The sequence below is a fragment of the Planomonospora sp. ID91781 genome, from assembly GCF_015711595.1.
GTDB lineage: Bacteria > Actinomycetota > Actinomycetes > Streptosporangiales > Streptosporangiaceae > Planomonospora > Planomonospora parontospora.
Genome location: NZ_JABTEY010000001.1, coordinates 2,391,077 through 2,582,500, shown reverse-complemented (window position 1 = coordinate 2,582,500; position 191,424 = coordinate 2,391,077). Strand labels below are relative to the sequence as shown.

Annotated in this window: 178 protein-coding genes, 1 tRNA gene, 1 rRNA gene and 2 riboswitches (2 of these 182 only partly in view); of the genes, 64 read left to right on the top strand and 116 right to left on the bottom strand. The window is 72.7% G+C overall.

Features of this window, described 5'->3' with window-relative positions; translation table 11 throughout:
• Window positions 1–80 (bottom strand): 16S ribosomal RNA (locus tag HS048_RS11790); it reaches 1,444 nt to the left of the window's first position.
• A 520-nt stretch (window positions 81–600) separates the two neighbouring features.
• Between HS048_RS11790 and HS048_RS11785 the strand changes: the two genes are divergently transcribed.
• On the top strand, window positions 601–1,734 hold the full coding sequence (locus HS048_RS11785; protein ID WP_196466961.1) for an AI-2E family transporter: 1,134 nt from the start codon (window positions 601–603) through the stop codon (window positions 1,732–1,734).
• A 4-nt stretch (window positions 1,735–1,738) separates the two neighbouring features.
• Window positions 1,739–2,470, top strand: a complete 732-nt coding sequence (locus tag HS048_RS11780; protein WP_196466960.1) for a helix-turn-helix transcriptional regulator — start codon at window positions 1,739–1,741, stop codon at window positions 2,468–2,470.
• On the opposite strand, the gene HS048_RS11775 is transcribed toward HS048_RS11780, so the two are convergent.
• The 9 genes from HS048_RS11775 to HS048_RS11735 all read right to left on the bottom strand — a co-directional run bounded on the left by HS048_RS11775 (window position 2,449) and on the right by HS048_RS11735 (window position 15,439).
• Window positions 2,449–3,318 (bottom strand): hypothetical protein, encoded by an 870-nt coding sequence (locus HS048_RS11775; protein WP_196466959.1) that lies wholly within the window; start codon window positions 3,316–3,318, stop codon window positions 2,449–2,451. The two genes, HS048_RS11780 and HS048_RS11775, sit on opposite strands and share 22 nt — an antisense overlap.
• 217 nt (window positions 3,319–3,535) lie before the next feature.
• Entirely contained in the window at window positions 3,536–4,375 is an 840-nt protein-coding gene (locus HS048_RS11770) for a PhzF family phenazine biosynthesis isomerase (protein WP_307832433.1), read from the bottom strand.
• Between the two features lie 184 nt (window positions 4,376–4,559).
• Window positions 4,560–6,371, bottom strand: coding sequence for a hypothetical protein (locus tag HS048_RS11765; protein WP_196466957.1), 1,812 nt, complete (start codon window positions 6,369–6,371; stop codon window positions 4,560–4,562).
• Window positions 6,371–7,432 carry an AAA family ATPase gene (locus HS048_RS11760; RefSeq protein WP_196466956.1) on the bottom strand — a complete coding sequence of 354 codons (1,062 nt, stop codon included), beginning with the start codon at window positions 7,430–7,432 and terminating at the stop codon, window positions 6,371–6,373. The genes HS048_RS11765 and HS048_RS11760 overlap by 1 nt, the downstream gene beginning before the upstream one ends.
• 18 nt (window positions 7,433–7,450) lie before the next feature.
• On the bottom strand, window positions 7,451–8,884 hold the full coding sequence (locus tag HS048_RS11755) for a hypothetical protein (protein WP_196466955.1): 1,434 nt from the start codon (window positions 8,882–8,884) through the stop codon (window positions 7,451–7,453).
• Window positions 8,885–8,974: 90 nt separating this feature from the next.
• Entirely contained in the window at window positions 8,975–10,165 is a 1,191-nt protein-coding gene (locus HS048_RS11750; protein ID WP_196466954.1) for a nitrate/nitrite transporter, read from the bottom strand.
• Between the two features lie 118 nt (window positions 10,166–10,283).
• Window positions 10,284–12,335, bottom strand: a complete 2,052-nt coding sequence (locus tag HS048_RS11745) for a carbohydrate binding domain-containing protein (protein ID WP_230880810.1) — start codon at window positions 12,333–12,335, stop codon at window positions 10,284–10,286.
• 84 nt (window positions 12,336–12,419) lie between these two features.
• On the bottom strand, window positions 12,420–13,829 hold the full coding sequence (locus tag HS048_RS11740; protein WP_196466953.1) for a carbohydrate-binding protein: 1,410 nt from the start codon (window positions 13,827–13,829) through the stop codon (window positions 12,420–12,422).
• 8 nt (window positions 13,830–13,837) lie between these two features.
• Complete coding sequence (locus HS048_RS11735) at window positions 13,838–15,439, bottom strand: chitinase (RefSeq protein WP_196466952.1); 1,602 nt, start codon at window positions 15,437–15,439, stop codon at window positions 13,838–13,840.
• A gap of 699 nt (window positions 15,440–16,138) precedes the next feature.
• Between HS048_RS11735 and leuE the strand changes: the two genes are divergently transcribed.
• Window positions 16,139–16,804, top strand: a complete 666-nt coding sequence (gene leuE / locus HS048_RS11730; protein WP_068895161.1) for a leucine efflux protein LeuE — start codon at window positions 16,139–16,141, stop codon at window positions 16,802–16,804.
• A 330-nt stretch (window positions 16,805–17,134) separates the two neighbouring features.
• Window positions 17,135–17,791 carry a VC0807 family protein gene (locus HS048_RS11725; protein WP_068895159.1) on the top strand — a complete coding sequence of 219 codons (657 nt, stop codon included), beginning with the start codon at window positions 17,135–17,137 and terminating at the stop codon, window positions 17,789–17,791.
• Window positions 17,792–17,872: 81 nt separating this feature from the next.
• Here the strand turns inward: HS048_RS11725 and HS048_RS11720 are convergent, their stop codons facing one another.
• Complete coding sequence (locus tag HS048_RS11720) at window positions 17,873–18,538, bottom strand: response regulator transcription factor (protein ID WP_068895157.1); 666 nt, start codon at window positions 18,536–18,538, stop codon at window positions 17,873–17,875.
• A 60-nt stretch (window positions 18,539–18,598) separates the two neighbouring features.
• On the bottom strand, window positions 18,599–19,840 hold the full coding sequence (locus HS048_RS38800) for a sensor histidine kinase (RefSeq protein WP_068895155.1): 1,242 nt from the start codon (window positions 19,838–19,840) through the stop codon (window positions 18,599–18,601).
• A gap of 263 nt (window positions 19,841–20,103) precedes the next feature.
• On the opposite strand from HS048_RS38800, the gene HS048_RS11710 reads away from it, so the two are divergent.
• The 5 genes from HS048_RS11710 (at window position 20,104) to HS048_RS11690 (ending at window position 24,974) form a co-directional block, all read left to right on the top strand.
• On the top strand, window positions 20,104–20,745 hold the full coding sequence (locus HS048_RS11710; RefSeq protein WP_191895972.1) for a DedA family protein: 642 nt from the start codon (window positions 20,104–20,106) through the stop codon (window positions 20,743–20,745).
• A gap of 268 nt (window positions 20,746–21,013) precedes the next feature.
• Window positions 21,014–21,844, top strand: coding sequence for a DMT family transporter (locus HS048_RS11705; RefSeq protein ID WP_068895151.1), 831 nt, complete (start codon window positions 21,014–21,016; stop codon window positions 21,842–21,844).
• Window positions 21,845–21,983: 139 nt separating this feature from the next.
• A complete protein-coding gene (locus tag HS048_RS11700) occupies window positions 21,984–23,237 on the top strand; it encodes a glycosyltransferase (protein WP_374058759.1) in 1,254 nt (417 codons plus the stop codon).
• Window positions 23,234–23,932, top strand: a complete 699-nt coding sequence (locus HS048_RS11695; RefSeq protein ID WP_196466951.1) for a DUF998 domain-containing protein — start codon at window positions 23,234–23,236, stop codon at window positions 23,930–23,932. The genes HS048_RS11700 and HS048_RS11695 overlap by 4 nt, the downstream gene beginning before the upstream one ends.
• A 109-nt stretch (window positions 23,933–24,041) precedes the next feature.
• Window positions 24,042–24,974 (top strand): acyl-ACP desaturase, encoded by a 933-nt coding sequence (locus HS048_RS11690; RefSeq protein WP_068895147.1) that lies wholly within the window; start codon window positions 24,042–24,044, stop codon window positions 24,972–24,974.
• A 6-nt stretch (window positions 24,975–24,980) separates the two neighbouring features.
• Here the strand turns inward: HS048_RS11690 and HS048_RS11685 are convergent, their stop codons facing one another.
• On the bottom strand, window positions 24,981–26,207 hold the full coding sequence (locus tag HS048_RS11685; RefSeq protein ID WP_196466950.1) for an MFS transporter: 1,227 nt from the start codon (window positions 26,205–26,207) through the stop codon (window positions 24,981–24,983).
• Between the two features lie 265 nt (window positions 26,208–26,472).
• Between HS048_RS11685 and HS048_RS11680 the strand changes: the two genes are divergently transcribed.
• Window positions 26,473–27,429, top strand: a complete 957-nt coding sequence (locus HS048_RS11680) for an endonuclease/exonuclease/phosphatase family protein (protein WP_196466949.1) — start codon at window positions 26,473–26,475, stop codon at window positions 27,427–27,429.
• Window positions 27,430–27,589: 160 nt separating this feature from the next.
• On the opposite strand, the gene HS048_RS11675 is transcribed toward HS048_RS11680, so the two are convergent.
• The gene (locus HS048_RS11675) at window positions 27,590–28,030 is read right to left on the bottom strand and encodes a hypothetical protein (RefSeq protein ID WP_068895141.1); all 441 of its coding nucleotides are present in this window, start codon (window positions 28,028–28,030) and stop codon (window positions 27,590–27,592) included.
• 94 nt (window positions 28,031–28,124) lie between these two features.
• Here HS048_RS11675 and HS048_RS11670 point away from each other — a divergent pair, with 94 nt between their 5' ends.
• The 4 genes from HS048_RS11670 (at window position 28,125) to HS048_RS11655 (ending at window position 33,534) form a co-directional block, all read left to right on the top strand.
• A complete protein-coding gene (locus HS048_RS11670) occupies window positions 28,125–28,811 on the top strand; it encodes a helix-turn-helix domain-containing protein (protein ID WP_307832432.1) in 687 nt (228 codons plus the stop codon).
• Window positions 28,812–29,041: 230 nt separating this feature from the next.
• The gene (locus tag HS048_RS11665; protein ID WP_230880809.1) at window positions 29,042–31,978 is read left to right on the top strand and encodes a PEP/pyruvate-binding domain-containing protein; all 2,937 of its coding nucleotides are present in this window, start codon (window positions 29,042–29,044) and stop codon (window positions 31,976–31,978) included.
• 127 nt (window positions 31,979–32,105) lie between these two features.
• Window positions 32,106–33,077 carry a zinc-binding dehydrogenase gene (locus HS048_RS11660; protein WP_196466948.1) on the top strand — a complete coding sequence of 324 codons (972 nt, stop codon included), beginning with the start codon at window positions 32,106–32,108 and terminating at the stop codon, window positions 33,075–33,077.
• A gap of 145 nt (window positions 33,078–33,222) precedes the next feature.
• Window positions 33,223–33,534 carry a hypothetical protein gene (locus HS048_RS11655; protein WP_196466947.1) on the top strand — a complete coding sequence of 104 codons (312 nt, stop codon included), beginning with the start codon at window positions 33,223–33,225 and terminating at the stop codon, window positions 33,532–33,534.
• Between the two features lie 38 nt (window positions 33,535–33,572).
• Here HS048_RS11655 and HS048_RS11650 read toward each other — a convergent pair whose 3' ends face one another.
• The 8 genes from HS048_RS11650 to HS048_RS11615 all read right to left on the bottom strand — a co-directional run bounded on the left by HS048_RS11650 (window position 33,573) and on the right by HS048_RS11615 (window position 43,112).
• Window positions 33,573–34,763 carry a DUF418 domain-containing protein gene (locus HS048_RS11650; protein WP_196466946.1) on the bottom strand — a complete coding sequence of 397 codons (1,191 nt, stop codon included), beginning with the start codon at window positions 34,761–34,763 and terminating at the stop codon, window positions 33,573–33,575.
• Between the two features lie 206 nt (window positions 34,764–34,969).
• Window positions 34,970–35,857 (bottom strand): alpha/beta hydrolase, encoded by an 888-nt coding sequence (locus tag HS048_RS11645; RefSeq protein ID WP_196466945.1) that lies wholly within the window; start codon window positions 35,855–35,857, stop codon window positions 34,970–34,972.
• Between the two features lie 118 nt (window positions 35,858–35,975).
• Window positions 35,976–37,370: an FAD-binding oxidoreductase gene (locus HS048_RS11640; RefSeq protein WP_068895132.1), complete on the bottom strand. Its 1,395-nt coding sequence runs from the start codon at window positions 37,368–37,370 to the stop codon at window positions 35,976–35,978.
• 197 nt (window positions 37,371–37,567) lie between these two features.
• Window positions 37,568–38,401 carry an ABC transporter permease gene (locus HS048_RS11635; RefSeq protein WP_068895130.1) on the bottom strand — a complete coding sequence of 278 codons (834 nt, stop codon included), beginning with the start codon at window positions 38,399–38,401 and terminating at the stop codon, window positions 37,568–37,570.
• Entirely contained in the window at window positions 38,398–39,249 is an 852-nt protein-coding gene (locus tag HS048_RS11630) for an ABC transporter permease (RefSeq protein WP_196466944.1), read from the bottom strand. The genes HS048_RS11635 and HS048_RS11630 overlap by 4 nt, the downstream gene beginning before the upstream one ends.
• Before the next feature lie 7 nt (window positions 39,250–39,256).
• On the bottom strand, window positions 39,257–40,498 hold the full coding sequence (locus tag HS048_RS11625) for a spermidine/putrescine ABC transporter substrate-binding protein (RefSeq protein WP_196466943.1): 1,242 nt from the start codon (window positions 40,496–40,498) through the stop codon (window positions 39,257–39,259).
• Between the two features lie 8 nt (window positions 40,499–40,506).
• On the bottom strand, window positions 40,507–41,652 hold the full coding sequence (locus HS048_RS11620) for an ABC transporter ATP-binding protein (protein ID WP_068895127.1): 1,146 nt from the start codon (window positions 41,650–41,652) through the stop codon (window positions 40,507–40,509).
• A gap of 26 nt (window positions 41,653–41,678) precedes the next feature.
• Window positions 41,679–43,112 carry a gamma-aminobutyraldehyde dehydrogenase gene (locus HS048_RS11615; RefSeq protein ID WP_196466942.1) on the bottom strand — a complete coding sequence of 478 codons (1,434 nt, stop codon included), beginning with the start codon at window positions 43,110–43,112 and terminating at the stop codon, window positions 41,679–41,681.
• Window positions 43,113–43,307: 195 nt separating this feature from the next.
• Here HS048_RS11615 and HS048_RS11610 point away from each other — a divergent pair, with 195 nt between their 5' ends.
• Complete coding sequence (locus tag HS048_RS11610; RefSeq protein ID WP_068895123.1) at window positions 43,308–43,802, top strand: Lrp/AsnC family transcriptional regulator; 495 nt, start codon at window positions 43,308–43,310, stop codon at window positions 43,800–43,802.
• 60 nt (window positions 43,803–43,862) lie between these two features.
• Here HS048_RS11610 and HS048_RS11605 read toward each other — a convergent pair whose 3' ends face one another.
• Window positions 43,863–44,771, bottom strand: a complete 909-nt coding sequence (locus tag HS048_RS11605) for a DivIVA domain-containing protein (protein WP_084008058.1) — start codon at window positions 44,769–44,771, stop codon at window positions 43,863–43,865.
• Window positions 44,772–44,872: 101 nt separating this feature from the next.
• Here HS048_RS11605 and HS048_RS11600 point away from each other — a divergent pair, with 101 nt between their 5' ends.
• Both HS048_RS11600 and HS048_RS11595 read left to right on the top strand, forming a co-directional pair.
• A complete protein-coding gene (locus tag HS048_RS11600; RefSeq protein WP_068895119.1) occupies window positions 44,873–45,583 on the top strand; it encodes an ATP-binding cassette domain-containing protein in 711 nt (236 codons plus the stop codon).
• Between the two features lie 160 nt (window positions 45,584–45,743).
• On the top strand, window positions 45,744–46,418 hold the full coding sequence (locus HS048_RS11595) for a hypothetical protein (RefSeq protein ID WP_068895117.1): 675 nt from the start codon (window positions 45,744–45,746) through the stop codon (window positions 46,416–46,418).
• An 83-nt stretch (window positions 46,419–46,501) separates the two neighbouring features.
• On the opposite strand, the gene HS048_RS11590 is transcribed toward HS048_RS11595, so the two are convergent.
• The 3 genes from HS048_RS11590 to rlmN form a co-directional block, all read right to left on the bottom strand.
• On the bottom strand, window positions 46,502–48,964 hold the full coding sequence (locus HS048_RS11590) for a serine/threonine-protein kinase (protein ID WP_196466941.1): 2,463 nt from the start codon (window positions 48,962–48,964) through the stop codon (window positions 46,502–46,504).
• Window positions 48,965–49,080: 116 nt separating this feature from the next.
• Window positions 49,081–49,677 (bottom strand): hypothetical protein, encoded by a 597-nt coding sequence (locus HS048_RS11585; protein ID WP_068895113.1) that lies wholly within the window; start codon window positions 49,675–49,677, stop codon window positions 49,081–49,083.
• A gap of 93 nt (window positions 49,678–49,770) precedes the next feature.
• On the bottom strand, window positions 49,771–50,895 hold the full coding sequence (gene rlmN / locus HS048_RS11580; protein WP_068895330.1) for a 23S rRNA (adenine(2503)-C(2))-methyltransferase RlmN: 1,125 nt from the start codon (window positions 50,893–50,895) through the stop codon (window positions 49,771–49,773).
• 72 nt (window positions 50,896–50,967) lie between these two features.
• On the opposite strand from rlmN, the gene HS048_RS11575 reads away from it, so the two are divergent.
• Window positions 50,968–52,050, top strand: a complete 1,083-nt coding sequence (locus HS048_RS11575; protein ID WP_068895111.1) for a suppressor of fused domain protein — start codon at window positions 50,968–50,970, stop codon at window positions 52,048–52,050.
• Between the two features lie 32 nt (window positions 52,051–52,082).
• Here the strand turns inward: HS048_RS11575 and HS048_RS11570 are convergent, their stop codons facing one another.
• The 5 genes from HS048_RS11570 to rpsB form a co-directional block, all read right to left on the bottom strand.
• Window positions 52,083–52,904 (bottom strand): phosphatidate cytidylyltransferase, encoded by an 822-nt coding sequence (locus HS048_RS11570; RefSeq protein ID WP_196466940.1) that lies wholly within the window; start codon window positions 52,902–52,904, stop codon window positions 52,083–52,085.
• Between the two features lie 75 nt (window positions 52,905–52,979).
• Window positions 52,980–53,537, bottom strand: coding sequence for a ribosome recycling factor (gene frr / locus HS048_RS11565; RefSeq protein ID WP_084008056.1), 558 nt, complete (start codon window positions 53,535–53,537; stop codon window positions 52,980–52,982).
• 214 nt (window positions 53,538–53,751) lie between these two features.
• Window positions 53,752–54,450: a UMP kinase gene (gene pyrH / locus HS048_RS11560; RefSeq protein ID WP_068895108.1), complete on the bottom strand. Its 699-nt coding sequence runs from the start codon at window positions 54,448–54,450 to the stop codon at window positions 53,752–53,754.
• Between the two features lie 122 nt (window positions 54,451–54,572).
• The gene (gene tsf, locus HS048_RS11555; protein WP_068895106.1) at window positions 54,573–55,406 is read right to left on the bottom strand and encodes a translation elongation factor Ts; all 834 of its coding nucleotides are present in this window, start codon (window positions 55,404–55,406) and stop codon (window positions 54,573–54,575) included.
• 144 nt (window positions 55,407–55,550) lie between these two features.
• Entirely contained in the window at window positions 55,551–56,441 is an 891-nt protein-coding gene (rpsB, locus tag HS048_RS11550; protein ID WP_068895105.1) for a 30S ribosomal protein S2, read from the bottom strand.
• Between the two features lie 454 nt (window positions 56,442–56,895).
• Here rpsB and HS048_RS11545 point away from each other — a divergent pair, with 454 nt between their 5' ends.
• The gene (locus tag HS048_RS11545; RefSeq protein WP_307832431.1) at window positions 56,896–57,549 is read left to right on the top strand and encodes a M23 family metallopeptidase; all 654 of its coding nucleotides are present in this window, start codon (window positions 56,896–56,898) and stop codon (window positions 57,547–57,549) included.
• Between the two features lie 62 nt (window positions 57,550–57,611).
• Here the strand turns inward: HS048_RS11545 and dprA are convergent, their stop codons facing one another.
• From dprA to HS048_RS38520, 16 genes are all read right to left on the bottom strand, one after another.
• Window positions 57,612–58,799 carry a DNA-processing protein DprA gene (gene dprA / locus HS048_RS11540; RefSeq protein WP_307832430.1) on the bottom strand — a complete coding sequence of 396 codons (1,188 nt, stop codon included), beginning with the start codon at window positions 58,797–58,799 and terminating at the stop codon, window positions 57,612–57,614.
• Window positions 58,796–60,466, bottom strand: a complete 1,671-nt coding sequence (locus HS048_RS11535; RefSeq protein WP_068895102.1) for a YifB family Mg chelatase-like AAA ATPase — start codon at window positions 60,464–60,466, stop codon at window positions 58,796–58,798. The genes dprA and HS048_RS11535 overlap by 4 nt, the downstream gene beginning before the upstream one ends.
• A 122-nt stretch (window positions 60,467–60,588) precedes the next feature.
• A complete protein-coding gene (locus HS048_RS11530; protein ID WP_068895100.1) occupies window positions 60,589–60,942 on the bottom strand; it encodes a YraN family protein in 354 nt (117 codons plus the stop codon).
• 109 nt (window positions 60,943–61,051) lie between these two features.
• Complete coding sequence (locus HS048_RS11525) at window positions 61,052–61,375, bottom strand: DUF2469 domain-containing protein (protein WP_068895098.1); 324 nt, start codon at window positions 61,373–61,375, stop codon at window positions 61,052–61,054.
• 120 nt (window positions 61,376–61,495) lie between these two features.
• On the bottom strand, window positions 61,496–62,167 hold the full coding sequence (gene lepB / locus HS048_RS11520) for a signal peptidase I (protein ID WP_084008052.1): 672 nt from the start codon (window positions 62,165–62,167) through the stop codon (window positions 61,496–61,498).
• 9 nt (window positions 62,168–62,176) lie between these two features.
• Window positions 62,177–63,046 carry a signal peptidase I gene (gene lepB / locus HS048_RS11515; RefSeq protein WP_068895096.1) on the bottom strand — a complete coding sequence of 290 codons (870 nt, stop codon included), beginning with the start codon at window positions 63,044–63,046 and terminating at the stop codon, window positions 62,177–62,179.
• A 200-nt stretch (window positions 63,047–63,246) separates the two neighbouring features.
• Window positions 63,247–63,600, bottom strand: coding sequence for a 50S ribosomal protein L19 (gene rplS, locus HS048_RS11510; RefSeq protein WP_068895094.1), 354 nt, complete (start codon window positions 63,598–63,600; stop codon window positions 63,247–63,249).
• 159 nt (window positions 63,601–63,759) lie between these two features.
• Window positions 63,760–64,548, bottom strand: coding sequence for a tRNA (guanosine(37)-N1)-methyltransferase TrmD (gene trmD / locus HS048_RS11505; RefSeq protein ID WP_068895092.1), 789 nt, complete (start codon window positions 64,546–64,548; stop codon window positions 63,760–63,762).
• Window positions 64,549–64,550: 2 nt separating this feature from the next.
• Entirely contained in the window at window positions 64,551–65,066 is a 516-nt protein-coding gene (gene rimM, locus HS048_RS11500; RefSeq protein WP_068895090.1) for a ribosome maturation factor RimM, read from the bottom strand.
• A gap of 95 nt (window positions 65,067–65,161) precedes the next feature.
• Entirely contained in the window at window positions 65,162–65,404 is a 243-nt protein-coding gene (locus HS048_RS11495; RefSeq protein ID WP_068895088.1) for an RNA-binding protein, read from the bottom strand.
• Between the two features lies 1 nt (window position 65,405).
• Window positions 65,406–65,870, bottom strand: coding sequence for a 30S ribosomal protein S16 (gene rpsP, locus HS048_RS11490; RefSeq protein WP_068895087.1), 465 nt, complete (start codon window positions 65,868–65,870; stop codon window positions 65,406–65,408).
• A 381-nt stretch (window positions 65,871–66,251) separates the two neighbouring features.
• Window positions 66,252–67,796 (bottom strand): signal recognition particle protein, encoded by a 1,545-nt coding sequence (gene ffh / locus HS048_RS11485; RefSeq protein WP_068895085.1) that lies wholly within the window; start codon window positions 67,794–67,796, stop codon window positions 66,252–66,254.
• 128 nt (window positions 67,797–67,924) lie between these two features.
• Window positions 67,925–68,518, bottom strand: a complete 594-nt coding sequence (locus tag HS048_RS11480; protein ID WP_068895083.1) for an ATP/GTP-binding protein — start codon at window positions 68,516–68,518, stop codon at window positions 67,925–67,927.
• Entirely contained in the window at window positions 68,499–68,930 is a 432-nt protein-coding gene (locus HS048_RS11475) for a DUF742 domain-containing protein (protein WP_068895321.1), read from the bottom strand. The genes HS048_RS11480 and HS048_RS11475 overlap by 20 nt, the downstream gene beginning before the upstream one ends.
• A gap of 251 nt (window positions 68,931–69,181) precedes the next feature.
• The gene (locus tag HS048_RS11470; protein WP_196467865.1) at window positions 69,182–69,595 is read right to left on the bottom strand and encodes a roadblock/LC7 domain-containing protein; all 414 of its coding nucleotides are present in this window, start codon (window positions 69,593–69,595) and stop codon (window positions 69,182–69,184) included.
• 43 nt (window positions 69,596–69,638) lie between these two features.
• Window positions 69,639–72,662, bottom strand: coding sequence for a nitrate- and nitrite sensing domain-containing protein (locus HS048_RS38520; protein ID WP_196466938.1), 3,024 nt, complete (start codon window positions 72,660–72,662; stop codon window positions 69,639–69,641).
• 579 nt (window positions 72,663–73,241) lie between these two features.
• Between HS048_RS38520 and HS048_RS11460 the strand changes: the two genes are divergently transcribed.
• Genes HS048_RS11460 through HS048_RS11440 form a run of 5 tightly spaced genes read left to right on the top strand, consistent with a single transcriptional unit; the run spans window position 73,242 to window position 77,659 of the window.
• Window positions 73,242–74,234, top strand: a complete 993-nt coding sequence (locus HS048_RS11460) for an ABC transporter substrate-binding protein (protein ID WP_196466937.1) — start codon at window positions 73,242–73,244, stop codon at window positions 74,232–74,234.
• Complete coding sequence (locus tag HS048_RS11455) at window positions 74,234–75,025, top strand: ABC transporter permease (protein WP_068895075.1); 792 nt, start codon at window positions 74,234–74,236, stop codon at window positions 75,023–75,025. Before HS048_RS11460 ends, HS048_RS11455 begins: the two co-directional genes overlap by 1 nt.
• A complete protein-coding gene (locus HS048_RS11450; protein WP_068895074.1) occupies window positions 75,025–75,813 on the top strand; it encodes an ABC transporter permease in 789 nt (262 codons plus the stop codon). Before HS048_RS11455 ends, HS048_RS11450 begins: the two co-directional genes overlap by 1 nt.
• A gap of 9 nt (window positions 75,814–75,822) precedes the next feature.
• Entirely contained in the window at window positions 75,823–76,605 is a 783-nt protein-coding gene (locus HS048_RS11445; RefSeq protein WP_068895072.1) for an ABC transporter ATP-binding protein, read from the top strand.
• A 49-nt stretch (window positions 76,606–76,654) separates the two neighbouring features.
• Window positions 76,655–77,659, top strand: a complete 1,005-nt coding sequence (locus tag HS048_RS11440) for a methyltransferase (protein WP_196466936.1) — start codon at window positions 76,655–76,657, stop codon at window positions 77,657–77,659.
• 574 nt (window positions 77,660–78,233) lie between these two features.
• Here the strand turns inward: HS048_RS11440 and HS048_RS11435 are convergent.
• The 4 genes from HS048_RS11435 to HS048_RS11420 are packed head-to-tail and all read right to left on the bottom strand — an operon-like array spanning window position 78,234 to window position 82,102.
• A complete protein-coding gene (locus HS048_RS11435; RefSeq protein ID WP_196466935.1) occupies window positions 78,234–79,493 on the bottom strand; it encodes a flavin-dependent oxidoreductase in 1,260 nt (419 codons plus the stop codon).
• A 25-nt stretch (window positions 79,494–79,518) separates the two neighbouring features.
• Window positions 79,519–80,343, bottom strand: coding sequence for an ABC transporter permease (locus HS048_RS11430; RefSeq protein WP_196466934.1), 825 nt, complete (start codon window positions 80,341–80,343; stop codon window positions 79,519–79,521).
• Window positions 80,340–81,119 (bottom strand): ABC transporter permease, encoded by a 780-nt coding sequence (locus HS048_RS11425; protein WP_068895064.1) that lies wholly within the window; start codon window positions 81,117–81,119, stop codon window positions 80,340–80,342. The genes HS048_RS11430 and HS048_RS11425 overlap by 4 nt, the downstream gene beginning before the upstream one ends.
• Complete coding sequence (locus tag HS048_RS11420) at window positions 81,116–82,102, bottom strand: ABC transporter substrate-binding protein (RefSeq protein WP_196466933.1); 987 nt, start codon at window positions 82,100–82,102, stop codon at window positions 81,116–81,118. Before HS048_RS11420 ends, HS048_RS11425 begins: the two co-directional genes overlap by 4 nt.
• Window positions 82,103–83,159: 1,057 nt before the next feature.
• Here HS048_RS11420 and HS048_RS11415 point away from each other — a divergent pair.
• The 3 genes from HS048_RS11415 to HS048_RS11405 are packed head-to-tail and all read left to right on the top strand — an operon-like array spanning window position 83,160 to window position 85,725.
• The gene (locus HS048_RS11415) at window positions 83,160–84,146 is read left to right on the top strand and encodes an ABC transporter substrate-binding protein (RefSeq protein WP_191895935.1); all 987 of its coding nucleotides are present in this window, start codon (window positions 83,160–83,162) and stop codon (window positions 84,144–84,146) included.
• On the top strand, window positions 84,143–84,910 hold the full coding sequence (locus HS048_RS11410) for an ABC transporter permease (protein ID WP_196466932.1): 768 nt from the start codon (window positions 84,143–84,145) through the stop codon (window positions 84,908–84,910). The genes HS048_RS11415 and HS048_RS11410 overlap by 4 nt, the downstream gene beginning before the upstream one ends.
• The gene (locus tag HS048_RS11405; RefSeq protein WP_196466931.1) at window positions 84,907–85,725 is read left to right on the top strand and encodes an ABC transporter permease; all 819 of its coding nucleotides are present in this window, start codon (window positions 84,907–84,909) and stop codon (window positions 85,723–85,725) included. The genes HS048_RS11410 and HS048_RS11405 overlap by 4 nt, the downstream gene beginning before the upstream one ends.
• A gap of 76 nt (window positions 85,726–85,801) precedes the next feature.
• Here HS048_RS11405 and HS048_RS11400 read toward each other — a convergent pair whose 3' ends face one another.
• From HS048_RS11400 to HS048_RS11375, 6 genes are all read right to left on the bottom strand, one after another.
• Window positions 85,802–86,341 (bottom strand): ATP/GTP-binding protein, encoded by a 540-nt coding sequence (locus HS048_RS11400; RefSeq protein WP_068895054.1) that lies wholly within the window; start codon window positions 86,339–86,341, stop codon window positions 85,802–85,804.
• A 7-nt stretch (window positions 86,342–86,348) separates the two neighbouring features.
• Window positions 86,349–86,717 (bottom strand): DUF742 domain-containing protein, encoded by a 369-nt coding sequence (locus HS048_RS11395; RefSeq protein ID WP_068895052.1) that lies wholly within the window; start codon window positions 86,715–86,717, stop codon window positions 86,349–86,351.
• Between the two features lie 56 nt (window positions 86,718–86,773).
• Window positions 86,774–87,196, bottom strand: a complete 423-nt coding sequence (locus HS048_RS11390; protein WP_068895050.1) for a roadblock/LC7 domain-containing protein — start codon at window positions 87,194–87,196, stop codon at window positions 86,774–86,776.
• Window positions 87,193–90,378: a nitrate- and nitrite sensing domain-containing protein gene (locus HS048_RS11385; protein WP_196466930.1), complete on the bottom strand. Its 3,186-nt coding sequence runs from the start codon at window positions 90,376–90,378 to the stop codon at window positions 87,193–87,195. The genes HS048_RS11390 and HS048_RS11385 overlap by 4 nt, the downstream gene beginning before the upstream one ends.
• Before the next feature lie 135 nt (window positions 90,379–90,513).
• Window positions 90,514–91,920, bottom strand: a complete 1,407-nt coding sequence (locus HS048_RS11380; RefSeq protein ID WP_196466929.1) for an aminobutyraldehyde dehydrogenase — start codon at window positions 91,918–91,920, stop codon at window positions 90,514–90,516.
• 29 nt (window positions 91,921–91,949) lie between these two features.
• Complete coding sequence (locus HS048_RS11375) at window positions 91,950–93,227, bottom strand: glycosyltransferase (RefSeq protein WP_196466928.1); 1,278 nt, start codon at window positions 93,225–93,227, stop codon at window positions 91,950–91,952.
• Between the two features lie 155 nt (window positions 93,228–93,382).
• Between HS048_RS11375 and HS048_RS11370 the strand changes: the two genes are divergently transcribed.
• The gene (locus HS048_RS11370; RefSeq protein ID WP_231647198.1) at window positions 93,383–93,961 is read left to right on the top strand and encodes a TetR/AcrR family transcriptional regulator; all 579 of its coding nucleotides are present in this window, start codon (window positions 93,383–93,385) and stop codon (window positions 93,959–93,961) included.
• On the opposite strand, the gene HS048_RS11365 is transcribed toward HS048_RS11370, so the two are convergent.
• From HS048_RS11365 to HS048_RS11350, 4 genes are read right to left on the bottom strand one after another with little or no spacing between them, the layout of a single operon-like run.
• On the bottom strand, window positions 93,955–94,995 hold the full coding sequence (locus HS048_RS11365) for an ABC transporter ATP-binding protein (protein ID WP_068895041.1): 1,041 nt from the start codon (window positions 94,993–94,995) through the stop codon (window positions 93,955–93,957). The two genes, HS048_RS11370 and HS048_RS11365, sit on opposite strands and share 7 nt — an antisense overlap.
• A complete protein-coding gene (locus HS048_RS11360) occupies window positions 94,995–95,768 on the bottom strand; it encodes an ABC transporter permease (RefSeq protein ID WP_068895318.1) in 774 nt (257 codons plus the stop codon). The genes HS048_RS11365 and HS048_RS11360 overlap by 1 nt, the downstream gene beginning before the upstream one ends.
• Window positions 95,761–96,639, bottom strand: a complete 879-nt coding sequence (locus HS048_RS11355; RefSeq protein WP_196466927.1) for an ABC transporter permease — start codon at window positions 96,637–96,639, stop codon at window positions 95,761–95,763. The genes HS048_RS11360 and HS048_RS11355 overlap by 8 nt, the downstream gene beginning before the upstream one ends.
• Window positions 96,636–97,763 carry a spermidine/putrescine ABC transporter substrate-binding protein gene (locus tag HS048_RS11350; protein ID WP_196466926.1) on the bottom strand — a complete coding sequence of 376 codons (1,128 nt, stop codon included), beginning with the start codon at window positions 97,761–97,763 and terminating at the stop codon, window positions 96,636–96,638. Before HS048_RS11350 ends, HS048_RS11355 begins: the two co-directional genes overlap by 4 nt.
• A 130-nt stretch (window positions 97,764–97,893) precedes the next feature.
• Between HS048_RS11350 and HS048_RS11345 the strand changes: the two genes are divergently transcribed.
• Window positions 97,894–99,066 (top strand): hypothetical protein, encoded by a 1,173-nt coding sequence (locus tag HS048_RS11345; protein WP_196466925.1) that lies wholly within the window; start codon window positions 97,894–97,896, stop codon window positions 99,064–99,066.
• 165 nt (window positions 99,067–99,231) lie between these two features.
• Window positions 99,232–100,188 carry an SIS domain-containing protein gene (locus HS048_RS11340; RefSeq protein ID WP_196466924.1) on the top strand — a complete coding sequence of 319 codons (957 nt, stop codon included), beginning with the start codon at window positions 99,232–99,234 and terminating at the stop codon, window positions 100,186–100,188.
• Window positions 100,189–100,266: 78 nt separating this feature from the next.
• Here the strand turns inward: HS048_RS11340 and HS048_RS38795 are convergent, their stop codons facing one another.
• Window positions 100,267–100,773 carry a DUF742 domain-containing protein gene (locus HS048_RS38795; RefSeq protein ID WP_307832429.1) on the bottom strand — a complete coding sequence of 169 codons (507 nt, stop codon included), beginning with the start codon at window positions 100,771–100,773 and terminating at the stop codon, window positions 100,267–100,269.
• Window positions 100,774–100,776: 3 nt separating this feature from the next.
• Window positions 100,777–103,467 (bottom strand): nitrate- and nitrite sensing domain-containing protein, encoded by a 2,691-nt coding sequence (locus HS048_RS11330; RefSeq protein ID WP_307832428.1) that lies wholly within the window; start codon window positions 103,465–103,467, stop codon window positions 100,777–100,779.
• Between the two features lie 377 nt (window positions 103,468–103,844).
• On the opposite strand from HS048_RS11330, the gene HS048_RS11325 reads away from it, so the two are divergent.
• From HS048_RS11325 to betA, 5 genes are all read left to right on the top strand, one after another.
• Window positions 103,845–104,888 carry a glycine betaine/L-proline ABC transporter ATP-binding protein gene (locus tag HS048_RS11325; protein ID WP_196466922.1) on the top strand — a complete coding sequence of 348 codons (1,044 nt, stop codon included), beginning with the start codon at window positions 103,845–103,847 and terminating at the stop codon, window positions 104,886–104,888.
• Window positions 104,885–106,933 carry an ABC transporter permease subunit gene (locus HS048_RS11320; RefSeq protein ID WP_307832427.1) on the top strand — a complete coding sequence of 683 codons (2,049 nt, stop codon included), beginning with the start codon at window positions 104,885–104,887 and terminating at the stop codon, window positions 106,931–106,933. Before HS048_RS11325 ends, HS048_RS11320 begins: the two co-directional genes overlap by 4 nt.
• 28 nt (window positions 106,934–106,961) lie before the next feature.
• Entirely contained in the window at window positions 106,962–107,954 is a 993-nt protein-coding gene (locus HS048_RS11315) for an ABC transporter substrate-binding protein (RefSeq protein WP_196466921.1), read from the top strand.
• Between the two features lie 61 nt (window positions 107,955–108,015).
• Window positions 108,016–109,035 (top strand): ABC transporter substrate-binding protein, encoded by a 1,020-nt coding sequence (locus HS048_RS11310; RefSeq protein WP_084008047.1) that lies wholly within the window; start codon window positions 108,016–108,018, stop codon window positions 109,033–109,035.
• Window positions 109,032–110,660 (top strand): choline dehydrogenase, encoded by a 1,629-nt coding sequence (gene betA / locus HS048_RS11305; protein ID WP_196466920.1) that lies wholly within the window; start codon window positions 109,032–109,034, stop codon window positions 110,658–110,660. The genes HS048_RS11310 and betA overlap by 4 nt, the downstream gene beginning before the upstream one ends.
• A 73-nt stretch (window positions 110,661–110,733) precedes the next feature.
• Here betA and HS048_RS11300 read toward each other — a convergent pair whose 3' ends face one another.
• The 11 genes from HS048_RS11300 to HS048_RS11250 form a co-directional block, all read right to left on the bottom strand.
• Entirely contained in the window at window positions 110,734–111,321 is a 588-nt protein-coding gene (locus tag HS048_RS11300) for an ATP/GTP-binding protein (protein ID WP_373868859.1), read from the bottom strand.
• On the bottom strand, window positions 111,302–111,664 hold the full coding sequence (locus HS048_RS11295) for a DUF742 domain-containing protein (protein ID WP_068895027.1): 363 nt from the start codon (window positions 111,662–111,664) through the stop codon (window positions 111,302–111,304). The genes HS048_RS11300 and HS048_RS11295 overlap by 20 nt, the downstream gene beginning before the upstream one ends.
• A gap of 84 nt (window positions 111,665–111,748) precedes the next feature.
• Window positions 111,749–112,171: a roadblock/LC7 domain-containing protein gene (locus tag HS048_RS11290; protein ID WP_068895025.1), complete on the bottom strand. Its 423-nt coding sequence runs from the start codon at window positions 112,169–112,171 to the stop codon at window positions 111,749–111,751.
• On the bottom strand, window positions 112,168–115,257 hold the full coding sequence (locus HS048_RS11285; protein WP_196466919.1) for a nitrate- and nitrite sensing domain-containing protein: 3,090 nt from the start codon (window positions 115,255–115,257) through the stop codon (window positions 112,168–112,170). The genes HS048_RS11290 and HS048_RS11285 overlap by 4 nt, the downstream gene beginning before the upstream one ends.
• Before the next feature lie 221 nt (window positions 115,258–115,478).
• Window positions 115,479–117,773, bottom strand: coding sequence for a [protein-PII] uridylyltransferase (locus HS048_RS11280; RefSeq protein ID WP_196466918.1), 2,295 nt, complete (start codon window positions 117,771–117,773; stop codon window positions 115,479–115,481).
• A gap of 3 nt (window positions 117,774–117,776) precedes the next feature.
• Window positions 117,777–118,115 carry a P-II family nitrogen regulator gene (locus HS048_RS11275; protein WP_068895019.1) on the bottom strand — a complete coding sequence of 113 codons (339 nt, stop codon included), beginning with the start codon at window positions 118,113–118,115 and terminating at the stop codon, window positions 117,777–117,779.
• A complete protein-coding gene (locus HS048_RS11270) occupies window positions 118,112–119,428 on the bottom strand; it encodes an ammonium transporter (RefSeq protein ID WP_068895017.1) in 1,317 nt (438 codons plus the stop codon). Before HS048_RS11270 ends, HS048_RS11275 begins: the two co-directional genes overlap by 4 nt.
• 546 nt (window positions 119,429–119,974) lie before the next feature.
• Window positions 119,975–120,913, bottom strand: a complete 939-nt coding sequence (locus HS048_RS11265) for an RNA polymerase sigma factor RpoD/SigA (RefSeq protein WP_068894996.1) — start codon at window positions 120,911–120,913, stop codon at window positions 119,975–119,977.
• Between the two features lie 214 nt (window positions 120,914–121,127).
• A complete protein-coding gene (gene hutI / locus HS048_RS11260) occupies window positions 121,128–122,279 on the bottom strand; it encodes an imidazolonepropionase (protein WP_191895914.1) in 1,152 nt (383 codons plus the stop codon).
• The gene (locus HS048_RS11255; protein ID WP_068894994.1) at window positions 122,276–123,646 is read right to left on the bottom strand and encodes a formimidoylglutamate deiminase; all 1,371 of its coding nucleotides are present in this window, start codon (window positions 123,644–123,646) and stop codon (window positions 122,276–122,278) included. The genes hutI and HS048_RS11255 overlap by 4 nt, the downstream gene beginning before the upstream one ends.
• A complete protein-coding gene (locus tag HS048_RS11250) occupies window positions 123,634–124,944 on the bottom strand; it encodes an allantoate amidohydrolase (RefSeq protein WP_196467863.1) in 1,311 nt (436 codons plus the stop codon). Before HS048_RS11250 ends, HS048_RS11255 begins: the two co-directional genes overlap by 13 nt.
• 238 nt (window positions 124,945–125,182) lie before the next feature.
• Between HS048_RS11250 and HS048_RS11245 the strand changes: the two genes are divergently transcribed.
• Complete coding sequence (locus HS048_RS11245; protein ID WP_068894992.1) at window positions 125,183–126,292, top strand: glycoside hydrolase family 19 protein; 1,110 nt, start codon at window positions 125,183–125,185, stop codon at window positions 126,290–126,292.
• A gap of 163 nt (window positions 126,293–126,455) precedes the next feature.
• On the opposite strand, the gene HS048_RS11240 is transcribed toward HS048_RS11245, so the two are convergent.
• Window positions 126,456–127,142: an SDR family oxidoreductase gene (locus HS048_RS11240; protein WP_068894991.1), complete on the bottom strand. Its 687-nt coding sequence runs from the start codon at window positions 127,140–127,142 to the stop codon at window positions 126,456–126,458.
• Window positions 127,143–127,152: 10 nt separating this feature from the next.
• A complete protein-coding gene (locus tag HS048_RS11235; protein ID WP_196466917.1) occupies window positions 127,153–127,482 on the bottom strand; it encodes a hypothetical protein in 330 nt (109 codons plus the stop codon).
• A gap of 38 nt (window positions 127,483–127,520) precedes the next feature.
• Here HS048_RS11235 and HS048_RS11230 point away from each other — a divergent pair, with 38 nt between their 5' ends.
• From HS048_RS11230 to HS048_RS11220, 3 genes are all read left to right on the top strand, one after another.
• Window positions 127,521–128,051, top strand: coding sequence for a PadR family transcriptional regulator (locus HS048_RS11230; protein WP_196466916.1), 531 nt, complete (start codon window positions 127,521–127,523; stop codon window positions 128,049–128,051).
• 92 nt (window positions 128,052–128,143) lie between these two features.
• The gene (locus HS048_RS11225) at window positions 128,144–129,103 is read left to right on the top strand and encodes an ATP-binding cassette domain-containing protein (RefSeq protein ID WP_196466915.1); all 960 of its coding nucleotides are present in this window, start codon (window positions 128,144–128,146) and stop codon (window positions 129,101–129,103) included.
• Window positions 129,104–129,125: 22 nt separating this feature from the next.
• Entirely contained in the window at window positions 129,126–129,875 is a 750-nt protein-coding gene (locus HS048_RS11220) for an ABC transporter permease (RefSeq protein ID WP_068894986.1), read from the top strand.
• 141 nt (window positions 129,876–130,016) lie between these two features.
• On the opposite strand, the gene HS048_RS11215 is transcribed toward HS048_RS11220, so the two are convergent.
• The 3 genes from HS048_RS11215 to HS048_RS11205 form a co-directional block, all read right to left on the bottom strand.
• Window positions 130,017–130,883, bottom strand: coding sequence for a MurR/RpiR family transcriptional regulator (locus tag HS048_RS11215; protein WP_068894984.1), 867 nt, complete (start codon window positions 130,881–130,883; stop codon window positions 130,017–130,019).
• A 155-nt stretch (window positions 130,884–131,038) separates the two neighbouring features.
• The gene (gene hutU / locus HS048_RS11210) at window positions 131,039–132,709 is read right to left on the bottom strand and encodes a urocanate hydratase (RefSeq protein ID WP_068894982.1); all 1,671 of its coding nucleotides are present in this window, start codon (window positions 132,707–132,709) and stop codon (window positions 131,039–131,041) included.
• Between the two features lie 298 nt (window positions 132,710–133,007).
• Entirely contained in the window at window positions 133,008–135,023 is a 2,016-nt protein-coding gene (locus HS048_RS11205; RefSeq protein WP_230880806.1) for an ABC transporter ATP-binding protein, read from the bottom strand.
• Between the two features lie 108 nt (window positions 135,024–135,131).
• Between HS048_RS11205 and HS048_RS11200 the strand changes: the two genes are divergently transcribed.
• Complete coding sequence (locus HS048_RS11200) at window positions 135,132–135,503, top strand: hypothetical protein (protein WP_196466914.1); 372 nt, start codon at window positions 135,132–135,134, stop codon at window positions 135,501–135,503.
• A gap of 6 nt (window positions 135,504–135,509) precedes the next feature.
• On the opposite strand, the gene HS048_RS11195 is transcribed toward HS048_RS11200, so the two are convergent.
• From HS048_RS11195 to HS048_RS11175, 5 genes are all read right to left on the bottom strand, one after another.
• Entirely contained in the window at window positions 135,510–135,701 is a 192-nt protein-coding gene (locus HS048_RS11195; protein WP_068894980.1) for a CsbD family protein, read from the bottom strand.
• A gap of 70 nt (window positions 135,702–135,771) precedes the next feature.
• Window positions 135,772–136,524, bottom strand: coding sequence for a nucleotidyl transferase AbiEii/AbiGii toxin family protein (locus HS048_RS11190; protein ID WP_230880805.1), 753 nt, complete (start codon window positions 136,522–136,524; stop codon window positions 135,772–135,774).
• 12 nt (window positions 136,525–136,536) lie between these two features.
• A complete protein-coding gene (locus HS048_RS11185; RefSeq protein WP_068894978.1) occupies window positions 136,537–136,854 on the bottom strand; it encodes a hypothetical protein in 318 nt (105 codons plus the stop codon).
• 52 nt (window positions 136,855–136,906) lie between these two features.
• Window positions 136,907–137,686, bottom strand: coding sequence for a hypothetical protein (locus tag HS048_RS11180; protein WP_068894977.1), 780 nt, complete (start codon window positions 137,684–137,686; stop codon window positions 136,907–136,909).
• Between the two features lie 12 nt (window positions 137,687–137,698).
• Window positions 137,699–138,415: a FadR/GntR family transcriptional regulator gene (locus HS048_RS11175; RefSeq protein ID WP_068894975.1), complete on the bottom strand. Its 717-nt coding sequence runs from the start codon at window positions 138,413–138,415 to the stop codon at window positions 137,699–137,701.
• Between the two features lie 63 nt (window positions 138,416–138,478).
• Here HS048_RS11175 and HS048_RS11170 point away from each other — a divergent pair, with 63 nt between their 5' ends.
• The 8 genes from HS048_RS11170 (at window position 138,479) to HS048_RS11135 (ending at window position 148,143) form a co-directional block, all read left to right on the top strand.
• Window positions 138,479–139,849, top strand: coding sequence for a glutamine synthetase family protein (locus tag HS048_RS11170; RefSeq protein WP_068894973.1), 1,371 nt, complete (start codon window positions 138,479–138,481; stop codon window positions 139,847–139,849).
• 2 nt (window positions 139,850–139,851) lie between these two features.
• A complete protein-coding gene (locus HS048_RS11165; RefSeq protein ID WP_196466913.1) occupies window positions 139,852–141,195 on the top strand; it encodes an aldehyde dehydrogenase in 1,344 nt (447 codons plus the stop codon).
• A gap of 14 nt (window positions 141,196–141,209) precedes the next feature.
• Entirely contained in the window at window positions 141,210–141,974 is a 765-nt protein-coding gene (locus tag HS048_RS11160) for a 3-oxoacyl-ACP reductase (protein ID WP_196466912.1), read from the top strand.
• 2 nt (window positions 141,975–141,976) lie between these two features.
• Complete coding sequence (locus HS048_RS11155) at window positions 141,977–142,672, top strand: gamma-glutamyl-gamma-aminobutyrate hydrolase family protein (protein ID WP_068894968.1); 696 nt, start codon at window positions 141,977–141,979, stop codon at window positions 142,670–142,672.
• A gap of 271 nt (window positions 142,673–142,943) precedes the next feature.
• Window positions 142,944–143,042: riboswitch (glycine riboswitch) on the top strand.
• A riboswitch (glycine riboswitch) is annotated at window positions 143,043–143,138 on the top strand.
• Between the two features lie 33 nt (window positions 143,139–143,171).
• Entirely contained in the window at window positions 143,172–144,269 is a 1,098-nt protein-coding gene (gene gcvT / locus HS048_RS11150) for a glycine cleavage system aminomethyltransferase GcvT (protein ID WP_068894966.1), read from the top strand.
• Window positions 144,266–144,655 carry a glycine cleavage system protein GcvH gene (gene gcvH, locus HS048_RS11145; protein WP_068894964.1) on the top strand — a complete coding sequence of 130 codons (390 nt, stop codon included), beginning with the start codon at window positions 144,266–144,268 and terminating at the stop codon, window positions 144,653–144,655. Before gcvT ends, gcvH begins: the two co-directional genes overlap by 4 nt.
• A 78-nt stretch (window positions 144,656–144,733) precedes the next feature.
• The gene (locus tag HS048_RS11140) at window positions 144,734–146,143 is read left to right on the top strand and encodes an L-serine ammonia-lyase (protein ID WP_196466911.1); all 1,410 of its coding nucleotides are present in this window, start codon (window positions 144,734–144,736) and stop codon (window positions 146,141–146,143) included.
• Between the two features lie 221 nt (window positions 146,144–146,364).
• Window positions 146,365–148,143: a hypothetical protein gene (locus HS048_RS11135; RefSeq protein ID WP_196466910.1), complete on the top strand. Its 1,779-nt coding sequence runs from the start codon at window positions 146,365–146,367 to the stop codon at window positions 148,141–148,143.
• 309 nt (window positions 148,144–148,452) lie between these two features.
• Here HS048_RS11135 and HS048_RS11130 read toward each other — a convergent pair whose 3' ends face one another.
• A complete protein-coding gene (locus HS048_RS11130; RefSeq protein WP_196466909.1) occupies window positions 148,453–149,079 on the bottom strand; it encodes a DUF6286 domain-containing protein in 627 nt (208 codons plus the stop codon).
• A 152-nt stretch (window positions 149,080–149,231) separates the two neighbouring features.
• Here HS048_RS11130 and HS048_RS11125 point away from each other — a divergent pair, with 152 nt between their 5' ends.
• Window positions 149,232–150,425 carry an amino acid deaminase/aldolase gene (locus tag HS048_RS11125; protein ID WP_196466908.1) on the top strand — a complete coding sequence of 398 codons (1,194 nt, stop codon included), beginning with the start codon at window positions 149,232–149,234 and terminating at the stop codon, window positions 150,423–150,425.
• A 15-nt stretch (window positions 150,426–150,440) separates the two neighbouring features.
• Here the strand turns inward: HS048_RS11125 and HS048_RS11120 are convergent, their stop codons facing one another.
• The gene (locus HS048_RS11120) at window positions 150,441–150,785 is read right to left on the bottom strand and encodes a DUF3618 domain-containing protein (RefSeq protein ID WP_196466907.1); all 345 of its coding nucleotides are present in this window, start codon (window positions 150,783–150,785) and stop codon (window positions 150,441–150,443) included.
• Window positions 150,786–150,896: 111 nt separating this feature from the next.
• Here HS048_RS11120 and bcp point away from each other — a divergent pair, with 111 nt between their 5' ends.
• From bcp to HS048_RS11105, 3 genes are all read left to right on the top strand, one after another.
• Window positions 150,897–151,364 (top strand): thioredoxin-dependent thiol peroxidase, encoded by a 468-nt coding sequence (bcp, locus tag HS048_RS11115; protein WP_196466906.1) that lies wholly within the window; start codon window positions 150,897–150,899, stop codon window positions 151,362–151,364.
• A gap of 73 nt (window positions 151,365–151,437) precedes the next feature.
• On the top strand, window positions 151,438–151,914 hold the full coding sequence (locus HS048_RS11110) for an HNH endonuclease signature motif containing protein (RefSeq protein WP_196449426.1): 477 nt from the start codon (window positions 151,438–151,440) through the stop codon (window positions 151,912–151,914).
• Window positions 151,905–151,977, top strand: a tRNA-Leu gene (locus HS048_RS11105). The genes HS048_RS11110 and HS048_RS11105 overlap by 10 nt, the downstream gene beginning before the upstream one ends.
• 225 nt (window positions 151,978–152,202) lie before the next feature.
• Here the strand turns inward: HS048_RS11105 and HS048_RS11100 are convergent.
• Window positions 152,203–152,910: a hypothetical protein gene (locus HS048_RS11100; protein ID WP_196466905.1), complete on the bottom strand. Its 708-nt coding sequence runs from the start codon at window positions 152,908–152,910 to the stop codon at window positions 152,203–152,205.
• Between the two features lie 179 nt (window positions 152,911–153,089).
• Here HS048_RS11100 and HS048_RS11095 point away from each other — a divergent pair, with 179 nt between their 5' ends.
• From HS048_RS11095 to HS048_RS11080, 4 genes are all read left to right on the top strand, one after another.
• A complete protein-coding gene (locus HS048_RS11095) occupies window positions 153,090–154,301 on the top strand; it encodes a sensor histidine kinase (RefSeq protein ID WP_196466904.1) in 1,212 nt (403 codons plus the stop codon).
• Entirely contained in the window at window positions 154,298–154,963 is a 666-nt protein-coding gene (locus HS048_RS11090) for a response regulator transcription factor (RefSeq protein ID WP_231647192.1), read from the top strand. Before HS048_RS11095 ends, HS048_RS11090 begins: the two co-directional genes overlap by 4 nt.
• Before the next feature lie 185 nt (window positions 154,964–155,148).
• Window positions 155,149–155,919, top strand: coding sequence for an ABC transporter ATP-binding protein (locus HS048_RS11085; protein ID WP_068894945.1), 771 nt, complete (start codon window positions 155,149–155,151; stop codon window positions 155,917–155,919).
• A complete protein-coding gene (locus tag HS048_RS11080; RefSeq protein ID WP_307832425.1) occupies window positions 155,916–158,438 on the top strand; it encodes an FtsX-like permease family protein in 2,523 nt (840 codons plus the stop codon). Before HS048_RS11085 ends, HS048_RS11080 begins: the two co-directional genes overlap by 4 nt.
• A 152-nt stretch (window positions 158,439–158,590) precedes the next feature.
• On the opposite strand, the gene HS048_RS11075 is transcribed toward HS048_RS11080, so the two are convergent.
• The 3 genes from HS048_RS11075 to HS048_RS11065 all read right to left on the bottom strand — a co-directional run bounded on the left by HS048_RS11075 (window position 158,591) and on the right by HS048_RS11065 (window position 161,826).
• Window positions 158,591–160,675, bottom strand: coding sequence for a DUF4132 domain-containing protein (locus HS048_RS11075; RefSeq protein WP_196466903.1), 2,085 nt, complete (start codon window positions 160,673–160,675; stop codon window positions 158,591–158,593).
• A 136-nt stretch (window positions 160,676–160,811) separates the two neighbouring features.
• Window positions 160,812–161,204: a hypothetical protein gene (locus HS048_RS11070; protein ID WP_196466902.1), complete on the bottom strand. Its 393-nt coding sequence runs from the start codon at window positions 161,202–161,204 to the stop codon at window positions 160,812–160,814.
• Window positions 161,205–161,250: 46 nt separating this feature from the next.
• The gene (locus HS048_RS11065; protein WP_307832424.1) at window positions 161,251–161,826 is read right to left on the bottom strand and encodes a CGNR zinc finger domain-containing protein; all 576 of its coding nucleotides are present in this window, start codon (window positions 161,824–161,826) and stop codon (window positions 161,251–161,253) included.
• A 56-nt stretch (window positions 161,827–161,882) separates the two neighbouring features.
• Between HS048_RS11065 and HS048_RS11060 the strand changes: the two genes are divergently transcribed.
• Window positions 161,883–163,124, top strand: a complete 1,242-nt coding sequence (locus tag HS048_RS11060) for an MFS transporter (protein ID WP_307832423.1) — start codon at window positions 161,883–161,885, stop codon at window positions 163,122–163,124.
• 20 nt (window positions 163,125–163,144) lie between these two features.
• On the opposite strand, the gene HS048_RS11055 is transcribed toward HS048_RS11060, so the two are convergent.
• A complete protein-coding gene (locus HS048_RS11055; RefSeq protein ID WP_196466900.1) occupies window positions 163,145–163,555 on the bottom strand; it encodes a RidA family protein in 411 nt (136 codons plus the stop codon).
• A gap of 79 nt (window positions 163,556–163,634) precedes the next feature.
• On the opposite strand from HS048_RS11055, the gene HS048_RS11050 reads away from it, so the two are divergent.
• Complete coding sequence (locus HS048_RS11050; protein WP_196466899.1) at window positions 163,635–164,006, top strand: helix-turn-helix domain-containing protein; 372 nt, start codon at window positions 163,635–163,637, stop codon at window positions 164,004–164,006.
• 50 nt (window positions 164,007–164,056) lie between these two features.
• Window positions 164,057–164,278, top strand: a complete 222-nt coding sequence (locus tag HS048_RS11045; protein ID WP_196466898.1) for a hypothetical protein — start codon at window positions 164,057–164,059, stop codon at window positions 164,276–164,278.
• On the opposite strand, the gene HS048_RS11040 is transcribed toward HS048_RS11045, so the two are convergent.
• The 8 genes from HS048_RS11040 to HS048_RS11005 all read right to left on the bottom strand — a co-directional run bounded on the left by HS048_RS11040 (window position 164,275) and on the right by HS048_RS11005 (window position 171,105).
• Complete coding sequence (locus HS048_RS11040; protein ID WP_191895878.1) at window positions 164,275–164,544, bottom strand: hypothetical protein; 270 nt, start codon at window positions 164,542–164,544, stop codon at window positions 164,275–164,277. The two genes, HS048_RS11045 and HS048_RS11040, sit on opposite strands and share 4 nt — an antisense overlap.
• Window positions 164,541–165,290, bottom strand: a complete 750-nt coding sequence (locus tag HS048_RS38790; protein WP_231647191.1) for a toxin glutamine deamidase domain-containing protein — start codon at window positions 165,288–165,290, stop codon at window positions 164,541–164,543. The genes HS048_RS11040 and HS048_RS38790 overlap by 4 nt, the downstream gene beginning before the upstream one ends.
• 242 nt (window positions 165,291–165,532) lie before the next feature.
• Window positions 165,533–167,098: a molybdopterin-dependent oxidoreductase gene (locus HS048_RS11030; RefSeq protein WP_196466897.1), complete on the bottom strand. Its 1,566-nt coding sequence runs from the start codon at window positions 167,096–167,098 to the stop codon at window positions 165,533–165,535.
• Window positions 167,099–167,213: 115 nt separating this feature from the next.
• Window positions 167,214–167,822: an RdgB/HAM1 family non-canonical purine NTP pyrophosphatase gene (rdgB, locus tag HS048_RS11025; RefSeq protein ID WP_196466896.1), complete on the bottom strand. Its 609-nt coding sequence runs from the start codon at window positions 167,820–167,822 to the stop codon at window positions 167,214–167,216.
• Window positions 167,819–168,535 carry a ribonuclease PH gene (gene rph, locus HS048_RS11020; protein ID WP_068895296.1) on the bottom strand — a complete coding sequence of 239 codons (717 nt, stop codon included), beginning with the start codon at window positions 168,533–168,535 and terminating at the stop codon, window positions 167,819–167,821. The genes rdgB and rph overlap by 4 nt, the downstream gene beginning before the upstream one ends.
• Before the next feature lie 5 nt (window positions 168,536–168,540).
• Window positions 168,541–169,293 (bottom strand): MBL fold metallo-hydrolase, encoded by a 753-nt coding sequence (locus HS048_RS11015; protein WP_068894927.1) that lies wholly within the window; start codon window positions 169,291–169,293, stop codon window positions 168,541–168,543.
• Between the two features lie 46 nt (window positions 169,294–169,339).
• On the bottom strand, window positions 169,340–170,215 hold the full coding sequence (gene murI, locus HS048_RS11010; RefSeq protein ID WP_196466895.1) for a glutamate racemase: 876 nt from the start codon (window positions 170,213–170,215) through the stop codon (window positions 169,340–169,342).
• A gap of 95 nt (window positions 170,216–170,310) precedes the next feature.
• Window positions 170,311–171,105, bottom strand: coding sequence for a thioesterase family protein (locus tag HS048_RS11005; protein WP_068894923.1), 795 nt, complete (start codon window positions 171,103–171,105; stop codon window positions 170,311–170,313).
• A gap of 472 nt (window positions 171,106–171,577) precedes the next feature.
• Between HS048_RS11005 and HS048_RS11000 the strand changes: the two genes are divergently transcribed.
• Window positions 171,578–173,428 (top strand): DUF3352 domain-containing protein, encoded by a 1,851-nt coding sequence (locus HS048_RS11000; RefSeq protein ID WP_196466894.1) that lies wholly within the window; start codon window positions 171,578–171,580, stop codon window positions 173,426–173,428.
• 99 nt (window positions 173,429–173,527) lie between these two features.
• Here HS048_RS11000 and HS048_RS10995 read toward each other — a convergent pair whose 3' ends face one another.
• The 6 genes from HS048_RS10995 to clpS all read right to left on the bottom strand — a co-directional run bounded on the left by HS048_RS10995 (window position 173,528) and on the right by clpS (window position 176,407).
• Entirely contained in the window at window positions 173,528–174,475 is a 948-nt protein-coding gene (locus HS048_RS10995; RefSeq protein WP_068894919.1) for a PLP-dependent cysteine synthase family protein, read from the bottom strand.
• A gap of 88 nt (window positions 174,476–174,563) precedes the next feature.
• Window positions 174,564–174,842 carry a MoaD/ThiS family protein gene (locus HS048_RS10990; protein ID WP_068894917.1) on the bottom strand — a complete coding sequence of 93 codons (279 nt, stop codon included), beginning with the start codon at window positions 174,840–174,842 and terminating at the stop codon, window positions 174,564–174,566.
• 103 nt (window positions 174,843–174,945) lie between these two features.
• A complete protein-coding gene (locus HS048_RS10985; RefSeq protein ID WP_157237453.1) occupies window positions 174,946–175,083 on the bottom strand; it encodes a hypothetical protein in 138 nt (45 codons plus the stop codon).
• Window positions 175,084–175,172: 89 nt separating this feature from the next.
• A complete protein-coding gene (locus HS048_RS10980; RefSeq protein WP_068894915.1) occupies window positions 175,173–175,589 on the bottom strand; it encodes a Mov34/MPN/PAD-1 family protein in 417 nt (138 codons plus the stop codon).
• A gap of 9 nt (window positions 175,590–175,598) precedes the next feature.
• A complete protein-coding gene (locus tag HS048_RS10975; protein WP_196466893.1) occupies window positions 175,599–176,123 on the bottom strand; it encodes a DUF2017 domain-containing protein in 525 nt (174 codons plus the stop codon).
• The gene (clpS, locus tag HS048_RS10970; RefSeq protein WP_068895294.1) at window positions 176,120–176,407 is read right to left on the bottom strand and encodes an ATP-dependent Clp protease adapter ClpS; all 288 of its coding nucleotides are present in this window, start codon (window positions 176,405–176,407) and stop codon (window positions 176,120–176,122) included. The genes HS048_RS10975 and clpS overlap by 4 nt, the downstream gene beginning before the upstream one ends.
• A 46-nt stretch (window positions 176,408–176,453) precedes the next feature.
• Between clpS and HS048_RS10965 the strand changes: the two genes are divergently transcribed.
• Together HS048_RS10965 and HS048_RS10960 are read left to right on the top strand one after the other, a co-directional pair.
• On the top strand, window positions 176,454–177,737 hold the full coding sequence (locus tag HS048_RS10965) for a nicotinate phosphoribosyltransferase (protein WP_196467858.1): 1,284 nt from the start codon (window positions 176,454–176,456) through the stop codon (window positions 177,735–177,737).
• 4 nt (window positions 177,738–177,741) lie between these two features.
• Window positions 177,742–178,317, top strand: coding sequence for an isochorismatase family protein (locus HS048_RS10960; protein ID WP_196466892.1), 576 nt, complete (start codon window positions 177,742–177,744; stop codon window positions 178,315–178,317).
• A gap of 7 nt (window positions 178,318–178,324) precedes the next feature.
• Here the strand turns inward: HS048_RS10960 and HS048_RS10955 are convergent, their stop codons facing one another.
• Window positions 178,325–178,768, bottom strand: coding sequence for a hypothetical protein (locus HS048_RS10955; protein ID WP_196466891.1), 444 nt, complete (start codon window positions 178,766–178,768; stop codon window positions 178,325–178,327).
• Window positions 178,769–178,970: 202 nt separating this feature from the next.
• Between HS048_RS10955 and HS048_RS10950 the strand changes: the two genes are divergently transcribed.
• Window positions 178,971–179,618: a hypothetical protein gene (locus HS048_RS10950; protein WP_196466890.1), complete on the top strand. Its 648-nt coding sequence runs from the start codon at window positions 178,971–178,973 to the stop codon at window positions 179,616–179,618.
• A 123-nt stretch (window positions 179,619–179,741) separates the two neighbouring features.
• On the opposite strand, the gene HS048_RS10945 is transcribed toward HS048_RS10950, so the two are convergent.
• The 6 genes from HS048_RS10945 to HS048_RS10920 form a co-directional block, all read right to left on the bottom strand.
• Window positions 179,742–181,493 carry a DEAD/DEAH box helicase gene (locus tag HS048_RS10945; protein WP_196466889.1) on the bottom strand — a complete coding sequence of 584 codons (1,752 nt, stop codon included), beginning with the start codon at window positions 181,491–181,493 and terminating at the stop codon, window positions 179,742–179,744.
• A gap of 232 nt (window positions 181,494–181,725) precedes the next feature.
• A complete protein-coding gene (locus HS048_RS10940) occupies window positions 181,726–182,616 on the bottom strand; it encodes a hypothetical protein (protein ID WP_196466888.1) in 891 nt (296 codons plus the stop codon).
• Between the two features lie 98 nt (window positions 182,617–182,714).
• Complete coding sequence (locus tag HS048_RS10935) at window positions 182,715–184,103, bottom strand: MFS transporter (RefSeq protein ID WP_196466887.1); 1,389 nt, start codon at window positions 184,101–184,103, stop codon at window positions 182,715–182,717.
• Window positions 184,100–184,912 carry a zinc metalloprotease gene (locus tag HS048_RS10930; RefSeq protein WP_231647190.1) on the bottom strand — a complete coding sequence of 271 codons (813 nt, stop codon included), beginning with the start codon at window positions 184,910–184,912 and terminating at the stop codon, window positions 184,100–184,102. Before HS048_RS10930 ends, HS048_RS10935 begins: the two co-directional genes overlap by 4 nt.
• A 321-nt stretch (window positions 184,913–185,233) precedes the next feature.
• On the bottom strand, window positions 185,234–185,488 hold the full coding sequence (locus HS048_RS10925) for a DUF3039 domain-containing protein (RefSeq protein WP_068894900.1): 255 nt from the start codon (window positions 185,486–185,488) through the stop codon (window positions 185,234–185,236).
• Between the two features lie 139 nt (window positions 185,489–185,627).
• Window positions 185,628–187,211, bottom strand: coding sequence for an MFS transporter (locus tag HS048_RS10920; protein WP_068894898.1), 1,584 nt, complete (start codon window positions 187,209–187,211; stop codon window positions 185,628–185,630).
• Between the two features lie 151 nt (window positions 187,212–187,362).
• Between HS048_RS10920 and HS048_RS10915 the strand changes: the two genes are divergently transcribed.
• Window positions 187,363–188,055 carry a TetR family transcriptional regulator gene (locus tag HS048_RS10915; protein WP_068894896.1) on the top strand — a complete coding sequence of 231 codons (693 nt, stop codon included), beginning with the start codon at window positions 187,363–187,365 and terminating at the stop codon, window positions 188,053–188,055.
• Here HS048_RS10915 and HS048_RS10910 read toward each other — a convergent pair.
• The 4 genes from HS048_RS10910 to HS048_RS10895 all read right to left on the bottom strand — a co-directional run.
• The gene (locus tag HS048_RS10910) at window positions 188,016–188,594 is read right to left on the bottom strand and encodes a YqgE/AlgH family protein (RefSeq protein ID WP_068894894.1); all 579 of its coding nucleotides are present in this window, start codon (window positions 188,592–188,594) and stop codon (window positions 188,016–188,018) included. The genes HS048_RS10915 and HS048_RS10910 overlap by 40 nt on opposite strands.
• A gap of 160 nt (window positions 188,595–188,754) precedes the next feature.
• On the bottom strand, window positions 188,755–190,167 hold the full coding sequence (locus HS048_RS10905) for an NAD-dependent malic enzyme (RefSeq protein ID WP_068895289.1): 1,413 nt from the start codon (window positions 190,165–190,167) through the stop codon (window positions 188,755–188,757).
• Between the two features lie 141 nt (window positions 190,168–190,308).
• Window positions 190,309–191,244: a co-chaperone YbbN gene (locus tag HS048_RS10900; protein ID WP_068894892.1), complete on the bottom strand. Its 936-nt coding sequence runs from the start codon at window positions 191,242–191,244 to the stop codon at window positions 190,309–190,311.
• A 99-nt stretch (window positions 191,245–191,343) separates the two neighbouring features.
• On the bottom strand, window positions 191,344–191,424 hold the 3' portion of the coding sequence (locus HS048_RS10895; protein ID WP_068894890.1) for a methylmalonyl-CoA mutase. It continues 1,587 nt past the right edge of the window; only the last 81 of its 1,668 coding nucleotides appear in the window; the start codon falls outside the window, past its right edge; the stop codon is at window positions 191,344–191,346.

Here is a 191,424-nt window from a genome sequence, read left to right as displayed (position 1 = left end):
GAAGGGCCTTTCCGCTCGACTTGCATGTGTTAAGCACGCCGCCAGCGTTCGTCCTGAGCCAGGATCAAACTCTCCAAACAATGTCTGAACAGTTCCCATCCCGGCTGAAAGCATCCATGATGGATGATCCAACCAAAGGAATCCGTCCTCCCGACCCTCAGGGATCGGGTGGGACGGGGTTGTGCATCATGCACTGGCTTTTAGCACACTGTTGAGTTCTCAAGAAACGGACGCGTTCTCCGTCCGAGCGGACCGTGAGGCCACTCTCGCGGGGCGTTCCACTTCGTTGCGTTCCCATCTTACCGTATCGTCCGTTTCGTGTCAATCCGACCCGATTCGTCCGATCCCGGTCCGACCGGAACCACCCCGTTTCCGGGGCAACCCCTCTAACTTACCTCGACATCCCGTTCGTGTCGAACCGGATTTCGCCGGGACGCACGCGTCCCACCGAAGAAGCTGATCAGAGGGGGTTTCCGAGGTCCTCGGCGATCTCCGCCGACCCCCTCGGGCCTGTGAACTATATGTACGGCCCGCACCCCCGTCAAATCAGCCGCTTCCCCGGCCGAGACGTGTTCTCCGCCCCCTGGGTAGGTACCGGACGTGACAGATCAACGAGTGCTCCCCCGGCCACTGGTCTTGCTGCTCTGCACGGCGGGCGCCGTGGTCACGCTGGCCGGCGTCAAGGCGGTCGGCTCCATCCTCGGCCCCGTACTCCTCGCGCTGGTGCTCGTCATGGCGGTCTCCCCCGTCAGGACCCGGCTCGACGCGCGCGGCGCCCCCGGCTGGCTGCAGGTCGCGGTCCCGCTGGCCATCGTGCTGGTCGTGCTGCTCGGCATGATGGCCGTCCTCACCCTCTCCGTCGCGCAGCTGGCCGGTCTGGCCCCCACCTACGGCGACCAGTTCGGTGAGATCGTCGCCCAACTGCGGGATTTCGCCGCCCGGCTGGGGATCGGCGGAAAGCAGATCGACCAGGCGATCAGGTCGTTCGACCCGGGCAAGGTCTTCACCTTCGTGCAGGGGTTCGCCTCCGGACTGCTCGGCGCCTTCTCCGGCCTGGTCCTCATCGTGGTCCTGCTGCTCGCCATGTGCCTGGACGCGCGCTCCTTCTCCAAGGTCCTCGCCCACGGCCGGGCCTCCCGGCCGAAGCTCGTCGCGGCGCTCGACGACTTCGCCCACAAGACCCGCCGCTACCTGGTCGTCTCCACGGTCTTCGGCCTCGTCTGCGCCGCGCTGGACGCCGCCGCGCTCTGGGCGCTGGGCGTCCCGCTCCCCCTCCTGTGGGGCGTCCTCGCCCTGATCACCAACTACATCCCGAACATCGGCTTCGTCATCGGGCTCATCCCTCCCGCCCTGCTCGGCCTGCTGGAGGGCGGATTCGAGACGATGCTCCTGGTGATCGCCGCCTACATCGCGATCAACTTCGTGGTCCAGTCGCTCGTCCAGCCCAAGTTCCTCGGCGACGCGGTCGGCCTGTCCACGACCGTGACGTTCCTGTCCCTCATCGTCTGGGCCTTCGTGCTCGGCCCCCTCGGCGCCCTGCTGGCCATCCCGCTCAGCCTGCTGGTCCGCGCCGTGCTCATCGACGGCGATCCGCGCGGCGGGTGGGCCGCGGCGCTCGTCTCCGGAGAGCTCCCTGCCGAGGGGGAACGCGATCGCGCCTCCTCCGGTGACGGGTCCGCCCCGCCCGCGGAACCGGGAACCGCGCCTCCCCCCGGGGCCTCCGCCGTACCCTGATGCCATGTACCGCGAGTGGGCCCCCGACCCCGTCCTCGCCGACCGGCTCGTCTGCGTCTGGACGCGCGTCACGGCGTCCGGCGGCACCGGGCTGGTCGTGCCGGACGGATGCGTCGACCTGGTCTGGGGCCCGCGCGGGCCGCACGTGGCCGGGCCCGACACCGGGCCGATGCCGGTCGCCATGTCCCCGGGCGACCGCTACACCGGGATCCGGTTCCGGCCGGGCGCGGTGGGCGAGGCGCTCGGAGTGCCGGTCGAGGCCCTGCGGGACCTGCGGGTGCCGCTGACCGACCTCGGCGGACTGCCGGGACTGGACGCCGAGGCCGTGTCCGCCGCGATCGCAGCCGCCGGGACCGCGGGCGACGGAGACGTCCGCGGCGTCCTCGGGGCCGTCCAGGAGTCGCTGGCCGTACGGCTGCGTGCGACGCCAGGGCCGGACCCGGCCGCGCCGGTGGTCGCCGAGGCGCTGCGGACCGGGCGGAGCGTCGGGGAGGTCGCCCGGGATCTCGGGCTCAGCGAGCGGCAGCTGCACCGGCGGTGCGTGCGGGCGTTCGGGTACGGTCCCAAGACGTTGCAGCGGGTCGTCCGGTTCCAGCGGGCGGTCCGGCTGGCCCGGCGCGGGGCCGGGCTGGCCGAGGTGGCGCTGGCCAGCGGCTACGCCGACCAGTCGCACATGTCCAACGAGGTGCGGCGGCTGGCCGGCGTGCCCCTGCGTCAGCTCGTCAGCCGGCCGTAGGCCTTGAGCGTCCTCAGCCGCGACACGGTGAGGAACCCGCCCCACTCGTGGGCGACGACCGGCGTCCACATCGGGAAGTTCGGCGCCCAGCCGCCGTCCTCGCCCTGCTGGTCGATCAGCGCGTCCAGGTGCGCCTCCAGCACCTCCTCGCCGAAGAGCGGGAGGGTGCCGGGCTCGGGAACGAAGTCCAGCGGGAAGTGGGCCTCGCCCTCCGCCGCCGGGTCGAGGGAGACGGTGGCCAGGATCGCCTCGCGGAGCCGTGCGAACTCGTCGTGGGCACGGTCGCGGTCCGGGGCGTGCTCCAGGAAGTGCAGGATCGCGCGGGCGGTGTAGGGCTGGAGCTCGCTCGTCCCGCCGATGGCCGCCCAGGTGAACTCGGTCGCCGGGCCGAGCCACGGGTGCTCGATCTTGTGCTTGTGCAGCAGGCCCGCGATGGAGGCGGTCGGCACCAGGGAGCCGGGCGGGTCGTCGGGGGTCTCCCACCAGGGCGCGCGGGGCGAGGTGCGCACGCTCGGCAGCACGAACGGCACCCCTCCGTCGGGCGCGGTGACCGTCAGCAGGTGGTCGCAGGCCCGGATCACCATCGGGTCGTCGAACGCGTCCAGCTCGTCGAGGATCCAGAACGCCACCTCGACCGGCTCGGGCTGGCTCTCCGGACCGCGCAGGTCGGGCTCCAGGGCGTTGCCGAACCCGCCGTCGGCGTTCTGGTAGCCCCGCAGTACGGCCAGCGCCCGGTCCACCGGTCCGCCGTCGAGCAGCCTCTCGCACCTCAGCCGGTCGATCAGCCGGGCGTTGAGCAGCAGGTAGCGCCTGGCCGCGGCCAGGGCGTCGTTCGTCAGCGTCTTCATGCCCCGACCGTACGCCCGGCCGCCGCCGGGCGTCTTGCAGGAATCGGACGCGCGCCGCCCTGCCCGCTCCGCGGATCGGCGATCCGGGAGACCGGGGGCCAGACGGCCGGGCGGCGGGGACCCGATGGTCAGAGTCCAGAGGCAAGCCGGGAGGCCGGAGGCCAGACGGCCGGAATCCGGAAGCAGACCGGGAGACCGGAGGCCGGAGGCCGGACGGTCAGGGGATCTCCATCGCGACAGCGCCGCCGCTCACCCGGGTGCGGCCGTCGGGCTCGGCGATCGAGACCTTCAGCTCGCTGGGCCGTCCCATGTCCACCCCCTGGATGACCGTGAACTCCTTCACTCCGTCCTCCAGGGCCCTGAGGTAGCCGCCGAAGGCGGCCGCCGCGGCCCCGGTCGCCGGGTCCTCGACCACACCGCCCACCGGGAACGGGTCGCGCGCGTGGTAGCGCCTGTCGCTCTCCCGCCAGAAGAGGTTCACGGTCGTCCAGCCGTGGCGGGTCATGACCGACCGCAGCGCCTCGAAGTCGTAGTGGAGGTCCGCCAGCCGCTCGCGGGAGGCGGCGGCGAGCATGAGGTGGCTGACCCCGCCGAAGGAGACGTGCGGCGGGAACGCCTTGTCCAGCTCGTCGCGGGACCAGCGCAGCGCGGCGAGCGCCTCGTCCAGCGCGTCCTCGGCCACCGGCGCGGAGCGGGTGGGCACGCTGGTGAGGGTGGCGAGCAGCGCCTCTCCCTCGATGCCGGTCTGCACGGCGATCTCTCCGACGTTGGTGCGGAAGGCCAGCGGACCGGTCCCGAGCCGTTCGGCCAGGGCCACCGCGGTGGCGATCGTGGCGTGCCCGCAGAAGTCGACCTCCGCCGAGGGCGCGAAGTAGCGGACCCGGAAGACGCGGTTCTCGTCGTCGCGCTCGGTCAGGAAGGCGGTCTCGGAGTAGCCCACCTCGGCGGCGACGGCGAGCATCTCCTCGGCCGTCAGACCGGCGGCGTCCAGGACGATCCCGGCGGGGTTGCCGCCCGCGGGGTCGTGGGTGAAGGCGGTGTAGCGCAGGACTTCCACGTTGTTCCTCACATTTCCAGGAACCTAGCAGCCGCCGTGTCCGGGACCGCGCTTCGGACCGTGCTCCGGACCGCGTCCCGCCCCGGAGCGCGGACCCGGACCCGGTCCGGCCGCCGGAGCCCGGGGCCGCGCCGAAGGAAGAGTGTCCTTCCCGGCTTCCCCGGATTCCCCGGCCGGCGCCGCCTCACCTCATCCGGAAGACCGGACCGCGGGGGGCGAAGGGGAGGCGGGCGCCCTCGGGGATGAGGAAGGCGTGCTCGCGCCGGATGCGGAGCACGTCGCACCACCCGTCGGTGATCACCAGGATCGGGCCTGCGGGTGGGAAGTCCTCGGCCCGTTCCAGCAGGTTGACTCCGGGTTGCAGCACGGTGCCGCCCCGGCCGCAGACCCGGACCCGGTTCGCGATCTCCTCCACCGGGAGGTATCCGGCGTCGTAGGCGGCGGCGTCGCAGAACACCACGCGGGCGCGCGGCACGTCGCGGGCCGTGGCGTAGGAGGCGATGGAGCCGAGGGCCTTGCCCAGGAGCCTGGTGTCCATCGAGCCGGAGGTGTCCAGGACGACGCCGAAGGTCGCCCGCCGTACGAGCTCTTCGGGGCGGATCCAGCCGGGGCGGGGGATGTCGGGGCTGGAGGCCTGGCGGCGGGAGGCGCGGGCGTAGGAGCGGTGCCGGTCCGCGGAGGGGACGTGCTCGTCGAACCAGCGGGCCAGCGCGGCGTCCCAGGGCAGCGGGGGCTGGTCCAGGGCGCGGATCTCCTGCTCCAGGCCGGAGGGGAGCAGTCCCCTGCCGCTGTTGTGGTGGTAGGCGAGCCCGGTGCACAGGGCGTTGCGGTAGTACTCGTCGAGGTCCATGTGGCGGCCGGGCGCGCCGGGGTGCGGGAGCGGGCGGTCGAGCACGTCGCCGAGGCCGCGCCCGCGCAGGGTGCCGAGCTTGCGCAGGCGGCGCAGGTCCGCGGCGATCCGGTCGTAGACGGCCTCGGCGGACAGCCCGGCGAGCGACTGGTCGTACAGCAGGCCCTCGGGCATCTCGCCGACGGCCATCTCCACCAGCCAGCCGTTGATGACGTAGTCCGCCGCGACGTTCCACAGGTAGGGGTCGCGTCCGCCGACGCGCTCGCCGTGGCGGAGCGCGGCGTGCAGCATCTCGTGGGCCAGCACGAACCGCCACTCCTCCACCGACATCCGTACGAGCGGATTCACGTAGATCTCGGCGGACTCGGCGCTGACCGCCGCGATCGAGATGTCCCAGCCCCTGGCCAGCTCCACGTCGGCGACGATCTTCATGCCGGCGGCGAGGGCGCCCAGCAGCGGGTAGGAGGAGACGAACCAGCGCAGCGCCGCATCCCACGGCCCGTCGACGTGCCGGTCCGCCGTGGAGCGGGGTGCGCCCGCGAGGTCCAGCGCGGCGGTGGCCGTGTCGGCGACGCCGATCGCGAAGTTCCGCTGGAAGTCCATCTGCTTGGCCGTCTCCTCGTCCCCGATCACGAAGTCGGGCGGGCCGGTCGGCTCGTATTCGGCCGGCAGGCCGAGGCGGCGCCACCGCTCCGACAACGTGGTCTCGTCCTCGTGGGGCAGCTCGGCCGGGAGCGGTTCGGGGCAGCGGCCGAGCTTGAGGGTGCGCAGGAAGCGGTCGACGGCCAGGCAGCAGGCGGCCCGGTAGGCGGGGTCGGGCAGGAAGGCCGTCTCCCAGCGGTCACCGGTCCTCTCCCCGATGTCCCCGGGCAGGGCGGAGCGCGGGTCGGCGTGGCCGAAGCCGAGGTGGAGCAGGAGGTGGGCGAAGACCCACGCCCACTCCTCGGGTTCGGCCCGGCGCCTGGGGTGGTGGCGGACCCTGCCCTCGGCCGAGACCGCGCCCCAGGTGTCCGGTGCGAGCTCGCCCTCCCGGGCGACGTGCAGCCGGTAGCGGTAGGCGCGGAAGAGCGGGTGGTCCGTGGTCAGCCGCCATCCCTGCTCCGCCTTCTGGCGCCAGGGATCGACCTTGGCCTTCTGCCCGGGCATCAGTTCCTCGCGGCGACGAGGCGGGGCAGGTCGCGGCCCACCTCGACGAGGAACCAGGTGGGCAGGGCCGGGGCTCCGTTCGCGTCGTTGGCGATGACGAGCTGGGCGCACTCCAGGGAGATCTCGGCCAGCTCGACCAGGAGCGTCTTCGCCCGGAACGCCAGGTCACGCCCGCGGGAGGAGGCGCCGCGCTTGTCGGCGGGCAGTTCCTTCATCAGGCGGGCGCGGAAGGTCTCCGACAGGAAGTACAGCAGGTCGCGCTCCTCGGGGGCGCGGGGCCAGGGGACGTCGCCCTTGAGCACGGCGTCGAGGTCGTAGGCGTGGCGGACCGTCTTGACGTAGGCGCGGAAGGCGGACGCGTGCGCGGTGGTGAGGGTGCCGAAGGCCAGCACGGCCAAGGTGTCGTCGTCGATGCCGTCGCCGTAGGAGTGCATGACGTCGGAGAGCATGTGCCAGGCCCGCGGTGAGGAGAACGGCTCCTCGGTCTTGGGCGGGGCGCTCCACAGGTGGTCGGGGCGCTGGGTGAGGTACTCGACGATCCAGGGGTGGATGCCGTTGTCGGCGGCCCAGGTGAGCCAGTCGGTGACCGAGGCCCGCAGGTGGACGTGGACCAGGCGGTTGACCAGCGCCGAGGCCATCGGCCGGGCCAGCGCGTTGTCGGTGGCCCGGTTGCCCGCCCCGATGACGACGGAGCCGGCGGGCAGTTCGTAGGCGCCGATGCGCCGGTCGAGGATGAGCGAGTAGAACGCCTTCTGCACCTCGGGCGCGGAGGCGTTGAGCTCGTCGAGGAACAGGCAGTACGGCTCGTCCCGCGCGATGGTCTCGGGCGGGGCGAACCGGCTCCGACCGCCGACCAGCTCGGGCACGCCGATGAGGTCCTCGGGGGCGAGCTGGGTGCCGAGCATGGTCACGCACTCCAGCCCGAGCGCGTCGGCGAAGTCCCGGACGAGGGAGCTCTTGCCGATGCCGGGGGCGCCCCAGAGGAAGACGGGGCGCACCACGGCGACGTGCAGGAGCACGCCGGGGAGTTGCGCGGGGGTGACGGTGACCGTTGCCTGCATGCCGACAAGAGTGACAAGTCACCCCGGCGTCCGCACCGGGTTTTCCGTCCGGTCGGACGGCTGCGGGGCCGGTCGGCCGGGTGCCTCTCCCTGCACGCAGGCGACCGAGACCCGGCGGTCCCAGGGCATGGCGTAGGCCAGGATCGGCAGCAGCGCCACCGAGGCCTGGGCCCACGCCGCGTGCTGCGTCGACCAGATCTCCCAGGACTGGGTCATGGGGAGGTAGCCGTACCCGGCCCACAGGCAGACGCCGATGACCGCGGGCCAGTAGAAGCGGTTGGGCGTGGGCCGCGCGACGAGGAACGGCATGAACCACAGGAGGTACTGCGCGCCGAGGCGGGGGGTGACGACCATGAAGGCGAGCAGCACGGCGGTGGTGAGGTCCACCGGATCGGCGCGGCGCCACAGGAAGGCCGTCACCAGCACCGTGACGTAGATCAGCCGGGTGCCGAAGGTGGCGATCCCGGAGTCGAGCGTCCAGTCGCCTCCGACGAGGATCGCGCTGTAGCCCCACTCGCCGACGATCGGGCGGATGTCCCCGATCGTGCGCAGGGCCTGGACGATCTCGTCCAGGGAGGCGTTCAGCAGGAGGGGTTCGGTGACGATGAAGAGGACCGGCATGATGCCGGTCGCCACGAACGCGACGGCGCGGGCCCGGACGGTGGGCAGCAGCAGGAGCATGCCGGGGATCAGCCAGATCGGCCAGCTCTTGGCGCACAGGGCCAGTCCCATCAGCAGTCCGGCGAACAGGGCGCGGCGCAGCGCCGCCCGGTCGCCCTCGCGCGGGGTGAGCCCCCGGGCCGTCCCCTGGCGCAGCGCGCGGCCGATGCCGTACTCCCTCGCCCGCCGTACGGCGCCGCCGAACCCGTGGGCGGCGACGGCCTGCCGGACGTAGGTGACCGGGTCGTGGCGCAGGCCCGGCCGGTCGGGGTCGCCCGGACCGCGGGCCACGACGAAGGCGGCGACGCCGAAGACCAGGGCGACCGGCTCGACCTGGCCGTGCACGGAGGCGACCAGGATGGCCAGAGGGTTGCAGGCGTACTGGAAGGCGCGCAGGGAGGCGACGGATCCGCCGGCGAGCCTGCCGACCAGGGGGATCAGGATGATGTCGGCCACCACGGTGACCAGGCGGCCGCCCCACTCCCACGGGATGCCCAGCCAGAGCAGCAGGCCGTACACGTACGGGATGGTCGGCAGGAAGTGCCAGCCGCCCTTGCTGCCCAGGACCGGGTCCTGCCCGTTCAGGACCGCCTCACCGGCGGGTTTGAAGCTGTTGACGAAGTCGACCGGCTGCCACTCGCTCATGGCCGCGACGGCCATGATGAGCAGTCTGAAGCCGACCCCGACGGCCAGCACGACGGGCAGCGACGGGCGCCAGCCCCTCCACTGCGCGACGACGGCGAGCACGACACCTGTGACGAGGACGATCCCCGTGAGAATTGCGTTGTCCATGGCGGCCCCTAGCCTGCCTGATCCGGGGAGCGGACAACCACCCGGACGGGGAAACGAGACCTGTCTCCCAGGCTCGCGCGTCCCGTGCGGTCAGGTCCGCGCGCCGGGCCGGGCGGCGGCGGGGAACGCCCTGCGGGTGTAGACCAGGGCGGCCAGCGCGGTCGCGGCGAGCAGGACGTAGCCGACCGCGTAGGCCCCGAAGGCGGAGTAGACCACGCCCATGACCAGCGGCGGGAAGTAGCCGCCGAGTCCTCCGGCGGCGCCCACCAGGCCGGTCACGGTGCCCACCCGCGAGGGCTCGACGAGCTTGGCTACCAGGGCGAACACGCCGCCGGTGCCGAGGCCGAGGAAGAACGCCGTCAGCACGAAGGTGAGCCCGGCGGGGATCTCCGGGGGCGGTTCCAGCACCAGGACCAGCGCCATCACCGCGGTGCCCGCGAAGGAGGCGGTCAGCACCCTGACCGGGCCGATCCGGTCGGACAGGATCCCGCCGACCGGCCGGGCGAGCACCGCGGCCACGGAGAATCCGGCGGCGCGGAGTCCCGCGTCGGTCTGCGTGAACGCGTACACGCTCTGCAGCAGGGTGGGCAGGTAGGTGGAGAACGCGACGAACCCGCCGAAGGCGACGGCGTACAGGAAGGCGCACTGCCAGGTCGCCCTGATCCGCATCGCGTCGCGCATGCGGGGCAGCGCGGGCTCGGTGGACGGCCGCCAGTCGGGCGAGTCCCTGCTGAGGAGCAGCATCACGGCACCGGTGACCGCGAGGGCCGCGGCCATCAGCAGGTGGGTCTGGGTTCGGCCGACCGCCTCCACCAGGCGCGGGGTGAGGAAGGCCGACAGCGCGGTGCCGCCCATCCCGGCCCCGAAGACGCCGGTGGCGAAGCCCCTGCGGGCCGGTTCGTACCAGGCGTTGACGAACGGGACGCCCACGGCGAAGGAGGTGCCGGCGACGCCGAGCAGGAAGCCCCACAGCAGCAGCGCGCCGTACGAGCCGGACCAGCCGACGCCGAGCACCGGGATGATCGAGACGAAGCAGACGACGGCGAACATCAGGCGGCCGCCGAGGCGGTCGGCGAGCATGCCCATGGGGATGCGGCCGAGTGAGCCGACCAGGACGGGGATCGCGACCAGCATGGAGGTCTGGGTCGGCGACAGGCCGAGCTGCCCGCTGTAGGTCCTGGCCAGGGGCCCGATCAGGTTCCACGCCCAGAAGGTGACCGCGAACGCGGCCGTGGCGAGGATGAGGTTCGGCGTCTGGCCGCTGCGTGTTCCGTCCGGCATGCGGCCCTATTACCCGGGATGTCGTGGCTTCATGTGACCGGAGGGGCGGGAGTGTGACGGAGAGTGAGGGTGGGGCCTCGCCGCCGGGGATCCGTCTTCCCCGGCGGCGAGGAGATCGTCAGCCGAGCCGGTCGAGGTAGGCCCGGTGGCTGCGGGAGAACTCGTGGCCGTTGTACCGGTCCCAGTTGATGGACCAGGTCATCAGGCCGCGCAGGCGCGGGTAGGTCGCCTTCGGCCGGTACGGCCCGCAGTTCGCCCCCTTCGTCAGGCAGTCGAGGGCCTTGTGCACCTCGGCCACCGTGGTGAAGCCGTTCCCGGCCCAGGGCGCGGCGGGCAGGCCGATGGCGACCTGGTCCTGGCGCAGGGCGGGGAAGACGTTGGCCGGGTTCCCCGCGATGGGGAAGCCCGCGAGCAGCATGTCCGTCATGGCCACGTGGAAGTCGTGCGTGCCCATGGTGTGGTACTGCCCGTCCAGGCCCATGATCGGGCCGGAGTTGTAGTCCTGGACGTGCAGGAGCGTCAGGTCGTCGCGCATCGCGTGGACGACGGGCAGGTAGGACCCGGCCCGCCGGTCGGCGGAGCCGTTCGCGCCGGGGCCGTAGAACTGGTGGCCGAGCTGGACGAAGAACGTCTCCGGGGCCATGGTCAGCACGAACTTCGCGCCGTACTTCGCCTTGAGCGCCTTGAGCGCGGCGATCAGGTTGACGATCACCGGGGTGGTCGGGGCCCGCAGCGAGGTGTCGCCGGCGTCGAGGTAGAGGGAGTGGCCCTCGAAGTCGATGTCCAGCCCGTCGAGACCGTACCTGTCGATGATCGCGCTCACCGAGCGCACGAACGCGTCGCGGGCGGCGGCGGTGGTGAGCTGGACCTGGCCGTTCTGGCCGCCGATGGAGATGAGCACCTTCTTCCCGGCGGCCTGCTTGGCCCTGATCGCGGCGGTGAACTCGGCCTCGGACTCGACGTTCGGGCACTCGGCGGCCGGGCAGCGGGTGAAGCGGATGTCGCCGGAGGTCACCGAGGTCGGTTCGCCGAAGGAGAGGTTGATGATGTCCCACTCGTCCGGCACGTCGGCCATCCGGACGTAGCCGGAGCCGTTGGCGAACGAGGCGTGCAGGTAGCCGACCAGGAGGCGGCCGGCCGGCGGCGGGTCGCCGAGGGTGACGGAGATCTGGTTGGACCTGCCCGATTCACCGGTCGAGTTGTAGGCGCTCACCTGGTAGGTGAAGGTCCCCCCGCCGGGCCGGTCGGTGTAGGAGGGGGAGGCGGTGCCGGGGGCGGCGGTGCCCACCTTGACGCCGTTGCGGTAGACGTTGTACGCCTCCACGTACCCGTGAGCGGAGGGCTTCCACTTCAGCTCGACGGTCTCACCGCTCGCCTGACCGGTCAGGCCGTACGGCGGGTCGGGCGGAGGCGGCGGGCTGTCGTCGCCGACCACGACGGAGACCTGCGCGGACCTGGCCGTCTCGCCCGCCGCGTTGAGGGCGGTCACCTGGTAGCCGTAGGCGCCGGGCGGGAGGTTCTCCGTGTGGGTGGTCGACGTGGTCGACGCCACCTTGGCGCCGTCGCGGTAGACGTTGTAGCCCGTCGCCCGCTCGGCGGCGGTCCACTTCACCGTGGCGGCGGTGTCGGTGCCCGTGGCGGACAGGATGGCGGGGACGGCCGGGAGGCCCTGTCCGGGCGGGCCGTCCAGCACGATGTCGTCGGCCTGGTAGGCGCCCTGGCCGTACCAGCCGTTGACGTGGATCGTCACCGACCTGGTCGACGCGCCGGTGGTGAAGGTCCGGGTCAGCTGCGTGTAGGCGGAGGGAGAGGAGGCCCAGGTGCTGGTGTCGGTCGTGCCGGTGCCGCTCACGCCGAGGAACACGTAGCCGCCGCGGACCCACCCCGACAGCGTGTAGGACGAGGAGGGTTCGACGGTGACGGTCTGCTGGCAGCGCGCGGTGTCGCCGTCGGCGGGCGTGGCCTGCAGGGCCTTGGACCCGCCGTGCACCGGAGAGGAGACCGCCGCCGCGCCCGAGGACGCCGAACAGCTCCACCCGGCCAGCCCGTCCTCGAACCCGGGGTTGGTGGTGATGTTCGCGGCATGGGCGGGCGAGGCGGAGAGCGTCGCTCCGCCCAGCGCCAGGACGGCGAGCGCCGCCAGCCGCATCCGCGCCGATCGTTGGTTCATGACCTGCCTCACGAGGCTCTGCTGGGGGGTGTCGGAGGTGTACGGCCCGCACCCCCCGGGGGGCGGGGGCGCGGGCCGTACCGGCTAGAAGCCCGCGGTGATCCTGGTGAACTCCCACTCGGCCTGCGGGGCGCCGCCGCCGTTGACCCGGTCGCGGTTGGTCGACCAGAAGGAGAGCCTGGTCAGGCCCTTGGACTTGGCCCAGTCGCGGATCCGGGTCCACGTGGCCGGGGTGGTGGTCTCTCCCTGATCGGACTTGCCGTTCATGCCGGAGATGCCCATGTGCGCGTAAGCTTCGGCGTCGCTCCAGCCGAACGCGCTCTTCAGCGAGCTCTTCAGCCCTTCGGAGGCGTTGACCGTGTCCTGGTACATGTCGGTGCCGCCGAAGTTGAACGGCATGATCGTGTAGTTGTCGATCGGGACGTTCAGCGCCTTGGCCTGGTTGACCAGCCGGATGCCCGCGGCGCTCAGGCCCGTCTTGAACGTCGGGATGGTGACGACGATCTTCACGTTCGGGTTGTTCTGCCGGACGATCTTCAGGCCGTTGAGGATGCGGTCCTGGACGGTGTAGTTCTCGAACTCGTCGGTGTTCTCGATGTCGAAGTCGACCACCGCCGGGCCGTGGGCGTCGATGACCTTCTGCACCGCGCCGGCGAAGGCCTGCGGGGTGGAGCAGTTCGGGCCGAGCTTGTTGCCGCTCCAGCCGCCGAAGGAGATCTCGACGCTCCCGCCCTTGGACTTGATCGTGTTGATCGCGGAGGCGTCGGTGCCGCCGGTCAGCGGGCGCTGGCCGTCCCAGGCCGGGTTGCAGCCGTTCTGGGCCAGGATGAACGCCATCGTGAAGGACTTGACGCCGGTCGCGTCCATCACCGTGGCCGGGCTCGGCGGGTTGCCCCAGCCCATGTAGAGGTACGGCGCGCCGGGCAGCTTGCCGGGCGGGTCGGGGTTGGTGCAGCCGGTGGTGGTCCCGGTGACCTGGCTGCTGGCGACCGACTCGCCCTGCGCGTTGTAGGCCTTGACGGTGTAGGTGTGCGTCTCGCAGGTGCCCAGTCCGGAGATCGTGGCGCTGGTCCCGGTGACCTGCGCCTTCTGGGCGCCGCCCTCGTAGACGCGGTAGCCGGTCACGGTGCCGGACGACGCGCCCCAGGTCAGGGAGATGGCGGAGTTCGTGGTGCCGGTGACCGAGGGGGCGCCGGGCTGGCCGGGCGTGCCGGGCGGCGTGGTGGGGCCGCCGGTGGCGAGCTTCCACAGGGCCGGGACGTTCGGCGGCTCCCAGCCGGGCAGGGAGGTGTGGCCCTGGACGGCCTCGTACTCGGACCCGTTGTAGCTGACCCGGGCGCCGACGGCGTAGGCCGTCCAGGCCTGCCAGGCCGGGGCCGCGAACACGACGCTCGCGTGGGGGGCGGCGGTGGCGGCGGTGGCCGCGGCGGTCAGCCCGGCGGACGTCACTGCCACGGCGGAGAGTACGGCGACGGCCGTACGGCGTAGTCTCATGATCATTCCTAGGGGAGGGTGGCGAGGTGCGGCTTGACGGTCTTGGAGAAGTTCCAGTTGTTCGAGGCGTCCCAGTTGATCGACCAGGTCATCGCGCCGCGGATCCCCGGGTAGGCGCGCGGCGGGACGAAGCTGCCGCAGCCGGTCCGGGTGGCCAGGCAGGTCAGCGCCTGGTTGACCACGGACGGGGAGACGATGCCGCCGCCGGCCGCGCCGGGCCCGGAGGGCAGGCCGAGGGCGACCTGGTCGGGGCGCAGGCCGTTCTCCAGCTGGATGCAGGCCAGCGCGGTGAGGAAGTTGACCGTGCCCTGGGAGTAGGCGGCCATCTGGTCGCAGCCGAGCATGGCGCCGGAGTTGTAGTACTGGGTGTGGACGACGGTGAGGATGTCCTTGATGTTCAGCGCGAGCTTGAAGTACTCCGCGCCGGTCGACTGCATGTCGATGGTCTGCGGGGCCATCGTGATGATCAGGTCGGGGCCGGTCTTGGCGCGCAGCGCCCGCAGCGCCTGGCCCATGTAGGTGGCGTTGAGGCCGTTCTCCAGGTCGATGTCCACGCCGTCGAAGCCGTACGACTGCATGATGGCGTGGACGGTGTCGGCGAACCTGGTCGCCGCGGCGGCGCTGGCCACCTGCACGCGGCCCTTCTCGCCGCCGACGGAGAGGATGACCTTCTGTCCGCGTGACTGGAGGGTCTTGACGTCGGCCTTGAGCTGGGCATCGGTGTAGCCGCCGAGGGAGGCCGACAGGCCCGGGTCGACGGCGAAGGTGACCTCGCCGGGGGTGGAGGTGGCCTCGCCGAAGGAGACCGCGACCAGGTCGTAGGAGGTCGGCACCGCGGAGAGCCTGAGCTCGACGGCCTCGTTGTCGAAGTTGTGCCAGTAGCCGGTGAGGAAGTGCTTGGGCAGCGGGCTCGGCGTGCAGCCGGTGGTGGTGCCGGTCGCCTCGTCGCTGGCGGGCGACTCGCCTTCGGCGTTGTAGGCCTTGACGGTGTAGGTGTGCGTCTCGCAGTCGCCCAGGCCGGAGATCGTGGCGCTGGTCCCGGTGACCTCGGCCTTGCGGGTGCCGCCCTCGTAGACGCGGTAGCCGGTCACGGTGCCGGACGACTTGCCCCAGGTCAGGGCGATGCGCTTGCTGCCGCCGGTCGCGCTCGGGGTGCCGGGCCTGCCGGGCAGCACGGGGTCGGTCGGGCCGCCGCCGTCGCCGCCGCCGCAGTCGGCGCCGTTGAGCTTGCAGTTCGCGGGTACGGCCGCGGCCCCGCCGGGTGAGCCGAGGAAGCCGAAGCTCACGCTGGCGCCGGGGGCCAGGGTGCCGTTCCAGCCGAGGTTGGAGAAGGTGAAGTGCTGGCCGCTGCGGGTCAGGGAGGCGTCCCAGAAGGAGCCGACGTTCACTCCCGCCGGGAGGTCGAACTCGACCTTCCACGAGTTGATCGTGGCGGAGGTCCCGTTCTTGATCGTGTATCCGCCCTGGAAGCCGGAGCCCCAGTCGGCGGTCTTCGTGAAGGCGGCGGTGACCGCGGCGGGCTCGGCGGCCTGGGCCGGTGGCGCGACCGCCGTGCCCAGCAGGAGCGCCGCCAGGGCGACGGCGGATCGGGTGATGAGGCGGAATCTCACGTTGACCTCGATGACCTCGGTGGTTCGGTGGGGGGTGGCCGTACGGCTTGCGCCCCGCCGGGAGTCCCCCCGGTCGGGGGTCGGGGAGGGGCGGGGCGCGGGCCGTACGGCGGGGAGGGCTCGCCTCCGCGGATGCAGGAGGGCGGGTGCGAGCCGTGGTCCGGGTGACGGGCGGGGCGGTCCGGATGGAGTCCGCCGATCCGTCCGGCGTGCGGCTCCCGGCCGGCGTCGGGCCGACGTCGTGCCGGTGTCGCGGCGTCAGGCCGGTGTCACGGCGTCGGCGTCCGTGAGTTTGCCAGACTTGTCAGGACGAGTAAGACGGGAGGGCGCGCAGAGGCCGGGGCCGCCGCGGTCGGATCGGACGGTCGGGCCGTCCGGCCGTCCGGGCGCCGGGGGACTGCGGCTCTCCCATCCGGGTTATCGCAGGTATTCAGGGTTTACGGGGGATGCGAACGGGTCACGGCGACTCCCATTCGGTTCTTTTTTTAGGAAAGTTTCCTAAGAGTTGTGGCGATCGTAGCCTTGACAGCAGACCTCCACAAGACCCAAAGGGCGCGGCTTTCAACGCCCCAGCGAGGCGCGTTCCAAACGCCGCCGCCCGCGCTCGCGGGGGTGGAGTCACCCCGGGCCGCCGGACCGGTAAGCACCCAGCTGGGAGTACGGTGATGATGCCTTCCGCTTCGCCCCCTGGAGCACCACATGTTCTTCGGCATCACCGACCTCTGGACCTACGTCGCCGGTGCGTTCTTCATCATCCTGCTGCCCGGCCCCAACTCCCTGTACGTGCTGGCCACCGCCGCCCGGCACGGGGTGGCGCAGGGTTACCGCGGCGCGGCCGGGGTGTTCGTGGGCGACACGGTCCTGATGGCCCTCGCCGCGGCCGGGGCCGCCTCGGTGCTCAAGACGACGCCGCTGCTGTTCGCCGTCGTCAAGTACGCGGGCGCGGCCTACCTGGCGTGGATGGGCCTGCAGATGCTGCGCGGAGCCTGGCGGTCTCGGCGGGCCCCGGAGAGCGTGCAGGCCGAGGAGACCGCGCAGGCGGTGGCGGAGGCTGAGAGGGGCGCCGACCCGTTCCGCAGGGCGCTCGTCGTCAGCCTGCTGAACCCGAAGGCGATCCTCTTCTTCATCTCCTTCTTCATCCAGTTCGTGGACCCCGCCTACTCCAGCCCCGCCCTGTCGTTCCTGGTCCTCGGTGCCATCCTGCAGGTCTTCAGCATGCTGTACCTGACCGCACTGATCTTCGGCGGCACCTACCTCGCGGCGCAGTTCCGCCGGCGCCGCCGGCTGGCCGCGACCCTCACCGCCGTCGCGGGCGTCTTGTTCGTCGGCTTCGGCGCGAGGCTGGCCACCGCGTCGCTCGGCTGACCCGCCCGGGAGTCCGCCCGACCCGCAGCCTGACCCGCCGCCGGACCGTCCGCCGGGCCCTTCCGCTGAGCCGTCCGCCGGGCTCGCGGGCGATCCCCGGCCGGTATCGGCCCCCTCCGGAAAAGCGCCGGTTCCGGAACCGTCACCCATCGGGCATGGTTGCCTCATCGCCTCCTTTGCACTCCCGGCGGTCGGGTAGCGTGAGTCGCCGATCCACAAGGGAGTGACCCTCCCGTAAGCCCATGCGACATTCCCGGCATGTCTGGCAATCGTCTGCCGGGGTAGACGCCGGTCCTCCAGCGTCGTCGTTCCTCCGTCCAGTGGAGCGTGATGAACCACCCGCCCGTCACCCTGCCCCGTCTGACCGCGCTCCTGCGGCAGGCGGTGCCGCGCCTGCTGGAGGGCGTCGTCGCCCCCCTCGCCGTCTTCTACACCGCCTTCGCCCTGCTCGGCGAGGTCGGCGGGATGGCCGCGGCGATGACCTGGGTGTACGCGGGAGTGGGCTGGCGGCTGGTCCGGCGGGTCCCGGTGCCCGCGACGATGTACCTCGCCTCCCTGGCGATCACCCTGCGCGTGCTGGTCAGCATCTGGTTCGGCGGGGCGCAGTTCTACTTCCTCCAGCCCGAGCTGGGCACGATCTGCCTCAGCATGGTCTTCCTCGCCTCGGTGCGGCTCCGCCGGCCGCTGGTGCAGAAGCTCACGCTCGACTACGTCCATCTGCCCGCGGTGGTGCTGAAGCACGAGCGGGTCCGCCGGTTCTTCGCCCGGATCACCCTGCTGTGGGCCTTCGTCCTGCTGGCCAACTCCACGGTGAGCATCTGGCTGCTGATCCAGCAGTCGGTCGGCAGCCAGCTGCTGGTCGGCCCCTACCTGTTGATCCGCACCACGACGGTCGCCGTGATCACGGGCCTGGCCGCGGCCGTCTCCGTCTACGCCTTCCGCCGGGTGCTGCACCGGCTCCAGCAGGACCCGGCCCCCTCCGCCTGACACCCGGACCGGCCCGGTCCGCCCGGCCCCGGTCCCCCGGCCCTCACCACCTGAACACCCGGACCGGCCCGGCCCGTCCGGTCAGCCGGCCGCCTCCTGGTCGAGCAGCCCCGCCTCGTAGGCCCGGATCGCCGCCTGCACCCGGTTGCGGGCGCCCAGCCGGGTGAGGATCGCGCTCACGTGGGCCTTCACGGTCCCCTCCACCAGGTGGAGGCGGCGGGCGATCTGCGCGTTGGACAGGCCCGCCCCGAGCAGGGCCAGCACCTCCCGCTCACGCGGGGTGAGCCCGGCGATCTGGTCGCGGGCCGCCGCCGCCCGGGTCAGCCGGCCGCCGGTGAGCTCGGCGATGACCCGGCGGGCGATCCGCGGCGAGAGGTAGGCCGCGCCCTCCGCGGCGGCGCGGATCCCGGCCAGCAGCTCGCGCGGGTCCCCCGCCTTGAGCAGGAAACCCGCGGCACCCTCGCTCAGCGCCCGGGCGATGTACTCGTCCTCGCCGAACGTGGTCAGCATCAGCACGGCCGTCTCCGGCGCGACCCGGCGCAGCTCCGCGGCGGCCGCGAGGCCGTCCAGGCGGGGCATCCGGATGTCGAGCAGGGCGACGGCCGGACGGTGGGCGAGCACCAGGTCGACCGCCTCCCTCCCGTCACCCGCCTCGGCGACCACCTCGATCTCCGGATCGGCGGCCAGGATGGCCCGCACCCCCGCCCGGATCATGGCCTCGTCGTCGGCCAGCAGCACCCGGATCATCGTGCTCCGTTCTTCTCTCGGACGTTCTTCTCTCGGACGTTCTTCTCTCGGACGTTCCGCTCACGGACGTTCCTGCTCTCCGAGGTCCGCTTCGCGGAGGTCCGTCCCCGCGTTCCCCTCCTGAGGGCGTGCCGCGGCGGCGTCCTCCCCGGGGAACCGCGCGGTGATCCGGAAGCCGCCCGCGTGCGGGGCCGCCTCGAACGTGCCGCCCGCCAGCCGTACGCGCTCGCGCAGCCCCATCAGGCCCAGCCCGCCGCCGGGCGACCGCACGGCGGGGGCCGTCGCACCGCCCGGCGCGGGGTTGGCCACGGTCAGCTCGATCCCGCCGGGCCCGGTGACCACCTCGACCGTCACCGGGGCGCCGGGCGCGTGCTTGGCGACGTTGGTCAGCGCCTCCTGGACGATCCGGCAGGCCGTGCGGTCGCGGAGCCCGCCCTCACCGCGCAGTTCCACCCGCATGCCCGAATCCCGCGCCCGGTCCACGATCCCGGTGACGCTCTCCGCCGCCGGGGTCAGCGGCGCCTCGCCGTCCTCACGCAGGACGCCGATGACCCGGCGGAGGCGCTCGGTGGTGTCGGCGGCCGCCGCCCGCAGCTCCCCCGCCGCCCGGCGGTGCCGTTCGTCCAGGTCGGGCGCCATCTCCAGGGCTGCGGCCCGCAGGGCGATCAGTGCCAGGTCGTGGCCGATCGAATCGTGCATGTCCTGGGCGATCCGGTTGCGCTCGCGGAGCCGGACCTGACCGGCCACCAGGCGCCGTTCCCGGTCGTGCGCCTCGGCGCGCTGGCGCAGCAGCAGGCCGACCGACCAGGGCAGGACCGCGCTGAACAGCACGCCGGACAGGGCGGGGAACCAGAATCCGGAAATCGAGGGGTCGGGCGCCGGTCCGCAGGAGACGGCCAGGGCGCACAGGACTCCCGTGCCCAGGATCGCGGTGTAGGCCAGCGCGGCGGGGCGGGCACGGGCCGTCCGGCGGCCGACCCGGAAGCTGAGGGCCGCGATCGCGAGGGTGAACCCGTTCAGCGGGCCCAGCTTCACCGACTCGCCGATCCACGAGAGCTGGACGGTGACCACCCCGTAGCCGAGGTCCAGCGAGCCCGCGGCCAGGACCGCCAGCGCCGCGGCGAGCGGGGCCCGGCGGCGGGCGAGCACCGCGCCCGCCAGGATCGCCGCGCCCGCCGAGACCCCCCGCGCCCAGCCGTCCGAGGCGTCCCACCAGGCGATGAACGGAGGGGACGCGAGCAGCGGAGCGCACAGGACCGCCCAGATCAGCAGGTCCCGCCGGACCGACCGGGGAATCGTCACCCTGCGACGGTACAGGCGCGCCGATCACGCCTCCTCCGCCGGAGGTGCCGGACGCCCCCTGACGAAAGTCAGGGGTGGGAGGGGGCCGTTCGTGTGATGCCCGCGCGCCGGCGGAACCGGCAGAATCCATACGGTCGCCACGACGGAACCCTGAGGGATCTCAGGGGCTCCGCGCCGCCGGTTCAGGGATCCTCCCGGTTTCCCGCGGGACCGCGGGGCCGTCAGTGTGGCCTGGCAGATCCCCCTACGCATGGAGCTTCGTCGTGACCCAAGCCATCCTCGACGCGGTCCAGCAGGCGATGGCCTCGCCCTGGATCTATCTGGCGCTGTTCGCGCTGGCGGTGCTCGACGGCTTCTTCCCGATCGTGCCCGCCGAGACGTCCCTCATCACGGCGGGCGTGTTCGCCGCCTCGACCGGCGCGCCGGACCTGGCCCTGGTGATCGCGGTGGGGGCGCTGGGCGCCTTCACCGGCGACCACATCTCCTACGCCATCGGCCGGACCGCCAACGGCCGGCTGCGCGGCGGCAGGCGGACGGGCAAGGCCTTCGCCTGGGCGGAGCGGGCGCTGGCCGAGCGGGGCGGACTCGTCCTGGTGGTCGCCCGCTACATCCCCGGCGGCCGGACGGCCTGCACCCTGACCATGGGCGCGGTGGCCTACCCCCGCCGCTCCTTCGCCCTCTTCGACGCGGTCGCCGCCGCCTCCTGGGCCGTCTACTCCGCGCTGATCGGCTACGTGGGCGGCGCCGCGTTCGAGCACGACCCGATCAAGGGCCTGCTGCTCGGCCTCGGCATCGCCGTGACGATCACGGTGGTCGTCGAGGTGGTCCGGTACCTGCGGCACCGCCGGGCCTCCTCCCGGGAGGGGGCCCGGGAGTCCGAACCGGTCCTGGCCGCCTCCGACTGACCGGCGCCCGCCGGTTCCGCCGGGTGCCGGCCACCGGTCGCCGACGGTGGCGGCCGGTATCCGCCGGGCCGTGTGACGGCCCGGCGGGCTCTCGCCCCTTCGGGGCGGATCCCAGGGATCTCCCGGGAAACTCAGGGAGATCCCCCATGGCTCCGGTGTCCCGGCCGCGGGACGCTGCCAGTGGTTCACCGGAAGACCTCGTCCGGACGCCTCCGCGAGACGTCACGGTCATCTCGCCATGTCTTGATCTGCTCTGGGAGGAGTGCGCATGACTGTGCTCGCGGCCGGACTGGCACTGGTGGGATCTCTGTTCTTCGCCCTCGGCGCGGCGCTGCAGCAGTTCGAGGCGGCCCGCGCCTCCGGCCCCGCGCTCCGCCGCCTGCTGCGCCGCCCCCGGTGGCTGCTCGGCGGGCTCGCGATCGGCGCCGGCACGGCCCTGCACATCGTCGCGCTGAAGTACGGCCCGCTCACGGTGGTCCAGCCGATGGGCGTGGCCAGCCTCCTGTTCGCCCTGCCCTGCGCCGCCGCGCTGCGGCACCGCAGGCCCCGGCCCGGCGAGCTCGCCTCCGCCGCGGTGATCGCGATCGGGCTGATGGGCCTGGTCCTGGTGGTGCCCGAGCACACCGGCTCGCCGTACCTCGGCACCGGCGAGGCAGCGGTCCTGCTCGGGGGCGCGGCCGCCGTGTCACTGGTGCTGTGGGCCGCCGGGCGGCGGTCCTCCCCCGCGGCGCGGGCCGCACTGCTCGCGACCGCGGCGGGCGTGCTGTACGGCGCGACCGCCACACTCGCCCGGGTGCTGGTCGACGGCAACTGGGAGCCCTGGTTCCTGGCCGCCGTCCCGGTGCCCGCCCTGCTCGCGCTGGTCCTGCTGCAGCGCGCCTACGCCGTGGGCCACTTCGGCGTCGCGTTCGCCGCGCTCCAGGTGACCGACCCGCTCACCGCCGTCGCCTTCGGGGCCCTCCTGCTGGGTGAGCCGCTGCCCACCGGGGCGGTGAGCACACTCGTCGCCCTGGGGGCCGGAGCGCTCGCCGCCGCCGGGACGGTCGCCCTGGCCCGGACCACCCCGATGACCCCCGCACCCGACCCGGCTGCCCGATGACTCCCCCGAACCCGGCCGTGCCCGGCCGGATCAGACCCGGCCGGATCCGGCCGAACCTGGCTCGGCCCGGCTGAACCTCTACGAATCCCGATCAGCCCCAACGAATCCCAATGAACTCTGACGAACGGATCCTTCCCCCATGGTCATGACCCCCTCCATGCCCTCCTCCGCCGTGTCCACCGCCGAGCCCCTTCCCGCCGGGTCCCCCTCCTCGCCGGGCTCCTCCGGCACCCGGCCGTGCCGGGTCCTGATCGGGACCGACACCTACCCGCCGGACGTGAACGGCGCCGCCTACTTCACCCACCGGCTGGCCCGGGGCCTCGCCCGGCGGGGCAACGACGTCCACGTGGTCTGCGCCTCGGAGACCGGCCCGGCCAGGACCGAACACGTCGACGGGGTGACCGTGCACCGGCTGCGCTCGGCGCCGGTGCTCGTTCACCCGACCATGCGCATCTCGGTGCCGGCCAGGCTCGACCGGCTGGTCGCCGCGATCGCCCCCGACGTGGTCCACGTCCAGGGGCACTTCGTGGTCGGCCGTGCGGCGATCTCGGCCGCCCGGCGGGCGGGCGTGCCCGTGGTCGCCACCAACCACTTCATGCCCGACAACCTCTTCCAGTTCGCGCACGTGCCCGAGCCGCTCCGGGACCGGGCGGGCGACCTCGCCTGGCGCGACTTCAACCGGGTCTTCTCCCGGGCGGACCGGATCACCACCCCGACCCGCATCGCGGCCGGGCTGCTCGCCGGCAAGGGCTTCAGCCGTCCCGTGGAGCCGGTCTCCTGCGGCATCGACCTCAGCCGGTTCCGGCCCCGCAAGGAGCCCCGGGCGTGGGCGCGCAAGGCCGTGGACCTGCCCGACCGCCGGACCGTGCTCTTCGTCGGGAGGCTGGACGAGGAGAAGCGGCTGGACGAGCTCATCCGGGCGCTGCCGTACGTCCTCAACGGGACCGACGCGCAGCTCGCGCTGGCCGGCACCGGCGGGCGGCGGGCCTCGCTGGAGCGGCTGGCGCGGCGCATCGGCGTCGGCGACCGCGTCACCTTCCTGGGGTTCGTCCCGGACGACATGCTGCCCGACGCCTACGCCGCCGCCGACGTGTTCGCCATGCCGGGCGTGGCCGAACTGCAGAGCATCGCCACGCTGGAGGCGATGGCCGCCGGGCTGCCGGTGGTCGCCGCCGACGCGATGGCCCTGCCCCACCTGGTGCGGCCCGGGGAGAACGGCCACCTGTACCGTCCCGGCGACGTCCACGGCCTGGCCCGCCACCTGACCGCGCTGCTCGAGTCCCCTGCCCTGTGCGCCGCCATGGGGGCGGCGAGCCGTGAGATCGCCCTGACCCACGACCACCAGGCCTCCCTGGCCCGGTTCGAGGAGATCTACCGGGAGGTCGCACGGTGAGCGGCCGGGGCGGAACCCTCGGCAACGGTGGGGAGCTCGGCAGGGGCGGGGCCGTGCTCGCGGCGGTGGCGATGGGCTACGCGCACCTGGCCGCCGGCGGGGCCGTGGACCCGATGGGCGACCTGGTCAGCGACTACGCGCTGCACGACGCCACCGCCTGGGCGCTGGTCGGCGGCACGCTCGCGCTGGCCTCGGCCTGCCTGTGGACCGCGTACGGCCTGGCCCGGACGGACCCCGCCCGCAGCGCGGCCGCCCGCGTGCTGCTCGTCGCCGGCGCGCTCGGCCTGCTGCTGACCGCGGTGTTCCCCACCGACGCCGCGCCGGGGGTCACCTCGATCGCCGGGGAGATCCACCGCTGGTCGGCGGCCGTGGTGTTCACCGCGCTGCCGTGCGCGGGCCGGCTGCTCGGCCGCCGGTCCGGCGGGGTCGCGCTGCCGGCGGTGAGCGCGGCCTGCGTGGCGCTGCTCGCCCTGTTCCTGGCGGCGCACCCGGGCTCCCCGATCGCGGAGCCGATCGGCGGGCCGGGCTACTACGGCCTGGTCGAGCGCCTGCTGCTGCTGGCCGAGATCACCCTGGTCTTCCTGGCCGCGGGGCACGCCTCCGGCAGGGCCCTGCCGGAGGCCGCCGGGCGCCCGCCGCGGCGTCCGGCCGCCGCCCGGCACGGGTCCGGGGCACCGGTCCTCCAGCACAAGTAGGAAAACCACAAACCACGGGCCAATAAATAGGGTCGTTCACACTAACCGGGCGCACTTTTACCTACGCTAACGTAGGTTACGGTTCCGTAATCTGCGAGGGAGAAGCCCCATGCGAGAGTTCAGTCAGACCGAGCTGCTGCTTGAGCTTGAGCCCGTCGTCGCCGGGGAGCTGGACCGGCACCTGAAGGTCGCCAAGGAGTGGTTCCCGCACGAGTACATCCCGTGGTCCGAGGGCAGGGACTACGACGGTGTGTTCGGCGGCGAGCCCTGGTCTCCGACCGACTCGGAGATCCCCGAGGAGGCGCGCATCTCCCTCATCGTGAACCTGCTGACCGAGGACAACCTCCCCAGCTACCACCACGAGATCGCCACGACCTTCGGCCGCGACGCGGCCTGGGGCACCTGGGTGCACCGCTGGACCGCGGAGGAGGGCCGCCACGGCACCGCGATCCGCGACTACCTGACGGTCACCCGCGCCGTGGACCCGGTCGCCCTGGAGCGGGCCCGGATGACGCACATGGGCGAGGGCTTCACCAACTCCTACGAGGGGGTGCTCCACTCGCTGGCCTACGTCTCGTTCCAGGAGCTGGCGACCCGCATCTCCCACCGCAACACCGGCAAGGCCTCCCAGGACCCGAACTGCGAGCGCCTGCTCGCCAAGATCGCGGCCGACGAGAACCTGCACATGCTCTTCTACCGCAACCTGCTCAACGCGGCCTTCCAGCTCACCCCGAGCCAGACCATGCGCGCCGTGACCGACGTGGTCACCACCTTCCAGATGCCCGGCACCGGCATCGAGGGCTTCACCCGCAAGGCCCTCGTCATCGCCAACGCCGGCATCTACGACCTGCGCCTGCACCTCGACGACGTGCTCATGCCGGTCCTGCGCCAGTGGGCCGTCTTCGACATGGGGGGGCTCGACGCCGAGGGCGAGAAGGCCCGCGAGGAGCTCGCCGACTTCCTGGCCCGGACCGAGGTCACCGCCTCGCGCTTCGTCGAGCGCCGCGAGGCCCGCCGCGCCGCCCAGGCCGCCCGCGCCTGACGGGCGTCAGGAGGCCGAGACCAGCTCCCGGGCCCGGACGGCGCCGCCCGCGGGGGCGAGGCGCCGCAGGAAGGCCAGGACCAGCAGGGCGGCCAGGCCGGTGGTGACCGGCGGGACCAGGAACGCGAAGCCGGTGCCGAACCGGTCCACGAGCTGGCCCGCCACCGCCGCGCCGGTGGCGATGCCCAGGCCGATCGCGCCGTTGAGCCAGGTGAACGCCTCGGTCCTGACCTCGGCGGGGACCAGCTGCTCCACCAGGGTGTAGCCGGTGATCACCGCGGGGGCGATGACGAACCCGGCCAGGGCCGCCGTGCCGTACAGCACCGGGACGGACCCGGCGGAGGTCAGCGCGACCGTCGCCGCGGAGAGCAGGCCGACGGCCGCCGCCAGCCGGTGCGCGGCCCCGGCCTTCCAGCGGACGAGCCCGTAGAGGGCGCCGCCCACCAGGCTGGCGCCGGAGAAGGTCGCGTAGACGGGTCCCGCCGCCCCGGCCTGGCCGAGCGCGGCCGTCGAGGAGGTGATGCCGACCTGCAGGCTGCCGAAGACCGTGCCGAGTGCGACGAACGCGGTCGCGAGCACGGCCACGCCGCGCAGCCGGAGCACGCCCCGCCGGGAGCGGACCCGGACCGGCATCGGCTCGGGGGCGCCCCTGCGGACCGCGGCGAACGCCAGCGTGCCGGCCACGACCATGACCAGCGCCGCCAGCAGCGCCCAGACGGGTGAGAACCCGGTCGACAGGGCCACCAGCAGCACCGGGGCGACGGTGAAGGTCAGCTCGTCGGTGATCGACTCCAGCGCGAAGGCCGTGCCCAGCTTCGCCGAACCCTCCGAGCCGCCGAGCACGTGGGCCCACCGGGTCCGGACCATGGAGCCGACCTGCGGCATCGAGCCGCCCGCCAGGGCCGAGACGGCCACCAGCAGGGCGCCCGGCGCGTGCGCGGCGGCGAGCGCGAGCAGTCCGCCCAGTGCGGCGGCGTGCGCGAGGACCTGGGGGACGAGCACCCTCGCCTGGCCGTACCGGTCGGCGAGGCGGCCGGTCTGCGGGCCGATCAGCGCCTGCGCCACGGCGGCGGCCGCGGAGGCGATGCCCGCCGCGCCGTACGAGCCGGTGGACCAGTGCACGAGCAGGAGGATGCCGAGCTGCAGCATGGCGTACGGCAGGCGGGCGACGAACGCGGGGGCGAGGAACCGCCAGGCTCCGGGCGTGCCGAGCACCGCGAGGTAGGACTTCACTGAGACGTCTCCGTCGAGATTCCAGACGGAGGACGCGGCCCGGACCCGGGAGCGCACCGTCGTGGTGGGCTTCGACCGAGGTAGATACCGCCCCTTTCAGGTGGCGGCCGCCGGGCGGTCATTACGTGTATGCGTTCACAACGCATCGAAGGGCTATGTTATGCCATGAAACGGACTCTCCGCTCATCGTCCGTGACCGGTGGATCGTCAGGATCCGCTATGGATCTTCACGGAATCTGCACGGACGGCCGATACGCTCCGCCTCATGATCCGATCGAGGTGGGCGGGCGCGCTGGCCTGGGCGGCGCTGCTGCCGTTCGCGGGCTGGGCGGTGCTCAGGGCCACCGGCTGGACCCCAGTGTGGCAGTGGGTGGCGCTGGTGGCGTTCACCCCCTATGTGGCCGCGGCCTCGGGGGCGCCGCTGCTGCTGGCCCTGGGGCTGCGCCGCCGGGCGGCGGCGGCCGTCGCCCTCGTGGTGAGCGCCGTGCTCGCACTCGCCGTGCTCCCCCGCCACTTCGCCGACGGAGACCCGCCCGCCGGGCCGCAGCGGCTGCGGGTGCTCGCCGCGAACCTGAAGGTGGGCGCGGGCGACACCGCGGCTCTCATGCAGCTGGTGCGGGCCCTCGACCCCGACGTGCTCACGCTGCAGGAGCTCACCCCGGGGGCGGTCGGGCGCCTGGAGGCGGCCGGGCTGCGCACCCGCCTGCCGTACGCCGTCGACCGTTCCCACGCCGGGGTCTCGGGGTCGGGCGTCTACTCCCGGCACCGCCTCTCCGAGCTGCCGCTGATCGACAAGGGCCGGTTCCGGCAGGCCCGGGCCGTGGTCGAGCACCCGTCGGGGCGGCGGATCGAGGTCGTCTCCGTGCACCCGTGCGCACCGAGCTACGACTACAAGATGCCGTGCTGGGCCGACGGGCTGCGGGCACTGCCGCGTGCGGGCGGGGAACTGCGGGTGCTCGCCGGGGACTTCAACGCCACCCTCGACCACCCGCCGGTGCGCGACCTGCTCGACAGCGGTTACCGCGACGCGGCCGACGCGACCGGTCAGGGGCTGACGGCGACCTGGCCGCAGCACGGACTGCACCGGGAGTGGGGGTCGGTCCCCGGCGTGACCATCGACCACGTGCTGGCCGACGCCCGGATGGCGGTGGACGCCTTCAGCGTGCACTCCCTGCCGGGCACCGACCACCGCCCGGTCTTCGCCGACCTGCGGCTGCCCTGACCCGCCCTCCCGGACTCCGGGGGTCGGCGGGCGGGAACGGCCCGCGAGCCGTGCCCGCCTCCCGGAGCGGCGGGTGGCGGAGCCGCGAGCCGGTCCCGTCTCCCCGGAGCGGCAGGCGGCCGAGCCGCGAGCCGTGCCCGCCCGGAGATCCGGCGGCCGCTCAGGACGAGGAGCCCCCGCGCCGGGACGGTTCGTAGCGGGAGGCGAGCAGGGCGAGCGCCACCGCGGCGGCGAGCAGGCCGAAGTCGCGCAGGGCGACGTCGTAGAAGCCCGGGACGGTCAGCAGGTTGACGATGATCCCGGCGAGCCAGGCGGCGACGAGCAGGCCCCCGAACCTCGGGGCCAGCGCGACCGCGATCCCGGCGACGATCTCGATGACGCCGACGCCGTACATGGCCTGCCGGGCGGTGCCGGGGACGAGGGAGTCGATCCACGGCGCGAGGTAGGCCGGCCAGTCGGCGAGCAGGCCGGTGAACTTGTCGATCCCGAACAGGACCGGCGCCGCGGTGAAGACCGCGCGCAGCAGCAGGTAGGCCCGGTAGGCGGTGTCGGCCGGGATGGCCGGGCCGGAGGAACCGATGGGTGACACACGAGCGGTCATGGCACTTCTCCTCTAAAAACAGGATTGGCTTCAGTTAGAAAGCTAGACCTCCGGCTCTGTTTCGTCAACGAGAACTGGTTATAGAGTGATCGGTGTGGAAGAGCGCAGGATCGCCCGGATCTCCGCCGTCGCCGCACTCGACGAGCCGACGCGCCGGCAGGTGTACGAGCACGTCACCGGGGGGCGGGAGCCGGTCAGCCGCGACGAGGTCGCCGCCGCCCTGGGGCTGCCGCGCACGACCGCCGCCTTCCACCTCGAACGGCTCGCGGGCCAGGGCCTGCTCGACGTCGTCTTCGAACGGCGCACGGGCCGCACCGGCCCCGGCGCGGGCCGCCCGGCCAAGCTGTACCGCCGCCCGGCCTGCGACATCGCGGTCTCCCTGCCGGAGCGCCACTACGACCTGGCCGGCCTCCTGCTGGCCGACGCCCTCGTCGAGGCCGAACGCTCGGGCGACACGCCCCGGGCCGCCCTCGACCGGCGCGCCCACCGGCTGGGCGTCGAACTCGGCGGGGCCGCGCGCGCCGCCGATGGCCGGGCCCCCCGGACGGCCGCACTGGACGCGCTCGCGGAGCACGGCTACGAGCCCGTCGTCGAGGACGGCGACGTCGTCCTGCGGAACTGCCCCTTCCACCGGCTGGCCCGGGAGCACACCGAGCTGGTGTGCGGGATGAACCTCCGTCTGCTCGACGGGTTCCTGGAGGGCCTGGGCGCCCCCGGCCTGACCGCCCGCCTCGCCCCCTCCCCCGGCCACTGCTGCGTGCGCCTGCGTCCCGCTCCCTGACCGGCCCCGGTCACGCCTCTCCTCCACCGACCGCCCGCTCCTTCCTGGACGGGTGGCGGGTGGCGACCCTCGCCCCCGCCTCCGAGGCCGAGCCCTCCGACCCGGGCATCGGACCGGGTCACGGCCACCCCGGGGGATCCCGCATGCCCGAAGAGCACGAAAAGGCCATATTTCATCACTTGTTGATTTATTGTGCGGGGCAGGCTTACCGTTGCCGTAGGAGGCGTGCCATGGAGATTCCGCTGGTCCTGAGGTTCGAGGAGATCGACGCCGGGATGCTGCCGCTCGTCGGCGGCAAGGCGGCCAACCTCGGCGTGCTCACCGCGGCCGGGTTCCCGGTCCCGCCCGGCGTCTGCCTCACCACCGAGGCCTACCGCCGGGTCACCGAGCGGTCCGGGTCGCTGGAGGCCGCGCTCGACGCCCTGGAGGTGACCTCCCCCACCGACACCCGGGCCCTGGCCGAGCTGGCCGGCACCGCCCGCGCCGCCGTGCTCTCGGCCCCGGTCCCCGAGGAGGTCGCCGACGCCGTACGGCGCAGCGCGCACGGCCCCGTCGCGGTCCGCTCCTCCGCCACCGCCGAGGACCTCCCGGACGCCAGCTTCGCCGGGCAGCAGGACACCTTCCTGAACGTGGTCGGGCCGGAGGCCGTGCTGGAGGCGGTCCGGCACTGCTGGGCCTCGCTCTGGACCGACCGGGCCGTCGCCTACCGGGCGGCGAACGGCGTCGCCCACCGGAGCGTGCGACTGGCCGTCGTGATCCAGGAGATGGTGCAGGCCGAGGTCGCCGGGGTGATGTTCACCGCCGACCCGGTCACCGGGCGGCGTCGCCAGGCGGTGATCGACGCCGCTCCCGGCCTGGGCGAGGCGGTCGTCTCCGGTGCGGTCAACCCCGACCGCTTCACGGTGGACGTCGCGACCGGGCGGATCACCGACCGGCGGGCGGGCGACAAGCGGCTGGCCGTACGGTCGCGGGCGGGCGGCGGCGTCGAGCACGTCGAGACCCCGGCGGCCGGAAGGGCGGACGAGAGGGCGGCGGCCGGAACGGCCGGCGGGAGAACGGCGGACGGGACCGCGGGCGGGATGAACGGGATCGCGACCGGGGCGGCGGGCCCGGCGGCGGAGGGGACCCCGGACGGGGCAGAGGGCGCGTTCTGCCTCACCGACGGGCAGGCCCGGGCCCTGGCCGAGCTGGGCGACCGGGTCGAGGAGCACTACGGGGCGCCGCAGGACATCGAGTGGGCCGTCGACTCGGACGGCGCCCTCCGGCTCACCCAGTCGCGCCCGATCACCACCCTGCACCCGATCCCCCGCCACGCCGGTCCGGACGAGGCGGCGGACGCCTCCGCCGACCTCGACGACGGGCTCCGGATCCACGTCTGCCTCAGCCTCGCCCAGGGCCTCCACCAGCCGATCACCCCGATGGGCATGGCCGCCTTCCGGCTGATGTCGTCGGCCGCGCTCGGCCTGCTGGGACACCCGGTGGCCGATCCCCGGGCCGGGGCGCCGCGGTTCGCCGAGGCGGGCGGGCGGCTCTTCCTGGACGTCACCGGGATCATGCGCAGCCGCGTGGGCCGGGCCGTCCTCCCCCGGGTGCTCGACGTGATGGAGGCCAGGTCGGCGGTGGTCCTGCGGGCCCTGGCTGCCGATCCCCGGTTCGGCGTGACCCGGCGGTCCGTGCGTCCCGCCCTGCGCCGGGCCCTGCGGGTCGCGGGCCGCTACCGGGTCCTGCCGCGCGCGCTGCGGGCGCTGCTGCGGCCCGAGAGCGCGCACCGGCACGCACGGGCGACCGAGTCGGCCCTGCGGGCGCACCTCGCCTCCCCGCCGGACGCCACCGCGCTCCAGCGCCTCGACCGGGCCGAGCTGATCCTGAGCCGCTGGACGTTCCGGCTCGTCCCGGAGGTGGCTCCGGGCCCGCTGGCCGGGTTCGCCATGTTCGGTCTGGCCGTGCGGCTGCTGGGCGGCCGCGCCCGGCCCGGCGAGTTCCCGACCGTGCTGCGCGGCCTGCCGCGCAACGTGACCACCGAGATGGACCTGGCCCTGTGGCACCTGGCGGCCCGGATCCGCCGGGACGCCCCCGCTGCCGCCCTGCTCCTGGGCACCCCCGCCGCCGAGCTCGCCGCGCGCTTCCACGCGGGGGCACTGCCCGCCGTGGTGGAGGAGGGCCTGCGGGAGTTCCTGCGGGAGTACGGCGTGCGCGCGGTCGCCGAGATCGATCTCGGGGTGCCCCGCTGGTCGGAGGACCCGGCGCACGTCATCGGCGTGCTGGCCAACTACCTGCGGCTGGACGACCCGGCCCTGGCCCCCGACGTGCAGTTCGCCCGGGGCGCCGCCGAGGCGGAGGCCGTGGTGGAGGGTCTGGCGGCCCGGGCCGGCGGGTTGCGGGGCCGGGTGGTGCGCTTCGCCCTCGGCCGCGCCCGCGCCCTGTGCGGGCTGCGCGAGTTCCCCAAGTTCCTGCTGGTCACGTCCCTTGCCGCGGCCCGTGCGGAGCTGGCCGCCGTCGGCGCCGAGCTGGCCGGGCGCGGCCTGCTCGCATCCCCGGACGACGTCTTCTTCCTGACCCTGCGGGAGGCCCGCACCGCCCTGACCGGATCCGATGCCCCGGCCCGCCCCGGCGCCACGGCCGGGGCGGGCGCGCCGGAGGGATCCGGACCCTCGGCCGGGACCCGGGCTCCGGGCGGATCCGGGCCGTCCGCCGGGCCGGGGGCGCTGCGCGCGCTCGTCGCCGGGCGGCGCGAGGAGGCCGCCCGCGAGCGCCGCCGCAGGCACGTGCCGCGCGTGCTGCTGTCCGACGGGACCGAGCCGGAGGCCGTCGCCGGTGCCGCCGCGGCCGCGGACGGCGCGCTGACCGGGACCCCGGCCTCGGCGGGCAGCGTCACCGGCCTCGCCCGGGTGGTCCTCGACCCGGTGGGCGCGCACCTGGAGCCCGGCGAGATCCTCGTCTGCCCGTCCACCGACCCCGGCTGGACCCCGCTGTTCCTGACCGCGGGCGGCCTGGTGATGGAGATGGGCGGGGCCAACTCGCACGGCGCGGTGGTCGCCCGCGAGTACGGCATCCCGGCGGTCGTCGGAGTGGCCCGCGCGACCGGGCGGGTCGTCACCGGTCAGGAGATCACCGTGGACGGCACCTCCGGCACGGTCGCCGTCTCCGTCCCGCCCGCCGCGTCCTGAGCGGGGACGCCGTACGGCCCCGGTCGGCGCCGTGTGACGCCGGTCACTCCCGGTTGACCTCAAGCAAAGTCGAGGTTCGAGACTGCTTCCGACGGATGCGAGCGAGCACGACATGAGGAGAGCGGCCATGAAAGTGATCGAGGCGAAGGCGTTCGGCGGGCCCGAGGTGCTGGCGGTGCGCGAGGTTCCGGACCCGGTCGCCGGGCCGGGTCAGGTCGTGGTCGGCGTGGCCGTCGTGGACACCCTGTTCGTGGAGACCCAGATCCGCGGCGGGGAGATGGGCGGGTACTTCGACGTGCGGCCGCCGTACGTGCCGGGCGGAGGGATCTCGGGGCGGGTGCTCTCCACCGGGGAGGGGGTGGACCCCGCCTGGACCGGGCGGCGCGTCGTCGCCAAGACCGGCGCGGCGGGCGGCTACGCCGAGCGGGCGGCGGTCCCGGTGGAGACGCTGGTCCCAGTGCCCGACGGCCTGGACCTGCCCGACGCCGCGGCCCTCGTGCACGACGGCGTCACCGCGCTGGGCGTCTTCGAGGCGGCGCGGGTCCGGACGGGGGAACGGGTGCTGGTGACCGGGGCGAGCGGCGGGATGGGATTCCTGCTCGTCCAGCTGGCGCACGCGGCGGGGGCCCGGGTCATCGGCACCGCCCGCGGCGCGCGGAAGACGGACCTGGTCCGGGACCTCGGCGCAGAAGCCGTGGTGGACCCCTCCGAGGAGGGCTGGGCGGAGCTGGTGCGCGAGCTGACCGGCGGCGCCGGAGCCGACGTGGTCTTCGACGGGGTCGGCGGGCGGATCGGCGGTGAGGCGTTCGGGGTGACGGCGCGCGGCGGCCGGTTCTCCGCGCACGGCGCGCCCACCGGGGGCTTCGCCGAGATCGACCCGGAGGAGGCGCGGGAACGCGGGGTGAGCCTGCGCGGCATCCGGGACGTGCAGTTCGCACCCGAGGAGGCGGGGCGGCTGACCGTGCGGGCGCTGGCCGAGGCCGCGGCGGGACGCCTCCGGCCGGTGGTCGGGCGGACCTTCCCGCTGGAGCGGGCCGCCGACGCGCACGCCGCGATCGAGGCCCGTGACGTGGTCGGCAAGACCCTGCTGGTGGTCTGAGCGTCGTCCCGGGCCTCGCCGGGAGCCGTCCGGAACGGATCCCGGCGAGGCGCGGACGGACCGTCGGAGACAGGCCGGGGGCGTGAACGGCCGGTCCCGCGGGGCCGGTTCCAGGAGATCGTCCCGGCCGGGGCGGGCGGATAGCATGGGACTCGCCGTCGACGCCGACCCGCCGCACGTCTGGCGCCAGGAGGTCGTCGAACCGGGGCACGCGGTGGGCTACGACGGCGTCGTCAACGACCACTTCCTCATCCGCACCGCGTCGTTCGATCCCCGCGGCGCGATGTCCGACGCCGAACTCGCCGCCGAGAACGTCACCGGCTTCCGCTGGTGGCGGCCGGCCGAGATCGCGGGCTACCACGGCCCCGACCTGTTCTCACCGCGCGACCTGGCCACCCCGCTGGCAGCGCTGATCACCGGCGGAGTTCCGGCGAGGCCGGTACCGCTCGGCCTGTGATCCGGGTGCGCGGAGCCGTGAGGCCCGCATGCCGAGGCTCACGGGCTCCGGACCGCGTCACGGGACCGCTCGGCGCCGTCCGCGCCGGGACCGCCGGACCTCCGGGAGCGCTGCGGCGCCCGGTAGGCCCACTGCCAGGCCAGTTCCAGCGGTCCCCGGTCGAAGCGGCGCAGCCAGAGCGCGGCCAGGACGGTGAACAGGGCGCAGACGCCCGCCCAGGCGGCCACCGGCCACCACGGCCCCTGGTCGGCCAGGCGCCCGGCCAGGCCGAGTCCCCAGCCGTAGCAGAGCGCCGCCGCCACCAGGTTCTGCAGCACGTAGCAGCTGAGCGCGGTCCGGCCGACGCCCGTCAGGCCGCGCCGCAGGAGGCCCGGAGTCCCGGACAGGCGGTGCGCGACGGTCGTGACCAGGGCGAGCAGACCGAGGGCCACCAGCGGGGGCAGCAGGTAGCGGTCCACCAGGAACCAGCCCTCCCCGGCGAAGGAGGTGAGCAGGTTCAGCGGCGCGCCGACGCCGAACCCGAGAAGCATGAGCCTGCGGCGGAGCACCGTACCCCGCTCCGAGCCCTCGAAGGCCCCGGCGCGCATCAGCCGCGAGCCGAGCAGGAACAGCACAATGCCCAGCGGGACGATGAACACCGCCTCCAGCCGGTAGAGGGCGAAGGAGTCGATCCGGGCGGCGACCTGGTCGGCGTAGCTTCCCTCGGTGAACAGGGTGACCGGCTCGTCCGCCCGCCCGGCCCGCTGCTCCGGCGCGGTCAGCAGCGCGGCGGTGAGCAGGCCGATGACCGCGGTGAACGCCGATCCCACGCCGATGATCCACCACCGGACCGCGCGGTCGCTGCGGCCGATCAGGTAGGCGACGACCATCGAGGTCACGGCGTAGCCCATCAGCACGTCGAACTCGAAGATCAGCAGGTAGTGGATCAGCCCTTCGGCGAACAGCAGCGCCGCCCGCCACAGGTACCAGCCCGGCCAGGGCGTACCCCGCCGCCGCGCCGAGCGGTACTGCAGCTCCAGGCCGACCCCGAACAGCAGGGTGAGCAGGGCCAGGAACTTGCCGTTGGTCAGGAAGCGCAGGAGGGTCTCCAGGGCGCCCGCCGGCTCCAGCGCGGCGAGCGCCCCCGCCGGCCCGGCGGGACTGGTGAAGATCCAGATGTTGGTGCCCAGCGTGCCCATGATCGCAATGCCGCGGAGCACGTCGAGGGCGTCGATGCGCTGACTCGTCATGTCTTCCACGATTCCGGCCGCAGCGGCGCCGGACATCGTCGCGCGGACCCATCCGGGCCGTACATCGATGGATGTACGGCCTGTGACCTTCGTCGGTCCGCGGCCTCCACCGGTCCGCTGCTTCCGGCGGACCGCGACTGCCGACTGTCCGCTACCTCCGGCGGTCCGGCCCGCACGGCCCGGCCCGCACGGCCCGGACCGCCCCGCTAGAGGTGGTCGGCGAGGAAGGAGGTCACCGCGTCGACGGCCTGGGTGACGTACGGCTCGGCGTCGTAGAGGTCGATGTGCAGCTTGGCGTCCAGCCAGACGAGCTGCTTGGGCCCCTCCATCCGCTTGTAGGCCTCCTCGGCCCCTTCCGGGGAGCAGAACCGGTCGACGACGCCGTGCACGACGAGCCCGGGCCGGGACCCCAGGAAGTCGGCGCCGGTCATGTTGTCCATGGTGATCAGCTCGCGGACCGACGCCCGGGTGACCTCGTTGCGCCAGTGCGGCGAGGCTCCGCGGGAGGTGCCGTAGTAGGCGAACGGCTCGTCGCCCGGCATCGCCGCCTCGCCCTCCTCCGCGACGGCCGGGACGTACTCCACCGGACCGCCGAGGTCCTGGCGCTCCAGGACCTCGGTGAAGGAGGCCAGCGCCCCCTGGTATCCGGCCGGCGACATCCCGGCGAGCATCGCGTAGGGGTTGTTGTAGGCCCCGGCGATCCCGGCGAAGACCCGCACCCGGGGGTCGAAGGCGGCGAACTTCAGCGCGTAGCCCGCGCCGAGGCAGATCCCGACCGCGCCGATCCTGCCGCCGTCCACCTCGGGCCGCGCCCGCAGCAGCGAGACGGCGGCCCGCAGGTCGCGCAGCTTGCCCTGCGGGTCCTCGTCGCAGCGGGGCTGCCCGCCGGACTCGCCCCAGTTGCGGTGGTCGAACGCCAGCGTCACGTATCCCGCCTCGGCCAGCCGGGCGGCGTACCGGCCGGTGACCTGGTCGCGGGTGCCGGTGAACGGCCCGGTGAGGACCAGCGCCGGATGCGGCCCCGGCCCTCCCGGGCCCCGCAGGTCGCCGACGAGCGTGACGCCGTCGGCGGTGAACTCAACCCTCTCGGTCATCCCCCAAGTCTGTACGGCCCGCGCTCCCGGCGCCAGCCGGGAACGCGGAGCCGTACGGGGTCCCGGGACCCCGGGAGCCGGGGAGACCGGCTCCCGGGGTCCCGCCCGGGTCGGCGGGTCAGGAGTCGAAGCCCAGGCCCATCCGGTCCAGGGTCCGCAGCCAGAGGTTGCGGCGGCCCTGGTTGAGGTCGGCCCGGGCGATCGACCAGCGGGTCAGCTGGATCCCGGCCGAGCGGACCGGCTCGGGCGGGAAGGGGATCGGCTTCTCGCGGACCATCCGGAGCCGCGTCCGCTCGGTCTGCCGCCCGGCCAGCAGGTCGAGCATGACGTTGGCGCCGAAGCGGGTCGCCCCGACGCCCATGCCGGTGTAGCCGACGGCGTAGGCGACGCGCCCGCCGTGCGAACGCCCGTAGAAGGCGCTGAAGCGGCTGCAGGTGTCGATGACGCCGCCCCACCGGTGGGTGAAGCGCAGGCCCGACAGCTGGGGGAAGGTCGTGAAGAAGTGCTCCGCCAGCGTGGTGAAGGTCGCGTCGCGCTGCTCGTACTCCGGCCTCATCCTGCCGCCGTTGTAGTAGACCGCGTCGTAGCCGCCCCACAGGATGCGGTCGTCGGCGGTCAGCCGGTAGTAGTGGAACCGGTTGGCCGAGTCTCCGACGCCCTGCCGGTTGCGCCAGCCGATCGAGGCCAGCTGCTCCGCCGAGAGCGGCTCGGTGACCAGCGCGTAGTCGTAGACCGGGACCACGAAGTGCTTCAGCCGCCGCAGCAGCGGCGGGAAGACGCCGGTGCCCAGGGCGACCGCGCGCGCCCTGACGGTGCCGTCCCGGGTCAGTAGTTCCATGCCGGTCGGGGTCTCCCGCATGTGGCGGACCGGGGTGCGCTCGTGGATGCGCACCCCCTGCTCCAGGCAGGCCCGCCGCAGGCCCCACGCCAGGGCGGCCGGATCGAGCATCGCGCAGCCGTCGCGCTCCCACATGCCGCCGACGTAGGTGGGCGAGTCCACCTCCGCCCTGACCCGGTCGGCGTCCATCACGTCGAACCGCACGCCCATCTCGCGGGCGGTCTCGGCGTTGCGGTGCATCTCCTCCAGCTGCCAGGGTTCGGTCGCCACGTGCAGTTCGCCGGTGCGCTCGTAGCCGCAGTCGATGCCGTACCGTTCGACGGTCTCGCCGATCTCGTCGAGGTTGCGCAGGCCCAGGTGCTCCAGGGTCCGGACCTCCTCGGGCCAGCGTTCCAGCCCGTTGGCGATGCCGTGGGTGAGGGTCGCCATCGCGAAGCCGCCGTTGCGGCCGGTGGCCGCCCAGCCGATCCTGCGTCCTTCGAGCAGGACCACGTCGAGCGACGGGTCGCGTTCCTTGGCCATCAGGGCCGTCCACAGCCCCGAGAAGCCGCCTCCGACCACCGCGAGATCGGCGGTGGTGTCTCCGGTGAGCCGCGGTCGCGGCTCGGGTTTCGCCGGACTGTCCAGCCAGTACGGCTTGCGCTCCGCATCAGCAAGAGCCTTCAGCGGATCCACAGATCTCACTTCCCTACGTGAGTCAGGTCTTCTTCGTATGTGGTGTTGTGTGATCCGGGGGGATCACACGCGGGTTCCCCCCGCCTGAGTCCGATCTCGCCTCCCTGTTCCGTGCCGGGGCCCTGTCACGGGCGCGGATGCGCCGAGGCCCCGCGTCCCCCTCCTGCGCAGGAGGGGGACGCGGGGCCTCGGCGTGGTCAGGTGCCGCGCCGTCGCGCGGTCACCGCGTTGAGCACGGCGATCGCGACGCCCGCGGCGAAGATGAGCGTGCCGATGACGTTGACCTGCGGCGGCACCCCGATCCGGGTGGCGCCCCAGATCCACAGCGGGAACGTCTGGACGTCCCCGCCGGTGGTGAACTGGGTGATGACGAAGTCGTCCACGGAGAGCGCGAAGGCGAGCAGCGCGCCCGCCACGACGCCCGGCAGGATCATCGGGAAGGTGATCCGCCAGAACGTCGTCCAGGCGGAGGCGCCCAGGTCGCGGGCGGCCTCCTCGATCGAGGCGTCCATGCCGACCACCCGGGCCCGCACGGTGATCGCCACGAACGAGAGCGAGAAGAGCACGTGCGCGATCACCACGGTCCAGAAACCGGTCTCCACCCCGGTGCTGATGAACAGCGAGAGCAGCGAGGCGCCCATGACGAGCTCGGGCGAGGAGATCGCGGCGAACATCATCAGGTTGGTCGCGCCCTGCCCGCGGAACCGGTGGCGGCCCAGGGCCAGGCCCATGAGCGTGCCGAGCACCGTGGTGACGAGCACGCTCAGCAACGCGATCTTCAGTGAGTAGTCCACCGCGTCGAGCAGCTGGGGGTACTCGTCCAGGCGGCCCCACCACTTTGCGGTGAAGCCCTGCCAGCTCACGTTGGACTTGCTCTGCGTGTCGTTGAAGCCGAAGACGATCATCACCGCGATCGGCAGGAGCAGCCAGGCGATGACCAGCCAGACGTAGACCCGCAGGAGCCGGTCGCCGGTCCGGCCCCGCGGCCTCGTCCGCACCCCGCCCGTGCTCCCGGGTTCGCTCGCGCTCATCGGGCCGCCGCCTCCAGCACGTTCTCGGTCCCCAGCGCCCTGGCATAGGCGAAGATGCCGACCAGCATCGCCGCCATCAGCGTGAAGGAGAGCGCCGCCGCCGTCGGGTAGTCGTTGTTGACCAGGTACTCGGTCTGGATGATGTTGCCGATCATCGTGTTCTCCGGCCCGCCGAGGATGGCGGCGTTGACGTAGTCCGAGGTCATCGGGACGAACGTCATCAGCACCCCGGCGAACACCCCGGGCAGCGAGAGCGGCAGCACGATCCTGGTGAACGCCTCGCGCCGGGAGGCGTACAGGTCCTGCGCCGCCTCCACCGTCCGGGGGTCGACCCGCTCCAGCGCCACGTAGATCGGCAGGATCATGAACGGCAGGTAGTTGTAGACCAGCCCGCCGATCACCGCGGCGGTCGTCTGCAGGACGTGGAAGTCGCCGGGGAGCAGGCCCGCCGACTTCAACGGCCCCAGCAGGATGCCGTCGTCGGCGAGCAGGAACTTCCATGACACCGTGCGCAGCACGAACGAGACGAAGAACGGCAGCAGCACCAGCAGCAGGTAGGTGGACTTGCGGGCGCCGCCCCGGAAGGCGATCCAGTAGGCCACCGGGTAGGCCAGCAGGATGGACAGGACCGTGGCGGCCAGGCCGTACCCGGCCGAGCGCAGGAACTGCGTGCCGTACTGGCCCAGCACGTCGCCGTAGACGCCGACGTTGAACGTCTGGGCGAAGCCGTTGACCAGGTCGCCCTCCTGGGTGGAGACCGAGGCCATGAAGACCATCGGCACCACCAGGAAGACCGCCAGCCAGAGACCGCCCGGCAGGACGAGCAGGTAGGGGGTGAGGCGTTTCATGCGGTTCTCAGCCCTGGGTGACGGGCTGGAAGATGTCCTCGAAGACCTTCTCCTCCGCCGGGCTCAGCACCTTGTACGAGCGCAGCTTGGCCATGTCGGCGTCGGAGGGGTAGATCATCGGGCTGCCGGCCACCTGCTCCAGGAACTCCTTGTCCTCGCCCTTCTCCGTGGCCGCCTTGGCCGCCAGGATGTCCTTGGTGGCCGGGACCGGGGCGATGTAGTTGATGTACTCCACCAGCATCGCGGCGATCTTCGGCTGGTAGACGTAGTCCATCAGCGTCAGCGCGTCCACCGGGTTCTGCGCGGTCTTGGGGATGCACATGTTGTCGGTCCAGATCGTGCCGCCCTCGGCGGGCACCACGAACCTCAGGTCCTTGCCCTCGGCGACCTGCTGGAAGACGTCGCCCGACCAGGCCATGGTGATCCACACGTCGCCGCGGACCAGCGCGTCGACGTAGTCGTTCTCGTAGTACTTGCGCACCAGGCCCGCGTCGCGCTGCTGCCGGAGCTTGTCCCCGGCCTTCCGCCAGTCGGCCTCGGTCGACTTGTCCGGGTCGATGCCCAGGGCGAACAGGGCGAAGTTCGCGACCTCCTGGGTGTCGCTCATCATGCCGACCTTCCCCTTGTACTTGGGGTTCCACAGGTCCTCGATGCTGGTGACCTCGTCGACGTACTTGGGGTTGTAGGCGATGCCGGTGATGCCGCCCGCCCACGGGACCGTGTAGGTGTTGCCCGGGTCCCAGACGGGGTTCTTGAAGCGCGCGCCGGCGTTGGCCGCGAAGTTCGGCAGTTTGGAGTGGTCGAGCGGGACCAGGTAGCCGAGCTGGATGGCCCGGTTGAGCTGGATGCTGTTGGTCAGCACCATCAGGTCGTGGCCGATGTCGTTGCCCGCGGCGAGCTGCGGCTGGATCTTGCCGAAGAAGGCGGGCATCTCCTGGATGGCCTCGGCGTAGGTCACCTGGATGCCGGTGTCGGCGGTGAACAGCTCCAGCGAGGGGTACTTCTTGCCGTCCTTGTCGATGTAGAGCGGCCAGTTGGCGAAGCGCAGCGTGCCGTTCTTCTTCTTCGACGCCCAGTACTCGGCGACGGCGTCCTTCTTCGGCGGCGCGGCCTTCTTGCCCTGCACGCCGCAGGCCGACAGTGCCAGGCCCGCGGCCGACAGCCCGGCCAGCCGGAAGGCGTCGCGGCGGGTCACGGAGCGGCTCTGCGTCATGCCGCGCAGGAAGGCGGGGGTGGTGCGGGGGTCCATGTGGGGGCTCAACTTCCGATCGCGTACGAGTGGTGCGGCTGCCACGACAGCCACACGGCGTCGCCACGCTCCGCCGTACTCGTGCTGTCCAGCGCGTTCTGTTGGAACACGGTGACCTCGGCTCCGTCGGCGAGGCTGACCGCATAACTGTTGTACAGGCCCAGGTACACCACCTCGGACACGGTCCCGCGCACGGCGCTGACGCCCCCGGCGGGCTCCTCGGTGGAGATCGTGATCTTCTCGGGGCGCACGGTGACCGCGATCGCGTCCCCGGCCCGGTGCGGGGCCTCCGCGACCAGGACCCGGCCCTCCTCGCCCAATCGCAGGACCGCCGCGCCGGACTCGACCCGCTCCACGGTGCCGCGGAGCAGGTTGGAGGTGCCGATGAACCCGGCCACGAAGGCGGTGGCGGGCCGCTCGTAGATCTCCCGGGGCCCGGCGAGCTGCTCGACCAGGCCGTCGTTCATCACGGCGATGCGGTCGCTCATGGTGAGCGCCTCGCTCTGGTCGTGGGTGACGTACACGAACGTGATGCCGACCTCGCGCTGGATGCGCTTGAGCTCGATCTGCATGGCCTGGCGGAGCTTGAGGTCCAGGGCGCCGAGCGGCTCGTCGAGCAGGAGCGCGCGGGGCCGGTTGACCAGCGCGCGGGCCAGGGCCACCCGCTGCTGCTGGCCGCCGGACATCTCCCTGGGGCGGCGCTTCTCGCGGCCCGTCAGGTCGACGATCTCCAGCATCTCGCCGACCCGCCGGGTGATCTCCGCCGCGGGGACCTTCTTGCGCTTCAGGCCGAAGGCCACGTTCTCCCAGACGTTCATGTGCGGGAACAGCGCGTAGGACTGGAAGACCATGTTCACGTCGCGCTTGTCGGGCGGGACGTTCGTGACGTCCCGGCCGTGCAGCCGCACCGTGCCGCGCGACGGCTCCTCGAAGCCGGCGACCATGCGCATGGTGGTGGTCTTGCCGCAGCCGGAGGGGCCGAGGAGCGAGAAGAACTCGCCCTCGGCGATCGTCAGGGTGACCCCCTTGACCGCCTGGACGACCTCACCGCGGGCGAGGTACTCCTTGACGACTCCGTCGAGCTCGATGGCGGGCACCTGGGGTGCGTCGGAGGCGGCCGCGGCCGCCTCCGTGCCCGCCTGGGGTTCGGTCATACCAGGCTCGTCCCTCTGTCTCGCGGCTATTCGCCGATGTAGTGCATGACGTGCTTGACCCGGAGGTAGTCGTGCAGGCCGAAGACCGACAGGTCCTTGCCGTAGCCCGAGTGCTTGAACCCTCCGTGGGGCATCTCGGAGACGAACGGGATGTGCGTGTTGACCCACACGACTCCGAAGTCGAGCCGCTTCGACATCCGCATCGCCCGGCCGTGATCGGAGGTCCACACCGAACCAGACAATCCGTACTTTACGCCGTTCGCCTTGGCCACCGCGTCGGCCTCGTCGGTGAACGTCTGGATCGTGATCACCGGGCCGAAGACCTCGTTCTGCACCATCTCGTCGTCCTGCTGCAGGCCGTCGACGACGGTGGGGGCGAAGAAGTAGCCCCGGTCGCCGATCCGGTGACCGCCGGTCAGGACCTTGGCGTGGCCGGGGAGCCGGTCGAAGAAGCCCGCGACGCGCTCCAGCTGGACGGCGTTGTTGAGCGGGCCGTACAGGGCCTCGGTGTCGGACAGGTCGCCGGTCCGGGTGTTCGCGGCGGCCTCGGCGAGCGCGGCGGCGAACTCGTCGTGGACGTCCTCGTGGACCAGCACCCGGCAGGCGGCGGTGCAGTCCTGCCCGGCGTTGTAGAGCCCGGCCGTGGCGATGGACTCCGCGGCGGCCTTCAGGTCCTTGACGTCGTCGAAGACGACGACCGGGGCCTTGCCGCCGAGCTCCAGGTGGACCCGCTTGAGATCCTCGGCGGCGGTCTTGGCCACCGCCATGCCCGCGCCGACCGAACCGGTGATCGCGACCATCTGCGCGGCCGGGTGGCCGACGACCAGGGCGCCGGTCTCGCGGTCGCCGACGACCACGTTGAAGACGCCCCTCGGCAGGACCTCGCCGATGATCTCGGCCAGCTTGACCGTGGAGACCGGGGTGGTGTCGGACGGCTTGAGCACCACGGTGTTGCCTGCGGCGAGCGCGGGGGCGATCTTCCAGACGGCCATCATCATCGGGTAGTTCCAGGGCGTGACCTGCCCCACGACGCCGATCGGCTCGTGCCGGATGACGGAGGTGTGGTCGGCGAGGAACTCGCCGGCCGTCGGCCCCTCCAGGGTGCGGGCGGCACCGGCGAAGAAGCGGAAGTGGTCGGCGGCGACCGGGGTCTCGTCCTCGGCCATCCGGGCCAGCGGCTTGCCGGTGTTGCGGCACTCGGCCTCGTTCAGCTCCCCGGCCCGCGCCTCGATCGCGTCGGCGACCTTGAGCAGCAGGTTCGCGCGCTCGCCCGGAGTGGTCCGGCTCCACGACTCGAACGCGGCGGCCGCGGCGGCGTAGGCTTGATCGACGTCCTCCGCCCCGGAGACCGGCGCCTGGAGGTAGGCCTCCCCGGTGCACGGGTCGATGACGTCGGAGAATCGGCCGCTCTTGGCGTCCACGAACTCACCGTTGACGTAGTTCTGCAGACGGGTGGTCACCGTTGACCTCCTGTGAAGGGGGCTGAGTTGTCGCGACTCTTACAGAGCAGGGATATCACGACAAGGGATTTCGTTGCGAAGATACCAAATTGCTACGGAATCGCTTGACAGAAGGCCGATAGCTGACAACATGTCGCATCAAAGCCGTAACCCGACGGCGACAGCCCCGCAATCCAGACGCGAGGGAGCGCGCGCATGACGACGCCACCGAAGGTCCGCCGCGACCACGACGGCAGGCCCGGTCCCGTCGTGCTCGACGACATCTCCAAGCAGATCATCGAGCAGCTGCAGAGCGACGGGCGCAAGCCGTACGCGGCGATCGGCAAGGCGGTGGGCCTGTCCGAGGCCGCGGTCCGCCAGCGGGTCCAGCGCCTGCTCGACGCGGGCGTCATGCAGATCGTCGCGGTGACCGACCCGCTGACCCTCGGCTTCCCCCGCCAGGCCATGATCGGCATCAAGTGCGAGGGCGACCTGGAGACGGTGGCCGACGAGCTCTCCGCCATCAAGGAGATCGACTACGTCGTGCTGACCGCCGGGTCCGTCGACGTCATGGTGGAGGTGGTCTGCGAGGGCGACCAGCACCTCCTGGAGATCCTCGGCAAGATCCGCGCCATCCCCACCGTCCGCGCGACCGAGACCTTCGTCTACCTCAAGCTCCACAAGCAGACCTACTCCTGGGGCACCCGCTGACGGTCTCCTGAGGCGCCCGCGGACGGGTCCCCCTGGGACATGCGCGGGGACGCCCGCCGCTCAGCGGCCGAGGTGGCGCTCCACGACGCCGACGAGCTCGTGCAGGAAGTCGTCCACCTGGCTCACCGCGTATCCCGGCCGGAAGACGACCGTGCTGAACCTGGCCTCGCGCACGTCGTCGGGGGTGACCGGCTGGTCGGTGGTCCCGCGCAGCGTGGCCGCGACCCGGTCGAGGAAGACGTCCACCTCCCCCTCGTCGTAGCCCATGCCCAGCCGTCCCGCCCGGAAGGCGACCCGTTCGATCCTGGCGGCCTCCTCCTCCCCGGAGAGAACGGGCTCCCCGCCTCCCGGGCCGCCTGGCCCTCCATCCTCCCCGGCGCCCGGACGCCGCTCCGGGGCCTGCGGCCGGTCCTGCTCCGGACCCTGCATCCGCTCCCGCTCCGGGCCTTGCACCTGGTCCCGCTCCGGACCCCGTTCCGGGTCCTGCGCCCGGGCCCGTTCCGGGTCCTGCGCCCGGGCCCGTTCCGGGTCCTGGACGGCCGGCGCAGCCGTCGCCGCCTCCTCCACCGCGGGTGGAGCGGGCGGGACCGCGGCCGAGACCGGTGGGGCGACGGCGGCTTCCTGCTCGTCCGGCGTCCCGTCCCGCGGGCCGTTCTCCGCTTCCGCCGGGACCTCGGCCGGGTGGTGACCGGCCGTACGCGCCTCCACCGCGCGCTTCTCCACCGCGCGCTCCCCGGCCGCGAGCGTCTCCACCGCCACGATGAAGGCGTCCAGCGCGTAGTCCACCGCGGTCTCGTTGTAACCGCCGAGCTTCACCCGGAAACGGGCCTCGCGGATCTCGTCGGCGGTGATCGGCGCGTCGGTCGGCGCGCTCCTGCCGAGGGTGCTCTCGATCCGGTGGATCAGCGCGTCCACCTGGTCCGGGTCATAGCCGTAGCGCACGCCCAGCACCCGTGGAAAGCGGTTCAACCCCGCGTCCTTTCCGTCCCTTGTACGGCGTTCCCGTGTGATCCCTATTCTGACGGGACAAGAGCCCGCAAGGCGAGACCCGGCGGTAGGGTGACGGGCCTATGCGGCTTTCCGACGTGTCCTTCCGCTACTCCCGCCGGGGTCCCTGGATCCTGCGGGACGTCGGGCTCTCCCTCCGCCCCGGATCCGTCGTCGAGGTCACCGGGCGCAACGGGGCGGGGAAGTCCACGCTCCTGCGCCTGCTCGCCGGGGTCGTCCCGCCGTCCCGGGGCTCGGTCGCCGAGCGGCCCGCCGTCGTCGGATACGCCCCCGAGGTGTTCCCGGTGGACCAGCCGTTCACCGTCTCGGCCTACCTCGCCCACATGGCCGGGGTCCGGCGCGCCTCCCCCGCCTCCGGTACGGCGCTCGCCGAGCGGCTCAACGCGACCCACCTGCTCGACCGGCCGCTCGGCGACCTGTCCAAGGGCAGCGCGCAGAAGATCGGCCTGATCCAGTCCCTGCTGGCCCCGCCCGGCCTGCTCATCCTGGACGAGCCCTTCGCGGGTCTCGACGAGCAGACCCGCGACGAGCTTCCCGTGATCATCGGTGAGATCGCCGCCCGCGGTGGTGCGGTCGTGGTCAGCGACCACCAGAACCAGCTGCGCGACTTCCCCGGCGCCGGCCGCTGGCTGGTCGCGGACGGCACGGTCACCGCGCGGGACGGGGAGCGGTCGCGCCGGGCGGTCATCGAGGTGACCGTGGACGCCGCCGAGGCCGACGAGCTCGAGCAGAAGCTCCGCGCCGACGGCCACACCACCAGGCGGATCTCCTGAGCGCCCGCGCCCCTCTCGCCCCTCGGCGGAGGCGGGGCCGCCGCGGGCCGGGGGAGCCCCCCGCCGCGACCCGCGTCACCCGGCGGGAGCAGGACCGCCGCAGGCCGGAGAAGACCCCCACGACCGCCCGCACCCCCGCACGCACCCCTCGGAGCGCCCGGTGACCGTCGCCCTCACCCGGTTCAAGCTGGCCGCCTACGCCAGGTCCCACCGGTTGCTGCAACCGCTGCTCGCGCTGTTCACGATGATGCTGATCTTCTATTCGACTGTCGTCCCGGACGGCAAGCAGCTGGCCTCCTACGCCGACTCGGCCGGGCTGCTGATCGTCGTCTTCGCCTGGGCCGCCCGGGGGCTGCTCGACACCGAGCCCGCCGCCCAGCGGGTGGTCTCGATGACGGCGGCCGGAGGACCCGGCCGGGAGGTCCGCGCCGGGCTGCTCGCGGCGCTGGCCGTCAACGCCGGCCTGGCGGCGATCGCGGTGGCGCTGCCGCTGCTCCACGGTTTCGCGGTCCTCCCCTCCTCCGGCGACCTCGCCAGGGGGGTGGTGCTGCACCTGCTCGGTCTGAGCGCCGGGACCGCCCTGGGCGCGCTGACCAGCAGGCCGATCCTGTCCTCCCCGGCGGCCTCGATGCTGACGCTGTTCGGCGGCTACCTGGGTCTGCTGCTGCTCAGCCTCACCCCGGCCGCCGGGTTCACGGTCCCGATCATGCCGTGGATGCGCGCCGCCAACGCCGGGACCCTCGACACGGTCCTGCTCCCGGTCACGGCCGCGACCCTCTTCTGGGCCGCCGCCGGCACTCTCGCCTACGTGCGACTCCGCCGTACCCGGCCCTGACCACGGTCGCCCCTGACCATGCCCGGCCCTGACCACGGTCGCCCCTGACCGCGCCCGGCGACCGCGCAACGCCCGGCGACCCCTCAGGCGGCGCGCAGACCGCCGACGTCGTACAGCAGCACGTCGTTGCCGACGGCCACCGCCAGGACGAGCCCGTCGCCGCTGAAGGCCACCGCGTGGACCTGGCCGAGAGGCAGGGGCGGCCGCAGGCTCCGGCGGGTGGCGACGTCCCACAGCCAGACGCCGTCCTCGTCGGTCCCCGCGGCCAGGACGGCCCCGTCGGGGCTGCACGCCAGGCCGTTGACCGTCGAACCGGACCCCTTGAACACCGGTCCCTCCGGTTTCCGGGAGGCCACGTCCCAGACCCGCACCACCTTGTCGTAGCCCGCGCTCGCCAGGGTGGTGCCGTCGAGGAAGACGACGGCGTTGACCTGGTCCTTGTGGCCGTTCAGCACTCCGGCGGCCTTGCCGGAGGTACGCCACAGCCGTACCGCGCGGTCCCATCCGGCGGTGGCCAGCAGCCGCCCGTCGGGGCTGAACGCCGCACCGGCGACCAGCTGGCCGTGGCGCATGGAGGCGCCCTCCTGCCTGCGGTCGGAGGTCCGCCAGAGCCGGACCCACTCGAATCCGCTGCCGGTGACGAACCGCTCGCCGTCTGGGCTGAACTCCGCGAAGAAGGCGCCGACCACCGGCTTCCCGACGCGCCGCCCGGAGGCCACGTCCCACACGTGCGCCTCGGTGTCGCGCACCCCGCCGACGCTGACCAGTCTCCTGCCGTCCGGGCTCAGCGCCACGCCCTGGACGTAGAACTCGCGGTCGTCCAGTTCGGCGGTCACCTCACCGGCCGGTACCTTCCACAGCCGGACCTTGCCGTCCCAGCACCCGGCGGCCACCGTACGGCCGTCGGCGGAGATCGCGAGACCCTGCACCAGGTTGCCGTTCCGCAGCACCAGCGGCTCGCCCGGCCCCGACGTGATCAGCCGGGACGGGCTCGGGGTGGCGGCGGCCGTGGACGCCGTCGGCCCGGCCGAGGCCGCAGAGGTCGCCGCAGAGGTCGACGGGGACGGGGGCGGGGTGCTCGCGGCCCTCGGATCCGGCCCGGGCGAGGAGGTGACCGGCCCGGCCCCCTCCCGCAGATAGCGGGGGAGCAGGATCGCGGCCGCCGTCACCGCACCGGTGACCAGCGCGCTCCCTCCGCCGATCAGCAGGCTCCGGCGGGAGAGCCCGCCCGGCGGGGCCTCCGCTCCCCGGGAGGGACCGGTGGGCGGCGCCACGGGGAAGGCGCCCTCCGCCGGCGCGGTCGGGACCCCGCCGCCTGACGGCGGCTCCGCCCGGGAGGGGCCGGTGAACGGCTCCGCCTTCTGGAAGGAGCCGGTGGGCGGCTGCACCGTCCAGGAGGGGCCGGTGGGGGACTGCGCGCCGAACCGTCCCTGGCCGAACGCCTCCTGCGGAGAGGGCGGCCCGGTCGCCGGAGACGGCTGCGCCTCCGGCGGGAAGGCCGGCCAGGCCGACGGCGGCGGTGCGCCCACCGGCGCGGACGGTCCCTGCGGAGACAGTCCGGCCTGCGGAGACAGTCCGGCCTGCGGAGACAGTCCGGCCTGCGGAGACAGTCCGGCCTGCGGAGACAGTCCGGCCTGCGGAGACGGTCCGGCCTGCGGAGGCGGCTGCCCGAGCCGTCCCATGGCCGTGCTCAGCAGGTCTCCTCCGGCGGGCGCCGCCGTACCGGAACGCGCCGCCCCGTCACCGGTGATCAGCGCCAGCAGGACCTCCTCGGCCGTGGGCCGGTGCTCGGGCGCCTTGGCCAGGCAGCGGTCGACGACCGGCCGCAGGCCCGCCGGGAGGCCGGTGAGGTCGCACTCCTGGTGGAGGATCCGGTAGATCAGCGCCGCCAGGGCGACGTCGCGGCCGAACGGCGTCCTGCCCGTCCCGGCGAACAGGATGGTCCCGGCCCAGCTGAACAGGTCGGAGGGCGGTCCCAGCCGCCCTCCGGAGAGCTGCTCGGGCGACATGTACGGCGGGGTGCCCATCACGCTGACGGACGTGGTGGCCATGTCCGTGCTGCGCGCGATGCCGAAGTCGACCACCCGCGGCCCGTCTGGGCCGAGCAGGACGTTGGCGGGCTTGAAGTCGCGGTGGACGATCCCGGAGCGGTGGATCGCCGCCAGGGCGGTGGCCGTGCCGATCGCGAGCCGTTCGAGGTCGCGCGGATCGAGCGGCCCGCGCGAGCCGACCCGCTGCTCCAGCGACTCCCCGTCGATGAACTCGCTCACCACGTACGGCTGGTCCCCGGCCGTGCCGACGTCCAGGATGCGCGCCGTACAGAACGGGGGCACCCGGCGGGCCGCCTCCACCTCGCGCAGGAACCGCCTGCGGACATCGGGGTCACCGGCGACGTGAGCGTGCAGGACCTTGATCGCGACCCGCGTCCCCGCGGGCGACTCCCCGAGGTGCACGACCCCCTGCCCGCCCTCGCCCAGGCGGCCGAGCAGGCGGTATTCCCCCAGCCGGACCGGATCGTCCGGACGCGGCGGTCGCGGTCCCGGCATGTGCGTCTCCCGGCGTCGTGCGGTCTCGAGTCGGTACGGCGGGCGGACGCGACGGACACGTCCACCCGCACCCCCCAGACCGATCATGCCTCAGGACGGTGCGGGGCGGAGCCGCGTCACCCCTTCTCCTCCAGCTGCTCCAGCGCGATCCTGGTCTTGCCGAAGGGGATGTACGGCGCGGCCTCCTTCGACATGTGCAGGTAGCCCACGGTGTCGGCGTCGACCCAGTAGCAGCGGGTGCCCTCCCCCTCGGCGAGGTTCTGGCAGGCGGCCGCGGCGGGGGACGAGCCGGGGCTCACGGGGACCCAGTCCGTCCTCGCGCCGGCGGGCTTGCCCGCCTTCCCGGTCAGCCAGTCCAGGGCGCCCTTGAGGTCGCTCACCTGGGCCTGCGATCCGGTGGCGGTGACCTGCTGGCCCGCGGTGACCCCCGAACCGCTCCGGTAGGTCACGGTGAGCTGCCCACCGGCGGACTTGTGGTGCGGTCCGTCCGGGATCACGTCGTCTCCCGCGGCGGGCTCGACGGAGACGCGGTCCATCGTGAACAGCCTCTCGGGGAACGGCTCGGCGAAGGAGCCGGGTGCCTTGGTCGTCTCGGTGCCGGCCGTCGGGCCGGCCTCGGCGGAACCGGCCGTCAGGTCGGCCTCAACGGAATAGGTGCATCCCGTCAGGACGCCTGCCATCAGCGCCGTCAGGGAGATTCGTACGATGTTCACCCTCTGAGGATTCAGCAGTGCACTTGCGTGACACTTGTATCCCTCTGGTGACGATCGTGCCCGGCATCCCGTCCGGGAAGACCGCTGCGGCCCCTACTCGGCGGCGGCGAGCTGGCCGCAGGCGCCGTCGATCTCGCGGCCGCGGGTGTCGCGGACCGTGACCGGGACGCCGTGGTACTCCAGCCGGCGGACGAAGGCCCGCTCGTCCTCGGGGCGCGAGGCCGTCCACTTGGAACCGGGGGTGGGGTTGAGCGGGATCAGGTTGACGTGCACGAGCTTGTTCCTGATGAGCTTGCCGAGCAGGTCGGCCCGCCACTCCTGGTCGTTGATGTCCTTGATCAGGGCGTACTCGATGGAGACGCGGCGCTTGGTCCTCGCGGCGTAGTCCCAGGCCGCGTCGAGCACCTCGGCGACCTTCCACCGGGTGTTGATCGGCACCAGGGTGTCGCGGAGCTCGTCGTCGGGAGCGTGCAGGGAGACCGCCAGCGTCACCGGCAGCCCCTCGGCGGCGAGCTTGCCGATCGCGGGGACCAGGCCGACGGTGGAGACCGTGACACCCCGGGCGGAGATGCCCAGGCCCTCGGGGGCGGGCTCGACCAGCCGGCGGACCGCGCCGATGACGGCCTTGTAGTTGGCCAGCGGCTCGCCCATGCCCATGAAGACCACGTTGCTGACCCGGCCGGGGCCGCCGGGGACCTCGCCGCCCGCCAGCTCGCGCGCCCCGGCGACGACCTGCTCGACGATCTCGGCGGTCGACATGTTCCGGGTCAGGCCCGCCTGGCCGGTGGCGCAGAACGGGCAGTTCATGCCGCAGCCCGCCTGCGAGGAGACGCACATCGTGGTGCGGTCGCTGTAGCGCATGAGCACGGACTCGACCAGCGCGCCGTCGAAGAGCCGCCACAGCGTCTTGCGGGTGGTGCCGCCGTCGCAGGTGATCTCCCGGACCGGCGTCAGCAGCTGCGGGAACAGGGCGCTGCCGAGCTTCTCGCGCGCCGCGGCGGGCAGGTCGGTCATCGTGGCCGGGTCGCCGTTGAGGCGGTCGAAGTAGTGCCGTGAGAGCTGGTCGGCGCGGAACGGCTTCTCCCCCAGCTCGGCGACCGCGGCCCGGCGCTCGGCCATGGTCAGGTCGGCCAGGTGGCGCGCGGGCTTGGCCCGGCGGGGCGCCACGAAGGTGAGCTGGCCGGGGGCGGGGGTCCCGGTCTGGCTGGTGGTCGACACGTCCAATGCCTTCTCTCGACGGTTGCGCGAATACTCGAAGCGGTGCTCGACCCTGATCTAGAGTCCGGAGGTATGGCGACATTCCGCCCCTCAGAGACGAGGGGAGACGGCGTCGAGGTCGTGCTCACCGACGTCAATCCCTACGGGAGCCGGACCCTGGTGGTCGAGCGCGACGAGATGTCCTCGGTAGCTTACCTGTGCGCGTCCGGCGGCACCGTGCACGGAGCGGTCTGGCTGGCCAACCACGTGCCCGCCCCGCCCTCGGCCGACCCGGTCCGCCTGGACGCCGGGCTGCCTCCCGTGGCGCCCCGGGCGAACACCCGGCACCCCTCGGGCAGACCGCCGCTGGGATCCCTCCGGCCTCTCTGGTTCGAGGAGGGCGACGGCGTCGCCCTCTACGAGAACGACGAGCTCCTCGCGGTCATTCCGGGCTGGGCCGACATCGGCAGGGGCATGCCGGGATACGCACGCGACATGATCGGTGGGACGCCGTTCGCCTGGTCGCTGGCGGACGCCCGCGACGAGCTGGCTCCGCGCCTGGCGGCGGCCCGCTCCTACTGGGAGTGGCGCGCGGGCGACGGCGCCTGGGCCTCGTTCCAGCAGTTCGTGATGGGCCACCTGGACCGGGCCGTCGGATCGGCGGGCCGGTTCTGGGACGCGGGCGGCGGGCGGCTGCCCACCGTGGGCATCACCGAGCGTCCGCCGGAGCGGGGCCGCGGGCACACGATCCTGTCCACCGTCGGCATGAGCTGCCAGCGCATGCCCTCGGTCGAGCGGTACATCGACCGGCCCGACGCCTACGCCAGGATCGAGCTCGCCACCGCCACCCGCGGGGACCCCCGGGAGGCCGCCCGGCTGCTGGTCTGGCTGGGCCAGTATCCGTGGCATTCGGTCACCTGGCTCGGTGACGGGCACACCGCCCACTGGTACCACCGGCCGGAGACGTTCCCGCTGGGGCCGGACTACAGCGGCGTCGTCCTGCTCTCCCGGCTGCCCGGCCTGCCCGACCTGTCGGGCTTCACCTTCGGCGGGGACGCCGTGCGCTGGCTCTGGCTGCTCCCGGTCACCGCGGGCGAGCTCCGGCTGACGGCCTCGGACGGCTATCAGGCTCTGGCGCCCCGGCTCTCGGCCGACCGGCTCCTGCGGACGGGCTGACCGGCCGCCGGCTCGGGGCGGCCAGCGGGCGTTCAGACCAGCAGGGTGAGCAGCGCCCAGACCGGGATGAGCGCGGCGACGAGGGAGTCGAGGCGGTCCATCATCCCGCCGTGACCGGGCAGCACGCTGCTCATGTCCTTGATCCCGAGATCCCGCTTGATCACCGACTCGACCAGATCGCCGAGCGTGGCGGCGACCACGACGACCGCGCCGATCAGCACGCCCTTCCAGATCTCGGCCTCCAGCAGCCACGCCGTCAGCCAGCCGCCGACGGCCATGCAGGCCAGCGCCGATCCCGCGAAGCCCTCCCAGGTCTTCTTCGGGCTGATCGCCGGGGACATCTTGTGCCGGCCGAAGAGCACTCCGGCGAAGTAGCCGCCGATGTCGCTGGCGACGGTGGTGGCGATGAAGACCACCACCCGGTCCGGCCCCTGGTCCTGGGCGAGCAGCAGCGCCACGAACCCGGCGAGCAGCGCCGGGTAGGCGGTGACCAGGACCGTCGCGGCGGTGTCGCGGACGTAGCCCTCGGTTCCGGCGAACATCCGCCAGATCATCAGAACCAGCAGGGCCGCCGCGAAGACGCCGACGAGCCAGACCGGTCCGCCCCAGTAGCCCCCGGCGAGCATCGCGACCAGCGCGGCCAGCACCGGGACCGCCGGGACGCGGATGTCCCTGGTCGCGAGCGACCGGACCAGCTCCACCACCCCGGCGCCCACCGCCACGAGCACCACGGCGAGGAAGAGCTCCTCGACGTAGTAGAGGGAGAGGATGACCGCCGCTCCCAGACCGGCCCCGACCGCGACCGCGGCAGGGAGATTCCGGCCGGTACGGCTACCGCCCGCCGCAGATTCCAAGGGGTCCCACTCTCATACACACATACACAAAATCCTTGTCCCGCGCGGAGTGCCCGCGCAGGACAAGGATCGGGCTCAGACTTCGAGCAGCTCGGCTTCCTTGTGCTTGAGCAGCTCGTCGATCTTGGCGACATGCTTCTGGGTCAGGTCGTCGAGCTCCTTCTCCGCGCGACGCACCTCGTCCTCGCCGGCCTCGCCGTCCTTGACCAGCTTGTCGAGGGCCTCCTTGGCGTGACGGCGGATGTTGCGCACCGAGACCTTGGACTGCTCGGCCTTGGTACGGGCGACCTTGATGTACTCCTTGCGGCGCTCCTCCGACAGCTCGGGGAAGGCCACCCGGATGACGTTGCCGTCGTTGCCCGGGTTGACGCCCAGGTCGGAGTCTCGGATCGCCCGCTCGATCGCGGCCATCGAGCCCTTGTCGTAGGGCTGGATGATGACCATGCGAGCCTCGGGGACGTGGAACGAGGCCAGCTGCTGAATGGGAGTGATCGTCCCGTAGTACTCAGCGCTGATCTTGTTGAACATCGACGGGGTGACGCGGCCCGTGCGGATGCCGGCGAAGTCGTCCTTCGCCACCCCAATGGCCTTGTCCATCTTTTCCTCGGCTTCGAGGAGGGTTTCGTCGATCACAGCGGCTCCCTAGTCTTCTGGGTCACTCACCATTCCTCACGCGCTTCGCGGGCCGCCGCCCGCCGGAGGATCGCCTCCGGCGGACCCGTGCCGCGTACCGCTCCGCTCGCTCCGTCGGGCTCGCTCCCTGTCTTCTGGTCGCTCGCCCTCCTCGCGCGCTTCGCGGGCCGCTCCTCCGTCGCGTACCGCTCCGCTCGCTCGTCAGGTTCGCTTCCTATTTCCCTGCCGGGCTCACGAGTGTGCCGATCTTCTCACCGTGCACCGCCCGCAGGATGTTGCCCTCGCCCATGAGGTCGAAGACGACGATCGGCAGGCCGTTGTCCATGCAGAGGCTGATGGCGGTGGCGTCCATGACGCCGAGGCCGCGGGTCAGCACCTCACCATATTCGAGATGATCGAACCTGACGGCGTCGGGGTTCTTCCGGGGGTCGGCGTCGTAGACGCCGTCCACCTGGGTGCCCTTGAGCAGCGCCTGGGCGCCGATCTCCAGCGCGCGCTGGGCGGCGCAGGTGTCGGTGGAGAAGAACGGCGAGCCCAGTCCCGCGCCGAAGATCACCACCCGCCCCTTCTCGAGGTGGCGGATGGCGCGGCGGGGCAGGAAGGGCTCGGCCACCTGCTGCATGGTGATGGCCGTCTGGACGCGGGTCTCGATGCCCCGCTTCTCCAGGAAGTCCTGGAGCGCCAGGCAGTTGATGACGGTGCTGAGCATGCCCATGTAGTCGGCCCGGGCGCGGTCCATGCCGCCCGCCGACAGGGCCGCGCCGCGGAACATGTTGCCCCCGCCGACCACGACCGCGACCTGCACGCCGCCGCGGACCGCCTCCGCGATCGAGTCGGCCAGGTGGCCGACCACGACCGGGTCGATGCCCATCGGCTCGCTGCCGGCGAAGGCCTCGCCGGACAGCTTCAGCATGACGCGCTTCCAGCGAAGCGTGCCCGCATACGACGAAACCGCCGACGCAGCGGGTTCTGGATTCTCCTGCACGACGGCGGCCTCCTCGTAGGGGTGTTCTGCTGAGAGAAGCTGGTCTAAGCCTAAGCCTGGCCGACCTTGAAGCGGACGAAGGCCTCGACCTTGACGCCGTTCTCCTCGGCGAACTTCTGGATGGACTTCTTGTTGTCCTTGACGAACGCCTGCTGGAGCAGGGTGAAGTCCTTGTACCAGCCGTTGACGCGGCCGTCGACGATCTTGCCGATGGCGGCCTCGGGCTTGCCCTCCTCGCGGGTCATCTCCTCGAAGAGCGCGCGCTCCTTCTCGATGACGTCCGCGGGGACCTGCTCGGCGCTGAGGTACTTGGGAGCCATCGCGGCGGCGTGCTGCGCGATGTCCTTGGCGACCTGGGCGTTGGCGGTGTCGAGCTGCACCAGGACACCGACCGCCGGCGGGAGCTGCGGGTCGGTCCGGTGCATGTAGGCGCCGACGTAGCCGCCCTCGAGGACCGCGAAGCGCCGGATCTCGATCTTCTCACCGAGCGCGGCGTTGGTCTCGTCCAGCAGCTCCTTGACGGTCTTGCCGTTGAGCTGCGACTCGAGCAGGGTGGGGACGTCGGCCGGCTTGGTCGCCAGGACGTGCTCGACGACCTGCGCCGCGACCTCCTGGAAGCGCTCGCCCTTGGCCACGAAGTCGGTCTCGCAGTTGAGCTCCAGCAGCGCGGCGACGGAGTCGCCGTCCTGCTTCAGGGCGACCAGGCCGTTGGAGGCGGTGCGCGCCTCGCGCTTGCCGACGTCCTTGGCGCCCTTGAGGCGCAGGAGCTCGACGGCGCGGTCGAAGTCGCCCTCGGACTCCTCCAGAGCCTTCTTGCAGTCCATCATGCCGGCCGCGGTCAGCTCACGAAGCCGCTTGACGTCGGCCATGTTCACGGAAGCCATTGTCTTTTCCTCGTGGGAGTCGTCACTGATCTCAGGGAGTCGGCATGAGATCAGGCTGGGTGGATCGGGTGGGCGTCCCCGTGACGGGCACGCCCACCCGGAAAGAGCCTTGCGAGTCGTACGGCTGCGCCGTACGAGGAGGAACTAGGCCTGCTCGGCGTCGGCGGCCGGAGCGGCCTCCGCGTCGGCGTCGTTCTCAGCCGCCGGAGCGGCCTCGGCCTCGGCGGCCGGGGCGGCCTCGGCCTCGGGGGCGCCCGCGAGAAGCTCCTGCTCCCACTCGGCCAGCGGCTCGGCGCCACCGGCGACGGCCGGCTTGTCCTCGCCGCCGCGGGCCGCACCGGCACGGGCCATGAGGCCGGCGGCGACGGCGTCGGCGACGACGCGGGTCAGCAGGCCGACGGCGCGGATGGCGTCGTCGTTACCCGGGATCGGGTAGTCGACCTCGTCGGGGTCGCAGTTGGTGTCGAGGATCGCGACGACCGGGATGTTCAGCTTGCGGGCCTCGCTGATCCCGATGTGCTCCTTCTTGGTGTCGACGACCCACACCGCGCTGGGCACGCGGGACATGTCGCGGATGCCGCCGAGGGTGCGCTCCAGCTTCTCCTTCTCGCGGCGGCGCATGAGGAGCTCCTTCTTGGTGAGCCCCGACGCGGCGACGTTGTCGAAGTCGAGCTCCTCGAGCTCCTTGAGGCGCTGGAGCCTCTTGTGCACGGTGGAGAAGTTGGTGAGCATGCCGCCCAGCCAGCGCTGGTTGACGTACGGCATGCCGACGCGGGCGGCCTGCTCGGCGATGGCCTCCTGCGCCTGCTTCTTCGTGCCGATGAACATGATCGTGCCGCCGTGCGCGACGGTCTCCTTGACGAAGTCGTACGCCCGGTCGATGAAGGCGAGCGACTTCTGCAGGTCGATGATGTAGATGCCGTTGCGCTCGGTGAAGATGAAGCGCTTCATCTTCGGGTTCCAGCGCCGGGTCTGGTGACCGAAGTGCACGCCGCTCTCGAGCAGCTGTCGCATGGTGACGACGGGGGTGGACATGTGATTGTCCTCCAGGTCGGGGCGCCCATCGCTGAGCGCTGTTCTCGGTTGACGCGGCGGCCTTCGGCCACCGCCCTGATGCCCCCGGACCGCTCCAGCCGGGCTCTCGCCCGGACCGAGGGAAACGGCCCCGGATGGGGCATGCGAAGTCAGCCCGTGAGTTACAGGCCATCGGAAAGTGTACCCGCCGCGGCGCCGCACCCTGACCTTTCAGGGTCAAACCACGCCCGAACACCGCGTGGAAGCGACCGCCGGCTCCCGGTCCGGAAGGCGGGACACACCTGCCGGTCGGCCCCGCCACGTCCATGACGCCCCCGGTCCGCCTCCACCCCCGCCACGTCCACAACACCGCCGGTCCGCCTCCACCCCCGCCACGTCCACAACACCGCCGGTTCGTCCACAGAATCCCGTTCGCCGCAGCGCGAGCGGATCTCCGCCGTTCATGCTTGCGGCTGTGATCTCCCGTTCCCTCCCTGCCCTGGCCCTTCTGCCGGCTCTCCTGGCCGCGTCTCCGGGCTCCACCGACGCGACCCGTGCGACGGAGCGCGCGGCGGATCGCGTGACGGACCGGGCGGCCGCGTCCGGGCGCCCCTCCCCGAGCCCCGCGAGCGCGGAGCCCGCCGCCGCCGAACCGCCGGTCACGTCGGCGGACACGCCCCGGAGCGGGCCGACGGCCGCGTCGCGCTGGGCGTGGCCGCTCCCCGGCCGCCCCCGGATCCTGCGGGCCTTCGCACCTCCCTCTCAGCCCTGGCTCCCCGGGCACCGGGGCGTCGACCTCGCCGCGCCCTCCGGCACCCCGGTCCACGCGGCGGGCCCGGGAACGGTCGGCTACGCCGGTCCCCTCGCCGGACGCGGTGTCGTCACCGTGCTCCACTCCGCAGGCCTGCGCACCACTTACCTCCCGGTCCGTGCGTCGGTACGGCGCGGCCAGGTGGTCGAACGGGGCGAGGCCATCGGCACGGTCGAAGACGCGCCCGGGCACTGCCCGACCGGCTGCCTTCACTGGGGCCTGCTCCACGACCGGCGCTATCTCGACCCGCTGCTCCTCCTGGGCCACGGCCAGGTCCGGCTCCTGCCGCTGCCGCTGCCGACCGGCGGAGTCCCCTGACGGCACCGGTCCGCCGGCCCTCCCACCCGGAGTCCCCTGACGGCACCGGTCCGCCGGCCCTCCTATCCGGAGGAAGGCTTCTCCGGGCACAGGCGCCAGCCCCGGGAGGTCTTCTCGACGTATCCGGCGGCGGCCAGCCCGCCCAGGCAGGAGAGCACGGTCTCCAGATCGACACCCGCCTCCACCGCGATCACCGCCGGGCCCGCCCCGGCCCGTGCGGGCACCGCCTCCAGGACCCGGCGGACCTCGGGAGCGAGCCGGTCGCGCGGGAGCACCGGACCTCTCGGCTCGGGAGCCAGGTCGCTTCCGATGGCTCCGACCAGCTCGGCCATCTCCGCCGGGGTGGTGACACAGGTCGCCGCGCCCTGGCGGATCAGCCGGTGGCACCCGGTGGAGGTGTCGGAGGTCACCGGCCCCGGCACGGCGGCCAGGATCCGGTTCAATGCGACCGCGTGACCGGCCGTGTTGAGCGCCCCGCTGCGCACGGCCGCCTCGATGACCACCGTCCCCCGGGCCAGCGCGGCGATGATCCGGTTGCGGACGAGGAAACGCGGCCGGGTGGGCCGCACCCCCATGGGACTCTCGCTCACCAGCAGACCCCGGGCCCGCACGACCTCGAACAGGTCGTGGTGCGCGCTGGGATAGGAGACGTCGGTGCCGCAGGCGAGCACGGCGACGGTGGGCGTGCCTCCTGCGAGAGCTCCGCGGTGGGCGGCGCCGTCGACGCCGTACGCACCCCCGGAGACCACCCCGTGTCCACGCTCGCTGAGCCCCGCGCCGAACTCCGCCGCGACATGCGCCCCGTAAGGGGTGGCGGCCCTGGAGCCGACGATCGCGACCGACCGGATGCAGGCGAAGCGCAGGTTCGCCTGCCCGTGCAGCCACAGGGCATGGGGCCGGGAGTCCAGCAGGTCGTCCAGCTGGGTGGGCCACTCCGGCTCGCCCGGCACGACCAGGCGGGCTCCCGCCCGTTCGCCCGCGGCCAGGTCTCCGGCGGGGTCCGCCGCCTCCAGCCGGGCCGCCCAGGCGGCGAGGATCCGGTCGAGCCGCGCGTCCGCCTCCCCTGTGCCTTCTGCCGGGCGTCCGCGTCGGGTGCTCGCGAACCACCGGACGAACTCCGGGTCCAGAACCCTCCTCCGGACCTGCTCGACGGCCGCCTCCGGACCGCAGGAGGCCACGAGCCTGCCCATCACCGCGTCACCGGGCTCGGCCAGCCGCATCAACGTGACCCGTGCGAGCCGTTCCCTCACCGTTCCTCCCCCAGCCACAACCCGAGCGCCGCGTTGACCTCCTCGGCCCTGGGTCTGCCGCCGTCCTTCAGATCCGCCAGCGTCCAGGCGACCCTGAGCACCCGGTCCAGTCCCCGGGCGCTCAGCACGCCGTTGTCCAGGCATCTCAGCAGCGGTGACATCACCTTCGCCGGCAATCGGTAGTCGGTGTGCAGGACCCCGGTGGGCACCTCCGCGTTGCGTCTCCAGGGCCTGCCCGCGAACCGCTTCGCGGCCCGTTCCCTGGCCAGGAGCACCCGCTCGGCCACCGTCCGGCTCGACTCGATGAACCGTCGGTCGGCGAGCAGCTCCCGCCGGGTCGCCCGCACCAGCGTCACCTTGACGTCGACGCGGTCCAGCAACGGGCCGGAGAGCCGGGCCAGATAGCGGCGCCGGGCGCTGGGGGAGCACCGGCAGGGCTCCTCCGGCCGGGACGGCTGCGCGCACGGGCACGGGTTGGCCGCCAGCACGAGCATGAACCTGGCCGGGAACGTGACCGAGCCCAGCGACCTGGACACCGTCACCCGGCCCGACTCGAGGGGCTGGCGGAGCGCGTCGAGGACGCTCATCGCGAATTCGGGGGCCTCGTCCAGGAACAGGACCCCTCCGTGGGCCAGCGAGACCGCACCCGGCCGGATCGCCCCGCTGCCGCCGCCGATGACGGCCGCGATGGTCGCCGTGTGATGGGGTGCCATGAAGGGAGGACGGGTCAGCATCGGCCGGTCGGCCGGGAGCGTCCCGGCGACCGAGTGGATCGCCGTCACCTCGAGCGCCTGGTCGCGCTCCAGAGCGGGGAGGAGGGTCGGGAGCCGTTCGGCGAGCATGGTCTTGCCGGTCCCCGGTGCTCCCAGCATCCAGAGATTGTGGCCTCCGGCGGCGCAGATCTCCAGGGCCCGGCGGGCGAAGGGCTGACCGGCCACGTCGCTCAGGTCGGGAGCGGCCTCGGCGGCTCCCTCCCCTTCGGACGGTCCCGCGCCGCCCGGCCCGCCCGGTTCGCCTGGCGGCCCCGGACCGTCCCAGCCGTCCGGACCGTCCCAGCCGTGCGAACCATCCGGGTCGCCGGCTCCGCTCCCCTGACCGGACCCGGTCCCGACGGCCGCCGGGACACCACCGGAACGGGGCGGGCCACCGGGGTCGTCAGCACGCAACCAGCCCACCAGGTCGCCCAGCGCCCGGACCGGGACCACTGTCACGTCCGGCACCAGGCCGGCCTCGGCCGCGTTGCCCGCGGGGACGACGACCGTGCGGGCGCCGGCGGCGACCGCGGCCAGCACGGCGGGGAGCACGCCCCGCACCGGTCTGACCGACCCGTCGAGACCGAGCTCGCCGAGGAAGAACAACGGGGCGACCCGCTGCCTGGGCACGATCCCCGCCGCGGCGAGCAGCGCCACCGCGATCGCCAGGTCGAACATGCTGCCGCGCTTGGGCAGGCTCGCGGGGAACAGGCTGACGGTGATGCGCGCGTCCGGCCAGGCGTGGCGGCTGTTGACCACCGCCGAGCGGACCCGGTCACGCGCCTCGCTCAGCGCGGTGTCGAGCATGCCGATCAGATGCGTGCCCGCCACGCCGCTGCCGACGTCGGCCTCGACATCGACCACGTGCCCGGTGACCCCGATCAGGCAGACACAGCGTGTGCGTGCGACGGTCACTCACACCACCCCCGGGGCGGGGCGGACGATCCACGACAGCCCGGGGGCGTCCGGCCGCCCGGACGGCGGTCCGCAGGGCACCCGGGACGGCCCGGAGGACGCGGAGAACGACTCGGGGGGCATCAGCACACCCCCCGCTCGTGGCGGATGACGAACTCCCCCGCGAAGCGCTCCAGCGCCACCACGTCGACCCGGACGGAGTCGAACCGCTCGCACCGCCCGCCCAGCCACCTACCGGCCAGCCCGCGCAGCCGGGCCAGCTTCGCCCCGGTCACCGCCTCGAAGGCGGTGCCGTGGCTCCGCCCGGAGCGGGTCTTCACCTCCACCACGACGAGTGCCCGCCCGTCCCGGGCGACCACGTCGATCTCACCGGCCCGGCACCGCCAGTTGCGATCCAGGATCTGCATGCCGTGCGCCTGCAGATAGTCGACGGCGATCTGCTCTCCGTGCCTGCCGAGCTCGTCCTTCGCGGCCATGGAACCACCTCCGGTTCCAGACCTTCGCGCAGCTCACAGCCTCACGGACCGCTCGAGCCCGATTCTGTGGACATCCGGCCGGAGGCGGGGGACACCTGTGGAGAAGTCCTCAGCCGGAGAAGCCCTCCTTGGGCATCTCCAGGTCGGACTTGGCCAGCTCCTCGACGTTGACGTCCTTGAAGGTGACCACGCGGACGTTCTTGACGAACCTGGCCGGCCGGTACATGTCCCAGACCCAGGCGTCCTGCATCTTCACGTCGAAGAACACGTCGCCGTTCTCGGCCGTGCGGACGTCCAGGTCGACGGAGTTGGTGAGATAGAAGCGCCGCTCGGTCTCCACGACGTAGGTGAACAGGCCGACCACGTCGCGGTATTCGCGGTAAAGCTGCAGCTCCATCTCGGTCTCATATTTCTCGAGATCCTCTGCGCTCATACCGGTCCTCCTGTCACACGCCTTTCCGGCCCGCCCGATCAGGCGGCGCCGGCCCCCACTTCATTCTCGCCCATCGGTCCCGTCCGGCCAGACCTCACCGCCCTCTCCACCGGAAGCGGACTATCCGCCCTTGGTGAACGTCCTGGTGAACGTCTCAGGGGTGGAGAGGATCGCCGCCCGCGAGAACGGCCAGTAGATCGCGAAGGCCCGCCCGATCACGTCGTCCTCCGAGATCGTGCCGTCGCCCGCCTGCTCCTCCCAGCTGCGGGAGTCGCGGGACTGCGAGCGGTGGTCGCCCATGACCCACAGGCGGCCCTTCGGGACCACCTTCTCGAACTCGTCCCCGGAGGGGAGGTCGTCGGGGTGGATGTAGTCCTTCTCCTCGATCGGCACGCCGTTCACGGTGATCCGTTTCTGGGCGTCGCAGCACTTGACGGTGTCGCCGCCGATCGCGATGACCCGTTTGATGGTGTCCTCGCCGTCCCACCCCTTGAAGACCACCACGTCGCCGCGCTCGGTCGCGCCGTGCAGCTTGTTGACGACCACCCGGTCGTCCTCGACCAGGGTCTTCTCCATCGACTCCGAGGGGATCCAGAAGGACTGGAAGACGAACGCCTGGAGCAGCAGCGCCACGACGACGCCGGAGACCAGCAGGACCAGCGTCTCACGCAGGCTGCCCTTGCGGGAGGACCCGCCCCGGTCACCGGGCCCCTCGCCCCGCCCGTCGTCCGGGCCGGGCCTGCCCTCGTCCTCCGGCACGTCGTCCTGCTTGTTGTCGGGTTCGACTGTCATGGGGTACGGCTACCGCCTCGCACGTCGGCGACGACGCCACAGCACCAGCGGAACCGCCCCGGCGAAGCCGGCGAGGAGCGGGGTCGCCCCTCCCACGGCTGCGGCGGCGTTCAGCGCCGGCTGGCTGAACGTGTCGGGAATGGGGAGAATCGTGGCCCTGGAGAAGGGCCAGACGATGACGAACGCCCGGCCGATCACCTTGTCGATCGGGATCGTCCCGCCGCCGGGATCGCCCATGTGCTCGCGGGAGTCGAGGGAGACCCCCCGGTGGTCGCCCATGACCCACAGGCGGCCCGGCGGGACCTTGACCTCGAAGGGCTTCTGGGACGGCAGGTCGTGCGGGTAGAGGTACTGCCGCTCGTCGATGGCCACCCCGTTGACCGTGACCCGGCCCGGTTTGTCGCAGCACTTCACGACGTCCCCGGGGACGCCGATGACCCGCTTGATGTAGTCCTTCTCCCCGGGCACCACGCCGAAGGCGGTGCCGACCCAGTGGAAGAAGGCCGCGAAGGGGTTGGACGGCTCCTCGATCTGCACCTCGCCGTCCCAGGAGTCCACGCCGGAGAAGACCACCACGTCGCCGCGCTCGATGTCGCGGACGTGGTAGACGAGTTTGTTGACCAGGACCCGGTCGTTCTTCAGGAGGGTGTTCTCCATCGACTCCGACGGGATGTAGAAGGCCTGGACGATGAAGGTCTTGATGAAGAGCGCGAGCAGCAGCGCGACGACCACCAAGACGGGCAGCTCCTTCCAGAAGGAGCCCTTCTTCTTGTCCTTGCCGCCCTTGGCGGGCTTCTTGGTGTCTTCCGCGACCACGTCCACCTCGTCCTCGACAGACCGGGGCGATTCCCCGCCGCTTGCCTGGCCCTCGTTAGTCATCGCTGACGAGCCTAGATGATGGCGGAGGCGCGATGGTCGAGGCCGCGGGTTAAGGGCCGCCCCTGATTGCATCAGCGTTGTCCCGTCTCCCCGCGTTCCGCCGGCTCCCGGCGGTACGGTCGCCCGCGGAGATCGCGTGCCCGGACACGCGACCGGCCCGCTCCCCGGAGGGAGGCGGGCCGGGACGGCGTCGCGTGCGACTAGCGGGCTTCGCGCTTCTCGCGGATGCGGGCGGCCTTGCCGCGCAGGTCGCGCATGTAGTAGAGCTTGGCGCGACGGACGTCACCGCGCGTCACGACGTTGATCTTCTCGATGACCGGGCTGTGGACCGGGAAGGTCCGCTCGACACCGACGCTGTAGCTGATCTTGCGGACGGTGAAGGTCTCGCGGGCGCCGCCGCCCTGACGGCGCAGCACGAAGCCCTTGAAGATCTGGACACGGGAGCGGTTGCCCTCGATGACCCGGACGTGGACCTCGAGCGTGTCGCCGGGCCGGAAGTCCGGGACGTCGCTGCGGAGCGTGGCCTTCTCGAGCTCGGTGATCAGCGTGTGCATGACAGTGGTACCTCATTTACGCGAGCACGCGGAGGTCCACCCGGCCGCGACGGGGCGGCATCGTGATGGACGCACATGCTGGACTGATGTGTCGGTCGTGAAGCCGGGAGCTGCGGCCCGGCGGCGCGCGCCGGCCTGCGGGCAGTCGGCGGCAATGATTCAGTGTGCCATATTCTCGCGGTCCACCGGAAATCCGAGCTCCTCCAGGAGCAGCCGGTCGTGCTTGTCCATGCTCTCCGGATCGAGCTCGGCCAGCAGCTCGGGGCGGTTCTTCGCGGTACGGCGCAGCGCCTCGTCCCGCCGCCAGCGGGCGATCCTTCCGTGGTGGCCGGAGAGCAGGACCTCGGGGATCTCCCTGCCCCGCCACTCGGGCGGCTTGGTGTAGACCGGGCCCTCCAGGAGGTTCTCCATGGCCCCGGGCGCGAACGAGTCGTCCACCGCGGAGCGGGCGTTGCCCAGCACCCCGGGGAGCAGCCGTCCGACGGCCTCGACCATCACCAGCACCGCGGCCTCGCCCCCGGCGAGCACGTAGTCGCCGATGCTGACCTCGTCCACCCGCAGGCGCGAGCCGTACTCGGCCATGACCCGGGAGTCGATGCCCTCGTAGCGCGCGGGGGTGAACAGCAGCCACGGCTCCGCGGCGTACTCCATGGCGAGCCGCTGGGTGAAGGGCACGCCGCTCGGCGTCGGCACGATGATCCGCGGCCGGGACCGCGGATCGGCGGCGAGCACGTCGTCGATGGCCTCGCCCCACGGGCCGGGCTTCATGACCATGCCGGGGCCGCCGCCGTAGGGGGTGTCGTCCACGGTGCGGTGCACGTCGTGCGCCCAGTCGCGGAGCTGGTGCAGGTGGACGTCGAGGATGCCGCGCTCCCTGGCCTTGCCGATGAGGGAGACGTCGAGCGGGGCGAAGTACTCGGGGAAGATCGAGATGACGTCGATGCGCATGGTCAGGCCATCTGGTCCGGGTCCAGCAGTCCCGGCGGCCCGTCCACGAGCAGGGTCCCCGCCTCGAGGTCGATCTCCGGGACCAGCGCCTTCACGAACGGTACGTAGACGTCCGCGCCGCCGCGCCGTACGACCAGCAGGTCCTGGCCGTGGTGGAGCACGTCGACGACCTCGCCGGCCCGCTCCCCGTCGGGGGTGACGACCGTGAGGCCGATGAGCTGGTGGTCGTGGAACTCGTCGGGGTCGTCGGAGGGCGGGATGTCCGCCGAGTCGACGACGAGCACGGTGCCGCGGAGGCCTTCGGCCCCGTCGCGGTCGTCCACGCCCGCGAAGCGGACCAGCAGGGTCCCGGAGTGCCAGCGCCGGGATGCGACGACGAGCGGACCGGCGGACGCGGGGTCGGTGGCGAGCACCGCCCCGGAGGCGAAGCGGCTCTCCGGGTCGTCGGTGCGGACCTCGACGGTCACGTCGCCGCGGAGCCCGTGCGGACGGCCGATCCGGCCTACGACAAGCTGCACGCCCGTCTCCTGAATGTCGTGTCGAAAGAAAGCAGACGGGTCACCCACACCGGTGGGTGACCCGTCCGCTCGATGGATCTCGTGTCGGCCGGGGCCTAGCGGGCCTCGTCCAGGTCGAGCAGGTCGACCCGGATGTACTTGCCGTCGCCGAGGGCGTTCACCACCGTGCGGAGCGCCTTCGCCGTACGGCCACCGCGGCCGATGACCTTGCCCAGGTCCTCGGGATGGACCCGGACCTCAAGCACCCGCCCGCTGCGGATGCGGCGGGCGTGAACCTGGATGTCGTCGGGATGCTCGACGATGCCCTTCACCAGGTGCTCGAGGGCCTCCTCGAGCATCTCAGGCCTCGCCTTCCGGCTTCTCCTCGGCGGCGGCCGGCTCGACCGGGGTCTCGGCGGCGGCCTCTTCGGCCTTGGGAGCGGCCTTCTTGGCCGACTTCTTAGGCGTGGTGGCGGCGTCCAGGGACAGCGCCTCCTTGGCCGCGGACTCGTAGGCGGCGTGGCGGTCGGCCTTGGGCTCGGCGACCAGGAGCGGAGCCGGAGCGGGCTCGCCCTTGAACTTCTGCCAGTCACCGGTGAGCTTGAGGAGCTTCAGCACCGGCTCGGTCGGCTGCGCGCCGACACCCAGCCAGTAGGCCGCCCGCTCGGCGTCGATCTCGATGCGCGAGGGGTTCTCCTTCGGGTGGTACAGGCCGATCTCCTCGATCGCCCGGCCGTCACGCTTGGTGCGGCTGTCGGCGACGACGACGCGGTACTGCGGGTTGCGGATCATGCCGAGCCGCTTGAGCTTGATCTTGACTGCCACTGGTGTGGTCTCTCCTGCATTAGAGCGTGGGTCAGCGGCGTCTCGTCGAGTGGGGCGCGAAGAGCCGGCCGCTGCAGGGACAGGCGCGACCGGCGGGGGTTAGAGGGCGCCCGCGTGGTCACGATGTTCCAACATGCAATTGTGCCAGACATCTGGGGATGCCCGGCCAACCGATCCCCTTCTTCCGTGTTCGGAAAGGGGAAAGTCCTCGGGCGGGCGGCCCGTGGAGCCGCCCGCACCGTGTCATCCGGGCGTCATCCGGGCGTCACTTGGGCCGGACGCCCAGGAGCTCCAGCGCCGCAATGGTGATGAAGCCCACCATGATGACCAGCCAGATCCAGCGGGCGCGCCCGTGGAACCTGTCGTCGCCGTCGTCGCTCATCACTGCCCCGGAAGCTTGAACTTGGAGGGGTCGAAACCCGGCGGCAGTTCCAGGCCGGGAGGGAGCTGGCCGGCGCCCAGGTTGCCGAGGGCACCGCTCATGTCAGGGCCCGCGTCAGGAGTCTTGGCGCCCTTGCCGAGCGCGGCCTTGCGCGGGTCGCCGCTGACGCGGCGGCCCTTGGCGGCCTTCTTCTGCGCCGCCTTGGCGGCCTTGCGCCCGCCGGGCATCCCGGGGATGCCCATGCCGCCGGCCATCCGCTTCATCATCTTCTGGGCCTCGAAGAACCGGACGACCAGGTTGTTCACCTCGGTCACCGTGACGCCGGACCCCTTGGCGATGCGCTCGCGGCGCGACCCCTTGATGATCTTCGGGTCCTGCCGCTCGCCCGGGGTCATCGAGCGGATGATGGCCGCGATCCGGTCCAGGTCGCGGTCGTCGACCTGGTTGATCTGGTCGCGCATCTGCCCCATGCCGGGCATCATGCCGAGGAGGTTCTTGATGGGCCCCATCTTGCGGACCATCATCATCTGCTCGAGGAAGTCCTCCAGCGTGAAGCCCTCACCCGAGGTGAGCTTGCCCGCCATCTTGGCGGCCTGCTCCTCGTCGAAGGTCTTCTGCGCCTGCTCGATCAGGGTGAGGATGTCGCCCATGTCGAGGATGCGGGAGGCCATCCGGTCCGGGTGGAAGGCGTCGAAGTCCTCGAGCTTCTCACCGGTGGACGCGAACATGATCGGCTTGCCGGTGATGTGCCGGACCGAGAGGGCCGCGCCGCCGCGCGCGTCGCCGTCGAGCTTGGTGAGCACCACCCCGTCGAAGCCGACGCCGTCCATGAACGCCTGGGCCGTGGAGACGGCGTCCTGGCCGATCATGGCGTCCACGACGAACAGGACCTCGTCGGGCGTGACCGCGTCGCGGATGTCCGCCGCCTGCTTCATCAGCTCCTGGTCGATGCCCAGGCGGCCGGCGGTGTCGATGATGACGACGTCGTGCTGCTGCCGGCGGGCGTGGTCGATCGACTGGCGGGCCACGGCGATCGGGTCGCCGACCCCGTTGCCCGGCTCGGGGGCGTAGACCGCGACCCCCGCCCGCTCGGCCACGACCGAGAGCTGCTGGACCGCGTTGGGCCGCTGGAGGTCGGCGGCGACCAGCAGCGGGGTGTGGTTCTGCTCCCGCAGCCAGCGGGCGAGCTTGCCCGCCAGCGTGGTCTTGCCGGCGCCCTGGAGACCGGCGAGCATGATGACGGTCGGCGGGGTCTTCGCGTAACGGAGCCGCCGGGTCTCACCGCCGAGGATCTCGATCAGCTCGTCATTGACGATCTTGACGACCTGCTGGGCCGGGTTCAGCGCCTGGGAGACCTCGGCTCCGCGGGCGCGCTCCTTGACCTGGGCGACGAACGTCTTGACCACGGGCAGCGCGACGTCGGCCTCGAGCAGCGCGATGCGGATCTCGCGGCACGTCGCGTCGATGTCGGCGTCGGAGAGCCGACCCTTGGATCGGAGGGAGGAGAAGACCGATGTGAGCCGGTCGGAAAGCGTCTCGAACACGTGATTGGCCAGCCTCTGCGCTACAGGTCTGCGACTCGACCTCCCAGCCTATCCGCTGACGGCCGCACCCGGCGCCCCGGTGAGGCGCCGCCGGGCCGCGCGGCGGCGAGGGAGGGGATCCCGCGTCCCTAGCGGCCCCAGCCCGGGACGGCCATCCGCACCGTCAGAGCGTGCTCGACCAGCGTGATGAGCGTGCTCTTCACCGCGTCCCGGGAGCGCGCGTCGGTCCGCGAGACCGGGATGTTCGGGGCGAGCGTCAGCGCCTCCCGCACCTCCTCCTCGCCGTGCGGGTGGGTGCCGTCCCAGCCGTTGAGCGCGACCACGAAGGGGAGCTTGGCCTCCTCGAAGTAGTCGATCGCCGGGAAGCTGTCGGCCAGGCGGCGGGTGTCGACCAGCACGACCGCGCCGATGGCGCCGCGGACCAGGTCGTCCCACATGAACCAGAACCGGTGCTGCCCGGGCGTGCCGAACAGGTACAGGATCAGGTCCTGGTCCAGGGAGACCCGGCCGAAGTCCATGGCGACCGTGGTCGTGGTCTTGTTGGGGGTGAGGCCGACGTCGTCGATGCCGGCGCTGGCGTCGGTCATCACCGCCTCCGTGGTCAGCGGGAGGATCTCCGACACCGCACCCACGAACGTGGTCTTTCCCACGCCGAAGCCACCGGCGACGACGATCTTCGTCGAGGTGAGGCCGGCACCCCGGTTAGAGCCTGCGAAGTCCACTGAGCACCCTTTCCAGCAGGTTGAGATCCGGCTTGCCCGCGTTCAGCTGCGGCTGATGCAACTGGACCAGCCCCTCTGCCGCCATGTCCGCGACGAGGATCCGGGTGACGCCGAGGGGGATGCGGAGCATCGCGGAGATCTCAGCGACCGAACGCACTTGCCGGCACAGGGCGCTGATCGCCTGATACTCCGGAGTGCGGGTGGATAGATCATGGTGAATCGAGGTCGCCGAGGAGACCAGCGCCTCCATGGCGAGCTGGGTCCGGGGGGCGGTCCGCCCCCCGGTCACGGCGTAGGGGCGGACCAGGGAACTCTGCTCCGCCGGCGCCGGCTGCACGTGATGCGACGGACCGCCCGGCTGCTGCCCGGGGTAGCCGGGACCGCCCGGTTGCTGCACGTGCTGCGCGGGCATGCCCGGCTGCGCGGGGTAGCCGGGGCCACCCGGCTGCATGCGGGCGTCGTCCATCGACCGGTGGGGCGGCCCGCCCAGCGGGTCGCCCTCACCTGGCCATCCGCGGCCTGCCACGGCGTCCTCCTAGGGCGGTGTCCGCCGCGGCGCCGACGCGCCGCGGCCCGGATGCTGACCGATCTCTTCCCTCGTCTCTCATGCGCGGGCTCCTTCGGCTCCGAAAGGGAAGTGCCCCGGTGCGCCCGTTCGGGTCGTCACCGGGGGTGGGAGGCCTGGAGTTCGGCGCGGACGGCCGGCGTCAGCACCTGGCCGGCCCGCTCGACGAGCAGGGTCATCTGGTAGGCCACGAGGCCCATGTCGCAGTCGGGCGAGGCGAGCACCGCGAGGCAGGAGCCGTCGCTGATCGACATGATGAGCAGCAGTCCCCGCTGCATCTCCACCACGGTCTGGGTGACCGCGCCGCCCTCGAAGACCCGGGAGGCGCCCTGGGTCAGGCTGAGCAGTCCGGCCGCGACCGCGGCCAGCTGGTCGGCCCGGTCCCGGGGGAACCCGTCCGAGTACGCCAGCGGCAGGCCGTCCGTCGAGACCACGACCGTGTGCGCAACGCCTGGGACGTTGTTCACGAAGTCGGTGATCAGCCAGTTGACCCCCCGAGCGGCCTGGCTCAGTTCGCGCACCGGTCATCCTCCTCGGTCATCGTCATGGGCTCGCTCACCGCTCCTCCCTGCTTCCTTCAACGTCCCGGCCGAAGCCGGGATACGCCTGCTCCTCGGAGGCCTCTCCCCTCGCGACCGCCCGGCCCTGCCGCACTCCCTTCTGGAAGCTCGCCAGCCGGTTGCGCACCGCCTCCGGGGAGACGGTCGGCCGGAGCGCGGGGGCCGGCGGAGCGCCGCCCGCGTCGGGGGCGACCGTGCCTGGCACGAGGTTGGCCTTGGGCACCCGCTTGGGCAGGCCCGCACCGGTGACCCCGCCGAGCGCCGGCTCGCTGGCCGCCCGGGCCGCCTGCCAGCCGGCGTCCGCCGGCGAGGACCAGGCGGACCCGCTCGTCTGGGCGGGGGCCGCGGGCACCGGGGACTGGAGCGCGGCCGTCTCCTGCAGGTCCGCGCCCGGGCCGGACGCGGAGTCCGCCGCGGCGGCGGCCGGCTCGGCCTTCCTGAACCAGTCGGACTCCACCGCCGCGAAGATCGGCAGGAACTCCTCCCGCTCCTCCTCCAGCGCGGAGGGCTCGCGCACCACCGGCAGGGGGCCCGTGTTGTCCGCCTCGGCGTCGAACGTGCGGCGCGCCTGCGCTCCCGTGCCCGGCCGCGTCCCCTGGCGCGGGTCCGGCCACACGCCGGTGTCCCCGCGCATGGGCGCGCTCGGCCACGATCCCGGGTCCTCCTGGGAGGTCGCCGGCCAGGCCGGGCCGGCGCCCGGTGCCGGCACGTGCCCGGGCCAGGGGGTGTCGACCGGCACCCGGCCCGGGTGGCCCTCCGCCGTGAAGGAGCGCCCGTCCCCGAAGGAGGAGGTCTGCCCCGCGTCGAACGAGGACTGCACGGCGTCGAACGGCGAGCGCCCGTCCCCCGCGAACGAGGTCTGCGAGGCGTCGAAGGAGTTGAAGCGCGCTCCCGCGTCGAAGGAGTTGAAGGCCTGCTGCGCCGCCTCGAAGGAGGCGAACGCGGGCCGGGAGGAGTCCAGCGAGACCGGGCTGGCCATCACCGGAGGCCGCTCCGCCGAGGGCGTCGGGGGCGCCTGCGCGCTCCAGTCGCCGCCGTGCGCCCCGGGCTGCGCTCCCGGCATCTGCCCGGTGGGAGCGAGCAGGTTCTCCGGGAGGAGCACCATCGCCGTCAGGCCCCCGCTGTCCTGCTGGCGGAGCTGTACCCGGATGCCGTGGCGCAGGGCCAGGCGGCCGACCACGAACAGGCCCATCCGGCGGGAGACCGAGACGTCCACCACCGGGGGGTTGGCCAGCCGCCAGTTCGCCTGCGCCAGCTCCTCGCCGGTCATGCCGATGCCGAGGTCGGTGACGGACACCATCACGCCGCCACCGTCGATGCGGTTGCTCGACACGATGACCTTCGTCTCCCTCGGGGAGAAGGAGATCGCGTTCTCGACGAGCTCGGCGATCAGGTGGACGACGTCGTTGACGGACGTGCCCGCCACGGAGACTCCGCCGGACAGCCGCAGGTCCACCCGCTCGTAGTTCTCGACCTCCGACAGCGAGGCGCGGACCACGTCGATCAGCGGGACCGGCTGGCTCCACCTCCGCGCGGGCTCCTGCCCCGCGAGGACCAGGAGGTTCTCGCTGTTGCGGCGCATGCGGGTGGCCAGGTGGTCCAGCCGGAACAGGCTGCCGAGTCGGCCCTCGTCCTGCTCGCCGTGCTCCAGGCTCTCGATGAGGGCCAGCTGACGCTCGACCAGGGTCTGGCTGCGCCGGGAGAGGTTGACGAACATGGCGTTGACGTTGCTGCGCAGCGTCGCCTCCTCGCCCGCCAGCCGTACGGCCTCGCGGTGGACCTCGTCGAAGGCCCGGGCCACCTCCCCGATCTCGTCGGCCGAGACCACGCCGATGGGCTGGACCTCCACCGAGGTGACCTCGCCCCGCTCGCGCATGCCCTGCACGGTCTCCGGCAGGCGTTCTCCCGCGATGGACAGCGCCTCGGTGCGCAGCCTGCGCAGCGGCTTGACGAGGGAGCGGGCCACGATCGCGGTGACGACCAGGACCATGAGGAGCAGCAGCGCGGTGAGGCCCGCGGTGATCAGCGCGCCGCGCTGCTCGGTCTCCTGGAGCGCGCGGCTCTGCGCGATGACGGTGTCGGCGATCCGCTTCTCGACCTCGCGCATGCGGTCGACCGTGTCGGAGGCGGCGTCGAACCAGCTCGCCTGGTCTCCGGCCCCGGACCGGGACACGTCGACGCGCAGGAGCGGGGCCTGCTCGTTCGCCAGCACCAGGGCGCGCAGCCGCATCGACTCCGCGCGGTCCTTCTTCTGGCTGCTGACGGTGTCGTCGAACAGCTGCCGCTGCGCGACCGTCGCCTCGGACTGGAAGGTCACGAGCTCGCTGTCCCGCTCGGCCCGGGCGGCGACGAAGGCGTCCAGGCCCTCGGAGGTGAACCTCCGCTCGGCGAGGGCCACGGCGAGGATCGCCCGTTCCGCGGAGGCCCTCTCCTTGGCCCGGGCCAGCGCGGCGAACGCGTTCGCGCTGCCGGCCAGGCCCTGGTCCGTGACGCCCTGGACGATCTCGTCGTGCAGGGCCAGCAGGTTGTCCAGCGTCCGCGAGTACATGGCGATCGTGGGCTGGGCGGGGAGCCGGGTCTTCGTCGCGGTCTCGCGCATGCTCTTGAGCTCGTCGATGCGGTTGCGGATCTGGGCGAGCTCGGCCCTGCCGCGGTCACCGAAGTCGTCGGCCTGCCCGCCGCCGAGGATGAGGTCGATGCGGTCGCCGACGTCACCGGCCGCCCGGTCGACGGCCTCGTACTGCTCCTGCAGCTTCGCCAGGGCGGCGCTCCCGCGCCCCTGCGCCACGAAGCGGGCGGACAGGTCGCGTTCCTCCTCCAGCTCGTGCGCGAGCTCGCTGATCTCGGCGGTCAGCTCGGCACCGGCGCGCACCCGCTCGTACTCGGCGGCGCTGCTGAGCGAGGTGACCGTCCGCAGACCGCCCAGGACGATCGCCGCCATGGTCGGGATGGCGATGAGCGCGATCAGCCGCGACCGCACCCGCCAGTTGCGGAGGGCCAGCTTCCTGTCTCTCTTCACGGTGCCGCCGGCCTCGGTGCCGGGCACCCGATCGCCCTGCGGCGGTTCCCCCTGAGCGGCGGCGCCCGGCCTCGGTTCGCGTTCGCTGGGGGTTGACGCTGTCCTCACTGGCCTCCGCTGCCTCTCCTCGGATCGTCTGCTTAGAGGGGGGATCGCGTCACAACGGTTGATACGCATGTGACGCCGACGCATCCATGGGGTAGGGGTTATTGGAGCACAGCCGGATGAGTTCGGCCAACGGCGCATAAGTCGCGGATTATCCGTAACCCCCACATGTCATCCGCAACCGGACAACAACTCTCCGTCTCGCCGGACAGGGTCGGGCAGAACCGGGAATTTCCCCTTCAGGCACCCCACCCGCTTCCGTCAAACCCCGACAAGGGTTCACAAGGACGACAAAAGACCTTTTATGCCCATTTGACCATATGGACCGATATTTGTTATTTGGTTCATCCTCTCCGCTACTCTGATCCGCGATCGACATCCCCCTTGATCACCTGCCTCACGGGACCACCTCCGCGCCGCCCGCTGCTTCGGCGAGTCCCGCCAGGGCGGATCAACGCAGTGAATGGAGACCCCATGAGGTTCAGACTTGCCGGACGGGCCGCCGCGGTGGGACTCGCCGCCGTGCTGGCGCTCGCCGCCTGCGGCGGATCGGACCCGGAGACCACGGCCGCCGCGGCGCCCGGCGGGGCCGGCGGCCCGGAGAAGACCCAGCTCACCATCGGGGCCCTGCCCATCCCCGACTCCGCCGCGCTCTACATCGCCGACAAGCGGGGCTTCTTCGCCGGAGAGGGCCTGACCGTGAAGATCGAGCCGATCCAGGGCGGCGCGCAGGCGCAGCAGAGCCTGCTCGGCGGCTCCCTGGACGCGACGCAGACCAACTACGTCTCGACCTTCCTCGCCGTCTCGGCCGGCAACAAGATGAAGATCATCTCTGACCTCTACCAGGCGACGCCGAACTCCTTCAACCTGATGGTCGCCAAGGACTCCCCCATCAAGACCCCGGCCGACCTCAAGGGCAAGAAGGTCGCCGTCAACAGCCTCAAGAACATCGGCACGCTGGCCGTCACCTCGGTGCTGAAGACGCACGGCCTCACCGCCGAGGACGTGCAGTTCCTCGAGTTCCCCTTCCCCGACATGGCGGGCCAGCTGGAGAAGGGCGTCGTCGACGCGGCCTGGATGACCGAGCCGCACCTGACCGCCGCCGCCACCAAGATCGGCGCCCAGAAGCTGGCCGACACCATGACCGGCCCGACCGCGGACTTCCCCATCGCCGGTGTGATCGTCACCGAGAAGTTCGTGAACGAGAACCCCAAGACCGTCGCCGCCTTCCAGCGCGCGGTCGCCAAGGCCCAGCAGATCGCCGCCTCGGACCGCAAGGCCGTCGAGGAGATCCTGCCGACCTACACCAAGATCGACGCGGCCACCGCGGCCGTCATCACCCTCGGCACCTTCCCCACCAGCCTCGACGAGACCCGTCTGCAGCGGGTGGCCGACCTGATGGTGGAGCAGGGGTACCTGAAGAGCCCGATCGAGGCCAAGACCATCCTCCCGGGCGCCAACGGCTGATGACCGGGCGCTCCCTGCTCGACAACAGACCGCTCTGCGGCGCCGTCGGCGTCGCAGGGCTGTTCTGCCTGGTGGAACTCGCCGGACGGACCGGGTTCATCGACCCGATCGTGTTCCCGCTGGCCTCCACGATCGCCGGCCGTGCGGCGGCGCTCGCCGCCGACGGGGACTTCCTCGCCGACGTCGTCTCGACCCTGGGCGCCTGGGCCGCCGGCCTCCTGCTCACCGTGCTGGTCGCCGTCCCCGCCGGATTCGCGCTCGGCACCATGCCCCGCGTGGAGTCGGCGCTCCGGCCCGTCCTGGAGTTCCTCCGGCCCATCCCGTCCGTGGCCCTGATCCCGCTGGCCCTGCTGCTGTTCTCCGACAGGTTCGACATGAAGATCGCGGTGATCGTCTACGCCGCCTCGTGGCCGGTCCTGATCAACACGATGTACGGCCTCAAGGACGTCGACCCGCTGGCCAAGGAGACCCTGCGCAGCTTCGGCTTCGGGCCGCTGGCGGTGCTGTGGCGGGTCTCGCTGCCCAGCACCGCGCCGTTCATCGCCACCGGCGTACGGCTGGCCGCCTCGATCGCGCTCATCCTGGCGATCAGCGCCGAACTGCTCGCGGGCGGCGCCAGCGGCATCGGCACGTTCATCATCGAGGCCGGGAGCAGTCCCGACGCCCTGGAGTTCATCGTCGCCGCCACCATCTGGGCGGGCGTCATCGGGATCGTCTCCAACACCCTGTTCACCCTGGTGGAGCGGCGGCTCTTCCGCTGGCACCTCGCCCGGACGGAGGGCGCCCGGTGATGCGCGTCCTGCGCGGCCTCGGCCGCCTCTGGCTGGTCCCCGTCGTGCTGGCGGCCTGGGAGGCCGCCACCCGCGCCGCCGAGGACAACTTCTTCCCCCCGCCCACCGCGATCGCGGTCCGCATGCACGAGATGTGGCTGTCCGGCCCGCCCGAACGGCTCTGGCTCACCGACGCGGCGGTGGAGAACATCCCGACGAGCGTGGGCAGGCTCTTCGCGGGCTGGCTGATCGCCGGCGTGATCGGGATCGCCCTGGGCCTCATGCTGGGGCGTTCCCCGGTGCTCTCCCGGTTCCTGGACCCGCTCATCGAGTTCGGCAGGGCCATCCCGCCCCCCGCCCTGCTCCCCTTCTTCCTGGCCCTGTTCGCCGCCGGCGCGCAGATGCAGATCGCCACGATCGTGTTCGGCATCATCTGGCCGATCCTGCTCAACGCCGGCGACGGAGCCCGCCACGTCGACCGGCAGCACCTGGAGACGTCCCGGGTCTTCGGGTTCTCCCGGAGCCAGCGGCTGCTCCGCGTCATCCTGCCCTCCGCGATGCCCAAGATCTTCGCCGGCCTGCGGCTCAGCCTCTCCCTGGCCCTGATCCTGATGGTCATCTCCGAGCTGGTGGGCAGCACCAACGGAATCGGCTTCCAGCTCCTGGACGCCCAGCGGTCGTTCGACCTGCCCGGCGTGTGGGGGACCATCGTGGTCCTCGGTGTCCTGGGATACGTGCTCAACTCGGCCTTCCTGGCGGCCGAGCGACGCCTGCTGTCCTGGCACCGGGCCGCCAAGCAGACGATATGAGGACCCGCCGTGCTTGAGATCTCCAACCTGACCCACACCTACGGCAGCGGGCCGGGCGCCCACCACGCCCTCGGCGGCATCGACCTGAAGGTCGCCGAGGGCGAGCTGGTCTGCATCGTCGGCCCTTCGGGGTGCGGCAAGTCCACCCTGCTGCGCTCCATCGCCGGGCTCCTGCGGCCCACCGGCGGGAAGGTGGTGCTGGGCGGCACCGCCGTCGACCGGACCCCGGACGACCTGGCCGTGGTCTTCCAGGACTACAGCCGTTCCCTCTTCCCCTGGATGTCCGTGGCCGACAACGTCTCCCTGCCGCTGCGGCGCAAGGACATGGACAAGAAGCAGCGCCGGAGCGCCGCCATGGAGGCCCTGGAGCAGGTCGGGCTGGCGGGCGCCGCCGCCAAGTATCCGTGGCAGCTCTCCGGCGGCATGCAGCAGCGGGTGTCCATCGCCCGCGCGCTGGCCTACCGCCCCTCGCTGCTGCTGATGGACGAGCCCTTCGGCTCGGTCGACGCGCAGACCCGCGAGGACCTCGAGGACCTCACGCTGCGCGTGCGCAGCCACCACAACATGACCATCCTGCTCATCACCCACGACATCGACGAGAGCGTCTACGTGGGCGACCGGGTCGTGGTCCTGTCCAAGGCCCCCGCCCGGATCGTCGGGGACCTGCGGGTCGACCTGCCCGCTCCGCGCGACCAGATCACCACCCGGGAGCACCCCGACTTCGTGCACCTGCGCGCCGAGGTCGGCCGGCTGGTCCGCGGCATGCGGAGCCAGTCCGCCCCCGCCTCCTGAACCGCTCCCGGTACGGCTTCCGAGAGATTCCCGAGAGAGAGGACCGTCAATGGACGACCCGCAGGCGCCGGTCTGGGACGTGATCGGCGGGGTGTCCCGCTTCGCCGCCCTGGCCGCGATGGCCGAGCTGGGCTGCGCCGACCACCTGCGCGAGGGCCCGCTGAGCACGGGCGAGCTGGCGGCCCGCTGCGGCGCGGACCCGTCCGCCCTCGGCCGGGTGCTCCGCCAGCTCGCCTCGATGGGGTTCGTCTCGGCGACGGCCCCGGGCGTGTACGGGCTGACCCCCGCGGGAGCCGTACTCCGCAGCGACGTGCCCGACTCGATGCGGGCCGCCGTCCGGATGATCGGCGAGGAGGGCTTCTGGTACGGCATGGGCGCACTTCCGCGGACCGTGCGCACCGGCGGCTCCGCCTTCGCCGAGCGGCACGGCCCGCTCTACGGCTACCTCAGGGACAACCCGGCCGCCGGGCGGCTGTTCGACGAGTACATGGTGGCCCGCGCCTGGCCGTTCGCGGAGGCCGTGGCCTCGCGCTACGACTTCTCCGGCGTGCGCACCCTGGTCGACGTGGCCGGCGGCAAGGGGCACATCCTGGCCGCCGTCCTGAAGGCGCATTCAAACGTGCGCGGCGTGCTGTTCGACCAGGAGGCCGTGGTCCCGGGCTCGCGGGAGTTCTTCGCCGAGGCCGGTCTTGAAGACCGCTGCGAATGCGTGGCGGGCGACTTCTTCGTCTCCGTGCCCTCCGGCGCCGACGCCTACCTGCTGGGCAGCGTGATCCACAACTGGTCCGACGAGGACGCGGTGCGGATCCTGCGCAACGTCAGGAGCGCGATGGCCGACGACGGCCGGGTGCTGCTGGTGGAGCTGGTCGTGCCGGACGACGACAGGCCGCACATCAGCAAGGACGTGGACATGCGGATGCTCGCCCTGTTCGGCGAGGGGGTGGAGCGCAGCACGTCCGAGTACGCCGAACTGCTGGGCAAGGCCGCCCTCCGGTTCGAGCGGCAGATCGAGCTGCCCGGCGGAGCCGCCGTCGTCGAGGCCCTGCCCATATGAGGCCCGGGCGAAGGCGCCCGCGTGAGGGCGTCCGTGCGGGGGCGTCCACGTGAGGACTCCGGCCCGCCGCGCGTGAGCCGGACGGCCCCACCACACCGGCCGGCGGCGGGAGGCTCCCCGCCGCCGGCCCTCCTTCCCGGAGAATTCGCGAATATTTCCAATTCCCGGAATGCAGAACCGGAGAACGTCCGCCATTCCAGAACACAGGGTGGCGGACCGGAGCCCGCCGCGCGGACGCGCCCGCCGCCCGCGCCTCCGGAACGCCCGGTGCCGCGTCCGGGAGAGAATTCTCCCGTCGCCCGGATCCACGGATCCGGAACCGCTCGAATGCGCGGATCCGGAATAGCACGGATCCGTGGATCCGGAATCGCCCGGATTCACGGATCCGGTGCCGTCCGGCCGCAGAACGATGGAATCCGGTGGCCGAGGCGGCCGCCGTACCGTGCTTTCCCTTTCGGGGCCGCCGCCCGCCCGGAGCCCGATTCCGGATCGGACGGCGAATGCGCGGCGGAAAGGGCCGTACACCTCCCGTTTCCTTTCCGCACCGCTCCCGGGCCCGCCGGCGGAGACCGGGTCAGCCGCGGGTGACGCTCCACGAGGCCCGTTCGTTGAGGAACCTGACGTCCGTGTCGGTGATCCGGCGCTGCGCGGCGGCCATCTCCGCCAGCTCCTCCGGCGTGAGCACGTCGGCGATGTCGTCGAACCCGTCCGGCGCCCGCTCGGTGACCAGCGCGATGGTCTTCTCCATCGGCAGCTCCCGGTGGGCCAGCACCAGCTCGCCGGTGACGGGCCGGCGCTCCGCCTCGTAGGCGGCCAGCCCCGCGACGGGATCGGCGGCGACGGCCAGTTCCCTGGCCAGGACCCGGGCGTCCAGCACGGCCTGCGAACCGCCGTTTGCGCCGATCGGGTACAGCGGATGCGCGGCGTCCCCCAGCAGGGTGACCCGGCCCCGGCCCCACCGGGGGAGCGGGTCCCTGTCCACCATGGGGTACTCCAGGATCCGCTCGGAGGCCGAGATCAGGGCGGGCACGTCCAGGTAGGGGAAGCGCCAGCCCTCGAAGTGCGGGAGCACGTCCTCCAGCCGGCCCCGCCGGGACCAGTCGGCCGCCGTGACGGGGCCGGGTTCGCCGGTCAGCACCTCGGCCACCCAGTTGATCAGCACCCGCCCGCCGCCCCGCCGGGCGATGGGGTAGACCACGAACTTGGCCGACCGGTTGGAGCCCGCGACGACCTGCGTGGCCCCGTCGAGGAAGGACTCCCCCTCGGCCGTGCCCCGCCACATCCGGATGCCGTTCCACAGCAGCGGCCCGCCGTCCGGGTGCAGGCGAGCGCGCACCACCGAGTGGACGCCGTCCGCGCCCACCAGGACGTCGGCCGTCTCCTTCAGGGTCTCGCCGGTGCGCACGTCGCGCAGCGACGCCGTGACCCCGGTCCCGTCCTGCTCGAAGTCCTCCAGCGAGAGACCGGTGCGGACCGCGCCGGGACCCAGGCGCTCGCGCACCGCCGCCAGGAGCGTCATCTGCAGCTCGCCGCGGTGGACGGCGTACTGGGGCCAGTCGTACCCCGCGATCGTCCCGCGGGGCAGCGGGAGGATCACCCCGCCGTACCTGTCGGTGAACGTGAAGTAGTTCATCGAGATGCCGAGCCCGGCGAGCTCCTCCCCCAGGCCCAGTTCGGTCAGCTCGCGCACCGCGTGGGGCTGCAGGTTGATGCCGACGCCGAGCGGGCGCGGCTCCGTGACCGACTCGGCGACCGTGCAGCCGATGCCCGCGGCGTGCAGGCTCAGCGCGGTGGCCAGTCCTCCGATGCCTCCGCCGATGATCAGTACTCGCATGTCTTCCCCGGTGTCCGTCGGAGGCTCACGCCGCCTCCCGTGCGTTCAGGTGCCAGCCGAGCGCCCGCCGCTCCACGGCGACGAAGGCGGCGTTGAGCAGGTATCCCAGCAGGCCGAGCAGCATGATCCCGGCCCACATCTCGGGCAGTTCGAAGCTGCGCTGGGCTCCGATGAGGAGGGATCCGATGCCCGCCGTACTGCCGACGAGCTCGGACAGGACCATCAGGATCAGCGCGATGCCCAGGCTGATCCGGAGTCCCGCCACGATCTTCGGTGCGGCGCCGGGCAGGACGACCCGCAGCAGCCTGCGGCCGCCCCGCACTCCGAAGACCTCGGCGGTGTCCAGGTGGAGCCGGTCCACCGTGCGGACGCCGTCGACGGTGTTGAGCAGCACCGGCCAGACGACGCCGGAGACGATGGTCGCCACCTGCATGGGCGTGCCGAGGCTGAAGACCGCGACGTAGAAGGAGAGCAGGGTGGGCGGGGGGATCGCCCGCCCGAAGTGGACCATCGGCTCCACGTAGTCGGACAGCCGGCGCGAGAGCCCGAGCGCGACACCGACCGCGACCCCGGCGACGCAGGCCAGCACCCAGCCGCCGAACAGGTTGTACAGGCTGTGCCCGAAGTCCTCCAGCGCGTCCTCGGTGAGGAAGAGCCGGCTCGCCGGACCGGAGAACCACAGGTCGTGCATCGTGACGGCGATCTCCGACGGCGGGGGGAAGTAGCTCTCCCCGACGATCCGGGTGACCGCCTCCCAGCCGGCGAGCAGCAGCGCCGCGAGCCAGAGCCGGGAGAACAGCCCCCGCAGGACCTGACCGGTCCCGCCCGCCGTACCGGGCCGCGGGCTCATGCCGCCGCCCTTCCGGTGCGCGCGAAGTGCCAGCGGAAGGCGCCCTGCTCGACCTTGACCAGCAGGGCGTTCACCAGGAGGCCGAGCGTCCCGGCCCAGACCGCGCCGGCCAGCGTCACGTCGGTGTTGCCCCCGGCGCTGCCCGCCTCGATGAGGAAGACGCCCAGGCCGCTCGTCCCGCCGCTCAGCAGCTCGGCGCCCACCACCACGACCAGCGCGATGCCCGCGGCGACGCGCACACCGGTCGCGACGAACGGCGCGGCGCTGGGCAGCGAGACCCGCCACAGCACCGCCAGCGGCCCGAAGCCGAAGCTGCGCAGGGTCTCCTTGGCCAGCGGGTCCACGTCACGCAGGGCGTAGAGGGTGTTGAGCAGGATGGGCCAGGTCGCGGCGTAGAAGATCAGGGAGACCTTCATCTCCGTCTCCGACCCGAACAGCAGGATCGCCAGCGGGATCAGCGCCACCGAGGGGATCGGGCGGAGGAACTCCACCACGATCCGGCTCGGCACGCTCAGCCACGGGACCGATCCGAGCACCACGCCGGCCGCGACCGCCGCCACGAGGGCCAGGGCCAGACCGACCAGCCAGGCCAGCACCGTGTCCGCCATGCCGGCGAGGAACACCGGGTCCCCCGCCAGCGTGACGGAGCGGACCAGCACGGCGGACACGGGCGGGACGAGCTCCGGGTCGACGACCTCCAGCCGGGCGGCCGCCTCGGCCAGCGCCACCGCCGCGCAGACCCCGATCACCCCGCGGACGGCACGGATGGCGGTCATTCGCCGGCGAAGACGAGGTCCTGCGCCTTGATCGGCGCATCGAGGAGGCCGTACTCGTGCATGCTGTCGGCGACGCGCTGGAGGCGGGCGGCGTCCAGCGCGGTGGGGAAGGCGCCGATGGCGAGGCCATCGGCCGCGGACGCGGGGATCTTGGTGTACTTCGGGATGGCCGCGACCACGTTGGCCCGGTCGGCCGCCAGTTTCTGGGCCTTGCGCATCGCCCGCTGGAACGCCGCCACGGTCCTGGGGTTGGCGGCGACGAACTCCGAGGTCGCCGCGTAGCCGGCGATCGGGAAGTCCGCGGTCGGGCCCTGGGAGGTGTCCCAGACGACCCGGGCACCGATGTTCCGGCCGATGAAGGTGCCGAACGGCTCCACGACGATGGCGGCGTCGACCGTGCCGGCCTTCAGCGCGCCCTCCATCTCCGGGAAGGGGAACTCCGCGAAGTTCTCGTCCTCGTCGATCTCGATGCCGTGCGCCCTACCCGCCACGCGGACCAGCATCGTGCCGATGTTGCGTTTGGTGTTGACCGCGATGGTCTTGCCCTTGAGGTCGGCGACGGTCCGGATCGGGCTGTCCTTGGGAACCATGATCACGTGCGTCTTCGGCGCGCTCTGGAAGCCGTCGGAGACGATCTTCAGGTCGATGGCGCCCTTGGCCGCCGCGCCGAAGAAGGAGACGTAGTTGCCGAAGCTGACGTCCAGGCTGCCGCCCTTGAGTTTGGGGATCGCCTCCGCGCCGCCCGCCAGGACGCTCGGCTTGACGTCGAGGCCCTCGGCCTCGAACAGGCCCTTCTCCATCGCGATCTGCAGCGGGGCCGTGTCGACGACCGGCATCGTGCCGATGTTGATCGTGGTCTTCTCCAGGCCGGAACCGCCCGCAGAGGCCCCGGACGCCCCGGTCGGCTCGTCGGCGCCACCGCACCCGGCGACCGCCATCAGAGCCAGCGTCAGCAGACCGGCGAACGACGAACGGAGTTTCATGCGTCCTCCAGAAGGAAAGCGGAGAAGGCCGCCCGGCAGCAGGCGGCGGCCTCCGTTAATGGTGGGATCGCAGGGCGGGGAATGTCGATTAAATTACCCCATCACTCCAGTATCAAGTCCCCCTTTTAGTGCATAACTGGATGAGATGGAGAAAACATCCACAAATCGGTCAAGGCGTCCTGGATGAACCCCGGCCCGACCGCTCTTCAATCGCAGTTCAATTAATACGGCTTTCGAAATCCCCTCGCCGGGCCGCCGCCCCCGCCCGGATCCGCCCTATGAGCAGGCGACCGTTTCCTCGGCCGGCTCCGCCGGACTGCAGATCAGCGGCCCGATTCAGCGGCGCCCGGCCCGGGCGGCATCGGACGCTTTCCGGGTCGCCGTCCTTCCGGTCCGGTTCTTCCGCGACTCCACCGCACACCTCCCGGCCCTCCCTGCGGAAATCCGAACGGCACAGGCGCACCCGGGACCGGAAAGCCTCCGGCCTTTCCTGGACGACCGTTCAACAGATTTCCCTCCCGCACTCCTTGCATAACAGGTGGTGAGGAGTACGGGAAAACGCCGGTGGCCGCCGACGCTGAAGCAGCGTCCGGAACGTCCGACCCTCCGCCGGAACGTCCGGCCCTCCGCCGGGACGGCGGCGCCCTGCCGCGGCGAGCCGGCCGCCGAGGGCGGGGCGGATCCCGGATACGCGCCACCGAGGCGACCGCGCGGGCCGTCCGGCGCCATGCGGACGACCCCGTCCGACCCGGGCACCCCCTTCCCCGGCCCGGACGGGAACCGCCTGCGACGTGGCGTCGCCCGCCCGCCCCTTCCGTCGTCCGTCGGGTCGCGTTCCCGGCCACCGGGAAGTCGCCGGGCGGCCTGCGCATTCCGGGTCGCCGGGAAGTCGCCGGGCGCATTTCGCTCCCCGTTTTCGGACAGGCCATTATTTAAGTAATATCCGCCGCCTCGCTTTAACGATCACGTATCCGCTAGGCTGACGCGCCGTCGTGCCGCGACCTTCTCCCGCATGGGACCGATACGGGAGAACGCGGCTTCCGGTTAAGGAGGTTCCATGGGAAACAAACGCGTGATCCGCAACTCCCTCATCGGACTCGCCACGGCTTTGACACTCGCCGCATGCGGCACCTCCGGCACCGAAGCGGAGAAACCGGCGGCGTCCAACGGCCTTGAGAAGACCGAACTGACCATCGGCGTCGTACCGGTGCCCTCCTCCGCTCCGCTTTTCATCGCGCAGGAAAGGGGCTTCTTCAAAGAGGAGGGCCTGACCATCAAGACGGAGACGATCCAGGCTCCGCAGGCGGTCATGCCGAAAATCCTCAACGGTCAGATCGACGCCTTCCTGACCAGTTACGTCTCCTTGATCACCATCAGTGACTCCGGCGCGGCCAAGCTCAAGATGCTCGCGGAGTCCCAGCAGGGGGCGCCCGGCGTCAACGGGGTCGTCGTCGTCAAGGACTCCCCCATCCGCGAACCCAAGCAGCTCAAGGGCAAGACCATCGCGGTGAACGTGGTCAAGGCCCTCGGCGAGGTCACCGTCAGCGCCCAGCTGAAGGTCCACGGCCTGGCGCCGTCCGACGTCAAGTTCGTGCCCGTGCCCTTCGCCGACCAGCTCGCCCAGCTCAAGGCGGGCACCGTCGACGCGGCGTGGCTCACCGAGCCCTACATCTCCGCCGCGCAGAAGGACCTCGGCGCCACCCTGCTGATCGACACCCTGTCCGGTCCCACGGAGGGGCTCCCGCTCGACGGCTGGGCCTCCACCGACGACTGGATCGCCAAGCATCCCAAGACCGCCGCGGCCTTCCAGCGCGCGATCGGCAAGGCGCAGCAGATCGCGGCGTCCGACCGCCAGGCCCTCAACAAGGTCATCCCGACCTTCACGCAGATCCCCGCCGACGTGGCCGCGACCATGGCGATGGGCACCTTCTCCACCTCGCTGAACCCCACCCGGGTCCAGCGCGTGGCCGACCTGCTCTCCGAGTTCGCGATCACCAAGAACAAGGTGGACGCCGCCTCCCTGCTGGCCGCAGCCCCGCAATGAACACCGGAACGGCGCTCCGCGGTGCCCTGGGCATCGCGGGGTTCCTCCTCGTCGCCGAGGCACTGGGCAGGACCGGGGTCGTCGACCCGTACGCCGTCCCGCTGGCCTCCTCCGTCCTCTCCGGCGCGTTCGGCCTCCTGCTGGACGGAGAGTTCCTCGCCGGGGTGGGCGACACCCTCTCCTCGGCCGCGGCCGGACTGCTGCTGGCCACCGCGGCGGCCGTACCGTCCGGGCTGGTGCTGGGCACCTTCCCCAGGGCCGAGCGCGCCGTGCGGCCGCTGGTGGAGTTCCTGCGCCCGATCCCCTCGGTGGCGCTGCTGCCCCTCGCGCTCTTCGCCCTGGCGGACCAGGGGAAGATCGCGCTGATCGTGTACACCTCCTACTGGTCGGTGCTCATCAACACGCTCTACGGCCTGCGCGACGTCGACCCGCTGGCCAAGGAGACACTGCAGAGCTTCGGTTTCGGCCGCTACGCCGTCGTACGCCGGGTGTCCCTGCCCAGCGCCGCGCCCTTCATCGCCACGGGCGTGCGGATCTCCGCCTCGGTCGCCCTCATCGTCGCGGTGAGCGTCGAGCTCGTGGCGGGGGGCGACGGCATCGGCACCTTCGTCAGCGACGCGGCGGCGGGCAACCGCCGGGATCTGATGATCGCGGCCACCGCCTGGACGGGGGTCATCGGCCTGCTGGTCAATTCCGTGCTCAGCGGGGCGGAGCGGCGGGCCTTCCGCTGGCACCGGACGCAGGTCGGGGAGGGAGCCGCATGACCGCGCGCGGAGCCGGGGACCGCGCGGCCTCGGCGGCGGCGTGGATCGCCCGGCTGTGGATCGTCCCCGTCGCGCTCCTCGGGTGGGAGCTGGCCGCCCGGCTCGCCGGCGCGGTCTACTTCCCGCCGCCCTCCGCGATCCTGGTCCGCCTGCACGAGCTGTGGTTCTCCGGGCCGCTCGGCCGCCTCTTCCTCACCCAGGAGGCGGTCGACCACCTGCTGCCCAGCCTGGGCCGCCTCCTGCTGGGGTGGGCGGCGGCGTGCGCGGTCGCCGTCGTCGCCGGGGTCGCGCTGGGCCGCTCCGCCTCGGCGTACGACTGCGTCAACCCGCTGATCCACTTCTTCCGGTCGATCCCGCCGCCGCTGCTGATCCCGATCGCCATGACCCTGACCGGGGTGGGCACGCCCCTCCAGCTCGCCGCCATCGTCTTCGGCGTCGTCTGGCCCGTCCTCATCAACACGCTGGACGGTGCGCGGCACGTGGACCGCGCCTATCTGGAGACGTGCGAGGTGTTCGGCGTCTCCAGGACCGCGCAGCTCCTCCGGGTCGTCCTGCCCGCGATGGCCCCCAAGGTCTTCGCCGGCCTGCGGATCAGCGTGGCGCTGGCCCTGATCATGATGATCATCTCGGAGTACGTCGGCAGCACGGAGGGGATCGGCTACCACATGCTGGTGGCCCAGAGCCAGGTGGACATCGCGTCCATGTGGACGGCCATCGTGCTCCTCGGAGTGCTGGGGTTCGTGCTCAACTCCCTCTTCCTCCGGGTCGAGCGGCGCGTGCTCGCCTGGCACCGGAGCGCCCGCCGGACCGGCTGACGCGGCGCGGACCCGCCGGGAAGGGCGGGCCCGCGCCGGAGGCCGGCCGGGAACGGCCGGGAACGGCCGGGAACCGTCAGACGCGGAGGGTGAGGACGTGCTCGACCAGGGTGATCAGGGTCGACTTCACCGCCTCGCGGGACCGGGCGTCGGTCCTGACGATCGGGACGTGCGGAGAGATCGTCAGCGCCTCCCGCACCTCCTCCTCCCCGTGGAGGTGGGCGCCGCCGAAGCCGTTCAGGGCGACCACGAACGGCAGGCCGGCCTCCTCGAAGTAGTCGATCGCCGGGAAGCTGTCCGCCAGCCTCCGGGTGTCGACCAGGACGATCGCGCCGATCGCGCCCTTGACGAGGTCGTCCCACATGAACCAGAACCGGTGCTGGCCCGGCGTACCGAACAGGTACAGGATCAGGTCCCGGTCCAGGGAGACCCGGCCGAAGTCCATCGCCACGGTGGTGGTCCGCTTCGTCGGGATGTGCGAGAGGTCGTCCACCCCCGAGCTCGCCTCCGTCATGACCGCTTCCGTGGTCAGCGGCATGATCTCGGAGACCGCTCCGACGAAGGTCGTCTTGCCGACACCGAAGCCGCCGGCGACGACGATCTTCGTCGAGGTCATCCCGGCGTCAGAGCCTGCGAAGCCCACTGAGCACCCTTTCAAGCAAGTTGAGATCCGGCTTTCCGGCATTCAGCGACGGCTGGTGGATCTGTACCAGGCCCTCGGCCGACATGTCCGCGATCAACACCCGAGTCACGCCCAGCGGCATGCGCAGCAGGGCCGAGATCTCGGCGACCGAACGCACCTGACGGCACATCGAGATGATCGCCTGACACTCTGTGGAGAGCATGGAGGGATCCACACTCGGAGCGGTCGCCGAGGAGACCAGCGCCTCGAGCGCGAGCTGCGTCCGAGGAGCGGTCCTTCCCCCGGTCACAGCGTACGGACGGATCAGACGATCTCGCCCGCTCTTGGCCTGAGGCGGCGGCTCGTTCATCGGATGCTATCCCTCCTTATCGGTTATTGTCCTGCTGTTGCGCGAGTGACGGCCGCCTACCGCTGAGATGCCTGGAGCTCCGCCCGCAGGGCCGGGGTCAGCGTCTGCCCCGCGCGCTCCGCCAGGAGCGTCATCTGGTAGGCCACCAGGCCCATGTCGCAGTCCGGCGAGGCCAGTACGGCCAGCGCCGAGCCGTCGCTGATCGACATGGTCAGCAGGAGGCCCCGCTGCATCTCGATCACGGTCTGCACCACCGGCCCTCCCTCGAAGACCCGGGCGGCCCCCTGCGTCAGGCTGATCAGACCCGCGGTGATCGCGGCGAGCTGGTCGGCGCGGTCCTTCGGGAAGCCCTGCGAGTAGGCGAGCGGGAGGCCGTCCGCGGAGACGATCACCGCGTGGGCGACGCCGGGCATCTCCTTGACGAACTCGGTGATCAGCCAATTGAAGCCCCGGGCGGCCTGACTGAGTTGGTGGTTCACTGCTTCTCTCCCTCGGCGGCGTTGGACCGCTCGTTCATCTCGGCGCGACCCTGCCGTACACCTTGCTGGAAACTGGACAGACGACTGCGCACCCGCTCGGCCGAGATCGGGGGCATCGGGGAGACCGGCGCCGCGGGCGCGGAGGGAGCCGATCCGGGGACCAGGTTGGCCTTGGGCACCCGTTTGGGCAGGCCCGCCCCGGTCAGGCCGCCCTCGGCGGGCTTCCTGGCCGCCTCGGCCGCGGCCCATCCCTGGTCGGCGGGGGTGCTGCTCCAGGGCTGCCGCTCGGCCGCCGCCGCGGGCGCGGACCGGTGCTCCGCCCCGGAGACCCCGGAGGCCCCGGAGTCCTCGACCGGCCCGGACCCGGCGGTCTCATCCGGCTTATCCGTCTTGTCGGCGGGGATGCTGCTACGGAACCAGTCGGAGCCCACCGCCGCGAAGATGGGCAGGAACTCCTCCGGTTCCGGCTCGGTCGCCGACACCCCGACCGCGGGCAGCGTCTGCGTGTTCTCGCCCGGGTCGAGCCGGTGCGGCGACCACGGATCCGCCTCCGACACCTCCTGCCAGGACGGCTGCGCCGACCGGTCCTGCCAGGACGCCGGGGACGCCGGGGACGCCGGGGACGCAGACGGCTCGGGGGCGGCCGACGCCTCCTGCCAGGAGGGCTGGTCCTGCCAGGAGGGCTGGGGCGGCTGAGACGGCTGGGCCGGACGCCGGGACGGCGGCGCGGGGGTCGGGGTCAGCGGCGAGGACCACAGGCTCTCCACCTCCGAGGCCGACACCACCGGCTTCGACCACAGGTCCGCCACGCTGGGCGGCGGCCCGGCGGGGGCCTGCGGAGCCGGACCGGCCTCGGCCGGAGCGGGGCCGGCGGCCGGCCTCGCCCCGGGCGGCGCGCCGAACGGCGTGTCGTCCATCGGAGGCATCCCGAAGGGGGGCCGCTCGCCAGGCCGGCGCACCGGCGGCATCGGCGGTGCGGCGGGCGGGGCCTCCGCCGGGCTGGGCGCCGCGAGCGGGGCCTCGGCCGACTGGAACGCCCCGAAGGAGGACATCTCAAACGACGGGTGCCCCGGACCGAACGAACCGGTCCCCGCACCGGCCCTCGTCCCGGCTCCCACACCGGCGGGCGCCGAGCCGAACGGGTCCTGGCGCAGGCCCGCGGCGAACGGGTCCGCCTCCGGCGTGGCCGCCCGGCCCGCGGCCGCGGCGGCCAGGGCCGCCGGGTCGGGCCGCATGGACTGGGCCACCACCCGGGGCGGGAGCAGGACGACGGCGCTGAGGCCGCCGGCCTCGGGACGGCGGAGCTGGACGCGGATACCGTGGCGCAGCGCCAGGCGGCCGACCACGAACAGGCCCATCCGGCGGGAGACCGACAGGTCCACCGCGGGCGGCTCGGCCAGCCGCCGGTTGGCCTCGGCCAGTTCCTCGTCGCTCATGCCGATGCCGGAGTCGGTGACCGCCAGCACGACGCTGCCCATCTCGTTGCCGTTGCTGGTCACCGTGACCTTGGTGTCCTGCGGCGAGAAGAAGATCGCGTTCTCCACGAGCTCCGCGATCAGGTGGACGATGTCGTTGACGGCCTGGCCGATGATCAGCGTGCCGGCCTCCACCCGGAGGGTCACCCGCTCGTAGTTCTCGACCTCCGACAGCGAGGCGCGCACGACGTCGCCGAGCGGGACCGGCTCGCTCCACCGGCGGCTCTGCTCCTGGCCCGCGAGGACCAGGAGGTTCTCGGAGTTGCGGCGCATGCGGGTGGCCAGGTGGTCGAGCTTGAAGAGGCTGGCCAGCCGGTCGTCGTCCTGCTCGCCCTGCTCCAGGTCGTCGATGAGGTCGATCTGCCGCTCCACCAGCGACTGGGTGCGCCGGGAGAGGTTGACGAACATCGCGTTGACGTTGGCCCGCAGCCGGGCCTCGTCGCCCGCCAGCCGGATGGCCTCGCGGTGGACCTCGTCGAAGGCCCGGGCCACTTCCCCGATCTCGTCGCGGGAGATCACGCCGATCGAGGGCACCTCGATGTTCGGGGCCAGGTCTCCGGACTCGCGCAGCACGCGGACGGTCTCGGGCAGCTTGCTGCCGGCCACCTCCAGGGCCTCGCTGCGCAGCCTGCGCAGCGGGCGGACCAGCGTGCCCGCGACCCAGGCGGTGATGAGCAGGATCAGCACCAGCAGGACCAGGATCGCGCCACCGGAGATCATGGCGCTGCGCCGTTCGGCGCCCTCCAGCTCCTGGCTGCGCGCGACCACCGCGGCGGCCATGTCGCGCTCGAGCGTCCGCATGCCGTCCACGATCGCGGTGGAGGAGTCGAACCAGCTGCGGATGCCCACGGTGCCCAGGCTCCTGTTCTCCCGCATCCGGGACATGACCAGGGCGCGGGTGGCGTCGGCCCGGTCGACCTCGGGACCGCCGACCAGCTCGCGGAAGCGCCTGTTCTGCGCCGCGCTCGCGGTCGCCTGGAAGGCCGCCACCTCGCTCACCTGGCTGCGGTAGGCGCCCAGGAAGTCGGCGGGGTCGTCGAAGTCGAAGCCGCCCTCGAGGCGGGCGACCAGGAGGATGCCCCGCTGCCTGGCCACCTGCTCCTTGGCCCGGGACAGCGCGCCCAGCGCCAGCGAGTCGCCGGTCAGGCGCTCGTCGCCGCCGCTGCGGCCGAGGTCGTCGTGGAGGGTGACGAAGTCGGCGATCATCCGCGAGTACATGCCGAGGGCGGCGCGCGGGAGCACGCTGCCCTCGGTGATGAGCCGGCGCAGGCCGGGGAGGCCGTGCAGCCAGCGGCGGATCTGGGAGGCCTCGGTCCGGACGCGGGTGGCGTGCTCGCCGCTGATGGCCGCCACCGCCTTCAGCGTCTCGGTGGCGCTCCGGTCGACGACCTCGCGCTGCTCCCTGACCTTGACGAGGCGCGCGGGCCGGCGCTGGTCGGCGATGAACCAGGCGGTGAGGTCGCGTTCGAGGGCCATCTCGTGGGAGAGGACGCCGAGCCGCTCGACGAGCGAGGCGACCTCGGACATCCGCCGGTACTCCGTCGCCGTGGACAGCGCGGTGGTCAGCTGGAGCCCGGTCAGCAGTACGGCCGCCACGGTCGGGAGCAGGATCAGCGCGACCAGACGGGGACGCACACGCCAGTTGGCGGGCAGGAGGCTGCCGAGCACTCCCACCGGCCGGTGGCTCCGGCGGTCTTGTGTCTTCACTGGCCTAGGTAACCCCTCGCCGAGTAGGGAAGCGGCGGAAGCAATTTGAGCACATCCTTTATCGTCACTACGAATGGAGTAACTATCGACAAATCCCTATAAATGGGATATTCGGGCACTAATCACCCATCGTTTTCAGGCAGGCCGGAAGGAGTCCCTCGCCTCCGGCGCCTGGTGCTTGATCATGAGATGGCGCGTCACGGAGTACTCCTGGACCGCCTCCTGGCTCATGTCCTTGCCGAAGCCGCTGCCCTTGACCCCGCCGTGCGGCGCCTCCGAGGCGATCGGCAGGTGGTCGTTGACCCAGGTGACCCCCACGTCGAGGCGGTGCGAGACGCGCAGCGCGCGGGCGACGTCGGCCGACCAGACCGAGGAGGCCAGGCCGTAGGGGGTGTCGTTGGCCAGCCGTACCGCCTCGTCCTCCCCGTCGAACGGCAGGGCGACCAGCACCGGTCCGAAGAGCTCCCCCTGGACGATCTCGCTGTCCTGGCGGGCTCCGGCGATCAGCGTCGGCGGGTAGTAGAAGCCGGGGCCCTCGGCCGGGGCGCCCCCGCAGAGCACCGAGGCGCCCTCGGCCACCGCGCGCTCGACGAAGCCGTGCACCCGGTCCCGGTGCCCGGCGGAGATCAGCGGGCCGATGTCGGTCGCCGGGTCCCAGGGGTCGCCCGGCCTGATCCGCTCCAGCGTCGCGCGGAGCGCTTCGACGGCCTCGTCGTAGACCTCGCGGGAGATGTAGACGCGGGTGGCGGCCGTGCAGTCCTGGCCGGTGTTGTAGGTCGCGCCCATCGCCACGCCCCGGGCCATCTCGGCCAGGTCCGCGTCGCCGAAGACCAGGGCCGGGGCCTTGCCGCCGAGCTCCAGGTGGACCCGCTTCAGCGAACCGGCCGCCCCGCGCATGACGGCGCGGCCGGTCTCGGTGGAACCGGTGACGCTCACCATGTCCACGCCCGGGTCGTCCACCAGCGCCCCGCCGGCCTCGGCGTCGCCGAGGACCACCTGGAACAGCCCGGCGGGCGCGCCGGCCGCCGCGAACAGCTCCGCCAGGCGCAGCGTGCTGCCCGGCGTCCGCGGCGCGGGCTTGACCACCACCGCGTTGCCCGCGGCGAGCGCGGGACCGGCCTTCCAGACCGCCATCACCAGGGGGAAGTTCCAGGGCGCGATCGAGGCGACGACGCCGACCGGGCGGCGGACCAGCACCGAGGTGTAGCCGGCGCTGAGCACCCCCGCCCCGGTGCCGTCCAGCGAGCGGGCCGCCCCGGCGAAGAAGCGGAGGTTGTCGACCGCGAAGGGCAGCTCGCCGTCGCGGAAGACCGCCGCGGGCTTGCCCGTCTCGGCGACCTCCAGCCGGGTCAGCTCCTCGGCGTCGGCCTCGACGAGGTCGGCGAAGCGCAGCATCACCCGCGCCCGCTCGGCCGGGGTCGCCGAGCCCCACTCCGCGAAGGCCGCCCGCGCCCGCCGTACGGCCGCCGCCACCTCCGCGACCGGGGTGTCGGGCGCCTCGTGCAGCGGCTCGCCCGTCGCCGGGTTGATCAGAATGCCCATGGAACGTCCCTGGTAGATGTGGTCGGCCGTCAGGCCCCGGTGCCGGCCTGCTCGATCAGGTCGGCGGCGCGGCGCAGGCCGTCGCGCCGGCGGATCTCCTCGCCGGCGGCGGCCAGCCTCCCGCGCAGGGCGGCGTCGCCCAGCAGCCGCTCCACCGCCCCGGTCAGCTCGGCGTCGGCGAAGCCGTAGGTGGACAGGCGCACGCCGTAGCCGAGCTCGTGGACGCGCTGGGCGTTGTCGTACTGGTCCCAGAACAGGGGCAGCAGGATCATCGGCTTGCCGAAGTGCAGCGCCTCGGTGACGGTGTTGTTGCCGCCGTGCGTGATGACCAGGTCCACCAGGGGCAGGATCTTGGTCTGCGGCAGGAACTCCGCGCCCCACATGTTGCCGGCGAGCTTGATCTCCTCGTGCAGCGGGCCCTTGGAGACGATGTAGCGGTGCGGGGTGGTGGCCAGCACGTCGATCACCCGCTGCATGAGCTCCACGTCGGCCGAGCCGAGCGAGCCGAGCGAGAAGTAGACCAGCGACCCCTCGCCGCCCTTCAGCGCCTCCGGCAGCTCGAACTCCTCGTCGGTCTCGCGGACCGAGGAGTCCAGGCGGTGCCAGCTCGGCCCCAGCGGCCGGACGTCGGTGTAGTCGGCGATCTCCGGGAAGACGTAGAGGTTCAGGTCGCCCTCGTGGATGAAGTCCAGGTCCGGCAGGGCGGGGGCGCCCTGCTCGACGACCCACTCGTTGAAGGCGGTCCAGATCTCGCGGTGGGTCCGGTCGTACTCGGCGCGGAAGGCGTCCCACTCGGAGCGGTCGCCGGCGGGCAGGCCGGAGAAGACCGGCGCCACGCCCTCGCCGCGGACCTCCAGCGGGTTGCAGGAGACGATGCGGACGAACGGCTTGCCCGCGGTCACCAGCGCCGGGAAGGCGATGACGTTGTCCTCGACGATGACGTCCGGCTGCACCCGCTCGATGATCTCCTTGAGCTGCGGCTCGCAGTACTTCGCGCCGTCGATGAGCGCGTCCCAGATCGGCTTGGTCACCGTCTCCAGCTGCTCGGCGGTGGACTTGCGGTACTCCGGCGCGGTGTCGCGGATGAAGTCCTTCCAGAACTGCCCGGCGTCCTGCTCCTCCTCCGCCGGCGGGGCGAGGTCGACCAGGTCCTCCTCGAAGCCGAGCGCCGTCAATTTCCCCTTCCACGAGGCTTCAGCAGCGAAAACGACCCGATGGCCGCGCTTACGAAGAATGTCGCCGATGCCGATGCAGTTGTTCGTCGGCCCGTAGGCGCTCTCCGGCATGAACAGGATCGTAAGAGCCATCGTGTCCTCCGAGATCAGGGGTTTTGGAATCTGGTGAATACTGGTTTAAATATTGATCTAGCGGAAATGCCGGACAGCGGTCACTATGGACCCCGGCATAAACCAAGGGTGACGAACGGGGAAATATGGCGCGCAAGAGCCGGTCGGACCGACGGGTGGACCTCATCGACGCGGCGCGCCGGGCGATCATCCGGCACGGCACCGACGGCGTCGGCCTCAACCACGTCGCCGAGGAGGCCGGACTGACCTCCGGCGCGGTGCTCTACCACTACCCCAACCTCGGCGAACTGCTGGTGGACGCCCACCACGCCGGGATGGAGCGCTTCTACGAGCTGCGCCTCAAGCGGATCAGCGGCATGCGCGACCCGGCCGAGAAGCTCGTCGTGACCATCCGCTCCGGCCTGCCGCACGGCCCGGACGACCCGGACGTGCGCCTGCTCAACGAGCTCGGCGGCGCCGCCTCCCGCAACCGGATGTACGCCCTGCTGCTCACCACGCTCTACGACCGGCAGGTCTCGATGTACCAGAGCATCCTGGAGACCGGCAGCGCCCTGGGGACCTTCACGCTGGCCGACGACTCCCTGGTCATCGCGCGCAACCTCGTCGCGCTGGAGGACGCGTACGGTTACCGCATAACGGCCCGCCACCCGGTGATCGGCCCGGAGGAGGCGGCGGACCTGATCCTCTCCTACGCCCGGACGGTCACGGGCAACCCGCTGAAGACGTCTCACTGAGGCACCAGGACCCCGTCCTCGGGCGCCCAGGACAGCGCCACCCGCGTGCCCGGCCGGGCCCGGGTGGCGCCCTGGACGGCCACCAGGACCGGCCGCTCGCAGCCCGGCACGGCGACGGAGACGTGCGAGACGCCGCCGTAGAAGCTCACGTCCGCCACCTCGCCCCGCAGCGTGCCGGCGCCCTCCGCGGTCTCGGGCGCCAGCCGCACCCGCTCCGGCCGTACGGCCAGCAGCGCGGACGTCCCGTCCGGCAGGTCGGAGGCGCCGGGCAGCACGCCGAGCCCATCGGCGGCCAGGCCCACCGCGCACGCCCGCCCCGGGAAGAGGTTGCCCGCGCCGACGAACCCGGCGACGAACGGGGTGCGCGGCCGCTCGTAGAGCGCGACCGGCTCGTCCACCTGCTCCACCCGGCCCGCGTTGAAGACCGCGATCCGGTCGGCCAGCGACATGGCCTCCTCCTGGTCGTGGGTGACCACGACGAAGGTGATGCCGACCTCGTGCTGGAGCCGCTTGAGCTCCAGCTGCATCTCCGCCCGCACCTGCTTGTCCAGCGCGGACAGCGGCTCGTCGAGCAGGAGCAGCCGCGGCCGCTTGACGATCGCGCGGGCCAGCGCGACCCGCTGCCGCTGGCCGCCGGAGAGCTGGTGCGGCCTGCGCCCGGCCGCCTCGGTCAGGCCCACCTTCTCCAGCACCTCGCCGACCCGGGTGCGGACCTCCGCCTTCGGCAGCCGCTCCCGCTCCAGGCCGTAGGCGACGTTCTTGGCCACGGTCATGTGCGGGAACAGCGCGTAGGACTGGAACATCAGGTTGACCGGGCGGCGGTGCGCGGGCCTGCCCAGCAGGTCGGCGCCGTCGAGGGTGACGGAGCCGGCGTCCGGCGACTCGAACCCGGCCAGGATCCGCAGGAGCGTGGTCTTGCCGCAGCCGCTCGGGCCGAGCAGGGCGAAGAACTCGCCCTGGCGGATCTCCAGGGAGACGTCCGACAGCGCGGTCACGTCTCCGAAGCGGCGGCTGACACCGGTGATCTGCAGCATCAGGAAAGGGACTCCGTCAGTCGGGTCATCCGCTGGGCCGCGATCACCACGGTGAAGCTCACCGCGAGCAGCACGGTGGCCAGCGCGTTGATCTCCGGGGTGACCCCGAAGCGGACCATTGAGTAGATGACGATGGGCAGGGTCGGCTCGGTCGGCGCCGAGGTGAAGAACGCGATGACGAACTCGTCGACGGAGAGCGTGAACGCCAGCAGCGCGCCCGCCGCGATGCCCGGCGCGAGCTGGGGCAGGGTGATCCGGAAGAACGTGGTCACCGGGGTCGCGCCCAGGTCGCGGGAGGCCTCCTCCAGCGAGGTGTCGGCGTGCGCGAGCCGGGTGCGGACCACCGCGGCCACGAACGCCGTGCCGAACACCGCGTGCGCCAGCAGCACCGAGTGCAGGCCGAGCTCCATCTTCACCCAGACGTAGAACATCAGCAGGCCGATGCCGAGCACCAGGTCCGGCAGCACCGCCGGCAGCACGCCGATCGCGTCCAGCGCCTTCGACCTGCTGTGCCGGGCCATGCCGACCGCCAGCAGCGTGCCCAGCACCGTGGACAGGGCCGTGGCCCCGGCGGCCACGATCAGGGTGTTGACCAGGCCGTGCCGGATCTCGGCGTTGCCGGCCAGTTCGCCGTACCACTTGAGGCTGAAGCCGTCGAAGGAGTACGGCGAGCCGCCGGAGTTGAACGACATGGCGACCAGCACCACGATCGGCGCGTACAGGAAGAGGTAGGTCGCCCAGAAGGGGACGTACAGCAGTCGGGGCTTACGCACGACGGGCACTCCAGGCCTGCAGCAGCAGCAGGACGATCAGCACGGCCAGCAGCGCCAGCGCGAGCGTGGAGCCGAACGGCCAGTCGCGGGCCTTGAGGAACTGGTCCCTGATCAGGTTGCCGACCATGATCGAGCGCCCGCCGCCGAGCAGCTCGGGGACGATGAAGTTGCCGAAGCTCGGCACGAAGACGAACAGGCACCCGGTGACCACCCCGGACCTGGTCAGCGGCAGCGTCACCGAGAAGAAGGTGCGCGCCGGCGAGGCGCCGAGATTGGCCGAGGCCTCGCGGAGCTGCGGGTCGAGCCGCTCGATCGCGGCGTACAGCGGCAGCACCATCAGCGGCAGGTAGGAGTAGACCAGGCCGGTGACGATCGCGCCCTGGCCGTAGAGCAGTTCGTACGGGCCCAGGCCGACCTTCTCCAGCGCGCCGTTGAGCAGGCCGGGACCGCTCAGCAGCACGATCCAGGCGTAGACGCGGACCAGGAAGTTCGTCCAGAACGGCAGCACGATCGCGATCAGCGCGACCGTCTTCCACCGGCGGGGCAGCCGGGTGATCAGGTACGCCGTCGGATACCCGGCGAGCAGGGCGATCACCGTGGCGATCGTGGCCAGCTTCAGCGAACCGAGCACGACCTCGAGGTAGAGCGGGTCCAGCAGCCGGGTGAAGTTCTCCCCCGTCACCTCGTAGACGACGCCGCCGAACCGTCCGCGGCGGAACACCGTGTAGCCGAGCACCAGCGCCAGCGGGATCAGCAGGAACGCGATCAGGTAGGCGAGGCCGGGCCCGAGGAAGACCAGCCGCCCCAGCGCGCGCGACCGGCGCGACCGCGATGCCGCGGCCGCGCCGGAGACGACGGTGGAACCGGTCACTGCTTCGCCGCGACCTCGGTCGCCAGGCGGGTGAACTTGGCCGAGTCCTCGCCCAGGTCGATGATCGACTCACCCTGGAGCAGGTCCGCCGGGCTCATCTGCAGCGGCGTGTTCTGCTCCTTCAGGTCGGCGTCGACGATGTCCATCGCGGCCTTGTTCGGCACCTTGTACAGGATGTTCGAGGCGGCCCAGCCGTGCACCTTCGGGTCCAGGATGTGGTTGATGAACGCGTGCGCGGCCTCCTTGTTCTTGGAGGACTTCAGGATGACCATCGTGTCCACCCAGAGGTCGCTGCCCTCCTTGGGGACCACGAACTTGATGTTCTTCTCGGAGGTCGGGCACCAGCCGTCCCACGCCTCGACCATGACGGCCTCGCCGCTCTTCAGGCGGTCGCCGAAGGTCGTGTCGTCGTAGGCGAGCAGGTTCGGCTTGGCCGCGAGCAGCTTCTCCTTGACCTTGGCCAGCTCCTCGTCGCTGCGGGTGTTGACCGAGTAGCCGAGCGCCTTGATGGCGGGCAGGGCCAGCCAGCGCTCGGTGGTCATCATGGTGACCTTCTTCTTGGCCTCGGCGGGCGGGTCGAGGATGTCGTTCCAGCTGGACGGCACCGCCTTCACCAGGTCCTCGCGGTAGCAGATGCCGGTGGTGCCCCAGGTGTAGGGGACGGAGAAGGTGTTGCCCTTGTCGTAGGCCAGCTCCTTCGCCTCGGGGTAGAGATTGGCCAGGTTCGGGATCAGCTCGGGGTGGAGCGGCTCCAGCAGCCCGGCCTCGTTGAGCGCCTGGGCGTACTGCCCGGAGACGAAGGCCACGTCGATGCCGGTGTCGGCGCCCGAGGTGAGCTTCGCCATCGCGACCTCGTTGGTGTCGTGCAGCGTGACCTTCAGGTCGAACTTGAGTTTGCTCTTGATCTCCTGGGGCAGTTCCTTGGGCGTGTAGCCGTCCCAGACGGTCACCGTGAGGCTCTGCTTCGACAGGTCGGCGTTGGGGTCGAGCTGGTCGACGGCTGCGCCGGACGCGGGGGACGCGGCGGTGTCGGCGGCCTCCCCGCCGCACGCCGAGAGTGCGAGCGCGAGACCGGCGGCCACTGCGGCAGCCGGAAGACGACGGGTGTACCGGGAACGGGACACAGCCGCTACTCCTTCATAATTCAGATGTATGAGGGTGGTTCGGTCGTTTCGGACGTGACAGACCAAAGCAGGAGTGTTGCAGGCAACATCAACTTGAGCAACACTGATCGCGACATCACCACGTGGAAGCTTGATCTGTTTGCTGAACGGACCTTCAATATGGGAACGCCTCGCCGGCGCCCCCCGCGCCGGCGACGGCCGGACCGCCGAGCTGCTGTCCGCCCTGGCATGGCACGTTCCCGCACCGTACGACGTCACCCGCTTCCACCCGCTGCCCGTCCTGCCCGCCGGGGCGGTTGAACGCGGCTTCGACGTCGACCAGACCAACCATTCGGTGGTCGTCGGCGAGACCGTCGTAGTGAAATGGCTCACACCTCCCGCTCCGCTCCCCCAGCCCGCCCCCGAGATGTTCGCCCACCTGTCGGCGGTCGGCTTCACCGCCACGGCCGCGCCCTACGCGGCGCTCACCCGCGGCGGCGAGCTCCTCGCCCTGGTGACGGCCTACCTGCCGGACGCCCGGGACGGCTGGGAATGGTGCGTGGACGAGGCCGCCGCGGGCCGCACCGACTTCACCGCCGGACTGGGCGCGCTCGCCGCCGACCTGCACGTCGCCCTGGCCACCCCGTCGGAGACCTTCCCCGACCCGGTACGGCTCCCGCCCGACACGCGTGAGCGACCGTTCGCCCACAGCCCGGGGAGCGGAGGACCCGATCGGCCCGGCGACCCGGGACCGGACGCGCGCCCGCCGGGACCGTGGGCCGCCCGCGCCGAGGCGGCGCTCCGCGAGGCGCTGGCGCTGACCGACGGCGAGGACGGCGAGTGGCTGGCCGCCCGCGCGGGCCTCATGGCGGAGAGGTTCCGCGCTCTGAACGGCCACGACGCGACCCCGCTGATCCGCATCCACGGCGACCTGCACGTCGGCCAGATCCTCCGCTGGTCCGGCGGTTACGCCGTGGTCGACTTCGACGGCAACCCGACGGTCTCCGACACCGACCCCTACCAGCCGGCCGCCCGCGACCTCGCCCAGCTGTCCACCAGCCTGGAGCACGCCGGGCAGATCGCGATCCGGCGCCGGGGCGCCGACCCCGCCGCGACCGCGCGGTGGGCGGCGCGGGCGACCCTCTCCCTGCGGGACGCCTACACCGGTCGCCTGCGCGAACGCGGGCACGCCCACCTGCTCCACGAGGGGCTGCTGAGCGCGTTCGCCCTCGAACAGGAGTGCCGCGAGCTCGTCTACGCCGCCCGCCACCTGCCCCGCTGGCGCTACGCCCCCATGGGCGTCCTGCGCTCCTGGTACGGCTGACCACCCGCCGCCGCACGGCCGGGCGCAGACCCGACCCGCCGGCGATCCCGGATGACGACGCGCGCCGGCACCCGGGCCCGGCGCCGTCCGTCCGCGTCCCGCCCCGCCCCGATCTGACCTGATCTAACCTGGCCCGCCCCGACCCGACCTGACCGAGGAGACGACGTGAACCCCGAGCTGTACCTCGCCGACCTGGAGGCCAAGCCCGCCGCCCTGGCCGGCCTGGCCGACGCCCTGGAGGCCGGCGACCCGTTCGGGGCGCTGCCGCCGGAAGGGATCCGGCGGGTCCTCCTCCTGGGCATGGGCAGCTCCCGGTACGCCGCGGGGGTGGCCGCGCTCCGCCTGCGCGCCGCCGGGATCGACGCCGCCGCCGAGTACGCCTCGGCCTCGCTCTCCTACCCGGCCGATCCGAAGACCCTGGTCGTGGCCGTCTCCGCCACCGGCGGCAGCCGCGAGACCCTGGACGCGGTCGCGCGGCACCGGGGCCGGTCCTTCGTGGCGGCGATGACCGAGCGGCCGGACTCGCCGATCACCGAGGGCGCCGACCTGGTCGTGCCGATGCTCGCGGGCGAGGAGCGGGGCGGCGTCGCCTGCCGTACCTTCCAGCACACCCTCGCCCTGCTGCTGGCCCTGAACGGCCGCCTGACCGGCGCGGGCCCGGACGTGCCCGCGCTGCTGCGCCGGAGCGCGGAGGCCACGGCCGACCTGCTGGACCGGCGCGGCGAGTGGCTGGAGCCCGCCATGGCCCTGCTGGACGGCCCGGCCGGCGTCTACACGATCGCCCCGGCCGAGAGGTTGTCGTCCGCCGAGCAGTCCGCCCTGATGTTCCGCGAGGGGCCCCGCCGGGCCGCCGACGCCTGCGAGACCGGCGACTGGGCGCACGTCGACGTCTACCTCACCAAGACCCTCGACTACCGGGCCGTGCTGTTCCCCGGCTCCCGCTACGACGGACAGGCCATGGAGTGGATCCGGGAGCGCGGCTCCACCGTCCTGGCCGTCGGCGGCGACGTCCCCGGCGCCGCCGCCTCCGTCCGCTACCGCCACGACGACGATCCGGACGTGGCCCTGCTGACCGAGACCCTCGTCTGCGAACTCGTCGCCGCCCACTGGTGGCTGTCCTGACCGCACGGCTCCGCCCCTCGCTCCGGCCGGATCCCGCTCCGTGCGGTGGCCGGGCTTGGTGCGCCCGGACCACCGAGGTCAGAGGCGGCGGAGGCCGCCGAGGACGCGTTCGAGGAGGTCGCGGCCGGGACCGCTCTCCTGGACCTGGGGATGGTAGATCCGGACCAGTCCTTCGGACTCCATGTCGGCGATGAGCACCCGGGCGACGCCGAGGGGAATGCCCAGGAGCGCGGAGATCTCCGCGACCGAGCGGACGTGGCGGCACAGCTCGCTGATCGCGCGGTACTCCCGGGTGAAGGAGAGCCCCAGCCGGCCGGAGGTCGCCGAGGAGACCAGCGCCTCCATCGCGAGCTGGGTCCGGGGTGCGGTCCGCCCGCCGGTGACGGCGTACATGCGGACCAGCGAGCTCTCCTCTTCCTCCTGCGGCGGGCCGTACCCCGCGCCGGAGTCCGGGCCGTGCTCTCCGCCGCCGCCGTACGGCGGGCCGGACGGAGGCCGGCCGTACTCTCCGCCTCCGCCGTACCCCGGGCCCGGCGGGGGCCCGTAGCCGGGGCCGCGGGGGTCGTTCCAGTAGGGATCGGTCACGGCTCAGCTCTCCCGGTTCGGGAGTTCGTTGCGGGCCCGGCGCACGCCCTGCTGGAAACTCGCCATCCGGTCGCGCACCCGCTCGGCGGACAGGGGCGCCACCGGCTGCGGCGGCCGGGCGGGCGGCTGCGGTGGGGTCCCGGAGGAACCCGGCGGGCTCTGGGGACGCAGGCCGACCGGGGCCTGGGCCGGGGAGGCGGGCACGGAGCCGGGGACCAGATTGGCCTTGGGTGTCCGTTTGGGCAGTCCCGAGGTGGTCAGACCGCCGTGCGCGGGCTCGCTCACGGCCTGCGCCGCCTGCCAGCCGCTGTCCGCGGGGGACGACCAGTCCTGCCCGGGTGCGGCGGGGGGCGGCTGCTCACCGGGTTCTCCGGCGGAGGCGGGCTCCCCGTGCGCAGGTCCGGGCCCGCGCACGGGTTCGAGGGTGCCCGTGCGGAACCAGCCGGACTCGACCGAGGCGAAGATCGGCAGGTACTCGTCCTCGGCGTCCAGAGGCGAGGTGCCCGTCCCCGGCAGCGGCCCGGGCTGCCGGGTCTGCGGCGGCAGGGCCGTCACCCCCGCCGGCAGGGGCGCCGACAGGGTGGCGGGCGTCCGGGGGCGGGCCGGTCCCCGGTCCGGTCCCGCCGCGGGGACCGCCTCGGGACCGGACGGGAAGGACGGAAAGGGCGGGAAGGAGCGGCTCGCCGCCAGGTCGAACGGGGACGCCTGGGCGGGTGCGGCGGGGGACGCGCCGGGCAGGGGGGAGAGGAGGTCCTCCGGGAGCAGCACCATGGCGGTCAGGCCGGACTCCTGGGGCCGGAGCCGGACCCGGATGCCGTGCTTGAGCGCCAGGCGGCCGACCACGAACAGGCCCATGCGGCGGGCCACCGAGGCGTCGGCCGGCTGCGGGTCGGCCAGGCGCCGGTTGACCTCGGCGAGCTCGTCGGCGGTCATGCCGATGCCCCGGTCGGTCACCGAGATCATCACGCCGCCGCCGTCGATGCGGCTGCTGGAGACGACGACCTCGGTCTCGCCCGGCGAGAACGACAGGGCGTTCTCCACCAGTTCGGCGAGCAGGTGCACCACGTCGCTCACCGCGGGCCCGGTTACGGCCACCTCGGACTGGACGCGGGTGACCACCCGGTCGTAGTTCTCCACCTCCGAGAGCGCGGCGCGGACGACGTCCATGACCTCGACCGGGTTGCGCCAGCGGCGCGCCACCTCCTGCCCGGCGAGGACGAGCAGGTTCTCGCTGTTGCGGCGCATGCGGGTGGCCAGGTGGTCGAGCTTGAACAGGTCGGCCAGGCGGCGGTCGTCGCGTTCGCCGCGCTCCAGCCGCTCCACCAGGGTGAGCTGGCGCTCCACCAGCGTCTGGCTCCGGCGGGAGAGGTTGACGAACATCGCGTTGACCGTGTGGCGCAGCTTCGCCTCGTCGCCCGCCAGCCGTACGGCCTCCCGGTGGACCTCGTCGAAGGCGCGGGCCACCTCGCCGATCTCGTCGCGGGACAGGACCCCGATCGGGGGCACCTCGGCCGCGATGTCGCCGAGTCCGCCGATCTCGCCGTCGCGCGACTCCCGCACCCGCTGGACGTACTGCGGCAGCCGTTCGCCGGCGACCTCCAGGGCCTCCCGGCGGAGCCGCCGCAGCGGCCGGACCAGTGAGCGCGCCACCCCGCTGGTGATCAGCAGTACGGCCAGCAGCAGCCCGGCGACCGATCCGGCGGCCAGCAGGGCGCGGTTCCGCTCGGCGTCGCCGAGTTCGCCGCTGCGGGCCACGATCTGCCGGGCGTGCCGCTCCTCGACGGTGCGCATCCGGTCGATCGTCGCCGAGACCGCCTCGTACCACTGCCCGGCGTCGTCCTTCTCGGCCAGGTCCAGGCCCCGGAGCGGGGCTCCGGAGGCGGCGCGGAGCAGGACCAGCTCCCGCAGGAACCCGGCCCGGTCGGTGCCGCCGCCGTTGACCGTCTCGTCGAAGAAGCGCCGTTCGGCGACTCCGGCTTCGGCGGCGAACGCCCGGCGCTCGCTCTGCTCGGAGGCCAGCGCGCCGAGGAACCGCTCCATCTGCTCCTGTTCGAACCGGCCGGCGACCAGGACCACCGAGAGCAGGCCCCGCTGGAGCGAGAGGCTCTCCTTGGCCCGGGCGAGCGCGTCCAGGGTGAGGGACCGGCCGAACAGCAGGTCGTCGGAGCTGCCCTTGCCCAGTTCGTCGTGGAGGGAGAGCAGGTCGGCGATGACCAGGCTGTAGGCGTCGATCGCGGCGTCGGGCAGCAGCGTCTCCTCCAGCGCCTGCCGTCGCAGCTGCGCCAGGTCGTCCAGGCGGGCCAGCGCGGCCTCGATCTCGTCCCCGGTGCGGCCGCCGATCGCGTCCCGCAGCAGGGCGCCGCTCTCGCGCACCCGCACGGCCGCGCGGTCCACGGCGTTCATCCGGTCGCGCACGTCCTGCTCGCCGCGTTCCGGGCGGCCGAGGGCGATGAACCAGGCGGTGCGGTCGCGCTCGCCGGCCAGTTCGTGGGTGAGCGCGCCGATGTGGTCGGAGAGCCGGGCCAGGTCGTTGACGCGCTGGTATTCGGCCGCGGCGCGCACGGAGCCGAAGACCTGCACGCCTCCCAGCAGCACGGCGGCGGCGGTCGGCACCAGGATGAGCGCGATCAGCCTGGAACGCACCCGCCAGTTGCGCAGACGGAATCCGCCGTCCCGGGTCTTCTGTGTACTCACCGACCGCTGCCCTCTCGGTGGACGAACGCGCTGGCCGAATTCGCCATGGTTCCCAGCTATTCGAGCACATCTCAACCAGTCAAGACCACCGACCATAGCCACACAAATGCTCACTCATGAGACAAGAGAGGCGAGAACCTGGAGCTCCAATTTCAATCCAGTACTCTAATTCGGACCATCCGATAATCGCATTAAGTATTTGTCATACCTATATGGCTGTTTGCACCGTTCCAAAACACGGCGCCCGGGACAACGCGCCAGAAGCACGAGCGCCTCCAGAAGATCACGGCATTGTTATTCCTGATATTTCCGCCATATCGTGACCCCTTGCGCCCCTAGCCTCATCCGCATCGGAGCGGTGAGCTTTGGAGGAGAAAGTGGCCTCACCCGACGGCGCCGCGATCGAGGTTCGTGGCCTGTGGAAGATCTTCGGCCCCCGGGCGGACCGCGTTCTCGGCGGTCCCGACGCCGGGCTGGACCCCGTCGCGCTGCGGGAGAGGACCGGCTGCGTCGCCGCGGTGCGGGACGTCGGTTTCACGGTGCGGCCCGGCGAGGTGTTCGTCGTGATGGGCCTGTCGGGCAGCGGCAAGTCCACCCTGGTCCGCTGCCTCACCCGGCTGGTCGAGCCGACCGCGGGGGAGATCTCCATCGCCGGTGAGGACGTGCGCGCCGCCTCCCCCGCCCGGCTCCGGGACCTGCGCCGGCACCGGGTCAGCATGGTCTTCCAGCACTTCGGCCTCCTGCCGCACCGCAGGGTCCTCGACAACGTCGCCTACGGCCTGGAGATCCAGGGCGTCCCGCGCGCGAGAAGGCACGAGCGCGCGCGGGAGATGCTCTCCCTGGTCGGCCTGGACGGCTTCGCCGAGACCCTGCCCGACCGGCTCTCCGGCGGTATGCAGCAGCGCGTCGGCCTGGCCCGCGCCCTGGCCACCGGCCCGGAGGTGCTGCTCTTCGACGAACCGTTCAGCGCGCTCGACCCGCTGATCCGCCGCGACATGCAGGCCGAGGTCGTCCGGCTGCACCGCGAGGTCGGCACCACCATGCTGTTCATCACCCACGACCTGTCCGAGGCCCTCAAGCTGGGCGAGCGCATCGCCATCATGCGCGCGGGCGAGATCGTCCAGACCGGCACCGCCGAGGAGCTGGTCGGCTCCCCCGCCGACGAGTACGTGGCCGACTTCGTCAGGGACGTCCCCCGCGGCGACGTCCTGTCGCTCCGCTGGATCTGCCGCGACTCCGCCGACGGCGAGCGGCCCGGCGAGACCGCGCTGCCCGCCGAGACGGTCATCCGCGACGCGGTGCCCGCCGTACTCCACTCCGACCTGCCGGTCCGCGTCGTCCAGGACGGCCGGCCGATCGGCGTGGTCGACCGCCGTGACGTCCTGTCCGCCCTGGCCGGCCTTCCCGGAGCCGCCTTGTGAGCTCCGGGACGGTCGGCGCGGCCGAGCCGGCCGGGGTGCAGGCAGGACCGCCGACAGAGCCGTCGACAGAGCCGTCGACAGGGCCGCCCGCGGGCCGGACCGCGGGCTCGGCCCCGCCCGCCGCCCGCCGCGGCGCCGTACGGGTGCCCCGCTGGACGCCGGCGCTCGCCGCGGCGGGCCTGGCGGTCGCCGCCTGCGCCGCCTACGCCGCCTTCCAGGGCACCGCGACCCTCCCCCACGACGACGACGCCGCCCCGTTCCGGATCATCGCCGACCTGCGGGCCTGGGCGGACGCCGAGCGCAACCGGAGCCCGTTCTTCCTGTTCCTCGTCAACTACGTACGGCTCGGCGTCGGCGGCGTCCACGACCTGCTCCACCTGGTCCTGCACGGCCTGGGCTGGGCCGGTCTGGCCGGGTGCGCGGGCGCGCTCGGCTGGCTCGCGGGCGGCGCGCGCACCGGGCTGCTCGCCGTGGCCGGGTTCGGCGCGTTCGGGGTGCTGGGGGTGTGGCAGGCGAGCGTCGACACGCTCGCGCTGGTGCTCGCGGCCGTCCTGCTCTCCCTGGCGGTCGGCCTGCCCCTGGGGGTCTGGGCGGGCCTGTCCCCGCGGCTGCGCCGCCTGCTCACCCCCCTCCTCGACGTCATGCAGATCATGCCGACGTTCGCCTATCTGGCGCCGATGGTGCTGCTCTTCCAGATCGGCCCGGCCGCCGCCACCGTCGCCACGATGGTCTACGCGATCCCCCCGGCGATCCGGATCACCGCGCTCGCCGTCGAGCAGGTCTCCCCCGCCGCGGTGGAGGCCTCGGAGTCGCTGGGCGCGACGCGCGCGCAGACCCTGCGCGGGGTCCGCCTCCCGCTGGCCCGCGGCACCATCGGCCTGGCGGCCGGCCAGACCATCATGATGGCGCTGTCCATGGTGGTGATCGCGGCGCTGATCGCCGCCCCGGGGCTCGGCTCGGACGTCATCCGGGGGCTGTCGCGGGCGGACGTGGGCCTGATGCTCCCGGCCGGCCTGGCCATCGTCGTCATGGCGGTCGTGCTCGACCGGGTGGTCACCGCCGCGGCGCGCCCGCCGCACGAGGAGGCCCTGGAACCCGGGGCGGCCGCCCGCCGCGCCCGGTCGCGGCGGGCGGCCGCGGGCGCGCTGGCGGCCACCGGTATCCTGCTGGGCCGCGTGCTGCCCGCGGAGTTCCCCGGCGCGTGGGCGCTCGACTTCGCCGGCCCGGTGAACGACGCCGTGGACTGGGCGAAGACCTCCTGGTACGGCCTGACCCAGGCGGCCGGCGGCGCCGTCACCGAAGGACTGCTCAACCCGCTGCAGACCGTGCTCACCGAGGCGCCCTGGTGGCTGGTCGCGGCGGTCGCGCTCGCGATCGGGTGGCGGACCGGCGGGCCCCGGCCCGCGGCCGCCGCCACGGCCTGCCTGCTCGCCACGGCCCTGCTGGGACTCTGGCGGCACACCATGGAGACGCTCACCACCGTGCTGGTGGCGGTGGCGCTGACCCTGCTCGCCGGCCTGGTGCTCGGCGTGGCGGCGGCCCGCTCGCCCCGGTTCGCCGCCGTACAGCGGCCGCTGCTCGACGCCGCGCAGACCCTGCCCGCCTTCGTCTACCTGCTGCCCGCGCTGGCGCTGTTCGGCGCGACCCGGTTCACCGCGATCTCCGCCTCGGTGGTCTACGCGGTGCCCGCGGTCGCCCGCCTGGTCGAGGAGGGCGTCCGCAACGTCGCCCCGGGCGCGGTCGAGGCCGCCCTGTCCTGCGGTTCCACCGAGCGGCAGCTGCTGTGGAAGGTACGGCTCCCGATGGCCCGGCCCGCCCTCCTGCTCGCCGCCAACCAGGGGATCGTCATGACGCTCGCCATGGTCGTGGTCGGCGGGCTGGTCGGCGCGGGCGGGCTCGGCTACGACGTCGTCTCCGGGTTCTCCCAGCGCTCCGACTTCGGCATGGGCTTCGCCGCCGGGATCGCCACCGTGCTGCTCGGCGTCACGCTCGACCGGATCACCCAGGGCGCCGGCCGGCGCCCGCTCACCCGCACGTCCACCTGACAAGAACCTGGAAGAAGAAGAGGATCGCATGAGGATCGGAACCAGGGTCCGGCTGCTCGCCGGTGTGCTCACCCTCGGACTCGCCGCGGCGGGCTGCGGCGGGGCCACCGTGGAGACCGGCGCCGGTCCGGCGCAGCCGTCCGCGGGCGCCGCGGGATCGTCGGCGCCCGCCGCGGGCGGCACCGTGAAGATCGCCGTCAACCCGTGGGCGGGCTACGAGGCCAGCGCCGCGGTCATCGCCCACCTCCTGGAGAAGGAGCTCGGCTACACGGTCGAGAAGAAGGAGCTCGCCGAGCAGGTCTCCTGGGAGGGCTTCGAGACCGGTGACGTCGACGTCATCGTGGAGAACTGGGGCCACGAGGACCTGAAGAAGACCTTCATCGAGGAGAAGAAGGTCGCCGTCGAGGCGGGCTCCACCGGCAACAAGGGCGTCATCGGCTGGTACATCCCCAAGTGGATGGCCGACGAGTACCCCGGCATCACCGACTACAAGAACCTGAACAAGTACGCCCGCCTGTTCAGGACCCCCGAGTCCGGCGGCAAGGGCCAGCTGCTCTTCGGCGACCCCTCCTACGTGAGCAACGAGGAGGCGATCATCAAGAACCTGAAGCTGGACTACAAGGTGGTCGTCGGCGGCAGCGAGGCGGCGCTGATCGAGTCCGCCACCCAGGCGCAGCGGCAGAAGAAGCCGTTGCTGTTCTACTTCTGGGACCCGCACTGGCTGTTCAGCAAGATCGAGCTGGCCCGGGTGAACCTGCCCCCGTACACCGAGGGCTGCGACGCCGACCCCAAGAAGGTCGCCTGCGACTACGCCGAGCTGGACCTCGACAAGATCGTGAGCAAGAGGTTCGCCGACACCGGCGGCAAGGCCTACCAGCTGGTCAAGAACTTCTCCTGGACCAACGAGCACCAGAACGCCGTCGCCAACGACATCACCAGCAACGGCATGTCCGCCGAGGAGGCGGCGAAGAAGTGGGTCGAGGCCAACCCGTCGGTCTGGGCCGCCTGGATCCCGCAGTAGGCGGGTCCGGCCCGGCGGGGCGGTCCCGCCGCCCCGCCGGGCCCGAGTCGCGGAGGTCGACATGAGACGTGGCATCAGACGCAGCATCAGACACAGGATCAGACACGGCATCAGACGCAGGAACGCCCCACCGGGCGGGCGGCGGCGTACGGCTCCCGCCGCGGGGCCCGCCGGGCTCGCGGTGCTGCTCCTGCTCACCTCGTGCAGCGCGCAGCAGGCCGCCCCGGAGCGGACCGGCGGCACCGTGCGGATCGCGATCAACGACTGGGCCGGCTACCGGGCCAGCGCCGCGGTCCTCGCGCTGCTGCTGAAGCGCGAGCTCGGCTACGAGGTGCAGGAGGTGGAGCTGACCGAGGCCCGGTCGTGGGAGGCCTTCGAGCAGGGCACGGTCGACGTCATCGTCGAGAACTGGGGGCGGGAGGCGGAGAAGAAGACCTACATCGAGGAGAAGAAGGTCGCGGTCTCCGCCGGCCGGAACGGCAACAAGGGCATCATCGGCTGGTACGTCCCGCAGTGGATGGCCGAGAAATATCCGGACATCACGGACTGGCGAAATCTCAATAAGTACGCGCCGCTCTTCCGGACCGCGAAGACGGGGAACCTGGGCCAGATCCTCGACGGGGACCCGTCCTACGTCACCAACGACGAGGCCCTGGTGCGCAATCTCGACCTCGACTACAAGGTCGTCTACTCGGGCAGCGAGGACGCCCTGATAAAGGCCGCCCGGCGCGCGACCACGCGGCGCGAACCGCTGCTGATGTACTTCTACGAACCGCAGTGGCTGTTCACCCAGGTGAAACTGGTCAAGGTCAACCTCCCCCCGTATGCGATCGGCTGCGACGCCGACGCCGAAAAGGTCGCCTGCGACTACCCGCCCTATCTGCTGGACAAAATCGTCAGCAGGCGGTTCGCCGACACCGGCGGAAAGGCCTACGAGCTGGTCCGTAACTTCTCCTGGACCAACGCGCACCAGAACGCCGTGGCCCGGGACATGACCGAGGGCGGCATGTCCGCCGAGGAGGCGGCCCGCGCCTGGGTCGACGCCAACAGGATCGTCTGGAAGGACTGGATGCCCCGGTGAGCTACGACTACGTCATCGTCGGCGGCGGCTCGGCCGGCTCCGCCCTGGCGAACCGGCTGAGCGCCGACCCGTCGGTGCGCGTGCTGGTCCTGGAGGCGGGCCGTCCCGACCACCGGTGGGACGTGTTCATCCACATGCCGGCCGCGCTGATGTTCCCCATCGGCAGCCGCTTCTACGACTGGCGCTACGAGTCCGAGCCCGAGCCGCACATGCACGGCCGCCGCGTCTACCACGCCCGCGGCAAGGTCCTCGGCGGCTCCAGCAGCATCAACGGCATGATCTTCCAGCGCGGCAACCCGCTCGACTACGAGCGGTGGGCGGCCGATCCCGGGATGGCGGACTGGGACTACGCCCACTGCCTGCCGTACTTCAAGCGCATGGAGAACTGCCTGGCCGACCCCGGGACCCCGTTCCGCGGGCACGACGGCCCGCTGGTCCTGGAGCGCGGCCCGGCGAAGGGCCCGCTGTACGACGCGTTCTTCGAGGCGGTACGGCAGGCGGGCCACCCGCTCACCGACGACGTGAACGGCTACCGCCAGGAGGGCTTCGCCGCCTTCGACCGCAACCTGCACCGCGGCCGCCGGCTGAGCGCCGCCCGCGCCTACCTGCACCCGGTGCTGGACCGCCCCAACCTCACCGTGCGGACCCGCGCCCACGTCTCGAAGATCGTCTTCCGGGGGAACCGGGCGGTCGGCGTCGAGTTCGACGGCAAGCGGGTCCGCGCGGGCGAGGTGATCCTGTGCGGCGGGGCGGTCAACTCCCCGCAGCTGCTCCAGCTGTCCGGCGTGGGCGACGCGGGTCTGCTGAAAGGGCTCGGCATCGAGGTCGTGCACCACCTGCCGGGCGTGGGCGAGAACCTCCAGGACCACCTGGAGGTCTACGTCCAGCACGCCTGCCTCCGGCCCGTCTCCATGGCGCCGGCCCTGGCCCGGTGGCGGCGGCCGCTCATCGGCGCGGACTGGCTGCTGCGCCGCTCGGGGCCGGGTGCGAGCAACCACTTCGAGGCCGGCGGGTTCATCCGCTCCAACGACGACGTCGCCTACCCGAACCTGATGTTCCACTTCCTGCCGATCGCGATCCGCTACGACGGCTCGGCCCCGGCGACCGGACACGGCTACCAGGTCCACGTCGGCCCGATGTACTCCGACGCGCGCGGCAGCGTGCGGATCAGGTCCGCCGACCCCCGCGTCAAGCCCGCCCTCCGGTTCAACTACCTGTCCACCGCCGCCGACCGCCGCGAGTGGGTCGAGGCGGTCGGCAAGGCGCGGGAGATCCTCTCCCAGCCGGCCTTCGCCCCCTTCGACGGGGGCGAGATCTCCCCCGGCCCGGCCGTGCGGAGCGACGAGCAGATCCTCGACTGGGTCGCCCGCGACGGCGAGACCGCCCTGCACCCCTCGTGCACCTGCCGGATGGGCACCGACGAGATGTCCGTGGTGGACCCGGCGACGATGCGGGTCCACGGGGTGGAGGGCCTGCGCGTGGTGGACGCCTCGGCCATGCCGTACATCACCAACGGCAACATCTACGCCCCGGTGATGATGCTCGCCGAGAAGGCCGCCGACCTGATCCTCGGCGTCACCCCGCTGCCGCCCGAGCCCGTGGAGTTCCACCGCCACCCCGGCTGAGCCCCGGCGCCCGGGGGACGCCGAAAAGCCGGTACGGCTCCCGCGGGAGCCGTACCGGCCGGGCCGGGGGCCGTCAGACCGACATGCCGTAGGCGGCGCGCACCCGCAGGACGTGCTCGACCAGCGTGATGAGCGTGCTCTTCACGGAGTCGCGGGAGCGGGCGTCGGTGCGCACGATGGGGACGTGCGGGGCGAGCGCCAGGGCCTCGCGCACCTCGTCCTCCGAGTGCGGGAACTGCCCGTCCCAGCCGTTGATGCCGACCACGAAGGGGAGCTTGGCCTCCTCGAAGTAGTCGATCGCCGGGAAGCCGTCGGCCAGGCGGCGGGTGTCGATCAGGACCACCGCGCCGATGGCGCCGCGGACCAGGTCGTCCCACATGAACCAGAACCGGTGCTGCCCGGGCGTGCCGAACAGGTACAGGATCAGGTCCTGGTCCAGGGACAGGCGGCCGAAGTCCATGGCGACCGTGGTGGTCGACTTGGTCGGCGTGAGCCCCAGGTCGTCGACGCCCGAGCTCGCCTCCGTCATGACCGCTTCCGTGGTCAGCGGGAGGATCTCCGAGACGGCGCCCACGAACGTGGTCTTGCCGACGCCGAACCCGCCTGCTACGACGATCTTCGTCGATGTCAGGCCGCCGCGGTTAGAGCCTGCGAAGTCCACTGAGCACCCTTTCGAGCATGTTGAGATCCGGTTGTCCCTGGTCGAGACGTGGCTGGTGGAGGCGGACGAGACCCTCGTCCGCCATGTCCGCCACCAGTACGCGGGCCACCCCGAGCGGGACCCGGAGCAGCGCCGAGATCTCGGCGACCGACCGGAACGAGCGGCAGAGCCTGATGATGGCGTCCTGCTCGGGGGTGAGCAGGGCCAGCTCCTCGTCCATGATGGGGGAGGAGGAGACCAGGGTCTCCATCGCCATGTGATAGCGCGGCTCGGCGCGACCGCCGGTCACCGCGTACGGACGGAACAGGGGCTCCTCGTCCCCGGTTCCGTCAACGCCCAGCACGGCCCTCTCCAGGTGCGGACGCCGGGACGGACGGACGGGCGGTCCGCGCGCTCCCGGCTCGCCGAGTGTGTGCCGACCCGGTCATCAGCGCCCCCGCGAGGACTGCAGCTCGGCCCGGATCGCCGGGGTGAGGACCTGGCCGGCCCGGTCGACGAGCAGGGTCATCTGGTAGGCCACCAGGCCCATGTCGCACTCGGGCGAGGCCAGCACGGCGAGCACGGAACCGTCGCTGATCGCCATGACCAGCAGCAGACCGCGCTCCATCTCGACCACCGTCTGGGTGACCGCGCCGCCCTCGAACACGCGGGACGCGCCCACGGTCAGGCTGAGCAGCCCGGCGGCCACGGCGGCGAGCTGGTCGGCCCGGTCGTCCGGGAACCCCTCGGAGCTGGCGATCCGCAGGCCGTCGGCCGACACGACCACCGCGTGCGCGACACCTGGGGTGCCCCGGACGAACTCGGTGATCAGCCAGTCGAACCTGCGGGCCTCATGGCTCAGAGTAGTCACTGGCCCTCCTCCTTTTCCGCCACGTTCTTGGCGGTGTCCTCATATAGTTCCGCACGGCCCCGCCGCACGCCCTGCTGGAAGCTCGACAACCTGTTCCGCACCCGCTCGGGCGAGATCGGGGGCATCGGCGTCGACGGTGCGCTGGCCGCGGCACCCGGCACCAGGTTGGCCTTGGGGGTCCGCTTGGGCAGGCCTGCGGCGGTGATCCCGCCGAGGCTGGGGTCGCTGGCCGCCTGGGCGGCCTGCCAGCCCGCGTCCGCCGGGGTCTGCCAGTTCTCCGGCTGGCGGGCCGGGATCGTCCGCCGGAGCGGGGTGACGGCCGGACCCTGGACCGACGCGGGGACCGCCTCCCTGACCGGCGCGGACACCGGTTCGGGAGCCGGTGCGGCCTCGGGCACGCGCTCCACGGCGGGAGGCGCGGCCTCGATGTGCCGCTCCGCCCTGTCCGGACGCCCGGCGTCCTCGGCGTCCTCAGGGTTCCCAGCGATCTCGGCGGCCTCGGCGTCCTCGGGCTCCGCGGGGCCGTCGGCCCTGCGGAACCAGGCCGACTCGACCGAGGCGAAGATCGGCAGGAACTCCTCCTGCTCGGGTTCGAGCGGGGAGACTCCGACCGCCGGCATCGAGGCGGTGACGGGGTCGTCGTGGGAGGCCTGCCCCCACGCCGAGAACGCGCCCGCGGCGCCGTCCCCGCCGCCCGCGGAGGCTCCGTTGCCGTTCGACGCGCCGACCTGGCGCTTCGGCAGGGGCGCCTCGGTGCTCTGCGGCGGTGCCCCGAAGGGGGCCGCCTGCGCCGGCCGCCGCTCGGGGAGCGGCTGGTCGGCGGAACCGAACGACGGCGCCTGCGGCGCGGGAGGCCGGCCGAACGAACCCTGGTCCGCGGAGGTCTGGCCGAACGAGCCCTGACCGAACGAGCCCTGACCGAACGGGCTCCGGTCCGCCGGCTGGTCCATCGGCTGGTCCATCGACGCCTGGCCGAAGGAACCCCGGTCCACCGACCGGTCCATGGAGGCCTGGCCGTACGCGCCCTGGCCGGGGATCTGGCCGAACGGGTTCTGGCCCGCGGACGCCTGGCCCTGGTCCATCGACGCCTGGCCGAACGAGCCCTGGCTGAGGGCCGCCTGGCTGAACGGGTTCGCGCTCAGCGACGCCTGGCCGAACGAGCTCTGCGAGGTGAGCGACTCCGACCCCCACGAGGCGGCCGGGACCGGACTCGTCGCCTCGACGACGAGCTCCGGCGGGAAGAGGACCATGGCGATGAGACCGCCGGTCTCCTGCGGGCGGAGCTGGACGCGGATGCCGTGGCGCAGGGCCAGGCGGCCGACCACGAACAGGCCCATCCGCCGCGACACCGACACGTCCACGACGGGCGGGTCGGCCAGCCGCCGGTTGGTCTCGACGAGCTCCTCAGCGGTCATGCCGATGCCCGCGTCGCTGACCGCGAGCAGCGCGCCGCCGCCCTCGATCATGCTGCTGGAGACGACGACCTGACTGGCCCGGGGGGAGAACTGGATGGCGTTCTCCACCAGCTCGGCCACCAGGTGGACGATGTCGTTGGCGGCGCTTCCGGCGACCGAGATCGCGCGGTGCACCTTGACCTGGACCCGCTCGTAGTCCTCGACCTCCGACAGGGAGGCGCGGACGACGTCGACGAGCTTGGCCGGCTGGCTGCGCCTGCGGGTCGGCTCGTGGCCGGCGAGGACCAGGAGGTTCTCGGAGTTGCGGCGCATGCGGGTGGCCAGGTGGTCGAGCTTGAACAGGTCGCCCAGCCGGCCGCCGTCCTGCTCGCCCTTCTCCAGACCGTCGATGAGCGAGATCTGCCGCTCCACCAGGGTCTGGGTCCGCCGCGAGAGGTTGACGAACATCGCGCTGATGTTGGACCGGAGCTCGGACTCCTCCGCCGCGAGCCGTACGGCCTGGCGGTGGACCTCGTCGAAGGCCTTGGCGACCTCGCCGATCTCGTCCCTGCTGTCGACCGAGATGGGCTCGACCTCGGGGGTCTGGGTCTCTCCGGAGATCCGGAGCTTGCGCACCACGTCGGGGAGCCGGTTGCCCGCGACGTCCAGCGCCTCGACCCGGAGGCGGCGCAGCGGCAGGACCATCGAGCGCGCGATGAGGACGGTGAGGCCGAGGACCAGCAGGAGCAGGGTCAGGATCAGGCCGGCCGCGATGATCGCGGCGCGCTGCTCGGCGTCCTCCAGCTCCCGGGCACGGGTGATCACGTCACCGGCGACCTTGGTCTCGACCTTCTTCATCCGGTTGAGGACCTCGGTGTTGTCCCCGAACCACTGCTTGACCTCGGTCAGGTCGCTCAGCAGGCGCCCGGAGGCGTTCGGGCGGCCCGCCAGCGCGATCGCCTTGGACTTCGTCAGCTCGGCGCGGTGCACCCGCTCGTCGACCAGCTGGGTGCTGAGCAGCTGGCCGTTCTCGGCGCCCGCCTCGATGGCGAACTCGGCCTTGCGCTCCTCCAGCCGCGACCGCGAGGCGATGAACTCCTCGACCTGCTGCGCGTTGACCAGCGCGGGCGCGTAGTAGCCGGCCAGCAGGCGGGCCCGCTGCCGGGAGACCTCCTCCTTGGCGTAGGCCAGCGCGCTGAGTCCCCGGGTGTTGCCGACGATCTCCGGGTCGTCGCTGACCAGCGTGAGCTCCTCGTGCAGCTGGAGCAGCGGGTTGATCAGGAAGACGTAGCGCTCGGCCCGGGCCGTGCCGGGCAGCTCACGGGTCTTGCCGAGGCTGTCGAGCTGGTACGCGGCGTCGCGGGCGGCCTTGACCGCTCGGGGGCCGTAGGAGTCGTCGATCGCCCGCAGGTCCCTCCGGACCTCCAGCAGCAGATCGTCGACCACCTTCCGCTGGGTGGTGAAACTGCTCTCCAGTCCCTTGTTCGCGGGCTGGAACGCCGCCCACGCCCCCCGGTCACGTTCCAGGCCGATGGCCTGCGCGAGGTCGCGCAGGCGGCCGGAGTACTCCGCCGCGGCCGCCGTGCGCTGGTGCACGGTGACACCCTCGACGGAGGCGGCAACGCGCGCTCCGGCGAGCAGCACGCCCACCGCGGTCGGCACCAGGATCAGCGCCGTGAGACGCGTTCGCACGCGCCAGTTTCGCAAACCGAATCGGGCGGCAGGCCGCTTGCCGCGGTCGCGCACCGATGCGGTCTCGCTATCGGTAGGTCCCGTCGTCACCGCTCTAGCTACCCTTCACCATCACGACACAAGTGGCCATCATCAGACCATAGACCCACGGGACAGAAGCGGCATATCCGACAAAACGGACTTAATCGTTACGGATGCGACGAAAGACTGATTTCCGATGGTTATCTCAGAGCGCTGAGGACCTGATCCCTCACCTGCGCACGCTGGGTCCGGTCCGTCAGAGGACGTCCAGCCCTGTCAACCACGTAGAAGACGTCCACCGCCTCTGCGCCGAGAGTCTCCACACGCGCAGCGCGCACGTCAAGACCACACTCACCAAATGCTCTACCAATCCGCCACAATAGCCCCGGACGGTCGTGAGCGCGTACTTCCACGACGGTCGCCGTGGTGGACGCGTCGTCCACGAGGGTGACCCGGGGCGGCGCGACCGGCACCCGGGCCGGTCGCAGCGAGCGGGTACGGCGGGCGAGGCGCTCCTCGATGTCGAGCCGGCCGGCCAGGACGAGCCGCAGGTCGGCCTCCAGCGTCGCCGGGTCGGGCGGCGAGCCGTACTCCGGGACCACCGAGAACTCGATCACGGCGGTGGACCCCGCCGAGGCCGCAGAGGCGGCGCGGACCACCATCCGGTGCGCGGCGAGCACCCCGGCCGCGCTCCAGAGCAGCCCCGACCGGTCGGGGGCGACCACGGTGACCGATCCGCCGTTGACCCGGACCGCCCCCCCGCCGTGCCGGGCCAGGGCCGCCTGCCCGGCGGAGAGGGAGGGCGCGGGCCGCGGCGGGGTCCCGGACAGCACCGAGCGCACCCGCCGCACCAGGTCCGTGACCAGTGAGGCCTTCCAGGCGTTCCACGCGGCGGGCCCGGTGGCGTTGCCGTCGGCCACGGCCAGGGCGGCGAGCAGCTCCAGCACCTCGCGCGAGCCGACCGCCTCGGCCACCCGGGAGATCGTCACCGGGTCGTCCAGATCGCGCCGGGTGGCGGTCTCGGGCAGCAGCAGGTGGTGGCGGACCACTCTCTCCAGGATCTCCACGTCCACCGGGGGCAGTCCCATCCGGGCGCCGATGTCGCGGGCGACGACCGCGCCGGTGTCGGAGTGGTCGCCGGGATAGCCCTTGCCGATGTCGTGCAGGAGCGCGCAGATGAGCAGCAGGTCCGGCCGGGAGACCTCACGGGTGGACGCGGCGGCCCCGGCCGCGGTCTCGATCAGGTGGCGGTCGACCGTGTAGCGGTGCACGGGGTTGCGCTGCGGGCGGTGCCGCACCCGCTCCCAGTCGGGCAGCAGCCGGACCAGCACTCCGGCCTGGTCCAGTTCCTCCCAGACCGGCACGGCCGCGCGCCCGGCGCCGAGCAGCGCCACCAGCGCGTCGCGGGCCTCGTCCGGCCAGGGCACCGGGAGCGGCGGGGACTGGGAGGCCAGCGCGGCCACGGTGGCCGGGGCGAGCGGCAGCCCCGCCTCGGCGGCGGCGGCCGCCGCGCGCAGCACGAGCACCGGGTCCTTGCGCGGATCGGCCCCCCGGGCGAGCACGACCTCCCCGCCGTGCTCGACGACGCCGTCGGCGAGCGGCCGGCGCCCCCGCGGCGCGGGCCCCGACAGCAGCCGGTCCACGGTGCGCCAGGTGCCGTCGAAGGCGTGCGCGATCGTCCGGCCCGCCTCGGCGAGCCTGCGCATCAGCGCCTCGGCGTCGAGCAGGCCCAGCATCCCGGCGACCGCGTCCTGCTCCTGCAGGACGAGCCGGTCGGTGCCGCGCGCCGTCACCAGGTGCAGGCCGTGCCGGACGTCGAGCAGGAGCTCGTAGGCCTCGCGGACCCGGGGACCCGGGGCCGAGGCGACCCAGGCGGCGGCCACGGCCTGCATCGCCTGGACGTCGCGGAGCCCGCCGTGCGCGTCGCGCAGATCGGGCTCGAGCAGGAAGGCGAGCTCCCCGCTGGTCTCCGTCCGCCGGTCCGCGGCCTCGCGCAGCTCGCCCAGGCGGCGCCGGGAGTCCGCCCGCCACTCGGAGAGCACGGTCTCGCGCGCCGCGCGCGTCAGCTCGGGGTCCCCGGCCACGTGCCGGGCCTGGATCAGCCCGAGCACCGCCTTGAGGTCCTCCCGGGCGACCTTCGCCGCCTCCTCCACGGTCCGGACCGAGTGGTCCAGGCGGACCCCGGAGTCCCAGACCGGGTACCAGACCCGGTCGGCGACGCGGGCGATGTCGTCGCGCCCGTCGTGCAGCAGGACCAGGTCGAGGTCACTGCCCGGCGCCAGCTCCGAGCGGCCCAGGCTCCCGACCGCGACGAGCGCGACCCCGCCCAGGGGGCCGCGCTCGTCGCCGTTCCTGCCGTCCCTCGGGTCCGGCCCCTTCCCGGGACGCCCGTACGGCGTGCCGCAGGCGGTGCGGAGCAGGTCCGTCAGCCAGCGGTCGACGTCCGCGGCCCGCTCCCTGCGGGCCGCGGCGTACGAGCGAGTCTCGCCTCTCACCGGTCAGAGCGCCTCAGGGCCGCGCTCGCCGGTGCGGACCCGGACGACGGTGTCGACCGGGACGGACCAGACCTTGCCGTCACCGATCTTGCCGGTCTGTGCCGCCTTGACGATGACGTCGATCACGTCCTCGGCGTCCTCCTCCTCGGCGAGCACCTCCAGCCGGACCTTGGGCACCAGGTCCACCTGGTACTCGGCGCCCCGGTAGACCTCGGTGTGCCCGCGCTGGCGGCCGTAGCCGCTGGCCTCGCTGACCGTCATGCCCTTGACGCCGAACTGCTCCAGGGCCGCCTTCACGTCGTCGAGCTTGAAGGGCTTGATGACCGCGGTGATGAGTCTCATGCCTCCACCTTCTTCGCGGCCGGCACCACGGCCGGGCCGTTGGGGGACGCCACTCCGGAGGAGTGGACGGTGCCGAGGTCGTAGCCGGTCTCGGCGTGGGTGGTGATGTCGATGCCCGCGACCTCGTCCTCGGCGGAGATCCGGAAGCCCATCGTCTTGTCGACCACCTTGGCGATGATCCACGAGACGATGAAGGAGTAGGCGCCGACCGCGACCGGGCCGAGCACCTGCACTCCGAGCTGGGAGATCGGGCCGCCGTAGAGCAGGCCCTTCTCCTGGCCGTCGGCGAACGGGTAGGCGGCGACGAAGCCCAGCGCCACCGCGCCGACGACGCCGCCGACCATGTGCACGCCGACCACGTCGAGCGAGTCGTCGTAGCCGAGCCTGTACTTCAGGCCGACTCCGTAGGCGCAGGCGACACCGGCGAGCGCGCCGATGACGAACGCGGCCCAGGGGTCGACGAAGCCGCAGGCCGGGGTGATCGCGACCAGGCCGGCCACCGCGCCGGAGGCGACGCCGAGGGTGGTGGAGTGGCCGTCGCGGAGCTTCTCGACGAGGAGCCAGGCGCCGGCCGCCACCGCGGTGGCGATCTGGGTGTTCATGAACGCCAGGCCCGTGGTGCCGTCCACGGCGAGCTCGGAGCCCGCGTTGAAGCCGAACCAGCCGAACCAGAGCAGGCCCGCGCCGAGCAGGACGAGCGTGAGGTTGTGCGGCCGCATCGGGTCCTTTCGCCAGCCGACGCGCTTGCCGACGACCAGTGCGACCGCGAGGGCCGCGGCGCCGGCGTTGATGTGCACGACCGTGCCGCCGGCGAAGTCCTCGATGCCGAGGTTGCTCAGCCAGCCGCCGCCCCAGACCCAGTGGGCCACGGGGAAGTAGACGACGGTCGCCCAGACGAGCGCGAAGACCACCCAGGCGCCGAACTTGACCCGGTCGGCGAGCGCGCCGCTGATCAGTGCGACGGTGATGATCGCGAAGGTCATCTGGAAGGCGGAGAAGACGAGGCTGGGCATACCCGTGCCGTCGTCCTTGGTCGCGGTGTCGACGAGGCCGCTCAGGCCGATGTTGTCGAGGCCGCCGACGAGCTTGTTGAGGAAGCCGCCGTCGCCGGCCGTGTCGAAGGCCAGCGAGTGTCCGTAGAGGACCCAGGCGACCGTCACCACGATGATGCTCACCCACGACATCATCATCATGTTGAGGACGCTCTTGGCCCTGGTCATGCCCCCGTAGAAGAACGCGAGGCCCGGCGTCATGAGCAGTACGAGCGCGGTGCTCATGAGCATCCAGGCAGTGGAGCCGCCATCGATCTTCATCTGATGCGACCCTCCTTCCGATTGGCGTGTGGCCGGTTGTGCAGTCGCAGTGGGCGCTTCCAGGGCTTCGTCGACCGGCCGCGCACTGACGTACATGACGGACGGGGTCCGCCTCGCCCCGCGGGCCCCGGTCCGCTCACGCGTCCCGACCGGTTCCGCCAAGGTTTTCCCTTCCGTGCGCCACAGCGTCTTCGCCCGCCGTTTCGGGGCGCGACCGCGCATGTTTCACATCTGTGAAACCCGCCGGAATGATGTTTCGGCCTCGTTTCGGACAGCTCACACACCGATCAACAACCACCCGGAACCACGCCCCCGCTTGACCGGGTCCTTGCCCGCACGGCGTTCGGCAGGGTCCCGCGGCCCGTGACGGCCGGGGCCGACGCGCACTGGGGCGGGTCCCTTGCTCCGTGCGGCGACCGGTGCGGGCACGGCTGCGGGCCGTACGGCCCGCAGAGGGGCACGGAGGCGGGCTGGGAGCGGCGGCCGCGCAACACAGAAACCCGGCCGGACCACCGCGAACGGGATCCGGCCGGGAACGGAAGAAGGTCAGGCGGCGGTGGCCATCTTGCGGAGGCGGGCCAGCGCGTCGCGCTCGATGCGGCGGGCGCGGTCGCGGCCGATGCCGTAGCGCTCGCCGACCTCGGTGAGCGTGTGCTCGCGCCCGTCGATCAGGCCGTAGCGCCAGCGGAGCATCTCGCGCGTCTGCCCCTCCAGCCCGGTCAGCCACTGGTCCAGGCGCTCGCGCTCCAGGATGTCCATGGCCTGCTGCTCGGGGTCCGCCCACGTCTCGTCGGCGATCATGTCGCCGAGCTCCGTCTCGTCCTCGTCGCCCACCCCGAGCTGGAGCGAGACCGGGTCGGAGGCCCAGCGGCGCAGCTCGCGGACCCGCTCGATCGGCAGCTCCAGCACCGCCGCCAGGTCGGCGTCCGTCGGCTCGGCATCGAACTCGGCCAGCATGTCGCGGCGGACCCGCATCAGCCGGGTCATCTGCTCCCCGGCGTGGGTGGGCAGCCGGACCGGGCGGGCCTGCTCGTGGATCGCCCGGCCCACGGACTGGCGGATCCACCAGGTGGCGTAGGTGGAGAACTTGTAACCGCGCCGGTAGTCGAATTTCTCCACCGCGCGGACCAGTCCGAGGTTCCCCTCCTGGACCAGATCGATCAACGGCATTCCGCGCCCGGAGTATTTGCGCGCAACCGCCACCACAAGACGTAGATTGGCCTGGATGAACTCATCCTTGGCCCGCCGCCCCGAAACGGCCAGCCGCTCGAGCTCCTCGTCGGCGGCGTCGCCGATCCTCGGCTCCGTCGACCCGCCGTCCAGCAACTGCTCCGCGAAGAGGCCCGCCTCGATCCGCTTCGCGAGCTCGACCTCCTCCTCCGCGGTCAGCAGCGGGACCCGCCCGATCTCCGCCAGGTAGGTCCCGAGCAGGTCCCGATCCGAGACGTGCTGGTCCTGCGTCCGATTCCCCGTCGGCCTTGCCATTCGATGGCACCTCGCTCCGCCTGCTTATGGCGTGCCCGCCCGCTCGCTCATACGCCCCGCGCGCACGGACACGTCGCTTGCCTAATCAACGCATGGATCAGGGCAAAGATTCCCTAAAGAACTACGCCCGGAGGACGGTTTCGCTTTCCTCCTCAAGGAGGATGCCTCCGGCCGCCATGACACAAGCGGTGCGGATTACCCGGGATGGCGCCCGTCAAACGGCCCGGCGGCCTCCTTTCCACACCTGCAGCACCAGGGGTACCCCGGGGCGGTAGGCGAGGTGGACGTAGGAGGGCGCGTCCAGGACCACCAGATCCGCACGGGCCCCCACGGTGAGCGCGCCGACGTCGGTGCGGCGCAGCGCCGCCGCGCCGCCGGCCGTCGCGGCCCGGACCGCCTCCAGCGGCGTCAGCCCCATCTCCCTTACGGCCAGCGCCACGCAGAACGGCATGGACGAGGTGAAGGAGGAGCCCGGGTTGCAGTCGGTGGCCAGCGCCACGGTCACCCCGGCCTCCAGCAGGCGGCGGGCGTCCGGGTACGGCGAGCGGGTGGAGAACTCCGCCCCGGGCAGCAGGGTGGCCACCACCCCGGCGGAGGCGAGCGCCTCGACGTCGGCGTCGGTCAGGTGGGTGCAGTGGTCGGCGGAGGCGGCGCCCAGCTCGGCCGCGAGCAGCGCGCCCGGCCCCTCCCCCAGCTGGCCGGCGTGCACGCGCGGCAGCAGCCCGGCCTTGACCCCGGCGGTGAGGATCTCCCTGCTCTGGTCGGCGTCGAACGCGCCGCGCTCGCAGAAGACGTCCACCCAGCGCGCGTACGGCGCGCAGGCCGTGAGCATCTCCCCGGTCACCGTGCGCACGTAGTCGTCGGCGGAGGCGGCGTCGGGGGGCACGACGTGCGCGCCCAGGTACGTCGTCTCGTCGGTGAAGCCCCGGGCGATCTCCAGGCAGCGCCGCTCGTCCTCGACGGTGAGCCCGTAGCCGCTCTTGATCTCGACGGTGGTCGTGCCCTGGGCGAGCATCTCCGCCACCAGTGCCGCGGTCCCGGCCGCGAGCTCGGGCACGGTGGCCGCGCGGGTGGCCTCGACCGTGGTGCGGATGCCCCCGGCGGTGTAGCGCTCCCCCGACATGCGGGCGGTGAACTCGGCGGTGCGGTCGCCCGCGAAGACCAGGTGGGCGTGGCTGTCGACGAACCCGGGGATCACGCAGCGGCCGCCGACGTCCACGCGCTCGTCCGCGCCCGGGTCGTCCCCCGCCCGGCCCGTCCACACCACGCGGCCGTCCTCGACGACCAGCGCGGCGCCGGCGACCTCCTCCCGCTCGGGGTCGCCGGTGTACAGCAGTCCGATCCGGTCGAAGACCGTGCTCGTCACACGCCCACCCCTCGCGCCTCGACGATCGCGGTCTCCAGCAGCGCGCCCACGTCGCCCAGGACGTGCCGCCCCTCGGCGACGACCTGGCGGCCCCCGGAGACCACCGAGTGCACGTCGGCGGCCGTGGCGGCGAAGACCACGGCCTCGGCCGCGCCCTGTCCTCCGGCGGACGCGCCGCCGCCCGCCGTACGGACCGAGTCGAGCCGGACGGAGACCAGGTCGGCCCAGGCGCCCGGGCAGAGCGTGCCCGCGTCGGGGAAGCCCAGCGAGGCGTGCCCGGCGGCGGTGGCGGCCGTCAGCAGCTCGGCGGCCCGCCAGTGGCCGCGCCGCTCGGTGGCCAGCCGCTCGTCCAGCTCGACCGCGCGGGCCTCCTCGAACAGGTCGACGACCGCGTGGCTGTCGGAGCCGAGCGTGATCGGCGAGCCCGCCTCGAACATCGCCCGCGCCGGCCCGATGCCGTCGGCCAGGTCCCGCTCGGTCGTCGGGCACATGCACACGTACGTGGTGGACTGCCCGAGCAGCGAGACGTCCGCCTCGGAGACGTGCGTGGCGTGCACCGCGGTCGTGCGCGGGCCGAGCACGCCGTGCTCGTGCAGCACCTGGACGGGCGTGGCGGAGTACATCTCGACGCACGCGGTGTTCTCGGCCCGCTGCTCGGAGACGTGGACGTGCAGCGGGACCCCGTGCTGGTGGGAGAAGGCCGCGACCGTGCGCATGTGCTCGGGCGGGACGGCCCGGACCGAGTGCACGGCCGCGCCGACCTCCACGTCCGGCGCGCCGTCGTAGGCGGCGCACAGGGCCTCGGCGCGCGCGGCCCACCGCTCGGCGTCCCCGTCGGTGAACCGGTGCTGGACCCCGTCCAGCGCGACACCCATCCCGCCGCTCAGGTAGCAGGCGTCCAGCAGGGTGATCCGCAGCCCCGCCTCGCGCGCCGCCGCCACGAGCGCGTGCCCCATGGCGTTGGGATCGTCGTACGGCGTGCCGTCCGGTCCGTGGTGCAGGTAGTGGAACTCCCCGACGCAGGTGATCCCGGCCAGCGCCATCTCGGCGAACGCCGCCCTGGCCAGCCGGAGGTAGGAGTCGGGGTCCAGGGCGCGGGCCACGCCGTACATCTGCTCGCGCCAGGTCCAGAAGCTGCCCTTCTCCGCCTGGGTCACCCCGCGCAGGGCCCGGTGGAAGGCGTGGGAGTGGGCGTTGGCGAGACCGGGCAGGGTCAGGCCGCGCAGGCGGACCGCCCCGGCCGGCGGTTCGGCCACGCCGGGCGTGACCGCCGTGATCCGGGAGCCCCCGACCGTGACGACGACGCCCGCAGCGACCTCCCCCGGCGGCAGCCAGGCCAGCTCGCACCAGTAGGTCAGCTCCGACACAGCTCCTCCAAGGTGGCGGCGAGGGCGGCGACGCCCAGGTGGCAGTCGGACGCCTCCGCGTGTTCTTCCGGAGAGTGTGAGATGCCCGTTGGATTGCGTACGAACACCATCGCGCTGGGAACCCCGGCGGCGGCGAGGATCCCGGCGTCGTGCCCGGCCCCGGTGGGCAGCACCGGCACGGGCCCGGCGGCCGGGTCCTGGGCGGATCCGCCCTCTGGGTGCCGTGCCTCCGGGTGCCGTGCCTCCGGGTGCCGCGGGTCCTCCGCCGGCGGCCCGGCGGCCGGGCGGTGCGCGGAGGGCCCGGAGGACAGGGCCGCGGCGACGGCGGTCCCGGCGGCCGACGCCAGGCGGTCCCGCAGGGCGGCGTCGAAGTCCACGGCCGGGGTCCACGACTCCTCGCGCACCTCCGCACCGGAGGACTCGGTCAGCTCGGCGACCAGGGCCCGGACCGCGCCGGTGTCCCCGCCCCGGGCGTCCAGCCAGGCGCTGACCAGGCCGGGGATGGCGTTGGCGCTGCCGGGCGAGACGCGCAGCCTGCCGAAGGTGGCGACCACGCCGCGGCGCCGGGCGGCCTCGCGGGCCCGCAGCACCGTCCGGGCGAAGGGCAGCATGGGGTCGTCGCGGTCCTCCAGCCGGGTGGTGCCCGCGTGGTCGGCCCGGCCGCGGAAGTCGAACCGCCAGCGCCCGTGCGGCCAGATCGCGCTCGCGACGCCGACCGGGGCGCCGGCGTGCACCAGCCCGCGGCCCTGCTCGACGTGGAGTTCGACGAAGACGCCGACGTGCCCGAGGGTCTCGTCGTCCCGGCCGAGCGCGCCGGGGTCCCGCCCGGCCCGGCGGAGCACGTCGGCCAGGGAGGAGCCGTCGTCGTCGGTCAGGCCGCGGGCCCGGTCGGGGTCGAGGACGCCGGTGAGCAGCCGGGAGCCGGTGCACGGCACGCCGAACCTGGCCCCCTCCTCGTCGGTGAAGCAGGCGATCCCCAGCGGCCGGCCCGGCCGGAAGCCCCGGGCGTCGAGCAGGTCGAGGGCGGCGAAGGCCGACACGACCCCCAGGGGGCCGTCGAAGGCGCCGCCCTGCCGTACCGAGTCGAGGTGGCTGCCGGTGACCACCCCGGGGCGCCGCGAAGGGTCGCCCCGCCAGGCCCAGAGGTTGCCGTTGCGGTCCTCGCGCAGGTCCAGGCCGCGCCGGGCGGCCTCCTGCCGGAACCACTCCCGCAGTTCCAGATCGGCGGGCGACCACGCGTCGCGCAGGTAGCCGCCGGTCCGGCCGTCGCGTCCGAGGTGCTCGATGGCACCCCACATCTCGTCGAACACCCTCCCATTATGTGAATGAATCCATTCATTGGCGATACGGCGGACCGATATGCAGCCCGAAAGGATCACTTAAGGCGCCGTTAAGGCGACGTCTGCCAGCATTCCCGGCACACGGGCCTCCCGTCTCCGGCCCGTCCGGCGGAAGCCACGGTGCGGCGCGCGCGGACGGGCCGGTCCACCATCGTCGATCGTGCGCGGCCGCGGGCCGCGCCAAGGAGTTGATCAGGTGTCGAGACAGCGCATCATGTCGTCCCTCGCCGTCGCGGCGGCCGCCGCGGGCGCGCTCACGGTCGCCGGGCCGGCCTCCCCCGCCTCCGCCGCCGACTGCGCGGCCGCGTGGAACTCCGCGACGGCCTACACGGGTGGTGCGAACGTCTCCTACAAGGGGCGCAACTGGTCGGCCAAGTGGTGGACCCAGAACGAGACCCCCGGAGCCGCCTCCTCCGGCGTCTGGGCGGACAAGGGCGCGTGCGGCGGCGGCTCCGCCCCCGCTCAGCCGCCGGCGTCCGGGACGTGCAGCCACCCCGCCTGGAAGGCCGGCACGTGGTACGCCGCCGGTTCGATCGTCAGGTACACCGACGGGAAGTACTACCGGGCCGAGCACGACAACCCGGGCTACGACCCCGTCATCAGCACGTGGTACTGGGAGCCGCACGCCTGCGGCGGCTCGAACCCCGGCCCCTCGACCCCGCCCCCGTCGAACCCGTCGGACCCGTCGGGCTTCGTCGTCAGCGAGGCGCAGTTCAACCAGATGTTCCCGAACCGGAACTCCTTCTACACCTACAAGGGCCTGACCGCGGCCCTGAGCGCCTACCCGGGCTTCGCGAAGACGGGCGGCGACACGGTGAAGAAGCAGGAGGCGGCGGCCTTCCTGGCCAACGTCAACCACGAGACCGGCGGGCTGGTCCACGTGGTGGAGCAGAACACCGCGAACTACTCGCACTACTGCGACCGGAGCCAGCCGTACGGCTGCCCGGCCGGCCAGTCGGCGTACTACGGCCGCGGTCCGGTCCAGCTGAGCTGGAACTTCAACTACAAGGCGGCGGGCGACGCGCTCGGCGTCAACCTGCTGGCCAACCCGAACCTGGTGCAGACCGACGCGGCGATCGCCTGGAAGACCGCCCTGTGGTACTGGAACACCCAGAGCGGCCCCGGCACGATGACGCCGCACAACGCGATGGTGAACGGCCGCGGCTTCGGTGAGACGATCCGCAGCATCAACGGCAGCCTGGAGTGCGGCGGCCGCAACCCGGCGCAGGTGCAGAGCCGGATCGACTCCTACCAGAGGTTCACCCGGATCCTGGGCGTCACCCCGGGCGGCAACCTGAGCTGCTGACGCGGGCGGGAGCGCACGGAGGCGAGGGGCACGGCCGGGCGGGCCGTGCCCCTCGCGCGTCTCCGGACGGTTCGCGGGATCCGGCGGCGACCGGTCCGCCTCCGAGCCTCCGGCGGCCGGTTCGCCGGTCCCGCCGACGGGCCGGTCCGCGGACCCCCGGCGGTCAGTTCGCCGGTCCCGCCGACGGGCGGACCGTGATCTCGGTGACGTGGGCGTCCGGGGAGGCCGTCACCGCCGCCAGCACGGCCCGCGCCACCGAGTCCGCCCGCAGGTACCTGTCCGGCTCGTAGGCGCCGTTCTCCTGCTCGCGCACCCCGCGCTGCATGTCGGTGTCCACCCGCCCCGGGTAGACCGTGGTCACCCGCAGCCCCGGCTCCTCCAGCCGGAGCGCGTCGGCGAAGGCCCGCAGCGCGAACTTGCTGGCGGCGTAGGAGCCCCAGGTCGGGTTGGCCCGCTGTCCGGAGCCGGAGTTGACCAGCACGACGTGCCCGCCGCCGGCCCGCAGGGCGGGCAGCAGCAGCCGGGTCAGCTCGGCCACCGCGACCACGTTGACCTCCATCGTGCGCCGCCACACCTCGGCCGGGGTCTCCTCGATCCGCCCCAGCGTCACCACGCCCGCGCTGTGCACCAGCACGCCGAGCCGGTCGATCCCGGCGACGTCGGCCGCGGTGACGGCGGTCAGCTCGACCGGCCAGGGCCGCGCGCCGGGCAGCTCCGCGGCCACGCCGTCCAGCGCGTCGCGGTCGCGCCCGCCGAGCAGCAGGTCGTGTGTGGGGGCCAGGGCGCGGGCCACGGCGGCCCCCACCCCTCGGGAAGCTCCGGTGACCAGGGCGGTCGGGCGTGCTGACATGCGGCCAAGACTATGGGCACGGCCGGAACGTCTCGGGGCCGGGGCGCTCCAGGGTGAGCACATGGAGATCAGACGCGTAACGATGGTCGTGCGGCCGGATCCTCACCTCCCCCGCCGCGGCCTCCACGATCACGCATCGGTACCACTCCCCGCCCTGGAGGAACTCCCAGGGCCGCATCGGCTTCTCCAGTCCCGAACGGCGGACCTCCTCCAGCGCCTCCTCCTCGCCGCGGGGCCCGCCGAGCGGATAGCCGAACACCGTCAGGGGCTCCCAGCCGCCGTCCGCCTCGCGGACGAAACCGAGCAGGGCACCGTCGTCATCGCGTCTTATCTCTCTCACGGTTGACACCGTATACAAATTTTAATAAAAACTTGAATATGTCCTCCACTCGTGTTCTCCTTCTCGGTGTGCTCCTCGACGGCCCGCTGCACGGATACGAAGTACGGCGCCGACTGGAGATGTGGGGCACCGACACGTGGGCCAACGTGGCCTACGGGTCGATCTACCACGGCCTCGGCAAGATGGCCGACGAAGGCCTCCTCCACCGCGTGGAGGAGGGGAGAGGCGGCAAGACCCTCTACGAGATCACCGAGGCGGGCCGGGCCGAGTTCATGACGCGGCTGATGAGCCACTGGTGGGAGATCAAACCCATCGTGGACCCCTTCCAGGTCGCGTTGACCTTCATGGACCGGCTCTCCCCCGCCGACCTGATCGGCGCGATGGAGGCGAGGGCGGTGCAGCTGCGGGCCGCGATCGGGATGTTCGGGCGGGCGATCGAGGCCAAGCGCGGCCACGGAGCGCCCCGGCACATCGACGAGACCCTCCGCCTCAACGCGGCCCAGCTCGAAGCCCAGCTGGACTGGATCGGCAGCGCCCTCGAACGGGTCAGGAACGGCGAGCTGCCCTGACCGTCCCGCCCGGGGCCACCGTCCGGAAAACCGCTTGCCCCTCCCACAGGGAGAGGGTTCATGCTCGACATCCCCCGACACACGGAGAAATCATGATCATCGAAGCGCACGACCTGCGCAAGACCTTCACCGCCAGACGCGGGCGAGGCAGGACCGAGGAGGTCGAGGCCGTGCGGGGCATCGACCTGTCCGTCGGCGAGGGCGAGATCTTCGCCTGCCTGGGCCCCAACGGCGCGGGCAAGACCACCACGGTCCGCATGCTCGCCACCTTCACCGTGCCCACCTCGGGCACCGCGCGGGTGGCCGGGTTCGACGTGGTGAAGGAGGCCGCCAAGGTCCGGGAGAAGATCGGTTACGTCGGCCAGGCCGGCGGGATCGACGACAACGCCCCCGGCCGCGAGAGCCTCGTCATGGCCGCGCGGATCGCCGGATTCTCCCGCGCGCAGGCCCTGGGCCGCGCCGACGAGCTGATGGCCGCCTTCAGCCTGACCGAGATCGCCGACCGGCCGGTGAAGACCCTCTCCGGCGGGCAGAAGCGGCGCTTCAGCCTGGCCATCGGGCTGGTCAACCGGCCGCCGCTGGTCTTCCTGGACGAGCCCACCACCGGCCTGGACCCGCAGAACCGCGCCAACCTCTGGGACGAGATCCGCGCGCTGCGCGACCAGGGCACCAGCGTCCTGCTGACCACCCACTACCTGGACGAGGCCGACGCGCTCTGCGACCGCCTGGTCATCGTCGACCACGGCCGGATCGTCGCCGAGGGCACCGCGGCCGAGCTCAAGAAGGAGGTCGCCGGCGACGTCGTCACCCTCCGGCTCGACGACCTGGCCGCGGCCCGCGGGCTGCTGGACGCCGAGCCGTACATCAAGGAGACGCAGGAGGAGGGCGGGTCCCTGCGGGCCTACCTCGACGACGGCGAGCACAACCTGCCGGCGCTGCTGCGCGCCCTGGAGGCGGGCGGCCTGGCCATCCGGTCCATCTCCCTCGACCGGGCCACCCTCGACGACGTCTTCCTGAAGCACACCGGCCGCTCCCTGCGCGACGCCGCCTGACCCCGAGAGGAACGACCTTCCGATGTTCCGCCACACGATGCTGTTCCTGGGCCACGAGCTGGGGAACCTCCGCCGCAACCCGGCCTGGCCGATCCTCGGCATCATGCAGCCCGTCCTCTACCTGCTGCTGTTCGCCCCGCTGCTGACCAGCATCACCCCGAACGGGACGCTGGAGGAGGCGCTGGTCGTGTTCACCCCCGCCGCGCTGATGATGATCGCCCTGTTCGGGTCGATGTTCGCCGGGTTCGGCATGATAAACGAGACCCGCAACGGGGTGCTGGAGCGGCTCGCCGTCAGCCAGGCCTGGCGGCCCGCGATCATCCTCGGCCGGGTGGCCAAGGACATGATCATGCTGGTCCTCCAGTCGCTGGTCATCCTGGGCGTGGCCGCGCTGATGGGCCTGCGGATCGGCCTGCCCGCGATGGGCCTCATGCTGCTGCTCATGGCGGTGACCGGCCTGTTCGCCGCCAACCTGTCGTACGGCCTGGCGCTGGCGGTGCGCGACGAGAACGGCATGTCGCAGATCGTGCAGTTCTTCCTGCTCCCGCTGATGCTGCTGTCCGGCCTGATGCTGCCGATGTCGGTCGCCCCCGACTGGATGCAGACCGCGGCGAGGTTCAACCCGCTCTACTACGCGGTCGAGGCCGGCCGCGCGATGTTCGCCGGCGACTACTCCGACAGCACCATCCCGACCGCCTTCGGCCTCTTCCTGGTCCTGGGCGTGCTCACCCTGACCTGGTCGGTCCGCTCCCTGCGGAAGCTGGCAGGCTAGACCCGCGCCCGGCGGCCGGGCCTCCGTCCGCCGCCGGGGAACCGGGGCACGGCCCCTCGGAGGACGGGCACGGACCTTCTGAGGACGGGCAGGGACCGTCGGAGGACGGGCAGGGCCGAGCCCCGGGAGCCGGGACGCCGGTCAGCAGACGAAGATCCCGGCCCGGTCGGTCATGCGTTCGTACTCCTCCAGCCGGGCCTGCGTGCGCAGCGGCGCCGCGTCCGCCATGGCCTCCACCAGCACCATGGCCAGGGCGAGCGGCGCCGCGTGCGAGTCGAACACCAGCCGCTCGCCCACCGGCGCGGCGAGGACCACGTCGGCGTCGAACGGCACGTCCCGCCGGTCGGTGATCACGGCCGTCCGCAGGCCGATCCCGCGGGCGTCCGCCAGGGCCCGCACGGCCTCTGCCGGGTAGCGCGGCAGGACCACCGCGAGCAGCCAGGCCGCCCCCGCCCGGCGGGCGGCGTGCAGCCCGTCGGCCAGCTCCGACCCGCCGTGGACCAGCAGCCGCACGTCCGGGTGGATCCGGCGGGCGTAGTAGGCGAACGTGGTGGCCAGGCCGCTGGAGACGCGCAGTCCCAGCACCGGCAGCGGCTCGCATCCGGCCAGCGCGGCGCCCAGCTCCGTGACGGCCGACGGGTCGGCCAGTCCCTCCCGGACGGCGCGGAGGTTGCCGACCTCCGCGTCGATCGCGGCCTGCAGGCCGTTGGCGCGCGGGGCGGCCCGGCCGCCCGCCCCCGCACCGGCGGGCGCGTGCGGGCCCGCCGCGCCGTCGTCCCCGCCGACGACGAGGGGGCGCAGCGCCTGCCGGAGCTCGGGATAGCCGGCGAAGCCGAGCGCCATGGCGAACCTGGTCACCGACGGCTGGCTCACCCCGGCCCGGTCCGCCAGCTCCACGCTGGACAGGAAGATCGCCTCCGCGAGGTGGCCGTCCAGGTAGCGCGCGATCCGCCGCTGCGCCGGCGAGAGCCTCCGGCCCTCCAGAAGTCGCTCGAGTCCGTCGCCCACGCCCCCTCCAACCGGCCGGGTCCCGCGGTCATTCCCGGGATCCCCGCCGCTTCCCGGCACCGCCGTCGTGCCCGAGGCCGCCGTCGTGCCCGGGACCCTCGCCCCTCCCTGCGCCGCCGTCGGTTCCAGGGCCCTCGCCTCCTCCCGGCGCCGCCTCAGCCCCGGGTCTCCGGCGACTCCCGCATCGGCACCCGGACGCCGCGCTCGTCCGCGACCGCGGCGGCCTCCTCGTAACCGGCGTCGACGTGGCGGATCACGCCCGTGCCCGGGTCGTTGACGAGGACCCGGCGGAGCTTCTCCGCGCCCAGCGCCGTGCCGTCGGCGACCGTGACCTGTCCGGCGTGGATCGACCGGCCGATCCCGACGCCGCCGCCGTGGTGGATGGAGACCCAGGCGGCGCCGGAGGCCACGTTGAGCATGGCGTTCAGCAGCGGCCAGTCGGCGATCGCGTCGGACCCGTCGAGCATCGCCTCGGTCTCGCGGTACGGGCTCGCCACGGAACCGCAGTCCAGGTGGTCGCGGCCGATCACCAGCGGGGCCTCGATCTCGCCGGAGGCCACCATGTCGTTGAACCGCTCCCCGGCCAGGTGGCGCTCGCCGTACCCGAGCCAGCAGATGCGGGCGGGCAGCCCCTGGAAGTGCACCCGCTCCCCGGCCATCCGGATCCACCGGGCCAGCGGCTCGTTGTCGGGGAACAGCTCCAGGATCGCCCGGTCGGTCCTGGCGATGTCGGCCGGGTTCCCCGACAGCGCGGCCCAGCGGAACGGGCCCTTGCCCTCGCAGAACAGCGGCCGGATGTAGGCGGGCACGAAGCCGGGGAAGTCGAAGGCGCGCCCGTAGCCGGCCAGCTTGGCCTCGCCGCGGATCGAGTTGCCGTAGTCGAAGACCTCGGCGCCCGCGTCGGCGAAACCGACCATGGCCTCCACGTGCCGCGCCATGGACTCGCGCGCCCGCGCGGTGAAGGCGGCCGGGTCCTTGTCCCGCTCGGCGGCCATGTCGGCGAAGGCCACGCCGAGCGGGAGGTACATCAGCGGGTCGTGGGCCGAGGTCTGGTCGGTGACGATGTCGATCTCCGCGCCCCGGCGGAGCAGCTCGGGGACGGCCTCGGCGGCGTTGGCCTCGACGCCGATGCTGAGCGGGCGGCGCGCGTCGCGCGCCTCGTAGGCGAGGCGGAGCGCCTCGTCGAGGTCGGCGGCGCGGACGTCGAGGTAGCGGTGCTCGATGCGCCGCTCGATGCTGCGGGGGTCGCAGTCGACGCAGATCGCCACGCCGCCGTTCATGGTGACGGCCAGCGGCTGGGCGCCGCCCATGCCGCCGAGCCCGGCGGTCAGCGTGATCGTCCCGCTCAGGGAGCCGCCGAAGCGCTTGGCCGCCACGGCCGCGAAGGTCTCGTAGGTGCCCTGCAGGATGCCCTGCGTGCCGATGTAGATCCACGACCCGGCGGTCATCTGCCCGTACATGGTCAGGCCCGCGGCCTCCAGGCGGCGGAACTCCTCCCAGTCGGCCCAGTCGGGCACCAGGTTGGAGTTGGCGATGAGCACGCGGGGCGCCCACTCGTGGGTGCGGAAGACGCCGACCGGGCGGCCGGACTGCACCAGCAGCGTCTCGTCGCCCTCCAGGGTGGTGAGCGTGCGGGTGATCGCGTCGAAGGAGCGCCAGTCGCGGGCCGCCCTGCCCGAACCCCCGTAGACGACGAGCTGCTCCGGATGCTCGGCCACCTCGGGGTCCAGGTTGTTCTGGAGCATGCGGAGCGCCGCCTCCTGCGGCCACCCCCTGGCGGTGAGCGTGGTGCCGCGCGGCGCGCGGACGGTCCGGCTGCCGGTCATGGCCGAGCCTCCCTGATGACATGAATGAACGCATTCATATTTGTCACTCGCAGGCCACGGGTCAACCCGGGAAGGGAAGCACCCCGGAGAGGGACTCCCCGGGGTGCCTTCTCACTGCCGGCCACCGTCCCGGACCCGCCCCGCACGGACGGGACCGGGGGATCGGCGCGACGGGCGCCCGCAGGCGCCCTGAACGGAGGAGAGACTCCGTAGGAGGCGGGGTTCCCGGGCCCACCCGAAAAAACCGACTTTTAACACTATTTTCCCAGTTCAGGACTCCAGCGAGGCCGAGATTTTGTCAGGAGTCTACGGAGACGGACTCCCGGCCTGTCCCGCCGGCGGCGGAGGGCACCGCGGCGCCCTCCGCCGCCGGGACGACCTCCCCGGCGGCGCCCTCTCCGGCAGAGTGCTCTCCGGTCGGCACGGTCGCGTCCTCGGCGGCGACCAGGAACTGGGTGGCGGCGAGCTCCCGGTAGAGCTCGTCACCGGCGAGCAGCTCCTCGTGGGTGCCGGCGGCCCTGACCCGGCCCGCCTCCATCACCACGATCCGTTCGGCGCGGGTCACCGTGGACAGCCGGTGCGCGATCACCAGTACGGTCGTCTCCCGCGCCACCTCGGCGATCACCTCGCGCAGGCGCAGCTCGTTGACCGCGTCGAGCTGGGAGGTCGCCTCGTCCAGCAGGAGCAGCCGGGGGCGGCGCAGCAGCGCCCGCGCGATGGCCACCCGCTGGCGCTCTCCCCCGGAGAGCATGACGCCGCGGTGACCCACCTTGGTCTCCAGCCCCTCGGGGAACCGGGCGACGAGGCCCTCCAGGCGGGTCAGCCCGAGCACCCGGCGCAGATCCGCCTCCGTCACGTCCGGCGCGGCGAAGACGAGGTTCTCCCGGAGCGTGCCGTCCAGCACCGGCGCGTCCTGCTCCACGTAGCCGAGGGCGGCCCGCAGCTCGGCCAGCGGCCACTCCCGGACGTCCCGGCCGTCGACCGCGATCGTCCCGGCCTGGTGGTCGTAGAACCGCTCCAGCAGGGCGAACACCGTGGACTTGCCCGCCCCCGACGGGCCGACCAGCGCGGTCATCCCGCCCGCCGGGACGGTGAAGGACACGTCGCGGTGGACCACCGGGCGGTCGTCACCGTAGCGGAAGGCCACGTTCTCGAACACCACCCCGGCCGGAGCCGCTCCCGTGCCCGGCGCCGCGTCTCCGGGCCCCCGCTGCGCGGCCGCCTCCTCGACGGGGAGCTCCTCGACCTCCCGGATCCGGCGCACCGCCGCCAGACCGCCCTGCACCTGGGTGGCTCCCTGGACCAGCTGGCCGACCGGCGCGACCAGGTAGAACAGGTAGAGCAGGAAGGCGATCAGCGACGACACCTCCAGCGCGCCGGAGGCCACCCGCGCCCCGCCGATGCCGAGCACCGCCACGAAGGCCAGCTGGGCGGCGACCCACGCGGAGATGCCCGCGATCGAGGTCCACCAGGCGACCGCGACGCCCCGGTCCCGGGCCCGGCGGGCCGCCTCCCCCACCGCCGCGATCTCCCGGTCCTCGGCGCCGCTGGCCTTGACCGTGCGGAAGGCCTGCAGCACGCGGTCCAGCACCGCGCCCATCTCCCCCACCGAGGCCTGCGCCTCGACCGAGGCCCGCTGGATGCGCGGCATGACCAGCCCCACCAGCCCGCCGACCAGGACCAGGATCACCAGCGTGACCAGCAGCAGGAACCCGTCCATCAGCGCCATCATCACGATCGCGCCCACCAGCATGAACACCGCGCCGACCGACTCGACGATCCCGTCGGTGAACACCGCGCGCAGCAGGGTGGTGTCGGAGGTGACCCGGGAGAGCAGGTCGCCCGGCTTGAGCCGGTCCACCTCGGAGACCCGCAGGCGGAGCATCCGGTCCACCAGGGACCGCCGGGCGGAGAAGACGATGCCCTCGCCCATGCGCTCCAGCACGTACCTGCCGAACGCGCCGACGGCCGCGCCCAGGATCACCGCGGCGGTCAGCCCGAGCACCGGTCCGGCCAGGGACCTCTGCTCGCCGAACGCGTCGATCACCGTCTTGGCGAGCAGCGGCATCGCCAGCCCGGCCAGCGAGCTGACCAGGCTGAGCACCCCGCCGAACGCGAGCACCCCCCGGTACGGCCGGACATAGCCCAGCAGCAGCCTCCAGGACCCGACCCGCCCGGCCCCGCCGAGCGGTCCGGGACCCTCTCCCGATCCGGCTTCCCCGATCCCCTTGGTCGCTTCGGTCCCGGCCACCCTCGTCCCTTCCGCACCGGCGTGGCCGTCCCCCGGCCGCCGCCCTTCCTGTCTACCGCCCATGCCGTCTCCCCGAGCGTTTCGCCCGTTTCCATAGACCAAAGTCGTCTTTCATCAACCAAAGACGACGCAGTCAACATAGGTTGACGAGATGGGCGGCGTCAACGGAAATTGACGGGGGCGGCAGACTCGCGCCAGGTCGAACGCCGTACCGGACACCGCGCCGAACAGACCACCGGATGCCGTACCGGACACCGGGCCCGATGCCGAGGTCCGTCTCGTGACCCGGTTCGGCCCCGAGGCGCGCCACCGGCCGGCCTGCCCGCGCTCGTCGAGCGGCTCGCCGTACGGCGGGACCCGGAGGTCACCGGGGCCGTCCCGCAGGGGAGCACCTCGCGCGCCTTCCGGGTAGGGCGGGCTGACGGCTCCGCCGCCTTCCTCAAGCCGACCCCGGGACCGGGGATCTGCGCCGCCGAGGCCCTCGCCCGCGGCCGTCACGACGCCGAGACCGCGCTCCTCCTGGAGCTCGCCGGGCAGGTCTGAAGCGGATCAGTGAGCGCGGCGGGCGGCGTGCTCGCGGCGCGCCTCGGCCACGGTCTCCAGGATCTCCTCCTGGGTCCGCAGCAGCTTCGCCTCGGCCTCCTCGGTCCGCCCCTCGGCGGCCAGCCGGCGGTTCCCGGTGCTCCTGCCCAGCGCGCGCTTGGCCCGGGCCTTCAGTTCACGCAGACCGAACTTCTCCACGAGGCTCACTCCTTCGTCAGGCTGGCCGACCACCTACCCGGCGACCGCCGGGCCATGCGCCCGGCCGGCCTCAGTCGAGGGCGGGAAGGTCGTCGTAGTCGGCGTCGCCCTCGTCGGCGCGGCGGAGCCGGATGTCCTCCACCCAGGCCGTGGCGAACAGCCGGACCCGCCGGATCCGCTCCTCGTCCAGCCCGTGGGCCTCGAAGTCCTCGTCGGCGATCAGGTCGACGAACTCCAGCCGCATCACCAGCTCGGCGAGGGAGAACTCCTCGTTGTGCAGGCGGCCGAGCTGCTCCAGCTCGCGGAAGCCGTACAGCTCCGCGACCGCGGCGACGTCGATGACGTCACGGGCCAGGCCCCGTTCGTGCAGGGCGCGCATCTTGAGCCCGACGGCGTCCTCCAGCCCGACGACGGGCAGGTCCGCCACCGTCACGGACCCCCGCTGCAGCGCCTCCCGCAGCAGGTCGAGCTCGCACGCCTGCCCGGTCACCGGATCGGTGACGACCAGCCGGCCCATGCGTGCCGTGACCTCGTGCGCGGTGACCTCCATCCCCGCCGCCCGCAGCGTCTCCGCCACCCCGTCGGCGACCTCCGGCAGCGGCGTCTCGGCCGCCGTCGCGAAGTCCAGGTCCCGGCTCGGCCGGTCGGTGAGGCCGTGCATCCGCATCGCGTGGCCGCCCGCCAGCACCAGCCCGAACCGGTCGCAGGCCGGGAGCACGATCCGCAGGATCCTCTCCTGGAACGGCGGGAAACCCATCGTCCGCCCCACCTCCTCCACCGGTCGCGCCCGCGACGCCGCCCTGCCCGCGGCGCGCCCGCTCATGCCTCCAGGACCTCATGCCTCCAGGGCGGAGAGCTTGCCCTCCCAGGCCCGCCGGTAGGACGGCCCGATCCCCCGGCGCAGCACCGGCCAGTCGGCGCGCAGGAGCTCGCCGTTCAGATAGGTCTCGGCGTCGGCGCGGCCGCCGCCGGTGATGACCGTGCGGTACAGGCTCATCCGCAGGCGCGGGTCGGCCAGGTCGAACTCGGTCAGCCCCGACCAGGCGAGGTGGAGCGGGAGCGCGACCACACCGGTGGCGGGACCGTGCAGGTCGGCCAGGGAGTCGGGGACCCGCCGGTCCACGTCGTCCCAGCGGGACGGGAGTGTGCTCACGCGTCCCAGTATGCCGCTGGGACGGGGGATTCGTCAGCGCGTTCGAGCCCGTCTACCGGCGGGGGCGCAGCCGGGTGGAGGGCAGGTCGTGGCGGCCGGAGACGAACTCCTGGAAGGCGATCTTGGCCTGGATGACCGGGCGGCGCCAGCGCTTCTCCCGCCGCACCGCACGGGCCATCAGGCCGGGCCGGGGACGGCGCGCGGCGGGCGCGTAGAACCAGTGGGCCCAGGGCGAGCCGGGGCGGGCCAGCCGCAACGCGCCGAAGATCAGCAGGACCGGGACGAACAGGCCGACCAGGCCGGTCCAGATCTTGCCCTTGAGCAGGGTGACGACCGCGAGCAGGAGGTTGGCGACGATGAGGCCGACCGCCGTCCAGGGGCCCTGCGGGGTCTCGCCGGAGTCCTCCCAGCCCAGCGGGCGCAGGCCGAGCAGGAGCAGGCCGGTGACCGCGACCGCGACGAACACCGCGTCGACGGAGGTGCGGCCCTCCTCCTCCCAGTAGACGTCGTGCAGGTGCAGGATCAGCGCGAACTCGTCCAGGATCAGGGCCGCGCCGACGCCGAAGAGGGCGGCCGTCACGGCGTACCAGGTGTCGGAGACGCCCGAGACGAGCAGCCCGGCGACCCCGCTCAGCAGGGTGAGCACCACGCCGAACACCACGTGGTGGATGTGCATCTCACCGACGCTGACGTTGCGGAACCAGCCGACCCGCGCCCGGATGAGCCGGACGTTGACGCGGGTGAACACGAAGGCGACGATCAGCGCGACGAAGAAGCAGAACAGCGGCAGCCGTCCTGTCTCGATGATCCGTTGATGGAACCACTCCCCCACAGTCCGTCCAGGTTATGCGAGGAACCCCCGCAGGAGTGCCGCGGTGCCCTCCAGGTGCTCGGCCACGGCGCGGCGGGCGGCGTCCGGGTCGCCGGCCAGGATCGCGGCGACGATCGCCTCGTGCTGGGCCGCGGCGTGCTCGATGTTGCGCTGGAGCACCGGGATCGCGTTCAGCAGGTCGGTGACCCGCAGGCGCGCGTCGGCGCAGGCGGCGGCGAGCAGCGGGGAGCCGGTCAGCTCGGCGATGGACAGGTGGAAGGCGGTGTCCAGGCGGCGGTAGTCGTCGGGACCGGCGGAGTTGACCTCCGCCAGGCGGCGGCGGAGCGTCTCGCGCCACTCCCCGGCCGGCTCGGCGGTGGCCAGCACCTGGGCCGCGCCGCACTCGACGGCCGTGCGGAAGGTGAGCGCGTCGGCCAGGTGGCCGGTGCCCATGTCGGCCACGGCGCGGCGCAGGTCCCCCTGCCGGGGCGGGGGCGGGGCGTAGGTGACGAACGCGCCGCCGTACCGGCCCCGGCGCACCTCCAGGTAGCCCGCCTCGGCGAGCGCGCGGATGGCCTCGCGCAGCGTGACCCGGCTGATCCCCAGCCGTGCGGCGAGCTCCCGCTCGGGCGGCAGCTTCTCCACGACGAGCCCGAGCTTGACCGCCTGGAGCAGCCGCTCCACCGTCTCCTCGAAGGCGTTGCCCGACCGGACCGGCCGCAGCACCGCCGTCAGCGGCGACTCGTCCAAACATCACCTCCGGCTCTTGACAACCCCATCCTCGGTGCACATCAATGGTCTGACACTAGCCCAATGAGACTCCGGCGAGGAGGGCGCGTGGACCTCAGCGAGCTGCGCGGCGAGGTGGCGGCCAGGCGGATCGACACGGTGCTGCTGGCGGTCGCCGACATGCAGGGCCGCCTGCAGGGCAAACGGCTGTCCGCGCGCTACTTCCTGGAGGAGGTCGCCGAGCACGCCGCCGAGGGCTGCAGCTACCTGCTCGCGGTGGACGTCGACATGAACACCGTGGACGGCTACGCCATGTCGTCGTGGGACAGCGGGTACGGGGACTTCGTGATGCGGCCCGACCTGTCCACCCTGCGCCGCGTGCCCTGGCAGGAGGGCACGGCCATGCTCCTGGCCGACCTGGTCTGGGAGGACGGCTCGGACGTCGCGGCCTCGCCCCGGCAGATCCTGCGCCGCCAGCTCGCCCGGCTGGCGGAGCACGGCTGGCACGCGTTCGCCGGCACCGAGCTGGAGTTCGTCGTCTACGGCGACACCTACGAGGAGGCCTGGCGCCGCGGCTACCGCGACCTGACCCCGGCCAACCTCTACAACGTCGACTACTCCCTGCTCGGCACCGCCCGGATCGAGCCGCTGCTGCGCCGGATCCGGCTCGGCATGGAGGGCGCCGGGATGTACGTCGAGTCGGCCAAGGGCGAGTGCAACCTCGGCCAGCACGAGATCGCCTTCCGCTACACCGACGCCCTGACCACCTGCGACAACCACGCGGTCTACAAGAACGGCGCCAAGGAGATCGCCGCCCAGGAGGGCGTGTCGCTGACCTTCATGGCCAAGCCGAACGCCCGCGAGGGCAACTCCTGCCACATCCACCTGTCGCTGCGCTCGCCGGACGGCGACCCGGTCATGGCCGGGCCGGGGCCGCACGGGCTGTCGGAGACCGGGCGGCGCTTCATCGCCGGGCAGCTCGCCTGCCTGCGGGAGTTCACCCTGCTCTACGCGCCGAACGTCAACTCCTACAAGCGGTACGCGCCGGGCAGCTTCGCCCCCACCGCCGTCCGGTGGGGCGTGGACAACCGGACCTGCGCGCTGCGCCTGGTCGGCGGCCACGGGGCGGCGCTGCGGATCGAGAACCGGGTGCCCGGCGGCGACGTCAACCCCTACCTGGCGGTCGCCGCGATGATCGCGGCCGGGCTGCACGGCGTCGAGAACGAACTGGAGCTCGAGGAGCCGTTCGCCGGCAACGCCTACGCCTCCGGCTCCGAGACGGTCCCCGGCACGCTGCGCGACGCCCTGGCCCTGTGGGAGGGCTCCGCGCTCGCCCGCGACGCCTTCGGCGAGGAGGTCGCGGCGCACTACGCCAACGCCGCCCGGGTCGAGCTGGCCGCCTTCGACGCGGCCGTCACCGACTGGGAGCTGGTGCGCGGATTCGAACGGATGTGAACATGAAGATCGTCAATCCGGCGACCGAGGAGGTCGTCGCCGAAGTCGAGCTCGCCGGTGCCGCCGAGGTGGACCGGGCGGTCGAGCGCGCCAGGGCCGCCTTCCCCGCCTGGCGGCGGGTCGCCCCCGGCGACCGCGCCCGGCTGCTGCGCCGGTTCGCCGCGCTGGTCGACTCCCACGCCGCCGAACTGGCCGCCCTGGAGACCGCCAACGCCGGGCACACCGCCGGCAACGCCCGCTGGGAGGCGGGCAACGTACGCGACGTGCTGGACTTCTACGCCGGCGCGCCCGAGCGCGACCACGGCAGGCAGATCCCGGTGCCCGGCGGCTGGGACGTCACCTTCGCCGAGCCGCTGGGCGTCGTCGGGGTGATCGTGCCGTGGAACTTCCCCATGGTCGTCATGACCTGGGGGGCCGCCCCGGCGCTGGCGGCGGGCAACACGGTGATCGTCAAACCCGCCGAGCAGACCCCGCTGACCGCGCTGCGCCTGGCCGAGCTGGCTCTGGACGCCGGCCTGCCCGAGGGCGTGCTCCAGGTCGTGCCCGGCGAGGGCGAGACCGCCGGCGCCCGCCTCGTCGAGCACCCGGACGTCGCGAAGATCGTGTTCACCGGCTCGACCGAGGTCGGCAAGGAGATCGGCGCCGTGTGCGCCCGGCGGGTCAAGCGGCTCACCCTGGAGCTGGGCGGCAAGAGCGCCAACATCGTCTTCGCCGACGCCGACCTGGCCAGGGCCGCCGCCACCGCGCCGTACGCGGTCTTCGACAACGCCGGCCAGGACTGCTGCGCCCGCTCCCGCGTCCTGGTGGAACGGCCGGTCTACGACGAGTTCCTCGGCCTGCTGTCGGAGGCGGTGCTCGCGGTGAAGGTCGGCGACCCGCGCGCCGAGGACACCGAGATGGGGCCGCTGATCAGCGCCGCCCACCGGGAGAGGGTCGCCTCCTTCGTCACCGGCACCCCCTACCTGCAGGGCTCCTGCCCCTCCGGGCCCGGCTTCTGGTTCCCGCCCACCGTCCTGACGCCCGAGGTCACCGACCCGGCGTTCACCGAGGAGATCTTCGGCCCGGTGGTGTCGGTCGTCCCGTTCGACGACGAGGCCGACGCCGTACGGATCGCCAACGACACCCGGTACGGCCTCAGCGGCTCGATCTGGACCCGCGACGTGGGACGGGCGCTGCGCACGGCCCGCGCCGTCGAGGCGGGCAACCTCTCCGTCAACTCCCACTCGTCGGTGCGCTACTGGACGCCGTTCGGCGGGTTCAAGCAGTCCGGGCTCGGCCGCGAACTGGGGGCGGACGCCCTGGCCGCGTTCACCGAGACCAAGAACGTCTTCATTTCGGAGGATTGATGCAGGGAGGACCGATGCAGCGCCTGCAGGACCGGGTGGCCGTCATCACCGGGGCGGGGAGCGGGATCGGGCTGGCCACCGCGCGCCGGTTCGCCCAGGAGGGCGCGAAGGTGGTCTGCGCCGACGTCGACGAGACCGCCGGCGCGAAGGCCGCCGCCGAGGTGGGCGGCCTGTTCGTGCGCGCCGACGTCACCGACGAGGGCGACGTGATCCGGATGTACCAGGAGGCGGCCGACGCCTACGGCGGCGTGGACATCGCGTTCAACAACGCCGGCATCTCCCCGCCGGACGACGACTCGATCCTGGAGACCGGCCTGGACGCCTGGCGCCGGGTCCAGGAGGTCAACCTGACCAGCGTCTACCTGTGCTGCAAGCACGTCATCCCGCACATGCGGCGGCGCGGCGGGGGCTCCATCGTCAACACCGCGTCGTTCGTCGCGGTGATGGGCTCGGCGACCAGCCAGATCTCCTACACCGCCTCCAAGGGCGGCGTGCTGGCGATGTCGCGGGAGCTGGGCGTGCAGTTCGCCCGCGAGGGCATCCGGGTCAACGCGCTGTGCCCTGGACCGGTGAACACCCCGCTGCTGCAGGAGCTGTTCGCCGCCGACCCGGAGCGGGCGCAGCGCCGCCTGGTGCACGTCCCGCTCGGCCGGTTCGCCGAGGCCGCCGAGATCGCCGCCGCGGTGGCGTTCCTGGCCTCCGACGACGCGAGCTTCGTCACCGCCTCGCAGTTCCTCGTCGACGGTGGCATCTCCGGCGCCTACGTCACCCCGCTGTAGCCGTGTCCCGCCCCGTCATCGGCATCACCTGCTACGTCGAACCCGCCCGCTTCACCGTCTGGGAGACGACCGCGGCGCTCCTGCCGTACGGCTACGTCGACCACGTGGTCCGGGCGGGCGGCCGACCGGTGATCCTGCCCCCGGCGGGCGACCCCGCCGGTCTGCTCGACCGCCTGGACGGGCTGATCCTGGCCGGCGGCGGCGACGTCGACCCGGCCCGGTACGGCGAGCGCCCGCACGAGCGCACCAGCCACGTCCGGGACTTCCGCGACGACGCCGAACTGGGACTGGTCCGGGCGGCCCTGGAGCACGGCCTGCCGTTCCTGGGCGTCTGCCGCGGCCTGCAGATCCTCAACACGGCCCTGGGCGGAACCCTCTGCCAGCACCTGCCCGACGCGGTCGGCCACACCGGGCACGCCCCCGCGCCGGGGACCTTCGGCCGCATGCCGGTACGGCTCTCCCCCGGCAGCCGGATCGCGACGATCCTCGGCGCGGAGAGCCAGGACGTGGCCCACTACCACCACCAGGCCGCCGACCGGCTGGGCGACGGCCTGACCGTGACCGCCCGGAGCCAGGACGGCACCGTCGAGGCCGTGGAGCTGGCGGACCGCCCCTTCGCCCTGGCGGTCCAGTGGCACCCCGAGGCCGATGACGAATCGGCCCTGTTCGAGGCGCTCGTCGGGCACGCCCGCCGCTGAGCGCGCCGCCGGGCCAGGGCCGGGAGACCCGACAGCGGCGGCGACGGCCGGAACCGGGAGGCACGGCGCTGCGGAGACGACCGGGACCGGGAGACCCGGCGGCGCGGCGACGGCCGGAACCGGGAGACCCGGCGGCGCGGCGACGGCCGGAACCGGGAGACCCGGCGGCGCGGCGACGGCCGCGGATCAGGGGGACCCGGCGGCGCGGCGGTCCCGCCGGGGGATTTCGCTCGGCGGTCCCGGGCCGTTAGGCTGGCCGCGACACCGATGTGAACCCCGTGCGGGAGAGCGTCCTGACATCCAGGCCAGGACCCCTGAAGGAGCAAGCCCTCCCCGCGAACCTCTCAAGGCAAAGGACCGTGCGGGTAGGTGCCCTCTGGAAAGCAGGCCCCCGAGGTCTCGCCGAAGGTGAAAGTCCGGTAAAAACCGGGCGAAACTCTCAGGCATCCACGACAGAGGGGGAGGATGCTCTCATCCGACCCATGCCTGAGGTGCGATCATGCCCCGACCCACGCCACTGCGCGGCGTCCATACGTCTCTCGGCGCGACCCTGACCGACTTCGCGGGCTGGCTCATGCCGCTCCGCTACGGCAGCGAGTCCGCCGAGCACAACGCGGTCCGTCAGGCCGCGGGCCTGTTCGACCTCTCCCACATGGGCGAGATCTTCGTGACCGGGCCGCAGGCCGGCCAGGCCCTCGACTACGCGCTCGTCGGCCACCTGTCCGTACTGGAGCCCGGCCGCGCCCGCTACACCATGATCGTCAACTCCCGCGGCGGCGTGCTGGACGACCTGATCGTCTACCGCCTCGCCCCCGAGGAGTTCATGGTCGTCGCCAACGCCTCCAACTACCCCGCGGTCGCCGCCAGGCTCGCCGAACGGGCCAAGGGCTTCGACGCCGCCGTCGAGGACCGCTCCGAGCAGTACGCGCTCGTCGCGGTCCAGGGCCCCAGGTCCCAGGAGATCCTCGCCGCGCTCACCGACGCCGACCTCGCCGGCCTCAAGTACTACGCCGGGCTGCCCGCCACCGTCGCCGGCCGCGAGGCGCTCATCGCCCGCACCGGCTACACCGGCGAGGACGGCTTCGAGCTGTTCGTCGCCAACGACGACGCCGAGCCGCTGTGGACCGCGCTCACCGAGGCGGGCGCGCCGCACGGCCTGCTCCCCGCCGGCCTGTCCGCCCGCGACACCCTCCGCCTGGAGGCGGGCATGCCGCTGTACGGCAACGAGCTGTCCACCGCCCTCACCCCGTTCGACGCCGGCCTCGGCCGTGTGGTGAAGTTTGACAAACCGGGCGACTTCGTCGGCCGGGCGGCCCTCGAACCCCTCAAGGACGTCCCCCCGGCCCGCCGCCTGACGGGCCTGGTCGCGGCCGGCCGCCGCGTGCCCCGCCACGGCTACCCGGTGGTGCTGGCCTCCGGCGGCAGCACGGTCGTCGGCGAGGTCACCAGCGGGGCCCCCTCGCAGTCGCTCGGCAGGCCCATCGCCATGGCCTACGTGGACACCGCCGCGACGGGGGAAGCGCTGGCGGTGGACATCCGGGGCCGCCACGAGCCGGTCGAGGTCGTCGACCTGCCTTTCTACAGGAGGAACAAGTGAGCAGCATTCCCGACGAACTGCACTACACCAAGGAACACGAGTGGATCGCGGGCGTCGACGACGGCCTGACCCTCACCGTGGGCATCACCGCCTACGCCGCCGAGGCCCTCGGTGACGTGGTCTACGTGCAGGTCCCCGAGGTCGGCACGACCGTCGCCGCCGGCGACGCGGTCGGCGAGGTCGAGTCGACCAAGTCGGTCAGCGACATCTACGCCCCCGTCGGCGGCGAGGTCGTCGAGGTCAACACCGCCGTCGTCGACGACCCCTCCCTGGTCAACGGCGACCCGTACGGCGAGGGCTGGCTGTTCCGCGTCCGCCTCGAAGGCGAGGCCGCCGACCTGCTCTCCGCCGAGGAGTACACCGCCCTCACCTCCGGCGAATCCTGAAATCTTCTCTCCCGCACCGTGATCGCGCGCGCCACCCGGCGCGCGCGGTCCCGGTGACGTAAGGACAAGGACCGATCAATGGCGATCAGCGTCTTCGACCTCTTCAAAATCGGCATCGGCCCCTCCAGCTCCCACACCGGTGGACCGATGGCCGCCGCCCACCGCTTCGCCCGCGGCCTCGACCGCGACGGCCTGCTGGACAAGACCGCCCGCGTCGAGGCCGTGCTGTACGGCTCCCTCGGCCTGACCGGCAAGGGCCACGGCAGCGACAAGGCCGTCCTGCTCGGCCTGTCCGGCGAGAAGCCCGAACTCGTCGACGTCGACACCGTCGACGAGCGGCTGGCCGCCATGAGGTCCTCCGGGACCATCCTGCTGTACCGCTCCCGCGAGATCCCCTTCGTCGTCGGCGAGGACCTCGTCTTCGAGCGGAAGATCTCGCTGCCCGGCCACCCCAACGGCATGCGCTTCACCGCCTTCGACGAGAACGGCGAGACCCTCCGCGAGAAGGTCTACTACTCCGTCGGCGGCGGTTTCGTCGTCGACGAGAACGCCACCGGCGCCGACCGCATCAAGCCCGACGACACCGAGCTGCCGCACCCCTTCACCACCGCCGCCGAACTGCTCGCCCGGTGCCGCGAGACCGGCCTGTCCGTCTCCGGCCTGATGCTCGAGAACGAGAAGGCCTTCGGCCGCACCGAGGACGAGATCCGCGCCCGCCTGCTCGACCTGTGGCGCGTCATGTCCGAGTGCGTACGGCGCGGCATCGCCAAGGAGGGCATGCTCCCCGGCGGCCTCAAGGTCCGCAGGCGCGCCCACCAGCTCCACCGGCAGCTGCAGGCCGAGGACCCCGGCAGCGACCCCCTCCAGACGATGGACTGGGTCTCCCTGTTCGCCCTCGCCGTCAACGAGGAGAACGCCGCCGGCGGCCGCATCGTCACCGCCCCCACCAACGGCGCGGCCGGCATCATCCCCGCCGTCCTCACCTACTACGACCGCTTCGTCCGCAGAGCCGACGGCGCGGACGGCCGGCCCGGCGGCGGCGCGGACGACGACGGCGTCGTCCGCTTCCTGCTCACCGCCGGAGCCATCGGCGTGCTGTTCAAGGAGAACGCCTCCATCTCCGGCGCCGAGGTCGGCTGCCAGGGCGAGGTCGGCTCGGCCTGCTCGATGGCCGCCGCCGGACTCACCGAGGTGCTCGGCGGCACCCCCGAGCAGGTGGAGAACGCCGCCGAGATCGGCATCGAGCACAACCTCGGCCTGACCTGCGACCCCGTCGGGGGCCTGGTCCAGATCCCGTGCATCGAGCGCAACGCCGTCGCCTCCATCAAGGCCATCACCGCCGCCCGCATCGCGCTGCGCGGCGACGGCCGGCACTTCGTCGCCCTCGACAAGGCCATCAAGACCATGCGCGACACCGGCCGCGACATGCTCGACAAGTACAAGGAGACCAGCCGCGGCGGCCTCGCCGTCAACGTCATCGAGTGCTGACGGCGGACGTCCGCCCGGAAGGCCCCGCCCCGGCGGCCCCGGGCGGACGTCCGGCCGTCCGGAGACATCCAGGTATCCGGGCGGACATCCGGATATCCAGGCGGACATCCGGGCGGACACTGCGAACACCGCCAAGCGCCGCGAAGTTCTCCATCGCGGACGAGACCGCCCGCCTCTGGAGCTATCGTGGTCAACCTGTTCGTGAAGGTCAGGGAGGTCGCGTGACGACGGAAGCCCAACCGGCGGACCGCTTCCTCCGCACCCACTGGCTGTTCCTGGTCGCGCTGCTGGCGGGCGGCGGCCTGCGGGCCCTCGCCGTACTCGGCTACCGCCCCGCCCTGTGGTTCTGGCCCGACTCCTTCACCCACCTCGACGCCGCCCTCGCCCTCCGCCCCACCGGGTCGCACTCCTCCGGCTACCCCCTCTTCCTGCGGCTGCTGAGCCCGCTGCAGAGCGTGCAGGCCGTGGTCGTCGCCCAGCACCTGTTCGGCCTCGCCACCGCCTGCTGCGTCTACCTCCTGCTGCGCCGTCTGGCCCGCCTCCCCGGCTGGGGCGCCACCCTCGCCGCGCTCCCCGCCCTGCTCGACGCCCACCAGATCCGGCTCGAACACCTCGTCACGGCGGACGCGCTCTTCCAGTCCCTCGCCGTGCTCGCCCTCACCCTGCTGCTGTGGAACCGCCGCCCGTCCGCCCGGACCGCCCTGCTCGCCGGGGCCCTCCTGGCCGCGGCCGCCGCCACCCGCGCCCTCGGCCTGCCGCTGCTCCTGCTGGTCCTCGTCTGCCTGGCCGTCCGCCGCGCCGGCTGGAGAGCCGTCACCGCCACCGCCGCGGCCGCCGCCCTGGTCCTCGGCGCGCACGCCGTCTGGTTCGCGGCCGAGTTCGGCGACCACGGCCTGACCCGCGGCAACGCCCACTTCTGGGCCCGCACGACGACCTTCGCCGACTGCGCCAGGATCAGGCCCACCGGCCCCGCGGCCGCCCTCTGCCCCGCCGAACCGCTCGGCGAGCGCAAACCGCCCTCCGCCTACCTCTCCGACGGCGGCTCGCCGCTGAACACGTTCCCTGGCTCCCCCGCCGAACGCGACGCGCTCGCCGGCGACTTCGCCCTGCAGGCCGTCAGAGCCCAGCCCGCCGACTTCCTGCGCACCGGACTCGCCGACCTCGCCCACGTCTTCGACTGGGACCGGCGCGTCCACCCCACCGCCGAGGACCAGAGCGCCCACGTCTTCCCCGACGCCGCCGCCTCCCCGCCCGACACCCCCGCCGCCGGCGGCCGCACCGCCGCCGAACTCGCCACCGCCTACCAGGCCGACCCCGGCGAACCGCGCCTCGTCGACCCCTACGCGGGCTGGCTGCGCGCCTACCAGGAACACGGCTTCCTGCGCGGCCCCTTCCTCGGCGTCGTCCTGGCCATCGGCCTGATCGGCGTCCTGACCCGCTGGCGGCGCCTCGGCGGCGCCCTCCTCCCGCCCTGGACCGCGGCCGCCGTCCTGATCGCGCTGCCGCAGTTCACCACGGCCTTCGACCACCGCCACGCGGTGGTCGCCGCCCCTTTCGCCTGCCTGGCCGCCGGGCTGGCCTTCGGCGGGCGCGACTCCGAGACCGCCGCCGGCACCCCCGGCGCCCCCACCGAGAACTCCGCTGAGGGCCCCGTGAACCCCCCGGGCGAGGCCGCCCGGCGGGCCTCAGCGACGGCGGACGTGCACCCGGACGGAAACCCCCAGCGCATCGTCCCCTATCGCCCGCCGAACCCTGTCGACGGCGTCCTCGTTCATCCGCGCTACGAGCTCGCCGACGTCGGTCGCGGGCCCGCAGCGTACCCCGATCCGGATCCGGTCCCCCTCGACCGTGCGGACCCGGACCCGGCTCAGCCCTTCGACTTCTTTAAGCGCGACCCCCAGCATCGCGATCCCGGTCTCACTGCGGCGGCCCCGCCGCCCCCAGCCCAGGGACCGCAGCAGCCAGCGGACCGCGACAAGCCCCAGTACTACAAGTACTAACGCCGCCAGCCACCCCGCCCCGGGATCCTCCGCCAGCCGCGCCGGCAGCCCGGGATCCAGCACCGGCGCCTCCGCCGCGTGTCCCGGGACCTCCCCCAGCCCGCGCAGCACGCCGTACCCTCCCGCCCCGGCCAGCACCAGCCCGGTGACGGTCAGACCGACGCGGTTGCCCAGATATGCCCTCATCAGCCCCTCCGCCCGCACAGACCACCCGGAAACATCCTCATCGGACCCTCCGACCCGCGCCGACCGCCCGGGAACGCCCGCGTCCGATCCCCCGGCCGCACAGCCCACCCGGAAAGACCCTCATCAGATCCCCCGGCCGCGCAACCGCACCACGACCTCGTCGCCGCACACCGCGCCCAGAGCGGCCAGCCGGTCCCCGACCTCCGCCCCCACCCGGCGCAGCAACCGCCCCGTCCCGTCCGTCTCCGCGACCACCAGGACCTCCACGCCGCCGCGGCCCAGCCGCACCCGCGCCCGGCCCACCCCGTCCACCGACTCCGCCGCGGCCCGCAGCGTACGGCGCAGCCCCGACCGGGTCAGGCCGATCACCGCCAGCGGATCACCCGTCTCCAGCGGCACCAGCCGGGGCCGTCCGGGCACGACCGCCACCGCGACCAGCGCCGCGCCCACCGCCACCACTCCCAGCGCCGCCCCCAGCACCACCGGGTCCGACCAGCTCAGCGCCCCCGGCCCGGCCGCGAGCCCGCCGTACACCGCCAGCGCCGAGGACGACCCGGTCAGCAGCGCCACCGCGCCCGCCGCCAGCCCGGACAGCACCACCGAGGCCGCCAGCGCGACCACCGCGCCCGCCGGGCCCCGGCTCGGCCGCAGCAACCGCACCGCCCTGCGCCCGCCCGCCTGCGGCCGCGGCCCCTCGGGCGCCTCCGGCGCGCCTCCCGGGCCCGCCAGGATCTCCTGGAGAGTAGTCATCACCCGGCCAGGTCTACGGCGTCCGCCCCCGCCCCGGTACGGCACGACGCACCGGCCGACGCGATTGCTGACCCGATCCGGAGGAAGAATTTACCTGCGGCCGGTTAACATGAGAACTACTCATGTATCTTCGGCGGAGTTATCCTGCCCCCATGGACGACCGCCAGCGCTACGACCGGGCCACCGCGCACCTCGAACCCCCGTTCGCCGTGCTCGACCTCGCCGCCCTGCGCGCCAACGCCACCGACATGACCCGGCGCGCCCACGGCAAACCCATCCGCGTCGCCAGCAAGTCCATCCGCTCCCGCCCCGTCCTCCAACGCATCCTCGCCATGGACGGCTACACCGGCACCATGGCCTACACCCTCCCCGAAGCCCTCTGGCTCGCCTCCACCGGCCTGCGCGACATCCTCGTCGCCTACCCCACCGCCGACCGCACCGCCGTCACCCGGCTCGCCACCGACCCCCGCGCCGCCCGCGAGATCACCCTCATGGTCGACCGCACCGACCACCTCGACCTCATCGAGACCGCCACCGCCGGACTCCGCGACCGCCACGAGATCCGCCTCTGCCTCGACGTCGACGCCGGCTACACCGCCCTCGGCGGCCGCCTGCGCGCCGGAGCCCTCCGCTCCCCCGTCCGCGACGCCGACCAGGCCGCCGACATCGCCGCCGACATCGCCAAACGCCCCGGCCTCCGCCTCACCGGCCTCATGGCCTACGAAGCCCAGATCGCCGGAGTCGGCGACGCCCCGCCCGGCCACCCCCTCACCGCCCGCGCCATCCGCTGGATGCAGACCCGCTCCCGCCGCGAACTCATCCTCCGCAGAGGCCGCATCGTCCAGGCCGTCCGCCAGCTCGCCGACCTCGAATTCGTCAACGGCGGCGGCACCGGCAGCCTCGCCACCACCACCCGCGAGAAAGCCGTCACCGAACTCACCGCCGGCTCCGGCTTCTACCACCCGCGCCTGTTCGACTTCTACCGCGGCTTCACCGGCCGCCCCGCCGCCCTCTTCGCCCTGCCCGTCGTCCGCCGCCCCGCCCCCGGCGTCGCCACCGTCCTCGGCGGCGGCTACACCGCCTCCGGCGCACCCGGACCCGACCGGCTCCCCCAGCCCTACCTGCCCTGCGGCCTGCGCTACGACCCCCGCGAAGGCGCCGGCGAAGTCCAGACCCCGCTCATCGGCCAGCCCGCCGAAGACCTCCGCCTCGGCGACCGCGTGTGGTTCCGCCACGCCAAGGCCGGCGAACTCTGCGAACGCTTCGCCACCCTCCACCTCATCGACGGCGACGAGATCGTCGACGAGGTCCCCACCTACCGGGGCGAGGGCCGCACCTTCCTCTGACCCCCGCCCCGCATGTCACCTCCGGCGGCGCCGCCTCACCAGCAGGACCGCCGCCCCGACCACCAGGACCGCCCCCACGCCGATCAGCACCGGCGCCAGACCCGGCGCCTCGTCCGCCCACAGGTCGTCCCCGGGCTCACCCGCCGGTTTCATCGGACGCGGCGAGACCCCCACCGCGTCACCGATCCTGTCCCCGACGGACGCGACGAACTGCTTCGCGTTCGCCTCCACCCTGGCCACCGTCCGCCGCGCGACGTTCTTCGGACGCACCCGGTCCGCGATGGCGTCGACCGTCTCGGCCAACTCCGCCCGCGTGCGCTCGATCCGCCGCTCCAGCTCAGCCGGATCGGTCTCCGCCATGGCTCTCCTCTCGTCGCCCTCGACGACGATCAGTCTCTCAGGTCCGGCGCTCCCCTGACACTTCGGGCAGGCCGGTAAGTTGACCAGGGAGAACCATTCCTCGGAGGAAACGTGACGAAACTCGAATCAGGCGACGCCGCCCCGGAGTTCGCCCTCCCGGCCGCCGACGGCACCACCGTCTCCCTCGACGCCCACCGCGGCAGGCGCGTCATCCTGTACTTCTACCCCGCCGCCATGACCCCCGGCTGCACCAAGCAGGCCTGCGACTTCCGCGACAGCCTCGACTCCCTCGCCGCCGCGGGCTTCGCCGTACTCGGCGTCTCCAAGGACACCCCCGCCAAGCTCGCGAAGTTCGCCGAGCACGACGCCCTGACCTTCCCCCTGCTCTCCGACCCCGAGCTGGAGGTGCACAAGGCCTACGGCGCCTACGGCGAGAAGACGATGTACGGCAGGACCACCGTCGGCGTCATCCGCTCCACCTTCGTCATCGACGCCGACGGGAAAGTGGAGAAGGCCCTCTACAACGTGAAGGCCACCGGCCACGTGGCCCGCCTCCGCCGCGAACTCGGCCTCGACTGAATGGCATTAATTGTCATTTAGTACGATTTGCCCATGCCCCAAGAATTGTCGGCTCATTACCTATACTTGGGGCATGGCTACCAAGTACAAGTACACCCCCGAAATGCTGGCCGAGGCCGCGGCCAACTCCGTCAGCATCGCCGACGTCCTCCGCCACCTGGGCGTCAAATGGACGGGCGGCTCCCATGCCCACATCAGCCGCCGCCTGAAGCACTTCGGGATCGACACCTCCCACTTCCTCGGCCAGGCCCACAGTCGAGGGCAGGCCTCTCCCCGGCGTCGCCACCCCGATCAGATCCTCGTCATCCTTCCCGAAGGAAGCCCTCGGCCCAATCCCAGGCAGCTCAGGCGAAGCCTGATCACCATCGGGGTGCCACATCGCTGCGCGGGATGTAAGATCGGGGCCGTCTGGCGGGGTCAGCCACTGACTCTGCATGTTGATCACATCAGCGGCGACTGGCTGGACAACCGGAAAGAAAATCTGCGCTTTCTCTGCCCCAACTGTCATTCACAGACGGAAAATTTTGCAGGGAAAGGCAAGGGGTCGTAGTCCAAAGGCAGAGACACACGGTTTAGGTCCGTGCCAGTGCGGGTTCGAATCCCGCCGACCCTACACGGGAAGAATAGCTCCACCAATTCAAAGCCGATGAGAATAATGCAACCTTCGCCTCGGTCGGCATATCCATACAGGGAAGCCAGCCGAGGCGAATTTAATTAATGACTCGCAGTCCATGAGTCGCCGTCGCCGACCAATCGTGACCGTTCCGAGGAACGTCACAACGCGGGACGGCTTGCATCACCGGTTCATCGGTCGAGGTGTTCCCGGATTGACCGCAGGTCAGGGCGTGAAGGGCGTCGGGGTGGGGGCGGTGCAGCGGAAGCCGTCCTGGGTGGACTCGCACTGGTCGGGCATCCGGAAGCCGTCGCCGGGGTTCCACTCGTCGCTTCCGCCCTGGAAGATGCGCGTTTCACCGTTCCCGTGTTCGCCGGCTCCGTACCCTTCGTCTCCGCGTCCTTCGAGCAGGCGGTCGAAGCCGTCGACGGGCGGGGTGCGGTGGTCGTCCAGGCGGCTGACGGCGTTTCCGGCGCGGTGGCGGTCGCCGATGGTGTCGACGACGGCGACGGTTCCGCCGCCGAGGACGGCGCCGATGACGGCTGCGGCGGCGACCTGGAAGGGTTTGCCGCGGGTGGCGCGGGCGAGCCTGGCGTAGCGGCCGGGGTGGGGTCGTTCGTCGGTCGGGGTGTGCGGGCCCTGGGTGTTCCAGCCTGTGCCGCCGGGGCCGTAGGGCCCGTACGCAGTGGGGGCGCCGGGGCCGTAGGGCCCGTACGCGGTTGGGGCGCCGGGGCCGTGGGGTCCGTACGCGGTGGAGACCCCGGTGCCGCCGGGGCCGTACGCGGCGGGGGCGCCGTACGCGTCGGTGGGGGTGTGCGCGGTGGGCGCGTCGTCCTGCGCGGGGAGGTTCCGGGTGTCTCCGTCCCGGGGCCCCGGGTCGCGCGGCGTGTTCTCGTCGTCGCGCGGCCCGGGGTTGTTGCGATCCGCCGTCACAGGCAATCTCTCCCTTTACTCACCCCCGAGGGGGTGCTCCCGGAAACCATGGTGCCGGAGGGGGCGTAAGCGGGATGTAAGGGGCGGCGCGGGCGGTGGTGGGTGTGCGACCTGAGTCGCAGACGGGTCTCCCCCTTTCGGGGGAAGGGTGCTGAGCTGGGGATACGTAGGGTGGTGTCATGTTCGGCAGACTTCACGCCTGGAGCGGGCGCCATCCGAGGATCGTGGACGCCCTGTGGCTGGCGCCGTTCCTGGTGTTCTGTGCGTCCAATTTCGTGGTCCTGGCGACGGATCCGGCTTTCCTGCCGGGGGGTCCTCCGCTGGTGGTGCACGGGGTGCTGGGCGTGGTGCTGCTGGTGCCGCTGTTCTGGCGGCGGCGGTGGCCGGTGGGCGTGTTCACGGTCGTCGCGCTGGCCAGTTTCGTGCAGTGGTCGTTCGGGGTGGAGCCGCTGCCGGTCAACCTGTCGGTGCTGATCGCGATGTACGCGGTGGCGTCGTACCGTCCGTTGCGCTGGGCGGTGGCGGCGGGGCTGGTGGCGGAGCTGGGGTTGGCGCTCTCGTACGGGCGGATCACGGAGCGGCCCGATCCGAGGTCGTGGGCGAGCACGTCGGTGTTCGTGGTGGCGGTGTGGATCGCGGGGATCTACGCGAACACGCGGCGTCGTTATCTGGAGGGTCTGGAGGAGCGGGCGGAGCGGGCGGAGCGGGAGCGGGATCAGCGGGCGCGGTTGGCGGCCGCGGCGGAGCGGGCGCGGATCGCGCGGGAGTTGCACGATGTGGTGGCGCACAACGTGAGCGTGATGATCGTTCAGGCGGACGGTGCGGGGTACGCGATCGACGGTGATCCGGAGCAGGCGCGGCTGGCGGTGCAGGCGATCTCGGCGACGGGGCGGCGGGCGCTGGCGGAGATGCGCCGGATGGTGGGGGTGCTGCGGGCGGATGCGGGGGCGGAGGACGGGGAGGTCGCGGGTGATTACGCTCCGCAGCCGGGGTTGTCGCAGTTGGACGATCTGGTGGAGCAGGTCCGTTCGTCGGGGTTGCCGGTGGGGTTGCGGGTTTCGGGGACGGTGCGGGAGTTGCCGGAGGGTGAGCAGTTGACGGTGTACCGGATCGTCCAGGAGGCGTTGACCAATACGCTCAAGCACGGTGGTCCGGCGAGCAGGGCCGAGGTGGAGATGGAGTACGGCGTGCGGGAGCTGGTGGTGCGGGTGGCCGATGACGGGCGGGGGGCCGCGGCGCCGGGCGGGCCGGGAGGTCATGGGCTGGTGGGGATGCGGGAGCGGGTGGCGATGTTCGGCGGGAGTGTGGAGGCGGGGCCGAGGCCGGGGGGCGGGTTCCAGGTGGTGGTGCGGTTGCCGTTCGGTGAGGTGGGCGGGAGCCGGGCGGCGTGATCCGGGTGATGCTGGTCGATGATCAGGAGTTGCTGCGGACCGGGTTCCGGATGGTGCTGGGGGCGCAGCCGGACGTCGAGGTGGTGGCGGAGGCGGCCGACGGGCGGGCGGCGGTGGAGGTGCTGCGCGGGGTCGAGGTGGACGTGGTGCTGATGGACGTGCGGATGCCGGTGATGGACGGGGTGGAGGCGACCCGGTTGATCCGTGCGGTGGAGGGGGGGCCGCGGGTGTTGATCCTGACGACGTTCGATCTGGACGAGTACGTGTTCGCGGCGTTGAAGGCGGGGGCGTCGGGGTTCCTGTTGAAGGATGTGCCGCCGGTGGATCTGGTGAGTGCGATCCGTTCGGTGCACGGTGGGGACGCGGTGGTGGCGCCGAGTGCGACGCGGCGGTTGCTGGAGCGGTTCGCGGTGCATCTTCCGGCGTCGGGCGGGGTGGAGCCGGGGGCGGTGTCGGGGTTGACGGCGCGGGAGCGGGAGGTGCTGGTGCTGGTGGCGCGGGGGTTGTCGAATGCGGAGATCGCGGGGCGGCTGGAGCTGGCGGAGGCGACGGTGAAGACGCATCTGGGGCGGGTGCTGGCGAAGCTGGGGTTGCGGGATCGGGCGCAGGTGGTGGTGTTCGCCTATGAGGCGGGGCTGGTCGTCCCGCATTCGGCGGGGTAGGCCGGCGGCGGTGGGGGTTCCATCGGCCGAATGGCCGAGGGGGCCGGTACGCCGGAGGTCGCACCGGTGGTGTCGCCGTATCTCTTCGGCGGAGGGGAAGTCCGGCCGCTCGTCCGATGGATCCCAGCTTTCCCGGCAATAGCGTTTTGCCCGTCATAACGCATCTATGCCGAGGAGGGGTCGACATGACCGTCACCGGAGAGGTCGGCGCGTGGAGCGCGCGGGAGAGCGGGGCACCGGCCGTGGTGGCCGAGGGCCTGACCAAGGTGTACGGGCAGGGGGACACGGCCGTGCATGCTCTGCGCGGGGTGGACGTCTCCTTCGCGACGGGCGCCTTCACCGCGATCATGGGTCCTTCGGGGTCCGGTAAGTCCACGCTGATGCACTGCCTGGCGGGGCTGGACACGGTCAGCGGCGGGCGGGTCCGCATCGGGGACGTGGAGCTGACGGGGCTGGGCGACAAGCAGCTGACGCTGTTGCGGCGGGAGCGGATCGGGTTCATCTTCCAGGCGTTCAATCTGCTGCCGACGCTGACGGCCGAGCAGAACATCCTGCTCCCGCTGGAGATCGCCGGTCGGCAGGCGGACCGGGTGCTGTTCGACCGGGTGGTGGAGACGGTGGGGCTGCGTGATCGGCTGGGGCACAAGCCGACCGAGTTGTCGGGTGGTCAGCAGCAGCGGGTGGCGGTGGCCCGGGCGCTGATCAGCAAGCCGCAGGTCATCTTCGCCGACGAGCCGACCGGGAACCTGGATTCGCGCAGCGGTGCCGAGGTGCTGTCGTTCCTGCGTTCGTCGGTGCGGGAGCTGGGGCAGACGATCGTGATGGTCACGCATGATCCGGTCGCGGCGTCGTACGCCGACCGGGTGGTCTTCCTGCGGGACGGCGGGCTGGTCAGCGAGCTGGAGCGGCCGACGCCGCAGGCGGTGCTGGACACGCTGATGAAGCTGGAGGCGTGACGGTGCTCAGGACGACTCTGGCCGGGTTGCGGGCGCACCGGCTGCGGTTGCTGCTCACGTCTCTGGCGATCGCGCTGGGGGTGGGTTTCATCGCGGGCACGTTCGTGCTCACCGACACCATCGAGGCGGGGTTCACGCAGAAGTTCGCGGCGGCGGGCGACAGGATCGACGTCGCGGTGTTCCCGGACTCCGGGCGGCGCGGCGAGGAGGAGCCGTCCCTGCCGGCCGCGGCGCTGGAGAAGGTCCGGCGGGTGGACGGCCTCGCCGAGGCGCAGGGGCTGGTGCGCGGTACGGCGGCGCTGCTCGGCAAGGACGGGAAGGCCGCCGGAGACCGTCCGACGAGCGGCGTCTCGATCCCCGAGGGCCGGTTGAACCGTACGGTGATCGCCAGTGGTGCGGCGCCGCGGAACGGCGGGGAGGCGGTGCTGGACGAGGGCACCGCCGAGCGGCACGGCTTCAGGGTGGGCGACACGATCGCGGTGCTGGACGCGAAGGAGGTCCGGCACGAGTTCAGGCTCGTCGGGCTGGTGGATCTGAGTCTGGACCAGGAGCTGGTCTACACCGGCGCGGTCGGTTTCACCACCGAGACGGCCTGGTCGATGACGGGGGCGGAGGGGTTCCACGAGATCGACGCGCTGGCCGTCGAGGGGGTGGGCCAGGAGGAGTTGCGGGCCTCGGTCGCGGCGGCGCTCGGGAGCGGTGTCACGGTCAAGACCGGTGAGGCCTATGCCACGGACATGGCGCGGGCCAACGGCGCCGACGACGACGTGATCACGATGGGCCTGCTGATGTTCGGCCTGGTGGCGATGTTCGTGGCCGCGTTGGTGATCTACAACACCTTCAACATCCTGGTGGCCCAGCGGACGCGGGAGATGGCGTTGCTGCGCTGCATCGGCGCGACCCGGGGGCAGGTGTTCGGTTCGATCGTGCTGGAGTCGGTCGTGGTGGGCCTGCTCTCCTCGGGGCTGGGTCTGCTGCTCGGTTACGGGCTGGGTGCGGGGGCGCTGGCGGTGCTGTCGTCGCTGGACGTGCCGCTGCCGGCGGTGACGCCGTCGCTGGCGCCGCGCACGATCGCGCTGGGTCTGGTCATCGGGCTCGCGGTGACGGTGGGGGCGGCGCTGCTGCCGGCGCGTTCGGCGACGCGGGTGGCGCCGATCGCGGCGCTGCGCACGCAGGTGGAGGAGCGGGTCTTCCGGACCGGGGTGGTGCGGGTGGTGGCGGCCGCGTTGTTCCTGGTGGCGGGTGCGGGTGCCACGGTGGCGGCGTTGAGCATGCCGGTCGGCCAGGCGGCGCTGGTGGTGGTGATGGCCGGTGGTTCGCTGGTCTTCTTCGCGCTGCTGATCCTGGGGCCGGTGCTGGTCAGGCCGCTCTCGGCGTTCGTGGGCTGGGTCCCGAGGAGGCTGTTCGGGGTGCCGGGCAAGCTGGCCACGGACAACTCGCGCCGCAATCCGAAGCGGTCGGCGACCACCACGGTGGCGCTGACGGTGGGTGTGACGCTGATGACGCTGATCGCGGTGCTGACGGGCACGCTGCGGGTGACGTACTCGGCGAAGCTGGACGAGCAGTTCCCGGTCGACTACATGGTCCAGCCGCAGGACCGGGGGTCGGAGCTGTCGCGGGCGCTGGCGGAGGATCTGCGGTCCCGGCCGGAGCTGACGTCGGTGGTGGCGCTGCGCGGGGCGGTCGCCGAGGTCGGGGGGAAGGGCGCGGAGTACGAGGTGGGGACCTTCACCGCGTCGCGGGACTTCCGGCCGAGTCTGGAGTCGGGGTCGATCGACCTGCTCAGGCCGGGTACGGCGGTCGTGGCGAACTACGTGGCCGAGGATCTGGGGGTCAAGGTCGGGGACCGGGTGCCGGTGAAGACGACGGAGGCCGGCACCGTGGAGCTCACGGTCGTGGCGCTGTTCGATCCGGAGCGGGCGAGCCTGTCGGGGGTGACGGTGCCGGAGGCGGAGTTCGACCGCTACTTCGGGCAGGTCGGCGATTCGTCGATCATGGTCAATGCCCGGGACGGGGTCGCTTTCGACCGGGCTCGGGCGGCCGTGGACGCGGCGGCGGATCCGTACCCGACGGCGAAGGTCGCCAGCTCGACGGAGGTCCGGAGCGAGTTCGACGAGTCGCTCGACATGATGTTGATGATCATCACGGGTCTGCTGGGGTTGTCGGTCCTCATCTCGCTGCTGGGCATCGCGAACACGTTGTCGCTCTCGGTCCACGAGCGGACCCGGGAGTCGGCGCTGCTGCGGGCGCTGGGGCTGACCCGTCCCCAGTTGCGGCGGATGCTCTCGGTGGAGGCGTTGATCCTGGGGCTCATCGGTGCTCTGGTGGGCGTCGTGCTGGGGGTGGCCTACGCCTGGGCGGCGGCCCGGACGATGACGACGGACGTCTCCTTCCAGGTGCCGGTGCTGCAGATCCTGGCGTTCGTGGCGCTGTCCGGTCTGGCCGGGGTGGTCGCCGCGGTGCTGCCCGCGCGCAGGGCGGCGCGGGCGTCCATCGTCGGTTCGCTGGCGAGCGGCTGATCGGGGCGCGGTCCGGCGCCGGGGCGGAGACCGGGCTGAGGCGGAGGCTGGGGCCGGGACACCCTCGACGGGGGCGGTGTCCCGGTCCCGGTGTTGGGGGCGGTGCCCGCCGGCGGGGATCCCGTGAGGGGCCCGTCACGGCGGGGTGTGTCTCATCCGCTGAGCTGGCGGGTGATGGACGGGTCGGTGATGGTCGTGTCGGCGGCCAGCAGGAACGCCTTGGACAGGATGACCGAGAGCATGCCGCCGTCTTCCTCGAACGGCAGGAAGACCGAGCCGGCGTCGCGGCCGGGGACGATGCACAGGTAGGCGTCGTTGGGCTCCATGAGGATGTTGCCCGACCCGAGGTGGATCTTGTAGGTGCGCAGGTCGCCGCGGACGCGCAGGAACCGGTCGGTCAGCTCGGTCCGGTCGGCGATCTTCAGCCGGGGCAGGAGCCGGGCCAGCGCGTCGCGCCGGGTGCGGGCGGTCTCGGTGAGCTCGCCGAACCCGTAGGAGTGCCAGTAGTCCTCGTGCCCGCCGGCCGCCTGCGCGTTCAGGCCGATCGAGGTGACGGCCACGAACAGGTCGACGTCCCGCATGGCCTCGCTGAACACCAGCGCCGGGACCTCCGTCAGTGGCGCCTGGTGCCAGGCGCTCTCGGTCAGCCGCTGGAAGCGGACCTCGCCGGTGACCGCGTGGTGCTCGTCGTGCAGGTAGTGGTCCAGGGTCGCCCGCCAGTGTCCGCCCGCCAGCACTCGCCGGGCCTCCCCGTCGCCCTGCCAGTGCCCCAGGAAGTCGGACCGCCAGCCGCGGTCCTTGAACAGCGCACGGAGCCTTCGGTAGTCCACCACGTGCTCGGCGAACCGGCCGGAACGGGTCCCGGCCGCCTCCTCGGCGGGGGTGAGCAGGTAGACCTCGCGGAAGGCCTGCTTGAACGGCTGGCGCAGCTCCTTGTCCTGCACAGCCTCCCGCCAGGCGCGTACCTCCTCCATCGGTGCGCGGGCCGGATGCCACAGCCGCACCGGCACGTCCGGCACGGTCAGTCCCAGCTCGCTGCGCCACACGCCGGGCGAGACCTCGAACTCCCAGATCAACCGGTCGGTGACCGGATGCCCCTCCAACTGCCGGTACGGCGGAGCCGTCCGGCTGGTGTATCCGGCCTCCAGTGCCCGGGTCAGGGTGGTCTGCCGCTGCCGGGCCTGCCCGGCCAGCTCGCGCAGCCGCTTGACCTCCTCGGGATGCTCGCGCCTGACCGCGGCCGGGACCCCCTTCAGTTTCCTGTCCCCGTGCCACCACGACAGCTCGACCTCGCCGTCGGTCGAGATCACCGCCGTGTGCTCGCCGACGGCCTGCCGCAGCCGGCCGTCGGGCAGCCGGAACGCCACCTCCAGCCGGTCGGCCAGGGCGGGTTCGATGCGTTTGAACTTGCGGTCCAGCTGCAGGGGCACCCCGGCGTGCCGGGTGGTCCGGCGGGCGGCGTACAGGGCGGAGACCGCCTCCGGGGTCGGGTACTCCTCCATCGCTCGGGCGACCTCGAACAGCAGTCCTTGGGAGGGCAGGGTCTTGGCCTGTGTGGGCGCCACCGCGATCCCGGGCAGCAGTTCACCCAGCAGGTCGGGCAGCCAGGGCTCGTCCTTCAGGAGCGCCAGCCGTACGGCCCGGCCCAGGGTCGCCGTCTCCTCGCGGGTGAACGCCTTCTCCGCCCGGTAGGGGATCCCACCGGCGTGGATCGCCGCGACCCGGGTCCCGGCCTCCTCCAGGGCCGTGCGGGCGAAGTCCGGGTAGCCGGGCCGGCCGCCGAGCCATTCGGTCACGCCGTGCAGCGGGGTGACGTGGTCGGGCCGTCCCCGCACCGCCTCGGCGAACAGCGCCCGCCGCTCCACGTCCCAGCCGAGCAGCAGCTCCAGCTCGGCTACCGCGATCGGCCCTCGCCCTTCGGCGATCTCGGCGCGAGCGTCGGCGTCCATACCCGCCAGCCCGGCCGCCACCAGCGCGGCGAAGGGTCCGTAAATCCGGATCCTGTCCTCCAGCAGGAACTCGACCAGTTCTCGGGCCGGTGCGACCAGCCGCTGCCTGGCCTGCTCGTCGAGCGCGTACCGGACCGGTACCGGGTCGCCGTCGTCGACCTGGACCCGCCCGCTGCCCAGCCCGACCAGTCCGACGCTCAGCTGTGAGGCGTCAGGCCAGTACGAGGGGTCGTTCACGGTCCCGGTGGTCAGCTGGAGCAGGCGCTGGGCGAGGGGGGAGAGGTTCATTCCGGTGGTTCCTGTCAGGGCGGATCCGGCGGGTGAGGGACGGGCCGGTGACGGCGGTGACGCCTTGGACGGGATGACCGAGAGCATGCCGCCGTCTTCCTCGAAGGGCGGGAAGACCTGGTCGCCGCCGTCGGCGTCAGCCTCCGACCAGCGGGACGAGCTTGACGAAGGACGCGACCGGGTCGGTGATCAGGTCGATCTCGGTGTCCAGGTCCTCGATCTGGCGGTCGCCGACGAGCAGCAGGAAGCCGTTGCGGGCGAAGGCGGCCTCGGCCGCGTCGGCCTGCCTCTCCCAGTCGAGCCTGCGCGCGGTCCGCATCCGGTAGCCGTTCAGCTCGGCCTCGGCTTCGGTGGGCTTGACCAGGCCATGGAAGTGGCGGGAGGGCGCGGCGTTGTGGCGGGCCACCTCCTCGCGCACGCGCAGCCGTACCAACTCCCGGGCCGAGATGCTCTCCGGCAGATCCGGCAGGGCGAACTCGGCCAGTGCCTTCCCCGTCGCCGTCTCGTCCCGGAAGGTGACCGTCGCCATTTCATCGCCTCACACGTCTCGAAGATCGCAGTGGAGGCCATGAATATCACCGGCGGACGACAGAACCGGTGGCTCGTGAGCGCCGGTGGGACGCCACCCGTTCGCGCGTCGCGCAGCGGCGTGAGCAGTAGCGGCGCGGCAGGCCGCTTCCCTGCGTGAGATAGACGTTCCGGCAGCCGGGCGATGCGCACAGGCCGCCCGGCGGACGTTGGCGATCCCAGATGAGGACCATCAGGCCCAGACAGGACGAGGCGAGGAACCACTCCCCCCAGGGTGCGTCGTCGTCGCTGTCGAGGTGGGGGTGCCAGGGGGTGAGGCCGCCGTGCGAGGTGAGGCGGACGGTTCCGGGGCTCTGCCGTAGCAGCCGGTTCAGCAGGGACGCGGCGGCGTCGACGTGGGCGGCGGCGAAGACCTCCCGCAGCTGCACGGCGGCGGCGCGCATCTCGGCGACATCGCTCGGCGAGAGATCGATGGAGCCGGTCTCCCCGTGCTCCCGGAGCAGGTCGGCGACCTCTTCCGGGGCGGGGTCCTCGCCGGACAGGGCGTTGACGAGGGCGGCGGTCCGCCGGGCGACGGCCTGCACCGAATGACGGGTGGACCATTCACGGCTCGAAGCGGTCACCGGTCGAATGTAACGCATCTGGTCAAGTTCTGAGTTACCTGCGTAACGTGACCTTCGTGAAAAAGCGTTACGCCATGTGGTGGTACGCCGTCGGGGCGGTCGCCGCCCGCACCGGGGACGAGATGTCAGGACCGGCTCTGCTGCTCGCCGGGCTGGCGGTGACCGGATCCGCTTCCACGGCCTCCTGGCTGCTGGCGGGCATCACGGTCTCGGCGGCGATCGGCGGTCCCGTCTTCGGCGTACTGCTCGACAGGGCGGCCAGGCCGGGCCGTCTGCTCGCCTGGGCGCTCGGCCTCTACGCGGTGGGACTCGCGGCCGTCCTGGCCGGCCTGGGGCGCGTCCCGCTCGTCGCCACGGTCCTCATCGCCGTGTGCGCCGGGCTGCTGGGACCGGCCCTGTCCGGCGGATGGACCTCCCAGCTGCCCCGCGTCGCGACCGGTGGGCGGCTCCCCCGCGCCAACGCGCTCGACGCGATGACGTTCAACCTCGCGAGCCTGGTGGGCCCGGCGCTGGCCGGGGTCGTCGCGGGGGTGTGGGGCGCCCCGGCCGGCGTCGTCGCGGCCGCGGCGCTGATCTGTTCCGCGCTGCCCTCGGCGCTGGCGCTGCCCGCGGTCCCGGATCCGGCGGGGAGCCGGCCGGCCGCCTCGATCACCTCCGATCTCCTCGCCGGAGTCCGCGTCATCCTCCGCAGCCGGGGACTTTCCAGGGCGACGACCACCTCGGTGGTCTCCTGTGCGGGCCAGGGCATGCTGATCGCGTGCGTCCCGCTGCTCGGAGAGTCCCTCGGCGCGGCCGGGCACGGCGCGATCCTCCTCTCCGTCACCGCCGCCTCCGCGCTCGCCGCCAACGCGGTGCTCGCCCGCCGTCCCCGGCTCCTGGCCCCGGACACCGTCATCTGGTGCAGCACGGTCGTCCTCGCCGTCGCACTCGTCCTCCTCGCGACCGGCCGGCCGGCCCTGCTCATCGCCGCGATGGTGATCGCCGGCATCGGGGAGGGCCCCCAGCTCACCGCGCTGTTCGCGGTGCGTCATCGGGAGGCGCCCGGGCGGCTGCGCGGTCAGGTCTTCACGACGGGCGCGAGCCTGAAGATCACGGGTTTCGCGCTGGGGGCGGGTGTCGCCGGACCGCTCGCGGACCGGTCGCTCCCCGGGGCGCTCCTGGCCGCGGCCGGCGTCCAGGTGCTGGCCGCGCTCTGCTTCGCCTGGCACAGCCGGGCCCACCGGCGCGTCCGGCGGGCCGGTGCCGGCGACGCCCGGCGGGCGGCTCTCCCGGACGCGCACGGGAGAGTCCGGACGTGACCCGGGCCACGTGCACCGCATCAGTCGAGCAGTGCGGTCGCCTCGACCTCGACGAGCACATCCGGCTCGAAGAGGTGGTCGACACCGATGAGGCTGGCCGGCGGCATGGGAAGCGGGAGGCCGATCTCTTCGGCGACGGCCTCCACTCCGGCCATGAAGTCGCCGATCTTCTCCGGGCTCCACCGGGTCACGTAGAACGTCAGGCGCAGCACGTCCGCGAACGAGGCGCCCGCGCCCGCCAGGCCGAGGGCGGTGTTCCGCAAGGCCTGGGCGACCTGCCCGGCGAGATCACCGGGGGCCACCGGGGTTCCGTCCGCCTGGCGGGCGACCTGCCCGCTGACGTGTACCTGAGTGGTGCCCCTGCCGACGGCCACGTGATGGTAGGGAACGGGCTGCATCATGCCTTCCGGCGTGAAGTGCTGAACGGTCATGGCCGTTTCTCCTTCTCAAAGTAGGTACCCGTAAGATATCTAGTACAAAAAGGACACTTCAACGAGACTAGGTTTCACCATGGATACCGAGGGCCGGCTCCACATCGACGCCCCGCACCGCGAGCTCCTCGATCAGGTGCTCGACAAGTGGTCCCTCGGCGTGCTCAACGAGCTCTGCGAACGCCCCTGCCGCTTCAACGAGCTCCGCCGGGCCATTCCTGCGGTCACGCAGAAGTCGCTGACCGCCACTCTCCGCCGCCTCGAGCGCAACGGGGTGATCGAACGCGAGGTCGTCTCCACGCGCCCGGTGGCGGTCAGGTACCGGATCACGCCGCTCGGCAAGACCCTGCGGCAGCCCGTCGACGTACTGCTGACGTGGGCCTCGGAGCACATGCCCGCCATCGAACGCGCACGCGGCGCTTTCGACACGCGGGTGGAGACGGGCCTCTGAGCCTTCTCCCCGGGCCGGTACCGGCCGATTCACACGCCGGGGTGAGCGGCGTGTCCTGGCTCGACCTGGTCGAGCGGTGGTTCGCGGAGCTGACGGACGAACGGATGCGCAGGGGTGCGCACAGGTCGGTCCAGGCGCTGGAGGAGGACATCCGCACCTCGATCACCACCTGGAACGAGGACCCGAAACCGTTCGTGCGGACCAGGACGGGCGAGGAGGTCTTCGACACCCTCACCTCATGCCGCCGGCGGACCACCGGCTCAGCGCACTAGCGGGGGCGGCGCCCCGGCCACTGCTCGGCCACGATCTCGGGGCTGAGGAGCGGGCGGACGAAGACCTCGCCGGTGGCCCTGTCGATCACGATGCATCCGGCGCCGACGGTCTCGGGCGGCGCGGCCGGGTCGTCCTCCCCGGGGTCCCTGGTCCAGGCGACGTAGCCCTCCTTGAAGGTGTGGACCCTGACCTCCAGGGCGGCGTCGAGGGGGCGGACCCCGTTGAAGTACTCCTCCGCCACGGCCCTTGCCTGGTCGAGGTTCACAGCGGCCGTCCCTCGCGGTCGAGCGCCACGCAGAAGACGCCGGTCACCGTGTCGTACGGCGGTTCGACCGCCATGTGGCCCCGCTGGGCGTCGATCCAGATCACCTCTCCTCCGGAGTTGACGGCGTTCCACGCGTGGCTGCCGCCGGTCGGCCAGCGGGTCACCAGGAGCGCGGCGGAGCCGTGTCCCCCGGCCAGCAGCCGCTGGGCGATGAGGGCGTAGGCGCCGCGGCCCTGGCCGACGAGCTGGAAGCGGTGGCCCAGCCAGCGCTCGGCGCGGGCCGGTCCCCCGGTCTCGCCGGTGAGCACGGGCTTGCCGATCCGGTCGTATTCGGCGTGCCGGGGGGCGGCGACGGTCGGCATGCCGTACCAGGTGGCGAGGACCGCCATCGCGCAGTCCATCGCGTTGGTCGCGCGGAACGGGTCGTCGGCCGGGCCGGTGGCGTTGATCAGCCGGATCCACATGCCCCGGGGATCGGGGAACCGCCGCGGCGCGCCCCGTTCGTCGACCGGGACGGCCTGCTCGATGTCGGCCTGGGCCTGCGGCTCCGGCCTCGACAGCCCGCCCGCCGTGCCGTACGGCCTGCACCGGTCCAGCCGGGGCGGCCTCCAGGGCTCCCGTTCGGGCTCCCGGGGCGCGGCCACGACGACCGAGACGGCTCCGTCCAGCTCGAAGTCGCGCCACCGTTTCCCGTCGGCGGTCACGACCGGGTTGTAGACACCCGCGGGCACGGACCATCGCGTCACATGAATCCCCCCTCGCTCCACGTTTCGCAGCCCCGATCGTAGGGCGGTCACCGCGGCGGTGCGGGTGAGTTGACCAGATCCGGGCCGGTGGACTTCCTCCGGGCCGAGGGCTCAGCCGGGGGTTCAGGCGGCCCTGACGGTGACCGCGCGCAGGCCCGGGGGTTCAGGCACCCCCGCGGCGACCGCGCGCAAGCCGGGGGTTCGGGCGGTCCCGGCGGCGACCGCGCGCAGGCCCGGGAGGTTCAGGCGACCCTGACGGTGACCGCGTGCAGGCCGGTGGCGCCGTCCGGGGCCACCGGGGCCCGCTCGGCGGTCTGCGTGCGGCCGGTGGCGTCGGTGGCCCGCACCTCGATGGTGTGCTCGCCCGCCGCGGCGTCCCAGTCGTCGAGGACCCACTGGCGCCAGGTGTCGGCCGTGGGCGCCTCGGCCAGCCGGGCCCGCCGCCACGGCCCGCCGTCGACGCGCACCTCGACCGCGTCCACCCCCCGGTGCTGCGCCCACGCCACCCCGGCGATCACGGTGCGGCCGGGCGGGAGGACCGCTCCGGGCCTGGGGAGGTCGATGCGCGACTGCGTCTTGATCGGGCCCTTCGCCGACCAGCCCCGCGGCGTCCAGTAGGCCTCGTCCCGGTCGAACCGGGTGACCTTGATCTCCGTCACCCACTTGGTCGCGGAGACGTAGCCGTACAGGCCCGGGACGACCAGCCGGGCGGGGAAGCCGTGGTCGGCGGTGAGCGTCTCGCCGTTCATCGCGACGGCCAGGAGCGCCTCCCGGCCGTCGAGGACGACGTCGGCCGGGGTGCCGCAGGTCCAGCCGTCGGTGGAGGTGCTGAGCAGCATGTCGGCGCCGGCGTGCACACCGGCCTCGCGCAGGACGTCGGCCAGGCGGACGCCGAGCCAGCGGGCGTTGCCGATGTACGGCCCGCCGACCTCGTTGGACACGCAGCAGAGCGTGACGTCGGCCTCCACCAGGGGCCGCCCCATCAGGTCGGCGAAGGTCAGCTCGGCCGGCCGGTCGACCATGCCGGTGATCGTGAGGGTCCAGTCGCGCGGGTCGACCCTGGGGACGAGCAGGGCGGTGTCCACCCGGTAGAAGTCGCGGTTGGGGGTGAAGAACGGCGACAGCCCGCTGATCCTGAGGTCGCTTCCGGCGGGGACGGGCCGGGCGGGGACCGCGGGACGCGGGAGCACCACCCCGCTGCGGACCGCGTCCGCCTCGGCCCCTCCGGACAGCAGCCGCCCGGCCGCGCCGCCGATCCCGGCCACGGCCACTCCGCCGAGCGCCGCGGTCAGCAGTCCGCGCCGGTCGAAGGAGCGCAGGTCCTCCCCCGCGCGCATGACCGCCGGGCCGGGGACGGGCGGGGCGGGGACGAGGGCGCGGCGGAGCAGCCGGGACAGGGCGGACATCCCGGCGGCGGCTCCCAGCAGCGTGGGGAGGGCGTCGCCGGGGCTCGCGCCGGGGCGGGTGAGGACCGCCAGGAGGCCGACGGCGCCGAACGCGGCCAGGCAGGCCAGGCCGTACCGCAGGTCGCGGACCGCCAGCGCTCCCGTGGCGGCGGCGCCGGCGGCGAGGACCGCGAGGACGCCGGCGAGCAGGACGGTCTTGTCGTTCTCGCCGAAGGCGCGGATCGCCCACTCCTTCAGCCACGCGGGGGCCAGGTCCACCGCGGCGTCCCCGACCGCGACGACGGGGAAGGCCGAGGCCTTGACCAGCGCGGCGACCGGCAGGGACACCCCCACCGCCACCGCGCCCGCGACCAGCCCGATCAGTGCCGCGGCCCATGCGGGTGCGCGCCCGTTGCTCTCCATGGCTCGACGCTACGCCCGCCGGGGGCCGGGAGTTCTTACCCGTTCATTACCGGAGGCCCGCAGCGGGCCCGGTGGGACGGGGCGCTCCGGGCCGGGCCCGGCGCGGCCGGACGGGTCACTCCGAGGCGATCATCTCGGCCAGGATCGGGGCCAGCGCGCGGAAGGCCCGGCCCCGGTGGCTGATCGCGTCCTTCTCCTCCGGGGTCAGCTCGGCGGTCGTGCGGGCCTCGCCCTCCGGCACGAAGACCGGGTCGTAGCCGAACCCCCCGGTCCCGCGCGGGGCGCGGATGATCGAGCCGTGCAGCGCGCCCTCGGCCACCCGCTCCCGCCCCGACGGCAGGGCCAGGGCCGCGGCGCACGCGAAGTGCGCCCCCCGCCGGCCGTCCGGCACGTCGGAGACCTGGGCGAGCAGCAGGTCCAGGTTGGCCCTGTCGTCGCCGTGGGTCCCGGACCAGCGGGCGGAGAAGATGCCGGGCATGCCGTTGAGCGCGTCCACGCACAGGCCCGAGTCGTCGGCGACGGCCGGCAGGCCGGACGCCCGTGCGACGGCGTGGGCCTTGAGCAGGGCGTTCTCCGCGAAGGTCAGGCCGGTCTCCGCGACGTCGCCGATCTGCGGGAACTCCTCCAGGCCGACGATCTCGACCGGCAGCGCCGCCTCGGCCAGGATGCGGCGGAGCTCGACGATCTTCCCGGTGTTCCGCGTCGCCAGGACGACCCGCCTCACGCCAGTGCCGCCTTCTGCAGGCGGGTGAGCTCGGCGCAGCCGGCGACGCCCAGGTCGAGCAGCCGGTCGAGCGCGGCCCGGTCGAACGGCCTGCCCTCGGCGGTGCCCTGGACCTCGACGAACTCGCCGGCCCCGGTCATGACGACGTTCATGTCGGTCTCGGCGGCGACGTCCTCGGTGTAGCAGAGGTCGAGCAGCGGGGTGGACTTCACGACGCCGACCGAGACGGCCGCGACCGAGTCGACCAGGGGGTCGCCCTTGCACATCTTGCGCTCGCGCATCCAGCTCACCGCGTCGGCCAGCGCGACGTACGCGCCGGTGATGGCGGCGGTGCGGGTGCCGCCGTCGGCCTGGAGCACGTCGCAGTCGATCACCACGGAGTTCTCGCCGAGGATCTTGTAGTCGACGCAGGCGCGCAGGGAGCGGCCGATCAGGCGGGAGATCTCGTGCGTCCGGCCGCCGATCCTGCCGCGCACCGACTCGCGGTCGTTGCGGGTGTTCGTGGCCCGGGGCAGCATGGAGTATTCGGCGGTGACCCAGCCCTGGCCGCTCCCCTTGCGCCAGCGCGGCACGCCTTCCTGCACGGAGGCGGCGCACAGCACCCTGGTGCCGCCGAACTCGACGAGCACCGAGCCTTCCGCGTGTGCGAGCCAGCCCCGGGTGATGGTCACCGGGCGGAGTTGATCGGGATTGCGTCCGTCTGCACGAGCCATGGACATCACCCTAGGTCATACACGGCCCCGCTCCGCGCGAGCTCCATCCGCCCGCCGAAGCCGCCGCGGGAGGCGTCCCGGAGGATGTCCGCGGGGTCGTACCAGGGGACGAGGTGGGTCAGCACGAGCGTGCCCGCTCCGGCCCTGGCCGCGTGCTCGGCGGCCTGGCGGCCGGACAGGTGCAGGGCCTCGGGGAGGCCGGGCCGGTCCAGGAACGACGCCTCGCACAGCAGCAGGTCCGCGTCGGCGGCCAGCTTGACGAGTTCGGCGGATTCGCCGGTGTCGGCGGAGTAGGCGACCGAGCGCCCGCCGTACGAGACGCGGAAGCCGAAGGTCTCGACCGGGTGGTTCATGCGGGCGGTGGTCACCTCGAACGGTCCGACCTCGAAGGTGCCGGGGGTGAGCGCGGCGAAGTCGAAGGCGGTGTCCAGGCCGGGTTCGTCGGGCATGCCGTAGGCGGCGGCCAGGCGCCTGGGCGCGTCGGCGGGGGCGTGGACCGGGATCCTCGGCCGCGGGCCGTCCGGGGAATAGGTGCGCACCACGTGGTAGGGGCACAGGTCCAGGCAGTGGTCGGCGTGCAGGTGCGACAGGCAGATCGCGTCCACGTCGTACAGGCCGATGTGCCGTTGGAGGGCGCCCAGCGCGCCGTTGCCGAAGTCCAGCAGCATCCGGTAGCCCTCCGCCTCCAGCAGGTAGCAGGACGAAGGGCTGTCCGGCCCGGGGAAGCTTCCCGAGCATCCGACGATCGTCAGTTTCAACGCGGCCTCCTGTTTCATCGATTGCCTCCGGCGTGGGGTCCGGCCCTCAGGCCGGGGTCCCCGACCGCGTGGTCACCGCGACGCCGGCGTCGCGGACGGGTGCCGGCACCGGCGCCCCCGCCGGTGCTCCCACCGGGGCGGCCTCGACCGCCTCGATCTCCGGGCCGAGGAACCGCCGGCCGAGCCTGGCGAACAGCCCGGTCTCGCCGGTGGCGCGGAACCGGTGGCGGGGCAGCGTGCCGGGGAGGGCGGCCAGGCCCTGGTCGTGCAGGATCCTGAAGACGTCCTTGGCCGTCTCGTCGGCGCTGGACACCAGCGTGACGCCGTCCCCGGCGACGTAGGAGATCGCGCCGGTCAGCAGCGGGTAGTGGGTGCATCCCAGGATGAGCGTGTCGCAGCCGTCGTCGAGCACGGGCTCCAGGTAGCCGCGGATGACCTCGATGAGCTCCTCGCTCATCGTCTCGCCGCGCTCCACGAACTCGACCAGCCGGGGTGCGGCCACCCCGGTCAGCCGGACGTCGGGGGCCGCGGCGAACGCGTCGTGGTAGGCCATCGACTGGATGGTGGCGCGGGTCGCGATGACCCCGACCCTGCCGTTGCGGGTGGCCCGCACGGCCCGCCGGGCGGCCGGCTGGATCACCTCCACGACGGGCACGTCGTAGCGTTCGCGGGCGTCGCGCAGCACCGCCGCGCTGGCGCTGTTGCACGCGATCACCAGCATCTTGACCTCGTGCTCGACGAGGTGGTCCATCACCTCCAGCGCGTAGGACCGGACCTGGGCGATCGGCAGGGGGCCGTACGGCTGCCGCGCGGTGTCGGCCACGTAGAGGACCGATTCGCCGGGCAGCTGATCGATGATCGCCCTGGCCACCGTGAGGCCGCCGACACCGCTGTCGAAGATTCCAATGCTCGCTTGCGACACGGTTCCCAAGGTTAGGCGACCTGGGACTACCGCTCACGGTAAGAATCCTCACAACGGTCGCGCGCCGCGTGCGGGGCCGCGCGGAAGGGCTCCGGTCAGCCGCGGCCGACGCGGGCGAGCTGGCGGGACTGGGCGACGAGCCGCCCGGCGGAGTCCCAGACCTCGACGTCCTCGTCGAACCAGCCGTCGCCGATCATCCGTCCGCTGCCCAGCACGGTGAGCCAGCCGGGGGCCGGCAGCGCCCGCAGGTGCCAGGTGAGGTCGACGGTCGGGGCCCAGCCGCGGGCTCCGGCGGAGAAGACCACCGGCGGGAGGGCGTCCACGGCGAAGGCCAGCACGAAGGGGTCGGGGTCCTGCGGCTCGGCCATCCGGAAGTAGGCGCGCGACTCCGGCCGGCCGCTGGGGGCGCCGTCGAGCCAGCCGACGGTGGGCGGGTCGAAGACCATCTCCACCTGGGCGTTGAGCGTCATGTTCGACTCGGGCCTGGGGTCGGGCAGCCTGACGCACCGCTCGACGGGCGGCATGGCGGCCGAGGGGCCGTCCGTCCAGTCGGGGACCGCGCCGGCGGTGAGAGTGGCGGTGGTGACGAGGGTCTCGATGAACGCCTGGCCGTCCTGGAGCAGGGTGGCACGGGTCATCTCCGCGGTGCGGCCGGTCTTGATGCGCTCCAGCCGTACCCGGGCGGGGCCGGGGCGGGCCGCGCGCAGGAACTGGGCGCTGGTGGTCACCGGGTGCTCGTGCGCGGAGGCGTCGACGACGGCGCGCAGGACCACCGCCATCAGGTAGCCGCCGTTGAGGGGGCCGCCGATCGAGTATCCGGGGTCCAGGCACACGTCGTAGGTGTTCTCGTCCACCCGGATGGCCTGCGTCGCCTCGTCGAACTTCGTCATCTGTGTCCACTACCTCGCTTCACCCGGCGGCTCGGGCGTCCGCGGCCGGCGCCGGGCCGTCGCGTCCCCTGGCTCCTGACGCCCGGTCCGGCGGCGTCCGCCGGACCGACCTCCCGAACCTTGTTCTAGTGAGCTCACTCTACTATCCGGCGCGGGCTCCACCCTTCTCCGATCCCGCCCGACCGGCCTCGGCGCACCCCGGACGACTTCCGGAGGGCGGGGCGGAGGGCTTCAGCAGACCGGCCGTTGGAAGATTGTTTTTGGGGTGGTCGTTCCCTGATCACCCGTATGGGCGATTTCCACGGCCCTTGACGCGAGACCTCCGACAGGGGGACAAGAGCGCTGGTCAGAAGCACTGTCCGCGGCAATTCATCCTTAGACGCAGCAAAGACGCAGTTAGTTCAATGCAAGCGGTTCGCTAGGAAGATGCACTAACTTCTACATATCCCCGAAGTCCACCTTGTGAGTGAGCATGTCTGCCAACACCCCTCCGGGACAGTTCCCTGATCCGAATGAGAGCCCGGACAGGACCATCGCATACCGTCCCCAGCAGCACGACCAGCCCAACACCCAGGCCTATCCCCAGCCGGGCGGGTACCCCCAGCCGGGCGGCGCCTACCCGCAGCAGGGTCAGCCCGGCCACCCGCAGAACCCGGGCGGGTACCAGCAGGCTCCTCCCCCCTACCCGCAGCAGGCGGCGCCCCAGCAGCCCTACGGCCAGCAGCAGGCGTACGGCCAGCAGCCGCCGCCCTACGGCCAGCAGGCGTACGGTCAGCAGGCCCACGGCCAGCAGGCGTACGGCCAGCAGCAGGCGTACGGCCAGTCCGGCTGGCAGCAGCAGGGCCCCGAGTTCCTGGGCGCGGGGCAGCCTCCGGTCCCGCCGGCCCGCAAGGGCGGCAAGGGCTGGCTGGTCGCGCTGATCGCGGCGCTGGTCGTGGCCCTCCTCGGCGGCGGCGGCTACGCCGCGGTCAGCCTGCTCAGCGGCGGCGGCACCCAGCCGTACGAGGTGCTGCCCGGCAACGCCCTCGGTTACGTCCGCGTCGACCTCGACCCGGCCGCCAACCAGAAGCTGGCGCTGTTCGACATCGCCAGGAAGTTCACCGTCACCAAGGACTCCTTCACCGGCGACGACCCGCGCAAGTCCCTCTTCGACATGATCAAGAAGGACGACCAGGACCTGAGCAAGCTGGACTACGCCGCCGACGTCGAGCCCTGGCTCGGCTCCCGGGTCGGCGTGGCCGTACTGCCCCCCGCGCAGAGCGGCGAGGAGCCCGGCGTCGTGGTGGCCGTCCAGGTCACCGACCAGGACAAGGCCAAGGCCGGCATCGCCAAGCTGGCCGGCGAGGGCAAGTTCGGCATCGCGTTCCGCGAGGACTACGCGCTGCTCGCCGAGAAGCAGGAGCAGGCCGACCAGGCCGCCGCCGCGGCCCCGCTGTCGCAGAACGCCAACTTCTCCGCCGACCAGGGCGACCTCGGCGAGACCGGCGTCATGTCCTTCTGGATGGACGCCGGGAAGATCGCGGAGCTCGCTCCGGGTCTGGCCACCCAGGACCCCACCGCACTCGCCCAGCTCAAGAACGCCCGCGTGGCCGGCGCGCTCCGCTTCGACAGCGGCTACGTCGAGCTGGCCGCCATCGCCCGCGGCGCCAAGGACGTGGGCCTGGGCGACGCCCAGCCCTCCCAGATCGGCAAGCTCCCCGCCTCCACCGCCGCGGCGATCTCGGTCTCCGGTCTCGGCGACGCGATCGGCAAGCAGTGGACCGAGCTCATGAAGGCGGCCGACCAGGCCGGCGGCGGCCAGTCCTTCCAGCAGTTCGTCGACCAGGCCCAGCAGAAGTACGGGCTGGCGCTCCCCGCCGACGTGGCGACGCTGCTCGGCAAGAACCTCACCGTCGCCCTGGACGAGAACGGCCTGGAGGCCAACTCGCCCAAGGTCGGCGCCCGGATCACCACCGACCCGGCCAAGGCCCAGGAGGTCATCGGCAAGCTGGAGCGGTTCCTCGCCGACTCCGGCACCGCCGCCCCGCAGATCGCCAAGGTCCCCGGCGACGGCTTCCTCGTCCTGGCCAGCGCCCAGGACTACGCGGCCGAGCTCGCCAAGGACGGCACCCTGGCCGACAGCGAGAGCTTCCAGCTCGCCGTCCCGAACGCCGGCGACGCGACCTTCGCCGCGTACGTCGACCTCAACAAGCTCGAGAAGCTCTACCTGCAGAACGTGCAGGGCGACGAGCAGGCCAACCTCAAGGTCCTGCGCGCCGTCGGCATCAGCGGCACGCAGTCCGGCGGCGACGCGGACTTCTCCGTGCGGGTCCTGTTCGACTGATCCCGGACGGATCCGGCTGAGGGCACATGAAAAAGGGGCGGGCGTCCAGGGAGGACGCCCGCCCCTCCGCCGTCCCGCGGTGGCCGGACCGGCCGGAGGTCAGGCCCAGAGCTGGCCCTCCAGGCGCTCCTCGGCCTCGTCCAGCGTGCCCTCGTAGGCTCCGGTGGACAGGTACTTCCAGCCGCCGTCCGCCACCACGAACACGATGTCCGCGCGCTCTCCGGCCTTGACCGCCTTGGCGGCCATGCCCAGGGCCGCGTGCAGGGCGGCGCCGGTCGAGACCCCGGCGAAGATGCCCTCGGCGGCCAGCAGCTCCCTGGTCCGGCGCAGGGCGTCGCCCGAGGAGACGGAGAACCGGGTGGTCAGCACCTCGGGGTCGTAGAGCTCGGGGATGAAGCCCTCGTCCACGTTGCGCAGGCCGTACACCAGCTCGCCGTAGCGCGGCTCGGCGGCGACGATCCGCACGCCGGGCACGCGCTCGCGCAGGAACCGGCCCACGCCCATCAGCGTGCCCGTGGTGCCCAGGCCCGCGACGAAGTGAGTGACGGACGGCAGGTCCTCGAGGATCTCCGGGCCGGTCGTCTCGTAGTGGGAGCGCCAGTTGGCGGGGTTGCCGTACTGGTAGAGCATCACCCAGGAGGGGTTCTCGGCCGCCAGCCCCTTGGCGACCCGGACCGCCTCGTTGGAGCCGCCCGCCGCCGGGGAGGAGATGATCTCCGCCCCCCACATGCGCAGCAGCTGGCGGCGCTCCTCGGAGGTGTTCTCCGGCATCACGCAGATCAGCCGGTAGCCCTTGAGCCGGGCGGACATGGCCAGCGAGATGCCGGTATTGCCGCTGGTGGGCTCGAGGATCGTGCAGCCGGGCGTGAGCAGCCCGTCCTTCTCGGCCTGCTCGATCATCCACAGCGCCGGACGGTCCTTGATCGAACCCGTGGGGTTGCGGTCCTCGAGCTTGGCCCAGATCCGCACGTCCTCCGACGGCGACAGGCGGGGCAGCCCGACCAGGGGAGTGCGGCCGACCGAGTCGATCAGCGAGTCAAAACGCATGAGTGCGGGTTTCCGCTCCGTGTCGGTGGACGAGAGACGTCGGATCGTGCCGCCGGGCCCGGACGCGGTCCCGGCGGCACGGCGCGGGTCAGCGGGAGCCGCCGGCCACGGCGGGCAGCACGGTGACGGTGTCGCCGTCGGCCACCGGCGTCTCCAGGCCGCCGAGGAAGCGGACGTCCTCGTCGTTCAGGTAGACGTTGACGAAGCGGCGCAGCGCGCCCTGGTCGACCAGGCGGGCCTGCAGGCCCGGGTGCCGGGACTCCAGGTCGCCGATCAGCTCCTCCAGGGTGGCGCCCTTGGCGTCCACGGCCTTGGCGCCGTCGGTGTACGTGCGCAGGATGGTGGGGATGCGGACCTCGATGGCCATGGTGGATCGGTCTCCTCGTGTCGTCGTGGGAACTCGTGTCGTCATGGGAACGCCCACCGGATGAGAACACCGGTGGGGCTGGGGGGATTTCCGGCGGGGCCGGTCAGCGACAGTCGTAGACGACGGAGAGAGGGGTGTGCCCGAAGAGGAAGTTCTGCACGGGTGCGAGGCCCGCGTGCCGCACGCGAACGCCGGGACGCGAGCGCACGACGTCCTCGGGGTTCGGGTCGGCGGTCGGCATGCCGTCCAGTTTACCCAAAAGGGGCGCCGGGCCCCACGGCCGTGTCACGTGGTGGACGCCACGACGGCAGGACGGCGGTCTCTCCCCGGTCACGACGGCAGGATGACGACCTCCTCCTCGGTCACCACGCCCTCGACGATGCGGTAGGAGCGCACCTCCGCCTCCTCCCCCAGCTCCTCGCGGGTGGAGACCAGCACGTAGTGGGCGTTCGGCTCGGAGGCGTAGGAGACGTCGGTGCGCGAGGGGTAGGCCTCGGTCGAGGTGTGCGAGTGGTAGATGACCACCGGCTCCTCGTCGCGGTCGTCCATCTCGCGCCAGACCCGCAGCTGCTCCATGGAGTCGAACCGGTAGAACGTCGGCGACCGCTCGGCGTTCTCCATCGGGACGAAGCGCACCGGGGTGTCGGAGCCCTCGGGGCCCGCGATCACGCCGCAGGCCTCGTCCGGGTGGTCGGCCCGGGCGTGCGCGATCATCTTGTCGACCAGTTCCTGGGAGATCGTGAGCATGCCTGGAAGCTACCAAAGAGCGCGGACCAGGCTGTCCTGGAGGTAGGTCAGCCAGTCGTAGGTCACGTACGCCGGATAGCGGGGGTCGTCCTCGCCCATCCCGGCGATCTCGTCGTGCACCTCCTCGGTCACCTCCAGCCGGGTGCCGAGCGCCAGCCGCACGTCGTTCAGCGCCCGCATCCACGCCTGCGCCTGCTCCGCGGTGAGCTCCACCCGGCCGGGCGCCGCGGTCTCCAGCATGGTCCGCGCGTCGGAGCGCTTGCCGTCCCGCAGGGTCGCCTCGGTGTAGCGGCGGAACTCCGCCGACAGGTCGTCGTCGGCGTAGGCCGAGGGGAACAGCCGGGCCAGCACCGGGTCGGTGGGCTCCTCGGCCGAACCGATCCCCAGGGCGCGCTCCAGCGGGTCGTCCCCCGTCGCGCCGGGCTCGACCAGATCGAGGATCTGGGAGATCAGGGACCGCAGGACCGCTGTCTCCGCGGCGTCGAAGCGGGCGGTCACACCGCCGTCGCGCCCCGCGGCGAACCCGCTGCTCATGCGTCCTGCTGCACGGTCGCCCACAGGCCGTAGGAGTGCATGATCTGCACGTCGCGCTCCATCTCCTCGCGGGTGCCGCTGGAGACCACCGCCCTGCCCTTGTGGTGCACGTCCAGCATCAGTTTCTCCGCCTTCTCCCGCGAGTAGCCGAAGACGGACTGGAAGACGTACGTGACGTACGACATCAGGTTGACCGGGTCGTTCCAGACGATCGTCAGCCAGGGCAGATCCGGCCGGCTGTCGATCGACGGACGCTCGACCTCCATCGGAGCTGTGGTACCCACGTTCACCAGTCTGCCCTATCCCGGGCTTAGTCTTCGACTCGTGACGATGAGCATGAGCGGGGCGTTGCTGACGGATCACTACGAGCTGACGATGCTGCAGGCGGCCCTGCGCAGCGGAGCGGCCTCCCGGCGCGCCGTGTTCGAGGTGTTCGCCCGGCAGCTGCCGGGCGGGCGGCGCTACGGGGTGGTCGCCGGGACCGGCCGGGTGCTCGACGCGCTGGAGCACTTCCGGTTCGGCGAGGACGAGCTCGCGTTCCTGGCCGGCAACCGGGTGGTGGACGACGCCACCCTGGACTTCCTGGCGGGCTACCGCTTCCGCGGCGACGTGCACGGCTACCGCGAGGGCGAGTGCTACTTCCCCGGCTCCCCGATCATGACCGTGGAGGGCACGTTCGCCGAGGCGGTGCTGCTGGAGACGCTGATCCTGTCCGTCCTCAACCACGACTGCGCGATCGCCACCGCCGCCTCCCGGATGGTCTGCGCCGCCGGCTCGCGGCCCCTCATCGAGATGGGCTCGCGGCGCACGCACGAGATGTCCGCCGTGGCCGCGGCCCGCGCCGCCTACCTGTGCGGGTTCGCCGCCACCTCCAACCTGATGGCCGGCCGGGTGTACGGCGTGCCGACCGCGGGGACCGCGGCCCACGCGTTCACGCTGCTGCACGACTCCGAGGAGCAGGCGTTCGCCGCCCAGCTCGCCTCCCTCGGCACGGGCACCACGCTGCTGGTGGACACCTACGACGTGGCGCGGGCCGTACGGACCGCGGTCGAGCTCGCCGGTCCCGGGCTGGGCGCGGTCCGCATCGACTCGGGCGACCTGACCGAGGCCGCCCGCGAGGTCCGCGCGCAGCTCGACGGCCTGGGCGCGCACGGCACCCGGATCCTGGTCACCGGCGACCTCGACGAGTACGCCATCGCGGCGCTGGCCGCCGCCCCGGTGGACGGCTACGGCGTCGGGACCTCCCTGGTCACCGGCTCCGGTTCGCCCACCGCCGCCCTGGTCTACAAACTCGTCGCCCGGGAGGGCTCCGCGGGCGTCCTCGAACCGGTGGCCAAGAGGTCCGTCGGCAAGCCCAGCCGGGGCGGGCGCAAGGAGGCCTTCCGGCGGCTCGACGAGTCGGGCACGGCGGTCGCCGAGCTGGTCACGACCGCGGGACGGCGGCCGCCCGGCGCGCGCCCGTTGCAGACCCCGCTGGTCCGGGGCGGCGAGGTCGTCGTGCGGGAGAAGCCGGAGGAGGCCCGAGCCAGGCACCGCGAGGCCTTCGCCGAGCTCCCCGTCACCGCGCACCAGCTGTCCCGGGGCGACGCCGCGCTTCCCACCGTGTTTGACTAGAGCCATGGCAACCGCGCTGATCATCGTCGACGTCCAGAACGACTTCTGCGAGGGCGGCAGCCTCGCCGTGGACGGCGGCGCCGAGGTCGCCGCCGCCATCTCCCGGCACGCGGCCTCGCACGGCTACGACCACGTCGTGGCCACCCGCGACTTCCACGTCGACCCCGGTGACCACTTCGCCGCGGAGCCCGACCTCGTGACCTCGTGGCCCGCGCACTGCGTGGCCGGCACCCCCGGCGCCGACTTCCACCCGGCCCTCGACACCGCGCGGGTGGAGGAGGTGTTCAGCAAGGGCGCCCACTCCGCCGCCTACAGCGGTTTCGAAGGGACGTCGGCCGACGGCACCAGGCTGGCCGACTGGCTCGCCGAGCGTCACGTCCACGCGGTGGACGTCGTCGGCATCGCCACCGACCACTGCGTGCGCGCCACGGCGCTGGACGCCGTCGAGAACGGCCTGGCCGTGCACGTGCCGCTCGACCTGACCGCCGGGGTCGCCCGCCAGACCACCGAGGCCGCCCTGGCCGAGCTCGACTCGGCCGGAGTGGTCCTCACCGGCGCCCCGGTGGTCCGCGCCTCCTGATCCGGCCTCAGGCGGCCGGCATCCCCAGGAAGTCGATGATCCGGTCGATCTTCCCGTCCATCCTGCGGAAGTCCGTCTTGAGCCCGGCCACGTCCGCCTTGAGACCCGCGACGTCGTGCTTGAGCCCGGCCACGTCCTGTTTGAGACCCGCGACGTCGTGCTTGAGGTCGGCCACGTCCGTCTTCAGGACCGCCACGTCCGTCTTCAGGACCTCCACATCCTGCTTGACCTCGGCCAGGTCCTCCTTGGTCGCGAACCGCTCCAGGTCCTCCTTGGTCGCGAACCGCTCCAGGTCCTCCTTGGTCGCGAACCGCTCCAGGTCCTCCTTGGTCGCGAACCGCTCCAGGTCCTTCTTCGTGGCGAAGTCGTCCATCCTCACCATGAGCTGCTCGAACATGGGCGCCGTGTACTCCCTGATCTCGGCACGGAGGGCTTTCTGCAGCTGCAGCATGTGCATGTTTCCTTCTGGGGGAAGCGTAGTGGCCACCAAGGGAGGGGGTGTGGCGACGGGGACGAGGACACGCTATCGGATTCCTCACGCTTCGGATGCGGACGATCACCGATCGGCAAGGAAGCGGTAAACACCTCCATCACCCGTTGCGACAGGAGTATGACGGAGAGTTGAAATCCTCATACCTCGCGGTGGTGACCACATGCTCGTGCTCGGTGTCTCGTGGCTGCTCCTGGCCCCCGTGTGCCTATGGCTGCTGTTCCGCGGCCGGGCCTGGGCGCGGGTGGCCGCCGTCCTGGCACTCGCCGTGCTGGAGGCGGCCACCGTCTGGCTCGACGCGGGGATCCCGTCCCGGGCGCCGGCCGCCCGGCCCTCCGCTCTGCGGCCCGCGGCGCCGGAGGTCTCCCGGCCCGCCTCCGCGTCTCCCCCGTCCTCCGTCTCCCCCGGGCCCGCGGCGACCGCGTCCCCCCGGCCCATGGCGCCCGCCCCGACCCGGCCGGGCAACGTGATCGCGCACCCGCCGGCCTGCTCCGCCTCTCCCCTGGTGCCCGAAGAGGCCCGGCTGATCACGCGCCGGGGCGCGTTCCGCGCGGTGGCGCTCTCCTGGACGGCCCCGGCGAACGGATGCGACACCGCGACCGTCGTGGTGCGCCGCCGCGGCGGCACGCTGCGGGTATGGCTGCACGGTGGCACGGCGGTGCCGGACCATCCCGGCGGCGCCCGCACACTCCCGGTGAGCGTCACCGGCGGTACGGCCTCCATGCAGGTCCGCCTCGTCCCGCCACTGCCCGGCAGGACGGATCTCACCGCGGTCGACGGTCGCACCGGCCGGCCGATCGCGCTGCGCTGACCCGCGCGGATCCCGGACGGTCACGCTGCGCCGACCCGCGCGGATCCCGGACGGCCGCGCTGCACCGGCCTGCATCGCGGACCCCGGGCGGCCGCCCTGTGCGTCGGACGGTCGCGGCGCCGTCTAGCGCGACCGCTGGGTGGCCCACTGGCGGATCTTGTCGATCCGTGCCTGGACCTGCTCGGCGGTCGCCTGGGCGATGGCGGGGCCGCCGCAGGCACGCCGGAGCTCGGCGTGGATGACCCCGTGGGGCTGCCCGGTGCGGTGGTTCCACGCGCCGACCAGGCCGTTGAGCTCCTTGCGGAGGTTGGCGATCAGCTCGTGCGGGGCGAGCTGCGGCTCCTTCGGCTCGGGCCTGCTCCGGCCGGCCTTGAGCTGCTCCGACTGGCGCTTGCTGAGCAGGGTCCGCACCTGGTCGGGTTCCAGCAGGCCGGGCAGCCCGAGGAAGTCCTCCTCCTCGGGCGAGCCGGGTTCGGCGGCCGTGCCGAACTCGCCGCCGTCGAAGAGCACCCGGTCGAAGGTGGCGACCGCCTCCAGGGTCTCGAACGGCAGCTCGTCACCCAGGACGTCGGGATTGTCCTTCTTGCGGTTGGCGTCCTCGACGAGGAAGTCGTCGAGCCCCTCCTCCGGCAGCTTGCGGTCGAGCACGTGGTCGCGCTCGGCCTCCATCTCCCCGGCCAGGCCCATCAGGGTCGGCACCGAGGGGAGGAACACCGAGGCCGTCTCGCCGCGTTTGCGGGCCCGGACGAAGCGGCCGACCGCCTGGGCGAAGAACAGCGGCGTCGAGGTGCTGGTGGCGTAGACGCCGACGGCCAGACGCGGGATGTCGACGCCCTCGGAGACCATGCGGACCGCCACCAGCCAGCGGTCCTTCGACGCCGAGAACTGCTTGATCTTCTTGGACGCCTCGGGGTCGTCGGAGAGCACGACCGTGGCGCCCTCGCCGGTGATGGCGCGGATGTGCCGGGCGTAGGCGCGGGCCGTCTCGTGGTCGGTGGCGATCACCAGGCCGCCCGCGTCCGGCACGCCCCGGCGGACCTCGGTCAGCCGCCGGTCGGCGGCCTGGAGGACCTGCCGGATCCAGTCGCCCTTCGGGTCGAGCGCGGCCTTCCACGCCTGGCCGAGCTGGTCCTTGGTGAGGGGGGTGCCGAGCGTCGCGGCGATCTCGTCACCCGCGCGGGTCCGCCAGCGCATCTCTCCGGCGTAGGCCAGGAAGATGACCGGCCGGACGACGCCGTCGGCGAGCGCCGGGCCGTACCCGTAGGAGTAGTCGGAGACGCTCCGCCGCACGCCCTCGCCGTCCTCGGCGTAGGTGACGAACGGGATCGGGTTCACGTCGGACCGGAAGGGGGTGCCGGTCAGGGCCAGCCGGCGGGCAGCGGGCTCGAAGGCCTCGCGCACGCCGTCGCCCCAGGACTTGGCGTCCCCCGCGTGGTGGATCTCGTCGAAGATGACGAGCGTCTTGCGCGCCTCGGTCCGGGCGCGGTGCAGCGCCGGGTGCATCGAGACCTGGGCGTAGGTGACGGCCACCCCGGTGTAGTCACGGGAGGTCGCGCCCTGGCTGTTCTTGAACTCGGGGTCGATGGGGATGCCGACCCGCCCGGCAGCGTCGGCCCACTGCTGCTTGAGGTGCTCGGTGGGGGTGACGATCGTCACCGCCCGGACGATCCCCCGCGACAGCAGGTCGCTGGCGATGCGCAGCGCGAAGGTCGTCTTGCCCGCGCCCGGCGTGGCGACCGCGAGGAAGTCGCGCGGCTCGCGCCTGAGGTAGAGGTCGAAGGCCTCCTGCTGCCAGGCGCGGAGCTTCGGCGCGGTGCCCCAGGCGGCCCTCTCGGGGTAGGAGGGAGGCAGGTGGGAGGCGGCGAAAGTGCTCATGCGCCCCTCCTCGCCTGACGGCCGGTCGGGGCGTCGACGGGCCTGCCGTGTCTGATGGTCCGCTCGCTTGGCTCACTCACAATCTCAACAGACTAATCTGCGTCACCGGCCGGGCGCGCCGATCGGCCCCGATCCGCGCGGGCACGCCGGGAATCGCCCTCCGGTCCCGCCGGGGCGCGGAGCCTCCCCCCGCGGTCGTGCTCCCGCCGCGCCGCGGCCGTGCCGACGGGGCTCAGCGGACCCCGGCGAGCACGGCGTCGATCTCGGCACGCGTCCGGGGGCCGTCCGGTTTGGCGACCGCCAGCACGACCACGGGAGGCCGGCCCGCGCTCGCCGTGAGGAACACCACACGCAGGTAGGCGGGGCGGTTCACCACGTCGCGGTACTCCGCCCGGAGGGTCCGGCTGTGTCCGGTCCGCCCGCCCACGGTGACCGTCCGGTCGTCCTCGACCTTCACCTCGTCGCCGTGGAGCAGGAGCCTGCCGTACAGGTCGGCGAGGGTGACCGCGGCCTCGCGGGCGTCGGTGACCCGGCCGCCCGGCCGGACCAGCACCGTCGCCGTCCGGCCGTCTCCGGCCACCGAGGTGAACCCGGTGACCGGGGGCGCCGTTCCGGTCCGCCACCCCTCGGGCAGCGGGTAGCCGACGCCCGCGGCCCGGTCCGTCACCCGGGCGGGCTCCGGGGCGGGCAGCGCCCGGAGCACCGCGGTCACGACGCCCGCGGTGATCACGGCGCAGGCCGCCGACGCGAGGAGGCCGAGCAGGAGGCGTCGCAGGCGGCGCGGGATCCGGGGGCCGGACGGCGTCGCGGGCATGCCGTACCGGCGGGCCGAGGGCGGCAGGTCCTCGTCCCCGTCCGGGCCGGGCGGGCCCGCGCTGCCGGGCCTGGCGGGGCTCCATCCGCTCTGCCGGGGCGGCCACGCCTGGCCGGGCCGCAGGGCCTCCAGGTCGGGCGGTGCGGAAGGCGCCGGGGACGTGGGGGTCACGGGAGGCGCGGACGGCGTGGGAGGCCCGGAGGGTGCGGCCCTGTCCACCGGCGCCCCGTACGGCCGTGCCCGGCGGGGGTCGCGGGCCCGCCGCGGGGGTTCCTCCGGCGGCCACACGCGGTGGGGTGGTTCGCCCACGCCTCCTCCTCCCGGTGGTCCCGGCCTTCCGTCCTACCATGCCTCGCCCGCCGCGGTCCGGCCATAGGCGATCTCCGATATGGGACGGGCCGGCCCGGTCAGGGCCGGTCGCGCATGCGGCCGGCGACGGCCGTGCCGAGCACCCCGATGGCCGCCGTCATGGCGATGATCGCGATGTATCCGGTGGCGATGTCGTCGTGGCCGATCAGGTTCACCAGCACGCCGCCGAACCCGATGGTGAGCGCGCCGCCCAGGGTGTCGACGACCTGGAGCGCGGCGGAGTTGGCGCCCTGCTCGTCGTCGGGCGACTGGCGCATGGTGGTGATGCTCACGCTGGTGGTGCCGATGCCCATGCCGAACCCGGCGACCATCCAGGCGGGCGCCATGATCCATCCGGTCATGCCGGGGAGCAGGGCGAGCGCCGTCAGCAGGATGCCCGCGGTGACCGCCGTGGCGCCGAGCCGTACCAGGGTGGGCCGGTCGAACTCGCGCCGGGTCTGCAGGTAGGAACCGCCGCTCCAGCCCAGGGCGCCGATGGTGAGCGCGACCCCGGCCTGGGTGGTGCTGAAGCCGAACTCCTCCTTGAGCACGAGCGGGATGAAGGCGTTGACCCCGAAGAAGGCCGAGGCGAGGACGCCGCGCATCATCACCGTGGTGGGCAGTCCCCGGCCGAACCGCAGGGCCTTCGGGGGCAGCAGCCGGGGCAGCCCCGCGGCGAGCAGGACCAGTCCGGCGCCGGTGGCGGCCCCGCCGGGCAGCGGGGCGGTGTCCAGCCGCTCCACCCCGTAGAGCAGCGTGCCGCCGCCGGCGGCCGTCGCCAGCGCCGCGAGGGTCATCCGCAGCGGCCGGGAGCGGGGTCCGGTGCCCGGCTCCGGGGTGTCGCCGTCGCCGCCGCGCAGCGCGGGCAGCAGCATCACCAGGGCCGGGACCACCAGCGGGACGATCCCGTAGAAGACCCAGCGCCAGCCGACGGTGTCGGCGATGAGCCCGCCGAGGCCGGGCCCGACCAGCGCGGGCAGCACCCAGGCCGACGAGAGCCCGGCGAAGACCCTGGGCCGGGCCTCCGGCGGGTAGACCCGCACGATCATGACGTAGATCGCGACGATGACCGCGCCGCCGCCCAGCCCCTGGACCGCGCGGGCCGCGATGAAGACCTCCTTCGACCCGGCGGCGCCCGCCATCACCATGCCGGTCACGAACAGGGCCACGCCGAGCAGGAACGGTACGGCGTGGCCGCGCCGGTCGGACCAGAGCCCGGCGGCCACGTTGGCGAACAGGCCGGCGATGAGGAACGCCGAGAAGCTCATGCCGTACAGGTCGAGCGCGTCGAGGTCCTTCGAGACGTCGGGCATGACCGCCCCGATCGACATGCCCTCGAAGGCGATCAGGGTGACGACGAGCAGGATGCCGAGGGTCGCGGTCCGGTAGCGCGGGCCGAAGATCCGGGGAGGGGCGTACGGAGTGTCGAGAGTCTTCGGTGCTGTCACCTGTCAAGGTTAATGTCCGGTCCCGCCGCCCGGTACAGCCTCCACGCCTCCCTCATCCTGACCCCCTGCCCCGCGGTGAACTGCGACATGCAGGTGTCGTAGGAGTAGTCCATGAAGTTGTGGACGGCGTCGGGCCCGTCTCCGGGGCAGGTGTCCTTGCCCACGGGGCAGCCCTCGGTCGCCGCCGCCTGGGGCGGGGTGTCGGCCACCCCGTCGCCCGGTGTCTGGCAGCCGTTCTCGAAGGTGTGCAGCAGCCCGAGCCAGTGGCCGATCTCGTGGACCGCGGTGAACCCCCGGTCGAAGTTGCGCAGCGTCCCGCCGGGCAGGCTGCGCCAGTCGACGACGACGCCGTCCGCGCGGGGCTCGTTCATGTACCAGTAGGGGTAGGTGGAGTAGCCGAGCACGAGCCGGCTGAGCTGCGCGACGTAGAGGTTGAGGGTCTCCGCGCCGCCCCTGCGCAGCCGCTTCACCGAGTCCTCGTGGGCGATCGGGTTGGTGAACCAGGCCGGGTTGTTCGTCCTGGTGATCCCGGCGAGCCGGAACCTGATGCCGGTGTCGGCCCCGCCGAGCCGGCCGCCGTAGGCGGCGTTCAGCGTGGCGATCTGGCTGCGCACCGCGCTGTCGGACGCGCCCGACCGGCCGCTGGTGATCACGTGCACCCAGACCGGCACCGTGACCGTCTCCGCGGGCGCGCGGCGCTGCGCCGGCCGGTGCCGGTCGAGGTCGGCGAGCATCTCGGCGACCTGCTCCGGGCCGGGAGCGTGCGGTTCGATCCCCCGGCCCGGGGTGTCGGGGGCCGCCGGGGCCACGGAACCCGCCGGGGCCACGGAGCCCGGGGCCGCGGAGCCCGCCGGGATCGCCGGAATCAGCGGAGTCTCCCGGGCCGTCCGGGCCGCCGGGTGCGCGGTCCGCGCGCCGGTCTCGCATCCGTCCGGTACCGCCGCGGGCGCGAGGCGCGACGGTGGCGGGGCGGAGGCGGGAACGGCGCCCGCCGTCAACAGGCATGCCGAAACGACGGCGATCGCACGCGCAACCATGCACTCCCCCGATGAGTGGTCTGACCTGGCCGGATGGTCTCCAGCGCCATCCTGACCGTAACCTCATCGGGGGCGATCGACCGGGAGTGACACTCACTCCTTGCCGCTGTCGTCCTCGCCCTTCGGCAGCCCCTCGTAGATCTCCTTGCACTCGGGACAGACCGGGAACTTCTGGGGATCGCGGTTCGGCACCCAGACCTTGCCGCAGAGCGCGCGCACCGGGGTCCCGGTGACCGCGCTCTCCATGATCTTGTTCTTCTCGACGTAGTGGGCGAACCGCTCGTGGTCGCCGTCGCCGTGCGACAGGTTCGGCCGGACGTCGCTCTCAGGAAGGATCTTCGTGCTCACCCTGTCGATTTTATGTCCCCGTTCCGGCGGGTCCCGCGCCGATCCGGGTTCCGCAACCCGGCCGCCACCCCGGGGCAACGGATACGGCCCCCGTCCCGGGACGGATCCGGGGCGGGGGCCGTACGGCGGGCGGGGCGCCTCAGCCCATGTGAATCGGGGCGCCCTCGGTCTTGCGGCCGGCCTTGACCAGCAGGGCCAGCACGGCAGCGAGCACCGCGACGCCCGTGCTGACCTGGAAGCCGAGGTGCATGCCGTCCAGGAAGGACGAGTTCACCGCGCCGGTGATCGCCTGGACGATCGGCTCGGGCGTGCCGGGGGGCGCACCGGCCTCGGCGAAGGACGCGCCCTGCTTGACGAGCTCCATCTGCTCCGGCGGGAGCGGCTGGAGGCCGGCCTTGCTCCAGTAGCCGGGGAGCACGTCGCCCACCTTGCCCGCGACGATCGCGCCGAGCACCGCGGTGCCCAGCGAGCCGCCGACCTGCATCGCCGACTGCTGCATGCCGCCCGCGACGCCGCTGAGCTCCTCGGGGGCGTTGCCCACGATGATCTCGGTGGCGCCGACCATGACCGGCGAGAGGCCGAAGGCGAGCAGCACGAACGGGATCGCGCTGGCCACGTAGCCGTCCTCCAGGCCCAGGCGGGACAGCAGGAACATCGCGGAGGCGGTGATCAGCATGCCCACCGCGATCGGGATCTTCGGGCCGAACCTGCTGATCGCCGCGCCCGCCAGCGGAGAGGCGACGATCATGCCCGCGCTCATGGGGAGCATGCGGATGCCCGCGTCCAGCGGGTCGAGGCCGTGCACGCCCTGGAAGTAGAACGTGAGGAAGAACATCGCGCCGAACATCGAGAAGGCCATCAGCACCATCAGCACGGTGCCGATCGAGACCGACAGGTTGTGGAAGAGGCTGAGCGGGACCAGCGGCTCGGCGGCCCTGCCCTGCCACCAGACGAACGCGGCGCCGAGCACCGCGGCCCCGGCGAGGAACGCGAGCGTGCGGGTGTCGCCCCAGCCGTCCTCCGGAGCCTTGATGATCGCCCAGATCAGGCAGAACATGGCCCCGGAGAGCAGCACGACGCCGAGCCAGTCGACCCTGGACAGGGAGTCGGCGCGGCTCTCCCTGATCACGAGCAGGCCGACGACCAGCGCGACGACGCCGACCGGGACGTTGATGAAGAAGACCGACTGCCAGTTGACGTTCTCCACCAGCAGGCCGCCGACGATGGGGCCGGCCGCGCTGGACAGGCCGATCGTGGCGCCCCAGACGCCGATCGCCATGTTGAGCTTCTCTGCCGGGAAGGCCGCACGGAGCAGGGCGAGGGCGGCGGGCTGGAGCAGCGCGCCGAAGAGGCCCTGCAGCACGCGGAAGGCGATCAGCATGCCGATGGAGTCGCTCAGGCCGATGGCCAGCGAGGTGAGGGCGAAGCCCACGATGCCGATCATGAAGATCCGCTTGTGCCCGAACAGGTCGCCGAGCTTGCCCGCGGTGATCAGGAACACCGCCAGCGCCAGCAGGTAACCGCTGGTCACCCACTGCAGGTCGCCGAGCGAGGCCTTGAGCTCCGCACCGATCACCGGGTTGGCGATCGCGACGACCGTGCCGTCGAGCATCACCATCATCACGCCGAGCGAGACCGCCAGCAGCGTGAGCCATGGATGACCCTGCCTCGACGCACTCCGATCCGATGGCGGCGGTGTCGCCACCGTCTTGGCCTGAGCCATGGAAGGGTCCCCCCATCACTGGATACGTCCCACCTTGGGACATTGACGATCGGTAATTTATGGCAGGGACTGACACATGACAAATCGTTTTATGAGGCACCACATGACATATGGCAGACTCTGCACCATATGTTGCGAGGAGATGACAACCATGAGTCAGCCCGGCCTACGCGAGCGCAAGAAGCAGCGAACCCGGCTGGCGCTGGTCGACGCCGCTCTCGGACTGTTCGCGGCCCAGGGCTACGAGGCCACGACCGTCGACCAGATCGCGGCCGCCGCCGACGTCTCGCCCCGCACGTTCTTCCGCTACTTCGCGACCAAGGAGGACGTCGCGCTCTCCCTTCCCGTCGACGGGCATGAGGTGATGCTGAGGGAACTGGCCGCGCGCCCCGCCGGGGAGGCGCCGTTCACCGCGCTCGGCCACGCCATGCGCGCCGTCGTCGCCGAGCTGAGGGAGGGGGAGCCCGCCGACGTCGCGAGGTTCCTCAGAGCCCGGGAGCTGATCGAGGTCACCCCCGCGCTCTTCGCCGGGAACGTCCGCCGGATGATGGAGAACGAGCGGCGGCTGATCGCCGAGGTGGCGCGGCGCGAGGGCGTCTCCCCCGACGACCACCTCCCCCACTTCGTGGTCGCCCTGTTCACCACCGTGGCGCGGGTCGGCCTCGAGCACTGCACCGCCCGGAGCGCCGACGACCTGGGCGCCCTCACCGAACGCCTGGAGCAGATGCTCGCCCTGGCCGAGCGCTCCCTGCGCCCCGGCTGGGACCGCCCCTCGCGGCAGGCTCCGTCACGCGGCCCCGCAGGTCAGTTCATCGAGGGGTCGTCGGGGCAGGTGGCCACGTAGGCCAGCTCGCCGCGCTGGCGGCGCAGGACCGCGCGCCACAGCGTCTCGGGGGCCGCGTGGAAGGTGTCGCCGGGCTCCGCGTCCACGACGTACCACGCGCCGTCGCCGATCTCGGCCTCCAGCTGCCCGCCGGTCCATCCGGCGTAACCGGCGAAGATCCGCATCTGGGCGATCTCCCCCGCGAGGATCTCCGGCGGGGCGTCGAGGTCGACGGTCCCCAGCCGCGACACCGCGGCGGCCCCCGTGTGCAGCCTCCGCCAGCCCAGCGGCTCCTGCCCGCTCGGGACCGCGGCCAGCGCCAGCGCGCTGTCGGTCTGGACCGGCCCGCCCTGGAACAGCACGGGCGGGCCGGTGACCAGGGCGTCCCAGCTGGGCAGCACCTGCGTCACCGAGACGTCGCTCGGGCGGTTGAGCACCACCCCGAGAGTGCCCCCGTCGATGTCGTGTTCCAGGATCAGGACCACGGAACGCCGGAAGTTGGGATCCTCCAGCTGAGGTGTCGCCACCAGCAGCCCGCCGACATAGATCGCCTCCGCCATACACCCATCATGATGGCTGGACGCGGATCGTGCCGCCTTACCCCCCGCCTTGCCCCGCCGTGGCCCGGAATCGGCTCCGGTCCCGCCCGCCGTACGGCCCGGCCGGCGCGATCGGTACGGCCCGGCGTGGCGGGGCGGGTCCGGAGGTGCCGGGAGGGGGCTACGCCTCGGTCATGCCCGTGCGCGCCCGGCCGCCGGCCGACTCGCGCACCGCCGCCGCGACCGCGCCCGCCACGTCCGGGTGGAAGACGCTGGGGATGATGTAGTTGGGGCCGAGCTCCTCGTCGGTGACCACCGCGGCCAGCGCCCGGGCGGCGGCCAGCAGCATCTCCTCGGTCACCACGCTGGCCTGCGCGTCGAGCAGGCCGCGGAAGACGCCCGGGAAGGCCAGCACGTTGTTGATCTGGTTCGGGTAGTCCGACCGGCCGGTGGCGACCACGGCGGCGTGTTCGCGGGCGTCGTCGGGCGAGACCTCGGGCTCGGGGTTGGCCAGCGCGAAGACCACGGCGTCCTCGGCCATCGTGGCGATGTCGTCGCCGCTGAGGATGCCGGGGGCCGACACGCCGACGAACACGTCCGCGCCCTTGACCGCGCCGCGCAGGTCGCCGGAGTAGCCCTCGGCGTTGGTGTGCTCGGCGATCCAGCGGAGCGAGTCGTCCAGGTCCTCGCGTCCCAGGTGCACGGCGCCCAGGTAGTCGCAGACGACCACGTCGCGGACCCCGGCCGCGAGCAGCAGGCGGAGCACGGCCGTGCCGGCGGCGCCGGCGCCGGCGAGGGTGACCCGGACCCCGCTCAGCTCCTTGCCGACCACGCGCAGCGCGTTGGTCAGCGCGGCCAGCACGCAGATCGCGGTGCCGTGCTGGTCGTCGTGGAAGACCGGGATGTCCAGCAGGTCGCGCAGCCGCCGCTCCACCTCGAAGCAGCGCGGCGCCGAGATGTCCTCCAGGTTGATGCCGCCGAAGCCGGGGGCGATGGCGCGGACGATCTGCACGATCTCATCGACGTCCTGGGTGTCCAGGCAGATCGGCCAGGCGTCGATGCCCGCGAACCGCTTGAACAGCGCGGCCTTGCCCTCCATGACGGGGAGCGCCGCGGCCGGGCCGATGTTGCCCAGGCCGAGCACGGCCGAGCCGTCGGTGACCACCGCGACGCTGTTGCGCTTGATGGTCAGGCGGCGGGCGTCCTCGGGGTTGCGGGCGATCGCCATGGAGACCCGGGCGACGCCGGGCGTGTAGGCCATGGAGAGCTCGTCACGGGTGCGCAGCGGCACCTTGGACTGCATCTCGATCTTGCCGCCGAGGTGCATGAGGAAGGTCCGGTCGGAGACCTTGTGCAGGACGACGCCCTCGACGGCGTCGAGCTGGTCCACGATCGCCTGGGCGTGGTCGGTGTCGCGGGCGGCGCAGGTGACGTCGATGCGCAGGGTCTCGTGCCCGGCGGTGGTCACGTCGAGCGCGGTGACCACGCCCCCGGCGGACTCCACGGCGTGGGTGAGCTGGCTGACGGCCTTGCCGCCGGCGGGCACCTCGAGGCGCACGGTGATGGAGTACGACACACTCGGCACGGTGGCCACGGTCAATCCGCTCCTTCGCGACAAGCCCGGTTCGGGATGCCTCCATCGTGCCACCAACGGACGGGTGTCCGTGCCGCGGACCGCCTGCCGGGGTCCGCGGGCACGGTCACGATCGGGTGTACGCGGGCTTCCGGGCGCGGCTCAGAACAGCGCGGAGGCGAGGTTCCTGCGGGCCTTGACGACGGACGGGTCGTCGCCGGGGAGCGTCTCGAACAGGCCGAGCAGGTGCACCCTGGCCTTGTCGCGGTCGTCGCCGGAGGTCCGGCGGACGACCCCGACGAGGCGGTCGAAGGCGGCGTCCACCTCACCGGAGAGCATCTCGAAGTCGGCGGCCAGGAGCTGGGCCGCGACGTCGGCGGGGTCGGCCAGGCGGCGCTCCACGTCGGCCGGGTCGACGCCGGTGGTCCGGCGGATCAGGCCCAGCCCGGCCAGTCCCAGCTTGGCGTCCTCGTTGTTCGGGGAGCGGGCCAGCAGCCGCTCGTAGGCCGCCGTCGCCGCGTCGAGGTCGCCGGCGTCGATGGCCTGCTCCGCGGCGAGGACGTCCGGGTCCACCGGGGGCTCCTGGGAGGCGGGCTCGCCTTCCTGCCCCTCGGCGGGCGGCGGGAGGTACTGCGCGAGGGCCTCCATGAGCTGGGTGAGCCAGTCGCGCAGCTGCGGCTCGGTGGCGATGCCCGGGACGACGGCCACCGGCTGGCCCTGGAAGATGGCGTACAGGGCGGGCACGTTCTGCACCCGGAGCGCCTGCGCGATCTGCCTGCTGACCTCGACGTCCACCCGGGCCAGCACCCACCGGCCGGCGTTCTCCGCGGCCAGTTTCTCCAGCAGGAGGCTGTAGTCCCTGGCCTGCTCGGCCCGGGTGACGGTGAGCTCCAGCAGCACCAGGCTGTTCATGGAGCGTTCGACGACCTCCGTCGCGAAGCTGGCGTCGTCGACATCGATGACCTGCGCCGGGACGCCTCCGGTCTGCTGCGCGGTGGTCTCCCTGCGCGCCTGCGCCTCCAGCGCCTGCTTGCGCGCGCCGAGGTCGACGGCACCGTAGAGCGATCCGGGTCGAGGAGTGAAATCCGCTGGGCTCATACCTCCAATCCTGCCGCATGAGGAGGGCCCGGCCGTACTCCGCGCGCCCGGGAGCGCCCGGGAGCGGCCGGGGCCGACGGGAAACGGCGGGGAAGTCCGTCAGAAGCGCGCGGGTTCGGTGTAGACCCCCCACACCCCGCGCAGGGCGTCGCAGATCTCGCCGAGGGTGGCCTCGGCGCG

Bases quoted from the DNA above. Each gene is read 5' to 3' on its own strand.
- HS048_RS11660 (WP_196466948.1), top strand. From the start codon at position 32,106: ATGAAAGTGATCGAGGCGAAGGCGTTCGGCGGGCCCGAGGTGCTGGCG.
- HS048_RS10910 (WP_068894894.1), bottom strand. From the start codon at position 188,594: ATGGCGGAGGCGATCTATGTCGGCGGGCTGCTGGTGGCGACACCTCAG.
- HS048_RS11275 (WP_068895019.1), bottom strand. From the start codon at position 118,115: ATGAGACTCATCACCGCGGTCATCAAGCCCTTCAAGCTCGACGACGTG.
- HS048_RS10990 (WP_068894917.1), bottom strand. From the start codon at position 174,842: ATGGCCATCGAGGTCCGCATCCCCACCATCCTGCGCACGTACACCGAC.
- HS048_RS11120 (WP_196466907.1), bottom strand. From the start codon at position 150,785: ATGGCGGAGACCGATCCGGCTGAGCTGGAGCGGCGGATCGAGCGCACG.
- HS048_RS11740 (WP_196466953.1), bottom strand. From the start codon at position 13,829: ATGAGACTACGCCGTACGGCCGTCGCCGTACTCTCCGCCGTGGCAGTG.
- HS048_RS11310 (WP_084008047.1), top strand. From the start codon at position 108,016: ATGAGACGTGGCATCAGACGCAGCATCAGACACAGGATCAGACACGGC.
- HS048_RS11050 (WP_196466899.1), top strand. From the start codon at position 163,635: ATGGATACCGAGGGCCGGCTCCACATCGACGCCCCGCACCGCGAGCTC.
- HS048_RS11725 (WP_068895159.1), top strand. From the start codon at position 17,135: ATGAACCACCCGCCCGTCACCCTGCCCCGTCTGACCGCGCTCCTGCGG.
- HS048_RS11635 (WP_068895130.1), bottom strand. From the start codon at position 38,401: ATGAGCGCGAGCGAACCCGGGAGCACGGGCGGGGTGCGGACGAGGCCG.
- HS048_RS11415 (WP_191895935.1), top strand. From the start codon at position 83,160: ATGGGAAACAAACGCGTGATCCGCAACTCCCTCATCGGACTCGCCACG.
- lepB (WP_084008052.1), bottom strand. From the start codon at position 62,167: ATGACAGTCGAACCCGACAACAAGCAGGACGACGTGCCGGAGGACGAG.
- HS048_RS11265 (WP_068894996.1), bottom strand. From the start codon at position 120,913: ATGGCAAGGCCGACGGGGAATCGGACGCAGGACCAGCACGTCTCGGAT.
- rplS (WP_068895094.1), bottom strand. From the start codon at position 63,600: ATGCACACGCTGATCACCGAGCTCGAGAAGGCCACGCTCCGCAGCGAC.
- HS048_RS11760 (WP_196466956.1), bottom strand. From the start codon at position 7,432: ATGCAGGCAACGGTCACCGTCACCCCCGCGCAACTCCCCGGCGTGCTC.
- HS048_RS10915 (WP_068894896.1), top strand. From the start codon at position 187,363: ATGAGTCAGCCCGGCCTACGCGAGCGCAAGAAGCAGCGAACCCGGCTG.
- HS048_RS11110 (WP_196449426.1), top strand. From the start codon at position 151,438: ATGGCTACCAAGTACAAGTACACCCCCGAAATGCTGGCCGAGGCCGCG.
- HS048_RS11705 (WP_068895151.1), top strand. From the start codon at position 21,014: ATGACTGTGCTCGCGGCCGGACTGGCACTGGTGGGATCTCTGTTCTTC.
- leuE (WP_068895161.1), top strand. From the start codon at position 16,139: ATGTTCTTCGGCATCACCGACCTCTGGACCTACGTCGCCGGTGCGTTC.
- HS048_RS11690 (WP_068895147.1), top strand. From the start codon at position 24,042: ATGCGAGAGTTCAGTCAGACCGAGCTGCTGCTTGAGCTTGAGCCCGTC.
- HS048_RS11440 (WP_196466936.1), top strand. From the start codon at position 76,655: ATGGACGACCCGCAGGCGCCGGTCTGGGACGTGATCGGCGGGGTGTCC.
- HS048_RS11165 (WP_196466913.1), top strand. From the start codon at position 139,852: ATGAAGATCGTCAATCCGGCGACCGAGGAGGTCGTCGCCGAAGTCGAG.
- HS048_RS11380 (WP_196466929.1), bottom strand. From the start codon at position 91,920: ATGGGCATTCTGATCAACCCGGCGACGGGCGAGCCGCTGCACGAGGCG.
- HS048_RS10920 (WP_068894898.1), bottom strand. From the start codon at position 187,211: ATGGCTCAGGCCAAGACGGTGGCGACACCGCCGCCATCGGATCGGAGT.
- HS048_RS11755 (WP_196466955.1), bottom strand. From the start codon at position 8,884: ATGGACAACGCAATTCTCACGGGGATCGTCCTCGTCACAGGTGTCGTG.
- HS048_RS11400 (WP_068895054.1), bottom strand. From the start codon at position 86,341: ATGACCTCGACGAAGATCGTCGTCGCCGGCGGCTTCGGTGTCGGCAAG.
- HS048_RS11575 (WP_068895111.1), top strand. From the start codon at position 50,968: ATGGCGACATTCCGCCCCTCAGAGACGAGGGGAGACGGCGTCGAGGTC.
- HS048_RS11700 (WP_374058759.1), top strand. From the start codon at position 21,984: ATGGTCATGACCCCCTCCATGCCCTCCTCCGCCGTGTCCACCGCCGAG.
- HS048_RS11225 (WP_196466915.1), top strand. From the start codon at position 128,144: ATGATCATCGAAGCGCACGACCTGCGCAAGACCTTCACCGCCAGACGC.
- HS048_RS10955 (WP_196466891.1), bottom strand. From the start codon at position 178,768: ATGCTGCAGCTGCAGAAAGCCCTCCGTGCCGAGATCAGGGAGTACACG.
- HS048_RS11720 (WP_068895157.1), bottom strand. From the start codon at position 18,538: ATGATCCGGGTGCTGCTGGCCGACGACGAGGCCATGATCCGGGCGGGG.
- HS048_RS11645 (WP_196466945.1), bottom strand. From the start codon at position 35,857: ATGACCGAGAGGGTTGAGTTCACCGCCGACGGCGTCACGCTCGTCGGC.
- HS048_RS11525 (WP_068895098.1), bottom strand. From the start codon at position 61,375: ATGAGCGCAGAGGATCTCGAGAAATATGAGACCGAGATGGAGCTGCAG.
- HS048_RS10975 (WP_196466893.1), bottom strand. From the start codon at position 176,123: ATGAGCAGCGGGTTCGCCGCGGGGCGCGACGGCGGTGTGACCGCCCGC.
- HS048_RS10965 (WP_196467858.1), top strand. From the start codon at position 176,454: ATGAGCATGAGCGGGGCGTTGCTGACGGATCACTACGAGCTGACGATG.
- HS048_RS11005 (WP_068894923.1), bottom strand. From the start codon at position 171,105: ATGACGAAGTTCGACGAGGCGACGCAGGCCATCCGGGTGGACGAGAAC.
- HS048_RS11625 (WP_196466943.1), bottom strand. From the start codon at position 40,498: ATGGACCCCCGCACCACCCCCGCCTTCCTGCGCGGCATGACGCAGAGC.
- HS048_RS11160 (WP_196466912.1), top strand. From the start codon at position 141,210: ATGCAGCGCCTGCAGGACCGGGTGGCCGTCATCACCGGGGCGGGGAGC.
- HS048_RS11240 (WP_068894991.1), bottom strand. From the start codon at position 127,142: ATGTCAGCACGCCCGACCGCCCTGGTCACCGGAGCTTCCCGAGGGGTG.
- HS048_RS11650 (WP_196466946.1), bottom strand. From the start codon at position 34,763: ATGACGAGTCAGCGCATCGACGCCCTCGACGTGCTCCGCGGCATTGCG.
- HS048_RS11610 (WP_068895123.1), top strand. From the start codon at position 43,308: ATGACGACGCCACCGAAGGTCCGCCGCGACCACGACGGCAGGCCCGGT.
- HS048_RS11000 (WP_196466894.1), top strand. From the start codon at position 171,578: ATGTCTGCCAACACCCCTCCGGGACAGTTCCCTGATCCGAATGAGAGC.
- HS048_RS11620 (WP_068895127.1), bottom strand. From the start codon at position 41,652: ATGACCGAACCCCAGGCGGGCACGGAGGCGGCCGCGGCCGCCTCCGAC.
- trmD (WP_068895092.1), bottom strand. From the start codon at position 64,548: ATGCGCATCGACGTCATCTCGATCTTCCCCGAGTACTTCGCCCCGCTC.
- HS048_RS11435 (WP_196466935.1), bottom strand. From the start codon at position 79,493: ATGCGAGTACTGATCATCGGCGGAGGCATCGGAGGACTGGCCACCGCG.
- HS048_RS11675 (WP_068895141.1), bottom strand. From the start codon at position 28,030: ATGACCGCTCGTGTGTCACCCATCGGTTCCTCCGGCCCGGCCATCCCG.
- HS048_RS11430 (WP_196466934.1), bottom strand. From the start codon at position 80,343: ATGAGCCCGCGGCCCGGTACGGCGGGCGGGACCGGTCAGGTCCTGCGG.
- HS048_RS11745 (WP_230880810.1), bottom strand. From the start codon at position 12,335: ATGAACCAACGATCGGCGCGGATGCGGCTGGCGGCGCTCGCCGTCCTG.
- HS048_RS10960 (WP_196466892.1), top strand. From the start codon at position 177,742: ATGGCAACCGCGCTGATCATCGTCGACGTCCAGAACGACTTCTGCGAG.
- pyrH (WP_068895108.1), bottom strand. From the start codon at position 54,450: ATGCTGAAGCTGTCCGGCGAGGCCTTCGCCGGCAGCGAGCCGATGGGC.
- HS048_RS11030 (WP_196466897.1), bottom strand. From the start codon at position 167,098: ATGGAGAGCAACGGGCGCGCACCCGCATGGGCCGCGGCACTGATCGGG.
- HS048_RS10945 (WP_196466889.1), bottom strand. From the start codon at position 181,493: ATGAGCACTTTCGCCGCCTCCCACCTGCCTCCCTCCTACCCCGAGAGG.
- HS048_RS11220 (WP_068894986.1), top strand. From the start codon at position 129,126: ATGTTCCGCCACACGATGCTGTTCCTGGGCCACGAGCTGGGGAACCTC.
- rpsB (WP_068895105.1), bottom strand. From the start codon at position 56,441: ATGTCCACCCCCGTCGTCACCATGCGACAGCTGCTCGAGAGCGGCGTG.
- HS048_RS11055 (WP_196466900.1), bottom strand. From the start codon at position 163,555: ATGACCGTTCAGCACTTCACGCCGGAAGGCATGATGCAGCCCGTTCCC.
- gcvT (WP_068894966.1), top strand. From the start codon at position 143,172: ATGCCCCGACCCACGCCACTGCGCGGCGTCCATACGTCTCTCGGCGCG.
- HS048_RS11780 (WP_196466960.1), top strand. From the start codon at position 1,739: ATGTACCGCGAGTGGGCCCCCGACCCCGTCCTCGCCGACCGGCTCGTC.
- HS048_RS11125 (WP_196466908.1), top strand. From the start codon at position 149,232: ATGGACGACCGCCAGCGCTACGACCGGGCCACCGCGCACCTCGAACCC.
- HS048_RS11630 (WP_196466944.1), bottom strand. From the start codon at position 39,249: ATGAAACGCCTCACCCCCTACCTGCTCGTCCTGCCGGGCGGTCTCTGG.
- HS048_RS11140 (WP_196466911.1), top strand. From the start codon at position 144,734: ATGGCGATCAGCGTCTTCGACCTCTTCAAAATCGGCATCGGCCCCTCC.
- HS048_RS11420 (WP_196466933.1), bottom strand. From the start codon at position 82,102: ATGAAACTCCGTTCGTCGTTCGCCGGTCTGCTGACGCTGGCTCTGATG.
- HS048_RS11765 (WP_196466957.1), bottom strand. From the start codon at position 6,371: ATGCCCGGGCAGAAGGCCAAGGTCGATCCCTGGCGCCAGAAGGCGGAG.
- HS048_RS11205 (WP_230880806.1), bottom strand. From the start codon at position 135,023: ATGGGCGGTAGACAGGAAGGGCGGCGGCCGGGGGACGGCCACGCCGGT.
- lepB (WP_068895096.1), bottom strand. From the start codon at position 63,046: ATGACTAACGAGGGCCAGGCAAGCGGCGGGGAATCGCCCCGGTCTGTC.
- HS048_RS11190 (WP_230880805.1), bottom strand. From the start codon at position 136,524: ATGAGCGGGCGCGCCGCGGGCAGGGCGGCGTCGCGGGCGCGACCGGTG.
- HS048_RS11590 (WP_196466941.1), bottom strand. From the start codon at position 48,964: ATGCCGGGACCGCGACCGCCGCGTCCGGACGATCCGGTCCGGCTGGGG.
- HS048_RS10995 (WP_068894919.1), bottom strand. From the start codon at position 174,475: ATGCGTTTTGACTCGCTGATCGACTCGGTCGGCCGCACTCCCCTGGTC.
- HS048_RS10985 (WP_157237453.1), bottom strand. From the start codon at position 175,083: ATGCCGACCGCCGACCCGAACCCCGAGGACGTCGTGCGCTCGCGTCCC.
- HS048_RS11085 (WP_068894945.1), top strand. From the start codon at position 155,149: ATGACCGTCACCGGAGAGGTCGGCGCGTGGAGCGCGCGGGAGAGCGGG.
- HS048_RS11530 (WP_068895100.1), bottom strand. From the start codon at position 60,942: ATGGCCGCGAAGGACGAGCTCGGCAGGCACGGAGAGCAGATCGCCGTC.
- HS048_RS11270 (WP_068895017.1), bottom strand. From the start codon at position 119,428: ATGAAGATCGATGGCGGCTCCACTGCCTGGATGCTCATGAGCACCGCG.
- HS048_RS11315 (WP_196466921.1), top strand. From the start codon at position 106,962: ATGAGGATCGGAACCAGGGTCCGGCTGCTCGCCGGTGTGCTCACCCTC.
- HS048_RS11410 (WP_196466932.1), top strand. From the start codon at position 84,143: ATGAACACCGGAACGGCGCTCCGCGGTGCCCTGGGCATCGCGGGGTTC.
- HS048_RS11230 (WP_196466916.1), top strand. From the start codon at position 127,521: ATGTCCTCCACTCGTGTTCTCCTTCTCGGTGTGCTCCTCGACGGCCCG.
- HS048_RS10950 (WP_196466890.1), top strand. From the start codon at position 178,971: ATGCTCGTGCTCGGTGTCTCGTGGCTGCTCCTGGCCCCCGTGTGCCTA.
- HS048_RS11375 (WP_196466928.1), bottom strand. From the start codon at position 93,227: ATGGCTCTTACGATCCTGTTCATGCCGGAGAGCGCCTACGGGCCGACG.
- rph (WP_068895296.1), bottom strand. From the start codon at position 168,535: ATGGCTCGTGCAGACGGACGCAATCCCGATCAACTCCGCCCGGTGACC.
- HS048_RS11775 (WP_196466959.1), bottom strand. From the start codon at position 3,318: ATGAAGACGCTGACGAACGACGCCCTGGCCGCGGCCAGGCGCTACCTG.
- HS048_RS11405 (WP_196466931.1), top strand. From the start codon at position 84,907: ATGACCGCGCGCGGAGCCGGGGACCGCGCGGCCTCGGCGGCGGCGTGG.
- tsf (WP_068895106.1), bottom strand. From the start codon at position 55,406: ATGGCTTCCGTGAACATGGCCGACGTCAAGCGGCTTCGTGAGCTGACC.
- HS048_RS11455 (WP_068895075.1), top strand. From the start codon at position 74,234: ATGACCGGGCGCTCCCTGCTCGACAACAGACCGCTCTGCGGCGCCGTC.
- HS048_RS11495 (WP_068895088.1), bottom strand. From the start codon at position 65,404: ATGCTCGAGGAGGCCCTCGAGCACCTGGTGAAGGGCATCGTCGAGCAT.
- HS048_RS11365 (WP_068895041.1), bottom strand. From the start codon at position 94,995: ATGCTGCAGATCACCGGTGTCAGCCGCCGCTTCGGAGACGTGACCGCG.
- HS048_RS11600 (WP_068895119.1), top strand. From the start codon at position 44,873: ATGCGGCTTTCCGACGTGTCCTTCCGCTACTCCCGCCGGGGTCCCTGG.
- HS048_RS11475 (WP_068895321.1), bottom strand. From the start codon at position 68,930: ATGCCCGCGCAGCACGTGCAGCAACCGGGCGGTCCCGGCTACCCCGGG.
- hutU (WP_068894982.1), bottom strand. From the start codon at position 132,709: ATGACCGGCAGCCGGACCGTCCGCGCGCCGCGCGGCACCACGCTCACC.
- HS048_RS11655 (WP_196466947.1), top strand. From the start codon at position 33,223: ATGGGACTCGCCGTCGACGCCGACCCGCCGCACGTCTGGCGCCAGGAG.
- HS048_RS11250 (WP_196467863.1), bottom strand. From the start codon at position 124,944: ATGTGGGGTGCCATCGAGCACCTCGGACGCGACGGCCGGACCGGCGGC.
- HS048_RS11425 (WP_068895064.1), bottom strand. From the start codon at position 81,119: ATGACCGCCATCCGTGCCGTCCGCGGGGTGATCGGGGTCTGCGCGGCG.
- HS048_RS11395 (WP_068895052.1), bottom strand. From the start codon at position 86,717: ATGAACGAGCCGCCGCCTCAGGCCAAGAGCGGGCGAGATCGTCTGATC.
- HS048_RS10980 (WP_068894915.1), bottom strand. From the start codon at position 175,589: ATGCTCACGATCTCCCAGGAACTGGTCGACAAGATGATCGCGCACGCC.
- HS048_RS11075 (WP_196466903.1), bottom strand. From the start codon at position 160,675: ATGAACCTCTCCCCCCTCGCCCAGCGCCTGCTCCAGCTGACCACCGGG.
- HS048_RS11665 (WP_230880809.1), top strand. From the start codon at position 29,042: ATGGAGATTCCGCTGGTCCTGAGGTTCGAGGAGATCGACGCCGGGATG.
- HS048_RS11070 (WP_196466902.1), bottom strand. From the start codon at position 161,204: ATGGCGACGGTCACCTTCCGGGACGAGACGGCGACGGGGAAGGCACTG.
- HS048_RS11750 (WP_196466954.1), bottom strand. From the start codon at position 10,165: ATGCCGGACGGAACACGCAGCGGCCAGACGCCGAACCTCATCCTCGCC.
- HS048_RS11095 (WP_196466904.1), top strand. From the start codon at position 153,090: ATGTTCGGCAGACTTCACGCCTGGAGCGGGCGCCATCCGAGGATCGTG.
- HS048_RS11680 (WP_196466949.1), top strand. From the start codon at position 26,473: ATGATCCGATCGAGGTGGGCGGGCGCGCTGGCCTGGGCGGCGCTGCTG.
- HS048_RS11460 (WP_196466937.1), top strand. From the start codon at position 73,242: ATGAGGTTCAGACTTGCCGGACGGGCCGCCGCGGTGGGACTCGCCGCC.
- HS048_RS11130 (WP_196466909.1), bottom strand. From the start codon at position 149,079: ATGACTACTCTCCAGGAGATCCTGGCGGGCCCGGGAGGCGCGCCGGAG.
- HS048_RS11450 (WP_068895074.1), top strand. From the start codon at position 75,025: ATGCGCGTCCTGCGCGGCCTCGGCCGCCTCTGGCTGGTCCCCGTCGTG.
- HS048_RS11170 (WP_068894973.1), top strand. From the start codon at position 138,479: ATGAGACTCCGGCGAGGAGGGCGCGTGGACCTCAGCGAGCTGCGCGGC.
- HS048_RS10900 (WP_068894892.1), bottom strand. From the start codon at position 191,244: ATGAGCCCAGCGGATTTCACTCCTCGACCCGGATCGCTCTACGGTGCC.